202 protein-coding genes, 9 tRNA genes, 6 rRNA genes, 1 pseudogene and 1 riboswitch (2 of these 219 running past the window's edge) are annotated in these 230686 nt (G+C 54.9%); of the genes and pseudogenes, 92 read left to right on the forward strand and 126 right to left on the reverse strand.

Annotated features, from left to right (window positions below; translation table 11 throughout):
* The 4 genes in view from ulaD to ulaA are tightly spaced (at most 12 nt apart) and all read right to left on the reverse strand, a layout consistent with a single transcriptional unit that may run on beyond the window.
* Positions 1-199, reverse strand: the 5' portion of a protein-coding gene (gene ulaD / locus RHN82_RS07105; RefSeq protein WP_003856025.1) for a 3-keto-L-gulonate-6-phosphate decarboxylase UlaD. 452 nt of this gene lie to the left of the window's left edge; 199 of the gene's 651 nt are visible here — the first part of the coding sequence; its start codon is at positions 197-199; its stop codon lies beyond the left edge, outside the window.
* Positions 200-211: 12 nt separating this feature from the next.
* The gene (gene ulaC / locus RHN82_RS07110; RefSeq protein WP_003856024.1) at positions 212-679 is read right to left on the reverse strand and encodes a PTS ascorbate transporter subunit IIA; all 468 of its coding nucleotides are present in this window, start codon (positions 677-679) and stop codon (positions 212-214) included.
* Between the two features lie 9 nt (positions 680-688).
* Positions 689-994, reverse strand: a complete 306-nt coding sequence (gene ulaB / locus RHN82_RS07115) for a PTS ascorbate transporter subunit IIB (protein ID WP_003856022.1) — start codon at positions 992-994, stop codon at positions 689-691.
* A 12-nt stretch (positions 995-1006) separates the two neighbouring features.
* Positions 1007-2407: a PTS ascorbate transporter subunit IIC gene (gene ulaA / locus RHN82_RS07120; protein WP_047052616.1), complete on the reverse strand. Its 1401-nt coding sequence runs from the start codon at positions 2405-2407 to the stop codon at positions 1007-1009.
* A 359-nt stretch (positions 2408-2766) separates the two neighbouring features.
* On the opposite strand from ulaA, the gene ulaG reads away from it, so the two are divergent.
* Positions 2767-3831, forward strand: coding sequence for an L-ascorbate 6-phosphate lactonase (gene ulaG / locus RHN82_RS07125; RefSeq protein ID WP_006810379.1), 1065 nt, complete (start codon positions 2767-2769; stop codon positions 3829-3831).
* Positions 3832-3941: 110 nt separating this feature from the next.
* Positions 3942-4697, forward strand: coding sequence for an HTH-type transcriptional regulator UlaR (ulaR, locus tag RHN82_RS07130; RefSeq protein ID WP_003856014.1), 756 nt, complete (start codon positions 3942-3944; stop codon positions 4695-4697).
* On the opposite strand, the gene yjfP is transcribed toward ulaR, so the two are convergent.
* On the reverse strand, positions 4694-5416 hold the full coding sequence (gene yjfP / locus RHN82_RS07135; RefSeq protein ID WP_047052617.1) for an esterase: 723 nt from the start codon (positions 5414-5416) through the stop codon (positions 4694-4696). The two genes, ulaR and yjfP, sit on opposite strands and share 4 nt — an antisense overlap.
* Before the next feature lie 137 nt (positions 5417-5553).
* Here yjfP and bsmA point away from each other — a divergent pair, with 137 nt between their 5' ends.
* From bsmA to RHN82_RS07150, 3 genes are all read left to right on the forward strand, one after another.
* Complete coding sequence (gene bsmA / locus RHN82_RS07140) at positions 5554-5883, forward strand: biofilm peroxide resistance protein BsmA (protein WP_003856011.1); 330 nt, start codon at positions 5554-5556, stop codon at positions 5881-5883.
* 148 nt (positions 5884-6031) lie between these two features.
* A complete protein-coding gene (yjfN, locus tag RHN82_RS07145) occupies positions 6032-6307 on the forward strand; it encodes a DUF1471 family protease activator YjfN (RefSeq protein ID WP_003856009.1) in 276 nt (91 codons plus the stop codon).
* A gap of 170 nt (positions 6308-6477) precedes the next feature.
* Positions 6478-8409, forward strand: a complete 1932-nt coding sequence (locus RHN82_RS07150) for a methyl-accepting chemotaxis protein (protein ID WP_047052618.1) — start codon at positions 6478-6480, stop codon at positions 8407-8409.
* Here RHN82_RS07150 and RHN82_RS07155 read toward each other — a convergent pair.
* Positions 8406-10028: an isovaleryl-CoA dehydrogenase gene (locus tag RHN82_RS07155; protein WP_047052619.1), complete on the reverse strand. Its 1623-nt coding sequence runs from the start codon at positions 10026-10028 to the stop codon at positions 8406-8408. The two genes, RHN82_RS07150 and RHN82_RS07155, sit on opposite strands and share 4 nt — an antisense overlap.
* Positions 10029-10223: 195 nt before the next feature.
* Between RHN82_RS07155 and RHN82_RS07160 the strand changes: the two genes are divergently transcribed.
* Complete coding sequence (locus tag RHN82_RS07160) at positions 10224-11498, forward strand: MFS transporter (protein WP_039271963.1); 1275 nt, start codon at positions 10224-10226, stop codon at positions 11496-11498.
* Between the two features lie 33 nt (positions 11499-11531).
* Here the strand turns inward: RHN82_RS07160 and RHN82_RS07165 are convergent, their stop codons facing one another.
* The 21 genes from RHN82_RS07165 to nnr all read right to left on the reverse strand — a co-directional run bounded on the left by RHN82_RS07165 (position 11532) and on the right by nnr (position 32465).
* Positions 11532-12695 carry a glutathionylspermidine synthase family protein gene (locus RHN82_RS07165; protein ID WP_310399105.1) on the reverse strand — a complete coding sequence of 388 codons (1164 nt, stop codon included), beginning with the start codon at positions 12693-12695 and terminating at the stop codon, positions 11532-11534.
* A 2-nt stretch (positions 12696-12697) separates the two neighbouring features.
* Positions 12698-13312: a DUF1190 domain-containing protein gene (locus tag RHN82_RS07170; protein WP_071886787.1), complete on the reverse strand. Its 615-nt coding sequence runs from the start codon at positions 13310-13312 to the stop codon at positions 12698-12700.
* A gap of 9 nt (positions 13313-13321) precedes the next feature.
* Complete coding sequence (locus RHN82_RS07175) at positions 13322-13714, reverse strand: DUF350 domain-containing protein (protein ID WP_047052621.1); 393 nt, start codon at positions 13712-13714, stop codon at positions 13322-13324.
* Between the two features lie 19 nt (positions 13715-13733).
* A complete protein-coding gene (locus RHN82_RS07180; RefSeq protein WP_047052622.1) occupies positions 13734-14387 on the reverse strand; it encodes a DUF2491 family protein in 654 nt (217 codons plus the stop codon).
* A complete protein-coding gene (locus RHN82_RS07185; RefSeq protein ID WP_047052623.1) occupies positions 14368-15453 on the reverse strand; it encodes a potassium channel family protein in 1086 nt (361 codons plus the stop codon). Before RHN82_RS07185 ends, RHN82_RS07180 begins: the two co-directional genes overlap by 20 nt.
* A complete protein-coding gene (locus tag RHN82_RS07190) occupies positions 15453-16151 on the reverse strand; it encodes a PspA/IM30 family protein (protein ID WP_047052624.1) in 699 nt (232 codons plus the stop codon). Before RHN82_RS07190 ends, RHN82_RS07185 begins: the two co-directional genes overlap by 1 nt.
* A gap of 16 nt (positions 16152-16167) precedes the next feature.
* Positions 16168-16569: a YjfI family protein gene (locus RHN82_RS07195; RefSeq protein ID WP_047052625.1), complete on the reverse strand. Its 402-nt coding sequence runs from the start codon at positions 16567-16569 to the stop codon at positions 16168-16170.
* A gap of 124 nt (positions 16570-16693) precedes the next feature.
* Entirely contained in the window at positions 16694-17425 is a 732-nt protein-coding gene (rlmB, locus tag RHN82_RS07200; protein ID WP_047052626.1) for a 23S rRNA (guanosine(2251)-2'-O)-methyltransferase RlmB, read from the reverse strand.
* 64 nt (positions 17426-17489) lie between these two features.
* The gene (gene rnr / locus RHN82_RS07205) at positions 17490-19931 is read right to left on the reverse strand and encodes a ribonuclease R (protein WP_047052627.1); all 2442 of its coding nucleotides are present in this window, start codon (positions 19929-19931) and stop codon (positions 17490-17492) included.
* 38 nt (positions 19932-19969) lie between these two features.
* Positions 19970-20395, reverse strand: a complete 426-nt coding sequence (gene nsrR, locus RHN82_RS07210) for a nitric oxide-sensing transcriptional repressor NsrR (protein ID WP_003855998.1) — start codon at positions 20393-20395, stop codon at positions 19970-19972.
* Positions 20396-20587: 192 nt separating this feature from the next.
* The gene (locus tag RHN82_RS07215; RefSeq protein ID WP_003855997.1) at positions 20588-21886 is read right to left on the reverse strand and encodes an adenylosuccinate synthase; all 1299 of its coding nucleotides are present in this window, start codon (positions 21884-21886) and stop codon (positions 20588-20590) included.
* Positions 21887-21989: 103 nt separating this feature from the next.
* Positions 21990-22187 carry a DUF2065 domain-containing protein gene (locus tag RHN82_RS07220; protein WP_003855996.1) on the reverse strand — a complete coding sequence of 66 codons (198 nt, stop codon included), beginning with the start codon at positions 22185-22187 and terminating at the stop codon, positions 21990-21992.
* 71 nt (positions 22188-22258) lie between these two features.
* On the reverse strand, positions 22259-23263 hold the full coding sequence (hflC, locus tag RHN82_RS07225) for a protease modulator HflC (protein ID WP_003855994.1): 1005 nt from the start codon (positions 23261-23263) through the stop codon (positions 22259-22261).
* 2 nt (positions 23264-23265) lie between these two features.
* Complete coding sequence (gene hflK, locus RHN82_RS07230) at positions 23266-24525, reverse strand: FtsH protease activity modulator HflK (protein ID WP_047052628.1); 1260 nt, start codon at positions 24523-24525, stop codon at positions 23266-23268.
* A gap of 56 nt (positions 24526-24581) precedes the next feature.
* Positions 24582-25862, reverse strand: coding sequence for a ribosome rescue GTPase HflX (gene hflX / locus RHN82_RS07235; protein ID WP_003855991.1), 1281 nt, complete (start codon positions 25860-25862; stop codon positions 24582-24584).
* Positions 25863-25936: 74 nt separating this feature from the next.
* Complete coding sequence (gene hfq / locus RHN82_RS07240) at positions 25937-26248, reverse strand: RNA chaperone Hfq (protein ID WP_003855990.1); 312 nt, start codon at positions 26246-26248, stop codon at positions 25937-25939.
* An 85-nt stretch (positions 26249-26333) separates the two neighbouring features.
* A complete protein-coding gene (miaA, locus tag RHN82_RS07245) occupies positions 26334-27284 on the reverse strand; it encodes a tRNA (adenosine(37)-N6)-dimethylallyltransferase MiaA (protein ID WP_017383956.1) in 951 nt (316 codons plus the stop codon).
* Positions 27277-29121: a DNA mismatch repair endonuclease MutL gene (mutL, locus tag RHN82_RS07250; RefSeq protein WP_047052629.1), complete on the reverse strand. Its 1845-nt coding sequence runs from the start codon at positions 29119-29121 to the stop codon at positions 27277-27279. Before mutL ends, miaA begins: the two co-directional genes overlap by 8 nt.
* Positions 29122-29130: 9 nt before the next feature.
* Positions 29131-30471, reverse strand: a complete 1341-nt coding sequence (gene amiB, locus RHN82_RS07255) for an N-acetylmuramoyl-L-alanine amidase AmiB (RefSeq protein WP_023295800.1) — start codon at positions 30469-30471, stop codon at positions 29131-29133.
* Between the two features lie 16 nt (positions 30472-30487).
* Entirely contained in the window at positions 30488-30949 is a 462-nt protein-coding gene (gene tsaE / locus RHN82_RS07260) for a tRNA (adenosine(37)-N6)-threonylcarbamoyltransferase complex ATPase subunit type 1 TsaE (RefSeq protein WP_047052630.1), read from the reverse strand.
* Positions 30942-32465 carry a bifunctional ADP-dependent NAD(P)H-hydrate dehydratase/NAD(P)H-hydrate epimerase gene (nnr, locus tag RHN82_RS07265; protein WP_047052631.1) on the reverse strand — a complete coding sequence of 508 codons (1524 nt, stop codon included), beginning with the start codon at positions 32463-32465 and terminating at the stop codon, positions 30942-30944. Before nnr ends, tsaE begins: the two co-directional genes overlap by 8 nt.
* Between nnr and queG the strand changes: the two genes are divergently transcribed.
* The gene (gene queG, locus RHN82_RS07270) at positions 32464-33603 is read left to right on the forward strand and encodes a tRNA epoxyqueuosine(34) reductase QueG (RefSeq protein WP_015572463.1); all 1140 of its coding nucleotides are present in this window, start codon (positions 32464-32466) and stop codon (positions 33601-33603) included. The genes nnr and queG overlap by 2 nt on opposite strands.
* 270 nt (positions 33604-33873) lie before the next feature.
* Here queG and RHN82_RS07275 read toward each other — a convergent pair.
* The 4 genes from RHN82_RS07275 to orn form a co-directional block, all read right to left on the reverse strand.
* A tRNA-Gly gene (locus RHN82_RS07275) sits at positions 33874-33949 on the reverse strand.
* Positions 33950-33994: 45 nt separating this feature from the next.
* Positions 33995-34070 (reverse strand) — tRNA-Gly (locus RHN82_RS07280).
* A gap of 45 nt (positions 34071-34115) precedes the next feature.
* Positions 34116-34191: transfer RNA gene (locus RHN82_RS07285), tRNA-Gly, on the reverse strand.
* A gap of 196 nt (positions 34192-34387) precedes the next feature.
* The gene (gene orn, locus RHN82_RS07290; protein ID WP_023295796.1) at positions 34388-34933 is read right to left on the reverse strand and encodes an oligoribonuclease; all 546 of its coding nucleotides are present in this window, start codon (positions 34931-34933) and stop codon (positions 34388-34390) included.
* Positions 34934-35040: 107 nt separating this feature from the next.
* On the opposite strand from orn, the gene rsgA reads away from it, so the two are divergent.
* From rsgA to mscM, 3 genes are all read left to right on the forward strand, one after another.
* Positions 35041-36093, forward strand: a complete 1053-nt coding sequence (gene rsgA / locus RHN82_RS07295; protein ID WP_003855964.1) for a small ribosomal subunit biogenesis GTPase RsgA — start codon at positions 35041-35043, stop codon at positions 36091-36093.
* A 97-nt stretch (positions 36094-36190) separates the two neighbouring features.
* Positions 36191-37159 carry an archaetidylserine decarboxylase gene (gene asd, locus RHN82_RS07300; protein WP_026080660.1) on the forward strand — a complete coding sequence of 323 codons (969 nt, stop codon included), beginning with the start codon at positions 36191-36193 and terminating at the stop codon, positions 37157-37159.
* A 19-nt stretch (positions 37160-37178) separates the two neighbouring features.
* Complete coding sequence (mscM, locus tag RHN82_RS07305) at positions 37179-40502, forward strand: miniconductance mechanosensitive channel MscM (protein WP_047052632.1); 3324 nt, start codon at positions 37179-37181, stop codon at positions 40500-40502.
* 36 nt (positions 40503-40538) lie between these two features.
* Here the strand turns inward: mscM and yjeM are convergent, their stop codons facing one another.
* Both yjeM and epmA read right to left on the reverse strand, forming a co-directional pair.
* On the reverse strand, positions 40539-42038 hold the full coding sequence (gene yjeM, locus RHN82_RS07310) for a glutamate/gamma-aminobutyrate family transporter YjeM (RefSeq protein ID WP_047052633.1): 1500 nt from the start codon (positions 42036-42038) through the stop codon (positions 40539-40541).
* A gap of 177 nt (positions 42039-42215) precedes the next feature.
* Positions 42216-43193, reverse strand: a complete 978-nt coding sequence (epmA, locus tag RHN82_RS07315) for an elongation factor P--(R)-beta-lysine ligase (RefSeq protein WP_047052634.1) — start codon at positions 43191-43193, stop codon at positions 42216-42218.
* A gap of 310 nt (positions 43194-43503) precedes the next feature.
* Between epmA and frdA the strand changes: the two genes are divergently transcribed.
* The 4 genes from frdA to frdD are packed head-to-tail and all read left to right on the forward strand — an operon-like array spanning position 43504 to position 46797.
* Positions 43504-45294: a fumarate reductase (quinol) flavoprotein subunit gene (gene frdA / locus RHN82_RS07320; protein ID WP_047052635.1), complete on the forward strand. Its 1791-nt coding sequence runs from the start codon at positions 43504-43506 to the stop codon at positions 45292-45294.
* Entirely contained in the window at positions 45287-46021 is a 735-nt protein-coding gene (locus RHN82_RS07325; RefSeq protein ID WP_003855955.1) for a succinate dehydrogenase/fumarate reductase iron-sulfur subunit, read from the forward strand. The genes frdA and RHN82_RS07325 overlap by 8 nt, the downstream gene beginning before the upstream one ends.
* A 10-nt stretch (positions 46022-46031) precedes the next feature.
* Entirely contained in the window at positions 46032-46427 is a 396-nt protein-coding gene (gene frdC, locus RHN82_RS07330; RefSeq protein ID WP_017383964.1) for a fumarate reductase subunit FrdC, read from the forward strand.
* A 10-nt stretch (positions 46428-46437) separates the two neighbouring features.
* Positions 46438-46797 carry a fumarate reductase subunit FrdD gene (gene frdD, locus RHN82_RS07335; protein WP_000609653.1) on the forward strand — a complete coding sequence of 120 codons (360 nt, stop codon included), beginning with the start codon at positions 46438-46440 and terminating at the stop codon, positions 46795-46797.
* A 29-nt stretch (positions 46798-46826) separates the two neighbouring features.
* On the opposite strand, the gene ampR is transcribed toward frdD, so the two are convergent.
* Positions 46827-47702, reverse strand: a complete 876-nt coding sequence (gene ampR / locus RHN82_RS07340; RefSeq protein WP_047052636.1) for a LysR family transcriptional regulator AmpR — start codon at positions 47700-47702, stop codon at positions 46827-46829.
* A 132-nt stretch (positions 47703-47834) separates the two neighbouring features.
* On the opposite strand from ampR, the gene RHN82_RS07345 reads away from it, so the two are divergent.
* Both RHN82_RS07345 and RHN82_RS07350 read left to right on the forward strand, forming a co-directional pair.
* Entirely contained in the window at positions 47835-48980 is a 1146-nt protein-coding gene (locus RHN82_RS07345) for a cephalosporin-hydrolyzing class C beta-lactamase ACT-55 (RefSeq protein ID WP_047052637.1), read from the forward strand.
* A gap of 107 nt (positions 48981-49087) precedes the next feature.
* Entirely contained in the window at positions 49088-49618 is a 531-nt protein-coding gene (locus RHN82_RS07350; RefSeq protein ID WP_047052638.1) for a lipocalin family protein, read from the forward strand.
* Here the strand turns inward: RHN82_RS07350 and sugE are convergent.
* Positions 49615-49932: a quaternary ammonium compound efflux SMR transporter SugE gene (gene sugE, locus RHN82_RS07355; RefSeq protein WP_047052639.1), complete on the reverse strand. Its 318-nt coding sequence runs from the start codon at positions 49930-49932 to the stop codon at positions 49615-49617. The genes RHN82_RS07350 and sugE overlap by 4 nt on opposite strands.
* A 262-nt stretch (positions 49933-50194) precedes the next feature.
* Between sugE and RHN82_RS07360 the strand changes: the two genes are divergently transcribed.
* Entirely contained in the window at positions 50195-50794 is a 600-nt protein-coding gene (locus RHN82_RS07360) for a LuxR C-terminal-related transcriptional regulator (protein ID WP_047052640.1), read from the forward strand.
* Between the two features lie 37 nt (positions 50795-50831).
* On the opposite strand, the gene ecnB is transcribed toward RHN82_RS07360, so the two are convergent.
* The 3 genes from ecnB to efp all read right to left on the reverse strand — a co-directional run bounded on the left by ecnB (position 50832) and on the right by efp (position 51842).
* Entirely contained in the window at positions 50832-50978 is a 147-nt protein-coding gene (ecnB, locus tag RHN82_RS07365) for a lipoprotein toxin entericidin B (RefSeq protein ID WP_003855942.1), read from the reverse strand.
* Positions 50979-51086: 108 nt separating this feature from the next.
* Positions 51087-51218 (reverse strand): entericidin A/B family lipoprotein, encoded by a 132-nt coding sequence (locus RHN82_RS07370; RefSeq protein WP_006810410.1) that lies wholly within the window; start codon positions 51216-51218, stop codon positions 51087-51089.
* Positions 51219-51275: 57 nt separating this feature from the next.
* Complete coding sequence (efp, locus tag RHN82_RS07375; RefSeq protein WP_003855940.1) at positions 51276-51842, reverse strand: elongation factor P; 567 nt, start codon at positions 51840-51842, stop codon at positions 51276-51278.
* Positions 51843-51882: 40 nt separating this feature from the next.
* Here efp and epmB point away from each other — a divergent pair, with 40 nt between their 5' ends.
* The gene (gene epmB, locus RHN82_RS07380; RefSeq protein ID WP_047052641.1) at positions 51883-52911 is read left to right on the forward strand and encodes an EF-P beta-lysylation protein EpmB; all 1029 of its coding nucleotides are present in this window, start codon (positions 51883-51885) and stop codon (positions 52909-52911) included.
* 65 nt (positions 52912-52976) lie between these two features.
* Here epmB and RHN82_RS07385 read toward each other — a convergent pair whose 3' ends face one another.
* The gene (locus RHN82_RS07385) at positions 52977-53330 is read right to left on the reverse strand and encodes a DUF4156 domain-containing protein (protein WP_003855938.1); all 354 of its coding nucleotides are present in this window, start codon (positions 53328-53330) and stop codon (positions 52977-52979) included.
* A 233-nt stretch (positions 53331-53563) separates the two neighbouring features.
* Between RHN82_RS07385 and RHN82_RS07390 the strand changes: the two genes are divergently transcribed.
* Genes RHN82_RS07390 through iadA form a run of 3 tightly spaced genes read left to right on the forward strand, consistent with a single transcriptional unit; the run spans position 53564 to position 55843 of the window.
* Positions 53564-54211: a nucleoside recognition domain-containing protein gene (locus tag RHN82_RS07390; RefSeq protein WP_017694685.1), complete on the forward strand. Its 648-nt coding sequence runs from the start codon at positions 53564-53566 to the stop codon at positions 54209-54211.
* Entirely contained in the window at positions 54208-54669 is a 462-nt protein-coding gene (locus RHN82_RS07395; protein ID WP_006810414.1) for a YjiG family protein, read from the forward strand. The genes RHN82_RS07390 and RHN82_RS07395 overlap by 4 nt, the downstream gene beginning before the upstream one ends.
* 10 nt (positions 54670-54679) lie before the next feature.
* The gene (gene iadA, locus RHN82_RS07400) at positions 54680-55843 is read left to right on the forward strand and encodes a beta-aspartyl-peptidase (RefSeq protein WP_047052642.1); all 1164 of its coding nucleotides are present in this window, start codon (positions 54680-54682) and stop codon (positions 55841-55843) included.
* A gap of 65 nt (positions 55844-55908) precedes the next feature.
* Here the strand turns inward: iadA and groL are convergent, their stop codons facing one another.
* Positions 55909-57555 (reverse strand): chaperonin GroEL, encoded by a 1647-nt coding sequence (gene groL / locus RHN82_RS07405; protein WP_003855930.1) that lies wholly within the window; start codon positions 57553-57555, stop codon positions 55909-55911.
* Between the two features lie 40 nt (positions 57556-57595).
* Positions 57596-57889 carry a co-chaperone GroES gene (locus RHN82_RS07410; protein ID WP_003855929.1) on the reverse strand — a complete coding sequence of 98 codons (294 nt, stop codon included), beginning with the start codon at positions 57887-57889 and terminating at the stop codon, positions 57596-57598.
* 178 nt (positions 57890-58067) lie between these two features.
* Here RHN82_RS07410 and yjeH point away from each other — a divergent pair, with 178 nt between their 5' ends.
* Positions 58068-59315: an L-methionine/branched-chain amino acid transporter gene (yjeH, locus tag RHN82_RS07415; protein ID WP_047052643.1), complete on the forward strand. Its 1248-nt coding sequence runs from the start codon at positions 58068-58070 to the stop codon at positions 59313-59315.
* Positions 59316-59338: 23 nt separating this feature from the next.
* Here the strand turns inward: yjeH and RHN82_RS07420 are convergent, their stop codons facing one another.
* The gene (locus RHN82_RS07420; RefSeq protein ID WP_047052644.1) at positions 59339-59803 is read right to left on the reverse strand and encodes an FxsA family protein; all 465 of its coding nucleotides are present in this window, start codon (positions 59801-59803) and stop codon (positions 59339-59341) included.
* Between the two features lie 335 nt (positions 59804-60138).
* Here RHN82_RS07420 and aspA point away from each other — a divergent pair, with 335 nt between their 5' ends.
* The 5 genes from aspA to RHN82_RS07445 all read left to right on the forward strand — a co-directional run bounded on the left by aspA (position 60139) and on the right by RHN82_RS07445 (position 65734).
* Positions 60139-61575 (forward strand): aspartate ammonia-lyase, encoded by a 1437-nt coding sequence (gene aspA / locus RHN82_RS07425; RefSeq protein ID WP_015572444.1) that lies wholly within the window; start codon positions 60139-60141, stop codon positions 61573-61575.
* A gap of 116 nt (positions 61576-61691) precedes the next feature.
* Positions 61692-62993 (forward strand): anaerobic C4-dicarboxylate transporter, encoded by a 1302-nt coding sequence (locus RHN82_RS07430; protein ID WP_003855921.1) that lies wholly within the window; start codon positions 61692-61694, stop codon positions 62991-62993.
* A 113-nt stretch (positions 62994-63106) separates the two neighbouring features.
* Complete coding sequence (gene cutA / locus RHN82_RS07435) at positions 63107-63430, forward strand: divalent cation tolerance protein CutA (RefSeq protein WP_047052645.1); 324 nt, start codon at positions 63107-63109, stop codon at positions 63428-63430.
* Entirely contained in the window at positions 63406-65109 is a 1704-nt protein-coding gene (locus RHN82_RS07440; protein WP_047052646.1) for a protein-disulfide reductase DsbD, read from the forward strand. The genes cutA and RHN82_RS07440 overlap by 25 nt, the downstream gene beginning before the upstream one ends.
* 49 nt (positions 65110-65158) lie before the next feature.
* Positions 65159-65734 (forward strand): transcriptional regulator, encoded by a 576-nt coding sequence (locus tag RHN82_RS07445; RefSeq protein ID WP_017383972.1) that lies wholly within the window; start codon positions 65159-65161, stop codon positions 65732-65734.
* Here the strand turns inward: RHN82_RS07445 and RHN82_RS07450 are convergent.
* Both RHN82_RS07450 and RHN82_RS07455 read right to left on the reverse strand, forming a co-directional pair.
* Positions 65731-66321: a LysE family translocator gene (locus RHN82_RS07450; protein ID WP_047052647.1), complete on the reverse strand. Its 591-nt coding sequence runs from the start codon at positions 66319-66321 to the stop codon at positions 65731-65733. The two genes, RHN82_RS07445 and RHN82_RS07450, sit on opposite strands and share 4 nt — an antisense overlap.
* 37 nt (positions 66322-66358) lie before the next feature.
* Positions 66359-67204, reverse strand: coding sequence for an AraC family transcriptional regulator (locus RHN82_RS07455; RefSeq protein WP_047052648.1), 846 nt, complete (start codon positions 67202-67204; stop codon positions 66359-66361).
* Between the two features lie 169 nt (positions 67205-67373).
* Here RHN82_RS07455 and RHN82_RS07460 point away from each other — a divergent pair.
* Positions 67374-67449, forward strand: a tRNA-Phe gene (locus RHN82_RS07460).
* Between the two features lie 113 nt (positions 67450-67562).
* A complete protein-coding gene (locus RHN82_RS07465; RefSeq protein WP_047052649.1) occupies positions 67563-68180 on the forward strand; it encodes a DUF2238 domain-containing protein in 618 nt (205 codons plus the stop codon).
* Between the two features lie 107 nt (positions 68181-68287).
* Here RHN82_RS07465 and rrf (RHN82_RS07470) read toward each other — a convergent pair.
* The 4 genes from rrf (RHN82_RS07470) to RHN82_RS07485 form a co-directional block, all read right to left on the reverse strand.
* Positions 68288-68403 (reverse strand): 5S ribosomal RNA (rrf, locus tag RHN82_RS07470).
* A 65-nt stretch (positions 68404-68468) separates the two neighbouring features.
* A 23S ribosomal RNA gene (locus RHN82_RS07475) occupies positions 68469-71373 on the reverse strand.
* 182 nt (positions 71374-71555) lie between these two features.
* Positions 71556-71631, reverse strand: a tRNA-Glu gene (locus RHN82_RS07480).
* Positions 71632-71715: 84 nt separating this feature from the next.
* Positions 71716-73257: ribosomal RNA gene (locus RHN82_RS07485) — 16S ribosomal RNA — on the reverse strand.
* Together the 16S, 23S and 5S rRNA genes with 1 tRNA gene alongside form the textbook arrangement of a ribosomal RNA operon.
* A gap of 502 nt (positions 73258-73759) precedes the next feature.
* Between RHN82_RS07485 and RHN82_RS07490 the strand changes: the two genes are divergently transcribed.
* Positions 73760-74713: a nickel/cobalt transporter gene (locus tag RHN82_RS07490; protein WP_047052266.1), complete on the forward strand. Its 954-nt coding sequence runs from the start codon at positions 73760-73762 to the stop codon at positions 74711-74713.
* 32 nt (positions 74714-74745) lie between these two features.
* Here the strand turns inward: RHN82_RS07490 and proP are convergent, their stop codons facing one another.
* Positions 74746-76248 (reverse strand): glycine betaine/L-proline transporter ProP, encoded by a 1503-nt coding sequence (proP, locus tag RHN82_RS07495; protein WP_047052264.1) that lies wholly within the window; start codon positions 76246-76248, stop codon positions 74746-74748.
* Between the two features lie 646 nt (positions 76249-76894).
* Here proP and kdgT point away from each other — a divergent pair.
* Entirely contained in the window at positions 76895-77887 is a 993-nt protein-coding gene (gene kdgT / locus RHN82_RS07500; RefSeq protein WP_047052262.1) for a 2-keto-3-deoxygluconate transporter, read from the forward strand.
* Between the two features lie 33 nt (positions 77888-77920).
* Here the strand turns inward: kdgT and RHN82_RS07505 are convergent, their stop codons facing one another.
* Both RHN82_RS07505 and crfC read right to left on the reverse strand, forming a co-directional pair.
* Complete coding sequence (locus tag RHN82_RS07505; RefSeq protein ID WP_047052260.1) at positions 77921-78799, reverse strand: diguanylate cyclase regulator RdcB family protein; 879 nt, start codon at positions 78797-78799, stop codon at positions 77921-77923.
* Positions 78796-81150, reverse strand: coding sequence for a clamp-binding protein CrfC (gene crfC, locus RHN82_RS07510; RefSeq protein WP_047052259.1), 2355 nt, complete (start codon positions 81148-81150; stop codon positions 78796-78798). Before crfC ends, RHN82_RS07505 begins: the two co-directional genes overlap by 4 nt.
* Before the next feature lie 591 nt (positions 81151-81741).
* Between crfC and RHN82_RS07515 the strand changes: the two genes are divergently transcribed.
* The 16 genes from RHN82_RS07515 (at position 81742) to phnP (ending at position 93564) form a co-directional block, all read left to right on the forward strand.
* A complete protein-coding gene (locus RHN82_RS07515) occupies positions 81742-82077 on the forward strand; it encodes a zinc ribbon domain-containing protein YjdM (protein WP_003860206.1) in 336 nt (111 codons plus the stop codon).
* A gap of 80 nt (positions 82078-82157) precedes the next feature.
* Positions 82158-82604 (forward strand): VOC family metalloprotein YjdN, encoded by a 447-nt coding sequence (gene yjdN, locus RHN82_RS07520; RefSeq protein ID WP_047052257.1) that lies wholly within the window; start codon positions 82158-82160, stop codon positions 82602-82604.
* A 136-nt stretch (positions 82605-82740) separates the two neighbouring features.
* Complete coding sequence (phnC, locus tag RHN82_RS07525; RefSeq protein WP_003860210.1) at positions 82741-83529, forward strand: phosphonate ABC transporter ATP-binding protein; 789 nt, start codon at positions 82741-82743, stop codon at positions 83527-83529.
* Between the two features lie 23 nt (positions 83530-83552).
* Positions 83553-84569, forward strand: a complete 1017-nt coding sequence (phnD, locus tag RHN82_RS07530; RefSeq protein WP_032104778.1) for a phosphonate ABC transporter substrate-binding protein — start codon at positions 83553-83555, stop codon at positions 84567-84569.
* Between the two features lie 117 nt (positions 84570-84686).
* Positions 84687-85466 carry a phosphonate ABC transporter, permease protein PhnE gene (gene phnE / locus RHN82_RS07535; RefSeq protein ID WP_017382653.1) on the forward strand — a complete coding sequence of 260 codons (780 nt, stop codon included), beginning with the start codon at positions 84687-84689 and terminating at the stop codon, positions 85464-85466.
* A gap of 20 nt (positions 85467-85486) precedes the next feature.
* Positions 85487-86212, forward strand: a complete 726-nt coding sequence (gene phnF / locus RHN82_RS07540; RefSeq protein WP_006810434.1) for a phosphonate metabolism transcriptional regulator PhnF — start codon at positions 85487-85489, stop codon at positions 86210-86212.
* Positions 86213-86665 carry a phosphonate C-P lyase system protein PhnG gene (gene phnG, locus RHN82_RS07545; RefSeq protein ID WP_047052253.1) on the forward strand — a complete coding sequence of 151 codons (453 nt, stop codon included), beginning with the start codon at positions 86213-86215 and terminating at the stop codon, positions 86663-86665.
* Complete coding sequence (gene phnH / locus RHN82_RS07550) at positions 86662-87246, forward strand: phosphonate C-P lyase system protein PhnH (RefSeq protein ID WP_003860219.1); 585 nt, start codon at positions 86662-86664, stop codon at positions 87244-87246. Before phnG ends, phnH begins: the two co-directional genes overlap by 4 nt.
* Positions 87246-88310 carry a carbon-phosphorus lyase complex subunit PhnI gene (locus RHN82_RS07555; protein WP_047052249.1) on the forward strand — a complete coding sequence of 355 codons (1065 nt, stop codon included), beginning with the start codon at positions 87246-87248 and terminating at the stop codon, positions 88308-88310. The genes phnH and RHN82_RS07555 overlap by 1 nt, the downstream gene beginning before the upstream one ends.
* A complete protein-coding gene (locus RHN82_RS07560; RefSeq protein WP_310399139.1) occupies positions 88303-89148 on the forward strand; it encodes an alpha-D-ribose 1-methylphosphonate 5-phosphate C-P-lyase PhnJ in 846 nt (281 codons plus the stop codon). The genes RHN82_RS07555 and RHN82_RS07560 overlap by 8 nt, the downstream gene beginning before the upstream one ends.
* Positions 89145-89900, forward strand: coding sequence for a phosphonate C-P lyase system protein PhnK (gene phnK, locus RHN82_RS07565; protein ID WP_015570221.1), 756 nt, complete (start codon positions 89145-89147; stop codon positions 89898-89900). Before RHN82_RS07560 ends, phnK begins: the two co-directional genes overlap by 4 nt.
* 107 nt (positions 89901-90007) lie before the next feature.
* Entirely contained in the window at positions 90008-90688 is a 681-nt protein-coding gene (gene phnL / locus RHN82_RS07570) for a phosphonate C-P lyase system protein PhnL (protein ID WP_047052246.1), read from the forward strand.
* Positions 90685-91821: an alpha-D-ribose 1-methylphosphonate 5-triphosphate diphosphatase gene (gene phnM / locus RHN82_RS07575; protein WP_047052244.1), complete on the forward strand. Its 1137-nt coding sequence runs from the start codon at positions 90685-90687 to the stop codon at positions 91819-91821. Before phnL ends, phnM begins: the two co-directional genes overlap by 4 nt.
* Positions 91818-92369, forward strand: a complete 552-nt coding sequence (gene phnN / locus RHN82_RS07580) for a ribose 1,5-bisphosphokinase (protein ID WP_100245279.1) — start codon at positions 91818-91820, stop codon at positions 92367-92369. Before phnM ends, phnN begins: the two co-directional genes overlap by 4 nt.
* Complete coding sequence (gene phnO, locus RHN82_RS07585) at positions 92362-92796, forward strand: aminoalkylphosphonate N-acetyltransferase (RefSeq protein WP_015570217.1); 435 nt, start codon at positions 92362-92364, stop codon at positions 92794-92796. Before phnN ends, phnO begins: the two co-directional genes overlap by 8 nt.
* Positions 92797-92805: 9 nt before the next feature.
* Positions 92806-93564, forward strand: a complete 759-nt coding sequence (phnP, locus tag RHN82_RS07590) for a phosphonate metabolism protein PhnP (RefSeq protein WP_047052240.1) — start codon at positions 92806-92808, stop codon at positions 93562-93564.
* Positions 93565-93618: 54 nt separating this feature from the next.
* On the opposite strand, the gene yjdP is transcribed toward phnP, so the two are convergent.
* A complete protein-coding gene (gene yjdP / locus RHN82_RS07595; protein WP_047052238.1) occupies positions 93619-93942 on the reverse strand; it encodes a DDRRRQL repeat protein YjdP in 324 nt (107 codons plus the stop codon).
* Between the two features lie 69 nt (positions 93943-94011).
* Positions 94012-96291 (reverse strand): hybrid sensor histidine kinase/response regulator, encoded by a 2280-nt coding sequence (locus RHN82_RS07600; protein ID WP_047052236.1) that lies wholly within the window; start codon positions 96289-96291, stop codon positions 94012-94014.
* Between the two features lie 125 nt (positions 96292-96416).
* Between RHN82_RS07600 and RHN82_RS07605 the strand changes: the two genes are divergently transcribed.
* The 6 genes from RHN82_RS07605 to RHN82_RS07630 all read left to right on the forward strand — a co-directional run bounded on the left by RHN82_RS07605 (position 96417) and on the right by RHN82_RS07630 (position 102597).
* Positions 96417-97931, forward strand: a complete 1515-nt coding sequence (locus RHN82_RS07605; RefSeq protein ID WP_047052234.1) for a sugar ABC transporter ATP-binding protein — start codon at positions 96417-96419, stop codon at positions 97929-97931.
* 2 nt (positions 97932-97933) lie between these two features.
* Positions 97934-98929 carry an ABC transporter permease subunit gene (locus RHN82_RS07610; protein WP_006810448.1) on the forward strand — a complete coding sequence of 332 codons (996 nt, stop codon included), beginning with the start codon at positions 97934-97936 and terminating at the stop codon, positions 98927-98929.
* Between the two features lie 28 nt (positions 98930-98957).
* Positions 98958-99899 (forward strand): ABC transporter substrate-binding protein, encoded by a 942-nt coding sequence (locus RHN82_RS07615; protein ID WP_003860240.1) that lies wholly within the window; start codon positions 98958-98960, stop codon positions 99897-99899.
* Positions 99900-100020: 121 nt separating this feature from the next.
* Entirely contained in the window at positions 100021-100707 is a 687-nt protein-coding gene (locus RHN82_RS07620) for a D-lyxose/D-mannose family sugar isomerase (protein WP_047052233.1), read from the forward strand.
* 10 nt (positions 100708-100717) lie between these two features.
* A complete protein-coding gene (locus RHN82_RS07625) occupies positions 100718-101578 on the forward strand; it encodes a ketose 1,6-bisphosphate aldolase (RefSeq protein WP_047052232.1) in 861 nt (286 codons plus the stop codon).
* On the forward strand, positions 101578-102597 hold the full coding sequence (locus tag RHN82_RS07630; protein ID WP_047052230.1) for a carbohydrate kinase family protein: 1020 nt from the start codon (positions 101578-101580) through the stop codon (positions 102595-102597). The genes RHN82_RS07625 and RHN82_RS07630 overlap by 1 nt, the downstream gene beginning before the upstream one ends.
* Here the strand turns inward: RHN82_RS07630 and RHN82_RS07635 are convergent.
* Positions 102579-103310: a response regulator gene (locus tag RHN82_RS07635; RefSeq protein ID WP_032646891.1), complete on the reverse strand. Its 732-nt coding sequence runs from the start codon at positions 103308-103310 to the stop codon at positions 102579-102581. The two genes, RHN82_RS07630 and RHN82_RS07635, sit on opposite strands and share 19 nt — an antisense overlap.
* Positions 103311-103566: 256 nt before the next feature.
* Between RHN82_RS07635 and fdhF the strand changes: the two genes are divergently transcribed.
* From fdhF to RHN82_RS07650, 3 genes are all read left to right on the forward strand, one after another.
* Positions 103567-105714 carry a formate dehydrogenase subunit alpha gene (gene fdhF / locus RHN82_RS07640; RefSeq protein WP_080024796.1) on the forward strand — a complete coding sequence of 716 codons (2148 nt, stop codon included), beginning with the start codon at positions 103567-103569 and terminating at the stop codon, positions 105712-105714.
* A gap of 321 nt (positions 105715-106035) precedes the next feature.
* Complete coding sequence (locus tag RHN82_RS07645; protein WP_023295770.1) at positions 106036-106188, forward strand: Hok/Gef family protein; 153 nt, start codon at positions 106036-106038, stop codon at positions 106186-106188.
* A gap of 121 nt (positions 106189-106309) precedes the next feature.
* The gene (locus tag RHN82_RS07650; protein ID WP_015570200.1) at positions 106310-106984 is read left to right on the forward strand and encodes a tetratricopeptide repeat protein; all 675 of its coding nucleotides are present in this window, start codon (positions 106310-106312) and stop codon (positions 106982-106984) included.
* 84 nt (positions 106985-107068) lie between these two features.
* On the opposite strand, the gene gltP is transcribed toward RHN82_RS07650, so the two are convergent.
* Entirely contained in the window at positions 107069-108382 is a 1314-nt protein-coding gene (gltP, locus tag RHN82_RS07655) for a glutamate/aspartate:proton symporter GltP (RefSeq protein ID WP_047052227.1), read from the reverse strand.
* A 423-nt stretch (positions 108383-108805) separates the two neighbouring features.
* On the opposite strand from gltP, the gene acs reads away from it, so the two are divergent.
* The 3 genes from acs (at position 108806) to actP (ending at position 112858) form a co-directional block, all read left to right on the forward strand.
* A complete protein-coding gene (acs, locus tag RHN82_RS07660; RefSeq protein WP_040117094.1) occupies positions 108806-110764 on the forward strand; it encodes an acetate--CoA ligase in 1959 nt (652 codons plus the stop codon).
* 133 nt (positions 110765-110897) lie between these two features.
* Entirely contained in the window at positions 110898-111212 is a 315-nt protein-coding gene (locus RHN82_RS07665; protein WP_017382635.1) for a DUF485 domain-containing protein, read from the forward strand.
* Positions 111209-112858: a cation/acetate symporter ActP gene (gene actP, locus RHN82_RS07670; protein WP_032672106.1), complete on the forward strand. Its 1650-nt coding sequence runs from the start codon at positions 111209-111211 to the stop codon at positions 112856-112858. Before RHN82_RS07665 ends, actP begins: the two co-directional genes overlap by 4 nt.
* 33 nt (positions 112859-112891) lie before the next feature.
* Here actP and RHN82_RS07675 read toward each other — a convergent pair whose 3' ends face one another.
* Positions 112892-113581 (reverse strand): LrgB family protein, encoded by a 690-nt coding sequence (locus RHN82_RS07675; RefSeq protein WP_015570195.1) that lies wholly within the window; start codon positions 113579-113581, stop codon positions 112892-112894.
* Positions 113574-113984 carry a CidA/LrgA family protein gene (locus tag RHN82_RS07680; protein WP_014882160.1) on the reverse strand — a complete coding sequence of 137 codons (411 nt, stop codon included), beginning with the start codon at positions 113982-113984 and terminating at the stop codon, positions 113574-113576. Before RHN82_RS07680 ends, RHN82_RS07675 begins: the two co-directional genes overlap by 8 nt.
* Positions 113985-114086: 102 nt before the next feature.
* Here RHN82_RS07680 and RHN82_RS07685 point away from each other — a divergent pair, with 102 nt between their 5' ends.
* Entirely contained in the window at positions 114087-114974 is an 888-nt protein-coding gene (locus RHN82_RS07685) for a LysR family transcriptional regulator (protein WP_045347971.1), read from the forward strand.
* 75 nt (positions 114975-115049) lie between these two features.
* Here the strand turns inward: RHN82_RS07685 and RHN82_RS07690 are convergent, their stop codons facing one another.
* The 4 genes from RHN82_RS07690 to soxR form a co-directional block, all read right to left on the reverse strand.
* Positions 115050-116696 carry a Na+/H+ antiporter gene (locus RHN82_RS07690; protein ID WP_003860270.1) on the reverse strand — a complete coding sequence of 549 codons (1647 nt, stop codon included), beginning with the start codon at positions 116694-116696 and terminating at the stop codon, positions 115050-115052.
* A gap of 152 nt (positions 116697-116848) precedes the next feature.
* Positions 116849-118198 carry a guanine/hypoxanthine transporter GhxP gene (gene ghxP, locus RHN82_RS07695; protein ID WP_006810466.1) on the reverse strand — a complete coding sequence of 450 codons (1350 nt, stop codon included), beginning with the start codon at positions 118196-118198 and terminating at the stop codon, positions 116849-116851.
* A gap of 297 nt (positions 118199-118495) precedes the next feature.
* On the reverse strand, positions 118496-119167 hold the full coding sequence (locus tag RHN82_RS07700) for a glutathione S-transferase family protein (protein ID WP_047052088.1): 672 nt from the start codon (positions 119165-119167) through the stop codon (positions 118496-118498).
* Between the two features lie 359 nt (positions 119168-119526).
* Positions 119527-119985 carry a redox-sensitive transcriptional activator SoxR gene (gene soxR, locus RHN82_RS07705; RefSeq protein ID WP_047052087.1) on the reverse strand — a complete coding sequence of 153 codons (459 nt, stop codon included), beginning with the start codon at positions 119983-119985 and terminating at the stop codon, positions 119527-119529.
* 98 nt (positions 119986-120083) lie between these two features.
* Here soxR and soxS point away from each other — a divergent pair, with 98 nt between their 5' ends.
* The gene (gene soxS, locus RHN82_RS07710; protein WP_047052085.1) at positions 120084-120410 is read left to right on the forward strand and encodes a superoxide response transcriptional regulator SoxS; all 327 of its coding nucleotides are present in this window, start codon (positions 120084-120086) and stop codon (positions 120408-120410) included.
* A gap of 6 nt (positions 120411-120416) precedes the next feature.
* Here the strand turns inward: soxS and RHN82_RS07715 are convergent, their stop codons facing one another.
* Complete coding sequence (locus RHN82_RS07715) at positions 120417-121982, reverse strand: EAL domain-containing protein (RefSeq protein WP_047052082.1); 1566 nt, start codon at positions 121980-121982, stop codon at positions 120417-120419.
* A 265-nt stretch (positions 121983-122247) separates the two neighbouring features.
* Complete coding sequence (locus tag RHN82_RS07720) at positions 122248-123648, reverse strand: sensor domain-containing diguanylate cyclase (protein WP_047052080.1); 1401 nt, start codon at positions 123646-123648, stop codon at positions 122248-122250.
* A gap of 443 nt (positions 123649-124091) precedes the next feature.
* Here RHN82_RS07720 and RHN82_RS07725 point away from each other — a divergent pair, with 443 nt between their 5' ends.
* The 5 genes and pseudogenes from RHN82_RS07725 (at position 124092) to RHN82_RS07745 (ending at position 130913) form a co-directional block, all read left to right on the forward strand.
* Positions 124092-124373, forward strand: coding sequence for a YjcB family protein (locus RHN82_RS07725; protein WP_003860282.1), 282 nt, complete (start codon positions 124092-124094; stop codon positions 124371-124373).
* A 310-nt stretch (positions 124374-124683) separates the two neighbouring features.
* Positions 124684-125481: pseudogene (locus RHN82_RS07730) on the forward strand (IS5 family transposase).
* Between the two features lie 486 nt (positions 125482-125967).
* Complete coding sequence (locus tag RHN82_RS07735; RefSeq protein WP_032646886.1) at positions 125968-129300, forward strand: hypothetical protein; 3333 nt, start codon at positions 125968-125970, stop codon at positions 129298-129300.
* The gene (locus RHN82_RS07740) at positions 129301-129765 is read left to right on the forward strand and encodes a hypothetical protein (protein WP_032646885.1); all 465 of its coding nucleotides are present in this window, start codon (positions 129301-129303) and stop codon (positions 129763-129765) included. It abuts the gene before it with no gap.
* The gene (locus tag RHN82_RS07745; protein WP_032646884.1) at positions 129762-130913 is read left to right on the forward strand and encodes a response regulator; all 1152 of its coding nucleotides are present in this window, start codon (positions 129762-129764) and stop codon (positions 130911-130913) included. The genes RHN82_RS07740 and RHN82_RS07745 overlap by 4 nt, the downstream gene beginning before the upstream one ends.
* A 646-nt stretch (positions 130914-131559) precedes the next feature.
* Here RHN82_RS07745 and RHN82_RS07750 read toward each other — a convergent pair.
* From RHN82_RS07750 to ssb1, 5 genes are all read right to left on the reverse strand, one after another.
* Positions 131560-131979 (reverse strand): hypothetical protein, encoded by a 420-nt coding sequence (locus tag RHN82_RS07750; protein WP_032646882.1) that lies wholly within the window; start codon positions 131977-131979, stop codon positions 131560-131562.
* Positions 131972-134005, reverse strand: coding sequence for an integrase (locus RHN82_RS07755; RefSeq protein WP_032646881.1), 2034 nt, complete (start codon positions 134003-134005; stop codon positions 131972-131974). Before RHN82_RS07755 ends, RHN82_RS07750 begins: the two co-directional genes overlap by 8 nt.
* A gap of 16 nt (positions 134006-134021) precedes the next feature.
* Positions 134022-135560, reverse strand: coding sequence for a site-specific integrase (locus RHN82_RS07760; protein WP_048984036.1), 1539 nt, complete (start codon positions 135558-135560; stop codon positions 134022-134024).
* A complete protein-coding gene (locus RHN82_RS07765) occupies positions 135547-136794 on the reverse strand; it encodes a site-specific integrase (RefSeq protein ID WP_047058417.1) in 1248 nt (415 codons plus the stop codon). The genes RHN82_RS07760 and RHN82_RS07765 overlap by 14 nt, the downstream gene beginning before the upstream one ends.
* Before the next feature lie 158 nt (positions 136795-136952).
* Entirely contained in the window at positions 136953-137477 is a 525-nt protein-coding gene (gene ssb1, locus RHN82_RS07770) for a single-stranded DNA-binding protein SSB1 (protein ID WP_003860284.1), read from the reverse strand.
* Between the two features lie 251 nt (positions 137478-137728).
* On the opposite strand from ssb1, the gene uvrA reads away from it, so the two are divergent.
* Positions 137729-140551 carry an excinuclease ABC subunit UvrA gene (uvrA, locus tag RHN82_RS07775; protein ID WP_047052078.1) on the forward strand — a complete coding sequence of 941 codons (2823 nt, stop codon included), beginning with the start codon at positions 137729-137731 and terminating at the stop codon, positions 140549-140551.
* A 3-nt stretch (positions 140552-140554) separates the two neighbouring features.
* On the opposite strand, the gene RHN82_RS07780 is transcribed toward uvrA, so the two are convergent.
* The 6 genes from RHN82_RS07780 to dnaB all read right to left on the reverse strand — a co-directional run bounded on the left by RHN82_RS07780 (position 140555) and on the right by dnaB (position 146228).
* On the reverse strand, positions 140555-140908 hold the full coding sequence (locus tag RHN82_RS07780; protein ID WP_039272020.1) for an MmcQ/YjbR family DNA-binding protein: 354 nt from the start codon (positions 140906-140908) through the stop codon (positions 140555-140557).
* A gap of 2 nt (positions 140909-140910) precedes the next feature.
* Complete coding sequence (locus tag RHN82_RS07785; protein ID WP_047052076.1) at positions 140911-141327, reverse strand: secondary thiamine-phosphate synthase enzyme YjbQ; 417 nt, start codon at positions 141325-141327, stop codon at positions 140911-140913.
* 112 nt (positions 141328-141439) lie between these two features.
* Positions 141440-142153, reverse strand: a complete 714-nt coding sequence (gene aphA, locus RHN82_RS07790; protein ID WP_047052074.1) for an acid phosphatase AphA — start codon at positions 142151-142153, stop codon at positions 141440-141442.
* 263 nt (positions 142154-142416) lie between these two features.
* Positions 142417-143610, reverse strand: coding sequence for an aromatic amino acid transaminase (tyrB, locus tag RHN82_RS07795; RefSeq protein ID WP_047052072.1), 1194 nt, complete (start codon positions 143608-143610; stop codon positions 142417-142419).
* A 109-nt stretch (positions 143611-143719) separates the two neighbouring features.
* On the reverse strand, positions 143720-144799 hold the full coding sequence (gene alr / locus RHN82_RS07800) for an alanine racemase (RefSeq protein ID WP_047052071.1): 1080 nt from the start codon (positions 144797-144799) through the stop codon (positions 143720-143722).
* A 16-nt stretch (positions 144800-144815) separates the two neighbouring features.
* Positions 144816-146228, reverse strand: a complete 1413-nt coding sequence (gene dnaB, locus RHN82_RS07805; RefSeq protein ID WP_310399166.1) for a replicative DNA helicase — start codon at positions 146226-146228, stop codon at positions 144816-144818.
* 60 nt (positions 146229-146288) lie between these two features.
* Here dnaB and RHN82_RS07810 point away from each other — a divergent pair, with 60 nt between their 5' ends.
* Positions 146289-147272: a quinone oxidoreductase gene (locus RHN82_RS07810; RefSeq protein ID WP_015570182.1), complete on the forward strand. Its 984-nt coding sequence runs from the start codon at positions 146289-146291 to the stop codon at positions 147270-147272.
* 184 nt (positions 147273-147456) lie between these two features.
* Here the strand turns inward: RHN82_RS07810 and pspG are convergent, their stop codons facing one another.
* The 4 genes from pspG to RHN82_RS07830 form a co-directional block, all read right to left on the reverse strand.
* Complete coding sequence (gene pspG, locus RHN82_RS07815; RefSeq protein ID WP_017382623.1) at positions 147457-147699, reverse strand: envelope stress response protein PspG; 243 nt, start codon at positions 147697-147699, stop codon at positions 147457-147459.
* 135 nt (positions 147700-147834) lie between these two features.
* Positions 147835-148830 carry a tRNA dihydrouridine(20/20a) synthase DusA gene (dusA, locus tag RHN82_RS07820; RefSeq protein WP_047052069.1) on the reverse strand — a complete coding sequence of 332 codons (996 nt, stop codon included), beginning with the start codon at positions 148828-148830 and terminating at the stop codon, positions 147835-147837.
* An 82-nt stretch (positions 148831-148912) separates the two neighbouring features.
* Complete coding sequence (gene traF / locus RHN82_RS07825; protein ID WP_199802082.1) at positions 148913-150199, reverse strand: conjugal transfer protein TraF; 1287 nt, start codon at positions 150197-150199, stop codon at positions 148913-148915.
* Between the two features lie 192 nt (positions 150200-150391).
* Positions 150392-150880 carry a cupin domain-containing protein gene (locus tag RHN82_RS07830; RefSeq protein WP_047052094.1) on the reverse strand — a complete coding sequence of 163 codons (489 nt, stop codon included), beginning with the start codon at positions 150878-150880 and terminating at the stop codon, positions 150392-150394.
* A gap of 115 nt (positions 150881-150995) precedes the next feature.
* Between RHN82_RS07830 and zur the strand changes: the two genes are divergently transcribed.
* Positions 150996-151508, forward strand: coding sequence for a zinc uptake transcriptional repressor Zur (gene zur, locus RHN82_RS07835; protein WP_047052067.1), 513 nt, complete (start codon positions 150996-150998; stop codon positions 151506-151508).
* 47 nt (positions 151509-151555) lie between these two features.
* On the opposite strand, the gene RHN82_RS07840 is transcribed toward zur, so the two are convergent.
* The 4 genes from RHN82_RS07840 to RHN82_RS07855 all read right to left on the reverse strand — a co-directional run bounded on the left by RHN82_RS07840 (position 151556) and on the right by RHN82_RS07855 (position 154371).
* On the reverse strand, positions 151556-151765 hold the full coding sequence (locus RHN82_RS07840; RefSeq protein WP_047052066.1) for a CsbD family protein: 210 nt from the start codon (positions 151763-151765) through the stop codon (positions 151556-151558).
* Between the two features lie 119 nt (positions 151766-151884).
* Positions 151885-153222 carry an MATE family efflux transporter DinF gene (gene dinF / locus RHN82_RS07845; RefSeq protein WP_023302925.1) on the reverse strand — a complete coding sequence of 446 codons (1338 nt, stop codon included), beginning with the start codon at positions 153220-153222 and terminating at the stop codon, positions 151885-151887.
* A 63-nt stretch (positions 153223-153285) separates the two neighbouring features.
* Positions 153286-153894: a transcriptional repressor LexA gene (lexA, locus tag RHN82_RS07850; RefSeq protein ID WP_003860318.1), complete on the reverse strand. Its 609-nt coding sequence runs from the start codon at positions 153892-153894 to the stop codon at positions 153286-153288.
* 108 nt (positions 153895-154002) lie between these two features.
* Positions 154003-154371 (reverse strand): diacylglycerol kinase, encoded by a 369-nt coding sequence (locus RHN82_RS07855; protein WP_017382619.1) that lies wholly within the window; start codon positions 154369-154371, stop codon positions 154003-154005.
* Positions 154372-154525: 154 nt separating this feature from the next.
* Here RHN82_RS07855 and plsB point away from each other — a divergent pair, with 154 nt between their 5' ends.
* Positions 154526-156946 carry a glycerol-3-phosphate 1-O-acyltransferase PlsB gene (plsB, locus tag RHN82_RS07860; protein ID WP_003860322.1) on the forward strand — a complete coding sequence of 807 codons (2421 nt, stop codon included), beginning with the start codon at positions 154526-154528 and terminating at the stop codon, positions 156944-156946.
* 92 nt (positions 156947-157038) lie between these two features.
* On the opposite strand, the gene ubiA is transcribed toward plsB, so the two are convergent.
* The 5 genes from ubiA to malK form a co-directional block, all read right to left on the reverse strand.
* Complete coding sequence (gene ubiA, locus RHN82_RS07865; protein WP_015570176.1) at positions 157039-157905, reverse strand: 4-hydroxybenzoate octaprenyltransferase; 867 nt, start codon at positions 157903-157905, stop codon at positions 157039-157041.
* 12 nt (positions 157906-157917) lie between these two features.
* Entirely contained in the window at positions 157918-158415 is a 498-nt protein-coding gene (ubiC, locus tag RHN82_RS07870; protein WP_003860326.1) for a chorismate lyase, read from the reverse strand.
* 172 nt (positions 158416-158587) lie between these two features.
* Positions 158588-159526 carry a maltose operon protein MalM gene (malM, locus tag RHN82_RS07875; protein ID WP_015570172.1) on the reverse strand — a complete coding sequence of 313 codons (939 nt, stop codon included), beginning with the start codon at positions 159524-159526 and terminating at the stop codon, positions 158588-158590.
* A gap of 114 nt (positions 159527-159640) precedes the next feature.
* Positions 159641-160948 carry a maltoporin gene (locus tag RHN82_RS07880; RefSeq protein WP_026094413.1) on the reverse strand — a complete coding sequence of 436 codons (1308 nt, stop codon included), beginning with the start codon at positions 160946-160948 and terminating at the stop codon, positions 159641-159643.
* 42 nt (positions 160949-160990) lie between these two features.
* On the reverse strand, positions 160991-162100 hold the full coding sequence (malK, locus tag RHN82_RS07885) for a maltose/maltodextrin ABC transporter ATP-binding protein MalK (protein WP_003860329.1): 1110 nt from the start codon (positions 162098-162100) through the stop codon (positions 160991-160993).
* Positions 162101-162471: 371 nt separating this feature from the next.
* Between malK and malE the strand changes: the two genes are divergently transcribed.
* The 3 genes from malE to malG all read left to right on the forward strand — a co-directional run bounded on the left by malE (position 162472) and on the right by malG (position 166233).
* Entirely contained in the window at positions 162472-163662 is a 1191-nt protein-coding gene (malE, locus tag RHN82_RS07890; RefSeq protein ID WP_003860330.1) for a maltose/maltodextrin ABC transporter substrate-binding protein MalE, read from the forward strand.
* 121 nt (positions 163663-163783) lie between these two features.
* On the forward strand, positions 163784-165328 hold the full coding sequence (gene malF, locus RHN82_RS07895; RefSeq protein WP_047052060.1) for a maltose ABC transporter permease MalF: 1545 nt from the start codon (positions 163784-163786) through the stop codon (positions 165326-165328).
* 14 nt (positions 165329-165342) lie between these two features.
* Positions 165343-166233, forward strand: coding sequence for a maltose ABC transporter permease MalG (malG, locus tag RHN82_RS07900; RefSeq protein WP_003860332.1), 891 nt, complete (start codon positions 165343-165345; stop codon positions 166231-166233).
* A 96-nt stretch (positions 166234-166329) separates the two neighbouring features.
* Here the strand turns inward: malG and psiE are convergent, their stop codons facing one another.
* The 6 genes from psiE to pgi form a co-directional block, all read right to left on the reverse strand.
* Entirely contained in the window at positions 166330-166740 is a 411-nt protein-coding gene (gene psiE / locus RHN82_RS07905) for a phosphate-starvation-inducible protein PsiE (protein ID WP_000202963.1), read from the reverse strand.
* Between the two features lie 178 nt (positions 166741-166918).
* The gene (locus RHN82_RS07910; protein WP_047052057.1) at positions 166919-169015 is read right to left on the reverse strand and encodes a YjbH domain-containing protein; all 2097 of its coding nucleotides are present in this window, start codon (positions 169013-169015) and stop codon (positions 166919-166921) included.
* A complete protein-coding gene (locus tag RHN82_RS07915; RefSeq protein WP_072203504.1) occupies positions 169015-169752 on the reverse strand; it encodes a capsule biosynthesis GfcC D2 domain-containing protein in 738 nt (245 codons plus the stop codon). The genes RHN82_RS07910 and RHN82_RS07915 overlap by 1 nt, the downstream gene beginning before the upstream one ends.
* Entirely contained in the window at positions 169749-170387 is a 639-nt protein-coding gene (locus RHN82_RS07920; RefSeq protein WP_003860339.1) for a YjbF family lipoprotein, read from the reverse strand. Before RHN82_RS07920 ends, RHN82_RS07915 begins: the two co-directional genes overlap by 4 nt.
* A 63-nt stretch (positions 170388-170450) precedes the next feature.
* A complete protein-coding gene (gene yjbE, locus RHN82_RS07925) occupies positions 170451-170693 on the reverse strand; it encodes an exopolysaccharide production protein YjbE (protein ID WP_003860341.1) in 243 nt (80 codons plus the stop codon).
* Between the two features lie 366 nt (positions 170694-171059).
* Entirely contained in the window at positions 171060-172709 is a 1650-nt protein-coding gene (gene pgi, locus RHN82_RS07930) for a glucose-6-phosphate isomerase (protein WP_047052052.1), read from the reverse strand.
* 374 nt (positions 172710-173083) lie between these two features.
* Between pgi and lysC the strand changes: the two genes are divergently transcribed.
* From lysC to RHN82_RS07945, 3 genes are all read left to right on the forward strand, one after another.
* Positions 173084-174433, forward strand: a complete 1350-nt coding sequence (gene lysC, locus RHN82_RS07935) for a lysine-sensitive aspartokinase 3 (protein ID WP_045344657.1) — start codon at positions 173084-173086, stop codon at positions 174431-174433.
* 93 nt (positions 174434-174526) lie between these two features.
* Positions 174527-175471, forward strand: a complete 945-nt coding sequence (gene panS, locus RHN82_RS07940) for a ketopantoate/pantoate/pantothenate transporter PanS (RefSeq protein WP_032627014.1) — start codon at positions 174527-174529, stop codon at positions 175469-175471.
* Positions 175472-175521: 50 nt separating this feature from the next.
* Positions 175522-175794: a DUF3811 domain-containing protein gene (locus RHN82_RS07945; protein ID WP_047052050.1), complete on the forward strand. Its 273-nt coding sequence runs from the start codon at positions 175522-175524 to the stop codon at positions 175792-175794.
* Here RHN82_RS07945 and rluF read toward each other — a convergent pair whose 3' ends face one another.
* Positions 175795-176667, reverse strand: coding sequence for a 23S rRNA pseudouridine(2604) synthase RluF (rluF, locus tag RHN82_RS07950; protein WP_022646725.1), 873 nt, complete (start codon positions 176665-176667; stop codon positions 175795-175797). It lies immediately after the preceding gene.
* A 197-nt stretch (positions 176668-176864) separates the two neighbouring features.
* Here rluF and RHN82_RS07955 point away from each other — a divergent pair, with 197 nt between their 5' ends.
* Together RHN82_RS07955 and RHN82_RS07960 are read left to right on the forward strand one after the other, a co-directional pair.
* Positions 176865-177167: a type II toxin-antitoxin system RelE/ParE family toxin gene (locus tag RHN82_RS07955; RefSeq protein ID WP_023315213.1), complete on the forward strand. Its 303-nt coding sequence runs from the start codon at positions 176865-176867 to the stop codon at positions 177165-177167.
* Between the two features lie 6 nt (positions 177168-177173).
* Entirely contained in the window at positions 177174-177461 is a 288-nt protein-coding gene (locus tag RHN82_RS07960) for an addiction module antidote protein (protein ID WP_022650216.1), read from the forward strand.
* Here RHN82_RS07960 and RHN82_RS07965 read toward each other — a convergent pair.
* Positions 177458-179089: a Na/Pi cotransporter family protein gene (locus RHN82_RS07965; protein WP_003860350.1), complete on the reverse strand. Its 1632-nt coding sequence runs from the start codon at positions 179087-179089 to the stop codon at positions 177458-177460. The two genes, RHN82_RS07960 and RHN82_RS07965, sit on opposite strands and share 4 nt — an antisense overlap.
* Before the next feature lie 217 nt (positions 179090-179306).
* Complete coding sequence (metH, locus tag RHN82_RS07970) at positions 179307-182990, reverse strand: methionine synthase (protein ID WP_047052047.1); 3684 nt, start codon at positions 182988-182990, stop codon at positions 179307-179309.
* 193 nt (positions 182991-183183) lie between these two features.
* Between metH and iclR the strand changes: the two genes are divergently transcribed.
* On the forward strand, positions 183184-184011 hold the full coding sequence (gene iclR / locus RHN82_RS07975) for a glyoxylate bypass operon transcriptional repressor IclR (protein WP_003860353.1): 828 nt from the start codon (positions 183184-183186) through the stop codon (positions 184009-184011).
* Between the two features lie 23 nt (positions 184012-184034).
* Here iclR and aceK read toward each other — a convergent pair whose 3' ends face one another.
* The 7 genes from aceK to RHN82_RS08010 all read right to left on the reverse strand — a co-directional run bounded on the left by aceK (position 184035) and on the right by RHN82_RS08010 (position 195142).
* Positions 184035-185786 (reverse strand): bifunctional isocitrate dehydrogenase kinase/phosphatase, encoded by a 1752-nt coding sequence (gene aceK / locus RHN82_RS07980; protein ID WP_047052043.1) that lies wholly within the window; start codon positions 185784-185786, stop codon positions 184035-184037.
* 51 nt (positions 185787-185837) lie between these two features.
* Positions 185838-187142, reverse strand: coding sequence for an isocitrate lyase (gene aceA / locus RHN82_RS07985; protein WP_047052041.1), 1305 nt, complete (start codon positions 187140-187142; stop codon positions 185838-185840).
* A gap of 31 nt (positions 187143-187173) precedes the next feature.
* On the reverse strand, positions 187174-188775 hold the full coding sequence (aceB, locus tag RHN82_RS07990; protein WP_047052038.1) for a malate synthase A: 1602 nt from the start codon (positions 188773-188775) through the stop codon (positions 187174-187176).
* A gap of 270 nt (positions 188776-189045) precedes the next feature.
* Positions 189046-189975, reverse strand: coding sequence for a homoserine O-succinyltransferase (metA, locus tag RHN82_RS07995; RefSeq protein ID WP_017382604.1), 930 nt, complete (start codon positions 189973-189975; stop codon positions 189046-189048).
* Positions 189976-190193: 218 nt separating this feature from the next.
* Positions 190194-190309, reverse strand: a 5S ribosomal RNA gene (gene rrf / locus RHN82_RS08000).
* 188 nt (positions 190310-190497) lie between these two features.
* Positions 190498-193402 (reverse strand): 23S ribosomal RNA (locus RHN82_RS08005).
* Between the two features lie 198 nt (positions 193403-193600).
* Positions 193601-195142 (reverse strand): 16S ribosomal RNA (locus RHN82_RS08010).
* Between the two features lie 563 nt (positions 195143-195705).
* On the opposite strand from RHN82_RS08010, the gene purH reads away from it, so the two are divergent.
* Entirely contained in the window at positions 195706-197295 is a 1590-nt protein-coding gene (purH, locus tag RHN82_RS08015) for a bifunctional phosphoribosylaminoimidazolecarboxamide formyltransferase/IMP cyclohydrolase (RefSeq protein ID WP_047052392.1), read from the forward strand.
* Positions 197296-197310: 15 nt separating this feature from the next.
* Positions 197311-198603 (forward strand): phosphoribosylamine--glycine ligase, encoded by a 1293-nt coding sequence (gene purD / locus RHN82_RS08020; protein WP_047052394.1) that lies wholly within the window; start codon positions 197311-197313, stop codon positions 198601-198603.
* Positions 198604-198656: 53 nt separating this feature from the next.
* Here the strand turns inward: purD and RHN82_RS08025 are convergent, their stop codons facing one another.
* From RHN82_RS08025 to nudC, 6 genes are all read right to left on the reverse strand, one after another.
* Entirely contained in the window at positions 198657-199349 is a 693-nt protein-coding gene (locus RHN82_RS08025; RefSeq protein ID WP_047052396.1) for a DUF1481 domain-containing protein, read from the reverse strand.
* 11 nt (positions 199350-199360) lie between these two features.
* Entirely contained in the window at positions 199361-199633 is a 273-nt protein-coding gene (gene hupA / locus RHN82_RS08030; protein ID WP_002445246.1) for a nucleoid-associated protein HU-alpha, read from the reverse strand.
* Between the two features lie 186 nt (positions 199634-199819).
* A complete protein-coding gene (locus RHN82_RS08035; protein ID WP_003862310.1) occupies positions 199820-200410 on the reverse strand; it encodes a YjaG family protein in 591 nt (196 codons plus the stop codon).
* 41 nt (positions 200411-200451) lie between these two features.
* On the reverse strand, positions 200452-201123 hold the full coding sequence (gene nfi / locus RHN82_RS08040; protein ID WP_003862312.1) for a deoxyribonuclease V: 672 nt from the start codon (positions 201121-201123) through the stop codon (positions 200452-200454).
* Between the two features lie 9 nt (positions 201124-201132).
* Positions 201133-202197 carry a uroporphyrinogen decarboxylase gene (gene hemE / locus RHN82_RS08045; RefSeq protein ID WP_047052399.1) on the reverse strand — a complete coding sequence of 355 codons (1065 nt, stop codon included), beginning with the start codon at positions 202195-202197 and terminating at the stop codon, positions 201133-201135.
* A 38-nt stretch (positions 202198-202235) separates the two neighbouring features.
* Positions 202236-203009: an NAD(+) diphosphatase gene (gene nudC / locus RHN82_RS08050; protein ID WP_047052401.1), complete on the reverse strand. Its 774-nt coding sequence runs from the start codon at positions 203007-203009 to the stop codon at positions 202236-202238.
* A 95-nt stretch (positions 203010-203104) separates the two neighbouring features.
* On the opposite strand from nudC, the gene RHN82_RS08055 reads away from it, so the two are divergent.
* The 10 genes from RHN82_RS08055 to RHN82_RS08100 all read left to right on the forward strand — a co-directional run bounded on the left by RHN82_RS08055 (position 203105) and on the right by RHN82_RS08100 (position 211891).
* Positions 203105-203602 (forward strand): Rsd/AlgQ family anti-sigma factor, encoded by a 498-nt coding sequence (locus tag RHN82_RS08055; protein WP_017384077.1) that lies wholly within the window; start codon positions 203105-203107, stop codon positions 203600-203602.
* A 54-nt stretch (positions 203603-203656) separates the two neighbouring features.
* Positions 203657-203766: riboswitch (TPP riboswitch) on the forward strand.
* Positions 203767-203845: 79 nt separating this feature from the next.
* Complete coding sequence (thiC, locus tag RHN82_RS08060) at positions 203846-205741, forward strand: phosphomethylpyrimidine synthase ThiC (protein ID WP_045907655.1); 1896 nt, start codon at positions 203846-203848, stop codon at positions 205739-205741.
* Positions 205741-206382 (forward strand): thiamine phosphate synthase, encoded by a 642-nt coding sequence (gene thiE, locus RHN82_RS08065; RefSeq protein WP_047052404.1) that lies wholly within the window; start codon positions 205741-205743, stop codon positions 206380-206382. Before thiC ends, thiE begins: the two co-directional genes overlap by 1 nt.
* Positions 206369-207124: a thiazole biosynthesis adenylyltransferase ThiF gene (thiF, locus tag RHN82_RS08070; protein WP_047052406.1), complete on the forward strand. Its 756-nt coding sequence runs from the start codon at positions 206369-206371 to the stop codon at positions 207122-207124. Before thiE ends, thiF begins: the two co-directional genes overlap by 14 nt.
* Positions 207108-207308 (forward strand): sulfur carrier protein ThiS, encoded by a 201-nt coding sequence (gene thiS / locus RHN82_RS08075; protein ID WP_047052408.1) that lies wholly within the window; start codon positions 207108-207110, stop codon positions 207306-207308. Before thiF ends, thiS begins: the two co-directional genes overlap by 17 nt.
* 1 nt (position 207309) lies before the next feature.
* Positions 207310-208077 carry a thiazole synthase gene (gene thiG, locus RHN82_RS08080; RefSeq protein WP_047052409.1) on the forward strand — a complete coding sequence of 256 codons (768 nt, stop codon included), beginning with the start codon at positions 207310-207312 and terminating at the stop codon, positions 208075-208077.
* The gene (gene thiH, locus RHN82_RS08085; RefSeq protein ID WP_047052411.1) at positions 208077-209204 is read left to right on the forward strand and encodes a 2-iminoacetate synthase ThiH; all 1128 of its coding nucleotides are present in this window, start codon (positions 208077-208079) and stop codon (positions 209202-209204) included. Before thiG ends, thiH begins: the two co-directional genes overlap by 1 nt.
* A gap of 339 nt (positions 209205-209543) precedes the next feature.
* A complete protein-coding gene (locus tag RHN82_RS08090; protein WP_047052412.1) occupies positions 209544-211085 on the forward strand; it encodes a sensor domain-containing diguanylate cyclase in 1542 nt (513 codons plus the stop codon).
* A gap of 180 nt (positions 211086-211265) precedes the next feature.
* The gene (locus tag RHN82_RS08095; RefSeq protein WP_010425948.1) at positions 211266-211574 is read left to right on the forward strand and encodes a PTS sugar transporter subunit IIB; all 309 of its coding nucleotides are present in this window, start codon (positions 211266-211268) and stop codon (positions 211572-211574) included.
* The gene (locus tag RHN82_RS08100; protein ID WP_003862327.1) at positions 211574-211891 is read left to right on the forward strand and encodes a PTS lactose/cellobiose transporter subunit IIA; all 318 of its coding nucleotides are present in this window, start codon (positions 211574-211576) and stop codon (positions 211889-211891) included. The genes RHN82_RS08095 and RHN82_RS08100 overlap by 1 nt, the downstream gene beginning before the upstream one ends.
* A 58-nt stretch (positions 211892-211949) precedes the next feature.
* Here RHN82_RS08100 and rpoC read toward each other — a convergent pair whose 3' ends face one another.
* The 13 genes from rpoC to RHN82_RS08165 all read right to left on the reverse strand — a co-directional run bounded on the left by rpoC (position 211950) and on the right by RHN82_RS08165 (position 226012).
* A complete protein-coding gene (gene rpoC, locus RHN82_RS08105; RefSeq protein ID WP_022650200.1) occupies positions 211950-216173 on the reverse strand; it encodes a DNA-directed RNA polymerase subunit beta' in 4224 nt (1407 codons plus the stop codon).
* 76 nt (positions 216174-216249) lie between these two features.
* On the reverse strand, positions 216250-220278 hold the full coding sequence (gene rpoB, locus RHN82_RS08110) for a DNA-directed RNA polymerase subunit beta (protein ID WP_008503453.1): 4029 nt from the start codon (positions 220276-220278) through the stop codon (positions 216250-216252).
* 319 nt (positions 220279-220597) lie between these two features.
* Complete coding sequence (gene rplL / locus RHN82_RS08115; protein WP_002445276.1) at positions 220598-220963, reverse strand: 50S ribosomal protein L7/L12; 366 nt, start codon at positions 220961-220963, stop codon at positions 220598-220600.
* Positions 220964-221029: 66 nt separating this feature from the next.
* The gene (gene rplJ, locus RHN82_RS08120; RefSeq protein WP_003862338.1) at positions 221030-221527 is read right to left on the reverse strand and encodes a 50S ribosomal protein L10; all 498 of its coding nucleotides are present in this window, start codon (positions 221525-221527) and stop codon (positions 221030-221032) included.
* Between the two features lie 289 nt (positions 221528-221816).
* Complete coding sequence (gene rplA, locus RHN82_RS08125; protein ID WP_047052413.1) at positions 221817-222521, reverse strand: 50S ribosomal protein L1; 705 nt, start codon at positions 222519-222521, stop codon at positions 221817-221819.
* A 3-nt stretch (positions 222522-222524) separates the two neighbouring features.
* Positions 222525-222953 (reverse strand): 50S ribosomal protein L11, encoded by a 429-nt coding sequence (rplK, locus tag RHN82_RS08130; protein WP_003862340.1) that lies wholly within the window; start codon positions 222951-222953, stop codon positions 222525-222527.
* Between the two features lie 156 nt (positions 222954-223109).
* Positions 223110-223655: a transcription termination/antitermination protein NusG gene (gene nusG / locus RHN82_RS08135; RefSeq protein ID WP_003862341.1), complete on the reverse strand. Its 546-nt coding sequence runs from the start codon at positions 223653-223655 to the stop codon at positions 223110-223112.
* A 1-nt stretch (position 223656) separates the two neighbouring features.
* Positions 223657-224040, reverse strand: coding sequence for a preprotein translocase subunit SecE (gene secE, locus RHN82_RS08140; protein WP_003862342.1), 384 nt, complete (start codon positions 224038-224040; stop codon positions 223657-223659).
* Positions 224041-224267: 227 nt separating this feature from the next.
* The gene (gene tuf / locus RHN82_RS08145) at positions 224268-225452 is read right to left on the reverse strand and encodes an elongation factor Tu (protein ID WP_023323999.1); all 1185 of its coding nucleotides are present in this window, start codon (positions 225450-225452) and stop codon (positions 224268-224270) included.
* Between the two features lie 118 nt (positions 225453-225570).
* A tRNA-Thr gene (locus tag RHN82_RS08150) sits at positions 225571-225646 on the reverse strand.
* Positions 225647-225652: 6 nt separating this feature from the next.
* Positions 225653-225727 (reverse strand) — tRNA-Gly (locus RHN82_RS08155).
* Positions 225728-225843: 116 nt separating this feature from the next.
* Positions 225844-225928: transfer RNA gene (locus RHN82_RS08160), tRNA-Tyr, on the reverse strand.
* A gap of 8 nt (positions 225929-225936) precedes the next feature.
* Positions 225937-226012, reverse strand: a tRNA-Thr gene (locus RHN82_RS08165).
* 317 nt (positions 226013-226329) lie between these two features.
* Between RHN82_RS08165 and coaA the strand changes: the two genes are divergently transcribed.
* On the forward strand, positions 226330-227280 hold the full coding sequence (gene coaA / locus RHN82_RS08170; RefSeq protein WP_015569977.1) for a type I pantothenate kinase: 951 nt from the start codon (positions 226330-226332) through the stop codon (positions 227278-227280).
* A gap of 42 nt (positions 227281-227322) precedes the next feature.
* Here the strand turns inward: coaA and dppF are convergent, their stop codons facing one another.
* The 4 genes in view from dppF to dppB are tightly spaced (at most 10 nt apart) and all read right to left on the reverse strand, a layout consistent with a single transcriptional unit that may run on beyond the window.
* Entirely contained in the window at positions 227323-228336 is a 1014-nt protein-coding gene (gene dppF / locus RHN82_RS08175) for a dipeptide ABC transporter ATP-binding subunit DppF (protein ID WP_047052714.1), read from the reverse strand.
* A complete protein-coding gene (gene dppD, locus RHN82_RS08180) occupies positions 228333-229316 on the reverse strand; it encodes a dipeptide ABC transporter ATP-binding protein (protein WP_045333501.1) in 984 nt (327 codons plus the stop codon). The genes dppF and dppD overlap by 4 nt, the downstream gene beginning before the upstream one ends.
* Positions 229317-229326: 10 nt before the next feature.
* The gene (gene dppC / locus RHN82_RS08185; RefSeq protein ID WP_003862349.1) at positions 229327-230229 is read right to left on the reverse strand and encodes a dipeptide ABC transporter permease DppC; all 903 of its coding nucleotides are present in this window, start codon (positions 230227-230229) and stop codon (positions 229327-229329) included.
* 9 nt (positions 230230-230238) lie between these two features.
* On the reverse strand, positions 230239-230686 hold the final stretch of the coding sequence (gene dppB / locus RHN82_RS08190) for a dipeptide ABC transporter permease DppB (RefSeq protein ID WP_006810536.1). Its footprint extends 572 nt past the window's final position; only the last 448 of its 1020 coding nucleotides appear in the window; the start codon falls outside the window, past its right edge; the stop codon is at positions 230239-230241.

A 230686-nucleotide genomic window follows, 5' to 3' on the forward strand; every position in this document is an offset into this window, starting at 1 on the left:
CGGCGATTTTGGCATCCGCCAGCACGATTTTATGCGGATAGAGCGCCTTCAGGTCACGAACCGCACGAACTCCTTCGCCCACGCACAGAATGGTGCCGACTTCGATGATGTCCACCTCTTCCGCAATCAGACGGGTGGTTTCGTAAGCGTGAGACAGAGTCTGGTTATCCAGCGCGACCTGCAACATTGGTAATGACATTTTCAATTCCTCTTAAACGGCCGCCGCAGTGGCGTTATCAATTAAATCCAGCACGTCCTGCGCGGTACGGCAGGCGCGTAAACGGTCAAAATTAGCTTCATCATCAAACAGGTTGACGATCTGCATGATGCCCACCTCCTGGTGGGTGTTGGCATCGACAGCCGCCATAGTGATCAGAATGTCGACCGGGTCGTTATCTTCATGGTTGAACACCAGCGGGGTTTTCAGCGTCACCAGCGCAAAACCGGTTTTCTTGACACCCTCTTCCGGGCGGCCGTGCGGCATTGCCAGCCCCGGGGCAATCACAAAATAGGGACCGTGCTGCGCCACGCCATCCAGGATGGCCTGGTAATAACGCGGCTCGACAACGTCCGCCTTAACCAGCAGATCCACGCTCAGCTTCACCGCTTCCTGCCAGGTGCTGGCTTCGGCCTGTAAAAGGATGGAGTTATTCTCTGCCAGCGAATCACGTAGTTTCATGTGGCGTCCTCACTTCACGTCTTGTGGGAAGTGTTCTTTGATCACTTCCAGCAGTTTTGGCCCAAAATCCGCAGGCGACAGCATGTTGCGTACGCCTACCACATATTTGTTCCCCGAGACGCTAATCTCACCGGCAATGTGCGTTGAGGCGATGATGATGTCCGCGCCGTTCAGTTCACTTTTGTATTCACCCACTGCGCAGCTGTTCACCGTGTGGTCAATGTTTGACTGGGTTAAAAACTGATCCACTTTCATTTTCATGATCATGGAGCTTCCTTGCCCATTGCCACACACAGCCAGGATACGTACGGTCATAATCGAAACTCCTTAGTGAGCAGAAACTTCTGCTGTTTGTTTTTCCGCATCTTCTTCAGCTTGCAGCGAACGGCCAGCGAAGAACATATAAGTCAGTGCAATCAGGATGATGACGGCCATAAAGACCAGCCCGACGGAGGCAAAGCCCTGCATCATCGGCGGCGCCAGAATTGACCAGTCCGCCATGCCCATCCAGGCGCTCATGCCGGTGAGCTTGACCGCCCACACGCATCCGAAGATTTCAACCATGCCCATCACCAGACAGATTTTGAGCGCTGCGCGCCAGCCGCCGAAGTGGTTAGCGAACACGCCGATGGTGGCGTTGGAGAAGAACATCGGGATAAAGCCAGGAATAATCAGGATTGAGGAGCCGCAGCCCACCAGGATGCCGACCGCAATCAGCTGGCCGATGGTGCCCCACATAAAGCCCCAGACGACGGCGTTTGGCGCAAAGCTATAGATAGCCGCACAGTCAATCGCCAGCACCGCGCCAGGGATCAGGCGCTGGGAGATGCCGTTAAACGCTTCCGACAGTTCGGCGACGAACATACGCACGCCCTGGGTGATGATGAAAATGGCCACGGCGAAGGAGAAACCGGTTTGCAGGATATAGACCGTCCAGTGGGTTTTACCCGCCATCGCCTGCACCACGTCAATGCCAAAGGAGAGCAGGATGGCACCAAAGAAGATGGTCATCACAATCGCCGTGGAGACGATGTTGTCGTGGAAGATATTCAGCCAGCCAGGCAATTTGAGATCTTCAACACTCTCCTCTTTTTTGCCCAGGTACGGCGCGACTTTGTAAGCGATCCAGGAGGCAAACTGCTGCTGGTGACCGATGGAGAAGCCACAGCCGTCCGTAACGTCCTGCGTTGGCTTATACATCATGTTGGAGGTGATGCCCCAGTAAAGCGAGACCAGCACTGCCGTACAGATGACCGTGGTCCACATTGGGTAGCCGAAGATATAGAGAGAAACGGCAATCAGCCCCGCCTGCTGGAACATGATGTGCCCGGTGAGCATGATGGTGCGAATACCGGTAATACGGCGCAGGAGCACGTAAATGATGTTCAGCGCCAGCGCGAGCAGTACCGCATACCCAACCCAGCTGTACGCATCTCCCATGCGATCGATGGTGGCCATCATGGACGCGTAAGTGTCAGAGATGGCGCCGTTAATGCCGTATACCTCTGACATTTTGGCAACAACCGGCTTAAACGTGCTGGTCAGAATGCCAGACCCCGCCTGCAACAGCATAAAACCAATGATGGTTTTGATGGTGCCTTTGATAATCACGCTGACGCTTTTGCGCAGCAGGATGTACCCCAGGCACGTCACGATACCCAGCAACAGCGGGGCGTTGGTCATTACCTGATTAAAGAAAACGGTAAAGACGTTGTAGAGGATCTCCATAACTCTCTCCAGAAAATGAGAACACGAGGGGCAATCCCTGTGTGGTTGGTGTCATCACTCTATTAATCACAAATAATCATCACAAGATTGCATTTGATTATTTGTGACGGATCACGCAATTTATTTCCATGGTGTTAGTAATGATTTTCACTACCGATACAGCTCAACGAATAAATTCTTAAATTTCAATACATTAATCATTTGTAGCGGTTATCTTAACAACGTCATGATGTTTTTTCTGTGATGTGGAGAGGGGAATTTTCCGCAAATCAGCCATTGCAAATCGATTCAAACAGTGCCAGCATTAATCACAACAAGTCACAGTATGATTACTTTTGATTAAAACCAGGAGTCAAACGATGAGTAAAGTGAAAACCATCACCCGTGAATCATGGATTCTGAGTACCTTTCCGGAGTGGGGTAGCTGGCTGAACGAAGAGATCGAGCAGGAACAGGTTGCTCCTGGCACATTTGCGATGTGGTGGCTGGGCTGCACCGGGATCTGGCTGAAATCAGAAGGCGGCGCCAACATTTGTGTCGATTTCTGGTGCGGCACCGGCAAACAGAGCCACGGCAATCCACTGATGAAAAAAGGCCACCAGATGCAGCGTATGGCCGGCGTTGAAAAGCTCCAGCCGAACCTGCGCACCACGCCTTTTGTGCTGGATCCTTTTGCCATTCGCCAGATCGACGCCGTTCTCTCTACCCACGATCACAACGATCATATCGACGTGAACGTGGCGGCAGCGGTAATGCAAAACTGCGCGGACGACGTACCGTTTATCGGGCCGCAGACCTGCGTGGATTTGTGGATTGGCTGGGGCGTGCCAAAAGAGCGCTGCATCGTGATGAAGCCGGGCGACGTGGTGAAAATCAAAGACATTGAGATTCACGCGCTGGATGCCTTTGACCGCACCGCGCTGATCACCCTGCCTGCCGATCAGAAAGCCGCAGGCGTACTGCCAGACGGGATGGATGAGCGCGCGGTGAACTACCTGTTCAAAACGCCTGGCGGTTCCCTGTATCACAGCGGTGACTCCCACTACTCCAACTATTACGCGAAGCACGGTAACGAGCACCAGATTGACGTGGCGCTTGGCTCTTACGGTGAAAACCCGCGCGGGATCACCGACAAAATGACCAGCGCGGACATGCTGCGTATGGCCGAAGCGCTGAACACCAAAGTGGTGATCCCGTTCCACCATGATATCTGGTCAAACTTCCAGGCCGATCCGCAAGAGATCCGCGTCCTGTGGGAGATGAAAAAAGACCGCCTCAAGTATGGCTTCAAGCCGTTCATCTGGCAGGTTGGCGGCAAGTTCACCTGGCCGCTGGATAAAGACAATCTTGAGTACCACTACCCGCGTGGTTTCGATGATTGCTTTACGATTGAACCAGACCTGCCGTTCAAGTCCTTCCTCTGATACCGAGGCCCAATCGCCAGACCCTGCGTCTGGCGATGTCATTTTTATTTTAGTAATTTCACGCTATTTCAAATATCATCTTTTCAAATCAATTCTTATCGGAATAGCTCATGACGGAAGCGCAACGGCATCAAATTTTACTGGAACTCCTGGCGCAAACAGGGTTTATCACCGTCGAGAAAGTGATCGAACGTTTAGGGATCTCCCCCGCTACCGCGCGGCGGGACATCAACAAGCTGGATGAGAGCGGCAAGCTGAAAAAAGTCCGCAACGGCGCAGAGGCCATCAGCCAGCAGCGTCCACGCTGGACGCCGATGAACATCCACCAGGCGCAGAATCACGATGAAAAGGTGCGGATTGCCAGAGCGGCGTCACAGCTGGTGAATCCTGGGGAGAGCGTGGTGATCAACTGTGGTTCGACGGCGTTTCTGCTGGGCCGTGAGATGTGCGGCAAGCCGGTGCAAATCATTACCAACTATCTGCCGCTGGCCAACTATCTCATCGACCAGGAACATGAAAGCGTGGTGATCATGGGCGGCCAGTATAACAAGAGCCAGTCCATCACCCTGAGCCCACAGGACAGTGAAAACAGCCTCTACGCCGGGCACTGGATGTTTACCAGCGGCAAAGGTCTGACGGCGGATGGCCTGTATAAAACCGATATGCTCACCGCAATGGCAGAGCAGAACATGCTTAACGTGGTGGGCAAGCTGGTGGTGCTGGTCGACAGCAGCAAGGTCGGTGAACGCGCTGGCATGCTTTTCAGCCGCGCCGAGCAAATCAGCATGGTGATCACCGGCAAAAACGCCAACCCCGAGATCCTCAGCAAGCTCGAGGATCAGGGTGTCACAGTGCTGCGCGTTTAAAGGTGCTGACGTAAGAATTCCACGGTTGACTCCAGCGCGGCCGGGGTAATACGGTGCCGGACACCTGCTCCCCACAGGCAGGTCAGATTGCTGTCCAGCCCTTCGCGCTGTAGCGCCTGTTGCAGGCGGAACGTTTCACCGGGCGGTACGACGTCATCGGCATCCCCATGCCACAGCAGCAGCGGACGATCGGCCAGCTGTGAAAGCGCATGGCTGACGTCCCATTCAGACAACAGGGTCTCAATCTCCTGAGGGGCCTGCGGCGGGAACAGCGTCTTTGCCAGTGATGTAAAATAGCCCGATCCCATCAGGCAAGCCACGGACGTCACCTCCGGATGCCTGGCCATGATCCCCAGCGCCGTCATTCCGCCCATTGATGCGCCTGCGACCGCCAGCCGTTTCCCCTCCACCAGCCCGGCCTGCAAGAGCGCGTCACGCAGCCCGGCGAACTCGGTCAGATTGCCGTGCAGCGTTTGCCAGAACAGCCCCAGCCGCGCCTGCTCATCGCCCGTAAAGCGTGCCCCATGATTCGGCGCATCAGGCATGACCACCCGGAAACCGGCCTGCGCCAGCGCGACGGCAAAATAGCTGTAGACCAGCTTCGAGGAGAGAAAGCCATGATAGAAAACTACCGTCGGCAGCGGCTGTTCACCTTTACCAGCCGGAAAAGCATGGATGATTTCATGCTCACTCAGCTGGCGAGTTTCAATTTCAATCATTGTCGATCCTGTGCTGATGAATGATTCATAATGTTGAGAGCTGGATTACGGTTTCACGATATTTTCATTCGAAATCTACGTCCCAGATAACACTTCGGGAACATTCCCCCAAAACTAAATTCGCAGACAACTACACTATGGCTATCAGGAAAAGAGACAGGTTTATGCGCAGGCTTACGGCTTTATTGCTGGTCTCGCTGCTCAGCGGATGTTCCGTATTGCAGGGTACGCCAGAACCGGCGCCGCCGGTTACCGATCATCCTCAGGAAATTCGTCGTAATCAGACGGAAGGATTACAACGCCTGGGTACCGTATCCGCGATGGTTCGTGGTTCCCCGGATGATGCAGAAGACGCAATTGAAGCACAGGCCGTTGCCGCAAAAGCAGATTATTACGTCATCACGATGATTGATGAAACCATTATTACGGGACAGTGGTACGCCCAAGGAATTTTATACCGTAAGTAAGCATCATCATTTGAACGACTTTTACACTGCTTTGCGTCCGTAGACATTTTCCTGTCCACAATAAACTCCATGCCAGCAACAATGGAAATGAGTTTATTCGCGAAGGATTGCCCGGCGGATACCGGAGACACGTGAAAAGGAGCTGACGATGAAACGAACCCTTGCTTTAACGACGCTATTGCTTTCAGCGGGCCTGCTGAGCACCACGGCGCAGTCGGCCGAATTTGCCAGCGCGGATTGCGTCACGGGCCTGAACGAGATTGGTCAGATCTCCGTCAATAATATCACGGGGAGTCCGCAAGACGTTGAACGTGTCGTCGCCCTGAAGGCCGATGAACAGGGCGCATCCTGGTATCGCATCGTCCAGATGCAGGAAGATCACCATGTTAATCACTGGCGCGTGCAGGCCATTCTTTATGCATAATCCCTTCCGATAAAAGCCACTTAATTTTAGTGGCTTTTCACTTTTGCAAATTTTTTATCTCTCCCGAAACCTAACGAAAACAAACATGTAACATTCAGTTACATTAAACAGGTAAACGTTATCTCTGCTCTGCCGTTGAACAGCCATCACTTTTCAATAATGAGCAATTTATGATCACCTTTTTCCGCCGGGCAGGTCTGGGCACGAAGCTATCGCTGCTAACAGGTGCAAGTGTCGCCACGCTTTTTTTGCTGTTCACTTTTCTGTTGAGCCACAACGCCAGCCAGCAGCTTGAAGATCTTGCGGTTGAAGACCTGCACAACCAGTCCACCGGCATGGTGGATATGGTTGAGATGTTCAACACCAGCCTGAGCGAAGAGGTTGAAAGCTATACCCGTCTGTTCACGACCTTTTTGCCACAGCCGCTGAACAGCGACAGCAGCCAGAGCCGGACCATAAATGGGCTTACCGTTCCTCTGCTGAAAGGCGGCGAAACGGAGTTGCATGAAAACAATACGCTTTCTGATGACTTCCTGAGCCGAACGGGAGCCATCTCGACGCTATTTGTCCGCAGCGGTAACGATTTTATCCGCGTGGCCACGTCGCTGCGCAAAGAGAATGGCGACCGCGCCATCGGAACCGTTCTTGATACCACCAGCCCGGCATTTGCGGCTGTCACCAAAGGGGAGGTCTATCGCGGCCTCGCGCTGCTGTTCGGCAAGCGCTATATCACGCAGTACCAGCCTGTTAAAAATGCGGAAGGCCAGGTTATCGGGATTATCTTTGTCGGCGTGGACATCACCCATTCGTGGAACGTCATGCGCGAGAAAATCCTTAACCGTCGTCTGGGCGAGAGCGGTCACTTCTTTGTACTGGATCGCAGCAGCGGCAAAACGCGCGGACAGTATCTGTTCCATGCCAGCGAAGAGGGCAAACTGCCCAACTGGGACACGGCGACACAGCAACAGCTTCTGAGCGATAAAGCCGGCACGCTGGAACGCGTGAGCGCGGATGGCCGTACGCTCAAAGTCGCCTACACGCCGCTGCCGGGCTGGAACTGGACCATCGTGGGTGAAGTGGATAAAGCCGTACTGCTTTCAAGCGTCACCACGCTGCGCGATCGCTTCCTGATGGCGGGCGTGGTGCTATCCGCGCTCTTCGCGGGCCTGTTCGTTATCCTCATTCGCCGGATGCTAACCCGCCCACTGCGCGCAGTGATCGCGCTTGCACGGCAGTATGCCGCAGGCGATCTGCGCGCCAGCCTGCCGGTAACCCGCCAGGATGAAGTCGGCCAGCTGATTGATGCCATCAACGGGATCGGGGGCGGCCTGCAAAAAATTGTGTTGCAGGTCCGCGAGGCCGCAAGCGAAATCCATCTGGGGACTAACGCGCTGGCTTCAGATACCGGTGAGATCTCTGAACAGATCAACAAACAGGCCAGCAGCGTTGAGGAGACCTCCGCCAGCATGGAGCAATTAGCCGCCACCGTGCAGCAAAATGCCGCCAACATGGAGCAAACGCAGCAGCTGGTGGGTGAAACCTCGCGCGCGGTGCATCAGGGTGGAGAGACGGTGACCCACGCAGTTTCCACCATGGATGATATTCGTGATGCATCGAAACGCATTGAAGACATCACCCGCGTGATTGAGTCCATCGCTTTCCAGACCAATATCCTGGCGCTCAATGCGGCGGTTGAAGCGGCGCGAGCGGGCGAGCACGGGAAAGGTTTCGCAGTGGTGGCGCAAGAGGTGCGCGCCCTGGCCGCACGCAGCGCCAACGCGGTAAAAGAGATTGAACAACTGATTGGCGACACGCTGAACAAGGTGAGCGAAGGCCATGCGCTTTCTGAGCAAACGCGTCTGGCGATGGATGCCATCATTGTTCATATCGATAACATCAGCCAGCTTGTCACCGAGATCAACCACGCCTCCCGCGAGCAGTCTGCGGGGATTGGTCAGGTGAATCTGGCGATGACGCACATCGGTGAGGCATCGCACATCAATGCCGATCGCATCTCACGCAGCGAGCAGACGGCACAGACGCTGCGCGAGAAGGGTTCCCATCTCACCCGTCTGGTGAGCCTGTTCCAGCTAAAGGCTTAACCGACCCGGCCCGTGGCGCGCAGCAGCAGGTCGTTTTGCACCTGTTCGCTCATCAGCGTACCGCCACGGGCATCCAGCATCATGCGGCACCACGCCTGCGCCACGGGCGGCGATGCGTGCCGCAGCATCTGACTTCCAGCGCCCAGTAAAAAGAGCTGCTGCGCGATCTCCCTCCCCTGCGCCTCCTGCGGTTTACGCAGCTTCTGCTGTAACTGCCGCCAGCTGCGATCGAAGTGTCTGTCCTGTCCTTTGACCTGGGCAAATTCATCGGCAAGCAGGTCGTGGATCCCTGGCTGCTTCGCCAGCACGCGCAGCACGTCCAGGCACATGATATTTCCCGATCCTTCCCAGATGCTGTTCACCGGCATCTCGCGATACAGGCGGGGAAGCTCACTCTCCTCGCAGTACCCGATGCCGCCCAGCGCCTCCATCGCCTCCGCCACAAAGGGAATGCCCGCTTTGCACACGCTGAATTTTGCGGCCGGGGTAAACAGCCTTGCCCACGCAGCCTCCTGCGGGTCGGTGCGGTTATCCCACGCCCGGGCGAGTCGGAACAGCAGTGCCGTGTGTCCCTCCAGCACCAGCGCCATACGGCTTAGCACGTCGCGCATTAACGGCTGGTCGATCAGATTTTTGCCGAAGGTCTGCCGCTGATGGGCATGATAAAGCGCCACCGAGAGCGCACGGCGCATCAGTCCGTGGCTGCCAAGCGCACAGTCAAAGCGCGTCAGCCCGCCCATCTTCAGAATTTGCCGGACGCCTTCCCCCTCTTCGCCCAGCAGCCAGCCGGAAGCATCAAGAAACTCAGCCTCACTGCTGGCATTTGATCGGTTGCCGAGCTTGTCCTTCAGACGCTCAAGGCGCACGGCATTGCGTTGCCCGTCGGGTAAGAAACGCGGGACAAAAAAGCAGGAAAGCCCGCCCTTCGCCTGCGCCAGCACCAGATGCGCATCGCTCTGCGGCACGGAGAAAAACCATTTGTGCCCCACCAGCCGGTAACTGCCATCGCTGCATTTCTCTGCCCTGGTGGTATTGCTGAGTACGTCCGAACCGCCCTGCTTTTCCGTCATCCCCATGCCGATCAGCAGGCCGCGCTTTTGCGCCCCCGGTGCGAGATGGGGATCGTAGCGATCGCTCATCAGCGGCGTTAACCAGTCGTGAAACGGTTTGGGCAGCGACTGTAGCAACAGCGGCGTGGCCGCAAAGGTCATGGTCACCGGGCATAGCGTTCCCGCCTCCACCTGAGCATGAAGCACAAAACGCGCGGCCCGGGCGACGAACGATCCTTTCCGCGCCTCCTCCTCCCACGCCAGGTTGTGCACCCGGTTGGCGCAAAGCCCCTGCATCAGAAGATGCCATGCCGGATGAAAGCGGACGTCGTCCAGCCGCTCTCCCGTGGCGTCATAACGCAGCAGCTCCGGCGGATTAACGTTCGCCAGCCTGCCCAGCTCCAGCGACTCCGCTGTACCCAACTGCTGTCCGATGCTGGCAAGAAGATCCACATCCCACTCAGCCCCTTCGCGCGTTACCGCATCGCGCAGGGCGCAATCAGAGAGAAAAAGGTTGCTGTTCGATAGCGGTGCAGGTTGATTAAAAACGGTATGTGTCTGCCAGTGCATGCTGTCTCCCTCCTTTCATTGGCAATAAAGGTAAGTATGGACAGAGGGCATGCACGCTGCATGGGAGGGGGGTCACACGATGACGATCGTGTTGATATCATTCGTGAAATAGCTCACAGAACCTAAGAATAAACTATTTCATTACTTCACTAATGCTGAATAATTTATTCTTACCCCGTTTATGTGAGGATCGTTATGCAACAGGATGCGCACAAGCGTGCATTAATTGCAGGCTCCATCGGTAATTTCATCGAGTGGTATGAATTTGCGGTCTACGGTTTTCTGGCAACGGTGATTGCCAGAAACTTCTTCCAGCTTGAGGGGGAAGCGGAGCTCACCAGCCTGATCCTCACCTGGGCCTCGTTCGCCATCGCTTTCTTCTTCCGTCCGCTGGGTGCGGTGGTCTTTGGCCGCATTGGCGACAGAATTGGCCGCAAACCGACGCTGATTATTGTGCTGGTATTGATGACGCTCGCCACCGCTGCCATCGGTATGGTGCCGGTCTACGCCAGTATCGGGATTGCCGCGCCGCTGATCGTTACGCTCCTGCGTATTCTGCAAGGACTGTTCGCGGGCGGTGAGTATGGCGGTGCGGTCTCGTTGATGACGGAGTTCGCCCCGCGCGGCAAGCGCGGTCTTTACGGGGCATGGCAGTCCTTCACCGTGGCGCTCGGGCTGTTAGCGGGCGCAGGCATTGTCGCGTTGCTCTCTGCCCTTCTCTCCCCTGAAGCCTTGCACGACTGGGGCTGGCGCATTCCGTTCTTCCTGGCGTTGCCGATGGGTGCGGTCGCGCTATGGCTGCGGGTGAGCATGGAAGAGACGCCGAGCTTTGTGCAGCAACGGGAAAAACCGGTTGTTACTCAGGCCAGCACCGCCGCCACGTTCAAAACCATCCTGATGGGCATTGGCCGCGTGATGGTCTGGTCTGCGGCGGGTTATACCTATCTGGTGATTATGCCGACCTATCTGCAATCTGCGCTGCACACCGGTTTTAACCAGGCGCTGCTGATTGCGGTGATTTCTAACATTGGGTTTGCGCTCACGATCATTCCATCGGGTATGCTGAGCGACAGGATCGGGCGGCGGACGGTGATGATTATCGCCACCGTGCTCCTGCTGATCCTCGCCCTGCCGCTGCTGAAAATTTTGCAGGCGGAGTCCAGCACGCTGGCGGTTAAAGCGATTGTGGTGCTGATTGCGGGAGGTCTGGTGGGGATGCTGGCAGGGCCGGGGCCGGCAATGCTGTCTGAGATGTTCCCGACGCGCGTGCGTTATACCGGGCTGGGGCTGGCCTATTCTCTGTCGAATGCGATCTTCTCAGGCTGTGCAGGGCTGATCATTACCGGGCTGATTAAAGAGACGGGCAATCTGGATATTCCGGCGTACTACGTGATGGCAACGGCGGTGGTGAGTATTTTCGCGCTGATGACACTGAGGAAGGATGACCATTTGCGGTCTCTGGAGGAGTGAACCTCAGGGCTGGGGTTTTCACCCCAGCTCAAATTAACCCGCTATATAGTGCGGGATAAAACGCGAAGTATCTTTCGTGATCGACGATCCGTCTTCCCGAATACCGATTCCCGCAGGTTCATCATCGATCACCCAACTTCCTATCAAGGTATAGCTGTTGCCAAAACGCGGTAACGCCTGGAAACCCTGATAAATCATAGGTTCGTTTGCATAATCCCCTGCTTCACTCTCAATGATATTGCGCTGCGCGTCGAAAATAGTCACATTTCCCCCTTCCCGCGAAAACAAGGGCTTACGAACTATCGGAACGCCTTTTGGAATCGACGTTAACTCATTTTCAAACCACGCAGGCAGAAGGTTGGGGTGGCCCGTAAAAAACCGCCACAAGAGGGGCAAAATACCCTTATTACCGATGATGCTTTTCCAGAGCGGCTCCAGCCACTGTTCTCTTCTGGCGCAGAGAAGTGGACCATTTTCATCACGCATCATCCACTCCAGAGGATAGAGCTTAAACGCACGGCGGATCACGTTATCGTCAATGTCCGTTAAAAATCCGCCGGTGCCCAGGCCAATATCATCCATATAGATAAAGCGGGTGTTCAGCCCGGCCTGGACGGCACAATCTTCCAGATAAAGAAGCGTGCCGCGATCCTCCTCACTCTCTTTGCAGCAGCAGAAGTAAAGTGGAATATCGGTGGCTAATTCTTCAAAGCGAGCAACAAGCTTATCCTGAATGGAATTAAACTGATCGGCGTCACGCGGAATGATCCCGGAGCGACGAGCGTCCTCCATCCATTGCCACTGAAAGTAGGCTGACTCATACAAGGACGTCGGCGTGTCGGCATTGTATTCCAGCAGTTTGACGCTACCTTCTTCAGTCCAGACAAAGTCCATACGGCCATACAGTGAAGGATCCTGGCTGTGCCAGCTTTCCGCAATGGCATCCCAGTAAAGCGGCGGGATGGCCAACTGCGTCATCAGTTCTTCACTTTTTACCGCACGATCCACCACATCCAGACACATTTGATGGAGTTCAGCCGTGGGTTTTTCTATTCGTTCTTCAATTTGCTGTAACGTAAAACGGTAGGCACGGCTTTCATCCCAGTAAATTTCATCGTCGATGATATGAAAATGAAAACCATGGTCGTGGGCAATTTTGTCCAGCCCCGGACGAACGGGGACGTCATGACGTAACATAATTATCCCCCCCAACTTCCACGCGCACTGGATGAGCGCCCATATCCACCACGAGAAATGGTTGATACGCGTTTTGTTGTATAGCCCATTTGACTACTGGCCTGCTTACCGGAGTGCCAGACATAGGATGAAGAGCTTCGCCACACAGGACGGGAAGAGTAAAATGAACCTCCGCTTGTATACCTGTACCCTTCATCAGCGTCTTCTCTGACTTTTTTATTAAGTAAGAATCCTGACAGAACCGGTATCCAGCTGTTTTCGATATTGTCGTAATAGCAGTTCTCGAATTGACGTATACAGTCTTCCCTGGACATTTTTTTCGGCATATCTGCTTCAAATTTAGCTTTCGCATTGTTCCATGCATCGCTGCAAACCTGAGCGCTATTGCCACCGTCAACGCACGCTTGCGGCGATGCGTAAAACACGCCATCACCGTCATTATCATCAGCCGAACTATCGCACCCCTTCAGAGCGATAAATGCTGCACCGCCCATAATGGCCAGCGTCAAATACTTCCCGCTTTTGCGCTTTGAGGGTGAAGAGCGGAACGCTGCATTTTGGCTTCCTGATGCAGATCGAATCGGATTAGACTTCCGTGTTTTTTTCTTTTTAGCCATGTTCATTTATTACCATGTCATGCAGGCAGCATTTAAAATTCCGCCAGCCAGTGCGGCCATCCCCATAAATAAACCTGCGGCGTAGTGGCGGTTAACGATTTTTTCACTGATGTTCGGCATATAAATGCGCACGCAGCCATACACCAGTAACTGTACGACTAGCGCAACGCATCCCCATATCAGGTAATCCGGCATGCTAACCGAGTTTACGGCAGCGCTGGACAGAGGAATCACATACCCCAATAGCGTGCCACTGAATGCTGCCGCCGCCGCCAGGTTATTTTCTTTAATCAGTTTCCATTCATCATGTGACGTTATTCTTGAGTAGATGAATAAGAATATGACGGTCATCGCCAGACCGGTTAAGAAGTAAGAAAGAAAAGCAAATAATGAACCCAGCATGGTTTACATCCCCAGAAAGTTAACCAACAATATTTAGCGAAGTGAGTGGAATATCCACACCTACGGCATACGAAAAGATCCACTCTGGCTCGCTATTATTACAAAATGTCTCTTCGCCAGTAAGCAAAAGGTACTCATACAGATCGGCAGTCGCCTCCCTCTGATAGGCCATCATGAAATTATGCACATCCCATTTTTCGTTCTGGTTATTTTCAACGTGTTCCAGCAGGTAAACCGGCTCAACGTTCCCCACCTCATTCTCGTTAAATATTCTTGTCCAGTCTCGTTCATTCCATTGCAGACTGGGTCTGCCAATTAAAGCTGCACCGATCTCTTTTTGCCATTGTTTCTCCGACGTAATACCAAAGCTATCCTGATAAATAAAAAGCTTAATATCATCAATATGTTCCCTTTCCATACCACCAGTAGTATTTATCTGCAAAAACTCATCGCCAGACGTGTAATAACGATAAATACGACAACCCGCGCCAGCTTCAATCACGCTGCTAGCTGCAATGGTATATTCCTCTGCTGGTAGTTGCGTCAAAAAACGGGCGGACAGTCGAAATGTCAGCGTATCAAGTGTAAACGCCGCACGTTGATGTAATCCCAATGGGCCACGCTTCACTGGCTGAGGTGTTTTATTAAATAAATTAAAAAATAAGTTCCGCATGACTTTTCCCTATGTTCTGCCAGCACACCTCATTCGACGAAATGCGACTATTGCCGATTAAATGCAACCACATTCCTCCTCTTACCTCTGTGGAGATCACAGGGTTAAGCTCCATACCACGACCATTTTTACAGTGGCTAATCCCCAGCACCGTCGCATCATGTTGCAGTTTCATGTAATGCATTAACGCACCATAAGGAATACAGGAAACCGATGTGGGTACCATCAGCGCGTAGCCTGTATCACCCAGCATCGGGTTCATGATTGATGCTACGGATTGTGAAGAGCCAGGATCCTGGATCGAACGGGAAAGCTGTTCGGCTGAAAGATTGCGAACAATCTCAATTGTCGGGCAATGGGTCTCCAGTAAGCTTGCGTAGCGTTCATCCTCAAGATAAGCAACGATATGGCAATGCGCTGGCGCATCGTTTACCAGCGAGAGTGTGGCCGTAAAGGTTTGTTCATCGGTGCTGGCAAAAATGACTACACATGAACAATTTACTAACCCCATCCGTTTTTGCTCTTTCGGATCGCTGTAGTTACTTACTTTGAGAAAATCGACATATAAATTATCGGATAAAGGATGCGCTATATCCTGCTGCTCACACAACACTACGCGACTAAATACCCGCTGCTCATCATAAAGCAGCAATGAGATCATTTTCTCTGTCTGATGACCACGCCAGCCAATCACCAAAACATGATTACGTAGAGAATGAAAATCGCCCATTCCTGCTATTCCTTTAGCTAATAATTCCTGCACCAATGCAATGATTTTGCCCATCAGCGCGCCGAAAAGGCCAACGCCAATGGGGATTTGCCAGAGAGCTGTGAACAACTTCCCTGCTTCGCTCTGAGGACTCAAATCGCCAAAGCCAATCGTCGCCCCAACCACTGAGCTGTAATAAACAAAATCACTTATCCGGCCAATGAGGGTCGTCTCTCCCAGCCAACGAAAGACAACAAAGCAAAGCAAATAATGCCCGGCAAACAAGCACAGCAGCGCTGTCCAGGTAAGCCGGAATAAATGTTGCCTGCAAACATTCACGACCCAGGAGAGAAACATTACGGAGCCTGCGTAAGTTTTAACCGTTCAAGAACCGCCTGTGCGGAGCTTGTTCCTGTGGTACCCACGCCTGCCTGCGCGAGTTTCTCTTCAAGCTCACGTCCATCAGCCACTTTTTCCAGTTGCGCTGCCGCATCCAGTCTCGCCTGACGTTCAGCCTGACGCGTCTGAAGTCTTTTTAAAGACTCTGCGGCCGTCGTTACGTTCGATGTTGCTCCGATCGTTGACGTCGTCACGGCCTGTTGCGCCCGCTGCATGGCTTCCGTGGCTTTAACAACCTCCAGCTGCTGTTCAAACTGATTAATTCGTTGTGAAGTAATAGCTACGGCTTTTTCAATATTATTTCTTGAGGTTTCAAGAGACTCCAAAACCTGCGCTTCACGAGTAATGGTATTCTCAAGTCGGGCGATTTCCTCTGCAACCTCGTTTAGCAGCGCAGCATCAATATTCTTGCTCATTCCCTCTATCGCTCGTGACTCAAGATATTGCTTCCGCTCCCGCAACTCGGAAAGCTTGTCATTACTGAGCTTTACCCGGGCAAGCAGATCAACCCGGGATTTGCCTGCTTTATCAAGCTCAGCTTTTGCATCCCGGATGTGCTGCTCCAGCATCCGAACGCCCTGCGCTTCTTCTATCGCTTCATCGGCCTGATTGAGTAGTGATTTACCCAGTGTAAAAAGATTCTTCAAGATGCCCATACCTTTCCCTTATCTGTTAATTTATAAATTCTTGTGTAAGCTCAGCCAAATCCAGCGCATTCTCCGCAAGGGTTGTGATTTCCAGAATAATATCCTCAAGAGATGAACTTACGGATAAGGCACCAAAAGCGACATAATATTCATCATGTTGAATTTGCGAAATTCCAACAGAAGATAAGGGAAGCATTTTTTGATTACGTAATAAGAAGAGATTGAAATCAGCCTGGCGCTTAATGTCATTAACAGGACAAATATAGGCTTCAATGATAATTTGCTGGGATGTAATAAAAATACTTAATGGCAAATCGCCATATTCATTCATTTTTATAATAAGTACATCATTGTTATTTTTTAAATCAATATAAATATCGCGCTGGCGCGACAATTCATCGGCAAGCGATGAGAGAGACCATCTCATAATTTCATCCATGTGTTAGTTTTAAAGATATTTATAAAAGCCGAAATCACTTCGGCCGTTATATTACCAGCCAGGACATAAAAAAAGCCACCCGAAGTGGGTGGCTTTTTTTATAGTTTACTCGTTAGCTACGCTGACGCACCGCTTCAAACAGGCAGATACCCGTCGCAACAGAAACGTTCAGGGACGATACGCTGCCCGCCATCGGGATGCTGATCAGCTCATCGCAGTGCTCGCGCGTCAGACGACGCATACCTTCGCCTTCCGCTCCCATCACCAGCGCCATACGGCCGGTCATTTTGCTCTGGTACAGGGTGTGATCCGCTTCACCGGCTGTTCCTACGATCCAGATATTTTCTTCCTGCAACAGACGCATGGTGCGCGCCAGGTTAGTCACGCGGATCAACGGGACGTTTTCCGCCGCGCCGCAGGCGACTTTTTTAGCGGTAGCGTTAAGCTGCGCGGAGCGATCTTTTGGCACAATCACCGCATGCACACCTGCTGCATCGGCGCTACGCAGGCACGCGCCCAGGTTATGTGGGTCGGTTACGCCATCGAGGATCAGGAAGAACGGGTTCTCCAGCCCGGCGATCAGATCCGGCAGATCGTTCTCCTGATACTGACGGCCTGGCTTCACGCGCGCGATAATGCCCTGGTGTACAGCACCTTCGCTTTTCTCATCCAGATACTGGCGGTTCGCCAGCTGGATCACTACGCCCTGCGCTTCCAGCGCGTGGATCAGCGGCATCAGACGTTTGTCTTCACGCCCTTTCAGAATAAAAACTTCCTGAAAACGCTCCGGCGCGCGCTCCAGCAGGGCCTGCACCGCGTGGATGCCGTAAATCATTTCACTCATTGATGGTTCTCGTAATAAATATTTTCCCTCTCCCTGTCAGGGAGAGGGTCAGGGTGAGGGGAAATTACTCCGCCTGCTGTTTCTTCGCCGCGCGCTTCGCTTTGGTCGCCGCCGCTATTTTTTGGGTCTTGGTCGACGGTTTTTTCGCTTTACGAGCGTCTTTTTTCGCCGCCTTGGGCTTCTGTTTCTTCTCACCACGGAAAGCGCTGTCTGGCTCAAAGTTTACTCTTTTACCTGCCTGACGTCGCTTGCCGCCCGCTTTACCGTTGCCGCCTTTTTTTGCTTTCTCACGCTCGGTTTTGCCGACGTTACGCGGAGCACGTTCGCTGGAGATGAGGCTGAAGTCGATTTTACGGTCGTCCATATTCACGGCTTCAACCTTCACTTCCACCCGATCGCCCAGACGGTAGGTCTGGCCGCCGGATTCGCCGATCAGACGTTGTCCGACCTGGTCGAAGCGGTAGTAATCGTTATCGAGGCTGGAAACGTGCACCAGACCGTCGATAAACAGCTCATCCAGACGCACGAAGAAGCCAAAGCCGGTGACGCTGGCAATCACGCCTTTAAAGACGTTGCCCACCTGATCCAGCATAAAGTCACACTTCAGCCAGTCCGCCACGTCGCGCGTTGCTTCATCCGCACGACGCTCGGTCATGGAACAGTGCTGGCCCAGTTGCAGCATCTCTTCCATGGAGTAGTGATACCCTCCGGTTTCGGTCGTGTTGCCTTTATGACCCTGCTCGTGCGCCAGCAAATACTTGATCGCACGGTGCAGGGACAGATCCGGATAACGGCGGATCGGCGAGGTAAAGTGCGCGTACGACTGTAAGGCCAGACCAAAGTGGCCCCGGTTTTCCGGATCGTAAATCGCCTGCTTCATGGAGCGCAGAAGCATGGTTTGCAGCATTTCCGCGTCAGGACGATCGCTGATGGATTCCAGCAGCTCGGCGTAATCGCGCGGCTCAGGCTTATTACCGCCAGGCAGCTCCAGGCCGAGTTCAGCCAGCACGGAGCGGAACGAGGTTACGGCTTCCGTGGTTGGCTTGTCGTGAATACGGAACAGCGCAGGCTCTTTGGCTTTCTCAACGAAACGTGCCGCCGAGATGTTCGCCAGGATCATACACTCTTCAATCAGCTTGTGCGCATCGTTACGCTGGGTCTGCTCGATACGCTCGATACGACGCTCAGCGTTAAAGATAAACTTCGCCTCTTCACTCTCAAACGAGATCCCACCGCGCTCTTCGCGCGCCTGATCCAGCGTTTTGTAGAGGTTGTGCAGCTCTTCGATGTGTTTGACCAGCGGTGCGTACTGTTCGCGAAGATCCTGATCGCCCTGCAACATATGCCAGACCTTGGTATAGGTCAGGCGCGCATGGGAACTCATCACCGCTTCGTAGAACTTATAGCCCGTCAGACGTCCCTTGCTGGAGATGGTCATTTCGCAGACCATACACAGGCGGTCCACCTGCGGGTTGAGGGAACACAGGCCGTTAGAGAGCACTTCTGGCAGCATCGGTACAACCTGCGACGGGAAGTAGACCGACGTACCGCGGCTGCGCGCTTCGTTATCCAGCGGCGTGTGCGGACGCACGTAATAGCTCACATCCGCGATGGCCACCCACAGACGCCAGCCGCCACCGCGTTTTTTCTCGCAATATACGGCATCATCGAAGTCACGGGCGTCTTCACCATCAATGGTGACCAGCGGCAGATCGCGCAGATCCACGCGGCCTGCTTTGGACTCTTCCGGCACCTCTTCACGCAGGTTTTCAATCTGCTCTTCAACCGCTTTCGGCCAGACATACGGAATTTCATGGGTACGCAGCGCCATATCGACGGCCATACCGGTGCCCATGTTATCGCCCAGCACTTCGACGATTTTACCCACCGCTTTGGTGCGACGGGTTGGGCGCTGGGTAAGTTCCACCACCACCACAAAGCCCATGCGTGCGCCCATCACCTCTTCAGGCGGGATGAGAATGTCGAAGCTCAGACGGCTGTCATCCGGCACCACAAAGCCTACGCCCGCATCGGTAAAGTAACGGCCAACGATCTGGCTGGTTTTCGGCACCAGCACGCGGACCACGCGCGCTTCGCGGCGCCCTTTACGGTCTGCCCCCAGCGGCTGCGCCAGGATCTGGTCGCCGTGAATACACATCTTCATCTGTTCGGATGAGAGGTACAGGTCGTCTTTACGGCCTTCCACGCGCAGGAAACCAAAACCATCACGATGACCAATAACGGTGCCTTTCAGCAGGTCGAGGCGTTCTGGCAGCGCGTAGCACTGGCGACGAGTAAAGACAAGTTGCCCGTCACGTTCCATGGCGCGCAGGCGGCGGCGAAGGGCTTCAATTTGCTCTTCACCTTCAATGTTCAGTTCAACGGCAAGTTCTTCACGATTGGCGGGTTTTTCGCGTTTTGTTAAGTGTTCAATGATGAACTCGCGGCTGGGGATAGGATTCGCGTATTTTTCGGCTTCGCGTTCCTGGAAAGGATCTTGTGACATGTCGGTTCCTCCGTTGTCAGCTCCGGTGGAAATTTTCTTCATTCCACCAGCAATAATTTATAAAGCGGTTGATTCTCTTCAACCAAATCGGCCAGCGTGTAGTTATCCAGTTCCTTGAGAAAACTTTGCACGGCCTTTGAAAGCGCCTGTTTCAGGCGGCAAGCGGGCGTAATGTGGCAGAACGCGCTGCTACAGTTCACCAGAGAGAGCGGCTCCAGTTCACGTACCACATCGCCAATACGGATACTCTGCGCCGGTTTACCGAGACGGATCCCTCCATTCTTCCCGCGGACGGCAGCAACGTATCCGGCACGACTAAGTTGATTGATTATTTTGACCATATGATTACGGGACACACCGTACACCTCTGTGACTTCAGAGATGCTGGTCATCTTCCCATCGGGTAACGACGCCATGTAAATCAGCGCGCGTAAGCCGTAATCGGTGAAACTTGTTAACTGCACATCAACCTCAGGAAAAAGGGAAAACGCGGTCAAACCGCAGAGATATTCATTAATGATGATAAACCAGCCAGATAGTTAGCGGCTAATTTATTTGACAGACGGGGCGAAAAAGCGGAGATCCAGGAGCGGTCGCCGGATGGCGCTGCGCTTATCCGGCCTACGGGTTTCCCCGCAGGCCAGCAGTCACGAAGATTATGCGTCGAACGGGTCGCGCAGGATCATCGTTTCAGTACGATCCGGGCCGGTAGAAATAATATCGATCGGCACTTCGGTCAGTTCTTCAATGCGCTTGATGTAGTCCAGCGCGGCTTTTGGCAGGCCACTACGCTCTTTCACACCGAAGGTGGTCTCAGACCAGCCCGGCATGGTTTCGTAGATTGGCTCAATGCCTTCCCAGTCGTCAGCAGCCAGCGGAGTGGTGGTCACTTCGCGGCCATCTGGCATACGGTAGCCTACGCAGATTTTCACTTCTTTCAGGCCGTCCAGTACGTCCAGCTTGGTCAGGCAGAAGCCAGACAGGGAGTTGATCTGCACTGCGCGACGTACGGCAACGGCGTCCAGCCAGCCGGTACGACGACGACGACCGGTGGTCGCGCCAAACTCGTTACCCTGCTTGCAGAGGAACTCGCCGGTCTCATCAAACAGTTCGGTCGGGAATGGACCCGCACCCACGCGAGTGGAGTACGCTTTGATGATGCCCAGAACGTAATCGACATAACGCGGGCCCAGGCCGGAGCCGGTTGCCACGCCACCCGCGGTGGTGTTAGAGGACGTTACGTACGGATAGGTACCGTGGTCGATGTCCAGCAGCGTACCCTGCGCACCTTCAAACATGACGAAATCGCCACGCTTGCGCGCCTGGTCCAGCAGATCGGACACATCAACAACCATACCGGTCAGAATATCAGCAATCGCCATGACGTCATCCAGCACTTTCTGGTAGTCAACGGCTTCGGCTTTGTAGAAGTTCACCAGCTGGAAGTTGTGATATTCCATCACTTCTTTCAGTTTTTCAGCGAAGGTCGCTTTGTCGAAGAGGTCGCCCACGCGCAGACCGCGACGAGCCACTTTATCTTCGTAAGCCGGGCCGATACCACGACCGGTGGTGCCGATCGCTTTCGCGCCACGCGCTTTTTCACGCGCCACGTCCAGCGCCACGTGATAATCCAGGATCAGCGGGCAGGCTTCGGAGAGCAGCAGACGCTCACGAACAGGGATACCACGGTCTTCCAGACCTTTCATCTCTTTCATCAGCGCAGCTGGAGACAGCACAACGCCGTTACCGATGATGCTGGTGACGTTTTCGCGAAGAATGCCTGATGGAATAAGATGGAGGACGGTTTTTTCACCGTTGATTACGAGAGTATGGCCTGCGTTGTGACCGCCCTGGTAGCGTACAACATATTTAGCCCGTTCAGTCAGAAGATCAACAATCTTCCCTTTACCTTCGTCACCCCATTGGGTGCCCAGTACGACGACGTTGTTACCCATTTTTTCAAAATCACCGTTTGCTTAAAAATGGATTCTACCATCGCTTTTTCAGATATACAGCACTTTTTGACCCTAAAATATGCCAATTGCGGTTAGTTTTTGATCAGCCAATCGTTTTCCTCAACATGTAGTAGATAACGATACCGGCAACCACAAGACCACCGCCAAAACGACGCAAAATATTATCCGGGAGTTGGCTCATTGTCGCGATCATCCGGCGCCATGCGCGCGGATAGAGCATCGGGCCGAGGCCTTCCAGCACCAAAACCAGGGCCAGTGCGAGCCAGATCGTGGAGTTCATTTTTCATCCTTATAAAAGAAAACCACCGCTCCGTGAAGAGCGGTGGTTTGAATACTCAAACGAGCCTGAGTTTATCGCGTTGCGTTGGTCGGCGTCTTCATATAACGGAAGAAATCGCTGTCCGGACTGAGCACCATTACATCCTGGTTGCTCTTGAAGCTATTCTCGTAAGCGCGAAGACTACGGATGAAGGCATAGAAGTCCGGATCCTGGCTGAATGCATCAGCAAACAGTTTCGCCGCTTCGGCATCACCTTCACCGCGCAGGATACGACCCTGGCGCTCAGATTCCGCCAGCGTCTTGGTGACTTCATAGTCCGCTGCCGCACGCAGTTTTTCCGCTTCTTCCTGACCCTGTGAACGGTGACGACGGGCTACCGCTTCACGCTCGGCGCGCATACGGTTGTAGATCGCCTCGGACACTTCCGCTGGCAGGTTGATCTGCTTGATGCGCACATCAACCACTTCGATGCCCAGAGCAGCCATACTGTTCGGGTTGATCACTGGCACTTTACCGTTGGTTTCAGCCTGAACACGTTCAGCCGCTTTGGCAATGGCATCGTCTGCCGCCGGGGTTTCAACTTCATCTTCGGTGCCCGCAGAGCCGGAGTTCAGCGCATCACGCACTTCCAGCGTCAGACGACCACGGGAGTCGGTCACGATGTCTTTCACATCCAGACGACCAATTTCGGAACGCAGACGGTCAGAGAACTTACGTTTCAGCAGCACTTCTGCCTGAGAAACGTCGCCACCCCCGGTTGCCAGGAAGTAGCGGCTGAAATCGCTGATGCGCCATTTGATATAGGAATCGACGATCAGGTCTTTCTTCTCTTTGGTCACGAAACGATCGGCCTGGTTATCCATGGTCTGGATACGCGCATCGAGCGTTTTCACTGACTGAATGAACGGGATCTTGAAGTGCAGACCCGGCTCATAAATCACCGGACGCTTGTCGCCGTCACGCACGACGCTGCTGAACTGGAACTTGATCCCACGTTCGCCCTCTTTCACCACAAAGATGGAGGTGTAGAGCACGACCAGTACGATGATGATGATCGCAATAACTGACTTACGCATCCTTATTCCCCCTGACGCTGGTAGTCGTTACGCTGCGCGTTAGCACGGCGTTGGTCCATAATGTCACCATCGTTCGAAGAAGGCGTTGTGTTCGCGCTGGCGCTGCCAGACGAGGCCGGTGGCAGACGCAGCAGGTTGTTCGCACCGCTGTTGTCTTTTGCTGCCGGTGCAGAGCTGCCTTTCAGCATCTGATCCAGCGGCAGGACCATCAGGTTTCCGCCTTTGTTGTCGTTAACCAGCACTTTACGCGTATGGCTCAGCACTTTTTCCATGGTCTCGATATAGAGACGCTCACGGGTAATTTCCGGCGCGGCTTTATATTCCGGCAGGATCTTCGCGAAGCGAGCCACTTCACCCTGTGCTTCCAGGATGGTCTGGGTCTTATACGCACGCGCTTCTTCCAGAATACGCTGCGCCTGACCGTTTGCACGCGGCTGAACTTCGTTGGTGTACGCTTCCGCTTCACGGATGTACTGCTGTTCGTTTTCACGCGCGGCAATCGCATCGTCAAACGCGGCTTTCACCTCTTCAGGCGGACGTGCAGCCTGGAAGTTGACGTCCAGCAGGGTGATACCCATGTTGTACGGACGGATGGTCTCTTCCAGCTCACGCTGGGTATCGCTACGAATAACGGTACGACCTTCGGTCAGGATACGGTCCATGGTGTATTTACCGATCACGCCACGCAGGGCGCTGTCGGTCGCCTGACGCAGGCTGTCATCGGCGCTGGTCACGCTAAACAGATAACGTTCAGGATCGGTCACGCGGTACTGCACGTTCATCTCAACGCGCACCACGTTCTCGTCAGAGGTCAGCATCACGCCAGAGGCCGCCAGTTCACGGACGGACTCTACGTTGACCGCGGTCACGTCATCGATGAAGGTCGGCTTCCAGTTCAGGCCCGGCTCAACCAGATGGCTGAACTTACCGAAACGGGTGACCACGCCGCGTTCTGCTTCTTTAATGGTGTAGAACCCGCTGGCTGCCCAGATGATTACCACCGCAGCGGCGACAATGCCCACCACGCGGCCACCCATTGGCGGGCGCGGACTCTGAGTGGAATTGCCACCCGAGCCAGAACCTTTTCCTCCGCCAAGGCCACCAAGCTTTTTGCTCAGTTTGCGGAAGATATCATCCAGATCCGGCGGCCCCTGCTCGCGACCACCTTTGTTGCCATTTCCCCCAGAGTTGCCGCCTTGATTATTGCTGCTTCCCCACGGGTCGCGGTCTTGTCCGTTATTACCGGGCTGATTCCACGCCATGTATATGCTCCATATTTGTTATGCAAGGGCGAATTTTTCAGGCTTCCCCTTTCTGATCAGACGATATAGTCCGCCAGCGCAGGTTCTTGTTTACAGAGGCGACGCCAGTCAACGATCGGCATACGCACCTGCATCCCCACGCTGCCGTCATCCTCCATCCACTCTTTTTCTATCGCCTGAAGCTGATAAAACCGGCTGCGCAGCCTGCCTTCCTGTGGCGGCAGTCGCAGCGTGTGCTGAGCTACCTCACCGGAAAGACGTTCTGTCAAAGCCTGGAAAAGCAGTGGCACACCAATCCCGGCCTGAGCAGACAGCCAGACCCGAATCGGTTTGTTCTCTTCGTCTCGGTCAATACGCGGTTCGAAATCGTCCAGCATATCGATCTTATTCATCACCAACAGGGTGGGAATTTCGTGGGCGTCGATCTCTTCGAGCACCACGTTCACCGCGTCGATGTTCTCCTGCACGCGTACGTCCGCCGCATCAATGACGTGCAGCAGCAGGGTCGCCTGACGCGTCTCCTGCAACGTCGCTTTAAACGCCGCGACCAGATCGTGCGGCAGATGGCGGATAAACCCTACGGTATCCGCCAGCACCGTTTCACCCACGTCTGCGACGTCAATACGGCGCAGGGTTGGGTCCAGGGTCGCAAACAGCTGGTCTGCGGCATACACCTGGGCCTCGGTTATCTGGTTAAACAAGGTGGATTTACCGGCGTTGGTATAGCCCACCAGCGACACCGTTGGGATATCGGCTTTCGTTCGCGCCCGACGCCCCTGTTCGCGCTGTTTCTCTACACGTTCCAGACGTGAAAGGATCTGGGTTATACGCCCACGCAGCAAACGGCGGTCGGTTTCGAGCTGGGTTTCACCCGGGCCGCGCAAACCAATCCCGCCTTTTTGTCTTTCAAGGTGTGTCCAGCCACGCACCAGACGCGTCGCCAGATGGCGCAACTGCGCCAGCTCAACCTGCAACTTACCCTCGTGGGTACGCGCACGCTGAGCAAAAATATCTAAGATCAACCCCGTGCGATCGATTACACGGCATTCGCAGAGAGCTTCCAGGTTACGTTCCTGAGCCGGAGACAGCGCATGATCAAACAGCACAACGGATGCGCCGGTTGCTTTTACGGCATCCGCAATTTCAACTGCTTTACCTTCACCAACAAAGTACTTCGGGTGCGGCGCTTTACGGCTACCGGTAATCACCTGCATTGCTTCGACACCGGCGGAAGAGACCAGAGATTCAAACTCCTGGAGGTCTTCCATATCTTTGTCTTGCGAAAAATAGATGTGTACCAGCACCGCCTGCTCACCGGCGTCATAACGGTCAAACAAGCGTAAACCTCTCTAAAAAGATCAGCGGGGAACGCAGGATCCCTGGCTCCCCGTGTGGATAACAGCCCAAAACCTTATTCGGTTTCTTCGCTGTCCTGCGCTGGTGTTGAAGAACCCTGCGCGTTGCTGCCGTGATGGTAGTTACTGCCAGTGCCGCCGCCAGCGTTATTGCTGTGATGAGATACCGGACGGGACGGAACAACAGTAGAAATCGCGTGCTTATAGACCATCTGGCTGACCGTGTTTTTCAACAGGATCACGAACTGATCGAAAGACTCAATCTGACCTTGCAGCTTAATACCATTCACCAAATAAATAGAAACTGGAACACGCTCCCGACGCAATGCGTTCAGGAACGGATCTTGTAAAGATTGCCCCTTAGCCATTCTATCTTTTCCTTATATGCTTGTTTTGTACTTAGAACCTTGCGATTCTGAAAAATTGCGCACGATACGGCTTAATTGTACACATTCAGTCAGCGATATCACCAATAACCTCAATCACTTCGTTTAACGCCTGTTGTGGTTTTTCACTGTCTAACCAGTGAACCCCTTCCCAACCGCGTAACCAGGTGATCTGGCGCTTCGCTAACTGTCTCGTGGCGCAAACACCTCGATAAACCATTTCATCGTATGAAATCTCACCTTCAAGATACGACCACATCTGGCGGTATCCCACACAACGAATGGAAGGCATGTCCGTATGCAAATCTCCACGGGCAAAAAGCGCCCGCACTTCTGCTTCAAAATCTGAAGCCAACATCTGATGAAAACGCTGCTCAATTCGTTGATGGAGCAGTTCACGGCTCGCCGGGGCGATGGCGAACTGATGCACCTGATACGGCAGAGCGTCTCCTGACGTTTGCGTCAGTTCCGTTAAAGTTTTACCCGAAATGAAAAAAACTTCCAGTGCCCGGGAAAGCCTTTGCGGATCGTTTGGGTGGATCCGCGCTGCGGCAACCGGGTCAATCTCTTCCAGTTGCCTGTGCAAAGCGTCCCACCCCTGCTCTGCCGCCTGCCGCTCAATCTTCGCTCTCACTTCCGGATCGGCCGATGGCAGAGGCGATAACCCCTCCAGCAGCGCCTTAAAGTAGAGCATCGTGCCGCCAACTAACAGCGGTATGCGTCCCGCGGCGGTAATCTCGGCCATCTCGGCTAAGGCGTCGCGGCGAAAATCTGCCGCGGAGTAAGCCTGTGCCGGGTCGAGAATATCCAGTAAACGGTGCGGCGCCGCACGCAGTTCGTCTGCGTTGGGCTTCGCCGTGCCGATGTCCATCCCTCGGTAAATGAGGGCTGAATCAACGCTAATCAACTCTACTGGCAAAACTTTACGTAACTCAATGGCTAACGCCGTTTTACCGGAGGCCGTTGGCCCCATTAAAAAAATCGCCTTTGGCAGGCTCGCCTTACTTACATCAGTCATGTTTCAGGGCGGTCATCGCCGTTTGTAAATCAACAGGTTGTAACAAACCACCTGGAGGCGCTTTCACCAGCTGTGGACAGAGGCGCTCCACCTCCGCCAGAACGGTAATCGCCTGCGCCATACTCCACGGTGCATGTTCGCTGGCCAGGTGGCGGGCGATCCACTGCGCAGTATCGGCGGCATCAAACGTCGTTTGCTGCGCCAGGTAGCCTATCAGTTCAGGAATCAAGTTTTGTAAATTTTGTTGGCGTAAGGGTAAAGGCACTGCGCGAATTGTCACATGCTGCGCGTCCAGTACGATTTCAATCCCCATTTCGGCCAGTTGCGTCTGCACGCGCCGCAAAACCCCTGTTTCTTCAGGGGTTATTTTCAGGCGAACGGGGATCAACAGCGGCTGCGCGCAGGCGGCATTCACCCCCGGGGTTAACTGCGCCTGTTTGAGCCAGCGCTCCGCCACGGAAAGCGCCAGCAACAGGAGTTTACCTTCGCGTTCAAGCAATGCCATGTCGGGGGCAATAATGGTCAATACCCGACCAAAACTCTGGCTATGCCCATCCAGAGAAGGGGTTGAAACCGTGATGTGCTCTTTATGCTCCACCGCCGGCGTATCCAGCAGTTTGCGGTACAGCGCCCCCTGCTGTTTGTGATAGCCCGGCTGAGCGTTGGGATAGTTGGCGCCGGTTGGTCGCGGCGCGTTGCCCGCCGGGGATAAACGTGGAGCAGCCGGCTCGCGCGCGACCGCCGGTTCGGCAAAATGGTTACGCCCGGCCGCCACGCGGTTTTCCGGCAGTGGGCGCGGCGCGGGCTCTTCTTTTGCCAGCGGCAACTCAGGCTCTGCCTGCTGCTGCAATACAGCGGCAACGCCCTGGTAGATGAAATCATGCACCAGGCGCGACTGGTGGAAACGCACCTCGTGCTTCGCGGGGTGCACGTTAACGTCAACCTGATGCGGGTCGATCTCCAGATAAAGCACAAAGGCGGGCTGTTGATCGGCGCCGAGCTTATCTTCGCAGGCCTGTCGAATAGCGTGGTTAATCAGGCGGTCGCGCATCATGCGGCCGTTGACGTAGCAATACTGAATTTCTGCGAACGCGGCGCTGCTGGCGTTTGGATCGGCTACCCAGCCGCGCAGGGCCAGATCGCCATGCTGCCACTCAATGGCCAGCGCCTTTTCCAGAAACGGTGTGCCGCAGATGGCGCCCAACCGACGCTCCTTTTGTCCACCCTCCGCCACCGCGCGGTACTGGCGCATCACCTTACCGTTATGGCTGAGGTTGAGGGTGACATCAAAGCGCGCCAGCGCAATGCGGCGGATGATCTCGTCGATATGTCCGAATTCGGTCTTCTCGGTTCGCATAAACTTGCGCCGGGCGGGGGTGTTATAGAAGAGATCCAGCACTTCAAGCGTGGTGCCTACCGGGTGCGCCGCAGGTTTAACCGTGACGTCCATATCGCGCCCTTCGGCATAGGCCTGCCAGGCTTCCTGCTGGTCGGCTGTGCGGGAGGTCAACGTTAAGCGGGAAACGGAGCTGATACTGGCCAGCGCTTCGCCGCGAAAACCCAGGCTGATAATCGCTTCCAGATCGTCAAGTGAGGCAATTTTACTGGTGGCGTGACGCGCCAGCGCCAGCGCCAGCTCGTCCTTTTTGATGCCACAGCCGTTATCACGAATGCGGATAAGCTTTGCGCCCCCGCGTTCGATATCGATATCAATGCGGGTCGCCCCTGCATCGAGGCTGTTTTCCACCAGTTCCTTCACCACCGACGCAGGGCGTTCCACCACCTCACCGGCGGCGATTTGGTTCGCGAGCTGCGGCGGTAGAACCTGAATCGGCATGAACTCTCCTTAATTAGTCGCGGTCATCTCACCCGGCAGCGCGGCGCTTGCCGTCTGGGCTGCCCCGCCCTGCGGCGCAGACTGAAGCGGATGCGCGTCAAAGTATTTACGCAGGCCATTATAAATCGCTTCGGCAATTTGCTGCTGATAGCTGTCGCTGCCCAACAGGCGCTCTTCGCCGTTGTTACTGATAAAGCCCGTCTCCACCAGAATCGACGGAATATCCGGCGAACGCAGGACACCGAGGCTTGCATGCTCAGGGCGACGCTTATGCAGCGATCCAATGCTTTGCAGCTGGCTCAGTACGTTAGTGGCGACATCATACCCGACGCGCTGAGAATGACCGAACTGTAAATCCAGCACCGCCTGGCTGAGATACGGATCGGCCTGGCTGTTTGCCAGCACATCGCCTGCCCCGCCTAACAGTTCAGACTGCTTCTCGTGCTCTTCAAGCCAGTTCGCCATTTCACTGTTGGCGCGACGGTTTGACAGCACCCATACCGACGCGCCGGTGGCGTTACGGTTCGGCGCAGCATCCGCGTGAATCGACACCAGGAAGTTGGCGTTTTGCTTACGCGCCACATCCGAGCGTCCCATCACTGAAATAAAGTAATCTCCGTCGCGGGTCATGACCCCTTTAAACATCGGATCGTCATTCAGAAGCGCACGCAGCTTACGGGCAATGGCGATAGTGACGTTTTTCTCCCGCGTGCCGCCCGGACCAATCGCGCCAGGATCTTGCCCGCCGTGTCCGGCGTCAATGGCGATAATCACTTTGTCGCCACTGACCGGCGTACGCCGCGCGCTGACCGCCGGACGCGTCACCGTGTTGCTGCTGGTCACGGCGGTAAGTCGGTCATTTTGTGATTTAAACGGATTACGGGCTGGCTCAGACGGCCTTGGAGTATAAACCGGCGCTTCCACGCGTTTTGCTACAACAGGTGCAGGCGGTGGCGGCGGTGGAACATCAGCATTAATGGTAAAGACCACCGTATAATTGGCGCCGTTTTGCTGCTTAACCGCCTTCGTTTTGCCCTTTTCGGTGAGATCGACCACCAGACGCAGAGACTGCGCATCCTTCGGCGTTCCCGAACGGATGCTTTTCACCAGATTGTTGCCGCTGAACTGGAGCGGCAGCCCCTGGATCACCCCGGTCTGTTTAATATCGAGCGCCACGCTGCGGCTGTCGATTTGTGAGAAAGCATATTCAGGATCGCCCATAAAGCTGAACGTAATGCGGGCCTGGCTATCGCCATTCGACACCTGAATATCCGAGAGGCTGGCCGCCCCGGCCTGCGCGCACAGCAGGACCGTGGCAGCCAGCACCCAACCTTTAACGCGATTAATCATCCCGTTATCCCTACGCTCAACCGGCTAAACGCGCCAGTAAGGAACAGCCTGATGAGGAAACCGCACTGATGCGCGCCTCACGCCCTTGTGCCTGGTAATCTAAGTGAATTTCGACATCCGGGTCAGGCAGCACACCCGCACCTTGTTGCGGCCACTCCACCAGGCAGATGGCGTCGTTGGCAAAGTAATCGCGGATCCCCATAAATTCCAGCTCCTCAGGATCCGCAAGACGATATAAATCAAAGTGGTACACCATGTTATTTTCAAGCGTGTACGGTTCTACCAGCGTGTAGGTCGGGCTTTTTACGTTCCCGTTATGGCCTAACGCCTGCAAAAAGCCACGGCTGAAGGTTGTTTTACCCGCGCCTAAATCACCATACAGATAAATGACGGTCGCCCCCTGACAGGCCTGCGCCACGCGCTTGCCGAGATCTAAAGTGGCTTGTTCATCAGGTAAAGGAATCGCTCGATTAGTCATTTTCTACGTCAATCACATCCGGGTTAACAACACGCCGCAGCGTGCAAAAAAGATCGGTGGCCAGCATACCGCGCGTTCCGTAACGAGCAGCCAGCCTGTCAGCCGCCGCACCGTGGGCCACGCAGCCCGCACAGGCTGCATCATAAAGGGGAAGTTTCTGTCCGAGCAATGCGCCAATGATGCCAGAGAGCACATCGCCCATGCCGCCGCTCGCCATGCCTGCATTACCGGCATCAACGATGCCCATCGCATCATCGCTGGCGATAACGGTCCCCGCCCCTTTCAAAACGGCAACACCTCCGTAACGTTTTACCAGACGTTGGGCTGAAAGTAAGCGATCGCTTTCAATTTCTGCCACGCTACAGTTAAGCAGCCGTGCGGCTTCGCCGGGGTGCGGCGTCAGAATGCGATTGTGACGCTTATCCGGGTTTATTGCCAGAAGGTTAAGCGCGTCGGCATCCCAGAGCATCGGTTTACGAAAATTCTCGGCCTTTTGCAGGGCCTGTTTGCCCCACTCCTGCTGACCCAGGCCCGGACCAATGACCACCACGTCCGCCCACTCAAGACCCTCTTCAATCGCCTGCGGGGTAAGCTCGTGGACCATCAGCTCCGGCCGCGCGGTAATAATGGGCGGAATGTTTTCGCTGCGGGTCAGCACGCGTACTAATCCGGCGCCGCTGCGCAACGCGGCCTCTCCGGTCATACGAATCGCACCTGCCGTGCCGCGATCGCCGCCGATAATCAGCAGTCGGCCATGGTCGCCCTTATGGGAGGTGGGACGGCGCGGCGGCAGCCACTGTGCAAGCAGGGAGTCATCAAAGCGGGTAATGTGGGTATCCTGTCCGGCCAGCCAGTTTTCCAGCCCCAGGGCGTTGTGATGTAACGTGCCCACGACATCGCGCGCTTTCCCGGTAAGTAAACCCGGTTTCAGGGCGATAAAGGTCACGGTATGCGCCGCCTCAATCGACACGCCCGGCGTCGCGCCGGTTTGCGCCATCAGGCCGGAGGGAATATCCAGCGCTACCACCGGGGCGGGGTGCGCATTAGCGCGCGTAATCAGCGCGGCGACGTCATCGCGAGGCGCGCGCATCAGTCCCGTCCCCAGCAGACCATCAACAATCACGTCGACATCCTCGGGCCAGACAATAACAGGCGCATGAATAATGCCCCCCGCATTCAGCCAGGCCTCTCTCGCCATGCCCGCTTCTTCCGGTAACGGCTTGTCGCTCTCCAGCGCCAGCAGGGTGACGCGCAGCCCCGCCGCCACCGCAAGACGAGCCACCACATAGCCATCGCCACCGTTATTGCCGTGCCCGCACAGGATCAGATAGTGCGAGGCATCCGGATATGCCGTGCGCGCCACGTTAAACGCCGCCTCGCCCGCGCGCTGCATCAGTTCGTAAAGGGTAATGCCCAGGCTATCTGCGGCCTCTTTCTCGGCCCGACGGAGGTCATCCGCATGCCAGATGGAATGTGGTATACTTGCGGGGTTTTTCTTCACAGTATGGTCCGTCATGTCACAGCCCCTCGATCTCAATGAATTAGCGCAAAAAATAAAACAGTGGGGTGCTGAACTGGGCTTCCAGAAGGTCGGTATTACTGATACCGACCTCTCTGCCAGTGAGCCTAAGCTCCAGGCATGGCTGGATAAACAATACCACGGCGAGATGGAGTGGATGGCGCGTCACGGTATGATGCGTGCCCGCCCCCACGAGCTGTTGCCGGGTACGCTGCGCGTTATTAGCGTACGCATGAACTATCTGCCCGCTAACGCGGCCTTTGCGCGCACGCTAAAAAATCCTTCGCTGGGTTACGTCAGCCGATACGCGCTGGGGCGTGATTACCATAAACTTCTGCGCAACCGTCTAAAAAAGCTCGGGGAAACCATTCAGCAGCACTGTGTTTCGCTGAATTTTAGACCCTTTGTCGATTCTGCGCCTATTCTTGAGCGCCCGATCGCCGAAAAAGCCGGGCTTGGCTGGACAGGTAAGCACTCACTTATCTTAAGCCGCGACGCGGGCTCATTCTTTTTCCTGGGTGAACTGCTGATTGATTTACCCCTGCCGGTAGACGGTCCGGTGGAAGAAGGCTGTGGTCGCTGTGTGGCCTGTATGACCATCTGCCCAACGGGCGCGATTGTCGAACCGTATACCGTTGATGCGCGCCGCTGTATCTCTTATCTCACTATCGAGCTGGAAGGCGCCATTCCAGAGGAGTTTCGTCCGCTTATTGGCAACCGCATCTACGGCTGTGATGACTGTCAGCTGATTTGTCCGTGGAACCGTTATTCACAGTTGACGGACGAAGAAGACTTCAGTCCGCGCAAGGCGTTACATGCCCCGCAGTTGATCGAACTGTTCGCCTGGAGCGAAGCCTGGTTCCTGAAGGTGACGGAAGGTTCCGCCATACGTCGTATCGGCCACCTGCGCTGGCTGCGTAATGTGGCCGTTGCGCTGGGGAATGCCCCGTGGGATGAAGCAAATCTTCAGGCGCTCGAAAGCCGTAGAGGTGAGCACCCACTTCTTGATGAGCACATAGAATGGGCGATTGCGCAGCAAATTGAGAAGCGAAATGCCGGCGTGGTTGAAGTGCAGTTACCGAAGAAACAGCGTCTGGTCAGGGTGATTGAAAAAGGGCTGCCGCGGGATGTGTGATATATTCACAGCCTGTGAATAAAAATAAGAATTAAGGCGCCATCAGCTCTGGCAAACAGGTCAAGTGATCTCAATAACATTTTGAAATCAAATTTTCTTCATAATTTACAGTGAATTACGAAGATATTATTCACCCTGCTAACATTTCGTACAGACTGGTTTTATCACGGTTTCTGTGGATAACTCTGTTCACAAGAGTATTTCAGACATAATAGAAAACGTCCCCAACGAAGCACTTCGCTGTGGATAATCTGGAGATGAAGAAGAATTTGGAGCGGGAAACGAGACTCGAACTCGCGACCCCGACCTTGGCAAGGTCGTGCTCTACCAACTGAGCTATTCCCGCTTGGGTGTTCTGGTGCTATGCGTATCTTGCGATACTTTCAAATTTTGGAGCGGGAAACGAGACTCGAACTCGCGACCCCGACCTTGGCAAGGTCGTGCTCTACCAACTGAGCTATTCCCGCTTGGGTGTTCTGGTGCTGGCGTATCTTGCGATACTTTTCAAATTTTGGAGCGGGAAACGAGACTCGAACTCGCGACCCCGACCTTGGCAAGGTCGTGCTCTACCAACTGAGCTATTCCCGCAAATCTGTACTGCTTTTGTTGCTGTCGTAACGTGTAATTCTCTGTCGTTACGGGAGGCGCATTATACGAGAAATCCGTTTAGCTGCAACCCCCCTCAAAGCGATTTTTTTGAAATTCAGTTCAAGTGCTTATTTAATCGGCAAGCTGAACAATTTAGCGACAAAAACCCGGCCACGCAAGGCGCCGGATCGCAAAATCAGAGCTTAATAAAGTTTTCGCGATAGTACGCCAGCTCCGCAACAGACTCCCGGATGTCGTCCATCGCCTGGTGCGTCCCCTGCTTTGTAAAGCCGTCGAGAATTTCCGGTTTCCAGCGACGGGCCAGCTCTTTCAGGGTGCTCACATCCAGATAGCGGTAGTGGAAGTAGGACTCCAGCTCCGGCATGTACTTAAACAGGAAACGACGATCCTGACCAATGCTGTTACCACAGATAGGCGATTTTCCTGGCGGCACCCACTGCTTCAGAAATTCAAGCGTCGCCAGCTCCGCTTCGCGGTCGCCCAGGGTGCTGGCCTTCACGCGTTCCACCAACCCGCTGCCGGTATGGGTACGCACGTTCCACTCATCCATCAGCGCAAGCTGGTCATCGGACTGGTGCACGGCAATCGTTGGGCCTTCCGCCAGAATATTGAGGTTGGCATCGGTGACCAGTGTGGCGATCTCAATAATGCGATCGCGCTCGGGATCCAGGCCGGTCATCTCCAGATCGATCCAAATCAGGTTGTTTTCGTCCGCGCTCATGTTATTTTCCACCCTTCTCGCATAACCGGCAGTAGCAGGTTAACTAGTATTAATTAGAGTGTATCATAGAGGTTTTGCCCGCTACGGGCGACCAGGAGCCAGCGCGATTGAGTAAAAATAAACTCTCCAAAGGGCAGCAGCGCCGCGTGAATGCAAATCACCAGCGCCGTCTTAAAACCACTACGGAGAAGCCCGATTACGACGACAACCTGTTTGGCGAAGCGACAGAAGGCGTTGTGATTAGCCGCTTCGGCATGCACGCCGATGTCGAATCCGCCGACGGGGATATCCACCGTTGCAATATCCGTCGCACCATCCGTTCCCTGGTGACCGGTGACCGCGTTGTCTGGCGTCCAGGCAAAGAGGCGGCGGAAGGGGTAACGGTTAAAGGCATCGTTGAAGCCGTGCATGAACGCACGTCGGTTCTGACCCGTCCAGATTTCTACGACGGCGTGAAGCCCATTGCCGCCAACATCAACCAGATCGTGATCGTTTCGGCGATTTTGCCTGAGCTTTCACTCAATATTATTGACCGTTATCTGGTGGCCTGCGAAACGCTACAGGTTGAGCCGCTCATCGTGCTGAATAAAATCGATCTGCTGGATGACGAGGCCATGGCCTTTGTCAATGAGCAGATGGATATTTACCGCAACATTGGCTATCGCGTGTTGATGGTTTCCAGCCGCACCAAAGATGGCCTGAAGCCGTTAGAAGATGCGCTGACCGACCGCATCAGCATCTTTGCGGGGCAGTCCGGCGTAGGTAAATCGAGCCTGCTTAACAACCTGCTCGGCCTTCAGCAGGAGATCCTGACCAACGATGTGTCTGACGTCTCGGGCCTGGGCCAGCACACCACCACCGCCTCACGTCTCTATCACTTCCCGCACGGTGGCGATGTGATTGACTCCCCGGGCGTGCGTGAATTTGGTCTCTGGCACCTCGAGCCGGAACAAATCTTTAACGGATTTGTCGAATTCCATGACTATTTAGGCGCTTGCAAATACCGCGACTGTAAACATGACAACGATCCGGGCTGCGCCATCCGCGAAGCGGTGGAGAACGGTGAAATTGCGGAAACCCGTTTCGAAAATTACCACCGTATTCTCGAAAGCATGGACCAGGTAAAAACGCGTAAAAACTTTTCTGATTCTGATAACTGACAACTAAGCTAAGCGTCGCTAAAATCGTCCCCTTTTTTCAGGTTCCGGCAGCGTCATGCCGGATCAGGAACGACAAAACAATGGCCTGGAGGCTACCTTGTTAAACTCATTTAAACTTTCGCTTCAATACATTCTGCCGAAACTGTGGCTCACTCGCCTGGCGGGCTGGGGCGCGAGCAAACGAGCGGGCTGGCTGACCAAACTGGTCATCGACCTGTTTGTGAAATACTACAAGGTCGACATGAAAGAAGCGCAGAAGCCGGATACGGCAAGCTATCGTACCTTCAACGAATTTTTTGTGCGTCCGCTGCGCGACGAAGTGCGCCCGCTGAATACCGACCCGAACGTGCTGGTGATGCCAGCGGACGGCGTGATCAGCCAGCTGGGTAAAATTGAAGACGACAAAATTTTACAGGCGAAAGGCCATAACTACAGCCTGGAAGCGCTGCTGGCCGGTAACTACATAATGGCCGATCTGTTCCGCAACGGGACTTTCGCGACCACCTATCTCTCCCCGCGCGACTACCACCGCGTGCATATGCCGTGTAACGGTATTCTGCGCGAAATGATCTACGTGCCGGGGGATCTGTTCTCTGTAAACCACCTGACGGCTCAAAACGTTCCTAACCTGTTTGCCCGTAACGAGCGCGTCATCTGCCTGTTTGATACTGAATTTGGCCCAATGGCGCAGATTCTGGTGGGTGCTACCATTGTAGGCAGCATCGAAACCGTCTGGGCGGGCACCATTACGCCGCCACGCGAAGGCGTGATCAAGCGCTGGACCTGGCCTGCCGGCGAAGAAGAAGGTTCTGTGGCCCTGCTGAAAGGTCAGGAAATGGGCCGCTTCAAGCTGGGCTCAACGGTCATCAACCTGTTCGCGCCGGGCAAAGTTAATCTGGTCGACGAGCTGGAAAGCCTGTCCGTGACCAAACTCGGCCAGCCTCTGGCAGTATCGACGGAGGTCTTTGTAACGCCAGAGGTTGCGCCTGCCCCGTTGCCGGAAGAAGAGATCAAAGCCGAGCACGACGCCAGCCCGCTGGTTGACGACAAAAAAGACGAAGGCTAACAACAGAAGGATCGCTGACGTGCGCCCGATTATCGTATTACTGATGGCCTGGTGCCTCAGCATGGGGGCGTACGCAGCGACAGCTCCCGACGCCAAACAGATAACCCAGGAGCTGGAGCAGGCAAAAGCGGCGAAACCCGCTCAGCCGGAGACCGTTGAGTCACTCCAGTCTGCACTGAACGCGCTTGAGGAACGAAAAGGTTCCCTTGAGCGCGCGCAGCAGTATCAGCAGGTTATCGACAACTTCCCCAAACTCTCTCAGACCCTGCGCTCGCAGCTAAACAACCTGCGCGATGAACCACGCCAGGTCCCCGCGGGGATGACGTCCGAGGCGCTGAATCAGGAGATCCTGCAAGTCAGCAGCCAGCTTCTGGAAAAGAGCCGCCTGGCGCAGCAGGAGCAGGAACGGGCGCGTGAAATTGCCGATTCCCTCAGTCAGCTTCCACAGCAGCAAACCGATGCCCGCCGTCAGTTAAATGAGGTGGAACGCCGCATCGGGACGCAGACAGGCAGCACACCGCAGAATCAGGCGCAAAATCTTGGGTTGCAGGCGGAATCCGCCAGACTAAAAGCGCTGGTTGATGAACTGGAGCTGGCACAGCTTTCCGCTAACAACCGCCAGGAGCTGTCGCGGATGCGTTCCGAGCTGGCGCAAAAGCAGAGCCAGCAGCTGGATGCGTATCTCCAGGCGCTGAGAAATCAACTCAACAGCCAGCGTCAGCGTGAAGCTGAACGTGCGCTGGAAAGCACCGAATTACTGGCCGAAAACAGCGCTAACCTGCCCGACAGCATCGTCGCCCAGTTTAAGGTTAACCGCGAACTTTCTGCCGCGCTGAATCAGCAGGCGCAGCGCATGGATTTGGTGGCCTCGCAGCAGCGTCAGGCTACTAATCAAACCCTTCAGGTTCGTCAGGCGCTCAACACGCTGCGTGAACAGTCCCAGTGGCTTGGCTCGTCTAACCTGTTGGGCGAAGCGTTACGCGCGCAGGTGGCTCGTCTGCCAGAGATGCCAAAACCGCAGCAGCTTGATACGGAGATGGCGCAGCTGCGCGTTCAGCGTCTTCATTATGAAGATCTCCTCAACAAGCAGCCGCAAATCCGCCAGATCCGTCAGGCTGACGGACAGCCGCTCACCGCCGAGCAAAGTCGTATTCTGGAAGCGCAACTGCGCACCCAACGCGAACTGCTCAATTCCCTGTTGCAGGGAGGCGATACGCTGATCCTTGAGCTGACCAAGCTGAAAGTCTCGAATAGCCAGCTGGAGGATGCGCTGAAAGAGGTCAACGAAGCCACGCACCGTTACCTTTTCTGGACGTCCGACGTGCGGCCGATGACCTTCGCCTGGCCGATTGAGATCGTGCAGGATCTGCGCCGCCTCATTTCGCTGGACACCTTTAGCCAGCTGGGCCTCGCCAGCGTAATGATGATAACCAGCAAGGAGACCATCTTCCCGCTGCTGGGGGCGCTGATTCTGGTGGGCTTCAGTATTTATTCCCGTCGTCACTTCACCCGTTTCCTTGAGCGCTCCAGCGCCCGAGTGGGAAAAGTAACCCAGGATCACTTCTGGCTGACGTTGCGTACGGTGTTCTGGTCAATTCTGGTCGCGTCTCCGCTGCCGGTGCTGTGGATGACGCTCGGATACGGCCTGCGTGAAGCCTGGCCCTACCCGCTTGCCGTCGCGATTGGCGATGGCGTGACCGCCACCGTTCCGCTGCTGTGGGTGGTGATGATTTGCGCCACGTTTGCGCGGCCAAATGGTCTGTTCATCGCTCACTTTGGCTGGCCGCGTAATCGCGTTGCGCGGGCGATGCGTTACTACCTGATGAGTATCGGGCTGATTGTGCCGCTGATTATGGCGTTGATCATGTTCGATAATCTCAATGACCGGGAGTTCTCCGGCTCGCTGGGACGGCTGTGCTTTATGCTGATCTGCGGGGCGTTAGCGGTAGTGACGCTCAGCCTGAAACGCGCTGGGATCCCGCTCTATCTCGACAAGACCGGCAGCGGCGATAACATGTTAAACCGTCTGCTGTGGAACCTGCTGCTCAGCGCGCCGCTGGCGGCGATGCTGGCGGCGGCGGTCGGTTATCTCGCCACGTCGCAGGCGCTGCTCGCCCGACTGGAAACGTCGGTGGCTATCTGGTTCCTGCTGCTGGTGGTCTACCATGTTATCCGCCGCGGCATGCTGATCCAGCGTCGTCGTCTGGCGTTTGACCGTGCCAAACATCGTCGCGCAGAAATTCTGGCCCAGCGCGCGCGGGGTGAGGAAGAGCCGAACCACGTCAACAGCACCGAAGGGACCACAGACGCCGATGACGTCGAACTGGATCTGGATGCGATCAGTACCCAGTCCCTGCGGCTGGTACGCTCAATTCTGATGCTGGTTGCCCTGCTGTCGGTGATCTACCTGTGGTCAGAAATCCACTCCGCGTTTGGCTTCCTGGAGAACATCTCTTTGTGGGATGTGACGTCCACGGTGCAGGGGGTCGAAAGCCTTGAGCCCATCACCTTAGGGGCCGTGCTGATTGCGATTCTGGTGCTGATCATCACCACGCAGCTGATACGTAACTTCCCTGCTCTGCTGGAGCTGGCGCTGTTGCAGCATCTGGATTTAACCCCAGGCACGGGCTATGCGATCACCACCATCACCAAGTATTTAATCATGCTGTTTGGTGGGCTGGTCGGCTTCTCGATGATTGGTATCGAATGGTCAAAACTGCAATGGCTGGTTGCCGCCCTGACCGTAGGCCTGGGCTTTGGTTTACAGGAGATATTTGCCAACTTCGTTTCTGGTCTGATCATTCTGTTTGAAAAACCGATTCGAATTGGCGATACGGTGACCATCCGCGATCTCACCGGCAGCGTCACCAGGATCAACACCCGCGCCACCACCATCAGTGACTGGGACCGTAAAGAGATCATAGTCCCGAACAAGGCGTTTATCACCGAGCAGTTTATCAACTGGTCGTTGTCCGACTCCGTCACGCGTGTGGTGCTGACCGTACCCGCTCCGTCGGATGCCAACAGCGAAGAGGTGACGCAGATCCTCTATACGGCTGCTGAACGCTGTTCGCTGGTAATCGACAACCCGCCACCGGAAGTGTTCCTGGTTGATTTGCAGCAGGGGATCCAGATTTTCGAGCTGCGTATCTACGCCGCCGAGATGGGACACCGTATGCCGCTGCGCCATGAGATCCACCAGCTGATTCTGGCTGGCTTCCGCGAGCACGGAATTGATATGCCGTTCCCACCGTTCCAGATGCGTCTGGAAACGCTGGACGGACGTAAGACGGGAAGAACGTTGACGTCAGCGGCGCGTACGCGCCCGGCGGGAAGTTTGTAATCCTTTCCCCCTCCCCGTCGGGAGGGGGTCAATCCTTTATGCCACTTCTGCTACACAGGCCGTCGAGCGACGACGGTAATGCTCATAAATCCCCATAGCCAGCAGCGAGAAGAAGATCGGTCCGCCAACCATCCACAGCGTGCTGTTCCAGTCATTTGCCTCAACCACGGGCTGAATGACGGTAAAGATGTTGGCGAACGCGACGACCAGCACCACAACAGTGGTCGCCAGCAGCGTCGCCGCACGGGTTTTGAAGATCACAAATGGTCGCTCCAGATCCTGCTTCGCCTTGAAGAACGGGAACGCCAGGGTCAGGAACAGATACGGCAGCGTCATCGATACGTTCGCCATCAGGGTCAGCTTGTTATAGAACGCCGACGCGGTATCACCGCCGAAGGACACCAGCAGAATGAACACGCACACCAGCAGGCACTGCATCCACATCGCGTTGGCAGGCATACCGGCAGCGTTCAGCTGCGTCATACGTGCAGGCCACAGCGCCTTTGGCGTCCCCTGAATAATCGCTTTCAGCGGCGAGTAGATCAGCGTGAAGAACGCGCCAGTATAGGCGAGGAACATCGACAAACCGGTAATCCGCGCAAACCAGATCCCCAGGGTGGCCGACGTTTCCGGCGCGAGATCCATGGCGTTGCCCAGCGTCACCCCCAGGCTTTTCATCAGCACGTAGGTAATGTTGCCGAGGTTGGTGGTGTTATTACTTAACACCTGCTGCCAGTTGGTGCTGACGCCCCAGAGGAAAATCGCCAGTGAATAGCCAATGGAAATGACGATGGCGGCAAAGATAATGCCTTTGGCGAAGTTCTTTTCCGGATTTTCGGTTTTGTCGACCAGCCCGCCCACGGCTTCAATTCCACCGTAAGCAAAGATGGCAAACACCACGAAGGAGAGCATGGCCAGCCCGGACTGGTAACCCGGATTAGGCGATGAAACAAAGTTGACTTCCTGTGCGAAATGCCCGCCGTTCAGGCACAGAATGGCGATGCTGACCAGCAGCAGCACCAGGTTCAGGCACATCACGGAAATGCCGCCAACGGCAGTAATACGGGCAATCTTGTTGATGCCTTTCGAGGCCACCAGGGTGACCACCACCATCCAGCACACCGCCAGAATACCGACCACCTGCGTGGAGCTCAGCCCCGCCAGAGACCAGACCTGCGTTTTATCCGCACCGAAGAGAAACGTTGAGAACGGCACCCAGACCTTGGCCGCCGTGCTGACCATCCAGACGACGTAGGATGAAAACCACATGAACGTACCGATAAATGCATAACGGGGGCCGACGCTGTTGTTCATCCACGAATAGATGCCGCCCTCTTCTTTCCGGTACGCCGAGCCCATCTCCGCCATCATCAGCGCAAACGGGATAAAGAAGAACAGAGCGGAAACGATATAAAACGGCGTCGCGCTGTAGCCCATCAGATAAAACGCGGACGGGCTATTGGCAAAGCCAAAGACTGACGTAAAAATCATCAGGATGAGCCCGGTAAGGGTCATTTTTTTGAGTGAGTGAGGCATATAACCATCCGAAACGGAATTAAACTGCGCGGATGGTAGCAGATGACCAGACAAACAATGTGGCTATCCGAGTCAAATTAAGAAAAAGACCCGTATAGAGAGAAATGAGCAGTTTTTAATGTGGCAGAGTTAAATGACCGATTAGGCCGGGTAAGCGCAGCGCCACCCGGCATTTTTTCAGGCGCGATCGACCGTAAACGCAATCACATCGCCCAGCTGCTCGGCGCCCAGCGCCAGCATGACCAGACGATCCACGCCCAGCGCCACGCCGGAGCAGTCCGGCAGACCGGCCTTTAACGCTTCCAGCAGGTTGTTATCAATCGGCTGCTGCGGCAGACCGCGCGCGTTGCGTTTGCGGTTATCCTGCTCGAAACGCTGCTGCTGTTCGCGCGCGTCGGTCAGCTCGTGGAAACCGTTCGCCAGCTCAATGCCTTTGAAGTACACCTCAAAACGCTCCGCCACGCGGTGATCTTCGGTGCTGATCTGCGCCAGTGAGGCCTGGCTCGCCGGGAAGTGATAGACAAACGTCGGACGATCTTTGCCAATCTGCGGTTCAACACCAAAGGTGAACAGCAGTTGTAGCAGCGTGTCGCGATCCTCTTCGGTATCCGCCACGTTGCTCAGATCCAGTTTTGCCGCCACTTCACGCAGCTGTGTTTTATCAGCCGACAGCGGATCGATTTCCAGATGGCGCTGGAAGGCCTGCTGATAGGAGAGCGTTTCAGCTTCCGCGCAATCCAGCACCTGTTGCAGCAGATCGTCAACTTCGTTCATCAGACGATACATGTCGTAGTGCGGGCGGTACCACTCCAGCATGGTGAATTCCGGATTATGGTGTCGGCCCATCTCTTCATTACGGAAGCTACGGCACAGCTGATAGACCGGACCACACCCGGCCGCCAGCAGACGCTTCATATGGTATTCCGGGCTGGTCATCAGATACAGATTCATGCCCTGAGAGTGGCCTGGGCCAACAAAACGGGTTTCAAACGGGACCAGATGAATATCCGTGACCGTCGCCTGACTCATGCACGGCGTTTCCACCTCCAGGACGCCGCGATCCGCAAAGAAGCGGCGGATCTCCGCCATAATTGCTGCGCGCTTTAGCAGGTTTGGAATGGATGCGCTCGGCTGCCAGGTGGCCGTTTCGCTCATGAGTTATTTCTCCGTTTTCAGACAAGGGCACGAAGTCTACTCGTAAGCCGGGTCAGAGACAAATTTTGCACAGTAAAAGTCCCTTTTCATTGCACAGAGAAATACTGTGACGCCATTCATTAATCGCGATGATAAATCACCGCACAGAACAGCAAAAAAATCGAACACGTCAAATTTCCCTCACTTCTACGCGGTTATACTGTTTTACCCATAAAGGAGCAGTGGAATCGCTTCCGCAATCGCCCGTTCGGGCAGGTGAACGTCCTTTAGTTCATCCCGTTGCGGGAAAACAATAATCTGGAGGAATGTCGTGCAAACTTTTCAAGCCGATCTTGCCGTAATAGGCGCTGGCGGGGCTGGATTACGCGCTGCAATTGCTGCGGCACAAGCCAATCCGAACGCTAAAATCGCATTGATTTCAAAAGTCTATCCGATGCGCAGCCACACGGTAGCCGCAGAAGGAGGATCCGCCGCCGTCGCGCAGGATCATGACAGCTTCGAATACCATTTCCACGACACGGTTGCAGGGGGCGACTGGCTTTGCGAACAGGATGTCGTTGATTACTTCGTGCACCATTGCCCAGCGGAAATGACCCAGCTGGAACAGTGGGGATGCCCGTGGAGCCGCCGTCCGGACGGGAGCGTCAACGTCCGCCGCTTCGGTGGCATGAAGATCGAACGCACCTGGTTTGCCGCCGATAAGACCGGCTTCCACATGCTGCACACCCTGTTCCAGACCTCCCTCCAGTTCCCACAAATCCAGCGCTTTGACGAACATTTCGTTCTCGACATTCTGGTCGACGACGGTCATGCGCGCGGACTGGTGGCAATGAATATGATGGAAGGCACGCTTGTCCAGATCCGCGCTAACGCGGTGGTGATGGCAACGGGCGGCGCGGGCCGCGTATACCGCTACAACACCAATGGCGGCATCGTCACCGGTGACGGTATGGGCATGGCGCTCAGCCACGGCGTCCCGCTGCGTGATATGGAGTTCGTCCAGTATCACCCAACCGGCCTGCCGGGCTCCGGCATTCTGATGACGGAAGGCTGCCGCGGTGAAGGCGGTATTCTGGTCAACAAAAACGGCTATCGCTATTTGCAGGATTACGGCATGGGTCCGGAAACCCCGCTTGGCGAGCCGAAAAACAAATACATGGAACTCGGCCCACGCGACAAAGTCTCTCAGGCTTTCTGGCACGAGTGGCGCAAAGGCAACACCATCTCAACGCCGCGCGGCGACGTGGTGCATCTCGACCTGCGTCATCTCGGCGAGAAGAAACTGCTGGAGCGTCTGCCGTTTATCTGCGAGCTGGCGAAAGCCTATGTGGGCGTCGATCCGGTGAAAGAGCCGATCCCGGTGCGTCCAACCGCGCACTACACCATGGGCGGTATCGAAACCGACCAGCAGTGCGAAACCCGCATCAAAGGGCTGTTTGCGGTGGGCGAGTGTTCCTCCGTCGGTCTGCACGGGGCAAACCGTCTGGGCTCGAACTCGCTGGCTGAGCTGGTGGTCTTTGGTCGCATGGCGGGCGAACGTGCGATGGAGCGTGCCGCAACGGCAGGTGAAGCTAACAGCGCGGCGCTGGATGCGCAGGTTGCAGACGTCGAAAAACGCCTGAAAGACCTGGTGAACCAAGAAGGTAATGAAAACTGGTCGAAGATCCGCGACGAAATGGGGCTGTCGATGGAAGAAGGCTGCGGGATCTACCGTACGCCAGAGCTGATGCAGAAAACCGTCGACAAGCTGGCCGAGTTGCAGGAGCGCTTCAAACGCGTGCGCATCACCGACACTTCCAGCGTCTTCAATACCGATCTGCTTTATACCATTGAACTGGGCCATGGCCTGAACGTCGCAGAATGTATGGCCCATTCCGCCCTGGCGCGTAAAGAGTCCCGCGGCGCGCACCAGCGTCTGGATGAGGGCTGCACCGAACGTGACGACGTCAATTTCCTTAAACACACTCTCGCCTGGCGCGATGCGGATGGCACCACCCGTCTGGACTACAGCGACGTGAAAATCACCACGCTGCCACCGGCGAAACGCGTGTACGGTGCAGAAGCAGAAGCCGCCGATAAGAAGGAGAAGGCGAATGGCTGAGATGCAAAAACTGAAAGTTGAAGTGGTGCGCTACAATCCGGAAGTGGACGCCGCGCCGCACAGCGCTTTCTATGAAGTCCCTTACGACGAGCAAACCTCCCTGCTGGATGCGCTCGGCTATATCAAAGATAACCTGGCCCCAGACCTGAGCTACCGCTGGTCCTGCCGCATGGCAATTTGCGGCTCCTGCGGCATGATGGTCAACAAGGTGCCAAAGCTGGCGTGTAAAACCTTCCTGCGTGATTACACCAAAGGCATCAAGGTTGAAGCGCTGGGCAACTTCCCGATTGAGCGCGATCTGGTGGTCGACATGACCCACTTTATCGAAAGCCTCGAAGCGATTAAGCCGTACATCATCGGCAACCCGCGCACGCCGGATCAGGGGCCAAACACCCAGACGCCCGCGCAGATGGCGAAATACCATCAGTTCTCCGGCTGCATCAACTGCGGCCTGTGCTACGCCGCCTGTCCGCAGTTTGGCCTGAACCCTGAGTTTATCGGCCCGGCCGCCATTACCCTGGCGCACCGCTATAACGAAGACAGCCGCGACCACGGCAAAAAAGAACGTATGGCCCAGTTGAACAGCCAGAACGGGGTCTGGACCTGCACGTTTGTCGGTTACTGCTCCGAAGTCTGTCCGAAGCATGTCGACCCGGCTGCCGCCATTCAGCAGGGTAAGGTGGAAAGCTCGAAAGACTTTCTTATCGCTACCCTGAAACCACGCTAAGGAGTGCATGATGACGACTAAACGCAAAGCCTACGTGCGACCAATGCCGTCCACCTGGTGGAAAAAACTGCCGTTTTATCGCTTCTATATGCTGCGTGAAGGCACGGCTGTTCCCGCGGTCTGGTTCAGCCTCGAACTGCTGTACGGGGTTTATGCCCTCAAGCATGGCCCGGAAGCCTGGGCCAGTTTTGTGGGCTTCCTGCAAAACCCAATCATCGTTGTGTTGAACCTGATTGTGCTCGCCGCCGCGCTGCTACATACCAAAACCTGGTTTGAACTGGCACCAAAAGCAGCGAACATCATTGTAAAAGGCGAAAAAATGGGGCCAGAGCCGGTCATTAAAGGGCTCTGGGCAGTGACAGCAGTTGTCTCTGTGGTCATTCTGTTTGTCGCACTGTTCTGGTAAGGAGACTACTGTGATCAATCCAAATCCAAAACGTTCAGACGAGCCGGTCTTCTGGGGGCTGTTTGGCGCAGGCGGCATGTGGAGCGCCATTATTGCCCCGGTCATTATCCTGCTGGTCGGGATCATGCTGCCGCTGGGGCTGTTCCCGGGCGATGCGCTGAGCTATGAGCGCGTACTGGCCTTTGCGAGCAGCTTTATTGGCCGCGTGTTCATCTTCCTGATGATCGTCCTGCCGCTGTGGTGTGGTCTGCATCGTATCCATCATGCGATGCACGATCTGAAAATCCATGTGCCAAGCGGTAAATGGGTCTTCTACGGTCTGGCGACCATTCTGACGGTCGTCACGTTGATTGCCGTGGTCACCATCTGACTGAACAGGCCCGCCATCCGGCGGGCTTTTTACTTTTTCATCTTCTCCACCAGCCACCGGGAAAATTCGCGCATGGCTGGCGTTTCTGCCCTGGACTGCAATCGGGTCAGCCAGTAGCTGCCGAGCTCAACCTGCGTCGCAAAGGGCTGCACAATGCGCTCGCTGGCTAACAGATGGGTAAACATATCGACAGGCGCAATAGCAATGCCCACTCCTGCCTGAGCGGCCTCCAGCATGGTCACGGACGAATCAAATACCATCACGCGGTGCGTTGGTGAAGGGGGATGCTCGCCGGCCGCCTGCATCCACGCGGTCCATTCGTCGCGTCGGTAGGAGCGCAGCAGCGTAAACCTGAGGATGTCGGCCGGACTGTGCAGGCTGGCGGCGATATCGGGCGTACACAGCGGCGCGAGCGGCGCATGACAAAGGAATTCAGCCTCGGTGCCGTGCCACGCCCCGCCACCGTAGCGGATCGTATAGTCAAGCCCTTCGGCAGCCGGATCAACGCGGTTGTTATGGGTGGAAAGCTGAAGATCGATGTGCGGATAGCCACGGCGAAAATCCTCCAGCTGCGAGAATAAAACCCCGGTGGCAAACGTACCCACCACGCCGATTTTCAGCTTCTCCTGCGCACGATGGTTAGCGAAGCGATCCAGCATTCCGGCTATACGATCGAACGAATCATTCAGCACCGGCAGTAAATTTTCGCCCTCGGTAGTCAACATCAGCCCGCGCGACACGCGAACGAACAGCTGACAGTTAAGGTGCTGCTCCAGCGTTTTCACATGCTGGCTAATCGCCGAGTGCGTCACGTTCAGTTCAATGGCCGCATGCGTAAAGCTGAGATGTCTTGCGGCGGCCTCAAAAGCCCGAAGTGAATTGAGGGGGAGATAGCTTCGCGTCATGGTCGCTTCCGTTAGAAAAATTAACAGCTAATGCTAAATTTAACCGTTTGTCAGGCACAGTCAAATCCAACAGACTACGCCTGTCTGACGGGCCCGGACATCCCCTTGACTCGCTATTACGGAAGATTACTGATGATGAAAAAATCCCTTTGCTGCGCCCTGCTGCTCGGCATCTCTTGCTCTGCTCTCGCCGCGCCAGTATCAGAAAAACAGCTGGCGGAGGTGGTCGCGAATACGGTTACCCCGCTGATGAAAGCCCAGTCTGTTCCAGGCATGGCGGTGGCCGTTATTTATCAGGGAAAACCGCACTATTACACGTTTGGCAAGGCCGATATCGCGGCGAATAAACCCGTTACGCCTCAGACCCTGTTCGAGCTGGGTTCTATAAGTAAAACCTTCACCGGCGTTTTAGGTGGGGATGCCATTGCGCGCGGTGAAATTTCGCTGGACGATCCGGTGACCAGATACTGGCCACAGCTGACGGGCAAGCAGTGGCAGGGTATTCGTATGCTGGATCTCGCCACCTACACCGCTGGCGGCCTGCCGCTACAGGTACCGGATGAGATCACGGATAACGCCTCCCTGCTGCGCTTTTATCAAAACTGGCAGCCGCAGTGGAAGCCAGGCACAACGCGTCTTTACGCCAATGCCAGCATCGGTCTTTTTGGCGCGCTGGCGGTCAAACCTTCCGGCATGTCCTATGAGCAGGCCATGACGACGCGGGTCCTTAAGCCGCTCAAGCTGGACCATACCTGGATTAACGTGCCGAAAGCGGAAGAGGCGCATTACGCCTGGGGCTATCGTGACGGTAAAGCGGTGCGCGTTTCGCCGGGTATGCTGGATGCACAAGCCTATGGCGTGAAAACCAACGTGCAGGATATGGCGAACTGGGTCATGGCAAACATGGCGCCGGAGAACGTTGCTGATGCCACACTTAAGCAGGGCATCGCGCTGGCGCAGTCGCGCTACTGGCGTATCGGGTCAATGTATCAGGGTCTGGGCTGGGAGATGCTCAACTGGCCCGTGGAGGCCAACACGGTGGTCGGAGGCAGCGACAGTAAGGTAGCGCTGGCGCCGTTGCCCGTGGCAGAAGTGAATCCACCGGCTCCCCCGGTCAAAGCGTCCTGGGTCCATAAAACGGGTTCTACTGGCGGGTTTGGCAGCTACGTGGCCTTTATTCCTGAAAAGCAGATCGGTATTGTGATGCTCGCGAATAAAAGCTATCCGAACCCGGCACGCGTTGAGGCGGCATACCATATCCTCGAGGCGTTACAGTAAAACATTGCCGGGTGGCGCTGCGCTTACCCGGCAAAACCCCCTTGCACAATCTCCCGCATTTTCCCTGCTGTCATCTACACTTAACAAAAAACAGTAAGGAAACTCCTATGCGCATTCTGCCTGTTATTGCCGCAGTAACAGCCGCGTTTTTAGTGGTTGCTTGCAGTTCCCCTACTCCTCCGCCTGGCGTCACGGTAGTCAGTAATTTCGACGCACAGCGCTTCCTCGGCACCTGGTATGAAATCGCCCGAATGGATCATCAGTTCGAACGGGGCTTAGAGAAAGTCACGGTCAGCTACAGCGCGATGGATGACGGTGGGATCCGGGTCATTAACCGCGGCTATAACCCGGATCGCCAGATGTGGCAGCAGTCAGTTGGTCAGGCCTATTTCACCGGCGCGTCTAACCGCGCGGCCATGAAAATCTCTTTCATCGGCCCATTCTACGGCGGGTATAACGTCATTGCGCTTGACAGAGAGTACCGCCATGCGTTGGTCTGTGGGCCGGATCGCAACTATCTGTGGATCCTCTCCCGCACGCCAACGATCCCGGCGGAAATGAAACAGCAGATGCTGGACATAGCGACCCGGCAAGGGTTTGACGTGACGAAATTAATCTGGGTAAAACAGCCGCATTAGTGGGTACTGAGTTTTAACCCGATGATACCCGCGACGATTAACGCGAGGCTGGCGATGCGCGCCAGACTCGCAGACTCCCCCAGCAGCAGAATGCCGGTAATGGCAGCCCCTACCGCGCCAATTCCCGTCCAGACAGCGTAAGCCGTTCCGACAGGCAAGGTTCGCATCGCCCATGACAGCATGACGATACTGACAATCATTGCGGCGACAGTGATGACGCTGGGCGTCAGGCGGGTAAAACCGTGGGTATATTTCAGGCCAATTGCCCATACCACTTCGAGCAAACCGGCAATAACAAGAACGATCCAGGACATATCAGGCTCCTTAACTTAACGACAAGTTGGGGCCGTCCCCGATGAGTGAAGCGCTTACGGGTCGTCCCGCAAGGCTAAGGTTGCGCCTTATATTTTGGTTAGCGTGGAATTTTTTTTCAAACTTTTTCTGCTGAACACGTTAAGGCAAGAAATAGCCTCAGTAAGGCACGTAGTTCAGGCATTTATGACTCATCCGACTTCTCTATGATGATAGGCTTTCTGATGGCAGGAAGCCAAACCACTAGCCGACTGCGAAAATTTTATGTTCAAAATTCTTTTGATTGACCGTTGTCACTTCACCCGCACGGGATTTGAAGCCTGGGTCAATCATTCAGACCTGTTTTCGGGTCATTTCGTCGTAACCGGGGTGAATAATCTTTTCCTCGCCAGAGAGCATATCCTGCAATGGAAGCCTGCGCTGGTCATCGCTGATTTATCTGGCTTCCGGCAGGATTTACACCATTTTCAGCAGCTATCCTCCCTGCTGATTGCCAGCGAAACGCTGCCTTTTATTATGCTGCAATCGGGGCAGGAGCAGGAGATGACAGATTATCTGGCGCAGTTCCCGATATGGTCTTCACTTTCCAAAAATACCAATCTGGAAGGACTGGCGGCGGTGATAAACGACGCGCTAACGTCATGCGCAAGCACGGAGCTTCCGGCGATGGCGGCACCGTTACTGACGCGTCAGGAAGAGAGAGTTCTGACCCTGTGGATGGATGGTGCGAGCAACCAGAAAATTGCCAGCAATCTGCGCATTAACGGAAAAACGGTGTATACGTACAAACGCAATATCCGCATGAAGCTGCATATGGATACGCGTTACTCCCCGTTTTTATCGCTACAGGAAGTGGAGAATTGACGGTACGGTGAAATGACCTGCCGTACCGTCGCTTTCATTAGTTCTGAGCTTTAGTTGCTGCGCCAGAAATCGCGTTACCACCGTCGGAGATATCTTCCCCTACGCCACGGGTGGTGTTACATGCAGTCAGTACCGAAGAAAGCACCAGAACAGAAAAGATCGCTGCAATTGTTTTCTTAACCATAATATCTTCCTTTTATAGCCAAAGTTATTTTGTGTATAGCAACTTAAGAATAGACAAGATCTTGTCGTTTGACGGAAAAGGAAGAATTTTTAGGAAAATTAGACGGAATTAGCTGGCCGCATGGGAAATGATATGGCCGAGATCCTGGATATCTTCACCCACGCCACGCGCGGTGTTGCAACCGGAGAGAATTGCGCTGGAGAGCGCTAACAGAAGCAGAATTTTAACGGTACGTTTCATCTTCCCTGCCTGCAAAATCAGGCGCAGCGGGCGCTGCGCCTTTAATCATGACGTAAATTACTTCACGCGGGATACGTATTCGCCGGAGCGGGTATCCACTTTGATCACTTCACCGATCTGTACGAACAGTGGCACTTTCACCACAGCGCCGGTAGACAGGGTGGCAGGCTTGCCGCCAGTACCTGCGGTATCACCTTTCAGACCTGGATCGGTTTCAACGATTTCCAGCTCAACGAAGTTCGGAGGCGTAACCGCGATAGGCTGACCGTTCCACAGGGTCACGATGCACTCAGCCTGATCCAGCAGCCACTTGGCGTTGTCGCCAATCGCTTTTGCGTCCGCAGACAGCTGCTCGAAGGTTTCGTTGTTCATGAAGTGCCAGAACTCACCGTCGTTGTACAGGTAAGTCAGGTTCATATCGACAACATCAGCGCCTTCAGCGGAGTCAGTAGATTTGAAGGTTTTCTCAACACGGGTACCGGTCAGCAGGCGGCGCAGCTTAACGCGTGCGAATGCCTGGCCTTTACCTGGTTTAACGAATTCGCTGGCTTCAACCGCGTACGGTTCGCCGTCCATCATGATTTTAAGACCAGCACGAAAATCGTTGCTATAGTACGTTGCCATAAGGCCCTCTAAATTTGTTAACTGGTAGCTAAGCCACAAAATGGCGCATATTGTAACCCTAAACACCCCGTCCAGAGAAGATTGGTTATCGCAACTTGCCGATGTAATCACCAGTCCTGATGAATTGCTGCGTCTTTTAGACCTCGAACAGCATGAAGCGTTGCGTGCAGGTCGTGAGGCGAAACGCCTTTTCGCCCTGCGCGTTCCCCGTGCGTTTATTGCCCGAATGGAAAAGGGTAATCCTGATGATCCGTTATTAAAACAAACGCTTACCTCTCAGGATGAGTTTATTACCGCCCCCGGATACAGCACCGATCCGCTGGAAGAGCAGAACAGTGTCGTCCCGGGTTTGCTGCATAAATACCGCAATCGTGCCCTGCTGCTGGTTAAGGGCGGTTGCGCGGTAAATTGCCGCTATTGCTTCCGTCGCCACTTCCCGTACGCCGAAAACCAGGGCAATAAGCGCAACTGGCAGGTGGCGCTGGAGTACATCACGGCGCACCCGGAGCTGGATGAAATCATCTTTTCCGGCGGCGACCCGCTGATGGCAAAAGATCATGAGCTGGACTGGCTGCTGACTCAGCTTGAGACCATCCCGCACATTAAGCGTCTGCGCATTCACAGCCGTTTACCGATCGTCATCCCGGCGCGTATCACCGACGCCCTGGTCACGCGCCTGGAGCAGTCCCGTTTGCAGGTGCTGCTGGTGAACCATATCAACCACGCGAATGAAATTGACGCGGACTTTCGTGCGGCGATGACGCGTATGCGAAAGGCGGGCGTGACGCTGCTCAACCAAAGCGTACTACTGCGCGGCGTGAACGACAGCGCCCGCGTGCTGGCCGATCTCAGCAATGCCTTATTTGATGCGGGCGTAATGCCCTATTACCTGCATGTTCTGGATCGCGTCCAGGGCGCGGCGCACTTCATGGTGACGGATGAAGAGGCCCGGAAGATTATGCGCGAGCTGTTAACGCTGGTTTCAGGTTATATGGTGCCGAAGCTGGCTCGTGAGATTGGCGGAGAGCCGAGTAAGACGCCGCTGGATTTGCAGCTGCGTCAGCAGTAAAAAGGCAGGTGGCGCTACGCTTACCTGCCCTGGAGATAAAGCGGCAGCGCCATCAAAAGGCTATATCAGTTCGGGCACTTATAGACCTGGCCGTTCATCTGGCTGGCGGTTGGCACAAAGCTGGACAGCATCCCCTGCGTCGGGCTGCTCACCCCGTAAATCACGTTGCCGCCCATTGCCGCAGCCTGATTACGCAGGGCATTGGCCGCACCGCGCATAGAGCCGCCCTCTTCGCCGTGCTGCCCAGACATCCAGTTGCTTTGCTCGCCAGTGGCGGTGCCTAACAGCTGGCATTCGCTGCCCGGCTTATCTTCCACAAAGCGAACGCTCTGGCCCGCTGCCGTCAGCTCGTTGCTGGTGCTACAACCCGCCAGCAGCAATGCTGCACCTACAATCCCTGCACAGACTTTTATGCGCATGTTATTCCTCGTTTTCAATAAGCTGGACAGTAGTTGTCCGCGTGTAAACCTTATACTAAAAAGATGACCAAAAGAAAAATGCTGAGCATTTCTGCGAGCCCGATTCCGCTGGCACTCCTCCGACATCTTAAATGAATTCTGATAATAACCTTTGGGATATCGTGTTTTAGCCCCCGATCGTTTTTAGTGATGCGACGTACAACTTTTGTACGCGACTCAAAAAAGGGGGTTTCATGAGTGCATCATCCTCAGGAGAGGAAAAAGTAACCTGGGTGGGCTATCTGGCGTTCGTGCTCACCATCGTATTTTTCTCAGGTTTTTTCGCCAAAAGTACCGAATGGTGGCGCGTGCTGGATTTTACCGTCCTGAACGGCAGCTTTGGACCGGTGAACGGCGCGCTGACGTTTCGCGGCGAGGGCGGCACAGGAGCGAAAGACGGATTTTTGTTTGCCCTTGAACTGGCGCCCTCGGTCATTTTATCGCTCGGGATCATTGCCGTTACCGAGGGGCTGGGCGGGCTGCGCGCCGCACAACAGCTCATGACGCCCATTCTGCGCCCGCTGCTCGGCGTGCCGGGCATCTGCTCTCTGGCGCTTATCGCCAACCTGCAAAATACCGATGCAGCCGCAGGGATGACCAAAGAGTTGACTGACGAAGGGGCGATTACTGACCATGAACGCGCCATTTTCGCCACCTTCCAGACCAGTGGTAGCGCCATTATCACCAACTATTTTTCTTCCGGCGCCGCACTCTTTACCTTTATTACCGTCCCGGTGATCACGCCGCTTGCCGTCATTCTGGTGTTCAAATTTGTTGGCGCGAACTTCCTGCGACTGTGGATCGCCCACATGGAAGTTCGCCGCGTTCAGGAGGAAAAATGATCGCCCAGCCGCGTAAAAATATCATGGACCTGTTTATCGATGGCGCCCGCCGCGGCTTTACCATCGCCACCACCAGCCTGCTGCCGAACGTGGTCATGGCGTTTGTCATCATTCAGGCGCTCAAGGTAACCGGCCTGCTGGATATTGTCGGCAGGGTATGCGAACCCATCATGGCCCTGTGGGGGCTTCCGGGTGCGGCGGCAACGGTTCTTCTGGCCTCGGTAATGAGCATGGGCGGCGGTGTGGGGGTCTGCGCCAGTCTGGTCGCTGCCGGCACGCTCAACGGTCACGATGCCACCATCCTGCTGCCCGCCATCTATCTGATGGGTAATCCGGTGCAAAACACGGGCCGTTGCCTTGGCACCGCAGGCGTCAATCCGAAGTATTATCCGCACATCATTACGGTCTGCGTCATTAACGCCCTGCTCTCAATGTGGGTGATGCAGCTACTCTTCTGAGGAGATAAAAATGGATTTTTCAGTGCTGGAACCGCATCTTTTCCGCAATGCGCAGCTTTACGCTCCTGAGGATCTTGGACGTTGCGATCTGCTGATTGCCGGGGGAAAAATCGTCGCAGTCGAAAAAGCGGGCCACACAACAACGAGGCCAGACTGTCCTGAAAGCGATCTCGCCGGAGCGGTGGTTTGTCCGGGGTTTATCGATCAGCATGTACACCTGATTGGCGGCGGCGGTGAAGCCGGTCCCCACACCCGGACGCCAGAGGTGCGATTGTCTGCGCTGGTGGCGGCTGGCATCACCTCCGTTGTTGGCCTGCTGGGCACTGACGGCGTGACCCGCCATCCCGAGTCGCTGCTGGCGAAAACGCGGGCGCTTGAGCATGAAGGGATCAGCGCATGGATGCTGACAGGCGCATATGGCCTGCCTTCTCCGACGATTACCGGCAGTATCGAAAAGGATGTGGCGCTGATTGATAAAATCATTGGCGTGAAATGCGCGATTTCTGACCATCGCTCTTCCGCTCCGGCAGATGACCAGCTCGCGAATATGGCCGCCCAGTCACGCGTCGGCGGGCTGCTGGGCGCCAAAGCGGGGATATCCGTGTTTCACCTCGGCAACAGCCCTAAACTGCTGGAGCCGCTGCTTAGCATCCTGAATAACGCCGACGTGCCTCGCACGAAACTGCTGCCAACCCACGTCAACCGCGCCCAGGCACTGTTCCACGCCGCACTGGACTATGCCCGCGACGGGGGGTACATCGACATCACCACCAGCATCAGTGAGCCCATTGATGCCGCCACCGCCATCGCGACGGCCCGTGACGCGCAGGTGCCGTTTAACCGGCTCACGCTCAGCTCGGATGGCAACGGCAGCCAGCCGAATTTTGACGCAAACGGTAATCTTGTTGGCATTGGCGTGGCGGGTTTTGAGTCCCTGCTTGAGACGCTACAGCAGCTGGTCGGCCGATATCACCTGCCGCTGGAGGAGGCGCTTCTGCCGTTTACGCGTAACGTGGCGGAGTTTCTCGGTCTGGAGCATAAAGGGCGGATCGCGCCCGGATGCGATGCCGACTTCCTGGTGCTGACGGATGACCTGAAGATCCGTGAAGTCTGGGCGAAAGGCCGCCAGATGGTGCGTGAAGGCGTTGTGTGCGCGAAAGGCACGTTTGAGTAGAAGACAATAAAAAACCCCGGGCATTGCTGCCCGGGGTTCGTTCTGAGAGGTTCAGAACAACATGATTACATCATGCCGCCCATGCCACCCATGCCGCCCATACCACCAGCAGCACCTAAGTCAGGCGCGTCGCCTTTAGGCAGGTCGGTCACCATGCACTCGGTCGTGATCATCAGGCCAGCTACAGATGCCGCGTATTGCAGAGCAGAACGGGTCACTTTAGTTGGATCCAGGATACCGAAGTCGATCATGTTGCCGTATTCTTCAGTTGCCGCGTTGTAACCGTAGTTACCTTCACCCGCTTTCACCTTGTTCGCAACCACAGACGGCTCTTCACCGGCGTTGGACACGATCTGACGCAGCGGAGCTTCCATTGCGCGCAGCGCAACTTTGATACCCACGTTCTGGTCTTCGTTCTGAGCAGTCAGGCCAGCCAGTTTAGCGGCTACACGCACCAGCGCGACACCACCACCAGCAACCACGCCTTCTTCTACCGCAGCACGGGTCGCGTGCAGGGCGTCGTCAACGCGTGCTTTCTTCTCTTTCATTTCAACTTCGGTAGCCGCACCGACTTTGATTACCGCTACGCCGCCTGCCAGTTTCGCTACGCGCTCCTGGAGTTTTTCACGGTCGTAATCGGAAGTTGCTTCTTCGATCTGCTTACGGATCTGACCAACACGGCCCTGAATAGCGGCTTCTTCACCCACACCGTCGATGATGGTGGTGGTGTCTTTGTTGATCACAACGCGTTTCGCCTGGCCCAGGTCTTCCAGGGTCGCTTTTTCCAGCTCCATACCGATCTCTTCGGAGATTACGGTACCGCCAGTCAGGGTAGCGATATCCTGGAGCATCGCCTTACGACGATCGCCGAAGCCAGGTGCTTTAACCGCTGCCACTTTCACGATGCCACGCATGGTGTTAACCACCAGGGTCGCCAGCGCTTCGCCTTCAACGTCTTCAGCAATGATTACCAGCGGCTTGCCTGCTTTCGCAACGGCTTCCAGCACTGGCAGCATTTCGCGGATGTTGGAGATTTTCTTGTCAGCCAGCAGGATGAACGGGCTTTCCAGCTCAACAGCGCCAGTTTCTGGCTTGTTGATGAAGTATGGGGACAGGTAACCGCGGTCGAACTGCATACCTTCAACCACGTCCAGTTCGTCTTCCAGACCAGTACCGTCTTCAACAGTGATCACGCCTTCTTTACCGACTTTATCCATCGCTTCGGCGATCAGTTTACCTACGGTTTCGTCGGAGTTAGCGGAGATAGTACCAACCTGAGCAATGGCTTTAGAGTCAGAGCACGGTACGGACAGCGCTTTCAGTTCTTCAACAGCGGAAGCGACAGCTTTGTCGATACCACGTTTCAGATCCATTGGGTTCATGCCCGCAGCAACGGCTTTCAGGCCTTCGGTGATGATCGCCTGCGCCAGTACGGTCGCGGTGGTGGTACCGTCACCGGCAGCGTCGTTCGCTTTAGAGGCAACTTCTTTCACCATCTGTGCGCCCATGTTTTCGAACTTGTCTTCCAGCTCGATTTCACGTGCAACAGAAACACCATCTTTGGTGATGGTTGGCGCGCCGAAGGATTTGTCCAGCACTACGTTACGGCCTTTCGGGCCCAGAGTGACTTTCACTGCGTCTGCCAGTACGTTTACGCCGCGGAGCATTTTTACACGAGCGTCGTTACCGAATTTTACGTCTTTAGCTGCCATGTTCTTATTTCCTCAAATTCGTACAGTTTTCGTGTGTTAATTACGCTTCAACAATTGCCAGAATGTCGCTCTCGGACATGATCAACACTTCTTCATTGTCGATCTTCTCGGATTTCACGCCGTAGCCATCGTTGAAAATGACGATGTCACCAACTTTAACGTCCAGTGGCTGCACAGTTCCGTTTTCCAGGATGCGGCCCTTACCGACAGCGATGATTTCGCCACGCGTTGATTTTGCTGCTGCTGAACCGGTCAGAACGATGCCGCCCGCAGACTTGGTTTCAACTTCTTTACGTTTGACGATCACACGATCATGTAACGGACGAATACTCATTGATAGCTCTCCTTTGAGAAAGTCATTATCAGTTATGGATGACGCCGGTCCGCATGCGGTTTTCCGGCTAGTGCCCTGAGAGATGGGGATAGCTTTTTACCCCTTCAAGGGGTAATCGAAAAAAAATTTGCGAAAGTGTTACCATCCACTCTCTTTTGATGGTGGCGGGACGAGGTAAATGAGTGGACTCAGGCAGGAGTTGGGGCTGGCGCAGGGCATTGGCTTACTCTCAACGTCTTTGTTAGGCACGGGGGTATTTGCGGTTCCCGCGCTGGCGGCGTTGGTTGCCGGCAATAACAGTCTGTGGGCATGGCCGGTGCTGATCGTGCTGGTGTTTCCGGTGGCGATTGTCTTTGCCATACTCGGGCGGCACTTCCCGAGCGCAGGCGGCGTAGCGCATTTTGTCGGCATGGCGTTTGGGCCGCGGATGGAGCGCGTCACCGGCTGGCTATTTTTGTCGGTGATACCCGTTGGCCTTCCGGCAGCCCTGCATATCGCAACCGGCTTCGGACAGGCGCTGTTTGGCTGGCACGATGAACAGTTGCTGCTGGCTGAACTCGGTACGCTGGCGATTGTCTGGTGGGTAGGCTCGCGCGGGGCCAGCTCCAGCGCCAATCTGCAAACGCTGGTCGCCGTGTTAATTGTCGCGCTGATCGTCGCCATCTGGTTTGCGGGTGACATTACCGTGGCGGATATTCCTTTCCCCGCGATTAACGACATCGACCACGCACAGCTTTTCGCTGCACTATCCGTCATGTTCTGGTGTTTCGTCGGTCTGGAGGCGTTCGCTCATCTGGCATCCGAGTTTAAACAGCCCGAGCGTGACTTTCCCCGCGCCCTGATGATTGGCCTGCTGCTGGCGGGTACCGTGTACTGGGCCTGTACCGTACTGGTGCTGCACTTCAACGCGTTCAGTGAAGAGAAAGCCGCCGCCGCGTCGCTGCCGGGCATCGTGGTGCAGCTGTTTGGCGTTAAAGCCCTGTGGGTAGCCTGCGTGATTGGCTATCTCGCCTGCTTTGCCAGCCTCAACATCTATATTCAGAGCTTCGCCCGGCTGGTGTGGTCTCAGGCACTTTATAAACCGGATAGCCCCCTCTCCCGCCTGTCAAAGCGTCAGCTTCCGGTGAATGCGCTGAATACCGTACTGGGCTGCTGCGTGGTGAGTTCCCTGGCCATTTATCTCCTCGACATCAACCTTGACGCGCTGATTGTCTACGCCAACGGTATTTTCATCATGATCTACCTGCTGTGCATGCTGGCGGGCTGTCGGCTGCTGAAAGGTCGCTTTAAGGCGCTGGCGGCTGTCGGGTGTGTCCTGTGCCTGATGCTGCTGGCGATGGTGGGATGGAAGAGTGTGTACGCCATTGTCATGCTGGCGGGGCTGTGGGTGTTTTTACCGAAGCGGCAAGATCCTCAGGCCCGGTGAGCGAGCGCCACCGGGCCAGAAACTTACCGATCGTCTTTATGATCTAACCGGTCGCGCTGCTCATCCTTACGCTGGTATTCCCCTTCAAAGGTATCCCCCGGGCCGGAGCTGAAACCACCGCCTGGCATACGGCTGAAACGCAGATGCGGCAGCAGCTTCATGGTCAGGTGCTTCTGCACCGGCGGCAACAGCAACAGCAGGCCGAGGAAGTCGGTAAAGAAGCCCGGCAGGATCAGCAGCAAACCAGCAATAATCAGCGACACGCTTTTGATCATCTCGGCGGCCGGGCTTTCGCCTGCGGCCATCTTCTGCTGCATTAACAGGAAATTTTTGAAACCCTGATTGCGCACCAGCGACATGCCGATGACGGAGGTGAAGATCACCAGAATCAGCGTCAGCAGGACGCCCAGCACATGGGCAACCTGGATGAAAATCGAAATTTCAATGTAAACATAAAGAAAGAAAGCAATAAATGGTATCCAGCGCACTGGCATCTCCTGTATGGCAGGTGCCTTCTGGCCCCTGACTGAATGTGTTCGCGAAGCGCGTAGATAAGAGATGGTGACGGTTAGCCAAATTTCAATCGGTTTGCACGGATATTTTTTCTGGAAATATTAAAGCGGTGACATATTTCACAGATTAATAATTATCATGAAATCGGGTCGATAATAAGTGATCCAGCTTACGGCAATTCGCTATCATCAGCATATGATCTCGAACATCTGGCCGATTGAGGGAATAATCGTCGGTCATAAAATATTCAAAACCACATATATACTGTGTGTTTAGTACAATCCATCGGCAGCTTGAAAAGAAGGTTCACATGTTAAACAACATTCGTATCGAAGAAGATTTGTTGGGTACCAGGGAAGTTCCAGCGGATGCCTACTATGGTGTTCACACTCTGAGAGCGATTGAAAACTTCTACATCAGCAACAGCAAAATCAGCGACATCCCTGAATTTGTGCGTGGCATGGTGATGGTAAAAAAAGCCGCGGCTCTGGCGAACAAAGAGCTGCAAACCATTCCTAAAAGCGCTGCAAATGCGATTATCGCCGCGTGCGATGAGGTGCTGAACAACGGCAAATGCATGGATCAGTTCCCGGTTGACGTCTATCAGGGCGGCGCGGGCACCTCCGTCAACATGAACACCAACGAAGTGCTGGCAAACATCGGCCTGGAGCTGATGGGTCATCAGAAAGGTGAATACCAGTACCTGAACCCGAACGACCACGTTAACAAATGTCAGTCCACCAACGACGCCTACCCAACCGGCTTCCGCATCGCGGTGTATGCCTCTATCGTCAAACTGGTCGACGCGATTAATCAGCTGGGCGATGGCTTCCAGCGTAAAGCCGTTGAGTTCCAGGACATCCTGAAAATGGGCCGTACCCAGTTGCAGGACGCGGTGCCAATGACCCTCGGACAGGAATTCCACGCGTTTAACGTGCTGCTGAACGAAGAGACCAAAAACCTGCTGCGCACGTCCGAACTGCTGCTGGAAGTGAACCTGGGCGCAACCGCCATCGGTACACGCCTGAACACGCCAGATGGCTATCAGCAGCTGGCGGTACAGAAGCTGGCTGAAGTATCCAACCTGCCGGTTGTGCCTGCGGAAGACCTGATTGAAGCTACCTCAGACTGTGGCGCCTACGTGATGGTGCACAGCGCACTGAAACGTCTGGCGGTGAAACTGTCCAAAATCTGTAACGACCTGCGCCTGCTTTCCTCCGGTCCGCGCGCTGGCCTGAATGAAATCAACCTGCCAGAGTTGCAGGCGGGTTCATCCATCATGCCAGCTAAAGTGAACCCGGTGGTGCCAGAGGTGGTGAACCAGGTTTGCTTCAAGGTTATTGGTAACGATACGACCGTCACCATGGCCTCGGAAGCCGGTCAGCTCCAGCTTAACGTGATGGAGCCGGTGATTGGCCAGGCGATGTTTGAATCTATCCATATTCTGACCAACGCCTGCTACAACCTGCTGGAAAAATGCATCAACGGCATCACCGCGAATAAAGAAGTGTGTGAAGGCTACGTCTATAACTCCATCGGCATCGTCACCTACCTCAACCCGTTCATCGGCCACCACAACGGCGATATCGTCGGGAAGATTTGTGCCGAAACCGGTAAGAGCGTGCGTGAGGTGGTTCTCGAGCGAGGATTGTTGACCGAAGCCGAACTGGACGATATCTTCTCCGCCCAGAACCTGATGCACCCGGCATATAAAGCGAAACGATATACCGATGAAAGCGAACAGTAACCGTTCAGGCTAAGCTTCCGAAAGGCACGTCACTTGTGACGTGCCTTTTTTCTTTATGGGCGTTACCAAAACACAACAATTCAATATCAACTTGTTAATGAGCAAGGCAGGTCTTTATGTTTGGAGCAGAACTCGTCATCGTCCTGTTGGCGATTTATTTGGGCGCACGACTCGGGGGTATCGGCATCGGTTTTGCTGGCGGTCTCGGAGTGCTTGTACTTACCCTGATCTTTCAGATTAAACCCGGCGCAATCCCTTTTGACGTTATCGAAATCATCATGGCGGTTATTGCTGCTATCGCGGCCATGCAGGTCGCGGGCGGTATGGACTATCTGGTGAGCCTGGCGGAGCGTATGCTGCGTCGCCATCCGAAATACATCACCTTCCTTGCCCCGCTGGTGACCTGGTTTATGACCATCCTCGCCGGTACTGGCCATACCGCTTTCTCCACGCTGCCGGTAATCACCGAAGTGGCGAAAGAGCAGGGTATTCGCCCGTCTCGCCCTCTTTCTATTGCCGTGGTCGCCTCCCAGATTGCGATTACCGCCTCGCCCATTTCCGCGGCGGTGGTCTTCTTCGCGGGTATCCTTGAGCCGATGGGCGTAAGTTACCTGACGCTGCTGGCAATCTGTATTCCGGTGACGCTGATTGCGGTAATGATCACTGCCGTGCTGTGTAACTTCCTCGGCGCCGAGCTGAAAGACGATCCGGTTTACCAGGAGCGTCTGGCAAAAGGTGAAGTGAGCCTGCGCGGTAGCCAGGTCTTCGAGCTGAAGCCGCATGCAAAACGCTCCGTGCTGCTGTTCCTGATTGGTATCGTCGCCGTAATGTTCTACGCGACAGCCATCAGCGATACGGTAGGTCTGATCCAGAACCCGGTTCTGCCGCGTAACGAAGCCATTGTGGTGTTTATGCTGACCATCGCGACGCTGATCAGCATCACCTGTAAAATCGACACCAGCGAAGTGCTGAACGCCAGCACCTTCAAATCCGGTATGAGCGCCTGCGTGTGCGTGCTGGGCGTGGCGTGGCTCGGCGATACCTTTGTGAAAGCGCACATCAGCGATATCCAGACCGTTGCAGGCGACCTGCTGCACAACTATCCGTGGCTGCTGGCGGTAGTGCTGTTCTTTGCCGCGACGCTGCTGTACTCCCAGGCTGCGACCACCAAAGCGCTGATGCCTGCGGCACTGATGCTGGGCGTGACGCCGCTGACAGCGATTGCCTCTTTTGCAGCGGTTTCCGCCCTGTTCGTTCTGCCCACCTATCCAACCCTGCTGGCCGCGGTTGAGATGGATGACACCGGCTCAACCCGTATTGGTAAGTACGTGTTTAACCACGCGTTCCTCATCCCGGGCGTGGTGGCGATTACGCTCTGCGTGATCCTCGGCTTTATCATCGGCGGCATTGTGCTGTAAACGATTAGCCGTTGTAAAAATAGTTAAAATCGGGCCGCTCTGCGGCCCGTTTCATTAATGACCAACCGCCTTGCGTGATATAGTGAAGACTTTCGTGATGAGGAGGTCGACTTGTGAACACGCCTGATGCTGTTGTTGTACTGTGCACCGCCCCTGATGAAGCTTCTGCCCAGGATCTGGCCGCCAAAGTGCTGGCCGAAAAACTGGCTGCCTGTGTCACACTTCTTCCCGGCGCCACCTCCCTTTATTACTGGGAAGGCAAGCTGGAGCAAGAGTACGAAGTCCAGATGTTGCTCAAAACCAACCTGACAAACCAGCAGGCGCTCCTCAACTGCCTCAAGTCTCATCATCCATACCAAACCCCGGAGCTGCTGGTTCTGCCAGTGGTCCACGGCGATAACGATTATCTCTCATGGCTCAACGCTTCATTACGCTGATCCTGCTGCTGTGCAGCACGTCAGTTTTTGCCGGGTTGTTTGACGCACCCGGTCGTTCGAACTTTATTCCTGCCGACCAGGCGTTCGTTTTCGACTTTCAGCAAAACCAGCACGATCTCAGTCTCACCTGGCAGGTGAAAGAGGGTTACTATCTCTATCGCAAGCAGGTCAGCATCACGCCGGCAAAGGCGAACGTCGGCGCATTGCAGTTGCCCGCTGGCGAGTGGCACGAGGACGAGTTCTACGGTAAGAGCGAAATTTATCGCCAGCGCTTAAGCGTGCCCGTCACGGTGAACCATGCCGATAAAGGTGCCACATTAACGGTCACCTATCAGGGCTGCGCCGATGCGGGCTTCTGCTATCCCCCTGAAACAAAGGTCGTTCCGCTTAGCGAAGTGAAAGCGGCGGCCTCCCCTCACCCCTCAGGGGAAATGGCCAGTGTGAGGGGTGAAGGCGTAGCCGCTTCAGACCTTCCGTTCTCAGCGCTTTGGGCGTTATTGATTGGTATCGGCATCGCCTTTACGCCCTGCGTGCTGCCCATGTACCCGCTTATCTCTGGCATCGTGCTGGGCGGTAAACAACGCCTTTCCACTGCCCGCGCGCTGGTGCTGGCCTTTATCTATGTGCAGGGCATGGCGTTAACCTACACGGCGCTCGGCCTCGTGGTCGCCGCTGCCGGGTTGCAGTTCCAGGCCGCCCTTCAGCACCCTTATGTGCTTATCGGTCTGTCAGCGGTGTTTATTCTGCTGGCGCTGTCGATGTTTGGCCTGTTCACCCTGCAACTGCCTTCTTCCCTGCAAACCCGTCTGACGCTAATGAGCAACCGTCAGCAGGGTGGCTCTGCGGGCGGCGTGTTCACCATGGGTGCCATCGCCGGGCTGATTTGTTCCCCCTGCACCACCGCGCCGTTGAGCGCCATCCTGTTATACATTGCCCAGAGCGGCAACCTGTGGCTCGGCGGCGGCACGCTGTACCTCTACGCGCTCGGCATGGGCCTGCCGCTGATCCTGGTGACGGTGTTTGGCAATCGTCTGCTGCCGAAGAGCGGTCCGTGGATGGAGACGGTGAAAACCGCGTTTGGTTTTGTCATTCTGGCGCTGCCGGTATTTCTGCTGGAGCGCATCATCGGTGATGTGTGGGGTACGCGTCTTTGGGCGATGCTCGGCGTGGCCTTCTTCAGCTGGGCGTTTATCGTGAGTCTGGGGGCGAAGAAACCGTGGATGCGCCTGCTACAGATCCTTCTGCTGGCGGCCGCGCTGGTGAGCGTCCGTCCGCTACAGGACTGGGCGTTTGACACCCCGGCAGGTCAAACGCAGGCGCATCTGAATTTTATACAGATTAAGAACGTGGATGACCTCCACCGCGCTCTGGCGCAGGCGAAAGGCAAACCGGTCATGCTCGATCTCTACGCCGACTGGTGCGTGGCCTGCAAAGAGTTTGAAAAATACACCTTCAGCGATCCGCAGGTACAACATGCGCTGAGCGATACCGTTCTGCTCCAGGCGAACGTTACCGCCAACAGCGCGCAGGATAAGGCTCTGCTGAAGCAACTTAACGTGCTCGGGCTGCCTACCATCCTGTTCTTTAATGAACAGGGGGAAGAACAGCCGACGCAGCGTGTAACCGGGTTTATGGACGCGACTGCATTCAACGCGCATTTGCGCAATCGCCAACCGTAAACAACACTTTAGACGGGACAAACCGTTGGGAATAGCGGAGGAGATAACCGTGCAACGCGAAGACGTACTGGGACAAGCCCTGCAATTGCTTGAGATTCAAGGGATCGCCAGCACCACGCTTGAGATGGTCGCCGACCGTATCGATTACCCTCTGGATGAACTTAAGCGCTTCTGGCCGGATAAAGAGGCGCTGCTGTATGATGCCCTGCGCTATCTCAGCCAACAGGTGGATATCTGGCGCAGGCAGCTGATGCTGAATGAAGAGCTGACCACCGAGCAAAAGCTGCTGGCGCGCTATACCGCACTGACGGAGTGTGTTACCAACAACCGTTACCCAGGCTGTCTGTTTATCGCCGCCTGCACCTACTATCCGGATCCCGGGCATCCCATCCATCAACTGGCAGATCAGCAAAAACGTGCCGCGCACGAGTTCACACACGAGCTGCTGACCACACTTGAAGTGGATGACCCGGCAATGGTCGCGAAGCAGATGGAGCTGGTGCTGGAAGGTTGCCTGAGCCGCATGCTGGTGAACCGTAGCCAGGCGGATGTGGATACGGCGCATCGTCTGGCGGAAGATATTTTGCGGTTCGCGCAGTGTCGTATGGGTGGTGCACTGACCTAAGCCAGCATTCCCGTCCAGGCGGAAATAAACAAACACAGCGCCATCGCACGCTGAAATCGCACCATCGCCACGGTGGTGCGGAAAATCCGGTTCACCGCCTTCCCCAGCCACGCCCAGCACAACAAACAGGCCACGGAAATCGCCAGAAACCATAGCGCCATCAGCGCAATATCCCGTAATGCATGGTCGCTTGCCGGAGCAAACAGGCTGACAACTGCCAGCGCCATCATCCACGTTTTTGGGTTTACAATCTGTAATAACGCCGCCGCCCGCGCGGTAAACCGGACATGGCGTCTGGAGGAGAGGTTCGCGGCCGGGGCGCTAAACAGCTGCCAGCTCATCCAGGAAAGCCACAGCACGCCCGCCCAGCTCATTACCTGACGTATCAGCGGATACTGGCGTAACACTTCTCCTGCCCCAGCGCCTGAAACCAGAACAATAGCGCTGGCGGCAATACACCCGCCCAGGATCGCAGGAACCGTATTTTTTACGCCAAAGTGCTGACTGTTAGCCAGTACCAGAATATTGGTTGGCCCCGGTGTAATCGAGGCGACAAATGCAAACAGCAGGAAAGGTAATAAATTCACAGGTGACTCCTTTTTTATTAGAGCCACGAATGTGCCGTTATTTTCTGGAAACGTCTGGAAGGTTTGTGCACAACCGACGGTAGTGTGCCGGAGAAATACGGTATGCCCGCTGGAACCAGCGACCAAGATGGCTTTGATCGGCAAAACCTACTGCCGTTGCAACATCGACAGGCAGTTCCCCACACGCCAGCATCTGTCGGGCCTTTGCTAGGCGCAGCTGGATAAGCCAGGCGTGCGGCGCCAGATGAAATTCGCGCTTAAAACAGCGGGTGAGCGTAAAGCGATCCGTACCCGTCTCACGGGCAAGGTCTGACAGCCCCACGTTCTCGCCGATATGCGCATAGAGATAGTCGCGGGCACGATGCGCCACAGCGGAGCTTTGTAGCTGAGACGGGAGTTTCTTACGCCAGTGGCAGTGGGCAGTGATCTGAGAGAGCAGGTTATCCATTGTGCTCTGTTGGACGATCTTCATCTCATCGTTATGCAACGAGGCAAATGTATCACCGATAGCACGCACCAACTGAGGCTCTCGCGTCAGCGTTTGGGCAAAGTGGAGGGTGTAGCTCCCGGGAGTAGAGTCGTACAGCCCTTGAAGCGTACGGGTGAGCCAGTGTTCATCCAGATAAAAGGTAAGATAAGTAAAGCCCCCCTCTACCGGTGCATCACCGTCATGGATCTCCCCGGGCTCAAGTAAAAAAGCATCGCCCGGCTGGCTACGGTGGCGTTCACGGCGACAGTGGAACTGCTGGGTGCCGGAAAGGGTTATTCCGACCAGATAGCTATCATGCCAGTGGGGATCAAAGGCATGTCCTTCGAAATGCGCCTTAATTGTCTCAATACCTGTTTCTGCATGCTGACGCAGCTCAAGCCAGTCGTTTGCCATACTGCCCTCCTCTTACCGTCAGCATTGTCACATCTTGCCTGAACTGTCTGGAAGATTTGTGCAATTCCAGGGCACAAACGGACAGATTGCCGCAAACTTAAGCAGTTGAACAGCTTTTCCCGAAATAATGTTGACGATCGCGCGCGATTGCGGTTTAATGCGCTCCGTTGCCCGGATAGCTCAGTCGGTAGAGCAGGGGATTGAAAATCCCCGTGTCCTTGGTTCGATTCCGAGTCCGGGCACCACTATTTAAAGAACCCAGCCTATAGCTGGGTTTTTGCTTTTCTGTATCCGCTACGCATTGAATTTTCCCTTCTGTCAGGTAATAGTGATTTTTTCCCCTGACAATGAAAATGATATGACCTTATCTGCTTTAAAAGTCGGGTCACTGCTCCTGCTGATGATCCTGTTTTATACCGGCCTGTTCACGAGCGATCGTGTCACCTGGCTGATGGAGGTGACGCCCGTCATTATCATCATCCCACTTCTGCTTGCCACGCACCGGCGATACCCCCTGACTCCCCTTCTCTATACCCTGGTTTTCTTCCACGCCATCATTCTGATGGTTGGTGGTATGTACACCTATGCAAAGGTTCCGGTTGGTTTTGAGGTTCAGGAGATGCTCGGGCTTAGCCGAAATCCGTATGACAAGCTCGGTCACTTCTTCCAGGGGCTGGTTCCCGCACTGGCAGCGCGAGAAATTCTGCTGCGCGGTGGGTATGTTCGTGGACATAAGATGACGGGATTTCTGGTGTGCTGTGTTGCTCTGGCCATTAGCGCCACCTATGAACTCATTGAGTGGTGGGCAGCTTTGGCGATGGGACAGGGTGCGGATGATTTTCTGGGGACGCAGGGCGATCCATGGGATACCCAGTCTGATATGTTTTGCGCGCTGCTTGGTGCGTTAACGACGGTGCTGATCCTTGGGCGTTTCCATCAGCGGCAATTGCTTCGTTTGAATATTTGTCAGGGATAGTACGCTCTGAGTTGCCGGGAGGCGGCTTCGCCTTACCCGGCCTGCCGTTTTTCAGCAAACAAACGCAAAAAGGCCATCCTTGCGGATGGCCTCTTCACTTGTTTGATGCCTGGCAGTTCCCTACTCTCACATGGGGAGACCCCACACTACCATCGGCGCTACGGCGTTTCACTTCTGAGTTCGGCATGGGGTCAGGTGGGACCACCGCGCTAAAGCCGCCAGGCAAATTCTGTTCATCTGTATCAGGCTGAAAATTTCGTCTCTTCGCCAAAACATCTTCGGCGTTGTAAGGTTAAGCCTCACGGTTCATTAGTATCGGTTAGCTCAACGCATCGCTGCGCTTACACACCCGACCTATCAACGTCATCGTCTTTAACGTTCCTTCAGGAGACTTAAAGTCTCAGGGAGAACTCATCTCGGGGCAAGTTTCGTGCTTAGATGCTTTCAGCACTTATCTCTTCCGCATTTAGCTACCGGGCAGTGCCATTGGCATGACAACCCGAACACCAGTGATGCGTCCACTCCGGTCCTCTCGTACTAGGAGCAGCCCCCCTCAATTCTCCAGCGCCCACGGCAGATAGGGACCGAACTGTCTCACGACGTTCTAAACCCAGCTCGCGTACCACTTTAAATGGCGAACAGCCATACCCTTGGGACCTACTTCAGCCCCAGGATGTGATGAGCCGACATCGAGGTGCCAAACACCGCCGTCGATATGAACTCTTGGGCGGTATCAGCCTGTTATCCCCGGAGTACCTTTTATCCGTTGAGCGATGGCCCTTCCATTCAGAACCACCGGATCACTATGACCTGCTTTCGCACCTGCTCGCGCCGTCACGCTCGCAGTCAAGCTGGCTTATGCCATTGCACTAACCTCCTGATGTCCGACCAGGATTAGCCAACCTTCGTGCTCCTCCGTTACTCTTTGGGAGGAGACCGCCCCAGTCAAACTACCCACCAGACACTGTCCGCAACCCGGATTACGGGTCTACGTTAGAACACCAGCCATTAAAGGGTGGTATTTCAAGGACGGCTCCACGCAGACTGGCGTCCACGCTTCAAAGCCTCCCACCTATCCTACACATCAAGGACCAGTGTTCAGTGTCAAGCTATAGTAAAGGTTCACGGGGTCTTTCCGTCTTGCCGCGGGTACACTGCATCTTCACAGCGAGTTCAATTTCACTGAGTCTCGGGTGGAGACAGCCTGGCCATCATTACGCCATTCGTGCAGGTCGGAACTTACCCGACAAGGAATTTCGCTACCTTAGGACCGTTATAGTTACGGCCGCCGTTTACCGGGGCTTCGATCAAGAGCTTCGCCTTACAGCTAACCCCATCAATTAACCTTCCGGCACCGGGCAGGCGTCACACCGTATACGTCCACTTTCGTGTTTGCACAGTGCTGTGTTTTTAATAAACAGTTGCAGCCAGCTGGTATCTTCGACTGATTTCAGCTCCGTCCGCAGGGACTTCACCTACACATCAGCGTGCCTTCTCCCGAAGTTACGGCACCATTTTGCCTAGTTCCTTCACCCGAGTTCTCTCAAGCGCCTTGGTATTCTCTACCTGACCACCTGTGTCGGTTTGGGGTACGATTTCGTGTTACCTGATGCTTAGAGGCTTTTCCTGGAAGCAGGGCATTTATCACTTCAGCACCGTAGTGCCTCGTCATCACACCTCAGCGTTAATAAGGTACCGGATTTACCTGGAACCTCCGCCTACATGCTTAAACCGGGACAACCGTCGCCCGGCTGACATAGCCTTCTCCGTCCCCCCTTCGCAGTAACACCAAGTACAGGAATATTAACCTGTTTCCCATCGACTACGCCTTTCGGCCTCGCCTTAGGGGTCGACTCACCCTGCCCCGATTAACGTTGGACAGGAACCCTTGGTCTTCCGGCGAGCGGGCTTTTCACCCGCTTTATCGTTACTTATGTCAGCATTCGCACTTCTGATACCTCCAGCATGCCTCACAGCACACCTTCAACGGCTTACAGAACGCTCCCCTACCCAACAACACATAGTGTCGCTGCCGCAGCTTCGGTGCATGGTTTAGCCCCGTTACATCTTCCGCGCAGGCCGACTCGACCAGTGAGCTATTACGCTTTCTTTAAATGATGGCTGCTTCTAAGCCAACATCCTGGCTGTCTGTGCCTTCCCACATCGTTTCCCACTTAACCATGACTTTGGGACCTTAGCTGGCGGTCTGGGTTGTTTCCCTCTTCACGACGGACGTTAGCACCCGCCGTGTGTCTCCCGTGATAACATTCTTCGGTATTCGTAGTTTGCATCGGGTTGGTAAGCCGGGATGGCCCCCTAGCCGAAACAGTGCTCTACCCCCGAAGATGAGTTCACGAGGCGCTACCTAAATAGCTTTCGGGGAGAACCAGCTATCTCCCGGTTTGATTGGCCTTTCACCCCCAGCCACAGGTCATCCGCTAATTTTTCAACATTAGTCGGTTCGGTCCTCCAGTTAGTGTTACCCAACCTTCAACCTGCCCATGGCTAGATCACCGGGTTTCGGGTCTATACCCTGCAACTTAACGCCCAGTTAAGACTCGGTTTCCCTTCGGCTCCCCTATACGGTTAACCTTGCTACAGAATATAAGTCGCTGACCCATTATACAAAAGGTACGCAGTCACACCACGAAGGTGCTCCCACTGCTTGTACGTACACGGTTTCAGGTTCTTTTTCACTCCCCTCGCCGGGGTTCTTTTCGCCTTTCCCTCACGGTACTGGTTCACTATCGGTCAGTCAGGAGTATTTAGCCTTGGAGGATGGTCCCCCCATATTCAGACAGGATACCACGTGTCCCGCCCTACTCTTCGAGTTCACAGCAAGTGTGCTTTCGTGTACGGGACTATCACCCTGTACCGTCGGACTTTCCAGACCGTTCCACTAACACACAAGCTGATTCAGACTCCGGGCTGCTCCCCGTTCGCTCGCCGCTACTGGGGGAATCTCGGTTGATTTCTTTTCCTCGGGGTACTTAGATGTTTCAGTTCCCCCGGTTCGCCTCGTTAACCTATGTATTCAGTTAACGATAGTGTGACGAATCACACTGGGTTTCCCCATTCGGACATCGCCGGGTCAAGGGTTCATATCACCTCGCCGGCGCTTTTCGCAGATTAGCACGTCCTTCATCGCCTCTGACTGCCAGGGCATCCACCGTGTACGCTTAGTCGCTTAACCTCACAACCCGAAGATGTTTCACTTCTGGTTGCGAAAATTTGAGAGACTCGAACACACATGAGCTGTGTGTCGTTTCAATTTTCAGCTTGATCCAGATTTTTAAAGAGCAAATATCTCAAACATGACTCGCAAGTCAGTTTTGAGATATGACGGCAGGTGACTTTCACTCACGAACCAGCAAGTGGCGTCCCCTAGGGGATTCGAACCCCTGTTACCGCCGTGAAAGGGCGGTGTCCTGGGCCTCTAGACGAAGGGGACGTACAGTCTCAATCGCAAGACGCCTTGCTATTTACTTTTCATCAGACAATCTGTGTGGACACTACAAAGGCAGGTTCTTTAAGGTAAGGAGGTGATCCAACCGCAGGTTCCCCTACGGTTACCTTGTTACGACTTCACCCCAGTCATGAATCACAAAGTGGTAAGCGCCCTCCCGAAGGTTAAGCTACCTACTTCTTTTGCAACCCACTCCCATGGTGTGACGGGCGGTGTGTACAAGGCCCGGGAACGTATTCACCGTGGCATTCTGATCCACGATTACTAGCGATTCCGACTTCATGGAGTCGAGTTGCAGACTCCAATCCGGACTACGACGCACTTTATGAGGTCCGCTTGCTCTCGCGAGGTCGCTTCTCTTTGTATGCGCCATTGTAGCACGTGTGTAGCCCTACTCGTAAGGGCCATGATGACTTGACGTCATCCCCACCTTCCTCCAGTTTATCACTGGCAGTCTCCTTTGAGTTCCCGGCCGGACCGCTGGCAACAAAGGATAAGGGTTGCGCTCGTTGCGGGACTTAACCCAACATTTCACAACACGAGCTGACGACAGCCATGCAGCACCTGTCTCAGAGTTCCCGAAGGCACCAATCCATCTCTGGAAAGTTCTCTGGATGTCAAGAGTAGGTAAGGTTCTTCGCGTTGCATCGAATTAAACCACATGCTCCACCGCTTGTGCGGGCCCCCGTCAATTCATTTGAGTTTTAACCTTGCGGCCGTACTCCCCAGGCGGTCGACTTAACGCGTTAGCTCCGGAAGCCACGCCTCAAGGGCACAACCTCCAAGTCGACATCGTTTACGGCGTGGACTACCAGGGTATCTAATCCTGTTTGCTCCCCACGCTTTCGCACCTGAGCGTCAGTCTTTGTCCAGGGGGCCGCCTTCGCCACCGGTATTCCTCCAGATCTCTACGCATTTCACCGCTACACCTGGAATTCTACCCCCCTCTACAAGACTCTAGCCTGCCAGTTTCGAATGCAGTTCCCAGGTTGAGCCCGGGGATTTCACATCCGACTTGACAGACCGCCTGCGTGCGCTTTACGCCCAGTAATTCCGATTAACGCTTGCACCCTCCGTATTACCGCGGCTGCTGGCACGGAGTTAGCCGGTGCTTCTTCTGCGGGTAACGTCAATTGCTGAGGTTATTAACCTCAGCACCTTCCTCCCCGCTGAAAGTACTTTACAACCCGAAGGCCTTCTTCATACACGCGGCATGGCTGCATCAGGCTTGCGCCCATTGTGCAATATTCCCCACTGCTGCCTCCCGTAGGAGTCTGGACCGTGTCTCAGTTCCAGTGTGGCTGGTCATCCTCTCAGACCAGCTAGGGATCGTCGCCTAGGTGAGCCGTTACCCCACCTACTAGCTAATCCCATCTGGGCACATCCGATGGCAAGAGGCCCGAAGGTCCCCCTCTTTGGTCTTGCGACGTTATGCGGTATTAGCTACCGTTTCCAGTAGTTATCCCCCTCCATCAGGCAGTTTCCCAGACATTACTCACCCGTCCGCCACTCGTCAGCAAAGCAGCAAGCTGCTTCCTGTTACCGTTCGACTTGCATGTGTTAGGCCTGCCGCCAGCGTTCAATCTGAGCCATGATCAAACTCTTCAATTTAAAAGTTTGATGCTCAATGTTTCTTTATTTCTAAAGAAAAGAACTTCGTAATGAATTACGTGTTCACTCGTTGAGACTTGGTATTCATTTTTCGTCTTGCGACGTTAAGAATCCATGTCACTTTGAGTGCCCACACAGATTGTCTGATAAATTGTTAAAGAGCAGTGCAACGCGGCTTTCGCTCACCGTTGCGAGGTGGCGTATATTACGCTTTCCTCTTTCAGAGTCAACCCGTTATTTCAGGATTTTTTCTCTTCAACCGACCGGGTTGTCTGTGAAGTGATTCACATCCGCCGTGTCGATGGAGGCGCATTATAGGGAGTTCCCGAGCGACCGCAACAGAAAAGTTGCAAAAAAATGACTGACTGCTGTATTCCCCAGCAAAACCCCGCTTTATACCTTTTTACGCACAGACTTATCCACAACCCACTGACGATCCCGGTGTGATCCAGCGATTTGAACACTATACTAGCGGCAAATATTTCTCTCGCGGGTCAACCTCATGACGACACAACGACTTCAACGTGACTGGCGTCTCCCAACCGCCGGGCTCGCCGTGCTGGCGTTACTTATGGCAGGTTTTGCACTGCATACACACTGGAATGCTTTTATTCAGTGGTGCCTCGCCACCCAGATCACCCTGCACCGATATCTGGTGATGTATCTGCTGCAACTTAATAATCATCAGTACAGCGGTGGGCTGTGGTTGTTAACCGGTGCGTTTCTTTATGGTGTCCTCCATGCCGTTGGACCGGGACACGGCAAATTCATCGTCACCACGTATCTCACTACCAATAAAGAGAGCCAGCTCGCGGCGCGCGTCGTACCGTTTATCGGTAGCCTGATGCAGGGCGTCAGCGCGATCGTCTTTGTCTTTATCCTGGCGGTTGGATTGAACCTCGCGTCAGGAGATATCAGCACCAGCCGTTGGTACGTCGAGAAAATCAGCGCCCTACTGATTGCCGCCTTCGGTGCATTTATCATTTATCAGGCGCTCAGCAGCCTGCGTCCGCGCAAAATGGCGATTAGCGCCATCAAGCCGCTTCACCAGCATAATGAACGCTGTGGCTGCGGCCATCACGGCGTAGGGGTGGATCTGGCTAAAAGCGACTGGAAAACCCGTCTGGGCGTGGTGCTGGCCATTGGCGCACGCCCGTGCAGCGGGGCAATTATGATCCTGATGTTCTCGAATGCGCTCGGCATTATTAGCTGGGGGATTGCTGCTGTGATGACAATGTCACTGGGCACGGCGCTGTCGATTATGGGGCTGTCGCTGGCAGTACGTTACGCGCGTGAACGCACAGTCGCCTGGTTTGGTGGCGGCACGTCCCTGAACTGGGTAATGCCGATGGTCAAAATTGCCGGAGGGATTGTTCTGATACTGTTCGCGACGATCCTGTTCCTGACAGTGATCCCCGTCAGCGCTGGCGGCGACTACATCGCCGCAGGATGCTAATAAAAGAAAACCCGCCAGCGGCGGGTTTTTTATCACTCGTTAATTCGTGGGTGCTGATCAACAAGGCGAGAACGTTTTTTCTGGAGCGCCTCAATCTCTGCGTCAATATCTTCAATCTTCTGCTCTACATTATCGTAGTGCTCACGCAGGATCTCTTTCGCTTCCTGAATATCAGACGCCGCAGGCGTTGCCCCTTTCAGCGGACGATTCGCCGTCTCCTTCATGGTAATACCGGTAATCAGGCCGATCACCGCAATGACCATCAGATAATAAGCAGGCATCATCAGGTTCTGCGTGCTCTCCACCAGTGAAGCAGCAAGCGTCGGCGTCAGGCCCGCAATCAGAACGGAGATATTAAAGGCTGCCGCCAGAGCACTGTAGCGAATATGCGTCGGGAACATTGCCGGCAGCGTAGAAGCCATCACCCCGATGAAGCAGTTGAGGATCACCGCCAGCATCAGCAGGCCGGCGAAAATCAGCCCCAGCACATTGCTGTTAATCAGAATAAAGGCCGGGATTGCCAGTGCGAACAGGGCGACGCTGCCGAGAATAATGAATGGCTTACGGCCAAAGCGGTCGCTCAGCAGACCCATAATCGGCTGCACAAACAGCATACCCACCATGATGGCGATAATAATCAGCACACCGTGGTCTTCCGAATAGTGCAGGTTATGCGACAGGTAGCTCGGCATGTAGGTCAGCAGCATGTAATAGGTGACGTTGGTGGAAATCACCAGACCAATACAGGTCAGCAGGCTGCGCCAGTGTTTGGTCGCAATCTCCTTGAACGATACTTTCGGGCCATCCTGTAACCCTTCACGGTCACCCTGCTCCAGCTTTTCAACGTGCTGCTGGAACGCAGGCGTCTCTTCCAGGGCGTGACGCAGGTAAAGCCCAATGATGCCCAGCGGCAGCGCCAGGAAGAACGGAATACGCCAGCCCCAGTCAAGGAAGTTCTCTTCACCCACTACGGTTGAGATCAGAACCACAACCCCCGCGCCCATAACGAATCCGGCAATCGAACCAAAGTCCAGCCAACTGCCCATAAAGCCGCGTTTACGGTCCGGAGAATATTCGGCTACAAAAATCGATGCGCCGGTATATTCGCCGCCAACGGAGAAGCCCTGCGCCATCTTACAGATCAACAGCAGAATCGGCGCCCATATACCAATAGTCGCATACGACGGAATAAGGCCGATACAGAATGTACTTATCGACATGATGACAATGGTAATCGCCAGGATCTTCTGGCGACCATATTTATCACCCAACATGCCGAAGAAAAGACCACCAAGAGGGCGAATCAGGAAGGGAACGGAGAACGTACCCAGCGCGGCAATCATCTGCAAGCTGGGATCGGCACCGGGGAAGAACACTTTACCAAGTGCATAGGCCACAAAGCCGTAAACACCAAAATCGAACCACTCCATCGCATTACCGAGCGAGGCCGCTGTAATCGCTTTGCGCAGTTTCGCGTCATCAATAATGGTGACATCGCGCAGCGTGATGGGTTTTACCTTTTTCCTTCTAAGCATAGCTTTCCTCGTAGACTCAGCCCCGTCCGTTTCACAGCGCATTTTGCAAGCTGTGAACCAGAGATCCGCTCCATGCGAATCTCCTTATTCAAGCGTAGCAGGTTTACTTACATTGACGTTTTACCTCAATACAACCGAACCTGTTGACGCCTGTCTGGGCAGTTAAAGACCTTTTTACCCTACCAGCGTTTATATATGTGATCAACTTCACATATATTTTTCCTGTTCGTAAGTTGCCTTCAGCTTTTGTCAATTCACGATTAATAAGGTCATTCTCAACCCCCTTATCAAACAGATCTTAACGCCCGTTATTATTCCTCCCCAAACAAAATGTAATCACATTTCTTCACAGCGAATTTACACAAAATTTAATTATTAACCGTGGGCAAACCTGTTTCCATTCAATATGTGACGAAGATAACTAAAACAATGTTTTATTTTCATTGAATCACAATTCCAAAGATCGCATGATAAATCCGAACACGATATCTCAGCGGCTTTCAAATGAAGGAATACTGAACGCCTGAATTTCGCTTTACAGCATAAGTAACGAATCGATTGGCCCCAGAAAAGGCAATCATTTGAATTTGTTGATCTAATTTTTGAGATTTCCGCCAGCCACGCGGGCGAGATGTGAGGGTTAATGATGAAGATTAAAGCAACTATAGAACGCATCCCGGGCGGGATGATGCTGGTCCCGCTGGTACTTGGCGCGATATTAAATACGCTGGCCCCGAATACCGGTGCTTATTTTGGCGGTTTTACAAAAGGTATGATCACCGGAACGGTACCGATTCTGGCAGTCTGGTTCTTTTGCATCGGCGCATCTATTAACTTGCGTGCAACAGGTACGGTATTACGTAAATCAGGGACGCTGGTCATTACTAAAATTGCGGTCGCCTGGGTTGTTGCGATGATCTGTGCGATGTTCATTCCGGAGAATGGAATTCAGACTGGCTTCTTCGCCGGATTATCCGTTCTGGCCATTGTCTCAGCAATGGATATGACCAACGGCGGTCTCTATGCCAGCCTGATGAATCAATATGGCACCAAAGAAGAATCGGGCGCGTTCGTGCTGATGTCCCTGGAGTCGGGTCCGCTGATGACGATGTTGATTCTGGGTTCTGCTGGCCTTGCCTCCTTTGAACTCCACCATTTTGTCGGGGCGATCCTGCCGTTCCTGATTGGTTTTGCGCTGGGTAACCTCGATCACGATCTACGCGATTTCTTCAGCAAAGCCACCCCGGTACTGATCCCGTTCTTCGGCTTCGCGCTGGGCAATACCATCAACCTGAATGTGATTCTGGAAACCGGCCTGCTGGGCATTGTGCTGGGTGTTGCCGTCATCGTCATCACGGGTATTCCGCTGATTATTGCAGACCGCGTCATCGGGGGCGGCAACGGAACCGCGGGTGTGGCCGCCTCTTCGGCCGCAGGCGCTGCGGTAGCCAACCCGGTGATTATCGCCCAGATTAACCCGGCCTTTGAACCCGTAGCCGCTTCCGCCACGGCTCTGGTTGCCGCCAGCGTGATTGTGACGGCAATTCTGGTCCCAGTCATCACGGCACTGTACGCCAGACGCTTTGGGCATGTGCCTGAGTCCCGGACAGAACCTGAAGCGGTAGAAATGCACCACTAACCCTTTCGCCCCCTCCTTACAAAGAGGGGGCAATCACGTACCAAATATCTCTTCCACCATGCCATCCACCAGCCGTTTTGCCGAACAGAGTCTCGGCATCCCCAGCGCGACCGTTTGCCAGCTCTGCGTCACTGACCAGCTCACCGGATGTTTATCCGCCTGACACCAGTCCCCCAGCCAGCCCAGCATATCTTTATAATCAATCAGACCGGGAGAAGCGGGCGTCGTCAGCCACTGATGGTAAAAATGCCGGGTGGTGGGAGAAGCATTAATCCCCTGAGCCAGATAGTTTGCGGCCATGCTGCGCAGATTATCTTTCAGCATGGCCGCCACATCGCTATTCGCCAGACGACAGGCATCGCCAAACGCCCCCCAGCGCAACTCTTCCAGCACGATAAAGCAGCGGCCAGCCAGCGACCAGCCGTCATACTGCCCGGCTCGCCAGCGGGTAAAAATTTGCTCGCTGTGCTCACCCGCCTGAACCGTAAGGCCGCGCTGCGCGAGCGCTTTCTCTTTATAGGCGGCACGCTGGTTGAAATGTGCGGAGAGCTCCTCGTACTGCTGCAACAATCCGGGTGGTTGAGGGAGGCGTGGATTCACCTGCTGGCGCAGGGCTACCAGCCTGTCGGACATACGGGTCAGCGCAAGGTGTCCGGGGTCGAGCATACCGGTCAGTTTCTCCGCCAGACCCAGCCGCAGCGCTGCATTTTCGTTGAGCATTCCCGCCATTGCCCACGGTCGCAGCCGGGTCTGCGTAATGATCTCCTGCGTCAAACGCTCACGAAATTGCAGTTGCTGTGGCCCCAGGAGGGCGTGACGTGCAGCGTCCGCCCCCTGGACCAAATCGACCATAAATTTTGGATGAATACACTCCAGCGTCCGCCCGGGACCGTCCAGTAGCTGTGTTGTCATGGTTGCTCTGCCGCGAATAAGGTTTGAATATCATCGCGTAACAGTCGGGTATCTTCCTGAATCCACGCCGCAGTGGTCATACTTTGCTTCAACAACTGGCTAAGCGCCCGGGTTGAATGCTCATTCTGTTGCCGCACGGCAAGGCTATCACGCAAGCTTTCCTGTAACCCGGTCAGGCACAACGAAAACTCTGCAAAGAACGTTGCCATACCTGCCGTAACAGAGACATCGACCTGCGCGGCCAAAGCTTTACGAATTTGATCGCAAAACTGATCGGTATGTTGCGTAAATTTGCCATGAAGCTGAGCGATGTCGATGACATAGCGTGTGCGCGTCACGACATACTCCTCCCAGCCCCAGCCGGGATTATTGAGCCAGCGCGAGACGGTATTACGTACGCTGCCTGCCCCTGCGGGCTGACTGGCGGGAGGGGTATCCTGCACAATGGCATCATTAAATAAGCCGCGCGTATTGAAATTAAGCTGGTTCGCCTGAAACGCCGGGAAGCTGATCCGCGCCCGAAATCCGGCATGACTGAGCTGCTCCTTGATTCGCGTCTCGATAGGGCGCATCGCCTCATTCAACGATCGGGCGAGCGTAGACTCCAGCTGATCGAAGCGTAACGCCAGCTCCCGGCCAATTCTGCTCTGCGCATTCAGCATAATCTGCTCGCATGACGATCGGATTTTGCTCAGGACAATCTGCGCCTGCCCTTCATCGTCAAGCACCAGCTGCTGGATCGCATCCGCGTCGTCTGCACGCAAACTGGATGGCTCGCGCCCTGCTAAATCAAGAATAGACGGACGGCTAAAAATGTCGCCCAGCGCCTGGTGAAGTTCACCTTTCTGGCGAAGCAGGAAAGCATCCGTTGCGTTGAGCGCCTCTTCAACTTCATGCTGGACCTCATCGCTCACCACGCTCTGCCGCTGACGCAGCATCGTCATATCCTCTTCCAGGCGCGTAATATTCAGCTCCAGCTCATCAAAAGCGACCGTCAGTCCCTGATGGCGAAAATCCAGGTATTCTCTGGCATTTTGCGCATAGTTCAGCAGCTTATGCGATGCCGATCGCAAAGCGAACAGCGAGGCGTTGGCGTAAGCCGCGTAAATAAGTTTGCGGATGGGTTGTTCGAACAGCGAATCCTCCCACAGCAGATCCGCCGCATGGCGAATATGGTCAATATCGTCCAGGTCGGCCGTTCGCCAGCGGCGGCCCAGCGCGGCCTCGGCAAAATCCTGTACCCAACGCTGATCCTGATGATCGGGAAGGCGCCCATGAACGTTCATCTCATAGCGGGCGCGGTTTGCCAGATAGGCCCACATGGAAGAGACCGGATAAATTTGCCCCGGAGAAATATTCCCTTTCATCAGCGTGCCGGAAATCATCGCCCGCACCTGCTCTTCATCGTCGCTGTTACGATCTTTCTGATCGAATTTATTGACCAGGGCATAAAGCGGCACGGATTTCCCGGCGGCCGAAATTGCCTGACGAACCTCCGCATCAGAAATGGATTTAAGCTGGGTGTAGTCCATCACCGCCAGCACGGCGGAGGCGCGCGCCAGCTGCTCACTGAGCATTTTTTGCAGGTGCGGCTGACCAGCCTCGTTCGGCCCCGGCGTGTCGAGCAGCGTCAGTTGCCCCAGGTGCGCATCCAGACCGGCGAGGTGCACAAACTCCACCTCAATCACCGGAATATGTTCAATCGCGGCATATTCAGAGAACGGAAACTCCACGCCCAGCGCCTGAGAAAGCCGCACCAGATCGTTCAGGCTTTTCAGACAATGAAAGATGGGCTCCGCGCCAAGGTGATGTTTTTCAAACGCCTCACCTCTTTCTATGCGCTCCAGCAGCGTATTCATGTCCTTGTCGATTTCCAGACGCCGCGCCAGCTTGCCGCGATCTTTATCGCACAGTTTTTTCTGCAACTGGGTAATCAGGGTATCGATGGGCGAAACGTGCAAAAAATGCAGCACCGGCTCCTTCTGGCCCGGCGTATGGCGGATCAGCGTGGGAAGCGCCGTCATCGGACGATTGCGGTTCGGCAGCACCTCCGTGCCCACAATCGCATTAATGGTGGTCGATTTTCCCGCTTTCATGGTACCCACAATCGCCAGTACCATTTCGAGGCGGGTTATTTTGCGTAATTCGTTATTCAGCATCGCCTGCTGAGCGTCGACACCCCGTGCGCTAAAATGTAATGGCAAAACGTTGTTATTAACGCCGCTCATGGCAGCGGTTGTGCTATCCAGCTTTGCAATCGGCATAGATTTTAATGAATCAAGATTGTTCAGCGCGAGCTGTAACAAACGTTCAGCTTCCTGGCTTAATTCAAATATGGTCTGTGTGTGCATGATAAAAGCCTTCCCTTAACGCAAATTTATTACTTTTATTAAGCCACGATGTTTTAATTATACTTTTCAGGCTTATATGATCACGTATGGAAAACATGTTCATTTAATACAACTAACTGAAGATAATGAGAATTTAAAACCCACTCTCGTAATACGTGTAAAACATCCCCTGGCCAGAAAGCCAAAAGTGAATAGACAAAACGCATTTTCAGGAAACATCAGGATATATCATCGTTATTTACCCACCAAAAAAGAGAGGTATTCCCTGACGCCAAAAGATGTATGTCGTCAGAAGAGGTAAGATAAATAACGGCTTGTTCCTTCACCTTATCCGAAATGGCACAGCGTAGCAATTTGCTGTAATAAAATATTCGATACATTTAGCATGATTACGATCGCTGCCGTTCAGGGCATACGCTTCCCTTAATTCACTGACAGTTTGTGTCATCGCTTGCGCATTTATGCGCTATTTTTATAAAACAATATCACCGACAAAAGTGGGGATTTGCGTTATACTCGCTGCCTTTTTCGGCACACTGCCGTCATTTAGCTGGCGTTTTCCAGCGTGTTAACACTTTTGAGGATACCCACATGCAACTTCCACACTGCCCGAAATGCAATTCTGAATACACCTATGAAGACAATGGCATGTTCGTTTGCCCGGAATGCGCCCATGAATGGAACGACGCGGAGCCTGCACAGGACAGCGATGCGCTGATCGTGAAAGACGCGAACGGCAACCTGCTGGCAGACGGCGACAGCGTTACCGTTGTGAAAGATCTGAAGGTAAAAGGCAGCTCCTCCATGCTGAAGATCGGCACTAAAGTCAAAAATATCCGTCTGGTTGAAGGCGATCATAATATCGACTGCAAAATTGACGGCTTCGGTCCGATGAAACTGAAATCTGAGTTCGTGAAAAAGAACTGATTGACCCGCCCGGTGACGCTTCGCTTACCGGGCGTTCGGGAACTACACTTAACGGGCTTTTCTTACGTGAGGTAAAGATTATGCCGTTAAGTCCCTACATCTCTTTCGCCGGCAACTGTGCGGAGGCGACCGCCTTCTATCAGCAGGCCGTCGGCGCAGAGCTCCTCTACAAAATCACCTTCGGCGAAATGCCCAAAGACGAAAACAGCGAAAACAGCGAAGAAGGCTGTCCGTCAGGCATGAACTTCCCAGATACCGCCATCGCCCACTCTAACGTCCGCATTGCCGGCAGCGATATCATGATGAGCGATGGTCTGCCACCCGGCAGCAGCGCGCAGTACGCCGGATTTACGCTGGTGCTCGACACGCAGGACGTGGATGAAGGCAAACGCTGGTTCGACAACCTCTCTGATGGCGGCAATGTGGAAATGGCCTGGCAGGAGACTTTCTGGGCGCACGGATTCGGGAAAGTCACCGACAAATACGGCGTGCCGTGGATGATTAACGTCGTTAAGCAGCAGCACTAATTTTCGGGCGGTGGGCAGTCTGCCTCCGCCTGTCATCAAACTCCCCTCAACTCTTCAAATTCCCGCAACCGAGACTTAACCCAAATGTCATATTGATGCGCCAGCATGAGGCCACATTTATCGTGAGGCCCGGCACATGCAAACTGTCATTCGCGTCGAGAAACTGAGCAAAACCTTCCATCACAACAAGGCGCTGCATGCCGTTGATCTGACCGTCCAGCAGGGCGAAATGGTGGCGCTGTTGGGGCCGTCTGGTTCAGGTAAATCCACCCTTCTTCGTCACTTGAGCGGCCTGATTACCTGTGACAAAACGCCGGAAAGCCGCGTCGAACTGCTGGGTAACACCGTGCAACATGCGGGGCGTCTGGCGAGCGATATTCGCAAAAGCCGCGCCCAGACGGGCTATATCTTTCAGCAGTTCAACCTGGTGAACCGCCTGACCGTGCTCGAGAACGTGCTGATTGGCGCGCTCGGCAGCACCCCGTTCTGGCGCACCTGCCTGCGCTGGTTCTCCCCATCCCAGAAGCAAGAAGCCCTACAGGCGCTGACCCGCGTCGGCATGGCGCATTTCGCCCACCAGCGCGTCTCCACCCTCTCCGGCGGACAGCAGCAACGCGTCGCCATCGCCCGCGCCCTGATGCAGAAAGCCAAAATCATTCTGGCCGATGAACCTATCGCCTCGCTGGATCCCGAGTCCGCCCGCATCGTGATGGAAACCCTGCGCGACATCAACCAGAACGACGGCATCACCGTGGTGGTGACGCTGCATCAGGTGGATTACGCCCTGCGCTACTGCGAGCGCATCGTCGCCCTGCGTCAGGGCCATGTGTTCTTCGATGGCGCAAGCCACCAGTTTGATAACGAACGTTTCGATCATCTCTACCGCAGCGTAAACCGCGTCGAAGAGCGCGCGCAGGCTGCTTAACGTCCCCATAACGAGGAATGGACATGAACTACAAAGCCGTTGCCGCGCTGGCCTTCACCAGCATGTTCAGCATCAGCACCCTGCTAAGCCCTGCTTACGCAGAGGAACAGGAAAAAGCGCTGAACTTTGGCATCATTTCAACGGAATCACAGCAAAACCTGAAGCCGCAGTGGGAACCGTTCCTGAAAGATATGGAAACCAAACTGGGGATCAAAGTGAACGCCTTCTTCGCCCCGGACTACGCGGGCATCATTCAGGGAATGCGCTTCAACAAGGTCGACATCGCCTGGTATGGCAACCTCTCTGCTATGGAAGCGGTAGATCGCGCGAACGGCCAGGTGTTCGCCCAGACCGTTGCGGCAGACGGCTCCCCGGGCTACTGGAGCGTGCTGATCGTGAACAAAGACAGCCCGATCAACAACCTCAACGACATGCTCGCCAAACGCAAAGAGCTGACCTTTGGTAACGGCGACCCGAACTCCACTTCCGGCTTCCTCGTCCCTGGCTACTACGTCTTCGCGAAAAACAACGTCTCCGCCAGCGACTTTAAGCGCACGGTCAACGCCAGCCACGAAACCAACGCCCTGGCCGTGGCGAATAAGCAGGTTGACGTCGCCACCAACAACACTGAAAACCTCGACAAGCTGAAGACCTCCGCGCCGGACAAGCTGAAGGAAATCAAGGTTATCTGGAAATCGCCGCTGATCCCGGGCGACCCGATCGTGTGGCGCAAAAACCTCTCTGAGAATACCAAGGACAAGGTCTACGACTTCTTTATGAACTACGGCAAAACACCGGAAGAGAAAGCGGTTCTGGCGCGTCTGGGCTGGGCACCGTTCCGCGCGTCCAGCGATTTGCAGCTGGTGCCGATTCGCCAGCTGGCGCTGTTCAAGCAGATGCAGGGCGTGAAGGACAACAAAGGTCTGAAGGAAGAAGAGAAGACCAGCAAAGTGTCGGAAATTCAGGCGCAACTGGACGATCTCGACCGCCTGACCGCCGCGCTCGGTGCCATGACCAGCGTGAATAAAGCGGTGCAGTAACGTTTTTCTCCCTCTCCCTGTGGGAGAGGGCCGGGGTGAGGGCATCAGCACGTACATTTCCCCCTCACCCTAACCCTCTCCCTCAAGGGAGAGGGGACTAAACCCAAAGGAGCCAACATGCAAACCATCACCCTCCCGCCGCCAAAGCGCAGCTGGTTCTCGCTCATAAGCTGGGCCGTTCTGCTGGCGGTGCTCGTTATCTCCTGGAAGGGCGCGGAGATGGATCCGCTGCTGCTCTTCAAAGATTCCGGCAACATGGCGACCTTCGCCGCCGACTTCTTCCCGCCGGACTTCAGCCAGTGGCAGGACTACCTCGGTGAAATGGCGATCACCCTGCAAATTGCCGTCTGGGGCACCGCCCTCGCCGTGATCCTCTCCATTCCGTTTGGCCTGATGAGCGCCGAAAACATCGTGCCGTGGTGGATCTACCAGCCGATGCGTCGCCTGATGGACGCCTGTCGCGCCATCAACGAAATGGTCTTTGCGATGCTGTTCGTGGTCGCCGTCGGCCTGGGTCCGTTCGCGGGCGTGATGGCGCTGTTCATCCACACCACCGGCGTGCTCTCCAAGCTGCTCTCCGAAGCGGTTGAAGCCATCGAGCCCGGCCCGGTGGAAGGCATCCGCGCAACCGGAGCGAACAAAATCGAAGAGATCCTGTACGGCGTCCTGCCGCAGGTGATGCCGCTGCTCATCTCCTACTCCCTGTACCGCTTCGAGTCCAACGTTCGCTCCGCCACCGTGGTCGGCATGGTGGGCGCAGGCGGCATTGGCGTCACCCTGTGGGAAGCGATTCGTGGTTTCCAGTTCCAGCAAACCTGCGCCCTGATGGTGCTCATCATCGTCACCGTCAGCCTGCTGGATTTCCTCTCTCAACGTTTGCGTAAGCACTTCATCTGAGAAGCGAGGCTTTGATTTGTATGCACTTATCCAGACATCCGACCAGTTACCCCACCCGCTGGCAAGAGATTGCGGCCAAGCTCGAAGTGGAGCTGCGCACGCACTACCGCTGCGGAGACTACCTGCCTGCCGAGCAGCAGCTTGCCGACCGCTACGAAGTGAATCGCCACACCCTGCGTCGCGCCATCGATCAGCTGGTGGAGCGCGGCTGGGTCCAGCGCCGTCAGGGCGTCGGCGTGCTGGTGCTGATGCGTCCGTTCGACTACCCGCTCAATGCCCAGGCGCGTTTTAGCCAGAACCTGCTCGATCAGGGCAGCCACCCCACCAGCGAAAAGCTGCTGTCTGTCCTGCGCCCGGCCTCCCGCCACGTGGCGGACGCGCTGGGGATTCAGGAGGGCGACAACGTCGTTCACCTGCGCACGTTGCGCCGGGTAAACGGCGTGGCGGTCTGTCAGATCGACCACTACTTCGCGGACCTCACCCTCTGGCCCGTGCTGCAACATTTCGCCAGCGGTTCGCTGCATGATTTTCTTCAGGACGCGACGGGTATCGCGCTCAAACGCACCCAGACGCGCATCAGCGCCCGCCGCGCGCAGGCGAAAGAGAGCAAGGTGCTGGAGATCCCCAACATGGCCCCGCTGCTCTGCGTGCGCACCCTCAACCACCGTGACGGCGACGTCAACGCAACGGAATACTCCGTCAGCCTGACCCGCGCCGACATGATTGAATTTACCATGGAGCACTGAATGCACTTCGACACCTCCACTCGTCAGCGCTGGATGCGCGTGCTGGCCCACAGCCAGCCTGATGCGCTGGCTGCCCGCATGAGCGCGCTCGGCCTGACGCCGGACTACGACACGATCCGCGCGCCGGAGATCGGCCTGGTGCAGATCCAGGCACACATGGGCGGCACCGGCGAGCGCTTCTTCGCCGGCGATGCCACCCTCACCCGCGCGGTGATCCGCCTGAAAAGCGGCACGCTGGGCTACGGCTACGTACTTGGGCGCGACAAAACGCACGCCGAGCGCTGCGCAGCAATCGACGCGCTTTTACAGGAACAGCCGCATTTTCAGACGTTAATGGAAACCCTGATTGCCCCGCTGGAAGCTGACCGCGCCGCACGCCTTGCCGCGCGTCAGGCCGAAGTAAATACCAGCCGGGTCGACTTCTTTACGCTCGTTCGCGGAGACAACGCATGACGCTTCAACCTGCTTTTACCCTGGCCGTCCAGGATGCCCAACAGAGTTTCCGTCGCCTGCTGAAAGCCATGAGCGAACCGGGCGTCATTGTCTCGCTGCACCAGCTCTCCCAGGGCTGGCTGCCGCTGAACCTCGCCTCGACCAGCGTGCTGCTGACCCTGGCGGACAACGACACCCCGGTATGGCTGTCAGGCGCATTGCTGAACGATATCGCCAGCCAGAACCTGCGCTTTCACACCAACGCGCCGCTGGTCGAGCAGCCACAGCAGGCGGTCTTCGCCGTGGCCGACGAGCAAATCAGCCATGAACAACTTAACGCCCTGAGCGAAGGCAGCGCCGTCGCACCGGAAACCAGCGCCACGCTGATCCTGCAAGTCTCCAGCCTGAGCGGTGGCCGCATGCTGCGCCTGACGGGTGCAGGGATCGCCGACGAGCGGATGGTCGCCCCCCAACTGCCGGAGTGCATCATTCATGAGCTGACCGAGCGCCCGCATCCGTTCCCGCTCGGTATCGACCTGATCCTGACCTGCGGCGAGCGCCTGCTGGCGATCCCGCGAACCACTCACGTGGAGGTGTGCTGATGTACGTTGCCGTCAAAGGGGGCGAGAAGGCGATCGCTGCCGCCCATGCCTTGCAGGCGCACAGACGCCGGGGGGATGATGCCCTTCCTGAGCTGAGCGTCGCCCAGATTGAACAGCAGCTAAACCTGGCCGTCGACCGCGTGATGACCGAAGGCGGCATCGCGGACCGCGAACTGGCGGCGCTGGCGCTGAAACAGGCCAGCGGCGATAACGTGGAAGCCATCTTCCTGCTGCGCGCTTACCGCACCACGCTTGCGAAGCTGGCGGTAAGCGAGCCGGTGAATACGGCGGAAATGCGATTAGAGCGCCGTATTTCTGCGGTGTACAAAGATATTCCTGGCGGCCAGCTGCTTGGTCCGACCTACGACTACACCCATCGCCTGCTGGACTTCACTCTGCTGGCGAACGGTGAAACACCGCAGCTCAGCGCCTCTGACGCTGAACAAGACGCCTCCCCGCACGTCTTTAGCCTGCTGGCAAACCAGGGGCTGGCGAAGGCGGAAGAGGACACCGGCAGCGCACCGGATGACATCACCCGCACGCCGCCGGTCTATCCCTGTTCACGCTCGTCCCGCCTGCAACAGCTGATGCGTGGCGATGAAGGGTATCTGCTGGCGCTGGCCTACTCCACGCAGCGCGGCTACGGGCGCAACCACCCCTTCGCGGCAGAGATCCGCAGCGGCTATATCGACATTGAAATCGTACCGGAAGAGCTTGGTTTTGCGGTGAACATCGGCGAACTGCTGATGACCGAGTGCGAAATGGTGAACGGTTTTGTCGCACCAGAGAATGAAGATCCGCACTTTACCCGCGGCTACGGGCTGGTGTATGGCCTGAGCGAGCGCAAGGCGATGGCGATGGCGCTGGTTGACCGTGCGCTCCAGGCCCCGGACTACGGCGAGCATATTGCAGGCCCGGCACAGGACGAAGAGTTCGTGCTGGCCCACGCGGATAACGTTGAGGCCGCCGGCTTTGTCTCGCACCTCAAGCTGCCGCACTACGTCGATTTCCAGGCCGAACTGGAACTGCTGAAACGCCTGCAACGGGAGCGCGCCAATGACTAACTTAAGCGGCTACAACTTTGCCTATCTGGACGAACAAACTAAACGCATGATCCGCCGCGCCATCCTGAAGGCAGTGGCGATCCCCGGCTACCAGGTGCCATTCGGCGGCCGAGAAATGCCAATGCCCTACGGCTGGGGCACCGGCGGTATTCAGATCACCGCCAGCGTGATTGGCGAAGCGGACGTGCTGAAGGTCATCGACCAGGGGGCAGACGACACCACCAACGCCGTGTCGATCCGCAACTTCTTTAAGCGCGTAACGGGCGTCAACACCACCGATAAAACCGAAGACGCGACGCTGATCCAGACCCGTCACCGCATTCCGGAGACCCCGCTGACTGAAGATCAGATTTTGATTTTCCAGGTGCCGATCCCGGAGCCGCTGCGTTTTATCGAGCCGCGGGAAACCGAAACCCGCACCATGCACGCCCTGGAAGAGTACGGGATCATGCAGGTCAAACTGTATGAGGACATCGCCCGCTTCGGCCATATCGCCACCACCTACGCCTACCCGGTGAAGGTGAACGGCCGCTACGTGATGGACCCGTCGCCGATCCCGAAATTCGATAACCCGAAGATGGACATGATGCCCGCCCTGCAACTTTTTGGCGCCGGACGTGAAAAACGCATCTACGCCGTGCCTCCGTACACCCGTGTGGAGAGCCTGGATTTTGACGATCACCCGTTTACGGTGCAGGAGTGGGACGAGCCGTGCGCCATCTGCGGTTCGAAGCATAGCTATCTGGATGAAGTGGTGCTGGACGACACGGGCAAACGGATGTTTGTCTGCTCCGACACCGATTACTGCCGCCAACAGAGCGAGGCGAACAGCAAATGAAACCGCTGCTTTCGGTTAATAACCTGACTCACCTTTATGCGCCGGGCAAAGGCTTTAGCGACGTGTCGTTTGAGCTGTGGCCGGGCGAAGTGCTGGGCATTGTCGGCGAGTCCGGCTCCGGTAAAACCACCCTGCTGAAGTCCATCTCCGCGCGCCTGACGCCGCAGAACGGCGACATTTTGTATGAGGGCGTGTCGCTGTATGGCATGAGCGAAGCCGATCGCCGCCGCCTGCTGCGCACCGAGTGGGGCGTGGTGCATCAACACCCGATGGATGGCCTGCGCCGCCAGGTGTCGGCGGGGGGCAACATCGGCGAACGGCTGATGGCCACCGGCGCGCGCCACTACGGCAATATCCGCGCCACGGCGCAGCACTGGCTGGAAGAGGTTGAAATCCCCGCCTCGCGCATCGACGACCTGCCGACCACCTTCTCCGGCGGCATGCAGCAGCGTTTACAGATTGCCCGCAATCTCGTCACCCATCCGAAGCTGGTGTTTATGGATGAACCGACCGGCGGGCTGGACGTCTCCGTCCAGGCGCGCCTGCTGGACCTGCTGCGCGGCCTGGTGGTGGAGCTGAACCTGGCGGTGGTGATTGTCACCCATGATTTAGGCGTTGCGCGCCTGCTGGCGGACCGTCTGCTGGTGATGAAGCAGGGTCAGGTGGTGGAAAGTGGGCTAACCGACCGGGTGCTCGACGATCCGCATCATCCGTACACCCAGCTGCTGGTGTCGTCCGTATTGCAGAACTGAGGGCGCGGTTGTCGGGTGGCGCTGCGCTTACCCGGCCTACGAACACCGCACCTTGTAGGCCGGGTAAGGCGAAGCCACCACCCGGCAAAACGAATCGCGAGGCCAACATGATCCACGTACAAAACGTAAGTAAAACCTTTGTGCTCCACCAGCAAAACGGCGTCCGCCTGCCGGTACTGCAAAATGCCTCGTTAGAGGTCAGCAACGGCGAATGCGTGGTGCTGCATGGCCATTCCGGCAGCGGAAAATCCACCCTGTTGCGCTCCCTGTATGCCAACTACCTGCCGGACGAAGGCCATATCCATATTCGCCATAACAATGAATGGGTCGATCTGGTCCAGGCCCCGGCGCGCAAGGTGCTGGAAGTGCGCCGCTCGACGATCGGCTGGGTCAGCCAGTTCCTGCGGGTGATCCCGCGGATCTCCGCCCTGGACGTGGTCATGCAGCCCCTGCTGGATCTCGGCGTACCGCGCGAAACCTGCGCCGCTAAAGCCGCCAGCCTGCTGACGCGCCTCAACGTACCGGAGCGTCTGTGGCACCTCGCCCCGTCGACCTTTTCCGGCGGCGAGCAGCAGCGCGTCAACATCGCCCGCGGCTTTATCGTCGATTACCCGATTTTACTCCTGGATGAACCCACCGCCTCGCTCGACAGTAAAAACAGCGCAGCGGTGATGGAACTGATCGAACAGGCCAAAGCGCGCGGCGCGGCGATCGTCGGGATCTTCCACGACGAAAACGTTCGCAACCGCGTAGCCGACAGACTGCACCCGATGGGGACAAACGTATGATTATCAATAACGTCAGGCTGGTGCTGGAAAATGAGGTCGTGAACGGCTCGGTTGAGGTGCGGGACGGTGTCATCCGCGCCTTTGCCGAAACCCGGAGCCGCACTCCTCAAGCGATGGATGGCGAAGGCGGCTGGCTGCTGCCGGGGCTGATTGAGCTGCATACCGATAATCTGGATAAATTCTTCACCCCGCGCCCGAAGGTGGACTGGCCTGCGCATTCAGCGATGAGCAGCCACGACGCGCTGATGGTCGCCAGCGGCATCACCACCGTGCTGGACGCGGTGGCGATCGGCGACGTGCGCGACGGCGGCGATCGGCTGGAGAACCTGGAGAAGATGATCAACGCCGTGGAGGAGACGCAAAAGCGCGGCCTCAACCGCGCCGAGCACCGCCTGCACCTGCGCTGCGAGCTGCCGCACCACACCACCCTGCCGCTGTTTGAAAAGCTGGTGGGCCGCGAGCCGGTCTCGCTGGTTTCCCTGATGGATCACTCGCCGGGGCAGCGCCAGTTCGCCAACATTGAAAAGTATCGCGAATACTATCAGGGCAAATACGCGCTCAACGACGCGGAGATGGCGCGCTACGAAGAAGAGCAGCTCCAGCTTGCGGCCCAGTGGTCGCAGCCGAATCGCCTCTCCATTGCCGCCATGTGCCGGGACCGTAATATTGCCCTGGCCAGCCATGACGACGCCACGCACGATCACGTGCGTGAATCCCACCAGCTTGGCAGCGTGATCGCTGAATTTCCCACCACGTTTGAAGCGGCAGAGGCGTCGCGCCAGCACGGCATGAACGTCCTGATGGGCGCGCCGAACATCGTGCGCGGCGGGTCGCATTCCGGCAACGTGGCGGCAAGCAAGCTTGCCTCCCTCGGCCTGCTGGATATCCTCTCCTCTGACTATTACCCCGCCAGCCTGCTGGACGCGGCCTTCCGCGTCGCGGACGACGAGGGCAACAGCTTCACGCTGCCGCAGGCGATTCGCCTGGTGACGAAAAACCCAGCCAGCGCGCTTAATCTTCACGATCGCGGTGAAATTGCCGAGGGGAAACGGGCCGATCTGGTGCTCGCCCACCGTAAGGGCGAGCACGTGCATATCGACCACGTCTGGCGTCAGGGAAAGAGGGTGTTCTGATGGGAAAACTCATCTGGTTAATGGGCCCGTCCGGCTCCGGGAAGGACAGCCTGCTGTCGGCGTTACGGCAGCGGGAACATTCACAGCTGCTGGTGGCGCACCGCTATATCACGCGCGTTGCCAACGCCGGAAGCGAGAACCATATCGCCCTGAGCGAGCAGGAGTTTTTTACCCGTGCCGGACAAAACCTGCTGGCGCTGAGCTGGCATGCCAACGGCTACTACTATGGCGTCGGCATTGAGATTGACCTCTGGCTGCATGCGGGGTTCGACGTGCTGGTTAACGGCTCGCGGGCGCATCTCCCGCAGGCTCGCGCCCGGTACGAAGCGGCGCTGCTCCCGGTCTGTTTGCAGGTTTCCCCGGACGTTCTGCGTAGCCGGCTGCAAAAGCGGGGGCGCGAAAACGCGCGCGAGATCGACCAGCGGCTGGAACGGGCGGCGCGCTACACCCCGTCGGGTTGCCATCTCCTCAATAACGACGGAAGTTTGCTACAGTCAGTCGAGACCTTTCTATCGCTTATTCGCCAGAAGGAGAAACAGCATGCCTGACTGCCAGCTTCGCCCCGCCACCGCCGACGATGCGCCGATCGTTTACGCGCTGATCTGCGAACTTAAGCAGGCCGAGTTCGATCATCAGGCGTTTCACGCCGGGTATCTGGCCAACTTGCAGGATCACAATATGCGCTACCAGCTGGCCGAGCTGGACGGGCAGATCATCGGTATGATCGGCCTGCATATGCAGTTTCACCTGCATCACGCCCGCTGGATCGGCGAGATCCAGGAGCTGGTGGTGATGCCGCAGGCGCGCGGATTAAAAGTGGGCAGCCAGCTGCTGGCCTGGGCAGAGGACGTCGCGCGACAGGCAGGCGCCGAGCTGACCGAGCTTTCCACCAGCGTGAAGCGCGTGGACGCGCACCGTTTTTATGTACGTGAAGGGTATACGCAAAGCCATTTCCGCTTCACAAAACCGCTGTAGAGGTGCGTTATGAGTCTGACGATCACGCTGACAGGAACCGGAGGGGCGCAGCTGGTGCCGGTGTTTGGCTGCGACTGCGCGGCGTGCCGACGGGCGCGTTTACAGGAAAATTATCGCCGTCGCCCCTGTAGCGCGGCGGTGAAATTCAACGATGCGGTCACCTTGCTGGACGCGGGTATTCCACACCTGATGGACGACTGGCCCGCGGGGAGTTTCAGGCAGTTTTTGCTTACCCATTATCATATGGATCACGTTCAGGGGCTGTTTCCTCTGCGCTGGGGCGTGGGAGCGACCATTCCGGTTTACGGCCCGCCGGACGACGCAGGCTGTGACGACCTGTTCAAGCATCCGGGCCTTCTCGATTTCAGCCACACGGTGGAGCCGTTTGTGATGTTTGAACTTCAGGGCTTGCGGGTCACGCCACTGCCGCTCAACCATTCAAAACTCACGTTTGGCTATCTGCTGGAGTCCGCCCACAGCCGCGTGGCGTGGCTTTCTGATACCGCCGGGCTACCGGATAAAACGGTGACGTTTCTGCTAAACAATCAGCCGCAGGCGATGATTATCGACTGTAGCCATGAACCGCGCCCGGAAACGCCGCGCAACCATTGTGATTTGAATACGGTGATTGCGCTGAACGAGGTAATTGGCTGTCCGCAGGTGATCCTGACGCATATCAGCCATCAGTTTGACGTGTGGATGATGGATAACCCGCTGCCGTCCGGCATTGAAGCGGGGTATGACGGGATGGTACTGGTGCTGGATTAAATTTTGCCGGGTGGCGGCTGCGCCTTACCCGGCCTACGCGTTGCAATACCGGGGTTACCACCGATCGTAATCATCCTCTAACCGGCGCTCATCCTCTTCTAACCGACGCCGATCGTCATCCAGCTGCCGCTGACGCTCGTCTAAACGCTGGCGTCGCTCTTCTAACTGCCGACGACGATCGTCGTACTGGCGGCTGTCGGTTTGACGGCTGCGATCGTAACGATCGTCGTCATCATCATTACGGCTGCTGCCGGGGTTATAGGCGTCGTTGATCGCCTGCTGAATATTGCCAATGGCATCATCAATCACATCGGCATGCGCCAGTTGGCTGGTTAAAGTCAGCAGACCCAATAACAGAGCGGTAGAGTAACGTTTCATAAGGCCAGACTCGCAGGTGAACTGGCCTTAAAGTAATGACTGGCTGTTAGCGGGAGTAGCGGAGGAATCTCAAATTACCATCACCTTGCGCAGCGCCTGCGCCAGCTGTGCGCGGGTGAACGGTTTTCGCAGTAACTGAACGTCCGGCAGCTGCGGGTTATGCGCCGGGCGCAAATCCTGCCCGCTGATCAGCAGCACCGGCAACTGCGGATAGTGGCTGCGTACATGGCCGATCACCTCTGCACCGCTCAGGCCGCCCGGCAACATCAGGTCGCTGATAAACATGCCGATATCCGGCGACGCGTCCAGCATGTTCAGCGCCTGCTCGCCGTTTTCGGCTTCAAGCGTCAGGTAGCCAAGCTGGTGCAGTTGCTCGCACAGGGTCTGCCGCACGCCCGCCTCATCTTCCAGGACCAGCACAAGCAGCTCACTTTCTGCCGGGGCCGTGGCCGCCAGCGCGGCATCATCGGAGAACGCAGGCAGCGTCGAGCGCGGCAGCTGGAGCCGCACGGTGGTTCCCTGCCCCGGCGCGCTTTCGATCTCAACGCGCCCCCCGGACTGACGCACAAAGCCGTACACCATCGACAGCCCTAACCCGCTGCCGCTGCCGGTCTGTTTGGTGGTGAAGAACGGTTCAAAGACCTGCGATTTCACCTCCTGCGACATCCCGCAGCCGTGGTCAATCACCTCCAGCGCGACCATATCCTGCCTGCGCCCGTCGCTGCGGGTCACACGCTGGTTCCAGGTGCGGATTTTAATCACACCGTTTTGCCCCTCCATTGCATCACGGGCGTTCATTACCAGGTTGATAATGGCGTTTTCCAGCTGGCTGACGTCAATCCATGCGGGCCAGGCCGGGGTTTGCGCTTCAATATCCAGCGTCAGCGTGGCGGGAAGCGAGTGCCGCATCAGCTCGCTCAGGTTCTCCAGCAGCGGCTTCATCTCTACCGCATGGGGTTGCAGGGATTGCTTGCGCGAGAAGGCCAACAGACGCTGGGTGAGCATGGCCCCGCGTTCCGCGGCTTTGAGCGCACGAGTGATGCGCGGCGCGTCCGGTGACGCTGAATCGGTCAGCTCCAGACTGCCGATTATCACCGCCAGCAGGTTATTAAAATCATGCGCCAGCCCGCCCGTCAGTTGCCCGACCGCCTTCATTTTCTGGCTGTGCAGCAGCGCCTCCTCCAGCCCCTGACGTTCGATGCGGTCGACCTCCATCTGCGAGGTCTTCTCCTTCAGTAGCCGCGTGGTGTGCTCCAGCGAAGCGGTATTGCGGGCAAAAACGTTAAACGCGCGCGCCAGTTCCCCCAGCTCATCACGCCGCTGTAGCGCGGGCACCGACACATCCTGCTCGCCGTGAGCGAGGCGCGACATTGCCCTTGAGATAGCCGTCAGGTTGGAGCCCAGATTGCGGTAAATATACCAGCAGGCGCAGCCGGTGATGATCAGCGCCAGCACCGCGAAGACGCTGATAAACACGCTGATGGAGCGCAGCTCCTGGTGGCTTTGGGCGGTACGCAGCCGGGAGGCCTGCGCCACCTGTTCAACGTACTGATTGATGTCGCGGTTTAATATCGCCACCAGCGCCTTGATGTGGAACATGTACCAGCTGATGGACAGATCGCTCTCTTCCAGCTGCTTCGACAGTGGCGCGAGCTTGCGCAGCTCATCATTAAAATCCGGGAGCACCAGGTTGACCACCGGTTGCAGGGCGCTCGCGGGTAACATCGCGGTTACTGCATCCAGCTGCTGCACCGTGGCGCGCGGTGAAGGGGTATCAATGGCGGCAACGATCAGCCTGTCCATCTCTGCAAGCTGCCGGGCGTCTGGCACATTGCTCGCGTAACGGCGGTTGATATCCTGCAAATGACGCAGGTAGCTTTGGCTTTGATACAGCGCGCTGAGCAGCGCGTTACGCTCCAGATGCCGTTTTTGCCCGCGCTCCAGCATTCCCGTCACGCTCTGCTGTAACTCATTGCTCCTGCGAATAATACGCGCCACCAGCGCCGGCTCCTGCTGCGCCAGCGGCGCATCGGCAAGCTGCTCCAGCGAGTGGCGCAGCGCCATCTGCGTCTGTTTCAGCCGTTCAGCTTCGCCTTTGTACTCCAGCGCACCGACCACCTGCGACAGCCGCACCGCCGCCGTCGCCACATTCGCGGTATCACGCGCGAGGTTCATGCTGCCGGTCATGTCATCCAGCGTTTGCTGCTGCACCTGCTCCTGGATCTGGCTGGCATGACGAAAGCCGAGCACCGCCACGCCACTGACCATCAGCGTTACCGCCACCACCAGCAGGTTAAATATCAGCAGGCGACCGCGGGCGCTGGTGAAGAACGGGGGGCGTGAAGACATGTTGACTCCGTAACTGTGATCCACATTCGCTATTCATAACTATGACAAATATGAACAGCTTCTGACATTTTGCATTTACGCGCCTGTGATGAAGTGCAGATATCGACATTCACAGGAGATCCGCCATGAGCAGAACCCCGGTTTTAGAGATGCGCCACATTGCCAAGACGTTTGGCAATTTCCACGCGCTCAAGGGCGTGGATTTGACGGTTTTCCCCGGTGAGATCCACGCGCTGATGGGGGAAAACGGCGCCGGAAAAAGCACGCTGATGAAGATCCTCGCAGGTGCCTATACCGCCAGCAGCGGCGACATCCTCATCGACGGTAAGCCGTTTCACATCAAAGGGCCGAAGGATGCGCTGGCCGCAGGCATTACCCTGATTTATCAGGAGATGCAGCTTGCTCCTAACCTGACCGTGGCGGAAAACATTTTTCTCGGCAGCGAGTTGTCGCGCGGCGGGCTGGTCCAGCGCAAAGAGATGGCTGCCCAGGCCCAGGCGGTCATTGACCGACTGGGCGCGCAGTTCAGCGCCACCGACCTGGTCATGAAGCTGACCATCGCCGAGCAACAGCAGGTGGAGATCGCCCGCGCGCTGCACCGCAACAGCCGCATTCTGGTGATGGATGAACCCACCGCCGCCCTCTCCTCGCGCGAAACCCACCGTCTGTTCGAACTGATTTTGCGCCTGCGCGATGAAGGTATGGCGATTATCTACATCAGCCACCGGATGGCGGAAGTGTATGAGCTTTCCGATCGCGTCAGCGTCCTGCGCGACGGGCAGTACGTCGGCAGCCTGACGCGCGACAAGCTGAATGCCTCTGAATTGGTGCGCATGATGGTGGGCCGCCCGCTCAGCGATCTGTTTAACAAAGAGCGCGATATTCCGCTCGGCAGCCCGCGTCTGAACGTGCACCACCTGACAGATGGCAAAAAAGTGCAGCCGTGCAGTTTGCAGGTGCGCTCCGGTGAAATCGTCGGGCTGGCGGGGCTGGTCGGCGCCGGACGCTCCGAGCTGGCGCAGCTGATCTTCGGCGTGCGCAAAGCCACCGGCGGCATGATTGAGGTGGACGGCGAACCGGTGGTGATCCACTCCCCGCGCGCGGCCATTGAGAACGGCATCGGTTTTCTTACCGAGAACCGCAAGGAGCAGGGGCTGTTTCTGGAGCTGGCGGCGCAGGAGAACATCACCATGGCGACGCTGGAGCGCGACGCCACCTTCGGCATGTTAAACCGCAAAAAAGCGCAGTCTATTTCCGATGACGCCATCGCCCTGCTCAATATCCGCGTGCCGCATTCTCAGGTGCGCGCGGGCGGGCTCTCCGGCGGCAACCAGCAAAAGCTGCTGATCTCCCGCTGGGTGGCGATAGGCCCGCGCATTTTGATTCTGGACGAACCCACGCGCGGCGTGGACGTCGGCGCAAAAAGCGAGATCTACCGCATCATGAACCAGATGGCGCGCAAAGGGGTGGCGATTCTGATGATCTCCAGCGAGCTGCCGGAAGTGGTGGGCATGAGCGACCGGGTGTACGTGATGCGGGAAGGCAGCATCGCGGGTGAACTCCACGGACGCGACATCTCTCAGGAAAACATCATGACGCTGGCAACCGGCGTGAACGACACACATCATCAGGCGGTGTAATTATGACAACTCCAACCCATCCGCAGCAGGTGGCGAAATCCGCCTCCGCCAAAAAAATGCTGATGAGCGATCTGATGCAAACGATCGGTATTTTGCCGATTTTAATCCTGATTGTGGCGGTATTTGGCTTTATCGCCCCGAACTTTTTCACCGAGAGCAACCTGCTGAATATTACCCGGCAGGCGTCGATCAACATCGTGCTGGCGGCGGGGATGACCTTCATCATCCTGACCGGCGGGATTGACCTCTCCGTGGGCTCGATTCTGGGTACTACGGCGGTAGCGGCGATGGTGGTCTCGCTTATCCCTGAATTTGCGATGCTCTCCATTCCGGCGGCGCTGATGCTCGGTATGGTGCTGGGGCTGTTCAACGGCGCGCTGGTGGCCTTTGCCGGGCTGCCGCCGTTTATCGTCACCCTCGGCACCTATACGGCACTGCGCGGGGCGGCCTACCTGCTGGCGGACGGCACGACGGTCATTAACTCCAACATCAGCTTCGAGTGGATCGGTAATAACTATCTTGGTCCCGTACCGTGGCTGGTGGTGATCGCCCTGGCGGTGATTGTGGTGTGCTGGTTTATTCTGCGTCGCACAACCCTCGGCGTTCACATCTATGCGGTCGGCGGCAATATGCAGGCGGCACGCTTAACCGGCATCAAGGTCTGGCTGGTGCTGCTGTTTGTCTACGGCATGAGCGGCCTGCTCTCGGGATTAGGCGGCGTGATGAGCGCCTCGCGCCTCTACAGCGCCAACGGCAACCTCGGCACGGGGTACGAGCTGGATGCGATTGCGGCGGTGATCCTCGGCGGCACCAGCTTCGTCGGCGGGATCGGCACGATCACCGGCACGCTGGTCGGCGCGTTGATCATCGCCACCCTCAACAACGGCATGACGCTGATGGGCGTCTCCTACTTCTGGCAGCTGGTGATCAAAGGGGCGGTGATCATCATAGCGGTGCTGATCGACAAATACCGTACCCGACACCATCAAAGTGCATAACAACAATACCCTACGTGAGGAATACAGCATGAGATTGAAGCCCTTAGTGACCGCGCTCTGTGCTGGCGCGCTGCTGGCCGCAACCCCGTTTGCGCAGGCAAAAGATCTGAAGTCCATCGGCGTGACGGTGGGCGACCTGGCTAACCCGTTCTTCGTGCAGATCACCAAAGGCGCCGAGCTGGAAGCACGCAAGCTGGCGGGGGATAACGTCAAGGTGACGCTGGTCTCCAGCGGGTACGATCTGGGCCAGCAGGTGTCGCAGATCGACAACTTCATTGCCGCGAAAGTGGACATGATCATCCTCAACGCTGCGGATTCTAAAGGGATCGGCCCGGCGGTAAAACGCGCCAAAGAAGCGGGGATCGTGGTCGTGGCGGTTGACGTGGCGGCGGAAGGGGCCGATGCGACCATCACCTCCGATAATACCCAGGCGGGGGAAATGGCCTGTAAGTACATAACCGACCGCCTGAAAGGTAAAGGCAACGTGGTGATCATCAACGGGCCGCCGGTTTCTGCGGTACAAAACCGCGTGGAGGGCTGCCAGACCGAGTTCAGGCGCCACCCGGATATCAAAGTGCTTTCGGATAATCAGAACGCCAAAGGCAGCCGCGAAGGCGGGCTGGAGGTCATGACCTCCCTGCTGGCGGCCAATCCGAAGATCGACGGCGTATTCGCAATTAACGATCCGACGGCGATCGGCGCCGATCTGGCAGCGAAACAGGCGCAACGCAATGAATTCTTTATCGTTGGCGTGGATGGCAGCCCGGACGGAGAAGAAGCCCTGAAGCGCGAAAACTCCCTGTTTGTGGCGACGCCAGCGCAGGATCCGCAGGTGATGGCGGCGAAGGCGGTGGAGATCGGCTATGACATTCTTCAGGGCAAACCTGCGCCGAAAGAGCCTGTGCTGATCCCGGTGACGATGATCGATAAAAAGAACGTCGGCACGTATAAGGGGTGGACGGTTAAGTAACCCCGGTGCGGCCTGATGCCCTCACCCTAACCCTCTCCCACGGGGAGAGGGAACTTACTCCCCCTCTCCCTTGAGGGAGAGGGCCGGGGTGAGGGGGTGGCATAAAACGCAAGGAGTCCCCATGAAACGCTCCGACATCAATGAAATCCTCGGCCACACGCGGCAGTTCTTCTCCATGCACGACGTGCATCTCCCGCCGTTTGCCAGCTTTCCGCCAACAAAATGGCAGCAGCTTGACCAGGCCGCCTGGCAGGAGGTGTTTGACCTCAGGCTCGGCTGGGACGTGACGGCGTTTGGCGGTAACAATTTTGCCGCACAGGGGCTGACGCTGTTCACCCTGCGCAACGGCTCCCCCAACGGCGTGCCTTATGAAAAGTGCTATGCCGAAAAAATCATGCACGTCCGCGACGGCCAGGTGACGCCGATGCATTTCCACTGGCGCAAGCGGGAGGACATCATCAACCGCGGCGGCGGGAATCTGATTATTGAGTTATGGAATGCGGGCGCGCATGAAGAGACCGAAAACACCGACGTGATCGTCACGATAGACGGTTGTCGGCAGACGCACGCGCCCGGTAGCCAGCTGCGCCTCACGCCAGGGGAGAGCATCTGCCTGACGCCCGGCCTGTACCACAGTTTCTGGGGCGAACGCGGCTTTGGCGACGTGCTGGTGGGCGAAGTGTCGTCGGTCAATGACGATGAACACGACAACCACTTTTTACAGCCCATTGACCGCTACAACACCATCGAAGAAGACGAACCGGCGGTGCTGGTGCTGTGCAACGAGTACACCCTGTTTCGGATATAAGGAGTGAATGATGCCATTGATTTCTCTTGCCGACGGTCTGGCACACGCCAGAGAACACCGCTACGCCCTGGGCGCGTTCAACGTTCTCGACTCCCATTTTCTGCGCGCGCTGTTTGCCGCCGCGAAGCAGGAACGTTCGCCGTTTATCATCAACATCGCGGAAGTGCATTTTAAGTACGTGTCTCTGGAGTCGCTTGTCGAAGCGGTGAAATTCGAAGCCGCCCATCACGATATTCCCGTGGTGCTTAACCTCGACCACGGCCTGCATTTTGAGGCCGTCGTGCGCGCCCTGCGCTTAGGGTTCAGCTCGGTGATGTTCGACGGCTCGACGCTGAGCTATGAGGAAAATATCCGCCAGACCCGGGAAGTGGTGAAGATGTGCCACGCGGTGGGCGTCTCGGTGGAGGCGGAGCTGGGCGCAGTCGGCGGAGATGAAGGCGGCGCGCTGTATGGGCATGCGGATGAAGCGTTCTTTACCGACCCACAGCTGGCGCGCGAGTTTGTTGATTCAACCGGCATCGATGCGCTGGCGGTCGCCATTGGCAACGCGCACGGCAAATACAAGGGCGAGCCGAAGCTTGATTTCCCGCGTCTGGACGCCATTCGCCAGCAGACGGGCCTGCCGCTGGTGTTACACGGCGGCTCTGGCATCAGCGATGCTGATTTCCGCCGCGCCATCGAGCTGGGCATTCATAAAATCAACTTCTATACCGGCATGTCGCAGGCCGCGCTCGCCGCCGTTGAGCAGCGCATGGCAAACCGCCAGCCGCTGTACGATGAATTTGCCGAACTGCTGCTGGGTATTGAAGAGGCCATTACCGATACGGTCGCGGAGCAGATGCGCATCTTCGGCAGCGCGGGGCAGGCATAATGGAACGCAAAGGGATTATCGCTGCAGGCAACATGCTGGTGGATCACGTTCACCAGATCGTGCAGTGGCCGGAGCGCGGCTGGCTGGCGGAAATCACCCACAGTGAACGCTCAACCGGCGGTGCGCCGCTCAACGTTCTGCTGACGCTGGCGAAAATGCACGTCGGCCTGCCGCTACAGGCGGTGGGGCTGATTGGGGAAGACAGCGACGGAGACTATATTCTGGCGATGCTCGACCAGTATCACGTCAATCGCCAGCGCGTGCAGCGTACAACGTTCGCCCCAACGTCGATGTCGCAGGTGATGACCGACCCCAGCGGACAGCGCACCTTTTTCCACTCGCCGGGGGCCAACCGCCTGCTGGATCTTCCCGCCTTCGATCGTTTAGACGGATCGCTGAAGATCTTCCATCTCGGCTATCTGCTGCTGCTCGACAGCCTGGACATGCCGGACGAGGAGTTTGGCACCCGCAGCGCGCGGTTACTGGCACAGATGCGCGATCAGGGGTATGAAACCTCGCTCGATCTGGTCTCCCGCAAGGGCGATCCGCGCTATCAGCCGCTGGTGCTCCCTGCCCTGCGCCATCTTGATTATCTGGTGATTAACGAACTGGAAGCCGGTGAGTTTAGCGGGCTTGAGATCCGCGACGGCCATGATGCGCTGAACATGGCCCATATCGCCGACGCTGCCGCACAGCTGCTGGCGGCAGGCGTGCGGCAGCGGGTGGTGATCCACTGTCCGGAAGGGGCATGGGGGGAAGCGCCGGGTGAAAAAGGGCAATGGGTTCCGTCGTGGAAGCTGACGCAGGACGAGATTATTGGCAGCGTCGGCGCGGGCGACGCGTTTTGCGCGGGCTTTTTATACGGCTGCCATGAATCGCTGTCGCTTACCGAGAGTATTTATCTGGCGCACGCCTGCGCGCGGGCCAGCCTGCTGGCGGCCAATGCGATTGACGGCGCGAAAACGCTGGCCGAGCTTCAGGCGTTTATTCAGGAAAACGGTCAGGCGGCTTTCTCATGATGGGAAACGTCCGTGGCAAAAACATAGCCCAGACCGCGAATGGTTTTGATCAGCAAAGGCTGGTGCGGATTGACCTCAATTTTTCGCCGTAGCCGCATGATCAACACGTCGATAGTGCGGTCAAAGACCTCGGCGCTTTCGCTGTGGGTCAGCTCCAGCAGCTGTTCACGGCTCAGTACCCGGCGGGCGTTTTGCGTTAATGCCAGCAGCAGGCCGTATTCGCCCTGGGTTAACGGCACGGTATTACGCTGCGGATCGCTCAGCTCGCAGCGGGTGGTGTCCAGCGTCCAGCCGTTAAAGGCAATACCTTCAACGCGCGGCGCGGCAGGCTCCGCGTCCAGCGCGCCGGTACGACGCAGCACCGCCTTAACGCGGGCGACCACCACGCGCGGATTGAACGGTTTTCCGATGTAATCATCGGCACCCATCTCCAGCCCGACGACCACATCTGATTCACTTCCCAGCCCCGTCAGCATCACCACCGGTAGCGCTGGTCGCTGCTTTTGCAGTTGCAGCAAAACCTGTAATCCGTTGATATCCGGCAGCATCATGTCCAGCAGAACCAGCGCAATGCCGGGGTCCTGCTGGACACGGTTCACCGCGTCCTGACCGGTGTGACACGTCAGCACGGTAAAGACGTGCTCGCTGAGCACATCCTGTAGCAGTTCGCAGACTGCGACATCATCATCAACCACCAGAATCGCCGGTTTCATCGCATGCTTCCGTCAGGGAATTATGTTAAGTCTGAACCATTCTGCCGCTGGCTCCAGCCGAATTGTTTTTTACGTGACGGAAATTCAATCCATGTCACATCCCCTGCCCTTTCGACACGTCAATTTTGACGATTGGCTGTTTTTCGTCAGGGTTTTGCCCCGCAAAGGGTCGTAAAGTCAGGAAATACCCATAGTAAAAACATGGCATAGAAGCTGCATATTGGGCAGGTAAGAACTGTTTAACTGGAGCAAAGTGATGAAAAAAGTCGTCACGGTTTGCCCTTATTGTGCCTCAGGTTGCAAGATCCACCTGGTGGTCGATAACGGCAAAATCGTCCGGGCGGAAGCGGCGCAGGGGAAAACCAATCAGGGCACGCTGTGCCTGAAAGGGTACTACGGCTGGGATTTTATTAACGATACCCAAATCCTCACCCCGCGCCTGAAAACCCCTATGATCCGTCGCGAGCGCGGCGGCAAGCTGGAAGCCGTCTCCTGGAATGAAGCGCTGGATTACGTCGCCACGCGCCTCAGCGCCATCAAGGCCAAGTATGGCCCGGATGCGATTCAGACTACCGGCTCCTCACGCGGAACCGGGAATGAAACCAACTATGTGATGCAAAAATTCGCGCGCGCCGTTATTGGTACCAATAACGTCGACTGCTGCGCTCGCGTCTGACACGGCCCATCGGTTGCAGGTCTGCACCAGTCGGTCGGTAACGGCGCAATGAGTAATGCCATCAATGAGATAGATAACACCGATCTGGTGTTCATCTTCGGCTATAACCCGGCGGATTCTCACCCTATCGTCGCGAATCACGTCATTCGCGCCAAACAGAACGGGGCGAAAATTATCGTCTGCGATCCGCGCAAAATCGAAACCGCGCGCATTGCGGATATGCACATCGCACTGAAAAACGGCTCGAACATCGCGCTGTTGAATGCAATGGGGCACGTCATTATTGAGGAGAACCTCTACGACCAGGCGTTTGTCGCGAGCCGTACGGAAGGGTTTGAAGAGTATCGCAAGATTGTCGAAGGCTATACGCCGGAGTCAGTAGAGGCGATAACCGGCGTCAGCGCACAGGAGATCCGCCAGGCGGCGCGGATGTACGCCGGGGCGAAAACCGCCGCCATTCTGTGGGGCATGGGCGTGACCCAGTTCTACCAGGGCGTGGAAACCGTGCGCTCGCTCACCAGCCTCGCCATGCTGACCGGCAATCTGGGTAAAGCGCATGTGGGCGTGAACCCGGTGCGTGGTCAGAATAACGTGCAGGGTGCGTGTGATATGGGCGCGCTGCCGGACACCTATCCGGGCTACCAGTACGTCAAATTCCCGGAAAACCGCGAGAAGTTTGCGAAGGCCTGGGGCGTGGAGAGTCTGCCGGCACACACCGGATACCGCATCAGCGAGCTGCCGCACCGCGCGGCGCACGGTGAAGTACGTGCAGCCTACATCATGGGTGAAGATCCGCTCCAGACCGACGCCGAACTGTCTGCGGTGCGCAAAGGCTTTGAGGATCTGGAGCTGGTGATTGTCCAGGATATCTTTATGACCAAAACCGCGGCGGCGGCGGATGTGATTCTGCCGTCAACCTCCTGGGGCGAGCATGAAGGTGTCTATACGGCGGCAGACCGCGGCTTCCAGCGCTTCTTCAAGGCCGTCGAGCCGAAGTGGGATCTGAAAACGGACTGGCAGATCATCAGCGAAATCGCCACCCGCATGGGCTACCCGATGCACTACAACAACACCCAGGAGATCTGGGACGAGTTGCGGCATCTGTGCCCGGACTTTTATGGGGCAACCTATGAAAAAATGGGTGAGCTGGGCTACATCCAGTGGCCGTGCCGGGATGAGTCAGAATCCGATCAGGGGACGTCATACCTCTTTAAAGAGAAGTTCGACACCCCGAACGGGCTGGCGCAGTTCTTCACCTGCGACTGGGTCGCGCCGATCGATAAGCTCACCGACGAGTATCCGATGGTGCTCTCCACCGTGCGTGAAGTGGGTCACTACTCCTGCCGCTCCATGACCGGTAACTGCGCCGCGCTGGCGGCGCTGGCGGATGAACCGGGCTACGCGCAGATCAACACCGCCGATGCCGAACGGCTCGGTATTGAAGATGAAGCGCTGGTGTGGGTGAACTCGCGTAAAGGCCGCATCATTACCCGCGCGCAGGTCAGCGACCGTCCGAACAAAGGGGCAGTCTATATGACCTACCAGTGGTGGATTGGCGCCTGTAACGAGCTGGTGACGGAGAACTTAAGCCCGATAACCAAAACGCCGGAGTATAAATACTGCGCCGTAAACGTGGAGCCAATAGCGGATCAACACGCTGCGGAACAGTATGTGATCGACGAATATAACAAGCTGAAAGCCCGCCTGCGCGAAAGTGCAATGGGATGAAGCCGTTAATTAATCGCTGACTAAATGGGGTGAGATATTCACCCCATTATTATTTATGGCATCGCTATTAATTACATCTATATATATTTCTGAAGGCGTCTCGCAGAAAAAATGTAATTTGCGCGAAAATTAATTACATCTTTGCATTTTAATTCAGCGAGATAAGATATGCGGCGGGTGCTTAAGACTTTCTGTCTTGAGCATTGTTGAGGGACAGAAAGTGGAAAGCCCCGGGAAATTTGCATTTACCCGAGGCTACCCCTCAACAACCAACAGGTTGAGAGTAGCCTCTTATTCTTTTTTTCACAAGGAGTAAAAGGCATGACGCCATTAAAAACTACGTTAGGCATCGTCTTTATTATTTGCCTGACGATAGTGATCTTTACCTTTATTACTCGCGATAAGCTCTGCGAGTTTTCAATAAAGAGTGAACATCAGGAGGTGGCGGCGAAATTAGCCTGTAACGCAGGCTAACCTCTTCGGGCGGAACGCGTGTTCCGCCCGGCTTGTGGGATGCTGAGGTCTTAACGCACCCGTTTTTTTCTTCTGTCACCGCGATTATACTGCGCGGCGTGTACCCAGATGATAAGAATCCATGAAAACCCTTTTTCTGATGTTGTTATTTTTAACCGCGTTTGCCCATGCCGATGAGATAGGCAGCCAGTATAAAAAGCAGGCTGAAGCGGGCGATGCGCGCGCGCAGTATTATCTTGCCGATACCTGGTTCAGTTCCGGCGACAGCGCGCAGGCGGCGCTGTGGGCGGAAAAAGCGGCAAAAGGCGGTGATGTCGACGCCATGGCGCTGCTGTCGCAAATCCACTTTTCGCAGGGTGACTATGCGCAGGCTAAAGCCCTGGCCCAGCAGGCAAACATTGCGGGCAGCAAACGCGGCGCGATCATGCTGGCGCGGGTGCTGGTGAACACGCAGGCGGGCAAAACCGACTACCCGCAGGCCATCGCACTGCTGCAATCGGCAACCGAAGACATCGATAGCGACTCGGCGGTAGACGCGCAACAGCTGCTGGGGCTGATCTATGCCAACGGCGTTGAAGTCCCTCAGGATGACGTGCAGGCCGCATCGTGGTTCAAGCGCAGTTCGGCTCTGTCCCGGACGGGCTATGCGGAGTACTGGGCAGGAATGCTGTTCAGGCAGGGTGAGAAAGGCTTTATCACACCGAATAAGCAGAAAGCGCTTTACTGGTTAAACCTGAGCTGTACCGAAGGGTTTGATACCGGGTGTGAAGAGTTTGATGCGTTGAGCGGGGAATAAGTTGTTGCCCGGTGGCGCTGCGCTTACCGGGCCTACGGCTTATGTAGGCCGGGTAAGGCGAAGCCGCCACCCGGCATTTTTACATCACTGGTCAGCCGTCTTATCAAAACGACCCAGCACCTCGCGTTCATACGCCAGCGCTTTTTTACGGTCGAACTTGTGTTCCCACTTGGAGATAACCAGCACCGCCAGGGCATTACCCACCACGTTCAGCGCGGTACGCGCCATGTCGAGGATTCGGTCCACACCGGCAATAAATGCAAGCCCTTCCAGCGGAATACCGACGCTGCCCAGCGTCGCCAGCAGCACCACGAAGGAGACGCCCGGCACGCCTGCGATGCCTTTGGACGTCACCATCAGCGTCAGAACCAGCACGATCTCCTGCCACAGCGACAGGTCAATGCCGTACAGCTGCGCAATAAAGATCGCCGCAATACTCTGATACAGCGTCGAACCATCCAGGTTAAAGGAGTAACCCGTTGGCACTACGAAGCTGGTAATGGACGCCGGCGCACCGTAGGCCTCCATCTTCTCAATGATACGCGGCAGTACGCTCTCGGAGCTTGCCGTGGAGTACGCCAGAATCAGCTCATCCTTCAGGATGCGGATCAGGATCCAGATGCTCAGGCCGCACAGCCGCGCCACAATGCCCAGCACCACCAGCGCGAAGAACAGGATCGCGAAGTGCACCAGAATCACCAGCTTCGCCAGCGGCCACAGGGAGGCAAAGCCGAAGTTCGCCACGGTCACTGCAATCAGCGCGAATACCCCGACCGGCGCATAGCGCATCACCATATGGGTGACTTTGAACATGGTTTCGGAGATAGATCGGAACACGGTGACCAGCGGTTCACGGTGCGTCGCGGGCAGGGAAGAAAGCCCCAGACCAAACAGCACCGAGAAGAAGATGATCGGCAGCATCTCGCCCTTCGCCATGGACGCGATAATGTTGGTCGGCACCAGCGACAGGATAGTCCCCATCAGCCCATGCGAATGGCTCTGCACATCGGCGGTTGTGCTTTGGTATTTCGAAATATCCACCGTCGCCAGCTGCGACATATCGATCCCGGCACCAGGCTGGAACACGTTCGCCAGGGTGATGCCAAGTACGATGGCAACCGTGGTGATCACTTCGAAATAGAGAATGGTTTTAACGCCGATACGGCCTAACTGTTTCGCATCACCGACACCCGCGATACCGACCACCAGCGTCGAGATCACAATCGGCACAACAATCATCTTGATCAGATGAATAAAGATATCGCCCGCAGGCGAGAGAAGGTTCGCAATCAGCCACTCGCGGCTGTCGCTATGATAATGGAGGTAACTGCCCAGCAAGATGCCCAGCACAAGGGCCAGCAGGATCTGCCAGGCCAGGCTGACTTTCAAATTTTTCATAGAAACTGACTTCCTCAATGAAATCTCCGTACCATCAAAACTGCATGAATATGGAGACATACTGAAAGGGTATGAATTGTGTTGCGTTGGTTTATGGGATTTTTTAACGCGCCGTATGAGTATCATTTGCACGGCATGCTGCGCAAGCCTTAAAGAACAAGGCATTTCACTGCAAAAAGCGTCATTGACGGTAATTTATAGCAATTCGCATAAATAACCGTTTGTTATACAAAATATTTTCACTTCAAAAAAGTGAATAATTCTTCAGATGAATTATTTCCCTTCAAAGTTTCATTCGCTCAATTTTCATACTCTTCAGACATTGCGTGATCTGTCGCCCAAATACTAAACAAAGCTTGTAAAGCCCCTACTATTAACGTTTTTGCGACATATTATTAACATCTTACAAGGAGAAAAAAAGCCATGAGCCAAATACACAAACACGACATTCCCGCAAACATTGCGGACCGTTGCCTGATAAGCCCGGAGCAGTACCAGGAGAAATACCAGCAGTCCGTTTCCAGCCCTGACGCGTTCTGGGGTGAACAGGGTCACATCCTCGACTGGATCAAACCTTATCAGAAGGTAAAGAACACCTCTTTCGCGCCGGGCAACGTCTCCATTAAATGGTATGAAGACGGCACGCTGAACCTGGCGGCGAACTGCCTGGACCGCCATCTTGCTGAACGCGGCAACGAAACGGCCATTATCTGGGAAGGCGACGATGCCTCTCAGAGCAAACACATCTCGTATAAAGAACTGCATCGCGACGTCTGCCGCTTCGCCAACGTGCTGCTGGCCCAGGGCATTAAAAAAGGCGATGTGGTGGCGATCTACATGCCAATGGTGCCGGAAGCCGCCGTGGCTATGCTGGCCTGCGCGCGCATCGGCGCGATCCACTCCGTGATCTTCGGCGGCTTCTCCCCTGAAGCGGTTGCCGGGCGCATTGTTGACTCGAACTCGAAGCTGGTGATCACCGCTGACGAGGGCGTGCGCGCCGGGCGCGGTATCCCGCTGAAGAAAAACGTTGATGAAGCGCTGAAAAACCCGAACGTAAAATCCATCAACAACGTCATTGTCCTCAAGCGCACGGGCGGCAAAATCGACTGGCACGAGGGGCGCGACCTGTGGTGGAGCGATCTGATTGAAAACGCGAGCGACCAGCATCAGCCGGAAGAGATGAACGCGGAAGATCCGCTGTTTATCCTGTATACCTCCGGCTCCACCGGTAAGCCGAAAGGCGTGCTGCATACCACCGGCGGCTATCTGGTTTATGCGGCCACCACCTTTAAATACGTCTTCGACTACCATCCCGGCGACATCTACTGGTGTACCGCCGACGTGGGCTGGGTCACCGGTCATAGCTACCTGCTGTACGGCCCGCTGGCCTGCGGCGCAACGACGCTGATGTTTGAAGGCGTACCGAACTGGCCGACCCCGGCGCGTATGTGCCAGGTGGTTGATAAGCATCAGGTCAACATTCTCTACACCGCGCCAACGGCGATCCGCGCGCTGATGGCGGAAGGCGATAAAGCCATCGAAGGGACCGACCGCTCTTCCCTGCGCATCCTCGGCTCCGTGGGCGAGCCGATCAACCCGGAAGCCTGGGAGTGGTACTGGAAGAAGATCGGCAACGAGAAGTGCCCGGTGATGGACACCTGGTGGCAGACCGAAACCGGTGGCTTCATGATCACCCCGATGCCGGGCGCCACACAGCTGAAAGCCGGTTCGGCCACCCGTCCGTTCTTCGGCGTGCAGCCTGCGCTGGTGGATAACGAAGGCAATCCGCAGGAAGGGGCCACCGAGGGCAACCTGGTGATCGTCGATTCCTGGCCTGGACAGGCGCGTACCCTGTTCGGCGACCACGAGCGCTTCGAGCAGACCTACTTCTCGACCTTCAAAAACATGTACTTCAGCGGCGACGGCGCGCGCCGGGATGAAGACGGTTATTACTGGATCACCGGACGCGTGGACGACGTGCTGAACGTTTCCGGCCATCGTCTGGGCACGGCGGAAATTGAATCTGCGCTGGTGTCGCATCCGAAAATTGCCGAAGCGGCGGTTGTCGGCATTCCTCACAACATCAAAGGCCAGGCGATCTACGCCTACGTCACCCTGAACCACGGCGAAGAGCCGTCGCCAGAGCTGTATACCGAGGTGCGCAACTGGGTGCGTAAAGAGATCGGCCCGCTTGCCACGCCGGACGTGCTGCACTGGACCGACTCGCTGCCGAAAACCCGTTCCGGCAAGATTATGCGCCGTATCCTGCGCAAAATCGCGGCGGGCGACACCAGTAACCTCGGTGATACCTCAACGCTGGCCGATCCTGGCGTGGTGGACAAACTGCTCGAAGAGAAGCAGGCCATCGCAATGCCTTCATAATCTTTTCTCCCTCTCCCTGTGGGAGAGGGCCGGGGTGAGGGCATCAGACCGCACCTTCCTCCCCTCACCCTAATCCTCTCCCCACAGGGGAGAGGGGATAAAACAAACCAACCTTACCTTTGGAGACTCTGTGATGAATAACGATATTTGTCAGCAGATAGAGAATAGTGCGCACTACAGGGAGCTCGTCGAAAAACGGCAACGGTTTGCCTTCATCCTTTCCATCATCATGCTGATTATCTACGTCGGCTTTATTCTGCTGATCGCCTTTGCGCCGCACTGGCTGGGCACCCCGCTGCATGAGGGTACCAGCGTCACGCGCGGTATTCCGATTGGGATTGGCGTGATCATCATTTCGTTTGTGCTGACGGGTGTGTACGTCTGGCGCGCCAACGGTGAATTCGATCGTCTTAACAGAGAAGTTCTGCGCGAGGTAAAAGCATCATGAAGCGAGTCCTGACGGCGCTAGCCGCCACACTTCCCTTTGCTGCCCATGCAGCAGATGCCATTACCGGCGAGGTTCAGCGCCAGCCAACCAACTGGCAGGCGATTATCATGTTCCTTATTTTCGTGGTGCTGACGCTATACATCACCTACTGGGCGTCGAAACGCGTACGCTCCCGTAACGATTACTACACCGCGGGCGGCAATATTACCGGCTTCCAGAACGGGCTGGCGATCGCGGGGGACTTTATGTCCGCCGCCTCGTTCCTTGGGATCTCCGCGCTGGTGTACACCTCAGGGTATGACGGCCTGATCTACTCCCTCGGCTTCCTGGTGGGCTGGCCAATCATTCTTTTCCTGATTGCCGAGCGCCTGCGTAACCTGGGGCGCTATACCTTTGCTGACGTCGCCTCCTATCGCCTGAAGCAGGGGCCGATTCGCTCCCTCTCCGCCTGCGGTTCGCTGGTGGTGGTGGCGCTCTATCTGATCGCCCAGATGGTCGGCGCGGGCAAACTGATCGAGCTGCTGTTCGGCCTGAACTACCACGTCGCGGTGGTGCTGGTAGGCGTGCTGATGGTGATGTACGTCCTGTTCGGCGGCATGCTGGCCACCACCTGGGTGCAGATCATCAAAGCGGTCCTGCTGCTGTTCGGCGCCAGCTTTATGGCCTTTATGGTGATGAAGCACGTCGGGTTCAGCTTCAATAATCTGTTCACCGAAGCGATGGCGGTCCACCCGAAAGGAGAAGCGATCATGAGCCCGGGCGGGCTGGTGAAAGATCCGATATCCGCGCTCTCGCTCGGTCTCGGCCTGATGTTCGGTACCGCTGGCCTGCCGCACATCCTGATGCGTTTCTTCACGGTGTCAGATGCGCGTGAAGCGCGTAAAAGCGTCTTCTACGCCACCGGCTTTATGGGTTACTTCTACATTCTGACCTTTATCATCGGCTTCGGCGCAATCATGCTGGTGGGGGCAAACCCGGCGTTCAAAGACGCGGCGGGCGCGCTTATCGGCGGTAACAACATGGCGGCGGTGCATCTGGCCGACGCGGTGGGCGGCAACCTGTTCCTCGGCTTTATCTCTGCCGTGGCCTTCGCCACTATCCTCGCGGTGGTTGCAGGGCTGACGCTGGCCGGTGCGTCTGCGGTATCGCATGACCTCTACGCCAACGTCTTCCGCAAAGGCGCGAGCGAGCGCGATGAGCTGAAGGTCTCCAAAATCACCGTGCTGGTGCTGGGCGTCGTCGCCATCCTGCTGGGGATTTTGTTCGAGAAACAGAACATCGCCTTTATGGTCGGGCTGGCCTTCTCGATTGCGGCAAGCTGTAACTTCCCGATCATCCTGCTCTCCATGTACTGGTCAAAACTGACCACCCGTGGAGCGATGATTGGCGGCTGGCTGGGCCTGCTGACGGCGGTGATTCTGATGATCCTCGGCCCGACCATCTGGGTGCAGATCCTCGGTCACGAAAGCGCGATCTTCCCGTATGAATACCCGGCGCTGTTCTCCATTGCCGTGGCGTTTATCGGGATCTGGATCTTCTCTGCCACCGATAATTCACCGGAGGGTAACCTGGAGCGTGAAAAATTCCGCGCCCAGTTTATCCGTTCACAAACTGGCCTGGGCGTTGAGCAAGGCCGCGCGCACTAAGCCTTTTCTCCCCGGTCGCTCTGGCCGGGGAGCTTAAAACATCACCCACGCCACCAGCGGTGCGATCAGCACCATCGTTACGCCCGAAAGCATCATCACCAGGCTCGCGACAACGCCCTCCTGCTGTCCCAGCTCGTACGAACGTGCCGTCCCCGCCCCGTGCGACGCCGCGCCAAACCCCGCCCCTTTCGCCATCCCTTCGCGAATGGAAAGCCGCAGAAACAGCACATCCCCCACTGCCATGCCGAATACGCCGGTGACGACCACAAACAGCGCCACCAGATCCGGCTGGCCGCCGAGCGGTTTGGCGGCTGCCAGCGCAAACGGCGTCGTGACCGATCGCACGGCCAGGCTGCGCTGAATTTCATCCGACAGGGTAAACAGCCGCGCCAGCCAGACCGAGCTGCACACCGCCACCACCGTCGCAGTGACGACGCCTGCGCTGAGCGACATCCAGTGGCGTCTGATAATGGCGAGGTTGTCATAAACGGGTACGGCGAAGGCAATGGTCGCCGGGCCGAGCAGCCACAGCAGCCAGTGGGATTCGCCAATGTAGTTCTGCCAGGAGATATGGCCGAAGACCAGCATCAGCACCAGCAGGATCGGCGTAAAGACCAGCGGCATCAGCGGCAGCGCGCGAAAGCGGCGATACAGGCGCTTGTTGGCAAAGTAGATGACGACTGTCGCAATCAGGCACAGCACGCTTATCTGAAAGTTAGTCATGCTTCTGCCTGCTGATTTCAAAGCGATACACTTTATCCACCACCCAGGCGGTGGCGCCCAGCACCATCAGCGTGCTCAGGGCGATAACCGCAAAGATGCGCCAGCCGTCGACCATCAGCAACTGGGCATAGTTCACCACCGCCACCACGGCCGGCACAAAGAACAACAGCATCTCCGCCAGCAGCCAGCGTGCGCCGGCCCGCACCCAGCTAAGGGGCAACGCGCGACAGAGGATCAGCGTCAGCATCAGCACCATCCCCACCAGGTTGGCGGGTAAAGGCAGATGCAGCCAGTCGACAAGATATTCCGCGAAAACAAACAGTCCCGCGTAGAGCAGTACCTGAACCGGTACCTGGAGTCGTTGCACAACGGCAGGCGTAACACGGCTTAACGCCACGGCCATGGGGGTTTTCCTCAGAAATGAGACGAGGCGCCAGTATAGTGAGCGTACGGTATCGACTGAAATGAATTAAAATCATCGAAGGTATAGTTTCGAGGAATAATCATGGACATAAGAACGCTGCGCTATTTTGTCGAGGTGGTTCGCCAGCAAAGTTTTACCCGCGCAGCGGAGAAGTTATTCGTAACCCAGCCAACCATCAGCAAGATGCTGAAAAACCTCGAAGATGAGCTGAACTGTACCCTGCTGATCCGCGACGGGCGCAAGCTGCTGCTGACCGATACCGGTCGCGTGGTGTTCGAGCGCGGGCTGGCAATTCTGGCGGAGTTCCGCCAGCTGGAGGCCGAGCTTGGGGACATCAACCACCTGACAAAAGGGCTGCTGCGGCTCGGCATTCCGCCGATGGTCGGCATGATGATGGCCGGGCCGATAAGCCTGTTTCGCCAGCGCTATCCCGGCGTTGAGCTTAAAATTTCTGAATTTGGCGGCCTGACCGTGCAGCAGGCGGTGATAAACGGTGAACTGGACGTGGCCATGACGGCCCTTCCCGTGGAGGAGGAAAGCGGCCTGGCGACGCTGCCTCTGTTCAGCCATCCACTGTGCGTGCTGGTGCCGCGCTCCGGCGACTGGCTGAAGATTGAGTCAGTAAAACCCGAGCTGCTCGGCGAACACCCGCTGCTGATTTACAACGAAGATTTTGCCTTAAGCCGCCAGCTGATGGCGCTGTTTAACCAGCACAACGTGAAGCCGCGCATTGCGGTGCGCAGCGGCCAGTGGGATTTTCTGGCGGCGATGGTACAGGCGGGCGTGGGGATTGCCATTCTGCCGCAGCCGATCTGCGAGCGGCTGGATAAAAATACGCTGCGCTGGATCCCGCTGGAGAGCGACCTGCACTGGCAGCTGGGGATGATCTGGCGTGAAGGGGTCTATCTGTCGCACAGCGCACAGGCGTGGTTGCAATGCTGTGAGGGGTTTTGGGCCCCCTCACCCTAACCCTCTCCCACAGGGAGAGGGAACCGATCGAGCACGTAGGCCCGGTAAGCGCAGCGCCACCGGGCAATTACAGCGCTACTGATTCTCTATCAACAACGCTTCCAGCAGGTCCAGATCGTGCAGCAGCTTTTGCAGCGTCTCGTTGCTGATCTGCCGCGTCGCGCGCAGGTGATACAGCTCGGCACGCTCGGAACGCAGCGCCGCCAGGCGGAAACGGCGTTCGAGGTTCTCTTCCTGCAACGAACTTTCCACGTCGTTACGTCCGTCAGCACGGCGACGCAAATTACCGATCACGCGTGAACTGACTTCCTTCAGCAGCTGATTATCAATGTTCTCTTCGGCATCGGCGGCCAGACGCTCCTCCATCTTCTCGATGGCGACAATCGCCACTTCCGCCGTCGCCGCACGGGCAATCCGCTCTTCTTTGTGCTGCTGCGAGGAGTCACCCGCGTCGATATGTTGCAGCAGAATCGGCAGCATAATCACGCCGACAAACAGGGAGAAGAGGATCACGCCCGCCGCCAGGAACACCAGCTCGTAGCGCGCCGGGAAGACGTCACCCGTCGGCAGCAGCAGAGGAATGGAGAGCACACCAGCAAGGGTGATCGCCCCGCGCACGCCCGCGAAAGAGGCAATCAGCAGCTCGCGCGTGGTCCACGAGCCAAACTCCATCGGCTTTTTGGTCAGGAAGCGAACGCTGAATTTCTTCATCGTCCACAGCCAGCCGAAACGCACCAGCATCAGCGCAAGGTAGATGAGCACGATATCGGTAAACAGCATCCAGACTTCAACGTTTGGATCCGCTTCGGCCGCAATCAGCGAGGATTCCATAATGCCCGGCAGTTGCAGGCCCAACAGCAGGAACACCATGCCGTTAAACACAAACTCGAGCATGGCCCAGGTACTGTTCGCACGCAGGCGCATCGCCAGCGGCGCGCGGCGCATAACGCCGGAGCGGGTGATGGTCATCCCCGCGGCTACCGCCGCCAGAATACCCGACACGCCGATGTGTTCGGCGATCAGGTAAGAGGCAAACGGCAGCAGGAACAGCAGGACGATCTGCGTAGCGGGTTCGTCGCCACCCCAGCGGCTGAGGAAGCGCAGCGAGCGTCCGTACAACCAGCTCACTACGAAGCCCGCGAGGATACCGCCAATCGCCACCTTGAAAAATTCCAGGGTCGCGCCGCCGACGGTAAAGACCATGGTGCCCATGGCAACCGCCACGGCAAATTTCAGGGCGACCAGGCCAGAGGCGTCGTTCATCAGCGCCTCGCCCTGCAAAATGCCCATGATTTTCTTTGGAATGCGCCCTTCGCCCACAATGCCGGACAGCGCCACGGCGTCGGTAGGCGACAGCACGGCGGCCAGCGCAAAGGCGGGTATGAGCGGGATCCCCGGTACGGCCCAGTAGATCAGGAAACCAATCCCGACCACGGTGACCACCACCAGCGCCAGCGCCAGGCCGAAGATCTCTCGCCCGTGCTCCAGAAATTCGCGCGTCGGCGTTTTCCAGCCATCGGCAAACAGCAGCGGCGGAATAAACAGCACGAGGAACAGTTCCGGATCGAACTCCACGTGCAGACCGAACGTCGGCCACGCCAGCAGCGCACCGATAGCTATTTGCATTAAAGGCAGGGGGACCTGGAAGGGCAGTACGCGTGTAACCACCCCGGATAATGAGACCACAAGGGTCATGATGAGTATTGTGAAGAAAATTTCCATGCGTTCCCTGTTTGCTGTGTTTCTTATATGCCAAACCTGAGGCGTCGTGCCTCTTATTCTATCCTCTCCAGAGTAACGTAAAAGGCAACAGGATGAGTCCTGAAAATAAAAACGGGCGGCCTGAGCCACCCGTTTTCGCATAAAAAGTCAATTCAGATGGCCCAACCGCCCGCGTAGAACGCGACCAGCGCAACGGCGATGACCACGGTCCCGATGTTCAGCTTACGCCACTCACCGGAGACCAGGCGCCCAATCACCAGCGAGGCGAAGCCGATCATAATGCCGGTCACGATGTTACAGGTCAGCACGATGAATACCGCAGTGATCAGGCCGGACATGGCATCAACAAAATCCGCGAAATCGATTTTCGCCACGTTGCTCAGCATCAGCAGGCCGACGTACATCAGCGCAGGTGCGGTCGCGTAAGCCGGCACCAGATAAGAGAGCGGAGAGAGGAACAGGATCAGCAGGAACAGCACGCCAACGGTGATGGCCGTCAGGCCGGTTTTACCGCCTGCCGCCGTACCCGCTGCGGACTCAATGTACACCGCCGCAGGCGCCGCGCCCACCAGACCAGAGAAGACGCTGCTCAGGGAGTCGGTGGTCAGCGCTTTGCCGCCGTCAATAATCTGTCCGTCTTTATCCAGCAGGTTCGCCTGACCGGCCACCGCGCGGATGGTGCCGGTGGCGTCAAACACCGCGGTCATTACCAGCGCCAGCACGCTTGGCAGGATCACCGGGTTCAGCGCGCCCACAATATCCAGGCTGCCAATCAGGGAGTTGCCTTTGTCATCGCTCAGCGACGGCATGGCGAAAATCCCGGAGAAATGAACGGTCGGGTCGAAGATCAGGCCGACGATGGACACGCCGATAATGGTCAGCAGAATGCCGCCCGGCACTTTCAGTTTTTCCAGGCCAATGATCACCGCCAGACCCACCAGCGACATGATCACCGGGAAGCTCGCGAAGTTACCCAGCGCAACCGGCAGGCCGTCCAGCGGGTTCTTGATGACCAGACCCACGCCGTTGGCAGCGATCAGCAGCAGAAACAGGCCAATACCGATACCGGTGCCGTGCGCCACGCCCTGCGGCAGGTTGCGCAAAATCCAGCTACGAATGCCGGTCGCTGAAATCACGGTGAACAGCACGCCCATCAGGAACACGGCGCCGAGCGCTACCGGGACGCTGATATGCTGGCCCAGCACCAGGCTGAAGGCGGTGAACGCGGTCAGGGAGATGGCGCACCCGATCGCCAGCGGCAGGTTCGCCCACAGGCCCATCACAATCGAACCCACACCCGCAACCAGGCAGGTGGCAACGAAGACCGCCGCTGGCGGGAAGCCCGCTTTGCCGAGCATGCCCGGCACCACGATGACGGAGTACACCATCGCCAGAAACGTGGTCAGACCGGCAACAACTTCCTGGCGCACGGTGCTGCCGCGAGCAGAAATTTTAAACATGGCGTCAAGTGAACCGCCGGTACGCGCAGATGGCGTAGACATAGAAAACATCCCCTGAAAATTTTTATTGAAAGTCCGTAAGCGTGGTGGAGACTCCACTGCCAGCGAAACGTCAAATCCTTGTGCTGCGTTTGCGACGAAAGGGGTGTCACAAAAAAAGCAAACGTTTAGCTCCGCGCTTACAAAACGGGTGGTCAAATGTAGGCAAACGATTATCTAGCCTAATACCCGCCCTTTTCAACTGAACTTTCTCGTTTTTCGCTAAAATTGCCTCATGACGATGAAGAATTAAGCAGAGGATGCGCAAACGTTATCGTCCATGCGCAATTTCGTTACATTTCAGCCTTCACCGGGGATCGTCAGTGGACCGCCTTTCGCAAGCGTTGTCTGCCAGCCCGGACGTGCCTCCACTCTCTGTTTCCACGCCGCTATGTGGTCGAGATTGTCGATGCCGCCTCTCGCCAGCAGGGCGAAGAGGGGAAAACTCATCTGGATATCAGCCATGGTCAGCGTGTCACCGGCAAACCAGCTGTTTTCGGCAAGATGATCGTTAATAAAGCGCGCATGCGTTTCCAGCTGGCGGTTGAGATACGCTTTTTGCACCCCCTGCCCCAGCGCCTTACCCAGCGTGCGCAGGCCAAACGGGACGGGTGGTTTACCGAGGCTGTTGAATACCAGCTTCATTAACAGCAGCGGCATCAAAGACCCTTCGGCGTAATGCAGCCAGAAGCGATACTGCACTTTATGGGTGGTATCTAACGGTTTAAATCGTGACGCCGAATCGTAGGTTTCCTGAAGATATTCCAGAATCGCGCCTGATTCGGCCAGCACCAGTCCGTTATCTTCCAGTACCGGGGATTTCCCCAGCGGATGCACTTTTTTGAGCGAATCAGGTGCAAGCATGGATTTTTCGCGCTGGTAGCGCACAATCTCATACGTCAGACCCAGCTCTTCCAGCGCCCAGAGGACGCGATGTGAACGAGACTGATTAAGGTGGTGGACCGTTAGCATGATGTTCTCCGGTGATTCATACTTTTTAACTATAGAAAACTGAACAACTTCACGAAAAAAATTCGGCTAAAATCTCACCGTCTCCGGTGGCAAAAACGGCGGCCGGGCATAGAATTAAAGTGTCAGTACAAACCGGAACCTCCTCCACAAGCTCGACACGAGGGGTACTGATGTCGGGGGAAACCCTCCCGTGAGCCAGCGGGATAGAGAGAAAGACAAAGACCGGAAAAAACTAAAGCGCCCTTAGTGGCGCTTTAGTTCTTTATGCTTGTTGCCGGGTGGCGGCTGCGCCTTACCCGGCCTACAAAACCGAGAGCGTAGGCCGCCGGGTAAGCGAAGCGCCACCCGGCAAACACCTCTCAATCCTCCTCCAGCAACCGCGCCCCCGTTCCCTGCTCGCCCAGCCTGTCACCCGGGTTACGCAGCGGACAATCGCTGCGTGATAAACACCCGCAACCAATGCAGCCGTCCAGCTCATCGCGCAGGGCCACCAGCGTATGAATACGACGATCCAGTTCTTCTCGCCACTGGGACGACAGCTGCTTCCACTCCTTCGCGCTCAGCGAGTGCCCTTCCGGCAATACGCCGAACGCGTCGCCGATGGTGGCCAGAGGAATGCCGATACGTTGCGCAATTTTGATAATCGCCACGTAGCGGAGCACATCACGAGTGTAGCGCCGCTGGTTTCCGGCGTTACGGATACTTTTTATTAACCCTTTGCTTTCATAGAAGTGGAGCGCCGACACCGCCACGCCGCTTCGCTTAGCCACTTCACCGGGGGTTAACAGCGCTTTGATGCGCGGTAATTTCTTTTCCATAAAACCTCTTTACCTCAAGTTAACTTGAGGAATTATACTCCCCCGCAGAGAAAACGACGAATCAACCAGGACAGATGTCTCCACAGAGGGGTAACCTTATGTCGCATCAGCAAATTATTCAGACGCTTATTGAATGGATTGATGAACATATCGACCAGCCGTTGAACATTGATGTGGTCGCCAGGAAGTCGGGCTATTCGAAATGGTATTTACAGAGAATGTTCCGCACCGTAATGCATCAAACGCTGGGTGATTACATTCGCCAGCGCAGGCTCCTGCTGGCGGCGCAGGCGTTACGCTCAACGCAGCGGCCCATTTTTGATATCGCCATGGATCTGGGCTATGTATCGCAGCAGACCTTTTCCCGCGTCTTCCGCCGCGAGTTTGACCGTACGCCGAGCGACTACCGCCATCAGCTTAATTAATGCGTGTTAACGCAAGGGTTGCTGCTGCCAGGCCATAAATGCCTGGGGCGGCATCGCTTTCGCGAAGTGCCATCCCTGACAATACTGCACGCCACGCTTCAGCAACCAGCTCACCTGCTCCCCCGTCTCGACCCCTTCGGCAATGGTTTTCAGCCGCAGGCTTTGCGCCATCTCAATGATGTGCTCGGCAATCAGGTGGCTGGTGCTGTTGGTGGTTAGGGTATCGATAAAGGATTTGTCGATTTTCAGGATATCGACGTTCAGCGAATAGAGATTATGCAGGTTAGAATAACCGGTTCCGAAATCATCAATCGCCACTTCATACCCCGCCTGGCGAAACGCCTGAATGACCGGCGTGGTTTTTGGCACGTCAATAAACCCCCGCTCCGTTACCTCAATTTTGATTTGCTGCGCGCGAACCGAGTAAAAGCGGGCTTTGTCGGAGATCAGGGCGATAAGACGCGAAGAGTGAAAATCCGACGCCGACAGGTTAATCGAGACATACAGATCGGGATGAGCGGCAAGAAAATGGCCCAGATCGCTGAACACCTCCTCCACGACGTAATCCGTAATGCGCTCAATCATCCCCTCTTTTTCTGCCAGGGGAATAAATTCCGCCGGGCTCATAACCTGGCCGTTGAATCCTGGCCAGCGCAACAACGCCTCTGCCCCCACGCACTGGTTATTTTTAATATCAATAATGGGCTGATAATGGACGCACAGCTGGCGTTTATTCAGCGCCCGGTGCAGAAGTCGGCCAGGCGAATTGAATTCACGGTGTGTACGCGACCACACCAGCAGAATAATAATGCTGCAAATCATCCCCAGCGGTAGCGTCAGGGTAGCCTGATGATAAAGCGTTTTATAAAAACGGGCGCTGGAGGTTGAAACGATGGCCGCAATGGGCCGCTGCCCGGATTTCACGATCGTATAAAAACGGTCATCTTTCTGAAAAGTCGTTTCCTGATGTCGAAGCATCGAATGCAATAAAGAAATATTGGCTTTCTGGCTTACAGAAAAAAATGCATTGCTGACGGTGTCATACACTCCCCACGACAGGGAACGATCGTCTGACATCACCTCACTGTACGAAAGCGGGTTGACCACTGCGACATAATTTCCGCGCTGCATATATATCATTTTATAACCATCAAAAAATGGTGTATCGCGAAAATAATAGATAGCAACGTCAGGTTTACGTGTGTAATTGGCAGCGGGGATGGTGTAAGGATGATCCGGCGTAAAAAGGGTCGAGCAGAGAAACGCCTGGCCTTCAGCATAAATTAAATCGGCAACAAAAAGACGACCGCGGGAAACGTTCAACATATATTGACGATGCTCCGGCGTACACACTTTTCCCTGATATTTTTCCGCGTCTTCCCGGGCCAGATCAACCTGTTGAATAACCCGTTCAGTTTTGTTTAAAGCAAGTTCAGCAAACGTGCGCAGCTGGGCGCTGATTTCCGACACGGCTCTAAGCTGGGCAAACCATAGCGCAAGCATCACCGGCAGCATAACTACCATGATAATCCCGACCACTTTGAGCATTTTGCGCCGCGCGCTACGATTCATTTCCCGCTCTGTATCCCTGCATGTTGTACGCCTGTAGCAATGAAGACCGGCTGCTTTGATAAACAGGTGATTACGTTGCATGAATCATGGGAAGTTAGCAACTGACTTTTAGTATTAAAAATCCTAAAATTCGTGATGCCGATAATATTTTCCCGTAAGCCAAACTAAAAGTATTCATTTCGTTTCTGATAAGGAAAATAATTACCCGCGACAGGTGTGGAAAATTCGCTGGCTGAAATAGCCTGCTCTTTGTTCTTATGCTGATTTATAAATAATCAGACGCCAGGACCGTTTTTCCTCTTCCCGTACGCTTGGCGTCATATAATGCCTTATCGGCACGCATCAGTATGGCAGAAGTATCCCGTTGCCCCTGACAGACTTCAACCACCCCGGCGCTGAAGGAGAGTACCAGCGTTTTATCGCCCACACGCAGCGGTTTTGAGATCAGCGCGGCACGCAGCCGGGAAGAGAGCAACGTAGCGGCCATACCATCCGTGCGCGCCAGCAGAAGAACAAACTCTTCGCCCCCCACCCGTCCCAGCGCCGACCCGGCCGGGCTTACCTCGCGAATACGGTCGCAAAAGTGGATCAATGCCGCATCGCCAACCTGATGTCCCCACCTATCGTTGATCTGCTTGAAATAATCGAGATCGAACATCAGGAGACAGAAGTGGCTACTGACATCCTGCGGCGAACTGGCTGCCAGCGCCATTTTGAGCCGCTGTAAGATTGTCGAGCGATTCAGACAGCCGGTCAGATCGTCCGTGGTGGCTTTGACGGTCAGCTGCTGTTCTGCTTTTTTACGTTCGGTGATATCCAGGCCAATATTGAGAATGGAGTTATCCGGTAAAAGGATGTTTGACCAGAGAATGGTTAACTGCGTCCCGTCTTTACGCACCGGATGCCATTCGTACATATCCTTAAGCGGTGCGAAACGAACCGACTCCTGCACGCGCTGTCGCTCCTCAGGATCCGGGTAAAACAGGGCCAGCGGATCGGGGTGCTCGCCGATTTCGGTCATACTCCAGCCAAAGACTTTTTCGCATTCGGCATTCCACAATACACACCGGTTATGCCTGTCAAAGGCGTTCATTAATACCGGAGCACGTTCAAATAAGGTTTTATATTGCGTGACGACGCGCTGCATTTCCTGCGCCGTTTTTTCCCGCACGATGATGTCATCAAAATAATCTTTTAGCTTCTCAACCAATACCACCACGATATTTTTCAGTATCGGCAACGAGGTCAGTTTTTCATTAAAAGCCAAAAAGAAATAACCACTGCACTGTCTGCCATGCGCTGAGAGTTTACACAGCACGCCGCTTTGCAGCCGCGAATAGCCCGGGTGCTGAGGGGAAAATACCGCCCGGCCAATATGCTCTTTCCAGTAGATAACCCGCCAGGCGCGGTGATGCCGCTGCAACAGGGTGCTGGCAAGAAAATCCGCCACGTTGAAGGCGTGACACGTCACGTCGCCGGCACAAACCACGCGCGGCCCGTCTGCGGATTCGACACTGACCCACGAGAGATTTGCCCCCAGTGCGCTGTTGATAATTTCCAGCATTTCAACCGGCGAACATTGCGCGTTGAGTTGCGGCATCAGCTTCGCCAGGGCGTGCAGCGCCTGCATGCTGTCGTTAATAATCTCGCGTCTTTTTTCTTTCATTATCTTTTCGCAGGTCATTAATCGAGAGAGCAACCGCAATAATTCATATCTGAATAAAAGAATAAGACCACGAAATCAAAGAGCATGCTGAGTGTAAAACAAAGAATATAAAATCCAAAAAAGCCAAACAATTCAATGCGATGAATTATTTTTGCGGGTACATTTATTGTTCCAGACAAGCATAATCCATAGATATACTGCTGTAAACGCTATACAGCCGATGTTGTTTTGCAAAGGTTTTGCTATCTGAATGAATTAAAAATAAAAATTCCGAACAGACGCGGATATGCGCGACGACGATATATTTTCCCTGGTAATAAACCCACTTTTACCCCACACGGATACTGGCGAATAAAACAGCAAATGTGATATAGTTCACATATCTTATGTAACGAGAAACATTGTTTCATTCCAGTTCGTCTGTTTTGTCGAGGATGAGTTTTATGGCAACCATTACCACCAGCATGGTACTCCTGCGCTGGCCGTTGTTGAGTGCGGTTTTGATGTTCCTGGCCAGCACGTTAAACATTCAGTTCCGAAAGTCCGACTACGCAGGTCTTGCTGTGATTAGCACCCTGTTAGGGTTAGGCGCCGCATGCTGGTTCGCGACAGGTTTGCTTGGCATTACGCTGGTGGATATAGCCGCCGTCTGGGAAAACATTAAAGTGGTGATGGTTGAAGCCATGAGCCACACCCCACCAGACTGGCCGATGGTGATTACCTGATAGCCTGTTATAAAAAAACCCAGACATTGTCTGGGTTTTTTGTGTTTCACGCGTCTGAATATCAGAACGGTTAGGTTTACCTGATATACCATTAATAATTTCATGGAAACGATAAATGCTTATATAGTAGAGAAAATTATCAAAATCTTTTCGACAAAACCTACAAAGCGTAATGTTATATGTAAAGTTTTTTATAACATACTCTGTGAAACATTACATTGTTATCAGCGACTACTAAGTGGATAGGTTAGGCTGTGTCCCTTAATCATCTGAGTTATAGTAACTATCTGTTTCCAGAATATGTTGAACTATGGCTCGCTACGTTCTACCCGATGATGCATGGACTCCCATTCAGCCCTTATTGCCTGCGCAACCGGATTCACCACGTGCAGGACGGCCATGGGCAGAACATCGCATGATCATCAACGGCATGTTCTGGATACTGTACTCAGGAGCGCCATGCCGCGATTTGCCTGAACGATACGGCCCATGGGAAACCGTTTACAACCGCTTTAATCGATGGTCAAAATCGGGAGTGATTAGCATTATTTTCAATAAGTTACTCTCATCTATTGACGCTCATGGACTCGTTGACTGGTCAGCAACGGCTCTAGAGCGCAAAAAACATCCCGATATCACCGGAGATAATAGCCGGGGTCGCTCTCGCGGCGGTTTGGCACCAAAATCCATCTGGTTACAGACGGAAGTGGCCTCCCGTTAACATCGTGCTGAGCCCCGGACAAGCCCACGAGAGTCAGTTCGCACAACGTCTTCTGGATAACATTGGCATTCAGCGCCAGACCGGTACTATGAAGCGCCGTGGTCATGCGGTACTGGCTGACAAGGCATATTCAGGGCATGCATTACGTTATGAACTGAAAAATAAAGGTATAAAGGCAGTTATTCCTCGAAAATCAAATGAAAAATGGCGTCGGATGGTCGTTCACAGCTCGATCGTGTTATTTACCGCAAGCGCAATGCTGTTGAACGATGTTTTGGCCGCCTGAAAGAATACCACCGCGTAGTAACACGTTATGACAAAACGGCGAGAAATTATCTGGCGATGGTGACACTGGGCTGTATCCGGCTCTTTTATCAACAGGTATGAAATTAAGGGACACAGCCTAGTCTGATGGACTGTGAAGTGCCTGTTAACCCCGAGCCTAGTCATTCGAAGATTGCGTTGAAACCTCTTGGAAACCGCACGCTGAATACTTTTTCACTTATTGAAACCATCTAAAGAACTGCTCAAAAAAACATCCTCCCCCTGCGAAATAAAGAAATCCGCGCCAGTGACTAACTTTTCATTTCTTATGCGTTCAACTCTGAGTTATAGTCAGTAACAGCGACATACTCAATCACTTAGGCAACACCAATAAGTGAGGGCGGTAGCATACCCTAGTCTTAAATTGATTAACCTATCGATAGTAAAATCAAAAAAAGTCTTAAAATTTTGCACTAAAACAATACGCTGCTGATCATCCTAACAGTTATATATTTCATAAAATCACTAAATTTCCGGCTAGACTAAATGAAAATATATTCCTTATGATTTATCTCCAAATTAGTAGATCCTATTACAAAAGGAATCATAATGAAAACGAACAAAAGATTTACCTCTGTGAGAAGCAAGATGGAAAGCCAAAAAAGAAAATTTGAAAAAATAATGAAGCAAAATAAAACAAATGAAGAAAAAACATCAATTATATTTAATGAATTATCACTACTAAGACAGACTTCTACTACAGCAGCAATACATGCCTACAAAAACTTCTTAAGCATTGAAGATGCCGATAAGTTAATGCGCGCAAGATATATATCCAATGACGAAAATATATTTAAAATCAGTCAGATACACACCATTGAAAAAGAAACAAGCACGGATGTTATAAATTGGGTAACAACCACATTATCATATTTCTCAAATGAAATTAATGAATTTCTAGTAATGAGAAATAAATTCGTTAAATCACTGATGAATTCATCATTTAGTGAAGCAGCAAAACTATTAGATGAAATAGAACATAAGTTTGGAAAAACTTTTTGGAGTTTAACAAACAAAATGATACTAGTCTATTTCAAAAAAGATTTGGCAGAATTCAATCGTATTTCTAAAGAAATGCAATTACTCGAACATTCATATTCTAAATCTCGCATAGGATATGAGGTGGTAAGATGCAACAGGAATATCTCGGCTGAAAGGTACGTTTTTTCAATTGGAAAAATGATTGAGGAAGTGAGGTTGGATGGCGTTTTTCATGCAATCGATACAATTTGCTACAGGCATTTATTCGACCCTTCAGCCAACTATGAATCAATAATTAACATATATAAAAATGATTATGACATAAGAATAATAGACCAATATATTTCTTATCTGAGATTTGTTCTATATTTGAAAAATTGTAATTTACTGTCCGATGAATCAGAATCTACCTTAGAACAATTAAATTTAATCATCGATGATAAAGAGCTAAAAAACTTAGTAAGTAACATGCGTAACTTTAATGGTAACAGAATAAATGAGGGTCAGGTTTTATACCAAAAAATCATAATGCTTTACCTTGAGGAGTCATATGAAGAAGTAGTAAATTTATGTGAGCGTACACTGGTTGAAGAACCTAACTTATCTGTTATTTATATTCCTTACGCGAAATCATTAATACAACTTGGGAAATACTGTTCCTTTAATAATGTCTTGGGTGAGGTTATCAATTTAATAATTAATATTACATTAGATAATGACACTGAGAACTCCTTAGCCCAGTTGATGAAAATAAGTCAAGTACTCAATGATTATAACTGGTCATTTATCCTGAACTGTGTTCTGGCAAGTTATAACGGTGAAGGTGATAGTAACACTCATAAAAAATACAGCTTTGTAGACTTATGTTCACTTAACAATAACATAATGGACCTTGATGAACTCAGCAAAGATATCATCAATAACGAGTCAATACCGGAGTGGCGAAAAAACAAATATACGGCTGATCACCTATATCACTTAACAGAATATGAGCAAGCACTAAAATACTATAAAATGCTAAATTCGCGTGATGAATCATATGCACGCTCTAAAATAATACAGTGCTATTACAAACTAGGCAATACTGATAAGGCTAATGAAATTATGGCCACGGAATTATTAAAGGAGACAAACCCTAAAACTTTACCAATAAAAATTATAGTTAACGACATTATAAAAAATCTTACCTTCACTACTGACAATAATAAACTATTGAACTCCGCTATAATCTTACACTATTACAACCAATATATTTCTAACGATTACACCCAACCCTTATCAGATATTTGCGAGAATTACTTTAATAATCTTGGCATTTTTGAACATCATGAAATTAAATTTGAAAATCCAAATATAAACACTTTTTTATTAGAGAGAATATTAAATTTAGAAGTGCTTGATGGCATGAGTACATTTTTCAACACTGATAGTGAAGTACTCTTATTTAGAGTATCCATAAATAGAATTTTGTTGTCTAATTTAGCCTCTTATAATATTGAAAAACGCAACTTCATTTTTGAGGAAGCACGATCTCTTCTGAATAAAATTGTTATTAACTTATGTTCCCATGAGGCTGGCGCCGGCAGAATATACATAGACAAAACCAGTATAAGAAACAAAATTAATGACGAAGTGAAAAATGATTTAGATATATTGAAAAAATATGAAGAACGTGATTTATCATATCAAATACAGGATGCAGATGAAGAATCTGATGCATTATTTTATAGTTCTGATAACGAATTTTTCAATGGCGTAATGGCATTATTATATAAAATTACAAATGCTTATACTTTGGATAAGCTATATGGCCTCGATCAGTCATTGAACATGGGAATAAGACATGGCGGATTTGTTAATTTACTTTGGGCGCCTCTCAAACGTAACAATATCTCAGCTAAAAAACATGATGAAAATAAATTCTCACCCAACCCAGTTTGGCGTACAGACTTTGGATATTTTAAGGATTCAATCCTTGATGGCATAGATAATGCTTTGGTAGAGTTTAATAAAAAGGCAAACGCAATAATCAACCAAGCAAAAAATAAAGTTCATATAGATACAGGTGAGTTTGGTTACAACTCTAAACTATTCGAGTTTTCGCTTGAACCTGACTATCAAGCATCTGTAGCAAGTAGAATCGACTCTCTATCTGCAGAAACGTTAATTGATGATGTATTCCTTTATCTTGACAAGCAGACGAATGAGAAAATGGCTATTGCAAGAGGAGAGTTCGTTGATTCAATTGAAAAGGACATGTTTGAAGAAATAAAAAATCTCAAGGATAAACTTGAGAGTGATGGATTAGATGTCATTGCAATTCAGCGCGCGGTCTCAAAATCAAAAGATGAGTTGAAAGAATCATTTATCCAATTAAGAACGTGGTTTGACTGGGCTAAACAAACTAAAACAAATTTCGATTTAAACGTTGCACTTAAAAAAGCAGAATCTGCTGCCAGTCAATACTACCCCTGGTTGAAATTCAATTTAAGTGGATATAACAACTCTACATCTAATTTTCTCGGTCAATATTTTACCGACACAGTTATGATTTTAACCTTAATTATAGATAATGCACTAAAACATTCAAATCCTCGTGATAATTATCACATCACTTACAATATTAATGAACATAATAATTCATTACAACTGAGTTTTACAAACACCTTAGATTTTGATTTACAAGAAGAACAATGCAAGAAAATCGTACAAATAAATGAAGATCTTGCTGAAAATCGGATTGATAATTCAACTAAAGATAATGGCAGTGGTATCTATAAAGTAAAAAAAATAATTACACATCATCTAAAAGTTGAAAATAAAGTTACCGTTGTATATTCGAATAAGAAATTTGAAGTTTTAATTATTATCGAAGACATTGAACCAATTAAGGAAAAATAATTGAAAATTCTTATTGCTGATGATAATATTTATAAACAAGACATCCTTAGTGCATATATAAAAAATAAATTCCCTGATGCGGATATAAGCCAGAGCTATTCATTTAATTCAACTAGAAAGCAAATATTTGAGAATGTCTTCTCATTAATCCTCTTAGATATGACCATGCCTACTTTTGATTCAAATGACAAGTCCGCTACAGTTAGTGAAAGCAGAAACAGGCCTTTAGCTGGTAAGGAAATAATTTCTTCTATGGCCTATAGAAAACTTTACTCGCCCGTCATACTAGTTACTCAATTTGAAGTTTTTGGAAGGCACAATCAACTAACTTCAATCGATGATATATTTGATGAAATAAATGGACTTTATCCAGATATTATAAAGGGCTCGGTTTTATTTGATTTCCAATCAGACTCCTGGAAGTCAAAATTAGATAACTTTATTTTAAACATGGAACTGAAATGAATATTCTCATTGTTGAAGATGATGATAATAAAGCACAGGACATAATAACCTTCTTAATCAAAGAAGGTGTCATGTCATTAAGTATTAAAACTGTTGATAATGTTAATGATGCACTTACTCTCTTAAGGGAAACAAAATATGACATTCTCTTACTTGATTTGAGTTTGCCGTTACGAAAATCAGGCCATCCAATCCCAGATGGTGGCTCCAAGATTTTATACAACTTGACGAGTCCATATTTTTTAACGCCCAGCCATGTCATTGGATTAACACAATTTTCAGATTTGTCAGACAATGAAAGACCTAAGTTCCAAAAATTTGATTTTAACATTTATGATTATAATATCGACATCTGGAAGGATGTCCTATCGCAAAAACTAAAATGGATACTTAAACACACTACAAGTGTAGCAGAGAGAGCTGGTCATGATAAAATCATCATATTGACTCATGGGATTATGACTAGTGGGAAATGGCAATCACAAGTAACCGAAATATTTAAAGATACAGCCAAAGATATTATTCCTTTCAGATATCCTCACTATTCAGCTTTTAAAATACTTCTGCCGCAGACTCGAAAAAAAATATTGGATGCCTATGTGGATTTTGTAATAAAAACATGCCAAGAACACCCGACTGCTGAACTTAATTTCATTTCACATAGTTTTGGAACATACATGACGATAACAGCTTTGAACAATGCTAATTTCTTGTTCCCTCCAGCAATTAACAATATAATTCTATGTGGCAGCGTTTTAAAACAAGATTACGACATTTCTGCTTTTATAGATAAAACGCAAACTCTGAAACTGATTAATGATTGTGCCTATGACGATAAAGCCCTTATATTTAGCAATATGTTTTGTTTTGGACTCGGTAATGCAGGTAGAATAGGATTCAATGGCTATCACGAGAAGTTAGTAAATCGTTTTTTTAAAGGTGGGCATAGTACTTTCTTTTCTGAAAAGAATAATATATTGCGCAGCTGGTTTAATGCAATAGAGAACTCAGAAGTTGATCTATTTGACATGAGGAGCACTAATATCTTCGCTGAGAGCATTGACTCCGTGATGAATTTAATTGCTCCATTAGTCAAGATTATATATATTCCTGTAATAATTCTAATATTCATTCTTTATTTGCAATGACAAAAATTAATGTTAGATGTATAATGTAAGCATAATCAATTTTGTTTGATAGTGATTAATATCATTGAAAAATTTAGAGGCATTAGTAAATAATCAGTTTGATATCACTCTCCAAAGACTGATAAGGGCGCGGTATGACGCCGCGCTAGAAAATTGGAGTAAATCTAAATGGTTAGAAGTCGGGCCTGGCGTCGCCATCACCTATTTCGTTTAAAATCCCAGCGAAATAGATATAGAAGTACGATAGCTAAGGCACCTAAAATTGTAGGGAAAATTTACCGTACACCTTGTGCTTGTTCTTGTTTTATGTGCGGAAATCAAAGAAAACACCATGATATAAACATTCAAGAGCACAGAGCATCATTGCTTTTCACTGATTGACTTGTTATAGTTTAAGCTAATAGATTATTAAAAGGCTCCAACGTTAGGGGCCTATGTTTAAATAAAATATTCATTCTAACTTTGTTATTTAAGCAAGCTATCCCTTGTAGCGTATAGCCCTAGCCAAGAACAAATCCTTCCCTATTAAAAGCCCAATTTTACCATTTTGTTTCTTATCTCTTTATTGTCTTAATTATCTCATCCTCTACTTAAGCTAAAAAAATTAACCTATACAAAACACAAAACTCGTCACCGGACTTAACAGTTATCTTTTTTCTCCATCAGAACGCTCACGGTCAATCTTTGTCAGCTGCGCATTAAGTTGATGTTCTGTCATTCCATGTTTGTATGCATTGTATTGCCAGATCACAAACTGTTGTTTGTACCTCCGGTTCTCTTCCTTAAGCTTTTCGATTTCGCTTTCAAGATTCACAATCCTAGCGGCTGCAATGTTCAAACTAGCTGGACGCGGATTTTTGGGGCCACGGCCTTTAAGCGCCTCTTTCTTTGTTTGATAGGCAGTCACTATTGCCTCATGTGCATTAAGGGACTGTCTTGACGGCAACTTTCCGACCAATGGTTCTGCCGCCTCACAAATTGCTGACCAGGACAGTTTTGGTTCCTGCCATCCTCGAATTAGATTCACGATGGCGTTAATGTCTCTATTATCCAGATGCTTAGCCAAGGCCACCTCCTAACAAAGTTGTCAAATCATCTAACATCACAGCTTCTTCACTTTCTTTGCCTTTTTGCTCGATGGTCACAATAGACGTCTTTGCGACAACACGGCGAAGCGGGCTGAAATCATTGCCCCGGAGCTTAATCTGGGCACCATTTTCAATGTCTGGATTCTCTAAAATAGCGACTAACTCACGAAGCCGGGTGACAGTTTTCTTGTGGTATTGATACCAGCGATCAGCCCCCATCTCGCCGCTTTCTACCGCTGCATCTGCAATAAAAAACATTCGTTCCGACTTCACCAAACGTTTCTTAATTCGATCCAATATTTCTGTATCCTCGCCTTTGATACAAACCTGCTCAGTACAATTGACGCAATCTCGGAACTTCTCGCAAGGACCCATGGTGTAATCATGCACGCAGTAGCCATACTCCGTCACATGGACTGCGGCATGATCTAACGTATTGAACTCTTGAATAGTCACAGGAAGGTGCTTAGCCACATCTCCAGCAGGCCCAAATAGACCTTTTGACGGTTCGAGGCGTTCAGACATGCCAACCAACTCATATTCAGTCATGTGGTTGTAAGCTCGATTCTGTTTCATATCTGCCCGACCAGACCACTTGGCAATTTCCAAGTTTGAGAGCCCACCACGCTGAGCTATGGTGTTAAGTAGGTGTCGAGCCTGGTGCGAGGTTAATTTCACCGGCTCTCCGTTTACAGCATGGTAACCATGGCGATCAAAGATACAGGCATGTTTTCCTTTCAAGGACAGACGAGGCGTCAGATCACTGTTGAAGAAATTATTGGTTGGCTTATGTAATTCAACTGGTATGCATCCTCTGTTCCCGTGGAACTGATTTGCGTTCAGTACAAACAAGGCATTGCTGTACCTAATTCCCTTGTCTTTATCAAACCACGGAAAGCCATCCGGTAAACGCGCCATTGTGTGCTGCCACAGGCTATTTAGCGTATGTACACCATCCTCTTTAGCTAGACCTCGATTACCAAGACACGACCTGCACGTCTTTTTAGAGTGATGTGCAAAACCGAGCGCCATACAAGCCTGCTTCATCGTCAATGGCTCATCATCAGCTACGCTGGGACAGTTAGCATGGCGGTAAAACTTATTCGGGTGTTTCTCGATCCACTTGGCCAGTTGTCGTGCATTTTCAGAGAGCACTCTAGCTCTAGCTACGGCTGTCTTAGCTATACCGACCATCACGGTGGGTATCCATTTGATATCACCCTCATAGCCTTTCCCCGCAAAAAAACGCCAACCATATCGTTCTATCCCTTCACGATCCGTTTCAAATACCTCGCAATCCACAGGCAGTGCTAACACCTCAGTAATACGTGAAGGTGCCGACATCAACATGGCAAAAACCGATGTTGTAAATATGTCTCGCTCATGAATTGGGTCGTTGGCAAAAATTTCCGCCAACGCATTAAGAGCAATATCACTCGGAAGTTTATCTTCCCTATTTTTCTTCGCCTCTCTGGTCGTTTTGTTCTTATCCTCTGCACGTTTAATTGGATTAACCCAATTTTGTACAGCACTTGATACAAGCTGGTTTTCAGCTACAAACTTAGCCAGCCGCTCAATCTCACGGCCACAATGATATGCGGAGCCATCGGAGTAGTAATGCTTCGCCAATTCAGCTGCTTCATCCAGCACAGAAATCGACAGGCCATCAATATTTGCGTTTCCGTTTACTTGAAGCAAAGCCGCCTCAACCGCACGGAGGGCTTTACTTTCATTCTTTGCCCTAGAGAGGCTATGCCCATGCTGGTAACGGAAATAGGCTTTGGCAAAATCAATGAAAGCAGGGTCTTGCGTCTCTTCCAGTATGGGTTTTCTCGTAATAATGCCCAACTTGGCAAATACAGTTATGTTTGGCCAAACAGGATCTTCCCAATTGAGATCAGAGCCGAATACAGTCAATTGATCTCGGCACTGGGATATGAATGCTTCAAGGTTTTCTGCTGCTGTCAGCGTAGCCTTTGGCTTAAACAGGAAAATCTCAGCCATTGGTTATTGCTCCTTGTTAACTAAGCTCTTCACGACGTTTTGCACAACGCATGATCACATCTGCCAGCGCGATAATACTGCGATCAAGTACGGCAGCAATCTGGATGTCGCCAGTTATCTCTTTCACCCGTTCACGTTCGTTGAGCAGTCGTTGATAGACATCTTCATGTGGGCCGTCCAGCCAAGGCTGAAAATGCATGCAGGTGTAGCAAGGAATAGGAACATTGGCACCACAAAAGCCATGTTCTCCACAAGTACCAACACCCTGACCCATCTCGGTCCGAATACGACTGGTAGGGTCATTACCTCGATGCGCGTCTCTCTCTGAATCGACAAGTACCCCGACAAAAGCCTGAGCGTATGGTGCTAATTGGAAGCCAACCGCCTCATCAAGCTTTTTCACATGCTCGGGGATATTCTTGATGTAAACGCCTGCGTTTTGGGTGTCCGCGTGGTCAAGCAGTTCCGCAATCACCAGCTCGCCAAAGCCTTCCCGGGCAGCTCGTGTGCCTGTGGTATAACGAAAACGACGAGCATTGATATGTAATAGCTCACCGGTACGTTCCGACCGGATGTCGGACTTTTCTACGATGTATTGGAGTGTGTCGGTTATCTCTGCGGCGGGAATGTGGAGTTTGTCGGTAGCAAGCAGTTGGCGGAATTCATAAGGAGATTGGAGGGCATCTAACACATCAAGATCAGGAAAAAGAGGGATTTGCTGCCGGTCATCGTCCTGCAATTCAAACCCCAAACGATTTTCAACCTGCGCAATCGCATTTCTTGCCTGAGCACTCAGGATTGCCCATAGTTCCAGTGATATTGCAAATGGCTTGAAGTTTATTCGGAAAGAGCTGCTGCGCAGCTTGGCTTGCGGCACATTCAACACATAGAAGGGCTCTCCCTTTTCATTTTTACCACAAAGGACATCGACCACACGAAGCAGCGAGATCTGAATGGGACGACGTCCTGTATGACTGGTGCCAAGTGCCATAGCCAGCTCAGCTATAGTAATTAAGCTCTTTTCATAAGCCCGAACAGCCCCCTCGTTAAACGCTGTCAGCTCATTATCCGTCAGTGGCCCCTCTTGAGGATCCATGCGTTTAACCGCATCCCCCTTACGATTACCCTTTAGCGTCCAGCCATCTAGCAAGCGGATCACCTCCTTACTGATGCCGGGATAGCCCAGTTCGTGCCAGGATCGAAGAAAGCCACGGATGGTTGCTAGATACCATTCTGTTGCAGGCGACAGCATCGACCGATAATTAATCAATACCGTATCAGTAATTTCTCTCGCGTCAGTCTCACGCAGCATGTGCTGAAATCGTTCAAGAATATTTTTTGTATGAGAAGAAGAACGATTGGATGCATAAAACGCCAGTGTGCGCAGGCAGCCATCTAGCGTCCCATCTGACAAATAATGGTGAATATCAGCAAGATTAATAGTGATATTTCTATCCAATGTCCACGATGTGTCATACAACAGAAAAGAGTAGCTATTGGCCCTGGCACGGATTCGTTCTGGTACTAACCCAAGTAAGAGGTTATTCATGGTCATCCTTGAAGTCCTCTGGCAAGCTAGTGCCGTTACCTGCTTGTAATGCCAAAGCGGCCTCAAAACCTTTTTGCCGAATGAAACGCTTGTTGTAAGTCGCTGCGGTTCCCGAGCCATCTCTCCAGCCCATTAAGTACGAACGAAGTTGCTCTTGGCGTTCCTCGCTGACTTGCTCATTCATGGCATCCATTCTTTCTGAAAACTTGCGATTCCAAGTGTGGCGGAGCGAATGTCCTGTCGCTGCATACAATTGCGGTGATATAGACCTGACTACGGAAAAAATTTTGTGATATCCCCCTTTGGAGATAGGATTTCCCAGAGTTGGTCCACTCTTGTAAGTTACAAACAGATAGTCATTTTTCTTCGCATTTCTGACTTTCCGGCGATCTTGAATGATATAACTATGCAGTTCTTGAGCTAAGGATTCAGCCAACGGTAAGAGCCGTTCTCTAGTTTTAGCATTAGGCTCATTGGTTCTAGAGTCAGCTTGTTCATCTGCTCTCCTAACGATACGGATCCTGTTAGCGCTAAAATCTATGTCCTGTATTCTTATATTTAATAATTCACCACCTCGGATGCCAAGATAAAACAGAAGCAAGATCATCAGCCGATTGCGGCGCTGCACATCTATTGAGAAAGGGTTTAACTCTGATCTAGGCTGGATGACTTCAAATAGCGCGTCCAATTGAACATCACTCAATGACCTGTCTTGTAAGTCGTGGTTTCTGCGCTTTTTAGATGGTCGGCGCGTCTTTATCTGCGCCGCCATAGCATTGATCTTTTCAACAACTTCCAGTTCTGTCGTCTTTAAGATATGCATCGCATACCAGTGTAAATAGTTGGCAAACGTTGTTAGCCGGGAATGCTGTGTCCCGTTATCAACGATATCGGTCATCGCATCTGCCAACCAAGAGGTAGAGGACACAGTTAATGGCCCCTTTCTTTGTTTGCACTGAGCAAAATCTCGCAGATCATCCAGCTCATGTGGCTTGAAGAAGTCTTTAGTCAAAAACCGCTGCTGAAGGTCAATGTCGCGACTCTCTACAAAGCGTAACAACATAACCAGGTTGCTAGCCGCCGCCAACATCGTTGAAAAAGCATCCTCTCTATTGCGGATTTGAGTTGTTAGAAACAGAGTGGGGTAATACATGGGAAGCCCAGAAGCATGATCCACTACCATGCAATAGCGCTCGCCACTATCCATGACAAATGTTGTAACTCTGTAGTTCTTTTCCATGCACTCACATCCCATAAACATTACACAATTACAAGGTACACTTTATGTGAAAAATCACCAATTTATACAAGACACTTTTTCCGACAATAGAAACAAAAAACCCCTGAATTAACAGGGGCCTGTGTATGAATTCTTTACAAATAACTCACAAGTTAACTCTAGAACGGGATATCGTCGTCGAAGTCCATTGGTGGTTCGTTAGACGGTGCCGGAGCAGACTGCTGCTGCGGACGAGACTGCGCGCCGCCGCTGAACTGATTGCCGCCCTGCGGCTGCTGAGGCTGACCCCAACCGCCCTGCTGCTGGCCGCCACCTGCCGGTGCGCCGCCGCCCTGACGGCCACCCAGCATCTGCATGGTGCCGCCAACGTTCACCACCACTTCCGTGGTGTATTTTTCCTGACCGGATTGATCGGTCCATTTGCGGGTGCGCAGCTGGCCTTCGATATAGACCTGAGAACCCTTACGCAGATACTCACCGGCCACTTCAGCCAGTTTGCCAAACAGCACAACGCGGTGCCATTCGGTCTGCTCTTTCATTTCACCGGTCGCTTTATCACGCCAGGATTCGGAAGTAGCCAGCGTAATGTTGGCAACTGCGCCACCACTCGGCATGTAGCGTACTTCCGGGTCCTGGCCCAGATTACCGACGAGAATCACCTTGTTTACGCCTCTGCTGGCCATGTTCGTGTCTCCTGAATACGTTTCTTAATAGTGTAAACGCGCGAGTGTACCATTTCCATGCGACACTTTGATAGTTGCGTAGCATGTTCCAGAGTTCTCTCGCGGACTCGACATTGTTACACAGTGAATCAGAAAATGCATTCCAATACTGTATATTCAAACAGGTCATTTTGTGTCATAATTAGCCGTTTCTGACAGCCGTTTGTCCTTCAAACAAATCAGGCAATCCGTGTTCCAACCGGGAAAGGTGAATGGATAAGATCGAAGTTCGGGGCGCCCGCACCCACAATCTCAAGAATATCAACCTGATAATCCCTCGCGACAAACTCATCGTCGTGACCGGGCTTTCGGGGTCTGGCAAATCCTCACTGGCTTTCGACACTTTGTATGCCGAAGGACAGCGTCGTTACGTTGAATCGCTCTCGGCGTACGCGCGTCAGTTCCTGTCGCTGATGGAAAAACCGGATGTCGACCACATTGAAGGGTTGTCCCCTGCTATCTCCATTGAGCAGAAATCCACGTCGCATAACCCGCGCTCCACGGTCGGTACCATTACCGAAATCCATGACTACCTGCGTCTGCTGTATGCGCGCGTGGGCGAGCCGCGCTGCCCGGATCACGACGTCCCGCTGGCGGCCCAGACCGTCAGCCAGATGGTGGATAACGTGCTGTCGCAGCCGGAAGGCAAACGCCTGATGCTGCTGGCGCCAATCATTAAAGAGCGTAAGGGCGAACACACTAAAACGCTGGAAAACCTGGCAAGCCAGGGCTATATCCGCGCCCGTATCGACGGCGAAGTGTGTGACCTGTCCGATCCGCCAAAGCTGGAGCTGCAAAAGAAACACACCATCGAAGTGGTGATTGACCGCTTTAAGGTACGTGAAGATCTGGCGACGCGTCTGGCGGAATCCTTTGAAACGGCGCTGGAACTGTCGGGCGGCACGGCGGTGGTGTCAGACATGGACGATGCAAAAGCGGAAGAGCTGCTCTTCTCCGCCAACTTCGCCTGCCCGATTTGCGGCTACAGCATGCGCGAGCTGGAACCGCGCCTGTTCTCGTTCAACAACCCGGCGGGCGCGTGCCCAACCTGTGACGGCCTGGGCGTTCAGCAGTATTTCGACCCGGACCGCGTGATCCAGAACCCGGAACTGTCGCTGGCGGGTGGCGCTATTCGCGGCTGGGATAAGCGTAATTTTTACTACTTCCAGATGCTGAAATCGCTGGCTGAGCACTATAAGTTCGACGTTGAAGCCCCGTGGGCGAGCCTGAGCGCGAACGTACATAAAGTGATCCTGTTCGGTTCCGGCAAAGAGAACATTGAGTTCAAGTACATGAACGATCGCGGTGACACTTCCGTGCGTCGCCACCCGTTCGAAGGGGTGCTGCACAACATGGAGCGCCGCTACAAAGAGACCGAATCCAGCGCGGTGCGCGAGGAGCTGGCGAAGTTCATCAGCAACCGCTCCTGCGCCACCTGTGAGGGTACACGTCTGCGTCGCGAAGCGCGTCACGTGTTTGTCGAAAACACGGCGCTGCCGACCATCTCAGACATGAGCATCGGCCACGCGATGGACTTCTTCAACAACCTGAAGCTCTCCGGACAGCGCGCGAAAATCGCTGAAAAAGTGCTGAAAGAGATCGGCGATCGCCTCAAGTTCCTCGTGAACGTCGGTCTGAACTACCTGACGCTTTCCCGCTCGGCTGAAACGCTGTCCGGCGGTGAAGCCCAGCGTATCCGTCTGGCGAGCCAGATTGGCGCGGGCTTAGTCGGCGTGATGTACGTGCTCGATGAACCGTCTATCGGCCTGCACCAACGCGACAACGAACGCCTGCTCGGCACGCTGGTTCACCTGCGTAACCTCGGCAACACGGTAATCGTGGTCGAGCACGACGAAGATGCGATCCGCGCCGCGGACCACGTCATCGACATCGGCCCGGGCGCTGGCGTGCACGGCGGACAGGTGGTGGCAGAAGGGACGCTGAAAGACATTATGGCGGTGCCCGAATCGCTGACCGGTCAGTACATGAGCGGCAAGCGCAAAATTGAAGTGCCAAAACAGCGCGTGGCGGCGAACCCGGAAAAAGTGCTGAAGCTGACCGGCGCGCGCGGCAACAACCTGAAGGACGTGACCCTGACGCTGCCGGTTGGCCTGTTTACCTGCATCACCGGCGTGTCCGGTTCCGGTAAATCGACGCTGATCAACGATACGCTGTTCCCGATTGCGCAGACGGCGCTGAACGGCGCGACGCTGGCCGAGCCTGCGCCGTACCGCGACATTCAGGGGCTGGAGCATTTCGACAAGGTTATCGACATCGATCAGAGCCCGATTGGCCGTACGCCGCGTTCCAACCCGGCGACCTATACCGGCGTCTTTACGCCCGTACGTGAACTCTTTGCCGGCGTGCCGGAAGCGCGTTCACGCGGCTATACGCCAGGCCGTTTCAGCTTTAACGTGCGCGGCGGCCGCTGTGAAGCGTGCCAGGGCGACGGCGTGATCAAGGTTGAGATGCACTTCCTGCCGGATATCTACGTGCCGTGCGACCAGTGCAAAGGTAAGCGTTATAACCGCGAAACGCTGGAGATTAAGTACAAAGGCAAGACCATCCACGAAGTGCTGGATATGACCATCGAAGAGGCGCGCGAGTTCTTTGATGCCGTCCCTGCGCTGGCGCGTAAGCTGCAAACCCTGATGGATGTGGGTCTGACCTATATTCGTCTGGGGCAGTCAGCGACAACGCTGTCCGGCGGTGAAGCGCAGCGCGTGAAGCTGGCGCGTGAGCTGTCCAAACGCGGTACCGGTCAGACGCTGTATATTCTGGATGAGCCGACCACCGGCCTGCACTTTGCGGATATCCAGCAGCTGCTGGACGTGCTGCACCAGCTGCGCGATCAGGGCAACACCATCGTGGTGATTGAGCACAACCTGGACGTGATTAAAACCGCTGACTGGATTGTCGATCTCGGCCCGGAAGGCGGCAGCGGCGGCGGTGAAATCCTCGTCGCCGGTACGCCAGAGACCGTTGCAGAGTGCGAAGCCTCGCACACCGCGCGCTTCCTCAAACCGTTGCTGTAATCGTCACACGGAGAGCTGCTGTCGGATCGTTTCCGGCAGCAGTTCAACCGCCTGTAGATACGACGCATCCACCAGGTAGTAAATTTGCGAATCGGGCAGCGAGCCGTCGAGAAACACCGTACTCCAGTGCGCTTTATTCAGATGCTTACTTGGCCTGACATCATCGTGCTGCTGGCGCAGTAAGTCGGCCAGTTCCGGACTGGTTTTCAGTGATGCCGCAGGCCGCGCATCCACCTCTTTCACCATCGCGAACAGCACATCACCCACTTTGATCTGCGTGGCTTTCCAGTCGCTGTGAACGCTTTGTTCCGCACCCGGCTTGTTCATGCAGTACTGAAGTATCTCCGAAATTGTCATCTTTATTCCCCTTGTAGCGTTGCGATAATTTTACGCGAACCACCGTGAATGCGATGTTCTCCCAGCCAGATCCCCTGCCACGTTCCCAGCAGTAGCCGTCCGTTGTGGATCGGCAGCATCAGCGAGACGCCCAGCAAAGAGGATTTGATGTGCGAAGGCATATCGTCCGCCCCCTCGTAATCATGCTCATACGGGGCGTTATCCGGGACGGTTTTCAGAAAATGCCGCTCCATGTCAGACCGGACGGTGGGATCGCAATTTTCATTGAGCGTGAGAGAAGCAGACGTGTGCTGAAGCAGCAGATGCAGCAAACCCGTTTTGACGCGCGACAGGTCGCGGATTTGCCCGATGACTTCGTCCGTCACAAGGTGAAATCCGCGTGGTTTTGCGCTTAAGGTCAGGGTCTGTTGGTACCACATGTGCTGCTCCATTATGAAAGGTGAATCTTTCTAAGTGTGCAGCAAGAAAGCGAAAGGTAAAACCCGCGCGGCGAGATTTGCTTAAAAAAGCATTCACCCCGCCGTTAATGCGTCAGTATTCAGAGTTAACGATCACCTCTTCACCAAATTTTCCGGCCATCGGCAGCGGTCGATAGGTAGAGTTCGAGGCGCGTAACACCCTGATGCCTCTGGCTCCCACGTCGTGCGCCGCGGTGATGTCGTTATCTGAATCACCGTAGAACACTTTGATATTTTTCTTTTCCAGCCACTGGGTTTTGGTGTTTTGCCCTTCCTGGTCCCCGGCAAAAATGACCGGGTTCATGCTGGCCGCTGGGATCAGGAAATCATCCTGTAGCGTTTTCGAGACGGTTTCGGTTTTGGTCTGGCTACGTCCGGTCACGAAATAAATGCTGTCGCCGCGCTTTACGTGCATGGCGATCAGCGCGCGGGCAACCTCTTTCGGGATACTGAACTCATCCCAGCCGTTGTTCATCTTTTCCCAGAATCCCGGGTTTTTCAGATAGGCTTCGCTGTCCGGGGAGTACGTTTTTTTGCCGCGCCAGAAACCGGGGCTGGAGAAGAGAACGGTATCGTCAATATCGAAACCCACGGCCATCGGTGGACGACCCGTCAGGCTATTTTCGATTTGTGCCACTGAAACCCAGTGAATGGGGGCCTGTTCGGCAAGCATGGCGGCGGTGGTGCCGGTGTAAAGCGGCGTGGGTGCAGAAGCCCGCGCAACAACGGTGCTATTAAGCGAGAACAATAAGCAGGCGGCGCTGAGCGCCAGTGTGATCTTGCGCATATTTTCCCCTGAATATTCAGTTTGTTATCGTTTTATTTTGAGCGGATGGTCAAAAAACTATCCGACCATAACCCCAGCGGGAGGGGAAGGAAAGGAGTTTTTACTTATGAAGCTGAATAAAAAGAAGACGATCACAAAGCGCAGAAGAAACGTGTAGGCCGGTAAGCGAAGCGCCACCTGGCAATGACTGGCACCGGCGCGAACAAAAAAGCCGGGTGGCGGCTACGCCTTACCCGGCCTACATATAGTATGCAAGTAAGTACTTACATTACAGATGCAAACGCCTGCGCCACGCGCTGGACGTTGCTGGCATTCAGCCCCGCCACGCACATACGGCCGCTGGCGATCAGGTAGACACCGAACTTTTCGCGCAGTCGATCGACCTGCGCTGCGCTCAGTCCGGTGTAGCTGAACATCCCGCGCTGCTTGAGAAGATAATCAAAGTTATGCCCGGGCACGGCCTCTTTCAGGACGTTAACCAGCTCCTGACGCATCGACAGGATGCGCTTACGCATCGCTTCCACTTCCGCAAGCCAGGACGCTTTCAGCGTTTCGTCACCGAGAACTGTCGCCACCACCTGCGCACCAAAGTTCGGCGGGCTGGAGTAGATACGGCGGACCGTCGCTTTCAGCTGACCGAGTACGCGTCCCGCGGCTTCGGCGTCTTCACACACCACTGACAGACCGCCAACGCGCTCGCCGTACAGGGAGAAGATTTTTGAGAACGAGTTGCTGACCAGAGCGGGAAGCCCCGCGCTGGCAATCGCGCGAATGGCGTAGGCGTCCTCCTCCATGCCCGCGCCAAAGCCCTGATAGGCAATGTCGAGGAACGGGATCAGGTTACGCGCCTTAAGCACCTCAATGACCGCATCCCACTGGGCATTGGTGAGGTCTGCACCGGTCGGATTATGGCAACACGGATGTAGCAATACGATACTGCGCTCCGGCAGGGTGTTCAGTTTTTCCAGCAGCGCATCAACGCGCACGCCGTTGGTTTCGCTGTCGAACCACGGATAGGTTTCAACCCTGAAGCCTGCACCCTCGAAGATCGCAACGTGGTTTTCCCATGTCGGGTCGCTGACCCACACGCCGGAATCCGGGAAGTACTTTTTCAGGAAATCTGCGCCTACCTTCAGCGCACCCGAGCCACCCAGCGTCTGGATAGTCGCCACGCGCTTTTGCGCGAGCACCGCGTGGTCCGCACCAAACAGCAGCGGCGCGATAGTGTTGCGGTAGGTGTTTAATCCTTCCATCGGCAGATAAAGCGAAGCACCGTGCGGGGTTGCGTTCAGACGCGCTTCAGCTTCGGCAACGGCTTTCAACTGAGGAATGATACCGTCTTCGTTGTAGTAAAGACCAATGCTGAGGTTCACTTTGTCGCTGCGAGGATCTTCTTTGAAACGCTCCATCAAGGAGAGGATAGGGTCGCCGGCGTAGGCGTCTACTTTCTGAAACACGCGATGTTCTCCGGATTATTGTGAGGCAGGGCATTCAACAATAAACCGGAAGCGGAAGAAGATCGAGGGGATGTTAACAGAAGCGGGATGCATCGCATCCCGCCCATGCTTAGTCGACGTATTTCATCGCGACCCTTGAGGTAAGACGCGTGATAAGTTCGTAAGCACTCACTTTTGTTATTTCAGCAATACGTTCTACCGGCAGGCCTTCGCCCCACATCACCGCATCGTCCCCCGCTTTATCCTGCGCGTCGGGCCCCAGATCAACACAAATCATGTCCATCGCCACGCGGCCGACAATCTTTACTTCGCGACCGTTGACCAGCACCGGCGTGCCCGTTGGTGCGGCGCGGGGATAGCCGTCACCGTAGCCCATCGCCACCACGCCAAGACGCGTATCGCGCTCGCTGATCCAGGTGCCGCCGTAACCTACCGGCTCTCCCGCTTTGTGCTCACGCACGGCAATCAGCTTTGAAACCAGCGACATCACCGGCTTAAAGCCAAAGTCCGGCCCCCAGGGTTTGTTCTCCAGCGGCGAAACGCCATAAAGAATGATGCCCGGACGCGCCCAGTCGAAATGCGACTGCGGCCACAGCAGAATACCGCCGGATGCCGCGATCGAGCGCATCCCCGGTTTGCCTTCGCAGAAGGTGTTGAAGATATCAAGCTGCTGTTCCGTTGCGCCGCATTCAGGCTCATCGGCGCGGGCAAAGTGGCTGACGATGTTCACCGGCTGACGCACATTTTTGCACTGACACAGACGCTGATAAAACGCCTCCGCGCTTTCCGGCCGCACGCCCAGACGGTGCATGCCCGTATCAAGCTTCATCCAGACGGTGACCGGCTCGCTCAGCTCAGCCCTTTCCAGCGCGGCCAGCTGTTCTTCGTTATGCACCGCCGTGTGCAGGTGCTGATCGGCAATGGTCGGCAGGTCCGAGGCTTCAAAAAAGCCTTCGAGGAGCAGAATCGGTTGCGTAATTCCACCTGCGCGCAGGCGGAGAGCTTCTTCGAGACGGGCGACGCCAAAAGCGTCGGCATCGGGGAGCGTTCGCGCGGTCTCAAGAAGACCGTGTCCGTAAGCGTTCGCTTTCACGACTGCAACGAGCTTACTGGCGGGCGCCAGTTCTCGCAGACGTTGCAGGTTGTGTCGCAGAGCGCGGCGGTTAATCACAACAGTTGCCGCTTGCATTTGAATTCCTTAGAAATTACTCATTATCATATTGAGGACCGGCATAGTTGTCGAAACGCGACCACTGGCCGTTAAAGGTCAGACGTACCGTACCGATGGGGCCGTTACGTTGCTTACCAATAATAATTTCGGCGATCCCTTTCAGATCGCTGTTCTCGTGATAAACCTCATCACGGTAGATGAACATGATTAAGTCGGCATCCTGCTCGATGGAGCCGGATTCACGCAGGTCGGAGTTGACCGGGCGCTTGTCTGCACGTTGTTCCAGAGAGCGGTTAAGCTGCGACAGCGCCACCACCGGCACGTGCAGCTCTTTGGCTAACGCCTTGAGCGAGCGGGAAATCTCGGCAATCTCCAGCGTACGGTTGTCGGAAAGCGACGGGACGCGCATCAGCTGAAGGTAGTCGATCATGATGAGGCCGATGCCACCGTGTTCACGGGCGATACGGCGCGCGCGGGAGCGCACTTCCGTCGGCGTCAGGCCGGAGGAGTCATCGATATAGATGTTCCGTTTTTCCAGCAAAATCCCCATGGTACCGGAGATCCGCGCCCAGTCCTCATCGTCCAGCTGACCGGTACGGATGCGGGTCTGATCCACGCGCGACAGGGACGCCAGAGAACGCATCATAATCTGTTCAGAGGGCATCTCAAGACTGAAGATAAGCACCGGCTTATCCTGCAACATCGCCGCGTTTTCGACGAGGTTCATCGCAAATGTCGTTTTACCCATCGACGGACGCGCCGCGACGATAATCAAATCCGATGGCTGAAGACCTGCCGTTTTCTTGTTGAGATCGTCATAACCGGTGTTCACCCCCGTCACGCCATCGTGCGGCTGCTGGAAAAGCTGCTCAATACGCGCAACGGTGGCGTCGAGCACGTCGGCGATGTTTTTCGGGCCTTCGTCTTTGTTCGCACGGCTTTCGGCGATTTTAAAGACGCGGGATTCCGCCAGGTCGAGCAGATCTTCGCTGGTGCGCCCCTGGGGATCGAAACCGGCCTCGGCGATCTCATTCGCCACCGAGATCATCTCGCGGACAACGGCACGTTCACGGACGATATCAGCGTAAGCGCTGATGTTAGCGGCACTTGGCGTGTTTTTTGACAGTTCTGCCAGATAGGCAAATCCGCCGACGCTGTCGAGCTGTCCCAGACGCTCCAGCGATTCTGCGAGCGTAATCAGGTCAATCGGGCTGCCCGACTCCTGCAACCGCGCCATTTCCGTAAAGATATGGCGGTGCGGGCGGGTATAGAAGTCTTCCGCGACAACGCGCTCGGCGACGTCGTCCCAGCGTTCGTTATCCAGCATTAAACCGCCCAACACCGACTGTTCCGCTTCAATCGAGTGCGGCGGGACTTTTAACCCGGCGACCTGATAATCACGCTCACGAGGTTCAGTCTGTTTGTTGAAGGGTTTGTTTCCTGCCATAGTGAATGGAGTTACCGAGATAAAGAGTGGGTCGAAAGATTACCACATTCTGGAGGAAGCATGGCAACACGTATTGAATTTCACAAGCATGGTGGCCCTGACGTACTCAAAGCGGTGGAATTTACCCCCGCTGCGCCTGGCGAGAACGAAATCCAGGTGGAAAACAAAGCGATCGGCATTAACTACATCGATACCTATATTCGCGGCGGCCTCTATCCGCCTCCGTCGATGCCGAGCGGACTGGGCACCGAGGCGGCCGGTATCGTCAGCAAAGTGGGCAGCGCGGTGAAGCACATTAAGGAAGGCGATCGCGTGGTGTACGCGCAGTCGGCGCTGGGCGCTTACAGCTCCATCCATAACGTTCCGGCCGAGAAAGCGGCGCTGCTGCCAAATGCGATCAGCTTCGAGCAGGCTGCCGCCTCATTCCTGAAAGGGCTGACGGTCTATTATCTGCTGCGCAAAACCTACGAAATTAAGCCTGACGAGCAATTCCTGTTTCACGCAGCCGCAGGTGGCGTGGGGCTGATTGCCTGCCAGTGGGCGAAAGCCCTGGGCGCGAAGCTGATCGGCACCACAGGCAGCGCGCAAAAAGCGCAGCGCGCGCTGGACGCGGGCGCATGGCAGGTGATCAACTACCGGGAAGAGAGCATCGTTGAGCGGCTGAAAGAGATCACTGGCGGCAAAAAGGTCCGCGTGGTGTATGACTCGGTGGGGAAAGACACCTGGGAATCTTCGCTGGACTGCCTGCAACGTCGCGGGCTAATGGTGAGCTTCGGTAACGCCTCCGGGGCTGTCACCGGCGTCAACCTGGGCATTCTGAATCAGAAAGGGTCACTGTACGTCACTCGCCCTTCCCTGCAAGGTTACATCACCAACCGGGAAGAACTTGAGGAAGCCAGCAACGAGCTGTTCTCGCTGATCGCCAGTGGGGTAATTAAAGTGGATGTGGCAGAGGCGCAGAAATATCCGCTGACCGATGCACAGCGCGCGCACGAGGTGCTGGAGAGCCGGGCAACGCAGGGATCAAGTCTGTTAATTCCCTGAGCCATAGAAAGAAATTGGGCTTCCCGTGGGAAGCCCTTTCTTTTTTTAGTTCGGCTGTATGTAGGGTACAGCTCGATGAATTCTTTAGCGGCAGCCATAGTGACAGATTCGATAAGTAAATCCTATTCTGTTCTAAGGATTGCTGCCGGAAAAGTTGCAGGTATGTGACGTACCCCTCAATACCTTAGTAACGGAAGCGGTTATTACGCTGATAAGTGGGCAGTTTTGGCGATTTAATCGCCCGTATCGCCCATACCACTGCAATCGCCAGAAGTAACCACGGCAAGAGTTTAATCGTCAGGGCAAATAAACCGCCGACAAACATCACCACCGTGGCCACAACGAGCGCGGCCAGAATACCGAGCAGCGACACGCCCGTGACCATCAGCATGATAAAGAAGCCAATCACAAAAAGTAGTTCCAGCATGGTGCTCTCCCACGAGTTCCCGAATGATGCTGCGATCATTACAAGAAGCATGCCAAAAATAAGTGTTGTTCTGAAAGCAAAACGCCCCGCAATGTTTTGCAGGGCGTGGCGTATTTGACCATCTTTTAGCGAAATTTAACGTTTATCCGCAACCAGACGCAGCGCGTGTTCCAGGACCTCAATATCCGCACCGGCTTTATGCGCGTTCTCGCTGAGATAACGACGCCACTGGCGCGCGCCAGGAATGCCCTGGAACAGGCCAAGCATATGGCGGGTAATGTGGCCCAGATAGGTACCATTACTCAGCTCGCGCTCAATGTACGGATACATGGCGCGCACTACCGCCACGGGATCGGTGTCAGCACCGTCAACGCCAAAGATTTCCCGGTCAACCGTCGCCAGAATGCCCGGATTCTGATACGCCTCGCGTCCGACCATCACGCCATCCATATGTTCGAGATGCGCTTTGGCCTCGTCCAGCGACGTAATACCGCCGTTGATCGACATGGTCAGGTGTGGGAAGTCGCGTTTAAGCTGGTACACGCGCGGGTAGTCCAGCGGCGGGATCTCGCGGTTTTCTTTCGGACTGAGGCCAGAGAGCCAGGCTTTACGGGCGTGGATGATAAACATCTCGCATTCACCCTTCCCTGATACCGTATTGATGAAATCACACAGAAACTCGTAGCTGTCCTGGTCGTCTATGCCGATACGGGTTTTGACCGTGACCGGGATAGAGACGACGTCGCGCATCGCTTTGATGCAGTCCGCCACCAGGTGTGCATTCCCCATCAGACACGCGCCGAACATACCGTTTTGCACTCGGTCGGACGGGCAACCGACGTTGAGGTTAATCTCGTCATAGCCGCGTTCTTCAGCCAGCTTCGCGCACTGCGCCAGCGCAGCCGGATCGCTGCCGCCCAGTTGCAGCGCAACCGGATGCTCCTCTACGCTGTACGCCAGATAATCGCCCTTGCCGTGAATAATTGCGCCGGTAGTGACCATTTCGGTGTACAGCAGCGTATGGCGGGAGAGCTGACGCAGGAAATAGCGGCAGTGTCTGTCCGTCCAGTCGAGCATTGGCGCAATGGAGAAACGGTGTGCAGAGAAAGCGGTCTGGAATTCTGACGACATGGCGAAGTTTTAAGCATCTGGTGGAAAAGGGGCGCTACTATAGCACAAAGAAAAGCCGGAGGCGCAGCGCCTCCGGTGTACTTTAGAACGTCATGCTCAACTGTGCCCCTGCGCCCCAGGTCTCGTCTTCGCCATAAAGCCCCATCAGGTCAACATGGACGGAGTTGAACGGCGCGAAACCGACACCGCCGGTAAAGACGTTGCTGTCGTTCCCTTTCATATCCGCACGATAACCGGCGCGTACTGCCAGCCAGCTCAGTGGCGTGACTTCGGCACCAACGCCAACGTACTGGGAGGTATCTTCGCTTTTAAAGCCCTTGGTTTCGGTCAGATCGCCGTCTGCGGTCAGTGTGACCAGATCGTTGTGCCAGGCGGCCCCGGCAGTGACCAGCGGACGGATCTGATAGGTGTCTTTATAACTCACCACCTCTCCCGTCCGCCCGTTGCGGATGCGGATATCTTTGGTATCGATATCGCGCGACATCAGGTTTTGCCCGCTCACGCCGACCGTCCAGTTTTCACCGAAATCAGCAGCAATACCGGCATCGACGTTGAATCCAGTGTCGTCGGTACGATAGCGGCTGTCGTTCCACTTATTACTGTCGTAATCGTAGATTGACGTGGTGTAGTTATAGAGCCAGGTTTTTTGCAGCTTCGGCGTGACGCCAAAGGAAACCGGAACGCCGCCAAGATCGAACTGACGGGCCACCGCAATACCGTAGTCGGATACAATCGCCGCCCGACCAGACGCCGTAGAGTTAAGGTTTTTGGTGATCTGATCGGTACCGTTTAGCGCGGCATCCAGCGCCACACCGGCAGCAATCGCATCACTTCGTTGTATACCACGCAGATAATCAATGTCCTGCTGATCGATTGAAGAGCTGACGCGGCCATGGGCATAGCCTTTTGCCATAAAGGCCACGGAAAGAACATCATTAGGGATACTGACGGCAATCCCCGCCCCTGCGGTGGCGTGTGCGGTTTTGCCTTTCAGGTAGTCCAGTTCATCAGCGAGATCTTTCGCTGCGCCCTGGAACTGATTGATCGAACCTAATGGATTGGTGATAACTTCAATAGGGGTCAGACTATCAACCACATCCTTGTAATGATTGATTTTGTCGTTAATGGTATCAATCTCGTCCTGAAGATTGTCTTCATCGGTCACCTGCACGCCAACGGACGGCAAAATAACCGTCACATCATCCTCGGGCTTAGATTTTGCCAGTAATGCGGGGTTGATTAACGCCCCACTGCCATAGCTCCCTGCCGCGACCCCCGTTCCGCCCATTGCGTCGCTACGCGCTTCCGTCCAGGTATTGGCTGCTCCCGCCTGATTTGCCATAAAAAAGGAGACAGCGATGCTAACCATCGAAAATTTAAAATGTTTTTTCACAGTGTGCTCGTAAATAGTTTGTTATTAGTTAACCCTGTCTGTTATCACCCAAACAGGAACGAACTATTGCTGTGAATAAGTACAAAAAGACCCGCTATTTCCCTAAGTTAAATTCCATCCCGGCCTGTTCTAATGTGTGACGACCATCAATATTTATAGAAGAGGAAATTATTTTCGCCCAGGTTTTCCATCGTGCGGCCCAAAAAACTGAGGCGGATGGTCTACCCAGCGGTCTTCGCGCGTTGCGGCATAAACCGGATTAAGCGGATAGTAGATGCGGTTGTGCTTTTTATTGGCCTCTCCCACCACCAGTAAGCGCACCTCTTCCTCGGTATTGTTGATAAAGGTATGACACACACCCGTGCCGGCAGGAAACCCGACGCTGTCGCCAGGTTCGAGCTTCCATAAATAGCCATTGATCCAGGCCTCAGGGTAACCCTCCAGAACGTAAACAAACTCCTCTTCGTCGCTTTCCGCATGCGGATAAGACGTACGGCGTCCGGGCGGCAGCCGTTCATGGTGAATACCAATGCGGCCGAGACCCAGCCTGCGGGCCAGCGGCGCGCCAATAGAAAAACGTTCGTTGCTGTCAGGATACGTTGCGTCATCGGCGCCTTCCACGTCCCGCCAGTGCCGAATACAGTCAGGTCTTTTCATCATGCGATCTCCCGATTTGCGATGCGTCAGGTATAGCACAGCCAGGGGATCTCGGTGTTTTTAGCAGAACATGATAAAGTGAAGGTTTTCACCCCTTACACATCCGAGGTGCCCGATGGACAAGTCCACAAAAGAGCTGTTAGCGCAAGCTGAAAAGCTGTGCGCGCAACGCAATGTGCGCCTGACCCCGCAGCGCCTTGAGGTACTGCGTCTGATGAGCCTGCAACAGGGCGCCATCAGCGCCTACGATCTGCTCGATCTGCTGCGTGAAAGCGAGCCGCAGGCAAAACCGCCGACCGTTTATCGGGCGCTGGATTTTCTGCTGGAGCAAGGGTTTGTGCATAAAGTGGAATCAACAAACAGCTATGTGCTGTGCCATCTTTTTGACCAGCCAACTCACACGTCCGCCATGTTTATCTGCGATCGCTGTGGTGTGGTGAAGGAAGAGGGTGCGGAAGGTGTGGAAGATATTATGCATACGCTGGCAGCCAGAATGGGCTTTGCGCTGCGCCATAACGTGATTGAAGCCCACGGCTTATGTTCTGCCTGCGTGGAGGTGGAGTCATGCCGTCATCAGGATGCCTGTCAGCACGATCACTCTATCCTGGTGAAGAAAAAGCCGCGTTAAAGCCAAAGAAAAAGGCGGCTCAGGGCCGCCCTTGGGGACAGTGCCGGTTACCAGCGGTAGTCGTTACGGGTTTCCCAGTCTTTGACTTCGTTTTCCGCCTTATCTTTTTCGTAACCGTAGCGCTCCTGGATTTTACCTACCAGCTGATCGCGCTTACCTTCAATGACGGTCATATCGTCATCTGTAAGCTTACCCCACTGTTCTTTCGCTTTACCTTTGAATTGCTTCCAGTTGCCGCCGATTTCGTCTTTATTCATAATCGTGTCCTCGTGTTAAGCGTCTATGAGTATCGCCCGCTACGTTCTTTTCTGCTGGACGTGATTATTATTGTAGTTAAGGATTCGGCGGTTGTTTTTATATTCGGAATCTTTAACCGTTACGATATATCGTGCGGGGCTGGAAACCAGGTATTGTTTCGCCAGTGACGATGCCAGATAACAGCCAGCGAAAGGCCACGCAGTGAGAGAAACACCGCCAGCGCCAGCCACAGACCATGATTGCCGAGATACGGCAGGGTCAGCAGCGTCAGGCCGAATCCCGCCGCCGCCACGGCCATGCTGTTGCGCATCTCCGCCCCTCGCGTCGCACCAATAAACATGCCGTCCAGCAAATAGCACCACACGCCCACCACCGGTAATACTACCTGCCAGAGGATGTAGCGATCGGCCAGCTCACGTAGCGCGGGCAACGAGGTGAGTAGCGCGACAATATGCCCACCAAAACAGGCGTACACCAGAGCAAAGACCAGCGCCACCAGGCCCGCCTGACGACAGGCAGCACGCCAGACCTCACGTAACTGGCCGCTTTCACGCGCGCCATAGGCCTGCCCTGAATGCGCCTCGACGGCGTAAGCAAAACCATCCAGCGCATAAGCGGTAAAGGTCAGTAACGTCATGAGCACTGCGTTGACTGCGACGATTTCAGGCCCAAGACGCGCACCAAAAACGGTTAAGGCGCCAAAGCAGAGTTGCAGCAGGAGCGAACGGAGCATGATGTCGCGATTAAGCGCCAGCAGCTTACGAATGTTGCCGCGCCAGGCCGATTTCAGCAGATCCAGGGTGATACCGCGCATCGCCAGTACGCGCCAGACCATTCCCAAACCGATCAGCAGCGTACCGTACTCGGCAATCGCCGTGGCCAGCGCCGCGCCCCGGACGTTCATGTGCAGCCCCATCACCAGCCAGAGATCGAGCACAATGTTAAGCAGGTTGCCCACCACCAGCAGGATCACCGGCGCGCGGGCGTACTGCACGCCCAGCAGCCAGCCCAGCAGGACCAGGTTTGCCAGTGAAGCGGGCGCGCTGAGCCAGCGAATTTCGAGGAACCGCCGGGCCTGTTCCAGTACGGCATCGCTGCCACCTACAATATGGAGCGCAAGATCAATCAGCGGCGTACGCAACAGAACGATTAACGCACCGGCACCGAACGCCAGAATGAGCGGCTGAACCAGCGCACGCGCCAGACGCAGAGGATCTTTTGCACCATACGCCTGGGCCGTCAGGCCTGTCGTACTCATGCGCAGAAAAAGCAGCAGCATAAAGAGAAAGCTGGTCGCCGTTGCGCCGATCGCGACGCCGCCGAGATAAATCGGCGAATCGAGATGCCCGATAACCGCCGTATCCACCAGCCCCAGCAGAGGAACGGTAATATTGGAAAAAATCATCGGTAGCGCAAGACGCCACAACGCCTTATCGGCAGAAGTCAGCAATGCCATGGAAATTACCGGAATCAGAAAACAGGCCAGGCTGTAGAGGAACTACAGCCTGTCAGGAAGAGATTACAGCCATTCACCGTTGCGGATAACGCCGACCGCCAGCCCTTCAATAGAGAAGCTCTGCTCGCGGAGATCCACCACAATCGGGGAGAATTCATTGTTTTCAGGCAGAAGCTGCACGGTATTGCCTTGTTTCTTCAGGCGCTTAACCGTCACTTCATCATCAATGCGCGCCACCACGACTTGCCCGTTACGCACGTCCTGCGTTTTGTGTACCGCCAGCAGATCGCCATCCAGAATACCGATATCTTTCATGGACATTCCGCTAACGCGCAGCAGGAAATCGGCGCTTGGCTTGAACATGCCAGGGTCAACCTGATAGTGCCCTTCGATGTGCTGCTGCGCCAGCAGAGGTTCACCTGCCGCTACGCGCCCCACCAGCGGAATACCGCTCTCTTCTTCCACCAGCAGACGAATGCCGCGTGAGGCGCCGGAAACAATCTCAATCACGCCCTTGCGCGCCAGCGCTTTAAGGTGCTCTTCGGCAGCATTAGGAGAACGGAAGCCCAGACGCTGCGCAATTTCTGCACGCGTGGGTGGCATACCCGTCTGGCCGATATGATCCCGAATGAGATCAAACACCTCTTGCTGCCTGGTCGTTAACGCTTTCATACCGCCCCCTGGGTGTATATACAGTTATGCTGTGAGTATATACAGTCAAAGGCGATTTTGGAACCAAAAACTGCACAAAAAACCAGGGACTTAATTATTCCTCGAGGCTCATCGGAAATGCGACCAAAGCAGCGTGACCCAGGTGATCGCCGCAGTGATAATCGCCAGCAGTACGGCAGCGGAACCCATGTCTTTCGCCCGGCCAGACAGTTCATGGAATTCCGACCCGATTCGGTCAACAACGGCCTCAATAGCGCTATTAAGAATTTCCACTATCATCACCAGAAGGACAGATCCGATGAGCAGTACGCGGGTGATAGCATCAACATCAAGGAAGCAGGCGATGACAACGGCAACGATTGCGGCAACCGCCTCCTGGCGGAAAGCGGCTTCATTAACCCATGCCGCGCGGAAACCTTTCCATGAATAACCGGCAGCTTTAATGATTCGAGTTAACCCAGTGGTATTATTGGCCATTAAAAGAACCTTTTATGATAAATAGCGTCTGTAACTAAAGCCGCAGCGCGTTTTGCTGCAACCTGAAGTATGACGGGTAACAACAGAAATTTTGCGCGCTTTCTGTTATCCTTGCGCCGCAATTGCATTATTAACCAGAGGCTTTACATCGTTTATGTCCGGCTGGCCACGAATTTACTACAAATTACTTAATTTACCATTAAGCGTACTGGTAAAAAGTAAGTCTATCCCAGCAGAACCTGCGCTGGAATTAGGGCTCGATACGTCGCGCCCTATTATGTACGTTTTGCCTTATAACTCGAAGGCAGACCTGCTGACGCTTCGCGCTCAATGTCTGGCGCACGATTTACCTGACCCGCTTGAACCGCTGGAAGTCGACGGTACGCTGCTGCCGCGCTACGTGTTCATCCATGGCGGACCGCGCGTGTTCACCTATTACACGCCGAAAGAAGAGTCCATTAAGCTGTTCCATGATTACCTTGATCTGCACCGCAGCAACCCCGATCTGGACGTGCAGATGGTGCCGGTGTCGGTGATGTTTGGCCGCCGTCCGGGGCGTGAAAAAGGGGAAGAGAACCCGCCGCTGCGTATGCTCAACGGCATTCAGAAGTTCTTCGCCGTCTCCTGGCTGGGACGCGACAGCTTTGTCCGCTTCTCGCCTTCCGTTTCACTGCGCCGCATGGCGGATGAACACGGCACTGACAAAATCATTGCGCAAAAGCTGGCGCGCGTTGCGCGTATGCACTTTGCACGTCAGCGTCTGGCGGCCGTTGGACCACGTCTCCCGGCGCGTCAGGATCTGTTCAACAAGCTGCTGGCTTCCAAAGCGATTGCCCGTGCCGTAGAAGATGAAGCGCGCAGCAAGAAAATTTCGCACGAGAAAGCGCAGCAGAACGCAATCGCGCTGATGGAAGAGATCGCCGCGAACTTCTCCTACGAGATGATTCGCCTCTCTGACCGTATCCTCGGCTTTACGTGGAACCGCCTCTATCAGGGGATTAACGTCCACAACGCCGAGCGCGTGCGTCAGTTAGCGCACGACGGCCACGAAATTGTCTATGTGCCCTGCCACCGCAGCCACATGGACTACCTGCTGCTCTCTTACGTGCTCTATCACCAGGGCCTGGTGCCGCCGCATATTGCTGCCGGTATCAACCTGAACTTCTGGCCAGCAGGCCCGATTTTCCGCCGTCTGGGTGCGTTCTTTATTCGTCGTACCTTCAAGGGTAACAAGCTCTACTCCACCGTCTTCAGGGAGTATCTGGGCGAGCTGTTCAGCCGCGGTTATTCCGTGGAGTACTTTGTTGAAGGCGGTCGCTCGCGTACCGGTCGTCTGCTCGATCCGAAGACCGGCACGCTGTCGATGACCATTCAGGCCATGCTGCGTGGCGGTACGCGTCCTATCACGCTGGTGCCTATTTACATCGGTTATGAACACGTGATGGAAGTGGGCACCTACGCGAAAGAGCTGCGCGGTGCGACCAAAGAGAAAGAGAGTCTGCCGCAGATGCTGCGTGGGCTGAGTAAACTGCGCAACCTCGGCCAGGGCTACGTGAACTTTGGCGAGCCCCTGCCGCTGATGACATATCTGAACCATCATGTTCCGGAGTGGCGCGAGTCTATCGATCCTATCGAAGCGGTACGTCCGGCCTGGCTGACGCCAACGGTCAACGGCATTGCATCCGAGCTGATGGTACGCATCAACAATGCTGGTGCGGCAAACGCCATGAACCTGTGTTGTACTGCGCTTCTGGCCTCCCGCCAGCGTTCACTGACCCGTGAGCAGCTGACCGAGCAGATTGATTGCTACCTGGATATCATGCGCAACGTGCCGTATTCCGTGGATTCGACCGTGCCGTCTGCCACCGCCAGCGAGCTGATCGATCACGCGTTGCAGATGAACAAGTTCGAAGTCGAGAAAGATACGATTGGTGACATCATCATTCTGCCGCGCGAGCAGGCTGTGCTGATGACCTACTACCGCAATAACATCACGCATATGCTGATGCTGCCGTCGCTGATGGCGGCCATTATTACCCAGCACCGCCGTATTTCGCGTCAGGAGCTGCTGCGCCATATTCAGGCCATCTACCCGATGCTGAAAGCGGAGCTGTTCCTGCGCTGGAGTAAGGATGAACTGGCGGCAGAGCTCGATAAAATGACGGCAGAGATGCATCGTCAGGGGCTGATTACCATCAGTGATGATGAACTGCATATCAATCCGTCACGTTCTCGTACCTTGCAGCTCCTGGCTTCCGGTGCGCGTGAGACGTTGCAGCGCTACGCCATTACCTTCTGGTTGCTGAGTGCAAACCCGTCAATCAACCGCGGTACGCTGGAAAAAGAGAGCCGGACGCTGGCCCAGCGCCTCTCTGTTCTGCATGGCATTAACGCCCCGGAATTCTTCGACAAAGCGGTATTCAGCTCCCTGGTGCTGACGCTGCGCGACGAAGGGTACATTAGCGATACGGGCGATGCCGAGCCGGAAGAGACGATGAAGGTTTACCAGATGCTGGCAGAGCTGATTACCGCGGATGTGCGTTTGACGATTGAGAGTTCGACGCAGGGCGAATGATGCTAAAGCCGGGTGGCGCTAACGCTTACCCGGCCTACATGTTCCGCTAAATCGTAGGCCGGGTAAGGCGAAGCCGCCACCCGGCTTTTTTATCACCAGTAACTCATCGCCAGGCCCAGAAACAGCACCAGCCCGACGTAGTTATTATTCAGAAACGCTTTAAAGCAGGCTTCACGCTCGCGCTTCGCAATCAGCTTCTGCTGATACGCAAACAGCAGCCCCGCCACCAGTACGGACCAGTAAAACTCCCAGTTCAGCCCGTTCAGGCGACCAATCGCCACCATCAGCGCCAGCACCGCCACCTGCAATATGCCGATGATCAGTTTGTCGTGACGACCAAACAGGATCGCCGTCGATTTGATGCCAATCTTGAGATCGTCATCGCGATCGACCATCGCGTATTGGGTATCGTACGCAACGGCCCAGAGAATATTCGCCAGGAACATCAGCCAGCAGCTGAGCGGAACGGACTCGCTGACCGCGGCAAACGCCATGGGAATCGACCAGCCAAATGCCGCACCCAATACCACCTGCGGCAGATGGGTGTATCGCTTCATGAACGGGTAAACCCAGGCCAGCGCCAGAGCAGCAACGGACAACAGAATGGTCATGGTGTTAAGGGTTAACACCAGCATGAAAGAGAGAAGCACCAGCACCACAAACAGAATGCGCGCCTCTTTCCCGGTCACCTGACCGCTCGGCAGAGGACGATTCGCGGTGCGCTTAACATGTCCATCAAATTTCCGGTCAGCATAGTCGTTAACCACACAGCCCGCAGCGCGCATCAGCCAGACGCCCGCCACAAACACCGCCAGGATCCACAGCGGCGGCACCCCCGGCGTGGCAACCCACAGCGCCCATAAGGTCGGCCACAGCAGCAGCAGCGCGCCAATGGGTTTATCAGTACGCATCAGGCGGTGATAGGCCAGCAGCTTATTCTGCGTCAGACTCCACTCCATTTTTTCTCCCTCTTAGTACAACGGCGATGCTGGCAAAAAGAGTTCCGTCAGTATTAACGGCTTGCCACTCAAACGAAGGCGGGAACGGCGCCCCCACAAATCGGCATCGCAACCAATTTCAATAAAATCACGGGTCAGTTCAGACGAGGTGAATAGATAGCGCCCCAGGGGCGTTTTGCCGAGGCGTTGCAATGCCAGCTCCGGCCCGGAAAGTGTAGACTCAGGAACCACCGTCCGCCCGGCAAGCCACGGCTCGCCATCGGCACACAGTAAAATTTCACGCAGCCAGTAGCGTTCTTCCTGCGGCAGCAGCGGCAGCTCGCTGGCAATCTCCGCAGGCGAGACAAACCCTTCCTGAATCATCGTCACCGTGACCGTTTTACCCTGTTGCTCAAAACGTTTTGTCATGGAATCTTCCAGCAGCAGCCAGTCCAGTTGCTCCGGGTTAAGCGCGGGTATTTGGTCGAAATAGCGTAGCGCACGCAGCTGCGTGAGCGCGGGGTGTGACATGCCAGACTCTCCGATACATAACGTAAAGGCATTGTATCGCAGATTGGCAAAATGAGGACGGACAAACCAAATTTAGCGATCACTATCGCAACAATGGTGCAACTTAGCCAAAAAAAGTGCGCCCGTGAAGGCGCACTAAACGACTAACAAAATCAGCACTGTGGGGAGACGGTTACCCCTTGCCTTTTACACTGCTGATAAAGGTGGAACGGGCAGTGGTTGAACCTAAACGCTCGGCTTCATCAAGCAGTTTCAGCGCTTTATCGACATCGCCGTTTTTAACCGCCTGCTTGATGGCGTTGTTAAAGTAAGTTTCAGTATCGTTAAGCACCGGCTCGGCTTTTTTCGCCGGGGCCGGAGCTGCGGCCGGTGCTGCGGCAGGCGCGGCATATACAGGCGCGGCAGTATTACCCACCGTTACCGGACCCGGGCCAGATGAGCCAAACAGCGGGCCTACGAGTACGCTGGAGGCGCTGTTGGTGGAGACTTTCAGCTTGATCAGACCATCGGTAGTATGACGGGCAAGCGGGTCCGGAATATCCGGGACAGAGTTCCCCGTGCCTTTCGCATAGGCTTTTGCCGGATCGACCAGCTTCGTGGTTTGCTGCAAATCTTTTTCAGTCGTGAACACCAGAACATAAATCTTCTGCTGACCCAGGGCTGGCGTCAGGCGCATAACGCCTTCCAGCCGATCGGCGCTCATGACGCCAGGCTCCTGATAGCTGAAATAGTCGCTTGGGAAGAACGCGGATGGCGTCATGTTCTGATCGAGGATCAGCACGTTAGGCGCGAAGACGCTGGTCTGTTTATTGACTTCACTGGTCAACGTCAGGGTCAGCTCGCCGATATTCGCCGGCACGCTGAAAGCCGCGACCGGACCGCTGATACCCGGCACGTTCAGTGACTGGCCCCCCGCTGAAAGCTGGGTAGTTTGTGTTTTCGATTGATCAACTGGCGTCCACACCAGTTGCTGTAGTGCCGCAGCCGGAATAGCTGGCGCAGCGCTGGTATTTTGAGGAACAAAATTCACATCTGCAAAGGTGACCGCAGGCGCACAGGCCAACAGCCCCGCAGAGAGGCACAGCGCGACGAGACTTTTCTTCATTTTCATTGTTATTACCTCTGATAGCGTGAGCACTGCGGTGGCCAGGCAATAGCGCGCAGCACCCTAAGGAGAGAGGGGCTTGCGCCCCTCTTTTCAGGTCATTACGTCAGGCTTGACGAATTACCACCAGATTTCCATCTGGGCGCCGAAGGTCCACTCATCGTTATCGCCACGGCTGAAGGTTTTCGCGGAGGTGTCGCTATACGCTACGCCAGAGGTGTAGCCCGTATCGCCGTTGTTCGCGTAGCCCCATTTCTCATCCCACTTCGCGTAGGTTGCGAAGACGCGGATAGCCGGACGGGACCAGATGCTGTCACCTGCCTGCCATTGCTGTGCCAGGGTGATTTTGTACTGGCTGTTTTTGTCGTCAGTTTTCTGAGATTTAACGTTGTCGTAGCCCACTTCCAGCAAGGTGCTCATGATCGGCGTCCATTTGAACATTGGACGAACACCCACGGTCCACCACTCGGTACCGTTGTTGTTGTCACGATCGATGTTCTGGTACATACCGACGTACATCAGGTCCCAACGGTCTGCCAGGGTGATTGCACCGTGGTCCAGTACGCGCCACATAGAGCCGTCGTTATCGATGCTGCCGCCCTGTGGAATACCTTTACCGTTAGAGGTCATGGAGTCCGTACCGTATTGCAGCACGAACTTGTTGAAGCCTTTCATCATGCTCTGGGTGTGTTCAGCGGTGAACAGCCAGCCATCTTTAGAGGCGCCAGGTTGCAGGTAGTAGTCGTCAGGAATGTTGGTATGACCGTAGTCAACGCCCAGCTCCAGCGTACCGCCCGGGTTGGTTTCCAGACCGGCTAAACGCACGTCGAAGACATCGTTTGGTACCACGTTGTCATAAATACGGTCACCGTTCGCATCACGATCGGCGAAGGTTGCAGAACCGCCGGACTCAGAAGAACGGGTCGCTGCCAGAGAGAGTTTACCAAAGCCCAGATCGATGTTTTCAATACCGGCACCAGGACCAGAGATATCCCAGTAGTAGAAGTCGATCATGTGTACGTCATGACGCTGATAGAAGCGTTTACCGGCCCAGATGGTAGAGCCTGGCAGCCATTCAATCAGGTTTTTACCCTGCACGTTAGCTTCACGGAAGGCCGGGCTGGTGGATTCCCAGTCATTCTGCTGAGAAACGGAGTACGCTACGTTGGTGTCGAAATAGAAGCTCTTGTCGCCTTCTTTCCACACTTCCTGGCCCAGTTTCAGTTCGGCGTAGGTTTCACATTCGTTACCGAGACGGTATTTACTTTGTGCGCCTGTTGCCTGGAAACATTGTTGTTCACCGCCACTTCCGGTCCAGCCAATGCCGGAACGAGCATAACCTTTAAAGTCTACGGCGCCCGCCTGGGCAGACAGGATGCCTGCCGCAATGGCGACAGCCAGAGGGACTTTGCGCAGAGTAATCATTATTCTATCTCCTGAGATCATTGCTTTTCTTTGTAATTGGAATGCTTAAACGCCTGGCTCTTTGTGCAACCGACGACATGCAGTGCCATCCTCACGGAACAGATGGCAACGCTCTGGCGGCAAACCGATAGCGAATGTGGCACCCTCTTCTACCAACACCACGTCATTCTGGCGGTAGACCAGGTTCTGACGGATGGCGGGGATCTGGATATGAATCTGTGTTTCGTGACCAAGCTGTTCGACGACCTGAACTTCACCTTCCAGCGTCACATCAGCGATGTGGCTCGGCAGTAAATGCTCAGGGCGGATACCGAGGGACATATTGGCCCCCACCTGTACGTTGGCGCTGTCGACCGGCAGCCAGACTTGCTGACGGTTTGGCAGTTCCACCTGTACCTGTTCGATTGCCGTCGCGGTCACTTTTACGGGCAGGAAGTTCATCTTTGGCGAGCCAATGAAGCCCGCAACAAAGCGATCTGCCGGGTAGTGATACAGCTCCAGCGGTTTGCCCACCTGCGCCACGCGACCGGCGTCCAGCACCACGATTTTGTCGGCCAGCGTCATCGCTTCGACCTGATCGTGGGTGACGTAAATCATCGTGCGTCCAAGGCGTTTGTGCAGACGGGAGATTTCGATACGCATCTGGACGCGCAGGGCGGCATCCAGGTTAGAGAGAGGTTCATCGAGCAGGAACACGCGCGGCTCGGCCACCAGCGTACGGCCGATCGCCACACGCTGACGCTGACCGCCGGAGAGCGCCTTCGGTTTACGCTCCAGCAGATGTGCCAGCTGGAGCACTTCCGCCACCTGGGTGACGCGCTGGTTAATGGTCTCTTTTTTCGCGCCGGCCAGCTTCAGGCCAAAGGACATATTCTCGGCAACGGAAAGATGCGGATAAAGCGCATAAGACTGGAACACCATGCCCACGCCGCGTTCAGCTGGCGGGATGTCGTTCATTCGGGTATCACCAATAAACAGATCGCCACTGGTGATGGTTTCAAGACCGGCAATCATACGCAGCAGAGTCGATTTACCACAGCCTGATGGACCCACGAACACCACAAATTCACCTTCGTGGATGTCCAGATTGATGTCTTTTGACACCACAACGTCGCCCCAGGCTTTCGTTACATTACGCAGCTGTACGCTCGCCATGCCCTTCTCCCTTCGTTACAACCTGTCACCGACAGAAACATTCAAGATAAGTTCACTATGCGTGTTCCATTACTTTCGTGAATCCTCCACCCCCCGGCTTTTTTATGGGGGAGGAGGCGGGAGGATGAGAGAGCAGGCTCTGCGACCGCAGCGGAGGGGCTGAGGCGAAAATCGTGAAGCGGCCTGCAAAATTCAGTGGGTTTTTATGTGCGCCAGCACTCATAACTTAAATTTATGTTACAGGGATCACACAAACAGGGGGTGGGGCGTAGGGACTGGGAGGATGGAAAGAGGATGTCAAATAAGGAGACTGAGTCACGTTGAACCACCTTATGTATCCACGAGCACATCACCAATAAAGGATGGCAGATATGAAGATCAAGACTGGCGCACGCGTTTTCGCATTGTCCGCCCTCGCAGCAATGATGATTTCCGCACCGGCTCTCGCCAAAATTGAAGAAGGTAAGCTGGTTATCTGGATTAACGGCGACAAGGGCTATAACGGTCTGGCCGAAGTGGGCAAAAAATTCGAGAAAGACACCGGTATCAAAGTCACCGTAGAGCACCCGGACAAACTGGAAGAGAAGTTCCCGCAGGTTGCGGCCACGGGCGATGGTCCGGACATTATCTTCTGGGCGCATGACCGTTTCGGGGGCTACGCGCAGTCTGGCCTGCTGGCAGAAGTCACGCCAGACAAAGCCTTCCAGGACAAACTGTTCCCGTTCACCTGGGACGCCGTTCGCTATAACGGCAAGCTGATCGCTTACCCAATCGCGGTTGAAGCGCTGTCACTGATTTACAACAAAGACCTGGTGCCAAATCCACCGAAAACCTGGGAAGAGATCCCTGCCCTGGATAAAGAGCTGAAGGCGAAAGGTAAATCCGCTCTGATGTTCAACCTGCAAGAGCCGTACTTCACCTGGCCGCTGATTGCTGCCGACGGCGGCTACGCGTTCAAGTTTGAAAACGGCAAATATGACGTGAAAGACGTGGGCGTGGACAGTGCGGGCGCGAAAAAAGGCCTGACCTTCCTGGTTGACCTGATTAAGAACAAACACATGAACGCGGATACCGACTACTCCATCGCGGAAGCGGCGTTCAACAAAGGCGAAACCGCGATGACCATCAACGGTCCGTGGGCCTGGACCAACATCGACAAGAGCAAAATCAACTACGGCGTGACCCTGCTGCCAACCTTCAACGGCAAACCGTCTAAACCGTTCGTTGGCGTGCTGAGCGCGGGTATCAACGCCGCCAGCCCGAACAAAGAGCTGGCGAAAGAGTTCCTCGAAAACTACCTGCTGACCGATCAGGGTCTGGATGAAGTGAACAAGGACAAACCGCTGGGCGCCGTTGCGCTGAAATCCTTCCAGGATCAGCTGGCGAAAGATCCGCGTATTGCGGCCACCATGGATAACGCCCAGAAAGGCGAAATAATGCCGAACATCCCACAGATGGCTGCGTTCTGGTACGCCACCCGTACCGCCGTCATCAACGCTGCAAGCGGTCGCCAGACCGTCGATGCCGCGCTGAAAGATGCTCAGGGTCGTATTACTAAGTAAGTCTGAAAAACGGCGGGTAGCGCATGCGCTTACCCGCCCTACGACTACGGCACGATCCGTAGGTCAGGTAAGCGCAGCGCCACCTGACGATAAGTTTCCACCGTTGTAGAGGAAGAACCCCATGGATGTCATTAAAAAGAAGCACTGGTGGCAAAGCGACGCACTGAAGTGGTCAGTGATAGGTCTGCTGTGTCTGCTGGTGGGTTACCTTGTTGTTTTAATGTACGTGCAAGGGGAATACCTGTTTGCCATCATGACGCTGATTTTAAGCTCGGTTGGCCTGTATATTTTCGCCAACCGTAAAGCGTACGCCTGGCGCTATGTCTACCCGGGTGTTGCCGGGATGGGGCTGTTTGTCCTCTTTCCGCTGATCTGCACCATCGCGATTGCCTTTACCAACTACAGCAGCACCAACCAGCTCGCGCAGGAGCGCGCCACCCAGGTGCTTCTGGACCGTTCTTATCAGGCGGGTAAAACCTTTAACTTCGGCCTGTATCCTGCGGGAGATGAGTGGAAGTTAGCGCTCACTGACGGTGAGAGCGGCAAAACCTATCTTTCCGACGCGTTCAAATTTGGCGGCGAGCAGAAGCTGGCCTTAAAAGAGGCTGCGGCCCTGCCGGAAGGTGAACGTGCCAACCTGCGTATCATTACCCAGAATCGTCAGGCGCTGACCCAGCTCACCGCCGTGCTGCCAGACGAAAGCAAAGTGACCATGAGCTCGCTGCGCCAGTTCTCCGGCACGCAGCCGCTTTATACCCTGGCGGATGACGGCACGCTGACCAACAACCAGAGCGGCGTGAAGTACCGTCCGAACAACGATATCGGTTTCTATCAGTCGGTGAATGCCGACGGCAGCTGGGGCGACGACAAACTCAGCCCGGGCTACACCGTCACCATCGGCTGGGACAACTTCACCCGCGTGTTTACCGACGAAGGCATCCAGAAACCGTTCTTCGCCATCTTCGTCTGGACGGTGGTCTTCTCGGTGCTGACCGTGATCCTGACCGTGGCCGTGGGCATGGTGCTGGCCTGCCTCGTGCAGTGGGAGTCCCTGAAAGGCAAAGCGATTTACCGCGTGCTGCTGATTCTGCCCTACGCCGTGCCGTCGTTTATCTCGATTCTGATTTTCAAAGGGCTGTTTAACCAGAGCTTCGGTGAAATCAACATGATGCTGAGCGCGCTGTTCGGCATCAAACCGGCCTGGTTCAGCGACCCGACCACCGCCCGCTCGATGATTATCATCGTGAACACCTGGCTCGGGTATCCGTACATGATGATCCTGTGCATGGGGCTGCTGAAGGCTATCCCGGACGATCTGTACGAAGCCTCGGCGATGGACGGCGCGGGTCCGTTCCAGAACTTCTTCAAAATTACCCTGCCGCTGCTCATTAAGCCGCTGACGCCGCTGATGATCGCCAGCTTCGCCTTTAACTTTAACAACTTCGTGCTGATTCAGCTGTTGACCAACGGCGGCCCGGACCGCCTTGGCACCACGACGCCAGCTGGTTATACCGACCTGCTCGTGAGCTACACCTACCGCATCGCCTTCGAGGGCGGCGGCGGTCAGGACTTCGGCCTGGCGGCGGCGATTGCCACCCTGATCTTCCTGCTGGTTGGCGCCCTGGCGATTGTGAACCTGAAAGCCACACGTATGAAATTTGACTAAGGAGGGCACTGAACATGGCAATGGTACAACCCAAATCTCAGAAACTGCGCCTCCTCGCGACGCACTTAGGCCTGCTGATTTTCATCGCGGCGATCATGTTCCCGCTGCTGATGGTTATCGCCATCTCCCTGCGTTCGGGGAACTTCGCCACCGGGAGCCTGATCCCGGACGAAATCTCCTGGGAGCACTGGAAGCTCGCGCTGGGCTTCAGCGTGGAGCACGCGGATGGCCGCGTCACGCCGCCGCCGTTCCCGGTGCTGCTGTGGCTGTGGAACTCGGTGAAGGTGGCGACCATCACCGCGATCGGCATCGTGACGCTCTCCACGACCTGCGCTTACGCCTTCGCCCGCATGCGCTTCCCTGGCAAAGCGACGCTGCTGAAAGGGATGCTGATTTTCCAGATGTTCCCGGCCGTGCTGTCACTGGTGGCGTTGTATGCCCTGTTTGACCGTCTGGGCCAGTACGTGCCGTTCATCGGCCTGAACACTCACGGCGGCGTGATCTTCGCCTATCTTGGCGGCATCGCCCTGCATGTGTGGACCATCAAGGGCTATTTCGAAACCATCGACGGTTCGCTGGAAGAAGCGGCGGCGCTGGATGGGGCGACACCGTGGCAGGCGTTCCGCCTGGTGCTGCTGCCGCTGTCGGTGCCGATTCTGGCGGTGGTGTTTATTCTGTCGTTTATCGCGGCGATCACCGAAGTCCCGGTCGCCTCACTGTTACTGCGTGATGTAAACAGCTACACCCTGGCCGTCGGTATGCAGCAGTATCTCAACCCGCAAAACTACCTGTGGGGAGACTTTGCCGCGGCGGCCGTCCTCTCTGCCATCCCGATTACCGTGGTGTTCCTGCTGGCCCAGCGCTGGCTGGTCAACGGCCTGACGGCGGGCGGTGTGAAAGGTTAAGTTTCATTTGTTATGCCACTGCAACCCTCAACTTTAGACGTATTGTATTGAACCAACTTGTGACTGTTGTTAGGCGCTCTTCGGAGCGCCCTTTTTTTATTCGCGTTTCAGCCGCTTTGAGTTGCACAGCCAGAGGGTGATCACCAGCAGCAGGATCGCTGCCGAGTAGATCAGCACGTCGAGCGGGGATTTATGATCGACGATGATCAGCCGCACAATCGCGGTGATGCCAATGTAGACAAAATAGCGCAGCGGGAAGTGAAAGCCGGACTGAAAGTACTTCACAATCAGGGCGATAAATTCGAAGTAGAGAAAGTAGACCACCAGGCCTTCCACCAGCGCGTATTTGCTGGTTTGCTCAGGGGCGAACAGCACATCCGCCAGATGCACCGTCTCTTTACCCAGAAACACGACCAGGATCAGGCCAAGGCTCAGTAGACCGAGGTTCAGCACGGTCTGGAGTATCGTTGAGATAAACTCAACGCGCGGACGCGTCAGGGATGTCATACAGCACCTCATTCTCCAGGGCGAGGTTCCTGTATAACGCAAAAATGTGACGGGGATCTATATTTTTTGTTTATGTTTTGTCCAGATGAACATTCCTGCCGGTCGGCACTGCGTTTGCCCGGCCTACAAAAACACTCTCGTAGGCCCGGTAAGCGCAGCGCCACCGGGCAAATAAGCATCAGCGGAAGTTAATGTTCTTATCGCTGGTCATATCATACAGCTGGAACTTACGTCCAAGCTGCTGACCGCCGTCGCGCGTCAGCGGCGTCCAGCCCACTGCCGCACGGCTGCGGGTTGGGCCTGATGAGAACAGATCCAGCGGAATCGACACGTACACCCCTTTGGTGAAGTCCCCTTCCCCGTACTCGTCTGGCGAAACGTTGGTGATGGTGGCATAGCCGCCCACCACGACGCCGCTGTCGAAGTGTTTGGAGATATCCAGCGTGCCGCCCTTATCACCCGCCAGATACTGGCCGACGCTGGCTTTCACCAGCACGTCCTGCGCGAACGACGGCGTCCAGTAGGCGGTCAGGTGGCCGGTTTTGACGCTGTAGTCGGTGAACTTCATCATGTCCTGCGCGCTGCGCCAGTCACGCTGTTTCACGTAGTTGGCATCAATCCCAAACGCCCAGTTGCTGTCGACAGGACGATAAAGCACTTCTGCCCCGGCGCCGCCGAACATGGTTTCCAGATAGCCACCGTAAACCTGGCCGTAGAAGCCGTTGCCGAAGTACTGGAAGTAGTTGGCCTGGAGGTTATTCACGTAGATATCGTTCTGCACATATTCGCGAACGCGGGTACGCACGCGCGGCAGTTTTGAATCGTTCGGCGGGTTGGTGTAGTTAAATTTGTCGTAGTTGTTGGCAATGTTGCCGAACAGACTACCGGTGGTCAACAGGTGGTCGGTCACCCACAGATCCGCCGTCGCCATCGCCCCCAGCTGATACATGTAGAAGTTTTCTGGCCCACCCACGGACTGGTTCAGCACCGGATCGATATGGAAATCGAAGCGGGATTTATCGATATACCAGCCCTGCTCGGTGCTCTCTGGCACCACCGGCTCAACGCGTTTTTGCACCAGCTCGGTTTCATGTCCCAGCGGTTCGCCTTCAAGATGACGCTTAAGGCTGGCAACATCGGTTTCGGTTGTAACCTGCGGCAGGTTGAGACGGTTCTCCGTCACGCGGATCGTGCGGATCCCCTCCGGCAGATCGTTCATGACGATCCGGTTGGCGCGCTCGATCCCTTCGCGGGAGTCGCGGTATTTCACCTGCTCGCCGGTGACATACAGCGTATCGCCTTTGGTCTGGATCTTCGGATCCGCCAGGCCCGCGTTATATTTCAGCAGCGTCAGCTGGTTCGCTACCACGGAGTGCTGAAGAATCGCATCCTGCGGCTCCGGCTGATATTTTGGCCGCGGGTTGTCATTGTAGTGCGGCCGCATGTCGTTAAAGTTAGTGCGCAGGGTAAAGCCAAACATCAGGGTATTACCGCGCTCATAGCTGAGGTTAACGTCGGCCCAGTCGGTGACGCGGTAAATGGCGCCGACGTTAAACTTGCTCTTTTGCTCAATTTTCCCGGCGAAGTCCTGCGAGTAGTCGTTTCCTTCGTACTCCAGCTTCAGGCGTAATGGCTGCCACGGTGTTTGATACTCAACGCCGCCAAACAGCGAGGCCGGGCCGTGGAACATCTGGTCGCCGTTGATGGAGCCTGCTTTCTGGTAGCTGTTATCGCGGTAGCAGTATTTATCGCTGTAGGTACAGAACGGATTTTTGACGTTGCCGCTGGTACCCAGATAGCCCCAGCCAAGACCGAGTGAGAAATCAAACGGTCCCCAGGCTTTGCTGGCCACGATGTATTCCGCGTCAAACAGGCCGGTCCCGCCGATATCCTTCGCGCCAACGGAGACCTGCGGCATCCAGTAGCTCTCTTCCCACAGGCGCAGCTTCACGTCGAAGGCTTTGTCTTTGTAGGTCTGATCGCCGGAGAAGGATTCAACGCTGCTGTACTGTTTTGTACGCACGTCGGTGTAGCGCAGCGTGGTCTCCAGCCAGGGGAACAGCTGCACGGACGCAGAGTAGTAACGGTACTGATCGTTATCGCGATAGTTAAGGCTGATTTCCCCCTCGCGGGCCATACGCGCGGTTGGGGTTTGCAGTAAGCCCACGCCGCCAAAATCGGACTGCGATGGGCCGATGGGTGCCGGATACGTTTCTGCATGACAGGCGGCACTCACGCACAGTGCAAGCATGCTGTAGAGATAGGTTTTTTTCATTATTCCGGTATCCGCTGTATCAGGGAGCGAAGGATATCGGCATTAAGCCCGTCATACGCTTTCGTCCAGAAATGGTCGGCAAAACCGACAAAAATGATGCTGCCTGGCATAGGTTCGATATGGCGTTTATTCCAGTAAGCCACCGGCGCTTTCTGCGTATGCCCGTCCGGATAGACCACCCAGGCATAGCTGTTATCCGCTCCGCTGAGCAGACTTTGATCGTCGAGATAGCTCGCCACATCCCGGCCAGGCGTAAACGGCTTTTTGCCAGGGCTGCTGAGAAGCCCCATCACGGTGACGGTGGAAGGTTGAGCCGGAAGCCACAGGGTATAGTCCCCTTCCAGCGACGGATTGCCGTTTTCCGCAACGCGCACCTCATCCGGATCGAGATTCACCTTCTGGCGACCCGTCACCTTAACCGCCTGAAGCTGTTGACGCAGGCTAGTAATGGCCGCGGCATCGTCGGCATCTTCCTGTTGTGCCAGCCCGCTCAGTCGGGCGAGCAGCGCCTGATGTTTTTGTTCCGCGACGATCGTCGCCTGACGCTCGCTGATCACCGCCCCGGTCCACCAGCTTTTCGCCAGCCTCGGCTGCCCCACCAGATCGAGCAGATGCCCGGCATTGGTTAAGGTTTTAGGTTTTTCGCTGTCCGGAGTGTAGACCTGTACCGTTCCCGCAGACCACGCCAGCGACGAGGTCAGGCTGGCGAGAAGCGCAATGTGGATGAACATTTTCATGATTTCGCCGCCTTGATCAGGGTGGTCTTCACCGGGAAGAAACCGGCACCGAGATACTGTAAGGACTGGCGGATTTGCCCCTCTTCGTCCACCCAGAAGCGGTTATGCCAGGTGGCCTGATCGGTTGTCACCTCTTCATCCAGCACGCGCACCTGCGTTTCGTCGCTGCCCACTTTGACACTGTCCGTACCGTCCCAGCGGAAGGTGGAGCGGGCCGTGGCGTAGCGCACCTGTTTGTGCTCGGTCCAGCCCATCGTGCGCGTCCAGCTTGCGCCATCGACAATCTGATTCGGCTTGATAAGCGGATCTTCAGCCAGGTTGTTCACCTCAAGCAGGTTGTCGCCGCCGAGCAACGTTTTCACGATGCGGGAATGCTGCGTCACGATGGTGGCCTGATCCTGCGTCACCCATTTCTGCTGCCCGTTTTCATCGAAAGCGAGCACCACAAACAGTTGCGGACCATCGTTTAGCTGCATGTACTGGCTGGCATACGGCATGTTCTGAAGTTCGTCATCGGTCAGATGCACGCCCGGCGTGCCGAACATGCTGTCCCACAGTGAGTGGCCCAGCCCTTTGGTGGTAGCTGAGCACGCCTGCAACAGCAGGCAAATCAGGATGATTGCAGGTCGCTTCACGACTCTTCTCCGAAGGGGCGAAATAACCACACCGAAGTGTGGTTATGATTAAAACACCCGGTATTACTGGGTGCTGGTCGTCGTAGTGGTCGTGGTTCCGGTATTGGAGCCATCACCGCCACCGGTTGCCGCCAGCGCGACACCCACGGCTGAACTTACGGCGCTGGTGCTGGCTGCGGTAGAACTCCCCGCAGACGCAGACGTCGCTGCCGACCCTGCTGCTTCCCCGACCTGGACCGGAGCTGCATAGACAGACGTCGCCGCAAGCGCAGATATGGCAAAAATGCCATACAGTACTTTCTTCATAACAATTTCCCTTCAATGAATGAATGGAGATTTGCCCGAAAAGAAATTCAGGCGGATTCGAGTATACACAACTAAAGCAGTGGGTTTACCGTGGGGGTAAATAGGGATGAGGTTTTCAGACTAATGGTTAAAAATGAAAAGAAAAAAGAATCAAGGAAATATATAATCATTATAAATCAGCAATTTATAATATAATCACATTAAAGCATCACTCCGTATTTTCTTAAAATAAACCTCAGCAATTAACGGGATAACCGTCTTTTTCGGATTAAACTCAGATTCAGAATTTGAGATAACTAACAGACATCAGGAATTATCCGATAAAAAAATGCCGGCATATCGCCGGCATTGTTCATGACATATTTATTACGCACGCCAGGCTTTATAACGGTTAATCAGACCATTGGTGGAGCTGTCGTGGCTGTCGATCGCTTTATCGTCACCCAGCTCTGGCAGAATGCGGTTTGCCAGCTGTTTGCCCAGCTCAACGCCCCACTGGTCAAAGGTGAAGATGTTCAGAATAGCGCCCTGAGTGAAGATTTTGTGCTCGTAGAGGGCAATCAACGCACCCAGGCTGAACGGCGTGATTTCGCGCAGCAGAATGGAGTTAGTTGGACGGTTGCCTTCGAACACTTTGAACGGCACAACGTGCTCCAGCGTAGCCGGATCTTTACCCTGGTCACGGTATTCCTGCTCAACCACCTCGCGGGATTTACCGAACGCCAGCGCTTCGGTCTGGGCGAAGAAGTTAGACAGCAGCTTCGGATGGTGGTCGGACAGCGGGTTATGCGTAATCGCCGGGGCGATGAAATCGCACGGTACCATTTTGGTGCCCTGGTGGATCAGCTGGTAGAACGCGTGCTGACCGTTGGTGCCCGGCTCGCCCCAGATGATTGGGCCAGTCTGGTAATCCACCACATTGCCGTTACGGTCAACGTACTTGCCGTTGGATTCCATGTTTCCCTGCTGGAAGTAGGCCGCAAAGCGGTGCATGTACTGGTCGTACGGCAGAATCGCTTCGGTTTCAGCGCCGAAGAAGTTGTTGTACCAGATCCCGATCAGCGCCAGCAGCACCGGCAGGTTTTTCTCAGGCGCGGTGGTGGAGAAGTGTTTATCCATCGCGTGCGCGCCGGAGAGCAGCTCAACGAAGTTGTCGAAGCCCACGGACAGGATGATGGACAGACCGATCGCAGACCACAGTGAGTAGCGGCCGCCCACCCAGTCCCAGAACTCAAACATGTTCGCGGTATCAATACCGAACTCACCCACCGCTTTACCGTTGGTGGACAGCGCCGCGAAGTGTTTCGCCACGTGCTTTTCGTCGCCCGCGGTTTTCAGGAACCAGTCGCGCGCGCTGTGGGCGTTGGTCATGGTTTCCTGAGTGGTGAAGGTTTTAGACGCCACCAGGAACAGCGTGGTTTCCGGGTTCACCTTTTTCAGCACTTCAGCGATGTGGGTCCCATCGACGTTGGACACGAAGTGCATGTTGAGGTGGTTTTTGTACGGGCGTAGCGCCTCGGTCACCATGAACGGGCCGAGGTCAGAGCCGCCGATACCGATGTTTACGACGTCGGTGATCGCTTTGCCGGTGTAGCCTTTCCAGCTACCTGAGATGATCGCTTCAGAGAAGGTTTTCATCTTTTCCAGCACCGCGTTCACTTCCGGCATCACATCTTTGCCGTCAACGATAATTGGCGTATTGCTACGGTTGCGCAGGGCCACGTGCAGCACGGCACGGTCTTCGGTGCGGTTGATCTTCTCACCGGAGAACATGGATTTGATGGCATCTGCCAGCTCAGTCTCTTTCGCCAGATCTTGCAGCTTCGCCAGCGTCTCTTCGGTGATACGGTTCTTGGAGAAATCCACCAGCATCAGGTCATCGAAGGTGGCGGAAAACTTGCTGAAACGATCGGCATCTTTCGCGAACAGATCCGCGATAGTGACGTCTTTCATTTCATCAAAATGTTTCTGTAGTGCCTGCCATGCAGCGGTCTGCGTTGGGTTGATGTTTTTCATAGCAATACTCTTCTGATTTGAGAATTGTGACTGCGGTCGATTGTAGCGCCTGCAAATAAAAATTGTGATGGTTTTTATGCCATTGCCCTGGTCTGCATCAAACGCAGGTGAAAAGACCCGAAAAGTATAGCTGCTGTCGCGCCCTTCCGGCGTGGCGAAATGTCGGTCAAAAAGGGGGAAAAAGGAGCATAAAATATGGGCCTGTTATAAGTCCTGTTTCTGAGGGGTACCCCCCCATGAAAAATCCGCATAATCCCAGCATTGACAGGACCTCCCCCGCATTTTATTTATAGGGCCGTATTTTGCGCCTGCACCTGTTCTCGCTTCATTCTTGTGCCAAGGTCGCTCTATTCATTCCCTGACACGAGGTTGTTATGACGAGTTTTGTGGTCGCCAAGTTTGGCGGCACCAGTGTGGCAGACTACGATGCCATGAACCGCAGCGCCGATGTGGTGCTGGCCGATCCGAATACCCGCCTGGTGGTGCTCTCCGCCTCAGCCGGCGTGACGAACCTGCTGGTTTCTCTGTCTGAAGGACTGGAAGCGACAGAGCGTTTCGTGAAGCTGGATGCACTGCGCAAAATTCAGTTCGACATTCTTGAGCGTCTGCAAAACCCGAACGTCATTCGTGAGGAAGTGGAACGCCTGCTGGAAAATATCACCACCCTGGCTGAAGCCGCGTCGCTGGCCACCTCCAGCGCACTGACCGATGAACTGGTCAGCCACGGCGAACTGATGTCCACCCTGCTGTTCGTTGAGATCATGCGCGAGCGCAATATTCAGGCGCAGTGGTTCGACGTGCGTAAAGTGATGCGCACCAGCGACCGCTTTGGCCGCGCCGAGCCGGACGTGGAAGTCCTGGCAGAGCTGACCAACCAGCAGCTTGCCCCGCGCCTGGATGAAGGCATAGTGATCACCCAGGGCTTTATCGGCAGCGAAGCCAAAGGACGCACAACCACGCTGGGCCGTGGCGGCAGCGACTACACCGCCGCCCTGCTGGGCGAAGCCCTGCACGCCACCCGCGTGGATATCTGGACGGACGTGCCGGGTATCTACACCACCGACCCGCGCGTGGTCTCTGCGGCAAAACGTATTGACGTGATCGCCTTTGAAGAAGCGGCTGAAATGGCGACTTTCGGTGCGAAAGTGCTGCACCCGGCCACCCTGCTGCCCGCCGTGCGCAGTGACATTCCGGTCTTCGTTGGCTCCAGTAAAGATCCAAAGGCGGGCGGGACGCTGGTCTGCAAGAAAACCGAGAACCCGCCGCTGTTCCGCGCGCTGGCCCTGCGCCGTAAGCAGACGCTGGTTACCCTGCACAGCCATAATATGCTGCACTCCCGTGGATTCCTGGCGGAAGTGTTTGGCATCCTGGCGCGCCACAATATCTCCGTGGACCTGATCACCACGTCAGAAGTCAGCATCGCGCTGACGCTCGACACCACCGGCTCCACCTCTACCGGCGACACCCTGCTGACGCAGTCGCTGCTGATTGAGCTTTCCGAGTTGTGCCGCGTGGAGGTGGAAGAAGATCTGGCGCTGGTCGCCATCATCGGTAACAAGCTGTCGCGCGCGTGCGGCGTGGGCAAAGAGGTGTTCGGTGTGCTCGACCCGTTCAACATCCGCATGATTTGCTACGGCGCGTCCAGCTACAACCTCTGCTTCCTGGTCCCTGCCGATCAGGCCGAGCAGGTCGTGCAGAAACTTCATCAGAATTTGTTTGAATAAAATTCGTTAGCACGTTAAACAATATCGATAAGCCGGGCACAGACCCGGCTTTTTTATAACAAAACAACACGACAATACTGCAAGGAATTCACTATGCTCTCCGCTATCACCCGGCTGTTCCCGTTATGGGCGCTGCTGCTCTCTGTACTCGCGTATTACACTCCCACCACGTTCACGGGCATTGGTCCGTGGGTCACTACGCTACTGATGCTGATTATGTTCGGCATGGGCGTGCATCTGAAAATTGATGATTTCAAACGCGTGCTGTCTCGCCCGGCACCGGTTGCCGCAGGGATTTTCCTGCACTACCTGGTGATGCCGCTCGCGGCCTGGCTGCTGGCGATGGCCTTTAAGATGCCGCCCGACCTTTCCGCTGGGATGGTGCTGGTGGGGAGCGTCGCCAGCGGCACGGCATCTAACGTCATGATCTATCTGGCGAAAGGCGACGTGGCGCTTTCCGTCACTATCTCGTCCGTTTCCACGCTGGTGGGCGTGATTGCCACGCCGCTGTTAACCCGCCTGTACGTGGACGCGCATATCCAGGTGGACGTGATGGGCATGCTGCTCAGCATCCTGCAAATCGTGGTGATTCCAATTGCGCTGGGGCTGGTGATCCACCATCTCTTCCCGCGGGTGGTGAAAGCGGTTGAGCCGTATCTGCCCGCGTTTTCGATGATCTGCATACTGGCCATTATCAGCGCCGTGGTAGCCGGTTCCGCATCGCACATTGCTTCGGTGGGCTTTGTGGTGATCGTCGCGGTTGTGCTGCATAACACTATTGGTCTGCTGGGCGGTTACTGGGGCGGGAAGCTGTTTGGCTTTGACGAATCCACCTGCCGCACGCTGGCGATCGAAGTGGGGATGCAGAACTCCGGCCTGGCAGCGGCGCTGGGTAAAATTTACTTCTCACCGCTGGCAGCGCTACCGGGGGCGCTGTTCTCCGTCTGGCATAACCTGTCCGGTTCGCTGTTAGCAGGGTACTGGTCCGGTAAGCCGATTGATGACCAACCGAAAAAAGATGCGGTGAAACAGGGTTAATTGACCCGGCTTGCTTTACACTGAAGCCTCCCCATCAGGAGGCTTCAGCAATGGCTACACCACGTTTGACCCAGAAAGACATGTCGGAAGCCGAGCAGCGCGAACTGAAAACGCTACTCGACCGCGCCCGCATCGCGCATGGCCGCACGCTGACGAACGCCGAAACCAATCAGGTTAAAAAAGAGTACATCGATAAACTGATGGCGCAACGTGATGCCGCGGCGAAAAAAGCCCGCAAGCTGAAAAAAGAGCAGGCGTATAAACCCGATGCAGAGGCGACCTTCTCCTGGTCCGCCAGCACATCAACCCGTGGAAGGCGCTAATCAGCGCCCTTTCTTTTTGCGCCCCGGCTGGGTAAAGCGTTTTCCGTTGCCCGGCTTGCCTCGCCCTTTCTCTTCCGCCTGCGGCGCCTTCACCACCGGACGCTTAATCGCCTGCGTTTTCGGTTTCGCTTTAGCTTTCGGCTTCGCTTCGGACGAGGAGTTCTCGATAAGTTTGAACAGCTCGATCAGCTCGTCATCCGTTAAGTCACGCCACTCGCCCAGCGGGATCCCGGACAGGCTGACGTTCATGATGCGCGTGCGTTCCAGCTTCGTCACTTCATAACCGAAGTACTCGCACATGCGGCGGATCTGGCGGTTCAGGCCCTGCACCAGCGTGATACGGAACGCGAACGGCGCCTCTTTTTTGACCTTACACTTCTTCGTCACGGTGCCCAGAATCGGCACGCCTGCGCCCATTCCCCGGATAAACTCGTCCGTAACCGGCTTGTTCACCGTAACGATATACTCTTTCTCGTGGTCGTTCCCGGCACGCAGAATTTTGTTGACCAGATCGCCGTGGTTAGTCAGGAAAATTAACCCCTGAGAGTCCTTATCCAGGCGACCAATCGGGAAGATACGGCTGCTGTGGTTCACGAAATCAACGATGTTGTCCCGCTCGCCATCTTCCGTGGTACTGACAATCCCAACCGGTTTGTTCAACGCGATAAACACCAGGTCTTCGGCATCACGCGGTTCGATGACCTGACCATTCACTTTCACCACATCGCCAGGTACCACCTGATCGCCAATGGTGGCTCGTTTGCCGTTAAGAAACACGTTACCCTGTTCAATGTAACGGTCAGCCTCGCGACGTGAGCAGATCCCGCTCTCGCTAATGTATTTGTTTAATCGGGTTGATTGAGTTGGCAGCATAGTTTCTCCTGTGAAGGGCGAAATATACCTTAGGTTTGGGCTGGAAAAAAAGATTAGCCGACGGTAACTGAGACGGGTTTTTTAGTTTGCGAGACGCTTTCAGGATTTAGCGTCAGGCTATTTATCCTTGGGCTAACTCCTTTTAGCTTTACTCTCCAGAGACAATTGCTTGTAGTTTATAAATCACAGGGAGTAATATGAAGGAGATCGTTCAGACAGAATCCTTCCGACGCTGGGAGCAAAACTTAAAGGACAGGCGGGCAAAGACGATTATCGCTTCCCGCCTCTTTAGGCTGGCAAATGGCTTAGCGGGCGACATTAGACCCGTGGGGGAAGGTATCAGTGAACTGAGGATCCACTTTGGCCCGGGCTACAGAGTCTATTTTAAGGACCAGGGCAATTGCATCATCGTGCTGTTATGTGGTGGTGACAAAAGCAGCCAGGCCAGAGACATACTTATGGCAAAAATGCTGAGCAATGTATCCCAATGGCAGGAGTGAATGAGCATGCATAAATTAACACCCTACGATCCAGCCAACGCACTGGTGGATGACGAGGAAATCGCTGTGTTTATGGCTGATGCATTAGAAACGGGTGACTCAGCGTACATTGCTAAAGCGCTGGGCGTCATCGCCCGAGCGAAAGGGATGTCGACCATTTCCCAGCAAACGGGCCTGTCACGAGAACAACTGTATCGATCATTCAGTGATAAGGGGAACCCAACGCTCAAAACCACGCTGGCGGTCATGAAAGCATTGGGCCTTGGGTTAACAATCAAACCCTCTGGGGATTAATACTCATCCCGCTCGTCGTCTTCATCCGGCTGCTCCATCACGCTGTACGCCACCGCACAGAACAACGAGTTCAGGCGCTTCATATCGCCCAGCAGTCCCAGGTGGAGTGAGCTGGTCTCGATACTCTGCACGTTCTGCTGGTGCAGACGCTCAACGTGGGCGTGCGAGTAGCGGCGATTAAGGATGCGGAAACGATGCTTATTGCGGCGCAGGCGGCGCGCACTCGGCACGTCGCTGGAGAAGAAGACCGACATCGCCAGCTTCAGGTTGCTGACCAGCTGTTCGTGCAGCGCTTCCAGTTCTTTCAGCCCTTCAACAGAAAACGCCCGACGTGCGGCCAGGGATTTGTCCGCGATTTCACTGCCCATACGCTCGACAATATCCGAAGCCTGCTCCAGGTTAAGCGACATCTCGATGATTTCCGCCCAGCGGCGGGATTCCTCTTCCGCCAGCTCGTCCTGGGGGATCCGCGCCAGATAGAGCTTGATGGCGGTATAGAGCACGTTGATATCGTCCGCCAGCCTGCGCAGCTCTTTTTCTTCGCGCGGCTCGCCGTGCATCACCTTTTGCAGCCCTTCCAGCATGGTTTCCATCGCGTCGCCCATGCGCAACGTTTCGCGGGCGGCATTGGCGATTGCCAGTGCGGGCGTGTCGAGCACCGAGGTGTCCAGATGCTTCGGCTTGAGGCGCGCGTCCAGCTCCGGTTCATCACGAATAAGCCGCTCGCAGAAGCGGGCCATCGGCGCAGCAAACGGCACCATCGCCAGACAGCGCACCAGGTTGTAGAAGACGTGGAAGTAGATCACCAGCTCCGCTTTCGGCAGAGAGAGATTGTCCATCAGGTTCGCCAGCGGGTGCACAAACGGCAGAATGATCAGGCTGCCCACCAGCTTAAACAGCAGGCTTCCCAGCGCCACGCGGCGGGCGGCGGCATTAGCGGCGCTGTTGTTGAGCATCGCCAGCAGGCCAGAGCCGAGGTTGGCACCGATCACCAGGCACAACGCCACCGGGAAGGAAATTACCCCTGCGGCGGTTAAGGTCGCCGTCAGCAGGACCGCTGCCAGGCTGGAGTAGCTGACGATGGCAAATACCGCGCCGATCAGCGCATCCAGCATAATGTCGCCGGTTAACGAGGCGAAGATGACCTGCACACCGTTGGCCTGGGTGATCGGCGTGACAGCCTGCACAATCAGCTCCAGCGCCAGCAGGATCAGTCCGAGGCCAATACCGACGCGGCCAAGCTGCCCGGCACGGCTTTGCTTACGGCCGAGGAAGAAAATGACGCCGATAAAAATCAGCAGCGGCGACAGCCAGGAGAGGTCAAAGGTCAGGATACGCGCCATTAATGCGGTACCGACGTCGGCGCCAAGGACAATCACCAGCGCCGGGGCGAGCGCCACCAGATCCTGCGCCACGAACGAGGTGACGAGCATGGTGGTGGCGTTGCTGCTTTGCACCAGCGCCGTGACGCCAATACCCGCGCAGAAGGCGAGCGGCTTCTTCTCAACGCTGCCGCTGAGAACGGTACGTAAACGTGCGCCAAACACGCGCATCACGCCGGTCCGAACGATATGGGTGCCCCATACCAGCAGTGCGACTGCGGAGAGCAGATGTAACAACGTCAACACGGTAGGTTTTCCTCCTTATCGTTATCTGTTTTCCTGAGGCTTGTTGCGCGTTGTCTTGCCGGATGGCGGCTACGCCTTATCCGGCCTACGCGTAGGCCCGGTCAGCGCAGCGCCACCGGGCAATGTGGTAAGAACCTTCTTCCAGTATAAGGGTTTAAACGTAAGAAAGAGACAGGGCACCGTTGAGGTGCCCTGTTTGTTGTAAGGAAAAGTGACGTTAGTCTGCGTCGTAGCCCAAATTCGGCGCCAGCCAGCGTTCCACCTCTGACATGCTCATGCCTTTACGCAGGGCGTAATCCTCAATCTGATCGCGCTGTAGCTGCGCTACGGCGAAGTACTTGCTGTCCGGGTGGCTGAAATACCAGCCGGAAACGGACGCGCCCGGCCACATGGCGAACGACTCGGTGAGTTTCATCCCTGTGTGCGCTTCAACGTCCAGCAATTTCCAGATAGTGCCCTTCTCGGTGTGTTCCGGGCAGGCCGGATACCCCGGCGCCGGACGAATGCCCTGGTAGTTTTCGCGGATCAGCTCCTCGTTGCTGAGGTTCTCATTCGCCGCGTAGCCCCAGTACACCTTACGTACGCGCTCGTGGAGGTACTCAGCAAAGGCTTCCGCCAGGCGATCGGCGATCGCTTTCACCATGATTTTGTTGTAATCATCGTGCTGCGCGTCGTACGCATCCGCCAGCGCGTCTTCTTCCAGACCGCCGGTTACGGCAAACGCGCCAATATAGTCGGCTTTACCGGAGAGTTTCGGTGCGACGAAATCCGCCAGGCAGTAGTTGGCAAAGCCCACTTTCTCGGTTTGCTGGCGCAGGTGGTGGCTCACGGCCAGTACGTGGGTGCGGGTTTCATCGCGGTAGATTTCTATGTCGTCGCCCACGCGGTTCGCCGGGAACAGCCCCACCACGCCGCGCGGATTAAGGGCTTTCTCTGCGCTCAGCCTGTCGAGCATGTCGTTAGCATCTTTAAACAGGCGCTTCGCCTCTTCGCCCACCACCTCATCTTCAAGAATGCGCGGATATTTGCCCGCCAGCGACCAGGTCATGAAGAACGGCGTCCAGTCGATGTAGTTACGCAGCGTTTCGATGCTGGCCGTCACGTCCTGCACACCCAGACGGTGTGCGACCGGCGGCGTATAGCTGGACCAGTCGAACGCCAGATCGTTATCGCGCGCCGCCTGAAGCGAAACCGGCGGCGTGCGCGGTTTCTTACGTCCATGCTGAATGCGGACGGTTTCATACTCTTTGCGGGTGCGGGCGACAAAGTCATCGCGCTGGGTGTCGGACAGCAGCGCGGAGACCACACCCACGGTGCGCGAGGCGTTTTGAACATACACCGTCGGCCCACTGTAGTTCTGCTCGATTTTCACCGCCGTGTGGGCTTTCGAGGTGGTTGCCCCGCCAATCAGCAGTGGAATGGTGAAGCCCTGGCGCTCCATCTCTTTTGCCACGTTGACCATTTCGTCCAGCGACGGCGTAATCAGCCCGGAAAGACCAATCAGATCCGCATTCACTTCGCGCGCGGTCTTGAGGATTTTATCCGCCGGGACCATCACGCCAAGGTCGATAATTTCGTAGTTATTACACTGCAACACCACGCCAACAATGTTTTTGCCGATGTCGTGCACGTCGCCCTTCACGGTGGCGATAACCATTTTACCGTTACTGGAGCCCTTCTCTTTGCTGGCTTCGATAAAGGGTTCCAGATACGCCACCGCCTGCTTCATCACGCGGGCGGATTTCACCACCTGCGGCAGGAACATTTTGCCCTCGCCGAACAGATCGCCGACCACGTTCATGCCGTCCATCAGCGGCCCTTCGATCACTTCAATCGGACGGGCGGCCTGCTGACGCGCTTCCTCGGTATCCTGCTCGATAAACTCGGTAATGCCTTTTACCAGCGAGTATTCCAGACGCTTATTCACATCCCAGGAACGCCATTCGGCCTGCTGAACGTTGGCTGATTCGTCAGATTTACTGCCGCGGTATTTTTCCGCCAGATCCAGCATGCGTTCGGTGGCGTCGTCACGACGATTGAGGATCACGTCTTCTACGGCGTCACGCAGCTCGGCTGGCAGATCGTCGTAAATTGCCAGCTGGCCGGCATTGACGATCCCCATGTCCATCCCGTTGCGGATGGCGTAGTAGAGGAACACGGCGTGGATCGCCTCACGCACCGGGTCGTTGCCGCGGAACGAGAACGAGACGTTCGACACGCCGCCGGAGATCAGCGCATGCGGTAGTTCGCGTTTAATGTCTTCACACGCGCCGATGAAGTCCTGGGCGTAGTTGTTGTGCTCTTCGATGCCGGTCGCGACGGCGAAGATGTTCGGGTCGAAGATGATGTCTTCCGGCGGGAAGCCCACCTCTTCGGTCAAAATTTTGTACGCGCGGCGGCAAATCTCAATCTTGCGCTCGCGGGTATCGGCCTGGCCCACTTCATCGAAGGCCATCACCACCACGGCGGCTCCGTAGCGACGCACCATCTTCGCGTGGTGGATAAAGATATCGACGCCCTCTTTCATCGAGATGGAGTTAACGATGCCTTTGCCCTGAATGCACTTCAGCCCTTTTTCGATGACTTCCCATTTGGAAGAGTCAATCATGATCGGCACGCGGGCGATATCCGGCTCACCGGCAATCAGATTGAGGAAACGCACCATTGCCGCTTCGGCGTCGAGCATCCCCTCGTCCATGTTGATATCGATAATCTGCGCGCCGCTTTCCACCTGCTGGCGGGCGACGTCCAGCGCTTCGCTGTACTTCTCTTCTTTAATCAGGCGCTTGAACTTCGCAGAACCGGTGACGTTTGTACGTTCACCCACGTTCACAAACAGGCTGTCGTCGCCGATGGTCAACGGCTCCAGGCCGGACAGACGACAGGCTACCGGAAGCTCGGGTAGCTTGCGCGGTGGAAGCCCGGCGACGGCGCGGCTCATGGCGGCGATATGCTCCGGCGTGGTGCCGCAGCAGCCGCCGACAATGTTGAGGAAGCCAGATTCGGCCCATTCGCGGATTTGCGCCGCCATGGTGTCGGCATCCAGATCGTACTCCCCGAAGGCATTGGGCAGACCGGCATTCGGGTGGGCGGTGACGTAGCACTCTGCGATGCGCGAAAGCTCCTGCACGTACTGGCGCAGTTCATCCGGCCCCAGCGCGCAGTTCAGGCCGAAGGAGAGCGCGTCGGCGTGGCGCAGGGAGTTATAAAACGCTTCGGTTGTCTGGCCGGAAAGCGTGCGCCCCGAGGCATCGGTGATGGTGCCGGAAATCATGATCGGCAGGTCGACGCCCAGCGCCTCGAACTCCTCTTTCACCGCATAGATCGCGGCTTTGGCGTTGAGGGTGTCGAATACGGTTTCAATCAGGATCAGGTCGGAACCGCCTTCCACCAGCGCTTTAGTGGACTCACGATACGCGGCCACCAGCTGGTCAAAGGTAATATTGCGGAAGGCTGGATCGTTCACGTCCGGAGAAATCGACGCGGTGCGGTTGGTTGGGCCCAGCACCCCGGCTACGTAGCGCGGCTTGTCCGGCGTACGGGCCGTCCATTCGTCGGCGCAGGCGCGCGCCAGCTTCGCCGCTTCAAAGTTGATCTCCGCCGACAGGGATTCCATCTGGTAATCCGCCATGGCGATGGTTGTCGAGTTGAAGGTGTTGGTTTCTACAATATCCGCACCCGCTTCGAAGTAAGCGTTGTGGATATCCCTGATGACAGACGGTTTGCTCAACACCAGCAGGTCATTGTTTCCTTTCAGGTCACAAGGCCAGTCGGCAAAGCGCTCGCCGCGGAAATCGTCTTCACTCAGACGATAGCCCTGGATCATGGTGCCCATGCCGCCGTCCAGCACCAGAATTCGTTCATTTAACTGCGCACGCAGTTGCTCTACTTTGCTGCTCACACTTGCTCCCGACAACGCTCAACAAGGCCAAAAGGCTGCGTTCCATACTGGCATAATCTCGCAGGGTCGAAAAGTCACACAGCGGTAACATGAGACATGTTCACTATCACTCCTCCGATCAGTCAGGAAAGCAGTTGCAAAACCACCAAATAAAACGAAAATGATTTCCACGATACAGAAAAAGGAGTTCGTCATGGTTACGACCGTTCCCGCTAAACGCGGCAGAAAACCTGCTGCAACCACCGCTGCACAACCTGGCGGACAGGTTCAATCCCTGACGCGCGGCCTGAAGCTGCTGGAATGGATAGCCGAATCGCATGGTAGCGTGGCCCTGACGGAGCTGGCGCAGCAGGCTGGCCTGCCGAACTCCACCACGCACCGTCTGCTGACCACCATGCAGCAGCTGGGCTTCGTGCGTCAGGTGGGCGAGCTGGGACACTGGGCGGTGGGGGCGCATGCGTTTATTGTCGGCAGCAGCTTCCTGCAAAGCCGCAACCTGCTGGCGATTGTCCACCCGATTCTGCGCAAGCTGATGGAGGAGTCCGGCGAGACGGTAAACCTGGCCGTGCTGGATCAGAGCGATCACCAGGCGATTATCATCGACCAGGTGCAGTGCACGCAGCTGATGCGCATGTCCGCGCCGATTGGCGGCAAGCTGCCGATGCACGCCTCTGGTGCAGGGAAAGCGTTTCTCTCGCAGCTGAGCGAAGAGCAGGTAACGGGTCTGCTGCACCGTAAAGGTCTGCACGCCTACACCCACGCCACGCTGGTGTCGCCGGTGCATCTGAAAGAAGATCTGGCCCTGACCCGCAAGCGCGGCTATTCGTTTGATGACGAAGAACATGCCCTGGGCCTGCGCTGCCTCGCGTCCTGTATATTCGACGAGCATCGCGAGCCGTTTGCCGCTATCTCCATCTCCGGGCCGATTTCACGTATGACCGACGACCGCGTCACCGAGCTGGGCGCGATGGTGATTAAGGCGGCGAAAGAGGTGACGCTGGCGTACGGTGGGATTCGTTAAACGTGCATTGCCGCCTGATGCCCTCACCCCGGCCCTCTCCCACAGGGAGAGGGAGAAAAGCGGATGCAAAACCGCTGCTTGCGGCGGTAAGCGTAGACATCTTCCACGTGCCCATTTTTTATCCGCGTTTGCAGCCCGCGCCAGTAGCTGGCGCGAAACAGATCGGCATGCATCTCTTCAAATAACGGCCCGATACGCGGGTCAGCGCACAGCCAGTGGCGAAACTCCTCCGGAAACACATCGCCCGGCGATACGCTGTACCACGGCTCGCTGGACAGTTCATCTTCCGGATAGCGCGGCGGCGGGATATCGCGGAAGTTCACCTCGGTCATGTAGCAAATTTCATCGTAATCGTAGAACACCACCCGCCCGTGACGGGTGACGCCGAAGTTTTTAAACAGCATGTCGCCGGGAAAAATATTGGCGGCGGCGAGCTGGCGAATCGCATTGCCGTACTCTTCAATGGCGTCTCGTAAAGCCTGGCCTTCGGATTGCTCCAGCCAGATATTTAGCGGCACCATCCGGCGCTCGATATAGAGATGGCTAATCGCAATCTTATCGCCAAGATCGGTAATTTTCGTCGGCGCTTCCTGCATTAGCAGCGACATCAGCGCCGGATCGATCTGCTGCTTATCCAGCACAAAGTTTTCAAACTCCTGGGTATCCGCCATGCGCCCGACGCGGTCGTGTTCTTTAACCAGTTGATAGCAGGCACGAACGTGCGCGGCGCTCATCTCTTTCTGCGGGGCGAATTTATCCTTAATCACCTTAAACACCCGGTCAAAGCCCGGCAGTGTGAAAACCAGCATCACCATGCCGCGGATCCCCGGCGCTTCGATAAACTGCTCATCAGCCGTGGTGACATAACGCAGGTATTCCCGATAACTTTCCGTTTTGGCATGCTTCTGACAGCCAATCGCCATATACAGCTCGGCGGTGGTTTTGCCCGGCAGGATCTCGCGCAGCCACTCCACCAGGGCGGCAGGCAGTGGGGCATAGACCATGAAATAGGAGCGGGCGAAGCCAAATACGATACTGGCCTCAGCGCTGGTAGTCAGGCAGGTATCGACAAACAGTTCGCCGTCGTCGGTACGGTGAATGGGTAGCAGAAACGGCACGATAGCTGTCGGCGTAACCAGTTTGCCCACCAGCCAGGCGGCCTTATTCCGGTAGAAAAGCTCGTTGGCAACCTGCAAATGGCTGCGGCTGAGCACCGCCTCGCCGAAGGTTTCACTGAGATATGCGTGGATATAGCCGATATCCCGGGGTTTATTCTCCCAAGGCAGGCGCAGCGGCAAATCCGTTAAGACGCGGTGCAGGAGCTTTTCCCAACCGCGATCGGGAAAGAAGTCTTTCGCCAGCGGACGCGGAATGGTACGGAAGCGGCGCTCCGGCTGGGAGCTGAAGATAAATAACCGCTCAGGAGATAATGAGCGGTGGTCAAATAACCGGCAATAGACGGAGTTAAAAAAGCTCTCCGCAATCTCGAAGCGCGGGTAGTCGGGTAACAGATGGGTGTAGTGCTCTTTCACGCGCAGTAAAAATTCCGCATCCGGGTTTTTACCGTCGGTAATACAGCGCAGCTGTTCCACCACCAGACCTACGTGGTGATCATAAAGATGGATACGCTGCTTCATGGCCTGCTGAACCGCATGCCAGTCGGCGTGTTCGAAACGCTGTTGCGCGCCGGAGGTGACTTCCAGAAAGCGGCCATACTGGGCATCGAAGCCCTGCAAAATAGTTTGGGCAATCAGTAATTCCAGACCACGCGACATATATTCCCCCTCACCCCAACCCTCTCCCCGAGGGGGGAGAGGGGGAAAAGATTAGAACTGTGCTTCTTCCGTCGAGCCCGTTAATGCCGTGACGGAGGAGGTCCCGCCCTGAATAATCGTGGTCACATTATCGAAGTAGCCGGTCCCCACTTCCTGCTGGTGCGAAACGAAGGTATATCCCTCTTTGCCCGCCGCAAATTCTGGCTGCTGTACCTTCTCAACATAGTGCTTCATGCCTTCGCCCTGCGCGTAGGCGTGCGCCAGGTCGAACATGTTGAACCACATGCTGTGGATACCCGCCAGGGTGATGAACTGGTACTTGTAGCCCATATCTGACAATTGCTGCTGGAAGCTGGCGATGGTGGTATCGTCCAGATTCTTTTGCCAGTTGAAGGACGGCGAACAGTTATAGGCCAGCAGCTTGCCCGGATACTTCGCATGAATCGCATCGGCAAAGCGCTTCGCCAGCGCCAGATCCGGCGTGGAGGTTTCACACCAGACCAGGTCAGCGTAAGGGGCATACGCCAGGCCGCGGCTGATCGCCTGTTCAATACCGGCATGCGTGCGATAGAACCCTTCGCTGGTACGTTCGCCGGTAATGAATTCGCTGTCATACGGGTCGCAGTCAGAGGTGATCAGGTCCGCCGCGTCCGCATCGGTACGGGCAATCACCAGCGTCGGTACGCCGAGCACGTCAGCAGCCAGACGCGCAGCAACCAGCTTCTGGATCGCTTCCTGGGTTGGCACCAGCACTTTCCCGCCCATATGCCCGCACTTCTTCACCGACGCCAGCTGATCTTCAAAGTGTACGGCCGCTGCACCGGCCTCAATCATCGATTTCATCAGCTCAAAGGCGTTTAGCACGCCGCCGAAACCGGCTTCCGCATCGGCGACGATCGGCAGGAAATAATCGATAAAACGCGGATCGTGGGGTTCGATACCCGCAGCCCACTGGATCTGATCCGCACGGCGGAAGGTATTGTTGATCCGATCTACTACTGACGGCACCGAGTTCGCCGGATAAAGAGACTGATCCGGATACATGCTGGAGGCCAGGTTAGCATCCGCCGCGACCTGCCAGCCGGAAAGATAGATAGCCTCAATGCCGGCCTTCGCCTGCTGCAATGCCTGACCGCCAGTCAGTGCGCCGAGGCTATTGATATAGCCTTTTTTAGCTCCCCCATGGAGCAGATCCCACATTTTCGCCGCGCCGTTCTGCGCCAGCGTACATTCCGGGTTAACCGAGCCGCGTAACTTCACCACTTCCTCTGCGCTGTACGGACGGCGAATGCCTTCCCAGCGCGGTTGGGTCCACTCTTTTTGTAACTCTTCGATCTGTTGGGTACGGGTTTTCATGTGCAGATGCTCCATATTGTTATGTGGTGAATTACGCCAGGAAGCGGTAGCCCGGCAGGGTCAGGAAGTCGATTAAGTCATCAGAGGTGGTGATTTGCTCCATCAGACGTGCTGCATCGTCAAAACGCCCGCTGCTGAAGCGGTGTTCGCCCAGTTCGTCCTGGATGACCCACATCTCTTCGGCCAGCATCTGACGAAACAGGGCTTTGGTTACCGGTTTGCCGTTGCTGAGCGTTTTTTGATGATGGATCCACTGCCAGATGGAGGTACGTGAAATTTCCGCCGTGGCGGCATCTTCCATCAGGCCGTAGATAGGCACGCAGCCGTTGCCTGAGATCCATGCCTCGATGTACTGCACGGCGACGCGAATGTTGGCGCGCATCCCCTCTTCCGTGCGTTCGCCCGCACACGGCGCCAGCAACTGTTCTTCTGCGATTGGCGCATCGTCTTCACGGGTGACAAACAGCTGGTTTTTGTTGTCGCCGAGTACGCGGTTAAAGACTTCCATCGCCGTATCGGCCAGACCAGGATGGGCAATCCACGTCCCGTCGTGGCCATTACGGGCTTCCAGCTCTTTATCGGCTTTCACCTTGTTGAGCACCTGATTGTTACGCTCTGCATCTTTGCTCGGGATAAACGCCGCCATACCGCCCATCGCAAAGGCGCCGCGTTTGTGGCAGGTCTTAATCAGCAGGCGCGAGTAGGCGCTAAGGAACGGTTTATCCATAGTGACAACCTGGCGATCCGGCAATACCCGGTCGGCATGGTTTTTCAGCGTCTTGATGTAGCTGAAGATGTAATCCCAGCGGCCGCAGTTCAGGCCCACAATATGGTCACGCAGCGCATGGAGGATCTCATGCATCTGGAATACGGCAGGCAGGGTTTCAATCAGCAGCGTGGCCTTAATGGTGCCGCGCGGCAGGCCAAAGCGGTCTTCTGCGTAGCTGAAAACTTCACTCCACCACGCCGCTTCCTGCCAGGACTGGGTTTTCGGCAGATAGAAATAGGGGCCGCTGCCTTTCGCCAGCAGGTTTTTATGGTTGTGGAAGAAGTACAGCGCAAAGTCGAACAGGCTGCCCGGAATCGCTTCTCCGCGCCAGGTGACGTGTTTTTCTGGCAAATGCAGACCGCGTACGCGACAGATCAGCACCGCCGGATTCGGTTTGAGCTGGTATATTTTACCGGCTTCGTTGGTATAGCTGATGGTGCCGTTGACGGCGTCGCGCAGGTTGATCTGCCCGTCGATAACTTTCTGCCAGTCCGGCGCGAGGGAATCTTCGAAGTCCGCCATAAATACTTTGACGTTGGCATTCATGGCGTTGATCACCATTTTGCGCTCTACCGGACCGGTGATCTCTACGCGACGATCCTGTAAATCTTCAGGAATTCCGCGGATTTTCCATTCACCATGACGAATGGAAGCAGTTTCCGAAATAAATCCTGGCAACTTGCCGTTATCGATTTCCTGTTGTTGATGAATGCGTGCCGCCAGCAGTTTATTACGCTGTGGCGTAAAGCGCGTCACCAGTTCAGTCAGAAACTCTACCGCTTCTGCCGTCAAAACTTGCTGTTCTTGTTCACCATTCGGCTGGGTAAAGGTCAGTTCATCGACCGTTGTTGCCTGTTGAGTCATCGTTCTGCTCCTCATCAAAGATCCAAAATCACGCCCCCGATGCGAGCGAAAGATCGTTGTGTAGTTTTCGCTCAGCAGAATTAAGACTATCTATAATTTTTCCAAAATCAAAAACAATTTCCATTTTAATTTATATATAATCACAACCGATTGATTAATATGAAATTAAAGTTTTTCATGAGGTTGAGTTGGATTTCGGAAATAAAAAAGGCACCCGAAGGTGCCTGATCTGAATAGCTGAAACGCTTTAGGATCGTTTAATGCAGACGATTACTCCAGCGTCGGATTCATGTGGCGCAGATCGTACGGCGTAATCTGGTAAACGTAATAGTTGAGCCAGTTGGTGAACAGCAAATTTCCGTGACTACGCCAGGTTGCCCGAGGCGTGTTTTGCGGATCGTTTTTCGGGAAATAGTTGTACGGGACATCCGGATTCAGACCCGCTTCAACGTCACGAAAATACTCTGACGCGAGGGTATGCGGATCGTACTCAGGATGGCCGGTAACGAACGCGATGCGTTTGTCTTTACTGGCGAACAGGTAGGCATCGCCGTCTTCCGTTTCGGCCAGGATTTCCAGGTCGGTGTAATCGCGAATAAGCTGTGCCGGAAAATCGGCGTAGCGAGAATGCGGGGCCAGGAAAGTGTCATCGAAACCACGCGTCAGCAGCGCATGCGGGTGAAGAATGTGGTGTTCGTATACGCCAGAAAGTTTGTCGCTGCGGGTTTGCTTGGGAATGCCATAGAGGATATTCAGTGCGGCCTGTACCGCCCAACAGACAAACAAGGTGGACGTGACGTGATCTTTTGCCCACTCCAGCACCTGCCTGATCTGTGGCCAGTAGGCAACGTCATTGAATTCCACCAGACCCAGCGGTGCGCCGGTGACGATCAGCCCATCGAAATTCTCATCGCGAATATCTTCAAAATTACAGTAGAAGTTATTCAGATGCTCAGCAGGCGTGTTGCGTGACTCACGCGCGTCAATCCGCAGCAGCTGGATATCAACCTGAAGCGGAGAGTTGGAGAGCAAACGCAGGAACTGGTTCTCCGTTTCGATCTTCTTTGGCATCAGATTAAGGATCAGCACCTTCAGCGGGCGAATTTCCTGACCAGAAGCACGCGAAGTTGTCATTACGAAGACATTCTCTTCACGCAAGAAATTGACGGCTGGTAGCTCGTCCTGCACCCGAATCGGCATAACCTTAAATCCTCACAGCATACGTATAAACGTTTAGACATCCAGACAGCTAACGATACCCAGAAACGGGCTTAATGTCGAGTCTGCAAGCGAAAGGTGAGAAAGTTTCAAGGAGGGAAAGCTTGTAGGTCGGGTAAGGCTGGGCCACCACCCGACTTTTCAGAACGCACAAAGCAAAAAACCCCGCACCTTACGGTACGGGGTTCTTCTTGTTTGATGCCTGGCAGTTCCCTACTCTCACATGGGGAGACCCCACACTACCATCGGCGCTACGGCGTTTCACTTCTGAGTTCGGCATGGGGTCAGGTGGGACCACCGCGCTACAGCCGCCAGGCAAATTCTTGTGCTCTGTCCTGTGTCTTTCGCACTGATACTGCGTTGGCTGCTCTCGTAAAGTCAGTCACATACCTCAGTATGCTCCTTCCTTTCCTTCGTTTGCCGCCTTGTCTCAGCGCAAAATCCTTCGGACTCTGAATCTAAGCTGAAAATTTCGTCTCTTCGCCAAAACATCTTCGGCGTTGTAAGGTTAAGCCTCACGGTTCATTAGTATCGGTTAGCTCAACGCATCGCTGCGCTTACACACCCGACCTATCAACGTCGTCGTCTTCAACGTTCCTTCAGGAGACTTAAAGTCTCAGGGAGAACTCATCTCGGGGCAAGTTTCGTGCTTAGATGCTTTCAGCACTTATCTCTTCCGCATTTAGCTACCGGGCAGTGCCATTGGCATGACAACCCGAACACCAGTGATGCGTCCACTCCGGTCCTCTCGTACTAGGAGCAGCCCCCCTCAATTCTCCAGCGCCCACGGCAGATAGGGACCGAACTGTCTCACGACGTTCTAAACCCAGCTCGCGTACCACTTTAAATGGCGAACAGCCATACCCTTGGGACCTACTTCAGCCCCAGGATGTGATGAGCCGACATCGAGGTGCCAAACACCGCCGTCGATATGAACTCTTGGGCGGTATCAGCCTGTTATCCCCGGAGTACCTTTTATCCGTTGAGCGATGGCCCTTCCATTCAGAACCACCGGATCACTATGACCTGCTTTCGCACCTGCTCGCGCCGTCACGCTCGCAGTCAAGCTGGCTTATGCCATTGCACTAACCTCCTGATGTCCGACCAGGATTAGCCAACCTTCGTGCTCCTCCGTTACTCTTTGGGAGGAGACCGCCCCAGTCAAACTACCCACCAGACACTGTCCGCAACCCGGATTACGGGTCTACGTTAGAACACCAGCCATTAAAGGGTGGTATTTCAAGGGCGGCTCCACGCAGACTGGCGTCCACGCTTCAAAGCCTCCCACCTATCCTACACATCAAGGACCAGTGTTCAGTGTCAAGCTATAGTAAAGGTTCACGGGGTCTTTCCGTCTTGCCGCGGGTACACTGCATCTTCACAGCGAGTTCAATTTCACTGAGTCTCGGGTGGAGACAGCCTGGCCATCATTACGCCATTCGTGCAGGTCGGAACTTACCCGACAAGGAATTTCGCTACCTTAGGACCGTTATAGTTACGGCCGCCGTTTACCGGGGCTTCGATCAAGAGCTTCGCCTTACAGCTAACCCCATCAATTAACCTTCCGGCACCGGGCAGGCGTCACACCGTATACGTCCACTTTCGTGTTTGCACAGTGCTGTGTTTTTAATAAACAGTTGCAGCCAGCTGGTATCTTCGACTGATTTCAGCTCCGTCCGCAGGGACTTCACCTACACATCAGCGTGCCTTCTCCCGAAGTTACGGCACCATTTTGCCTAGTTCCTTCACCCGAGTTCTCTCAAGCGCCTTGGTATTCTCTACCTGACCACCTGTGTCGGTTTGGGGTACGATTTCGTGTTACCTGATGCTTAGAGGCTTTTCCTGGAAGCAGGGCATTTATCACTTCAGCACCGTAGTGCCTCGTCATCACACCTCAGCGTTAATAAGGTACCGGATTTACCTGGAACCTCCGCCTACATGCTTAAACCGGGACAACCGTCGCCCGGCTGACATAGCCTTCTCCGTCCCCCCTTCGCAGTAACACCAAGTACAGGAATATTAACCTGTTTCCCATCGACTACGCCTTTCGGCCTCGCCTTAGGGGTCGACTCACCCTGCCCCGATTAACGTTGGACAGGAACCCTTGGTCTTCCGGCGAGCGGGCTTTTCACCCGCTTTATCGTTACTTATGTCAGCATTCGCACTTCTGATACCTCCAGCATGCCTCACAGCACACCTTCAACGGCTTACAGAACGCTCCCCTACCCAACAACACATAGTGTCGCTGCCGCAGCTTCGGTGCATGGTTTAGCCCCGTTACATCTTCCGCGCAGGCCGACTCGACCAGTGAGCTATTACGCTTTCTTTAAATGATGGCTGCTTCTAAGCCAACATCCTGGCTGTCTGTGCCTTCCCACATCGTTTCCCACTTAACCATGACTTTGGGACCTTAGCTGGCGGTCTGGGTTGTTTCCCTCTTCACGACGGACGTTAGCACCCGCCGTGTGTCTCCCGTGATAACATTCTTCGGTATTCGTAGTTTGCATCGGGTTGGTAAGCCGGGATGGCCCCCTAGCCGAAACAGTGCTCTACCCCCGAAGATGAGTTCACGAGGCGCTACCTAAATAGCTTTCGGGGAGAACCAGCTATCTCCCGGTTTGATTGGCCTTTCACCCCCAGCCACAGGTCATCCGCTAATTTTTCAACATTAGTCGGTTCGGTCCTCCAGTTAGTGTTACCCAACCTTCAACCTGCCCATGGCTAGATCACCGGGTTTCGGGTCTATACCCTGCAACTTAACGCCCAGTTAAGACTCGGTTTCCCTTCGGCTCCCCTATACGGTTAACCTTGCTACAGAATATAAGTCGCTGACCCATTATACAAAAGGTACGCAGTCACACCACGAAGGTGCTCCCACTGCTTGTACGTACACGGTTTCAGGTTCTTTTTCACTCCCCTCGCCGGGGTTCTTTTCGCCTTTCCCTCACGGTACTGGTTCACTATCGGTCAGTCAGGAGTATTTAGCCTTGGAGGATGGTCCCCCCATATTCAGACAGGATACCACGTGTCCCGCCCTACTCTTCGAGTTCACAGCAAGTGTGCTTTCGTGTACGGGACTATCACCCTGTACCGTCGGACTTTCCAGACCGTTCCACTAACACACAAGCTGATTCAGACTCCGGGCTGCTCCCCGTTCGCTCGCCGCTACTGGGGGAATCTCGGTTGATTTCTTTTCCTCGGGGTACTTAGATGTTTCAGTTCCCCCGGTTCGCCTCGTTAACCTATGTATTCAGTTAACGATAGTGTGACGAATCACACTGGGTTTCCCCATTCGGACATCGCCGGGTCAAGGGTTCATATCACCTCGCCGGCGCTTTTCGCAGATTAGCACGTCCTTCATCGCCTCTGACTGCCAGGGCATCCACCGTGTACGCTTAGTCGCTTAACCTCACAACCCGAAGATGTTTCACTTCTGATTGCGAAAATTTGAGAGACTCGAACACACATGAGCTGTGTGTCGTTTCAATTTTCAGCTTGATCCAGATTTTTAAAGAGCAAAACTTCTTAATGCACTCAAAAGTACATTCAGAAGTTCATCATTCATCAGACAATCTGTGTGAGCACTGCAAAGGCAGGTTCTTTAAGGTAAGGAGGTGATCCAACCGCAGGTTCCCCTACGGTTACCTTGTTACGACTTCACCCCAGTCATGAATCACAAAGTGGTAAGCGCCCTCCCGAAGGTTAAGCTACCTACTTCTTTTGCAACCCACTCCCATGGTGTGACGGGCGGTGTGTACAAGGCCCGGGAACGTATTCACCGTGGCATTCTGATCCACGATTACTAGCGATTCCGACTTCATGGAGTCGAGTTGCAGACTCCAATCCGGACTACGACGCACTTTATGAGGTCCGCTTGCTCTCGCGAGGTCGCTTCTCTTTGTATGCGCCATTGTAGCACGTGTGTAGCCCTACTCGTAAGGGCCATGATGACTTGACGTCATCCCCACCTTCCTCCAGTTTATCACTGGCAGTCTCCTTTGAGTTCCCGGCCGGACCGCTGGCAACAAAGGATAAGGGTTGCGCTCGTTGCGGGACTTAACCCAACATTTCACAACACGAGCTGACGACAGCCATGCAGCACCTGTCTCAGAGTTCCCGAAGGCACCAATCCATCTCTGGAAAGTTCTCTGGATGTCAAGAGTAGGTAAGGTTCTTCGCGTTGCATCGAATTAAACCACATGCTCCACCGCTTGTGCGGGCCCCCGTCAATTCATTTGAGTTTTAACCTTGCGGCCGTACTCCCCAGGCGGTCGACTTAACGCGTTAGCTCCGGAAGCCACGCCTCAAGGGCACAACCTCCAAGTCGACATCGTTTACGGCGTGGACTACCAGGGTATCTAATCCTGTTTGCTCCCCACGCTTTCGCACCTGAGCGTCAGTCTTTGTCCAGGGGGCCGCCTTCGCCACCGGTATTCCTCCAGATCTCTACGCATTTCACCGCTACACCTGGAATTCTACCCCCCTCTACAAGACTCTAGCCTGCCAGTTTCGAATGCAGTTCCCAGGTTGAGCCCGGGGATTTCACATCCGACTTGACAGACCGCCTGCGTGCGCTTTACGCCCAGTAATTCCGATTAACGCTTGCACCCTCCGTATTACCGCGGCTGCTGGCACGGAGTTAGCCGGTGCTTCTTCTGCGGGTAACGTCAATCGACAAGGTTATTAACCTTATCGCCTTCCTCCCCGCTGAAAGTACTTTACAACCCGAAGGCCTTCTTCATACACGCGGCATGGCTGCATCAGGCTTGCGCCCATTGTGCAATATTCCCCACTGCTGCCTCCCGTAGGAGTCTGGACCGTGTCTCAGTTCCAGTGTGGCTGGTCATCCTCTCAGACCAGCTAGGGATCGTCGCCTAGGTGAGCCGTTACCCCACCTACTAGCTAATCCCATCTGGGCACATCCGATGGCAAGAGGCCCGAAGGTCCCCCTCTTTGGTCTTGCGACATTATGCGGTATTAGCTACCGTTTCCAGTAGTTATCCCCCTCCATCAGGCAGTTTCCCAGACATTACTCACCCGTCCGCCACTCGTCAGCGAAGCAGCAAGCTGCTTCCTGTTACCGTTCGACTTGCATGTGTTAGGCCTGCCGCCAGCGTTCAATCTGAGCCATGATCAAACTCTTCAATTTAAAAGTTTGATGCTCAATGAATTAAACTTCGTAATGAATTACGTGTTCACTCGTTGAGACTTGGTATTCATTTTTCGTCTTGCGACGTTAAGAATCCATGTCACTTTGAGTGCCCACACAGATTGTCTGATAAATTGTTAAAGAGCAGTTGCGACGCGCTTCAGCGCTCTGTCGCGAGGTGGCGTATATTACGCTTTCCTCTTTCAGAGTCAACCCGTTATTTCAGGATTTTTTCTCTTCAACCGACCGGGTTGTTTGTGAAGTGATTCACATCCGCCGTGTCGATGGAGGCGCATTATAGGGAGTTCTCCGCAGGCCGCAACCGCTAAATGACAGAAAAATGACTGACTGCTGCATTCCCCAGCAAAACCCCGCCTTATACCCTTTTACACACAGAGTTATCCACAGCACTGCGAAAAAGTGAAAATATGCGAGCGTTGCGCAAACGTTTTCGTTAAAATGCTCGCGCTTAACAAGGAGGCCTCGTCAGGTGTGTTAGATGAGTTTTTCGCTGGAAAATTCATCTAACGCTCTCTGTAATCGTGAAATCCAGGGGATTTACCATGCAACAACGTCGTCCAGTCCGCCGCGCTCTGCTCAGTGTTTCTGATAAAGCCGGTATCGTCGAATTCGCTCAGGCACTTTCTGCACGCGGTGTGGAGCTGCTTTCTACAGGTGGCACCGCGCGCCTGTTAGCAGAGAAAGGTCTACCGGTAACCGAAGTGTCCGATTACACCGGTTTCCCGGAAATGATGGATGGACGCGTCAAAACCCTGCATCCGAAAGTGCACGGCGGTATTCTGGGCCGTCGCGGTCAGGACGACGGCATTATGGAGCAGCACAATATTGCCCCCATCGACATGGTTGTCGTTAACCTCTACCCATTCGCCCAGACCGTCGCCCGTGAAGGCTGTTCTCTGGAAGACGCGGTTGAGAATATCGATATCGGCGGCCCGACCATGGTGCGCTCCGCAGCCAAGAACCATAAAGATGTGACCATCGTGGTAAAGAGCAGCGACTACAACGCCATTATTAATGAGATGGATGCCAACGACGGGTCCCTGACGCTTGAAACGCGTTTCGATCTCGCCATCAAAGCCTTCGAGCATACCGCCGCCTACGACAGCATGATCGCCAACTACTTCGGTAGCCTGGTACCTGCCTACCACGGTGAAAGCAAAGATCCCTCTGGCCGCTTCCCGCGCACCCTGAACCTGAACTTCATTAAGAAGCAGGATATGCGTTACGGCGAGAACAGCCACCAGCAGGCTGCCTTCTATATAGAAGAAGAGGTAAAAGAAGCGTCTGTTGCGACCGCACAGCAGGTGCAGGGCAAAGCGCTCTCCTATAACAACATTGCCGATACCGACGCCGCGCTGGAATGCGTGAAAGAGTTCAGCGAGCCGGCCTGTGTTATCGTCAAGCATGCGAACCCATGTGGCGTTGCCGTGAGCACCTCAATCCTTGATGCCTACGATCGCGCCTACAAAACCGACCCGACCTCCGCGTTCGGCGGCATTATCGCCTTCAACCGCGAACTGGATGCGGAAACCGCACAGGCCATCATCTCCCGTCAGTTTGTCGAAGTGATCATCGCGCCATCGGCCTCCGAAGAGGCGCTGAAAATCACCGCGGCGAAACAGAACGTGCGCGTACTGGTTTGCGGCCAGTGGGCAGAGCGCGTTCCAGGCCTGGACTTCAAGCGCGTGAACGGCGGGCTGCTGGTTCAGGACCGCGATCTGGGTATGGTGGGCGAAGCCGATCTGCGTGTCGTCACCAAACGTCAGCCAACCGAGCAGGAACTGCGTGACGCGCTGTTCTGCTGGAAAGTGGCGAAGTTCGTGAAATCCAACGCCATCGTCTACGCCAAAGAGAACATGACCATCGGAATCGGCGCAGGCCAGATGAGCCGCGTTTACTCTGCAAAAATCGCGGGTATCAAAGCAGGTGACGGAGGTCTGGAAGTCAAAGGCTCCGCCATGGCCTCTGACGCCTTCTTCCCGTTCCGCGACGGTATCGATGCGGCCGCTGCTGTGGGCATCACCTGTGTGATCCAGCCTGGCGGTTCAATCCGTGATGACGAAGTGATTGCCGCTGCCGACGAGCATGGCATTGCGATGATCTTCACCGACATGCGCCACTTCCGCCATTAATTCCCGGAGCAGAAAATGAAAGTATTAGTGATTGGTAACGGCGGGCGCGAGCACGCCCTGGCGTGGAAAGCAGCGCAGTCTCCGCAGGTTGAAACCGTCTTTGTGGCACCGGGTAACGCCGGTACCGCGCTGGAGCCCGCGCTACAGAACGTCGCCATCGGCGTAACCGATATCCCGGCACTGCTGAGCTTTGCCCAAAACGAGAATATCGATCTGACGATTGTTGGCCCGGAAGCACCGCTGGTGATCGGCGTTGTAGATGCCTTCCGCGCCGCGGGCCTGAAAATTTTCGGCCCAACGGAAGGGGCTGCGCAGCTGGAAGGCTCAAAAGCCTTCACCAAAGATTTTCTCGCGCGTCATAACATCCCGACGGCGGAATATCAGAACTTCACCGAGGTAGAGCCTGCTCTGGCTTACCTGCGTGAAAAAGGCGCGCCGATTGTGATCAAAGCCGACGGCCTGGCTGCCGGGAAAGGCGTTATCGTGGCGATGACTCTCGAAGAAGCGGAAGCCGCGGTGCAGGATATGCTGGCGGGTAACGCCTTTGGCGACGCGGGCCACCGCATCGTGATTGAGGAGTTCCTCGACGGCGAAGAAGCGAGCTTTATCGTGATGGTTGACGGCGAGCACGTTCTGCCGATGGCCACCAGCCAGGATCACAAGCGCGTAGGCAATGCCGACACGGGGCCAAACACCGGCGGGATGGGTGCTTACTCCCCTGCTCCGGTGGTCACTGACGAAGTACACCAGCGCACCATGGACCGCATCATCTGGCCAACCGTGAAAGGGATGGCGGCGGAAGGCAATACCTACACCGGTTTCCTTTACGCAGGCCTGATGATCGACAAGCAGGGTAACCCGAAGGTGATTGAATTCAACTGCCGCTTCGGCGATCCGGAAACCCAGCCGATCATGCTGCGCATGAAGTCCGATCTGGTTGATCTGTGTCTGGCGGCGTGCGAAGGCAAGCTGGATGAGAAAACCTCCGAGTGGGACGAGCGTGCCTCTTTAGGTGTGGTGATTGCTGCGGGTGGGTATCCGGGTAGCTACAACACCGGAGATGAGATCCACGGCCTGCCGCTGGAAGAGATTGACGGTGCGAAGGTGTTCCACGCCGGTACGAAGCTCTCTGAAGACGACCGCGTGCTCACCAACGGCGGTCGCGTGTTGTGTGCGACCGCGCTGGGCCAGACCGTGGCAGAGGCGCAGAAGCGCGCGTATGCGCTGATGGCGGATATTCACTGGAATGGCAGCTTTAGCCGCCAGGATATTGGCTACCGTGCCATTGCGCGGGAGCAGGGAGAGTAATTTCCCCCTCGCCCTCATCCTAACCCTCTCCCTCAAGGGAGAGGGGATTTAAATCAAAAACTCTTTTCTGTCGGCTGCCAGGTGCAGAAATCTTCATTCGCCACCAGCAACAGCTGAGAGCCTTCCGGCGCTTCCAGCCATGCCACACTTACCTCCACAGATGAATGCCGCTGACGACGCTGAATGTGTTCGGTTGCCCAGGATTCAAGCTCAGGCTTCATCGTCTGCCCTTCGCAGGTGGTCACCGTGCCGTCGGCATGCCAGCGCCCCTGACGCAGCACCACGCGGCCCTGACGCAGTGCATCGCTGGTCTGGCGGAGTTGTTCCGCACGGTAGCGGTAGAGGGCGACCTGATCGCTGGAAAGCTGCTGTTTCAGTCCACTGACCTCATGCTGCATAAAGCTCAGCTCGCCGTGGTCGTCGAAACGCACCTTCACGTGTTCGGGAGTCTTACTGTAGATATTCAGTTCAATGAGCGACAGCGCATCGCCCTGCCAGCGGTATTCTGCGGTCGAGGTGTTGCCGTTATGCCACGGACTGAACGCGGTGAGCATATGGACTTCATCGCTGGAATCTTTGCGCCAGATCCTGACCGCACCCTGGTTGTCAGCGTAGCCGCTGGCGGTAAACGGGGGGAGTGAGGAATCATGGCTACAGGCAGAGAGCAACAGTACGCCTGCCAGCGCGAGCGTTCCACGCCAGAATGACAAAAGGGGCGTTGCCGCCCCTTCGTTAAAACTGTTCACTGCCACGCGTCTTACTTAACTGCGTCTTTCAGTGCTTTACCAGAAACAAATGCCGGCACGTTAGCTGCGGCGATTTTGATTTCTTTACCGGTCTGCGGGTTGCGGCCAGTACGCTCAGCGCGGTGGTTCACTTTGAAGGTACCGAAACCAACCAGTTGTACAGCATCGCCTTCTTTCAGAGACTCAGTAATAGCAGCCAGGGTAGATTCCAGAGCAGCTTTAGCCTGCACTTTAGACAGATCAGCCTTGTCCGCAATTACATCAATCAGTTGAGTCTTGTTCATAAGTTATCCTTTCAATGTGTTTATCGCTTGCTAAGCATCGAGTGCGACGAAAATGCCAAAAAAGCACTCTCCTGCATACACGCACCGATAGCCACTTTTTTTCGCCCCCCAAATGTAGACCAGACGGGGGGCGAAAGGGAAGAGTCGAGGAGTGACAAAACAGGCGTTAAATCACGTTTTGTTGTCTCATTGGTTAAAAATTATACCAATATTGCTCTCGCCGGCCTCGCGCAGGTCCGCGCGCAGCCCTTTGATCAGCTCAATATCACGTTCTTCACACTCCGCCAGCAGACGGAAAATTTCCCACTGAATATCCCATTCCTGTTCAACCGCCGGGTTAGCGCGCAGCTCTTCGTCGGTCATTTCACGGCCTTCCTGGGTCATTTCCAGCATCGCCACGGTAGTGATAGAGGCCTTACTGACTTCAATGGCATGTTCCAGGGTTTCACCGCTCAGACGGGAGTGGATCAGCTCGCTCAACGCCACACAGGCATCAATAGCCGGGTAGACGCCATACAGGTCGAAATCATCCGCAGCCGGAATAGCCTCTTCCAGCTTTTCGAGCTGAGAGTCAAAATTTACCTTCGCGTCTTTGACCGTCAGCGTCTCCCAGATTAAATCCAGGATACGACGATAAATCTGGCCTTCGCCAAACGCCGTCTGCTTGCAGAACGCGGCATAGTTGGGATACATGCGCTCGCACAGGCAAGCCATAAACGTCACGTGCTGCCAGCTTTCCAGCTTCTCAAGGCGCAGATGAATCGGGTTTTGTAACATGATGATGTCTCGAATCGAAAATTAGCCGCAGTTTACCTGAATCACGGCTGAATTTCCTGCCAACGAATGAATGCCGGACGTGAAGAGGCCACGGCGTCAGCCCAGCGGGTTGGCTCCGGTAAACGGTAGCCCTTCATACAGCGTTGCACCCACGCCAGGGCGCTGTCCATGCTGACCCGATGCCCGGTGGCGATAAACAACGGGTTGCAGCGCGCTTTACTGCGCCAGACCCACGCCAGCTGCTCGCCTTTATGAATAAGCGGCGCCAGTGCGCCCGGTTCGGCAGAGAGCGGCTCAAACGCGCCGCACAGGCGTTTTTTCGCCACGCCGATGGTCGGCACGTCCACCAGCAGACCAAAGTGGCTGGCGACGCCTAAGCGACGCGGATGGGAGATACCATGCCCATCAACAAACAGCAGATCGGGTTTTTGCGAGAGTTGCTCCCACGCGGCCAGCAGCGCGGGATATTCGCGGAAGGAGAGAAAGCCGGGGATATAGGGCATGGTGGTGGCGATACGCGCCACCTTGTACTCCACCAGCTCCAGCGAAGGGTATTTCAGCACCACCATCGCCGCTCGCGTCACTTCACCGCCCTGCTCAAACCCGACGTCCGCCCCGCCAATGTACCGCGGAGGATCTGTATCCAGACGATCCTCGCGGATCACTGATGAAGCCAGTTCGATTTGCTGAGCGCGTAGCGACGCGAGATCCATAACCACTCCTTACTGATGATACTGGGCAGAAAGCCGATGCACCGCCTCCACAAATACGCCAGCGTGTTCTGGCGGTACATCCTGATGAATACCGTGACCGAGGTTGAAGACGTGGCCTTCGCCCTGGCCGAAACCAGACAGTATAGTCGACACTTCTTCTTCAATGCGGGCAGGCTGCGCATAGAGCATGGACGGGTCCATGTTGCCCTGAAGCGCCACTTTGTCCCCTACGCGACGGCGCGCATCGGCAATATCGGTGGTCCAGTCGAGGCCCAGCGCGTCGCAGCCGGTGGCCGCCATCGCTTCCAGCCACTGGCCGCCGCCTTTGGTAAACAGCGTCACCGGCACGCGACGGCCTTCGTTTTCACGCAGCAGGCCATCGACAATTTTGTGCATGTAGTACAGGGAGAACTGCTGATAATCACGTCCGGTCAGCACGCCGCCCCAGGTGTCGAAAATCATCACCGACTGCGCGCCCGCTTTAATCTGCGCGTTGAGATAGAGCGTGACGCTCTTCGCCAGCTTGTCGAGCAGGGCATGCAGGGCCAGCGGCTCGGCGTACATCATCTTTTTGATGACGGTAAAGGCTTTGCTGCTGCCGCCTTCCACCATATAGGTGGCCAGCGTCCACGGACTACCGGAGAAGCCAATCAGCGGCACGTCGCCTTTCAGTTCGCGGCGAATGGTGCGCACGGCGTTCATCACATAGCCCAGCTCGCCTTCCGGATCGGGGATCGGCAGCTTATCAACGTCAGCTTTGCTTTTGATCGGAGAGGTAAAACGCGGCCCTTCGCCGGCTTCAAAATAGAGCCCAAGGCCCATCGCATCCGGAATGGTGAGAATGTCCGAAAAAAGAATGGCGGCATCAAGCGGGAAGCGGCGCAGCGGCTGGAGCGTCACTTCACAGGCCAGCTCGGCGTTTTTGCACAGCGACATAAAATCGCCTGCCTGCGCGCGCGTGGCTTTGTACTCTGGCAGATAGCGTCCCGCCTGGCGCATCATCCACACCGGGGTGACATCAACGGGCTGGCGCAGCAGCGCACGCAGATAACGATCGTTCTTCAGTTCGGTCATTTTGCAGTTCCTTATTGCGTCAGTCCGTCAGTGTAACACTACTCATACTCGGCCCGACACATTGCCACGGTATCTTCTATCAGGCGACGCGCCACTGTTCCCGGCGGGGGCAGCAGCGGTAAATCGTCGTAGCGATACCAGTTCGCCTCCAGCAGCTCTTTCTGATCGATAACAATCTCGCCGCTGTCGTATTCCGCCATAAACGCGGTCATCAGGGACATCGGGAACGGCCACGGCTGCGACGTCACATAGCGCAGGTTTTTCACCTTAATGCCGCTCTCCTCCATCACCTCGCGCGCCACCGCCTGTTCCAGCGTTTCGCCGACCTCCACGAACCCGGCGAGGACGGTGTGAATGCCGTTACGATGACGAGTATGCTGCGCCAGCAGGATGGAATCATCACGGCGGATGGCGACAATGATGCACGGTGCGATTTGCGGGTAGTAGCGTTCACGACAGTGGCCGCAGAGCATTGCCCACTCGGTTTTGCTCGGGTGCATGGTATGGCCGCAGTAGCCGCAGTATTTGTGCGAGCGATAAAACTCCGCCAGCTGCACGCCGCGCCCCGCCAGCTGGAACAGGCCGACGTCCAGATCCAACACCTGACGAACGGATCCCATATCCTGACGACGAGCCTGTTGGATCAACCATACCGGATCGCCCTGCCACTCGCCGATCCGCAGCGCAGGTTGGCCGACGAGATCGAAGATGTCTGCCGCGCCGTAGGGTATCTCCCCACCGGGCAGCCATAATTTTTGTTCGTGACTGACGATCCACCAACCCAGATCTGATTTTTCAATAATACGATCCATATCTATTGCACTACCTTCGCTTCACTGACATGTTGTTAGCATTGTGGTTACATTTTGGATAAGCAGATCCCATTCTAAACCTTATGGAGTCGACCATGTTAAACCAGCTGGAAAGCCTGACTGAGCGCGTTGGAGGAAGTAACACCCTGGTGGATCGCTGGCTACATGTGCGCAAGCATCTACTCGTGGCGTATTACAATCTGGTTGGTCTTAAGCCTGGCAAAGAATCCTTTATGCGGCTGAATGAAAAAGCGCTGGACGACTTTTGTCAGAGCCTGGTCGACTACCTCTCCGACGGCCATTTCAACCTTTATGAACGCATTATCCGCGAAATGGAAGGGACAACGCCGTATTTAGCGGCCAGCAAACTCTGTCCGCTGCTGGAAGCCAACACCCAGCAGATCATGGACTACTACGATTCCACGCTGGAGAACGCTATCGATCACGATAACTATCTTGAGTTTCAGCAGGCGCTTTCCGACCTTGGCGAAGCGCTGGAAGAGCGATTCACGCTGGAAGACAAGCTCATCGCCCTCGTGCTGGACAACAACCTGAATATCAGCACCAGCGATAACGTTGCGCGCCCTGCTTGAGTTCTTAATCGTTAACGAGTAATTTACAACCATTCGCCCCTCTCACGAGGGGGATTTTTCTTGTCGGAGTGCCCAGTGTGAAAGCACGGGCTGAGACCGTTAATTCGGGATCCGCGGAACCTGATCAGGTTAATACCTGCGAAGGGAACAAGAGTCACACTGCTGTTGTATCGCCCCCCGGGCGATCTTCTCTTGCTTCATCCGTCGTCTGACAAGCCATGTCCTTCACATCTGGAATGAGCTATGTCTACTGCAAAACTGACCCGCCGCGAACAGCGCGAACACGCACAACGCTTCATCGACACCCTGGAAGGCACCGCTTTCCCGAACTCGAAACGCATCTACATTTCCGGCTCACAGGCTGATATCCGCGTCCCGATGCGCGAAATCCAGCTCAGCCCGACGCTTATCGGCGGCAGCAAAGAGAACCCGCAGTTTGAAGACAACGAAGCCGTGCCGGTATACGACACCTCCGGCCCGTACGGCGATCCTTCTGTTGCTATCAACGTGCAGCAGGGTCTGGCAAAACTGCGCCAGCCGTGGATTGACGCCCGTAACGACTGCGAAGAACTGCGCGTGCGCAGCTCGGCGTATACCAACGCGCGCCTGGCCGACGACGGTCTGGACGCGCTGCGCTTTACCGGCCTGCTGACGCCGAAACGCGCTAAAGCGGGCAAATGCGTAACCCAGCTGCACTACGCGCGCCAGGGTATCGTCACGCCGGAGATGGAGTTCATCGCCATCCGCGAAAACATGGGCCGCGAGCGCATCCGCAGCGAAGTGCTGCGCCACCAGCATCCGGGTGAAGGGTTTGGCGCTCGCCTGCCGGAAAACATCACGCCGGAATTTGTGCGTGATGAAGTGGCCGCCGGGCGCGCCATTATCCCTGCCAATATCAACCACCCGGAATCCGAGCCGATGATTATCGGCCGCAACTTCCTGGTAAAGGTCAACGCCAACATCGGCAACTCAGCGGTGACGTCATCCATCGAAGAAGAGGTGGAAAAGCTGGTCTGGTCGACGCGCTGGGGCGCGGACACGGTGATGGACCTTTCCACGGGCCGCTATATCCATGAAACCCGCGAGTGGATCCTGCGTAACAGCCCGGTGCCGATTGGCACCGTCCCGATTTATCAGGCGCTGGAGAAGGTCAACGGCATCGCCGAAAACCTCACCTGGGAAGCGTTCCGCGACACGCTGCTGGAGCAGGCGGAACAGGGCGTGGACTACTTCACCATCCACGCGGGCGTGCTGCTGCGCTACGTGCCGATGACGGCGAAACGTCTGACCGGTATCGTCTCACGCGGCGGTTCGATTATGGCGAAATGGTGCCTTTCCCATCATCAGGAAAACTTCCTCTACGAGCACTTCCGCGAAATCTGCGAAATTTGCGCCGCTTACGACGTCTCTCTGTCGCTGGGCGACGGCCTGCGTCCTGGCTCCATCCGCGACGCTAACGACGAGGCGCAGTTTGCCGAGCTGCACACGCTGGGCGAGCTGACCAAAATCGCCTGGGAGTATGACGTGCAGGTGATGATTGAAGGCCCGGGCCATGTGCCGATGCAGATGATCCGTCGCAACATGACCGAAGAGCTGGAGCACTGCCACGAAGCACCGTTCTACACCCTGGGGCCGCTGACCACCGATATTGCGCCGGGCTACGACCACTTCACGTCAGGCATTGGCGCGGCGATGATCGGCTGGTTCGGCTGCGCCATGCTCTGCTACGTGACGCCGAAAGAGCACCTCGGGCTGCCAAACAAAGAGGACGTGAAGCAGGGGCTGATCACCTACAAGATTGCCGCCCACGCGGCGGATCTGGCGAAAGGCCATCCGGGCGCGCAAATCCGCGACAACGCCATGTCCAAAGCGCGCTTTGAATTCCGCTGGGAAGACCAGTTTAACCTGGCCCTCGATCCGTTCACCGCCCGCGCCTATCACGACGAAACCCTGCCGCAGGAATCGGGCAAAGTCGCGCACTTCTGCTCCATGTGCGGACCAAAATTCTGCTCGATGAAAATCAGCCAGGAAGTACGCGATTACGCTGCCGCGCAGACCATTGAAGTCGGCATGGCGGACATGTCGGAAACCTTCCGTGCGAAAGGCGGCGAAATCTACCTCAAAAAGGAGGAGGCGTAATGTACCAGCCCGATTTCCCCTCCGTGCCCTTCCGCTTAGGGCTTTACCCGGTGGTGGACAGCGTGGAGTGGATCGCCCGCCTGCTGGAAGCTGGCGTTCGCACCCTCCAGCTACGCATCAAGGATAAACGCGATGAAGAGGTGGAGGCCGACGTGGTCGCCGCTATCGCGCTGGGACGTCGCTACCACGCCCGCCTGTTTATCAACGACTACTGGCGGCTGGCGGTTAAACACCAGGCGTACGGCGTGCATCTGGGACAGGAAGATCTGGAAACGACCGATCTCAACGCGATCCGTGACGCCGGTCTGCGGCTGGGCGTTTCTACCCACGATGATATGGAGATCGACGTGGCGCTGGCGGCCCGCCCCTCTTACATCGCGCTCGGGCACGTTTTCCCGACGCAAACCAAACAGATGCCGTCCGCTCCACAGGGTTTGACGCAGCTGGCGGCCCACGTTAAGCGCCTTGCCGATTACCCCACCGTCGCCATCGGCGGGATCAGCCTTGAACGTGCGCCCGCCGTGCTGGAAACCGGCGTCGGCAGTATCGCCGTCGTCAGCGCCATCACCCAGGCGGCAGACTGGCAGGCCGCCACCGCGCAGCTTTTACAACTGGCAGGAGCAGGCGATGAAAGATCGTGATTTTATGCGTTACAGCCGCCAGATCCTGCTGGAGGATATCGCCATCGAGGGGCAGCAAAAGCTGCTCGCCAGCCGGGTACTGATTGTCGGTCTGGGCGGATTAGGCGCCCCCGCCGCGCTGTATCTGGCCGGCGCGGGCGTGGGCACGCTGGTGCTGGCCGATGACGACGAGGTTCATCTCAGCAATCTGCAACGGCAAATTCTCTTCACGACAGAAGATATCAATCAGCCTAAAGCACACGTTACGCGCCAGCGGCTGAACCAGCTTAACCCCGATATCGAACTGGTCGCGCTCCAGATGCGGCTGAGCGGGGAAGATCTGCAACGGGAAGTGGCCGTTGCCGACGTGGTGCTGGACTGCACGGACAATATGGCGACGCGTCAGGCCATCAACGCGGTCTGTGTTGCGCAGAACACGCCGCTGATCACCGCCAGCGCGGTCGGTTTCGGCGGGCAAATAATGGTGCTTACGCCGCCGTGGGCACAGGGCTGCTACCGCTGCCTGTGGCCGGACGAGGCTGAACCGGAGCGAAACTGCCGCACGGCAGGCATTCTTGGGCCAGTGGTGGGCGTGATGGGTACCCTTCAGGCGCTGGAGGCCATAAAGTTGCTCAGCGGCATGGAGACAGAACGCAACACGCTGCGGCTGTTCGACGCCCGCTCCAGCGGCTGGCGTCATCTGGCGTTAAACCGCGCCAGCCACTGCCCGGTATGCGGAGGCCGCAATGCGCATTCTGTTTAACGATGAGCCGATGACGTGCGACGACGATCTCACCGTTGCCGCCCTGCTCGACACGCTGCGCCAGCTGAAGCCGGGAACGGCGCTGGCGCTCAATCAACAGATCCTGCCGCGCGAGCAGTGGGAACATCAGCAGGTCAATGAAGGCGACCAGATCCTGCTGTTTCAGGTTATCGCAGGGGGCTGAGATGTTACGTATTGCCGACAAAGTCTTTGATTCACATCTGTTTACCGGAACCGGAAAATTCGCCTCGCCGCAGCTGATGGTGGATGCCATTCGTGAAAGCGGCAGCCAGCTGGTGACGCTGGCGATGAAGCGCGTGGATTTGCGTCAGCACAACGATGCCATACTTGCGCCGTTACTGGAGGCAGGCGTGACGCTCTTACCGAATACCTCCGGTGCGAAAACGGCCGAGGAAGCAATTTTCGCTGCGCAACTGGCGCGGGAAGCGCTCGGCACCCGCTGGCTGAAGCTGGAAATTCACCCGGACGCCCGCTGGCTGTTGCCCGATCCGATCGAAACCCTGAAAGCGGCAGAGAAGCTGGTGCAGCAGGGATTCACCGTTCTGCCCTACTGTGGTGCCGACCCCGTGCTCTGTAAGCGTCTGGAAGAGGTCGGCTGCGCGGCCGTAATGCCGCTGGGCGCCCCCATTGGCTCCAACCAGGGACTGGAGACCCGTGCGATGCTGGAGATCATCATCGAGCAGGCGACCGTGCCCGTGGTGGTGGATGCGGGCATCGGCGTACCCAGTCACGCCGCGCAGGCGCTGGAGATGGGGGCCGATGCGGTGCTGGTCAATACCGCGATTGCGGTGGCCGACGACCCGGTGATGATGGCGCGTGCGTTCCGCCTTGCCGTGGAGTCCGGTCTGCTGGCACGACTGTCCGGCCCCGGCTCGCGCAGCGTTCAGGCGCAGGCCACCAGCCCGCTGACCGATTTTCTGGAGGCGCTCTGATGGTTACCTTTACCGATCGCTGGCGTCAGCTTAACTGGGACGATATTGCCTTACGCATCAACAGTAAAACCTCTGCGGACGTTGAGCGGGCATTAACAGCCAAACATTTGACGCGCGAGGATTTGATGGCCCTGCTTTCTCCGGCAGCCAGCGCGTACCTTGAACCGATGGCGCAGCGCGCGCAACGCCTCACCCGCCAGCGTTTTGGCAACACGGTGAGCTTTTACGTGCCGCTCTATCTTTCTAACCTGTGCGCCAACGACTGCACCTACTGTGGCTTCTCCATGAGCAACCGTATTAAGCGTAAAACGCTGGATGAGCATGAGATCGCCCGCGAGTGTGCGGCTATTCGTGAGATGGGTTTTGAACATCTCCTGCTGGTGACGGGTGAACATCAGGGCAAAGTGGGGATGGACTATTTTCGCCAGCATCTTCCGGCCATCCGCCGCGAATTTGCCTCGTTGCAGATGGAAGTGCAGCCTCTGTCGCAGGAGGAATATGCGGAGCTGAAAACCCTCGGGCTGGACGGCGTAATGGTTTATCAGGAAACCTACCATGAGGCGACCTATGCCCGGCATCACCTGAAAGGGAAGAAGCAGGATTTCATCTTCCGGCTGGAAACGCCGGACAGACTGGGGCGTGCCGGTATCGATAAAATTGGGCTGGGCGCGCTTATCGGTCTGTCCGACAGCTGGCGGGTGGACTGCTATATGGTGGCGGAGCATCTGCTGTGGCTACAGCAGCACTACTGGCAAAGCCGCTATTCCATCTCTTTCCCGCGGCTGCGTCCCTGTACGGGAGGCGTTGAACCCGCCTCGCTAATGGATGAACGCCAGCTGGTGCAAACCCTGTGCGCCTTTCGTCTGTTCGCGCCGGAAGTGGAATTGTCGCTCTCCACCCGTGAATCCCCCGCGTTTCGCGACCGCGCAATCCCGCTGGCGATCAACAACGTCAGCGCCTTTTCCAAAACGCAGCCGGGCGGTTACGCGGACGATCACCCGGAACTGGAACAGTTTGCACCGCACGACGGACGACGACCCGAAGCGGTGGCGGAAGCCCTGACTGCACAGGGGCTCCAGCCGGTGTGGAAAGACTGGGATAGCTGGCTGGGAAGAGCCTCGCATTAGCGCTGAAACTGTCTGCAAAAATGCGAAAAGGTTACGAGGCGGCTCGTAAGATCAACACCGGGCGATTGAGGCGATCTGCCCGGTTTTTTTATGCTTTACCACGTCAGCAACGGACGCTGACCAGGGTGAAAATGCTTCTTCCTCGTTTCGCCCTGCCCTCTGCCTCTTAAACAACATTTCAATTGATACAATAAATACGTCGTTTCTTATCTACGCTTAAGATAAATCATCTCGTCGGTAATCGCCTTCTGTATAATTTACTACCAGCAACCGGACAGCGACTATGCTGAGGGTATCGACAGACGCAACGCGTCTACCATCTGGATTGATGTACAACTCATGGCACTCCACAGTAAAAAGCTCTCTTTTACCCGGCCAATTATGGTCAGCTTCGCGGGGATCCTGTTCAGTTTCGCGCTGATCGCCATCCTGGTCATTCTTTCACAGAGAAAGGATTTTCTTGAGGATTATCATAAGATTAATGGTAACTTCACCCATAATCTGGCGGTGAACTATACCGAATCCATCCTGCGAGAAAATGACTATATACTTGGTCGCGCCGCGATGTACTTCGCCCGTAATGACAGAGTGAATCAGACAATTAATATCGACCCGACACACGGTTTACAGATGTTGATGCATTTGCAGAACCTGATGCCGACGGTGTCGTCTATCTCTCTGGCGGACACAGAAGGGCGCCATCTGCGCGCGCCGGAAGTGCTGCCAACGGAGAAGGGTAAGTCATTCGACGCCCGGACCCGCCCATGGTTTATCGGGCAAGCGGAAGCCAGCAACTTTCCTCACTACACCCGCCCCTATCTGGACTATTTCACCCAACATCCTACGGTCACCCTCTATAAGCCGGTCATTTCACCGGAAGGCCGTCTGAAGGGCACGCTCGCTTTCCATCTTGATTTAACGTCCATGGGATATACCCTGCGCCAGATGGTGGCGCCGGTTCAGGGTGAGTTTTTTGTGGTGGAGCGTGACGGCGCCGTTGTGCTGCATCCGGACACGGGGGCGCTCTTTAAGCAGTACGTAAGCGAAGCGCTGATGGACAAAATGACCAGCGGCGAAGGCCATCTTTTCGACCCCAAAAGTAAAACCTGGTATTACTACTACTCTTTCACCAATCCGGACTGGTTTGTGATTTATCGGGTCTCCGATGCCACGCTGACCGTCATCACCCGGCATGAAACCACCGTCGTCGGCTGGGGATTTGCGCTGGCGGCAATCATCATCATTCTGTTCGGGCTTTACCTTCGTCATGCCTCGCGTTCTGTGCTGATGAACATTATCAACGCCATCAAAACCGGCGACGTCAACCAGGCGCCACGCCTTGAAGCGATGCTCAGCCATACCATTCGAACCAATAAAGAACGCGAGCTGGCCTATGTCCGTCAGGCCACCCATGATGCGCTGACAGGCTGCAAAAACCGCCGTGCGTTCGACAACGATGTGGATGAGCTGCTGACCGCCCATCAACCCTTCGTTCTGGCGCTGATCGACATCGATAACTTCAAATCCATTAACGATACCTGGGGCCACCTGAGCGGGGATATTGTGCTGCGCAACGTGGCACGCGAAGGTATTCAGATCATGCAGCCACACCACGTTTCCGTTTACCGCTACGGTGGAGAAGAGTTCGGCGTGATATTCCCGGCCGAGCTGATGAACTCCGCGCACGCGCTACTGGAAGCCTGGCGTACCGCCGTTGAGAAGAGGACCTGGCGGGAAGAGAACCTGCGAGTGACCTTCAGCGCCGGGATGGGGGAGTGGCACTTCGAACCGCTGGAGCAGTTTATCGGTAGCGTAGATGAAGCGTTGTATACCGCTAAACAACAGGGTAAAAACCGCATCGTAAGCACGGCCAGCCGATAATACCCTTCCTCAAATTCTGCCCGATCTGACGGGCAGAATGCTCTCCGCTGTAAAATTGTAACCGGTTTCAGAAAAATGCCGATTTCTTTGTGATGCCTGACACACAATCGCGGTAAAGCGGTTGTTGAAGCGGTCTGCACGGGATAATTATCAATAAACACATGTAGATCGAGGCTGACTATGAAGAACATCGTTTTATGCTGTGCAGCGGGAATGTCAACCAGCATGCTGGTTCAACGTATGAAAGATGCCGCGCAGAAAAAAGGAGTCGAAGTAACCATTAAAGCCGTTCCGGTCGCGGAGTTTAAAGATAACATCGCGACGGCTGATATCGTATTGCTGGGGCCACAGGTTAAATACGAACAGGCAAAACTCCAGGCCCAGGCCGATCCGCTCGGTAAAAAGGTCGCGGTCATCGACATGATGGATTACGGCATGATGAAAGGTGATGCCGTACTGGAAAAAGCGCTCAAACTTCTGGAGTCATAATGGAAGACTTAGAAACCACGATTATGGAACTGCTGGTCAACGCAGGCGCGGCGCGCAGCGCGGCTCTGACGGCGTTACAGATGGCGCGAAAAGGCGACTTTGACGAAGCCGAGAAAGCGATGGAAGAGTCGCGTGAATATGTGAAACATGCGCATACGATCCAGACGCAGCTTATCGGTCTTGACGAAGGGACCGGGAAACTTCCGGTTAACCTGATCACCGTTCACTCTCAGGACCACCTGATGAACGCGATGGTTATTCAGGATCTGGCGGGCGATATGATTGAGCTTTATCGACGCATCCCGTTAGTGAATTGAAGACATACAGACGTAAAAAAACCCGCCGAGGCGGGTTTTTTATTTACGGCATCAACGATTACTCGTTGTCGGAACCGCCCAGACCTGCGTTCAGCAGTTCTGCAAGGCTCGCGGATGCATCTTCGGCAGTCACCTGCGGTGCAGCTGGCAGTTCGCCCGCTGCGCGACGACGCATACGATCCTGGTGGTACGCATAACCGGTACCGGCCGGGATCAGACGACCCACGATAACGTTCTCTTTCAGACCGCGCAGTTCATCACGTTTACCTGCAACAGCCGCTTCGGTCAGGACACGCGTGGTTTCCTGGAACGATGCAGCAGAGATGAAGGACTCGGTTGCCAGAGACGCTTTGGTGATACCCAGCAGATCGCGCGAGAAGGTCGCACCGATTTTGCCGTTCGCTTCCAGATCGCGGTTAGCGATCTTAACGCGTGAGTATTCAACCTGCTCGCCTTCCAGGAAGTCGGAGCTGCCCGCGTTTTCGATGGTTGCTTTACGCAGCATCTGACGAACGATAACTTCGATGTGCTTATCGTTAATCTTAACGCCTTGCAGACGGTATACGTCCTGTACTTCGTTAACAATGTAACGGGTAACAGCATGCACACCACGCAGACGCAGGATGTCGTGCGGCGCTTCTGGACCATCGGAAACCACGTCACCACGTTCTACGCGTTCACCTTCGAACACGTTGAGCTGACGCCACTTAGGAATCATCTCTTCGTACGGCTCGCTGCCATCTACTGGCGTGATAACCAGACGGCGCTTACCTTTGGTCTCTTTACCAAAGGAGATGATACCGCTGATTTCAGCCAGAATCGCAGGCTCTTTCGGACGACGTGCTTCGAACAGGTCCGCAACGCGTGGCAGACCACCGGTGATGTCCTTGGTACCGCCGGATTCCTGAGGAATACGCGCCAGGGTGTCACCAGAGCTGATCTGTACGCCATCTTCCAGCTGCACAATCGCTTTACCCGGCAGGAAGTACTGCGCAGGCATATCGGTACCTGGGATCAGAACGTCATTACCCTGAGCATCAACGATTTTCAGTGCAGGACGCAGATCTTTACCGCCGGTAGTACGTTCAGCAGAATCCAGAACCACCAGAGAAGACAGACCGGTCAGCTCGTCGGTCTGACGAGTAATGGTCTGGCCGTCGATCATGTCAGTGAAGCGGATGAAACCACTTACTTCGGTGATTACCGGCATGGTGTGTGGATCCCAGTTTGCAACGGTTTCACCGCCGGCAACCTGCTCGCCATCACCTTTCGCCATAACCGCACCGTAAGGCACTTTATAGCTCTCTTTGGTACGACCGAATTCGTCGATCAGCTTCAGCTCGGTGTTACGGGAAGTGATAACCAGTTTACCGCTGGAGTTCACAACCGACTTCGCGTTGCTGAGCTTGATGCTACCTTTGTTTTTCACCTGGATGCTGGATTCAGCAGCCGCACGAGATGCCGCACCACCGATGTGGAACGTACGCATCGTCAGCTGTGTACCCGGCTCACCGATGGACTGTGCCGCGATAACGCCGATAGCCTCACCTTTGTTGATGATGTGGCCACGCGCCAGGTCACGACCGTAGCAGTGCGCACACACACCAAAGTCGGTGTCACAGGATACAACGGAACGCACTTTCACGGAGTCAACAGAGTTCGCTTCCAGCAGGTCACACCACTGTTCGTGCAGCAGGGTGTTGCGTGGAACCAGAATGTCTGCGGTGCCCGGCTTCAGAATGTCTTCCGCGGTCACACGACCCAGTACGCGATCGCGCAGCGGCTCTTTAACATCACCACCCTCGATAACCGGGGTCATGGTGATACCTTCGAGGGTGCCACAATCGTCTTCGGTGACGACCAGATCCTGCGCAACGTCAACCAGACGACGCGTCAGATAACCGGAGTTCGCCGTTTTCAGTGCGGTATCCGCCAGACCTTTACGCGCACCGTGCGTGGAGATGAAGTACTGGAGTACGTTCAGACCTTCACGGAAGTTCGCGGTGATTGGCGTTTCGATGATGGAGCCATCTGGCTTCGCCATCAGACCACGCATACCTGCCAGCTGACGAATCTGTGCCGCAGAACCACGCGCACCGGAGTCGGCCATCATGTAGATGCTGTTGAAGGAGACCTGTTGCTCTTCTACGCCGTCACGGTTAATCACGGTTTCGGTTTGCAGGTTATCCATCATCGCTTTGGATACACGATCGTTCGCCGCAGCCCAGATATCGATAACTTTGTTGTAACGTTCGCCTGCGGTTACCAGACCAGACTGGAACTGCTCCTGGATCTCAGCAACTTCAGCTTCCGCTTCAGAGATGATCTCGTGTTTCTTCTCTGGGATGACCATGTCATCGATACCAACAGATGCACCTGAACGCGCTGCATAAGCAAAGCCGGTGTACATTGTCTGGTCAGCGAAGATAACGGTCGGCTTCAGACCCAGAATGCGGTAACAGGTGTTCAGCATTTTGGAGATCGCTTTCTTGCCCAGCGCCTGGTTGACGATGGAGAAAGGCAGACCTTTCGGTACGATCATCCACAGAATGGCACGGCCAACGGTCGTGTCTTTCAGGCTGGTGTGCGCAACGAATTCGCCGTTTTCATCTTTTTCGTATTCGGTGATACGCACTTTAACGCGCGCATGCAGAGAGGCCAGGCCAGCGCGATAAATACGCTCAGCTTCTTTCGGGCCAGTCAGCACCATGCCTTCGCCTTTGGCGTTAACACAGTCACGGGTCATGTAGTACAGACCCAGTACAACGTCCTGAGAAGGAACGATGATAGGTTCACCGTTCGCTGGAGACAGGATGTTGTTGGTAGACATCATCAGCGCACGCGCTTCGAGCTGGGCTTCCAGCGTCAGCGGTACGTGAACAGCCATCTGGTCACCATCGAAGTCGGCGTTATAGGCCGCACAAACCAGCGGGTGCAGCTGGATCGCTTTACCTTCGATCAGTACCGGCTCAAATGCCTGGATACCCAGACGGTGCAGGGTTGGTGCACGGTTCAGCAGTACCGGGTGTTCGCGGATCACTTCGTCCAGGATATCCCAAACGACAGCTTCTTCACGCTCAACCATTTTCTTCGCGGCTTTGATGGTGGTGGCCAGGCCACGCAGCTCCAGCTTGCCGTAGATGAACGGTTTGAACAGCTCCAGTGCCATTTTCTTCGGCAGACCGCACTGATGCAGACGCAGGTATGGACCTACGGTGATTACAGAACGACCGGAGTAGTCAACACGCTTACCGAGCAGGTTCTGACGGAAACGACCCTGCTTACCTTTGATCATGTCGGCCAAAGATTTCAGAGGACGTTTGTTAGAACCGGTGATCGCACGACCACGACGACCGTTATCCAACAGGGCATCGACTGCTTCCTGAAGCATACGTTTTTCGTTGCGTACGATGATGTCCGGCGCAGCCAGATCCAGCAGACGTTTCAGACGGTTGTTACGGTTGATCACGCGACGGTACAGATCGTTCAGATCCGACGTTGCGAAACGACCACCATCCAGCGGAACCAGCGGACGCAGATCTGGCGGCAGAACCGGCAGAACGGTCAGGATCATCCACTCTGGTTTGTTACCAGACTGAACGAACGCTTCCAGCAGTTTGATACGCTTGGTCAGCTTTTTACGCTTGGTTTCGGAGTTGGTTTCGTTCAGCTCTTCACGCAGAGTTTCACACTCTTGCTCCAGATCCATGCTCTTCAGCAGGGCCTGGATAGCTTCCGCACCCATCTTCGCGTCGAATTCGTCACCGAACTCTTCCAGCGCGTCCAGATACTGTTCTTCGGTCAGGATCTGGTTACGTTCCAGATTGGTCATCCCGCCTTCGATAACCACATAAGATTCGAAGTACAGAACACGTTCGATATCGCGCAGCGGCATATCCAGCAGCAGACCGATACGGGACGGCAGAGATTTCAGGAACCAGATGTGAGCGGTCGGAGACGCCAGCTCGATGTGGCCCATACGCTCACGGCGTACTTTGGTCTGGGTCACTTCAACGCCGCACTTCTCACAGATCACACCACGGTGTTTCAGGCGCTTGTACTTACCGCACAAGCACTCGTAATCTTTTACTGGCCCGAAAATACGCGCACAGAAAAGGCCGTCACGCTCAGGTTTGAACGTACGGTAGTTAATGGTTTCCGGCTTTTTAACTTCACCGAAAGACCATGAACGGATCATGTCTGGCGAAGCCAGAGCAATTTTGATCGCATCAAACTCTTCGGTTTTAGTTTGCGCTTTCAGAAACTTTAATAAGTCTTTCACGGATTTGCTCCCGTCGGAGTTAGCACACTCTGCTGTCGGGCGTTAACCCGACAGCAGTGACCTGTTTGAGCGAGAATTACTCGTCTTCCAGTTCGATGTTGATACCCAGCGAACGAATCTCTTTCAACAGTACGTTGAAGGATTCTGGCATGCCCGGTTCCATCTGATGGTTGCCGTCTACGATGTTCTTATACATCTTAGTACGACCGTTCACGTCATCAGACTTAACGGTGAGCATTTCCTGCAAGGTGTATGCTGCGCCGTATGCTTCCAGCGCCCACACTTCCATCTCCCCGAAGCGCTGACCACCGAACTGAGCCTTACCACCCAGCGGCTGCTGAGTAACCAGGCTGTAAGAACCGGTAGAACGAGCGTGCATCTTGTCGTCGACCAAGTGGTTCAGTTTCAGCATGTACATGTAACCTACGGTTACCGGACGCTCGAACTGTTCACCGGTACGGCCGTCAAACAGCGTAATCTGACCAGACGTTGGCAGACCACCCAGTTGCAGCAGCTCTTTAATTTCAGCTTCTTTTGCACCGTCGAATACCGGCGTTGCAATCGGCATACCTTTGCGCAGGTTCTCTGCCAGACGCAGCACTTCTTCATCGCTAAAGGTGTTCAGGTCGACTTTCTGACGAACGTCGGTACCCAGATCGTAGGCACGCTGGATGAACTCGCGCAGTTTCGCGACTTCCTGCTGCTGTTTCAGCATGGCGTTGATCTTATCGCCGATACCTTTCGCAGCCATACCCAGGTGAGTTTCCAGAATCTGACCGATGTTCATACGAGACGGTACGCCCAGTGGGTTCAGTACGATATCTACCGGCGTACCGTTAGCATCGTGCGGCATATCTTCGATCGGGTTGATCTTAGAGATAACACCCTTGTTACCGTGACGACCTGCCATCTTATCACCAGGCTGGATCTGACGTTTAACAGCCAGATACACCTTAACAATCTTCAGCACGCCTGGTGCCAGATCGTCGCCCTGAGTGATTTTGCGGCGTTTCGCTTCGAGTTTTTTCTCGAACTCGTGTTTCAGTTCGTCATACTGCTCAGCCAGCTGTTCCAGCTGATTCTGTTTCTCTTCGTCGGTCAGGCCCAGTTCCAGCCAGCGATCGCGTGGCAGTTTGTCGAGCTTCTCAGCTTCAACGCCACCGGCAACCAGCACCGCATAGATACGGCTGAACAGACCTGCTTCGAGGATTTGCAGTTCTTCAGACAGGTCTTTCTTAGCCTGTTTGAGCTGCATCTCTTCGATTTCCAGCGCACGCTTATCTTTCTCAACGCCATCACGAGTGAAGACCTGAACGTCGATAACCGTACCGGAAACACCGTTTGGTACGCGCAGAGAAGAGTCTTTAACGTCAGAGGCTTTCTCACCGAAGATTGCACGCAGCAGTTTCTCTTCTGGCGTCAGCTGGGTTTCGCCTTTCGGCGTGACCTTACCAACCAGAATGTCGCCGCCGGTCACTTCCGCACCGATGTAAACAATACCGGATTCATCCAGTTTAGAGAGCGCAGCTTCACCCACGTTAGGGATGTCGGCAGTGATCTCTTCTGGCCCCAGCTTGGTGTCACGGGACACACAGGCCAGTTCCTGAATGTGGATGGTGGTGAAACGATCTTCCTGAACCACACGCTCGGAGACGAGGATGGAGTCTTCGAAGTTGTAACCGTTCCACGGCATGAACGCTACGCGCATGTTCTGACCGAGCGCCAGTTCACCGAGGTCGGTGGACGGACCGTCTGCCAGCACGTCGCCGCGCTCAACTGGCTCACCCAGAGACACACATGGCATCTGGTTGATACAGGTGTTCTGGTTAGAACGGGTGTATTTGGTCAGGTTATAGATGTCGATACCCGCTTCGCCCGGATACATCTCGTCTTCGTTAACTTTGATAACGATACGGGATGCGTCAACGTACTGTACGGTACCGCCACGCTTAGCAACTGCGGTAACACCGGAGTCAACGGCAACAGCACGTTCCATACCGGTACCAACCAGCGGCTTATCAGCACGCAGAGTTGGAACGGCCTGACGTTGCATGTTCGCACCCATTAATGCACGGTTGGCGTCATCGTGTTCCAGGAACGGGATCAGGGACGCACCGACGGATACCACCTGCTGGGTGGATACGTCCATGTAGTCAACCTGGTCGCGGCTGAACAAGCTGGATTCGCCTTTGCTACGGCAGGTAACCAGATCTTCTACAAAGTGGCCTTCGTCATCCAGGTTGGAGTTCGCCTGAGCGATAACGTAGTTGCCTTCTTCGATAGCAGACAGGTAATGAATTTCGTCAGTAACAACACCGTCGGTCACTTTACGATACGGGGTCTCGAGGAAACCGTATTCGTTCGTCTGTGCGTACACGGACAGGGAGTTGATCAGACCGATGTTTGGACCTTCAGGCGTTTCGATTGGACATACGCGACCGTAGTGAGTCGGGTGTACGTCTCGAACTTCAAAGCCTGCGCGTTCACGGGTGAGACCACCTGGGCCGAGTGCGGAGATACGACGTTTGTGCGTGATCTCAGACAGCGGGTTGTTCTGGTCCATGAACTGAGACAGCTGGCTCGAACCGAAGAACTCTTTCACTGCCGCAGAAATCGGCTTGGCGTTGATCATATCCTGAGGCATCAGGGTATCCAGATCGCCCAGAGACAGACGCTCTTTCACCGCACGCTCTACACGTACCAGGCCAACGCGGAACTGGTTTTCCGCCATTTCGCCTACGGAACGGATACGACGGTTGCCGAGGTGGTCGATATCGTCCACTTCGCCTTTACCGTTACGGATATCGATGAGCTTCTTCATCACTTCAATGATGTCGTCTTTGCTCAGGATACCGGAACCTTCGATTTCGTCGCGCAGCAGAGAACGGTTGAACTTCATACGACCAACCGCGGACAGATCGTAGCGGTCTTCGGAGAAGAACAGGTTCTCGAACAGGCTTTCAGCCGCTTCGCGAGTTGGTGGCTCACCAGGACGCATCATGCGGTAGATTTCGACCAGCGCGCTCAGACGATCGTTGGTTGGGTCGACACGTACAGTCTCAGAGATGTACGGACCGTGGTCCAGATCGTTGGTGAACAGCGTTTCGATACGTTTGTGGCCAGCCTGGCTCAGCTTAGCCAGCAGATCCAGGCTCAGCTCCATGTTCGCCGGGCAGATCAGCTCGCCAGTTGATTCATCAACGTAATCTTTCGCGGCTACTTTTCCTGCAATGTATTCAACCGGAACTTCGATGTGTTTGATATCATCTTTTTCCAGCTGGCGGATGTGGCGCGCGGTGATACGGCGACCTTTTTCCACATACACTTTGCCGTCGGCTTCGATGTCGAACGACGCGGTCTCACCACGCAGACGTTCCGGCACCAACTCCATCTGCAACTTGTTGTCGCGGATTTCAAAGATCACTTTCTCAAAGAACAAGTCCAGGATCTGCTCAGTGGTATAGTTCAGTGCACGCAGAATGATGGTTGCAGGCAGCTTACGACGACGGTCGATACGGACAAACAGGTTGTCTTTTGGATCGAATTCGAAGTCCAGCCATGAACCACGGTAAGGAATGATGCGTGCGTTATACAGTACTTTACCGGAAGAGTGCGTTTTACCTTTATCGCTGTCGAAGAAGACGCCCGGGCTACGGTGCAGCTGGGAAACGATAACACGCTCAGTACCGTTGATAACGAAAGTACCGTTGTCCGTCATGAGTGGAATTTCACCCATGTAGACTTCTTGTTCTTTAATGTCTTTTACGGTGCCTTCCGGCGCTTCGCGCTCGTAGATCACCAGACGCAGTTTTACGCGCAGCGGTGCGGAATAGGTCACGCCACGGATCTGACATTCCTGAACGTCAAACACCGGTTCGCCAAGGCGGTAGCTGACGTACTGCAGCTCGGAATTACCGCTGTAGCTCTGAATCGGGAACACGGAACGGAAGGCTGCTTCCAGGCCGTACTGCCCTTCAGGATCTTGCTCGATAAACTTCTGGAACGAGTCAAGCTGGATAGAAAGGAGATATGGAATGTCCAGAACTTGTGGACGTTTACCAAAATCCTTACGAATACGTTTTTTCTCGGTATAGGAGTAAACCATAGGGTTCCTCAGCTCGCTGACAAGTCGACCCATCTGTCCGACGAAGGGACAGTTTGTGCAACACCATTTTGTGGACCGGAAAATTGAATACTTTCCGCAATACCTGTTGCTATCACGCTTAAACCATTTCATTGCGATTTACACAGAGCGAGCACCCTGTCGCAGTATATTAAGTCGTCGATAGAAACAAGCATTGTCAGGACAACCAGCAGTCAAACAGTGTGAAATGCTGCTGATGCCTTACAGCGCAAAAAGGCTGGTGACTAAAAAGTCACCAGCCATCAGCCTAATTGCTTAGGCTGCAACCAGAAAAGTTGGCTTATTTAACTTCAACTTCAGCGCCAGCTTCTTCCAGAGATTTTTTCAGTGCTTCTGCGTCGTCTTTGCTCACGCCTTCTTTCAGCGCAGCTGGAGCAGATTCTACCAGGTCTTTAGCTTCTTTCAGACCCAGGCCAGTTGCGCCACGTACTGCTTTGATTACAGCAACTTTGTTCGCGCCAGCAGCTTTCAGAATTACGTCGAATTCAGTTTTTTCTTCAGCAGCTTCAGCCGGGCCCGCAGCTACAGCTACAGCAGCAGCAGCAGAAACACCGAATTTTTCTTCCATTGCAGAAACCAGCTCTACAACGTCCATTACGGACATAGCTGCTACTGCTTCAATGATTTGATCTTTAGTGATAGACATTTAAATTGTTCCTGAAAATCAGAATAAGTTTATACGTAAGCAAATGCTTTATAAAGATAACTGCGATTAAGCAGCTTCTTTCGCATCGCGTACAGCAGCCAGAGTGCGAACCAGTTTGCCAGCCGCAGCTTCTTTCATGGTTGCCATCAGGCGTGCAATTGCTTCTTCGTAGGTCGGCAGGGTTGCCAGGCGATCGATTTGCGATGCCGGGATCAACTCACCTTCAAAGGCTGCAGCTTTGACCTCAAATTTTGCATTCGCTTTCGCGAACTCTTTGAACAGACGAGCAGCAGCGCCCGGGTGTTCCATAGAGTATGCAATCAGGGTCGGACCAACAAACGTGTCTTTCAGGCACTCGAACTGAGTACCTTCAACTACGCGACGCAGCAGGGTGTTACGAACAACACGCATGTATACGCCAGCTTCACGACCTGCTTTACGCAGTTCAGTCATTTTGTCTACAGTAACGCCACGGGAATCCGCAACTACTGCAGACAGCGCGCCTTTGGCTACTTCGCTGACTTCAGCAACAATCGCTTGTTTGTCTTGAAGATTTAAAGCCATTAGCTTTGCTCCTGGATGTTTGCCGGAACTCATGTTCCGGAACTCACTTCACTCGACCCAACGGGAAGAGCGTCTTAATACGGTGAGCAGAAACAAGCCAGAGTATTTAAAATAATCTTAGCGTTCTGTCACCGTCTACGCAGGGGATTAAGTTTCTTGCGAAACACCTGCGGTCTTCGACGGAGGCCTGGATAGGCCAGGCTCCAACGAACAATTCTTTTAGCCGCTAACTTTTGTTAGCAAACGTGGGGGTAAGATTGTAGACAAAATCACCGCCCACGTAAAGGCATTAGTTTGCAGCAGCGCTCAGGCCAGCCTGGTCAACTGCAACACCTGCACCCATGGTGGTGGAGATGCTAACTTTCTTGATGTACACGCCTTTCGCCTGAGTTGGTTTTGCTTTTTTCAGCGCAACCAGCAGAGCTTCCAGGTTTTCTTTCAGTTTGTCAGCGTCAAAGTCCACTTTACCGATGGTGGTGTGGATGATGCCGTTTTTGTCGTTACGGTAACGAACCTGACCTGCTTTAGCGTTCTTAACCGCTTCAGCAACGTTAGGGGTTACAGTACCCACTTTCGGGTTTGGCATCAGGCCGCGTGGACCCAGAACCTGGCCCAGCTGGCCAACAACGCGCATTGCATCTGGAGAAGCAATAACAACGTCAAAGTTCATTTCGCCTTTCTTGATCTGATCAGCCAGATCTTCCATACCTACCAGTTCAGCGCCGGCAGCTTTAGCAGCTGCAGCGTTTGCACCCTGAGCAAATACAGCTACGCGTACGGAACGGCCAGTACCGTGTGGCAGTACAGTTGCGCCACGAACGTTCTGATCGGATTTACGAGCGTCGATGCCCAGGTTAACGGCAACGTCAACGCTTTCAACGAACTTAGCAGTTGCCAGTTCTTTCAGCAGAGCGATAGCTTCGTTGATGTCGTACTGTTTGGTCGCATCAACTTTGTCACGGATCACGGACATGCGCTTGGTCAGTTTAGCCATTTCTTAGTCCTCCACTACCAGGCCCATGGAACGTGCAGTACCTTCGATGGAGCGAGTCATCGCTTCAATGTCGGAACCAGTCATGTCGGCAGCTTTGGTCTGCGCGATTTCCTGCAACTGAGCGCGGGAAATTTTACCCACTTTGTCTTTGTTCGGCTTACCGGAACCAGACTTGATGCCCGCTGCTTTCTTCAGCAGAACTGCTGCTGGAGGGGTTTTGGTAACGAAAGTGAAAGAACGGTCAGCGTAAACAGTGATTACAACTGGGATTGGCAGACCTTTCTCCATGGATTCAGTTTTGGCGTTGAACGCTTTACAGAATTCCATGATGTTCACACCCTGCTGACCCAGCGCTGGACCAACTGGTGGACTTGGGTTCGCCATACCTGCTGCAACCTGCAGCTTGACGTAGGCTTGTACTTTCTTAGCCATTCTAAAATCCTCTGATTGGGTAATAACGCCTCGAAGAGGCTCCCCGTGAATAAAATTCGTTTTACGGGTCGGGACCCATAAAAACAAAAGGCGCGAAATTGTATTCCAATCTCGCGCCCTGTGCAACGATTAAATCGTCGCTTTTTTGATCGCTGCTTAGGCTTTTTCTACCTGAGCAAAGTCCAGCTCTACCGGGGTCGCACGACCAAAGATAGAAACGGAAACTTTCAGGCGGGACTTCTCGTAGTCCACTTCTTCGACGACGCCATTAAAGTCAGCAAACGGACCGTCGTTAACACGAACCATCTCACCCGGTTCAAACAGCGTTTTCGGACGCGGTTTATCACCAACCTGCTGGAGGCGGTTCATAATCGCATCAACTTCTTTGTCGCTGATTGGCGCCGGACGGTCAGATGTGCCGCCGATAAAGCCCATCACGCGTGGTACGCTGCGCACCAGGTGCCAGCTCGCGTCGTTCATCACCATCTGAACCAGCACGTAACCCGGGAAGAATTTACGCTCGCTTTTGCGACGTTGGCCGCCACGGATCTCAACCACTTCTTCGGTCGGAACCATAACTTCGCCAAATAACTCTTCCATATTGTGTAATTTGATATGCTCACGCAGCGACGTAGCTACGCGGCCTTCAAAACCGGAAAACGCCTGAACGACGTACCAGCGCTTTTTAGGGGCTTCAGACATCTCAGAACCTCAGGCCAGTGATAAAGGATACCAGGCGAACCAGAATACCATCCAGTCCCCACAGGATCAGTGACATTACAGCGGTTACCGCCGCTACAATCAGCGTGGTGTGCAATGTTTCCTGGCGAGTCGGCCAAATGACCTTGCGGACTTCGGTACGCGCTTCGCGGGCAAACGCAACGGTCGCTTTGCCTTTCGTCGTCAACAGCGCGACACCACCCGCCGCAGCAATCAGAATTACCACTGCAAGCGCGCGTAGCGGCAGCATCATGTCACGATAAAGATAGTTGCCGACAATCGCCACAATCAGCAGCACGGCTACAACTACCCATTTCATCGCTTCCAGGCCGCGCCCGCTCCCTTGAGCTTCGGTATTCGCACTCATAAACCAACCTGTCAGAAGTATTCTACAAACATTTTCACCCCGCGAGTGCGAGGCAAACCAATCGAAATGCTATTCGCTTTTCGTATTATACGCTCTCCGCAGAGCCTGTCTCAGCAATGATTATGACAAAATTAATCACTGATGAGCCAGGTTCTGATGTGAAAGCGTGCAAAAAGGGCATCAAATGATGCCCTTTTATTGCGCATTGCGTCAAATGTTATCAGCGATTAGCCGAGAACTTTAGCAACAACGCCCGCGCCAACGGTACGGCCGCCTTCACGGATTGCGAAACGCAGACCGTCGTCCATCGCGATTGGGTGGATCAGCGTCACAACCATCTTGATGTTGTCGCCTGGCATTACCATCTCTACGCCTTCTGGCAGTTCGATGGTACCGGTCACGTCAGTTGTACGGAAGTAGAACTGTGGACGGTAGCCTTTGAAGAACGGAGTATGACGGCCGCCTTCGTCTTTGGACAGAATATACACTTCAGATTCGAACTTGGTGTGTGGCTTGATTGAGCCTGGCTTCGCCAGAACCTGACCACGTTCGATTTCTTCACGTTTGATACCACGCAGCAGAACACCAACGTTCTCACCAGCACGGCCTTCGTCCAGCAGTTTGCGGAACATTTCAACGCCAGTACAGGTAGACTTCGCAGTCTCTTTGATACCAACGATTTCAACTTCTTCGCCAACTTTGATGATACCGCGCTCTACACGACCGGTAACAACGGTACCACGACCGGAGATGGAGAATACGTCTTCGATTGGCAGCAGGAATGGCTTGTCAATCGCACGCTCTGGTTCTGGGATGTAAGAATCCAGGAAGCCAGCCAGTTCGATGATTTTCGCTTCCCACTCTGCGTCGCCTTCCAGCGCTTTCAGCGCGGAACCACGAACGATTGGGGTGTCGTCGCCTGGGAAATCGTACTGAGACAGCAGTTCACGAACTTCCATCTCTACCAGTTCCAGCAGTTCTTCGTCATCAACCATGTCGCATTTGTTCAGGAACACGATGATGTAAGGAACGCCTACCTGACGACCCAGCAGGATGTGCTCACGAGTCTGAGGCATAGGGCCGTCAGTCGCAGCAACAACCAGGATCGCGCCGTCCATCTGCGCAGCACCGGTGATCATGTTTTTAACATAGTCGGCGTGGCCTGGGCAGTCTACGTGTGCGTAGTGGCGAGTCGGGGTGTCATATTCAACGTGAGAGGTGTTGATGGTGATACCACGAGCTTTTTCTTCTGGTGCGTTATCGATCTGGTCGAAAGCACGAGCAGCACCGCCGTAGGTTTTAGCCAGTACGGTAGTGATTGCAGCGGTCAGCGTTGTTTTACCATGGTCAACGTGGCCGATAGTACCGACGTTAACGTGCGGTTTTGTACGTTCAAACTTTTCTTTAGACATCGATTGTCCCTCTAAGACACGGATAAATCGGTGATATCACCACATCAACCAGGCGAAAATGCCTGAACTGTTGAATACATTTACATTGAAACAGAGAGAAAGGGAGGGAGAAGTGAAGTGGTGCTGATACCCAGAGTCGAACTGGGGACCTCACCCTTACCAAGGGTGCGCTCTACCAACTGAGCCATATCAGCACGTATTGGAGCGGGCAGCGGGAATCGAACCCGCATCATCAGCTTGGAAGGCTGAGGTAATAGCCATTATACGATGCCCGCATCCTGAAACTCGGCTACCCAGTTCTTTCTGTAACAAAAAAAGAGATTTCTCTCTTTTCTGTTCGAGCTGGTCAATTTTTCCAACCAGCTCCGGCGGCGTTGACGCTGCCAGAAAGTGGTGGTGGGGGAAGGATTCGAACCTTCGAAGTCTGTGACGGCAGATTTACAGTCTGCTCCCTTTGGCCGCTCGGGAACCCCACCGGACTTGATGGTGCCGACTACCGGAATCGAACTGGTGACCTACTGATTACAAGTCAGTTGCTCTACCTACTGAGCTAAGTCGGCATCAAGTAGCGCGCATTCTATGGAGACCTGCGCAGTCATGCAACTAAAAAATTGCATAAAACGTTCTTTCGCTCACATTTTATTCGAAACCAGGGCTAACCGCTGTAAATTCATCCGCTCACGGTTAAAAATTCAACATGAACGCCTGATTTCGGCACGCTATAGCCCCAGGTGATGCCTGCCCGGTTAAGCATCGCTTTCCCATATTTTTTCTTATTATTCCTCTCATCTGGTGTTAACCTCCTGCCCATTGTCCAAAATTAACTATGTGATGAGCCCGCACCCGCCGTTTCGTGATGGTTCACAGAAGCATGCTTATGAGCAAAAAAGAGCAAACGTTAATGACGCCCTATCTTCAGTTTAACCGTAGCCAGTGGGCAGCCCTGCGTGACTCCGTCCCTATGACACTGACGGAAGGTGAAATCGCACGGCTAAAAGGGATAAACGAAGATCTCTCCCTGGAAGAGGTGGCAGAAATCTATCTCCCCCTCTCTCGCTTGCTTAACTTCTATATCAGCTCCAATTTGCGTCGTCAGGCCGTACTGGAACAATTCCTCGGCACGAACGGTCAACGTATTCCTTATATCATCAGTATTGCGGGTAGCGTGGCAGTGGGTAAAAGTACCACCGCGCGCGTGCTACAGGCGCTGCTGAGCCGCTGGCCGGAACACCGCAGCGTGGAGTTGATCACCACCGACGGCTTCCTGCATCCCAACGAGGTGTTGAAAGAACGCGGTCTGATGAAAAAGAAGGGCTTCCCGCTCTCTTATGATATGCACCGCCTGGTAAAGTTTGTCTCTGATTTAAAATCAGGCGTACCTCACGTCACCGCGCCGGTTTACTCGCATCTGATCTACGACCGCATTCCGGACGGCGACAAAACGGTTGTGCAGCCCGACATCCTGATTCTGGAAGGCTTAAACGTCCTGCAAAGCGGGATGGATTACCCTCACGATCCGCATCATGTATTTGTCTCTGACTTTGTCGATTTCTCAATTTATGTCGATGCGCCGGAAGATCTGCTGCAACGCTGGTATATCAACCGCTTCCTGAAGTTCCGCGAAGGGGCGTTCACCGACCCGGATTCCTACTTCCACAACTACGCCCAGCTCTCTGAAGAAGAGGCTATCAGCGTGGCGACCGGGCTGTGGAATGAGATCAACTACGTCAATCTCAAAGAGAACATCCTGCCGACGCGCGAACGCGCAAGCCTGATCCTCACCAAGAGTGAGAAACACGCCGTCGACCAGATTCGTTTACGGAAGTAGATCTCAGACGTAAAAAAACCGGCTTAGCGCCGGTTTTTTTCTTTATGCCTGCGGCCTTTCGCCGTTTTCATCCTGATCGACCGCGAAGCAGGCCACCAGCTGTCCACCATAATCCTTCAGCTGTGGCTGCAACTGCGTGCACGGACCGAAGCGGCGACGGCAGCGGGCGTTGAACGCACATCCCGGCGGCGGGTTAAGCGGGCTTGGCAACTCGCCGGTCAGCTTAATGCGCTCACGGCGGTCATCCGGGTTCAGCCGCGGCGTCGCAGACAGCAGTGCCTGGGTATACGGATGACGCGGGTTAGTAAAGATCTGATCTTTCGTCCCCTTCTCCACGCAGCGTCCCAGATACATCACCATCACCTCATCGGCAATGTGCTCAACCACGGACAGGTCATGGGAGATGAAGACGTACGACAGCCCAAGATCCTGCTGTAAATCCATCATCAGGTTAAGCACCTGCGCGCGAACGGACACGTCAAGCGCTGAGACCGGCTCATCGGCAATCACCACGTCCGGGTCAAGCATCAGCCCACGAGCGATAGCAATTCGCTGACGCTGACCGCCAGAGAACATATGCGGGTAGCGATCGTAATGCTCGGTTTTAAGCCCTACCTTCGCCATCATCGCCAGCGCTTTTTCACGACGCTGCTCTTTGCTCAGATTACTGTTAATCAGCAGCGGCTCTTCCAGAATTTGCCCGACTTTCTTCCGCGGATTCAGAGAGCCGTACGGGTTCTGGAATACGATCTGGATTTTCTGGCGGCGCAGCTTCTGCGCCTGCGGATCGTGCTTGAGCAGATCCTGTCCCTGATAGTAAAGCTCGCCGCCGGTTGGCGTTTCGATCATCGTCAGCAGACGGCCCAGCGTGGATTTCCCACAGCCCGACTCCCCGACGACCGCCAGCGTTTTACCGCGTTCAAGGCTGAAGGAGACGCCGTCCAGCGCTTTTACCAGGCGCTCGGGGGCAAAAATCCCCTTCTTCACCGGGTAATGTTTTTTCAGGTCGATAGCCTGCAACAGCGGCTGTTGCGTGGTGGCCTCGTGCGTACTCATAGTGTTGGCCTCCCGGCATCATCGAGTGGGTAGTGGCATTTTGACTGCCGACCATCGGCCAGCAGATTCAGCTCTGGCTCCTCGGCGCGGCATTTGTCCGTCGCATACGGGCAGCGCGGATTCAGCAGGCAGCCCTGCGGACGGTCATATTTACCCGGAACCACGCCCGGCAACGACGCCAGACGCGCTTTGTCCTGGGCAAACTCCGGCAGCGCACGCAGCAACGCCTGCGTATACGGGTGACGCGGCGCCCGGAAGATATCGTGCGAACTTCCGGTCTCCACCACCTGACCCGCGTACATCACGATGATTTTGTGTGCCGCTTCCGCCACCAGCGCCAGGTCGTGCGTAATCAGCACCAGCGCCATATTCTCTTTCTGCTGCAACTCCAGCAGCAGCTCGATGATTTGCGCCTGGATGGTCACGTCCAGCGCGGTAGTTGGTTCATCCGCAATCAGCAGTTTTGGTCGACAGGCAATCGCCATGGCGATCATCACGCGCTGGCTCATGCCGCCGGAAAGCTGATGCGGGTAAACGTCCAGACGCGATGCCGGGTCAGGTATCCCCACCTGGTTCAGCAGATCGATAGCACGCTGGCGACGGGTTTTCTTGTTACCACCCTGATGCACCTTAATGGCTTCCATAATCTGGAAACCCACGGTGTAGCACGGGTTCAGGCTGGTCATGGGGTCCTGGAAGATCATCGCCACTTCCGCGCCCACCAGCTGGCGGCGCTGTTTTTCGGAAATGCGCTTCAGATCCTGACCGTTGAACTCCAGATTTTCCGCCATCACGCGGCCGGGGTAGTCAATCAGCCCCATAATCGCCAGCGAACTCACTGACTTACCGGAGCCCGACTCTCCTACAATCCCGACCACTTCGCCCTGATTAACGCTGTAGCTGATACGGTCCACGGCGCGAAACGGTGTGCCTTCGTCGCCAAAGTGCACGGATAATTTATCTACATTTAATAACGCCATCTCGTGCCTCTTACTGCTTCAGTTTGGGATCAAGTGCATCACGCAGACCGTCACCCATCAGGTTAAATGCTAGCACCGTCAGCAGAATCGCCAGACCCGGGAAGGTGACGACCCACCAGGCGCTTTGCGCGAACTGCAACACGTCGGAGAGCATGGTGCCCCACTCCGGTGTTGGCGGCTGCGCACCCATGCCAAGGAAGCCAAGAGCGGCCATATCAAGAATGGCGTTAGAGAAACCGAGCGACGCCTGAACAATCAGCGGCGCAAGGCAGTTTGGGAAGATATTGATAAACATCTGACGCATCGCACCGGCACCCGCCACGCGAGAGGCGGTAACGTAGTCGCGGTTCACTTCCACCAGCACCGCCGCACGGGTCAGACGCACGTAATGCGGTAGCGCAACAAACGTCAGCGCAAGCGCGGCATTACCAATCGACGGACCAAAGATCGCCACCAGCACCAGCGCCAGCAGCAGGCTTGGCAATGCCAGCATAATGTCGACGACGCGCATGATGATGTTATCAACAATGCCGCCGAAGTAGCCTGCCACCAGGCCGAGTACGATCCCCATGATCAGCGACAGTACGACAACGAGGCAGCCAACCAGCAGCGACAGGCGTGCGCCGTACATCAGGCGCGACAGCACATCGCGGCCCACGTCGTCGGTGCCCAGCAGGTGCGCCAGGCTTCCGCCGTCCTGCCATGCGGGGGGTGCCAGCAGCGCATCGCGGAACTGATCAGCCGGGTTATACGGCGCAAGGACGTTCGCAAACACCGCAATCAGGATCATGATGGAAACATACACCAGCCCGACAACCGCGCCTTTGTTGCGCTTGAAGTAGTGCCAGAACTCCTGCATCGGCGTCATTGGCACCGGTGCGGTGACCACTTTATTTTGAGTAACTTGTGACATGATGGCCCCTTACTTCTTATGACGAATACGCGGGTTCACCACGCCGTACAGCAAATCGACCAGCAGGTTGACGAGGATAATCATCGTCGCGACCAGCAGTACACCGCCCTGCACAACCGGATAGTCACGGCGTTGCAGCGCATCAATCAGCCAGCGTCCAAGACCCGGCCAGGAGAAGATGGTTTCAGTCAGGATCGCCCCCGCCAGCAGCGTACCAACCTGCAAACCGATAACGGTTACCACCGGCAGCATAGCGTTACGCAGGGCATGAATGATAATGACGCGCATACGGGTCAGGCCTTTCGCGCGGGCAGTACGAATATAATCCTCGCCCAGCACTTCCAGCATGGAGGAACGGGTCATACGCACGATCACCGCCAGAGGGATGGTGCCCAGCACCATTGCAGGCAGGATCATGTGCGCAACCGCATCAATGAAGTTGCCCTCTTCGCCCCAG

It is taken from the genome of Enterobacter cloacae complex sp. EB5 (genome assembly GCF_031432835.1).
GTDB classification, from domain to species: Bacteria; Pseudomonadota; Gammaproteobacteria; order Enterobacterales; family Enterobacteriaceae; genus Enterobacter; species Enterobacter hormaechei_C.

Excerpts from the sequence above, each read along its gene's own strand:
- ulaC (WP_003856024.1), bottom strand. The coding sequence starts at position 679 with ATGAAACTACGTGATTCGCTGGCAGAGAATAACTCCATCCTTTTACAG.
- ulaB (WP_003856022.1), bottom strand. The coding sequence starts at position 994 with ATGACCGTACGTATCCTGGCTGTGTGTGGCAATGGGCAAGGAAGCTCC.
- ulaA (WP_047052616.1), bottom strand. The coding sequence starts at position 2,407 with ATGGAGATCCTCTACAACGTCTTTACCGTTTTCTTTAATCAGGTAATG.
- ulaG (WP_006810379.1), top strand. The coding sequence starts at position 2,767 with ATGAGTAAAGTGAAAACCATCACCCGTGAATCATGGATTCTGAGTACC.
- ulaR (WP_003856014.1), top strand. The coding sequence starts at position 3,942 with ATGACGGAAGCGCAACGGCATCAAATTTTACTGGAACTCCTGGCGCAA.
- yjfP (WP_047052617.1), bottom strand. The coding sequence starts at position 5,416 with ATGATTGAAATTGAAACTCGCCAGCTGAGTGAGCATGAAATCATCCAT.
- bsmA (WP_003856011.1), top strand. The coding sequence starts at position 5,554 with ATGGCTATCAGGAAAAGAGACAGGTTTATGCGCAGGCTTACGGCTTTA.
- yjfN (WP_003856009.1), top strand. The coding sequence starts at position 6,032 with ATGAAACGAACCCTTGCTTTAACGACGCTATTGCTTTCAGCGGGCCTG.
- RHN82_RS07150 (WP_047052618.1), top strand. The coding sequence starts at position 6,478 with ATGATCACCTTTTTCCGCCGGGCAGGTCTGGGCACGAAGCTATCGCTG.
- RHN82_RS07155 (WP_047052619.1), bottom strand. The coding sequence starts at position 10,028 with ATGCACTGGCAGACACATACCGTTTTTAATCAACCTGCACCGCTATCG.
- RHN82_RS07160 (WP_039271963.1), top strand. The coding sequence starts at position 10,224 with ATGCAACAGGATGCGCACAAGCGTGCATTAATTGCAGGCTCCATCGGT.
- RHN82_RS07165 (WP_310399105.1), bottom strand. The coding sequence starts at position 12,695 with ATGTTACGTCATGACGTCCCCGTTCGTCCGGGGCTGGACAAAATTGCC.
- RHN82_RS07170 (WP_071886787.1), bottom strand. The coding sequence starts at position 13,312 with ATGGCTAAAAAGAAAAAAACACGGAAGTCTAATCCGATTCGATCTGCA.
- RHN82_RS07175 (WP_047052621.1), bottom strand. The coding sequence starts at position 13,714 with ATGCTGGGTTCATTATTTGCTTTTCTTTCTTACTTCTTAACCGGTCTG.
- RHN82_RS07180 (WP_047052622.1), bottom strand. The coding sequence starts at position 14,387 with ATGCGGAACTTATTTTTTAATTTATTTAATAAAACACCTCAGCCAGTG.
- RHN82_RS07185 (WP_047052623.1), bottom strand. The coding sequence starts at position 15,453 with ATGTTTCTCTCCTGGGTCGTGAATGTTTGCAGGCAACATTTATTCCGG.
- RHN82_RS07190 (WP_047052624.1), bottom strand. The coding sequence starts at position 16,151 with ATGGGCATCTTGAAGAATCTTTTTACACTGGGTAAATCACTACTCAAT.
- RHN82_RS07195 (WP_047052625.1), bottom strand. The coding sequence starts at position 16,569 with ATGAGATGGTCTCTCTCATCGCTTGCCGATGAATTGTCGCGCCAGCGC.
- rlmB (WP_047052626.1), bottom strand. The coding sequence starts at position 17,425 with ATGAGTGAAATGATTTACGGCATCCACGCGGTGCAGGCCCTGCTGGAG.
- rnr (WP_047052627.1), bottom strand. The coding sequence starts at position 19,931 with ATGTCACAAGATCCTTTCCAGGAACGCGAAGCCGAAAAATACGCGAAT.
- RHN82_RS07215 (WP_003855997.1), bottom strand. The coding sequence starts at position 21,886 with ATGGGTAACAACGTCGTCGTACTGGGCACCCAATGGGGTGACGAAGGT.
- RHN82_RS07220 (WP_003855996.1), bottom strand. The coding sequence starts at position 22,187 with ATGAACTCCACGATCTGGCTCGCACTGGCCCTGGTTTTGGTGCTGGAA.
- hflC (WP_003855994.1), bottom strand. The coding sequence starts at position 23,263 with ATGCGTAAGTCAGTTATTGCGATCATCATCATCGTACTGGTCGTGCTC.
- hflK (WP_047052628.1), bottom strand. The coding sequence starts at position 24,525 with ATGGCGTGGAATCAGCCCGGTAATAACGGACAAGACCGCGACCCGTGG.
- hfq (WP_003855990.1), bottom strand. The coding sequence starts at position 26,248 with ATGGCTAAGGGGCAATCTTTACAAGATCCGTTCCTGAACGCATTGCGT.
- miaA (WP_017383956.1), bottom strand. The coding sequence starts at position 27,284 with ATGACTGATGTAAGTAAGGCGAGCCTGCCAAAGGCGATTTTTTTAATG.
- mutL (WP_047052629.1), bottom strand. The coding sequence starts at position 29,121 with ATGCCGATTCAGGTTCTACCGCCGCAGCTCGCGAACCAAATCGCCGCC.
- amiB (WP_023295800.1), bottom strand. The coding sequence starts at position 30,471 with ATGATTAATCGCGTTAAAGGTTGGGTGCTGGCTGCCACGGTCCTGCTG.
- tsaE (WP_047052630.1), bottom strand. The coding sequence starts at position 30,949 with ATGACTAATCGAGCGATTCCTTTACCTGATGAACAAGCCACTTTAGAT.
- queG (WP_015572463.1), top strand. The coding sequence starts at position 32,464 with ATGTCACAGCCCCTCGATCTCAATGAATTAGCGCAAAAAATAAAACAG.
- nnr (WP_047052631.1), bottom strand. The coding sequence starts at position 32,465 with ATGACGGACCATACTGTGAAGAAAAACCCCGCAAGTATACCACATTCC.
- orn (WP_023295796.1), bottom strand. The coding sequence starts at position 34,933 with ATGAGCGCGGACGAAAACAACCTGATTTGGATCGATCTGGAGATGACC.
- yjeM (WP_047052633.1), bottom strand. The coding sequence starts at position 42,038 with ATGCCTCACTCACTCAAAAAAATGACCCTTACCGGGCTCATCCTGATG.
- epmA (WP_047052634.1), bottom strand. The coding sequence starts at position 43,193 with ATGAGCGAAACGGCCACCTGGCAGCCGAGCGCATCCATTCCAAACCTG.
- RHN82_RS07325 (WP_003855955.1), top strand. The coding sequence starts at position 45,287 with ATGGCTGAGATGCAAAAACTGAAAGTTGAAGTGGTGCGCTACAATCCG.
- frdC (WP_017383964.1), top strand. The coding sequence starts at position 46,032 with ATGACGACTAAACGCAAAGCCTACGTGCGACCAATGCCGTCCACCTGG.
- ampR (WP_047052636.1), bottom strand. The coding sequence starts at position 47,702 with ATGACGCGAAGCTATCTCCCCCTCAATTCACTTCGGGCTTTTGAGGCC.
- RHN82_RS07345 (WP_047052637.1), top strand. The coding sequence starts at position 47,835 with ATGATGAAAAAATCCCTTTGCTGCGCCCTGCTGCTCGGCATCTCTTGC.
- RHN82_RS07350 (WP_047052638.1), top strand. The coding sequence starts at position 49,088 with ATGCGCATTCTGCCTGTTATTGCCGCAGTAACAGCCGCGTTTTTAGTG.
- sugE (WP_047052639.1), bottom strand. The coding sequence starts at position 49,932 with ATGTCCTGGATCGTTCTTGTTATTGCCGGTTTGCTCGAAGTGGTATGG.
- RHN82_RS07360 (WP_047052640.1), top strand. The coding sequence starts at position 50,195 with ATGTTCAAAATTCTTTTGATTGACCGTTGTCACTTCACCCGCACGGGA.
- ecnB (WP_003855942.1), bottom strand. The coding sequence starts at position 50,978 with ATGGTTAAGAAAACAATTGCAGCGATCTTTTCTGTTCTGGTGCTTTCT.
- RHN82_RS07370 (WP_006810410.1), bottom strand. The coding sequence starts at position 51,218 with ATGAAACGTACCGTTAAAATTCTGCTTCTGTTAGCGCTCTCCAGCGCA.
- efp (WP_003855940.1), bottom strand. The coding sequence starts at position 51,842 with ATGGCAACGTACTATAGCAACGATTTTCGTGCTGGTCTTAAAATCATG.
- epmB (WP_047052641.1), top strand. The coding sequence starts at position 51,883 with ATGGCGCATATTGTAACCCTAAACACCCCGTCCAGAGAAGATTGGTTA.
- RHN82_RS07385 (WP_003855938.1), bottom strand. The coding sequence starts at position 53,330 with ATGCGCATAAAAGTCTGTGCAGGGATTGTAGGTGCAGCATTGCTGCTG.
- RHN82_RS07390 (WP_017694685.1), top strand. The coding sequence starts at position 53,564 with ATGAGTGCATCATCCTCAGGAGAGGAAAAAGTAACCTGGGTGGGCTAT.
- RHN82_RS07395 (WP_006810414.1), top strand. The coding sequence starts at position 54,208 with ATGATCGCCCAGCCGCGTAAAAATATCATGGACCTGTTTATCGATGGC.
- iadA (WP_047052642.1), top strand. The coding sequence starts at position 54,680 with ATGGATTTTTCAGTGCTGGAACCGCATCTTTTCCGCAATGCGCAGCTT.
- groL (WP_003855930.1), bottom strand. The coding sequence starts at position 57,555 with ATGGCAGCTAAAGACGTAAAATTCGGTAACGACGCTCGTGTAAAAATG.
- RHN82_RS07410 (WP_003855929.1), bottom strand. The coding sequence starts at position 57,889 with ATGAGTATTCGTCCGTTACATGATCGTGTGATCGTCAAACGTAAAGAA.
- yjeH (WP_047052643.1), top strand. The coding sequence starts at position 58,068 with ATGAGTGGACTCAGGCAGGAGTTGGGGCTGGCGCAGGGCATTGGCTTA.
- aspA (WP_015572444.1), top strand. The coding sequence starts at position 60,139 with ATGTTAAACAACATTCGTATCGAAGAAGATTTGTTGGGTACCAGGGAA.
- RHN82_RS07430 (WP_003855921.1), top strand. The coding sequence starts at position 61,692 with ATGTTTGGAGCAGAACTCGTCATCGTCCTGTTGGCGATTTATTTGGGC.
- RHN82_RS07440 (WP_047052646.1), top strand. The coding sequence starts at position 63,406 with ATGGCTCAACGCTTCATTACGCTGATCCTGCTGCTGTGCAGCACGTCA.
- RHN82_RS07455 (WP_047052648.1), bottom strand. The coding sequence starts at position 67,204 with ATGGCAAACGACTGGCTTGAGCTGCGTCAGCATGCAGAAACAGGTATT.
- RHN82_RS07465 (WP_047052649.1), top strand. The coding sequence starts at position 67,563 with ATGACCTTATCTGCTTTAAAAGTCGGGTCACTGCTCCTGCTGATGATC.
- RHN82_RS07490 (WP_047052266.1), top strand. The coding sequence starts at position 73,760 with ATGACGACACAACGACTTCAACGTGACTGGCGTCTCCCAACCGCCGGG.
- proP (WP_047052264.1), bottom strand. The coding sequence starts at position 76,248 with ATGCTTAGAAGGAAAAAGGTAAAACCCATCACGCTGCGCGATGTCACC.
- kdgT (WP_047052262.1), top strand. The coding sequence starts at position 76,895 with ATGAAGATTAAAGCAACTATAGAACGCATCCCGGGCGGGATGATGCTG.
- RHN82_RS07505 (WP_047052260.1), bottom strand. The coding sequence starts at position 78,799 with ATGACAACACAGCTACTGGACGGTCCCGGGCGGACGCTGGAGTGTATT.
- crfC (WP_047052259.1), bottom strand. The coding sequence starts at position 81,150 with ATGCACACACAGACCATATTTGAATTAAGCCAGGAAGCTGAACGTTTG.
- RHN82_RS07515 (WP_003860206.1), top strand. The coding sequence starts at position 81,742 with ATGCAACTTCCACACTGCCCGAAATGCAATTCTGAATACACCTATGAA.
- yjdN (WP_047052257.1), top strand. The coding sequence starts at position 82,158 with ATGCCGTTAAGTCCCTACATCTCTTTCGCCGGCAACTGTGCGGAGGCG.
- phnC (WP_003860210.1), top strand. The coding sequence starts at position 82,741 with ATGCAAACTGTCATTCGCGTCGAGAAACTGAGCAAAACCTTCCATCAC.
- phnD (WP_032104778.1), top strand. The coding sequence starts at position 83,553 with ATGAACTACAAAGCCGTTGCCGCGCTGGCCTTCACCAGCATGTTCAGC.
- phnE (WP_017382653.1), top strand. The coding sequence starts at position 84,687 with ATGCAAACCATCACCCTCCCGCCGCCAAAGCGCAGCTGGTTCTCGCTC.
- phnF (WP_006810434.1), top strand. The coding sequence starts at position 85,487 with ATGCACTTATCCAGACATCCGACCAGTTACCCCACCCGCTGGCAAGAG.
- phnG (WP_047052253.1), top strand. The coding sequence starts at position 86,213 with ATGCACTTCGACACCTCCACTCGTCAGCGCTGGATGCGCGTGCTGGCC.
- phnH (WP_003860219.1), top strand. The coding sequence starts at position 86,662 with ATGACGCTTCAACCTGCTTTTACCCTGGCCGTCCAGGATGCCCAACAG.
- RHN82_RS07555 (WP_047052249.1), top strand. The coding sequence starts at position 87,246 with ATGTACGTTGCCGTCAAAGGGGGCGAGAAGGCGATCGCTGCCGCCCAT.
- RHN82_RS07560 (WP_310399139.1), top strand. The coding sequence starts at position 88,303 with ATGACTAACTTAAGCGGCTACAACTTTGCCTATCTGGACGAACAAACT.
- phnK (WP_015570221.1), top strand. The coding sequence starts at position 89,145 with ATGAAACCGCTGCTTTCGGTTAATAACCTGACTCACCTTTATGCGCCG.
- phnL (WP_047052246.1), top strand. The coding sequence starts at position 90,008 with ATGATCCACGTACAAAACGTAAGTAAAACCTTTGTGCTCCACCAGCAA.
- phnM (WP_047052244.1), top strand. The coding sequence starts at position 90,685 with ATGATTATCAATAACGTCAGGCTGGTGCTGGAAAATGAGGTCGTGAAC.
- phnO (WP_015570217.1), top strand. The coding sequence starts at position 92,362 with ATGCCTGACTGCCAGCTTCGCCCCGCCACCGCCGACGATGCGCCGATC.
- phnP (WP_047052240.1), top strand. The coding sequence starts at position 92,806 with ATGAGTCTGACGATCACGCTGACAGGAACCGGAGGGGCGCAGCTGGTG.
- yjdP (WP_047052238.1), bottom strand. The coding sequence starts at position 93,942 with ATGAAACGTTACTCTACCGCTCTGTTATTGGGTCTGCTGACTTTAACC.
- RHN82_RS07600 (WP_047052236.1), bottom strand. The coding sequence starts at position 96,291 with ATGTCTTCACGCCCCCCGTTCTTCACCAGCGCCCGCGGTCGCCTGCTG.
- RHN82_RS07605 (WP_047052234.1), top strand. The coding sequence starts at position 96,417 with ATGAGCAGAACCCCGGTTTTAGAGATGCGCCACATTGCCAAGACGTTT.
- RHN82_RS07610 (WP_006810448.1), top strand. The coding sequence starts at position 97,934 with ATGACAACTCCAACCCATCCGCAGCAGGTGGCGAAATCCGCCTCCGCC.
- RHN82_RS07615 (WP_003860240.1), top strand. The coding sequence starts at position 98,958 with ATGAGATTGAAGCCCTTAGTGACCGCGCTCTGTGCTGGCGCGCTGCTG.
- RHN82_RS07620 (WP_047052233.1), top strand. The coding sequence starts at position 100,021 with ATGAAACGCTCCGACATCAATGAAATCCTCGGCCACACGCGGCAGTTC.
- RHN82_RS07625 (WP_047052232.1), top strand. The coding sequence starts at position 100,718 with ATGCCATTGATTTCTCTTGCCGACGGTCTGGCACACGCCAGAGAACAC.
- RHN82_RS07630 (WP_047052230.1), top strand. The coding sequence starts at position 101,578 with ATGGAACGCAAAGGGATTATCGCTGCAGGCAACATGCTGGTGGATCAC.
- RHN82_RS07635 (WP_032646891.1), bottom strand. The coding sequence starts at position 103,310 with ATGAAACCGGCGATTCTGGTGGTTGATGATGATGTCGCAGTCTGCGAA.
- RHN82_RS07645 (WP_023295770.1), top strand. The coding sequence starts at position 106,036 with ATGACGCCATTAAAAACTACGTTAGGCATCGTCTTTATTATTTGCCTG.
- RHN82_RS07650 (WP_015570200.1), top strand. The coding sequence starts at position 106,310 with ATGAAAACCCTTTTTCTGATGTTGTTATTTTTAACCGCGTTTGCCCAT.
- gltP (WP_047052227.1), bottom strand. The coding sequence starts at position 108,382 with ATGAAAAATTTGAAAGTCAGCCTGGCCTGGCAGATCCTGCTGGCCCTT.
- acs (WP_040117094.1), top strand. The coding sequence starts at position 108,806 with ATGAGCCAAATACACAAACACGACATTCCCGCAAACATTGCGGACCGT.
- RHN82_RS07665 (WP_017382635.1), top strand. The coding sequence starts at position 110,898 with ATGAATAACGATATTTGTCAGCAGATAGAGAATAGTGCGCACTACAGG.
- actP (WP_032672106.1), top strand. The coding sequence starts at position 111,209 with ATGAAGCGAGTCCTGACGGCGCTAGCCGCCACACTTCCCTTTGCTGCC.
- RHN82_RS07675 (WP_015570195.1), bottom strand. The coding sequence starts at position 113,581 with ATGACTAACTTTCAGATAAGCGTGCTGTGCCTGATTGCGACAGTCGTC.
- RHN82_RS07680 (WP_014882160.1), bottom strand. The coding sequence starts at position 113,984 with ATGGCCGTGGCGTTAAGCCGTGTTACGCCTGCCGTTGTGCAACGACTC.
- RHN82_RS07685 (WP_045347971.1), top strand. The coding sequence starts at position 114,087 with ATGGACATAAGAACGCTGCGCTATTTTGTCGAGGTGGTTCGCCAGCAA.
- RHN82_RS07690 (WP_003860270.1), bottom strand. The coding sequence starts at position 116,696 with ATGGAAATTTTCTTCACAATACTCATCATGACCCTTGTGGTCTCATTA.
- ghxP (WP_006810466.1), bottom strand. The coding sequence starts at position 118,198 with ATGTCTACGCCATCTGCGCGTACCGGCGGTTCACTTGACGCCATGTTT.
- RHN82_RS07700 (WP_047052088.1), bottom strand. The coding sequence starts at position 119,167 with ATGCTAACGGTCCACCACCTTAATCAGTCTCGTTCACATCGCGTCCTC.
- soxR (WP_047052087.1), bottom strand. The coding sequence starts at position 119,985 with ATGGAAAAGAAATTACCGCGCATCAAAGCGCTGTTAACCCCCGGTGAA.
- soxS (WP_047052085.1), top strand. The coding sequence starts at position 120,084 with ATGTCGCATCAGCAAATTATTCAGACGCTTATTGAATGGATTGATGAA.
- RHN82_RS07715 (WP_047052082.1), bottom strand. The coding sequence starts at position 121,982 with ATGAATCGTAGCGCGCGGCGCAAAATGCTCAAAGTGGTCGGGATTATC.
- RHN82_RS07720 (WP_047052080.1), bottom strand. The coding sequence starts at position 123,648 with ATGAAAGAAAAAAGACGCGAGATTATTAACGACAGCATGCAGGCGCTG.
- RHN82_RS07725 (WP_003860282.1), top strand. The coding sequence starts at position 124,092 with ATGGCAACCATTACCACCAGCATGGTACTCCTGCGCTGGCCGTTGTTG.
- RHN82_RS07735 (WP_032646886.1), top strand. The coding sequence starts at position 125,968 with ATGAAAACGAACAAAAGATTTACCTCTGTGAGAAGCAAGATGGAAAGC.
- RHN82_RS07745 (WP_032646884.1), top strand. The coding sequence starts at position 129,762 with ATGAATATTCTCATTGTTGAAGATGATGATAATAAAGCACAGGACATA.
- RHN82_RS07755 (WP_032646881.1), bottom strand. The coding sequence starts at position 134,005 with ATGGCTGAGATTTTCCTGTTTAAGCCAAAGGCTACGCTGACAGCAGCA.
- RHN82_RS07760 (WP_048984036.1), bottom strand. The coding sequence starts at position 135,560 with ATGACCATGAATAACCTCTTACTTGGGTTAGTACCAGAACGAATCCGT.
- RHN82_RS07765 (WP_047058417.1), bottom strand. The coding sequence starts at position 136,794 with ATGGAAAAGAACTACAGAGTTACAACATTTGTCATGGATAGTGGCGAG.
- ssb1 (WP_003860284.1), bottom strand. The coding sequence starts at position 137,477 with ATGGCCAGCAGAGGCGTAAACAAGGTGATTCTCGTCGGTAATCTGGGC.
- uvrA (WP_047052078.1), top strand. The coding sequence starts at position 137,729 with ATGGATAAGATCGAAGTTCGGGGCGCCCGCACCCACAATCTCAAGAAT.
- RHN82_RS07780 (WP_039272020.1), bottom strand. The coding sequence starts at position 140,908 with ATGACAATTTCGGAGATACTTCAGTACTGCATGAACAAGCCGGGTGCG.
- RHN82_RS07785 (WP_047052076.1), bottom strand. The coding sequence starts at position 141,327 with ATGTGGTACCAACAGACCCTGACCTTAAGCGCAAAACCACGCGGATTT.
- aphA (WP_047052074.1), bottom strand. The coding sequence starts at position 142,153 with ATGCGCAAGATCACACTGGCGCTCAGCGCCGCCTGCTTATTGTTCTCG.
- alr (WP_047052071.1), bottom strand. The coding sequence starts at position 144,799 with ATGCAAGCGGCAACTGTTGTGATTAACCGCCGCGCTCTGCGACACAAC.
- dnaB (WP_310399166.1), bottom strand. The coding sequence starts at position 146,228 with ATGGCAGGAAACAAACCCTTCAACAAACAGACTGAACCTCGTGAGCGT.
- RHN82_RS07810 (WP_015570182.1), top strand. The coding sequence starts at position 146,289 with ATGGCAACACGTATTGAATTTCACAAGCATGGTGGCCCTGACGTACTC.
- pspG (WP_017382623.1), bottom strand. The coding sequence starts at position 147,699 with ATGCTGGAACTACTTTTTGTGATTGGCTTCTTTATCATGCTGATGGTC.
- dusA (WP_047052069.1), bottom strand. The coding sequence starts at position 148,830 with ATGTCGTCAGAATTCCAGACCGCTTTCTCTGCACACCGTTTCTCCATT.
- traF (WP_199802082.1), bottom strand. The coding sequence starts at position 150,199 with ATGGTTAGCATCGCTGTCTCCTTTTTTATGGCAAATCAGGCGGGAGCA.
- RHN82_RS07830 (WP_047052094.1), bottom strand. The coding sequence starts at position 150,880 with ATGAAAAGACCTGACTGTATTCGGCACTGGCGGGACGTGGAAGGCGCC.
- zur (WP_047052067.1), top strand. The coding sequence starts at position 150,996 with ATGGACAAGTCCACAAAAGAGCTGTTAGCGCAAGCTGAAAAGCTGTGC.
- RHN82_RS07840 (WP_047052066.1), bottom strand. The coding sequence starts at position 151,765 with ATGAATAAAGACGAAATCGGCGGCAACTGGAAGCAATTCAAAGGTAAA.
- dinF (WP_023302925.1), bottom strand. The coding sequence starts at position 153,222 with ATGGCATTGCTGACTTCTGCCGATAAGGCGTTGTGGCGTCTTGCGCTA.
- lexA (WP_003860318.1), bottom strand. The coding sequence starts at position 153,894 with ATGAAAGCGTTAACGACCAGGCAGCAAGAGGTGTTTGATCTCATTCGG.
- RHN82_RS07855 (WP_017382619.1), bottom strand. The coding sequence starts at position 154,371 with ATGGCCAATAATACCACTGGGTTAACTCGAATCATTAAAGCTGCCGGT.
- plsB (WP_003860322.1), top strand. The coding sequence starts at position 154,526 with ATGTCCGGCTGGCCACGAATTTACTACAAATTACTTAATTTACCATTA.
- ubiA (WP_015570176.1), bottom strand. The coding sequence starts at position 157,905 with ATGGAGTGGAGTCTGACGCAGAATAAGCTGCTGGCCTATCACCGCCTG.
- ubiC (WP_003860326.1), bottom strand. The coding sequence starts at position 158,415 with ATGTCACACCCCGCGCTCACGCAGCTGCGTGCGCTACGCTATTTCGAC.
- malM (WP_015570172.1), bottom strand. The coding sequence starts at position 159,526 with ATGAAAATGAAGAAAAGTCTCGTCGCGCTGTGCCTCTCTGCGGGGCTG.
- malK (WP_003860329.1), bottom strand. The coding sequence starts at position 162,100 with ATGGCGAGCGTACAGCTGCGTAATGTAACGAAAGCCTGGGGCGACGTT.
- malE (WP_003860330.1), top strand. The coding sequence starts at position 162,472 with ATGAAGATCAAGACTGGCGCACGCGTTTTCGCATTGTCCGCCCTCGCA.
- malF (WP_047052060.1), top strand. The coding sequence starts at position 163,784 with ATGGATGTCATTAAAAAGAAGCACTGGTGGCAAAGCGACGCACTGAAG.
- malG (WP_003860332.1), top strand. The coding sequence starts at position 165,343 with ATGGCAATGGTACAACCCAAATCTCAGAAACTGCGCCTCCTCGCGACG.
- psiE (WP_000202963.1), bottom strand. The coding sequence starts at position 166,740 with ATGACATCCCTGACGCGTCCGCGCGTTGAGTTTATCTCAACGATACTC.
- RHN82_RS07910 (WP_047052057.1), bottom strand. The coding sequence starts at position 169,015 with ATGAAAAAAACCTATCTCTACAGCATGCTTGCACTGTGCGTGAGTGCC.
- RHN82_RS07915 (WP_072203504.1), bottom strand. The coding sequence starts at position 169,752 with ATGAAAATGTTCATCCACATTGCGCTTCTCGCCAGCCTGACCTCGTCG.
- yjbE (WP_003860341.1), bottom strand. The coding sequence starts at position 170,693 with ATGAAGAAAGTACTGTATGGCATTTTTGCCATATCTGCGCTTGCGGCG.
- pgi (WP_047052052.1), bottom strand. The coding sequence starts at position 172,709 with ATGAAAAACATCAACCCAACGCAGACCGCTGCATGGCAGGCACTACAG.
- lysC (WP_045344657.1), top strand. The coding sequence starts at position 173,084 with ATGACGAGTTTTGTGGTCGCCAAGTTTGGCGGCACCAGTGTGGCAGAC.
- panS (WP_032627014.1), top strand. The coding sequence starts at position 174,527 with ATGCTCTCCGCTATCACCCGGCTGTTCCCGTTATGGGCGCTGCTGCTC.
- RHN82_RS07945 (WP_047052050.1), top strand. The coding sequence starts at position 175,522 with ATGGCTACACCACGTTTGACCCAGAAAGACATGTCGGAAGCCGAGCAG.
- rluF (WP_022646725.1), bottom strand. The coding sequence starts at position 176,667 with ATGCTGCCAACTCAATCAACCCGATTAAACAAATACATTAGCGAGAGC.
- RHN82_RS07955 (WP_023315213.1), top strand. The coding sequence starts at position 176,865 with ATGAAGGAGATCGTTCAGACAGAATCCTTCCGACGCTGGGAGCAAAAC.
- RHN82_RS07960 (WP_022650216.1), top strand. The coding sequence starts at position 177,174 with ATGCATAAATTAACACCCTACGATCCAGCCAACGCACTGGTGGATGAC.
- iclR (WP_003860353.1), top strand. The coding sequence starts at position 183,184 with ATGGTTACGACCGTTCCCGCTAAACGCGGCAGAAAACCTGCTGCAACC.
- aceK (WP_047052043.1), bottom strand. The coding sequence starts at position 185,786 with ATGTCGCGTGGTCTGGAATTACTGATTGCCCAAACTATTTTGCAGGGC.
- aceA (WP_047052041.1), bottom strand. The coding sequence starts at position 187,142 with ATGAAAACCCGTACCCAACAGATCGAAGAGTTACAAAAAGAGTGGACC.
- aceB (WP_047052038.1), bottom strand. The coding sequence starts at position 188,775 with ATGACTCAACAGGCAACAACGGTCGATGAACTGACCTTTACCCAGCCG.
- metA (WP_017382604.1), bottom strand. The coding sequence starts at position 189,975 with ATGCCGATTCGGGTGCAGGACGAGCTACCAGCCGTCAATTTCTTGCGT.
- purH (WP_047052392.1), top strand. The coding sequence starts at position 195,706 with ATGCAACAACGTCGTCCAGTCCGCCGCGCTCTGCTCAGTGTTTCTGAT.
- purD (WP_047052394.1), top strand. The coding sequence starts at position 197,311 with ATGAAAGTATTAGTGATTGGTAACGGCGGGCGCGAGCACGCCCTGGCG.
- hupA (WP_002445246.1), bottom strand. The coding sequence starts at position 199,633 with ATGAACAAGACTCAACTGATTGATGTAATTGCGGACAAGGCTGATCTG.
- RHN82_RS08035 (WP_003862310.1), bottom strand. The coding sequence starts at position 200,410 with ATGTTACAAAACCCGATTCATCTGCGCCTTGAGAAGCTGGAAAGCTGG.
- nfi (WP_003862312.1), bottom strand. The coding sequence starts at position 201,123 with ATGGATCTCGCGTCGCTACGCGCTCAGCAAATCGAACTGGCTTCATCA.
- hemE (WP_047052399.1), bottom strand. The coding sequence starts at position 202,197 with ATGACCGAACTGAAGAACGATCGTTATCTGCGTGCGCTGCTGCGCCAG.
- nudC (WP_047052401.1), bottom strand. The coding sequence starts at position 203,009 with ATGGATCGTATTATTGAAAAATCAGATCTGGGTTGGTGGATCGTCAGT.
- RHN82_RS08055 (WP_017384077.1), top strand. The coding sequence starts at position 203,105 with ATGTTAAACCAGCTGGAAAGCCTGACTGAGCGCGTTGGAGGAAGTAAC.
- thiC (WP_045907655.1), top strand. The coding sequence starts at position 203,846 with ATGTCTACTGCAAAACTGACCCGCCGCGAACAGCGCGAACACGCACAA.
- thiE (WP_047052404.1), top strand. The coding sequence starts at position 205,741 with ATGTACCAGCCCGATTTCCCCTCCGTGCCCTTCCGCTTAGGGCTTTAC.
- thiF (WP_047052406.1), top strand. The coding sequence starts at position 206,369 with ATGAAAGATCGTGATTTTATGCGTTACAGCCGCCAGATCCTGCTGGAG.
- thiS (WP_047052408.1), top strand. The coding sequence starts at position 207,108 with ATGCGCATTCTGTTTAACGATGAGCCGATGACGTGCGACGACGATCTC.
- thiG (WP_047052409.1), top strand. The coding sequence starts at position 207,310 with ATGTTACGTATTGCCGACAAAGTCTTTGATTCACATCTGTTTACCGGA.
- thiH (WP_047052411.1), top strand. The coding sequence starts at position 208,077 with ATGGTTACCTTTACCGATCGCTGGCGTCAGCTTAACTGGGACGATATT.
- RHN82_RS08090 (WP_047052412.1), top strand. The coding sequence starts at position 209,544 with ATGGCACTCCACAGTAAAAAGCTCTCTTTTACCCGGCCAATTATGGTC.
- RHN82_RS08095 (WP_010425948.1), top strand. The coding sequence starts at position 211,266 with ATGAAGAACATCGTTTTATGCTGTGCAGCGGGAATGTCAACCAGCATG.
- RHN82_RS08100 (WP_003862327.1), top strand. The coding sequence starts at position 211,574 with ATGGAAGACTTAGAAACCACGATTATGGAACTGCTGGTCAACGCAGGC.
- rpoB (WP_008503453.1), bottom strand. The coding sequence starts at position 220,278 with ATGGTTTACTCCTATACCGAGAAAAAACGTATTCGTAAGGATTTTGGT.
- rplL (WP_002445276.1), bottom strand. The coding sequence starts at position 220,963 with ATGTCTATCACTAAAGATCAAATCATTGAAGCAGTAGCAGCTATGTCC.
- rplJ (WP_003862338.1), bottom strand. The coding sequence starts at position 221,527 with ATGGCTTTAAATCTTCAAGACAAACAAGCGATTGTTGCTGAAGTCAGC.
- rplA (WP_047052413.1), bottom strand. The coding sequence starts at position 222,521 with ATGGCTAAACTGACCAAGCGCATGTCCGTGATCCGTGACAAAGTTGAT.
- rplK (WP_003862340.1), bottom strand. The coding sequence starts at position 222,953 with ATGGCTAAGAAAGTACAAGCCTACGTCAAGCTGCAGGTTGCAGCAGGT.
- nusG (WP_003862341.1), bottom strand. The coding sequence starts at position 223,655 with ATGTCTGAAGCCCCTAAAAAGCGCTGGTACGTCGTTCAGGCGTTTTCC.
- secE (WP_003862342.1), bottom strand. The coding sequence starts at position 224,040 with ATGAGTGCGAATACCGAAGCTCAAGGGAGCGGGCGCGGCCTGGAAGCG.
- tuf (WP_023323999.1), bottom strand. The coding sequence starts at position 225,452 with ATGTCTAAAGAAAAGTTTGAACGTACAAAACCGCACGTTAACGTCGGT.
- coaA (WP_015569977.1), top strand. The coding sequence starts at position 226,330 with ATGAGCAAAAAAGAGCAAACGTTAATGACGCCCTATCTTCAGTTTAAC.
- dppF (WP_047052714.1), bottom strand. The coding sequence starts at position 228,336 with ATGAGTACGCACGAGGCCACCACGCAACAGCCGCTGTTGCAGGCTATC.
- dppD (WP_045333501.1), bottom strand. The coding sequence starts at position 229,316 with ATGGCGTTATTAAATGTAGATAAATTATCCGTGCACTTTGGCGACGAA.
- dppC (WP_003862349.1), bottom strand. The coding sequence starts at position 230,229 with ATGTCACAAGTTACTCAAAATAAAGTGGTCACCGCACCGGTGCCAATG.